The sequence below is a fragment of the Nocardioides mangrovicus genome, from assembly GCF_003674065.1.
In the GTDB taxonomy this organism is placed as follows: domain Bacteria; phylum Actinomycetota; class Actinomycetes; order Propionibacteriales; family Nocardioidaceae; genus Marmoricola; species Marmoricola mangrovicus.
Genome location: NZ_RDBE01000007.1, coordinates 1 through 172,841, shown reverse-complemented (window position 1 = coordinate 172,841; position 172,841 = coordinate 1). Strand labels below are relative to the sequence as shown.

Sequence of the window (172,841 nt, the reverse complement as noted above, 5' to 3'; positions counted from 1 at the left end):
GCCTTCTTCGCGGCAGTCTTCTTCGCCGGGGCCGTCTTCTTGGCCGGTGCCGTCTTCTTCGCGGCGGTCTTCTTGGCCGGGGCCGTCTTCTTGGCCGGGGCCGTCTTCTTAGCCGGTGCCGTCTTCTTGGCCGGGGCCGTCTTCTTGGCCGGTGCCGTCTTCTTGGCGGCGGTCTTCTTGGCCGGTACCGCCTTCTTCGCGGCGGCCTTCTTCGCCGGCGCCGCCTTCTTCGCCGTAGCGCCGTTACCCGAGCCGGCCGCCTTCTTGCCGACCACCCGACGCGCCACGGAGCCGGCTCGACTGGCCAGCGACCTCGTGGTGGACCTTGCCATCACTCGCACCCTCTCCCGCAGGAAACGCGGATGAGGATATGTCGCCGGGTCCGGGTGGACAACACGCCGCACCGCACCCCGAGGGGCGAAAGCTGCCCGCCTGACCTGCGCGGATGCGCCTGATCTGGCGTAGTTCAGTCGACTTTGCGGACCTGCACGGTCGCCTCGCCCGAGCCGGTCGGCTCGACCACCAGCTCCGTGGCCAGCGTCTCGCGACGCACCAGGTCGGCCAGGTCGGTCCGCTCGGTCAGTGCGGCGGCCAGCTCCGGGTCTGCCGCGACGCTGAGCACGATCCGGTCCGAGACGTCCAGGTCGGCGTCGCGACGAGCCTGCTGCACGGTGCGGACCAGGTCGCGGACCAGGCCCTCGGCCGCGAGCTCGTCGGTGACCACGGTGTCCAGCACGACGAAGCCACCTCCGGGCAGCACGCCCGTGGCGACGCCCTCCTGGCCGCCGGCGGCCACGGTCTCCAGCTCGTACTCGCCCTCGACCAGCGCCAGCCCGCCGGCCACGACCGAGCCGTCGGGTTCGTGCGACCAGTCGCCGGACTTGGCGCCCCGGATCGCGACCTGCACGTCCTTGCCGAGCCGGGGTCCGGCCGCGCGGGCGTTGACGCTGAGGCGCTGCGAGACGCCGTAGCCGGCAGCCTCGTCGCTGTCGAGGGCCACACGCCGGACCGCCTTGACGTTGACCTCGGCCTCGACGATGTCGTCGAAGCCGGCCAGCGCGTCGGGGTCGGCCACGACGACGGTCAGCGAGCCCAGCGGCAGCCGGGTGCGCAGCCCGCCCGCCTTGCGCAGCGCCGAGGCGGCCGAGCACACCTCGCGCACCTGGTCCATGGCCGCGACCAGGGCGTCGTCGGCCGGCAGCTCCTCGGGAGTCGGGTAGTCGGTCAGGTGCACCGACCGCTCGCCGGTCAGCCCGCGCCAGATCTCCTCGGTGACCAGCGGCAGCAGGGGCGCGGCCGCCCGGCACACCACGTCGAGCACCGTGGCCAGAGTGCCGAACGCGGCGGCGCCGGACCGGGCGTCGGCCTCGCCGTCGGTCGACCAGAACCGCTCGCGGGAGCGACGGATGTACCAGTTGGTGAGCACGTCGACGAAGGTGCGGGTGGTCTCGCAGGCGTCGGCGACGGCGTATTCGTCGAGCTGTTGGGTCATCTGGGACACGTACTGACGGGCCTTGGCCAGCAGGTAGCGGTCCAGCGGGTCGGCGGAGTCCGTGCCGGGCGTCGCGTCCACGCCCGCCGCGTTGGCGTACAGGGCGAAGAAGTACCAGCTGTTCCACAGCGGGATCAGCACCTGGCGCACGGCGTCGCGGATGCCCTGCTCGGTGACGATGAGGTTCCCGCCGCGCAGGATCGGGCTGGCCATCAAGAACCAGCGCATCGCGTCGGCGCCGTCGCGGTCGAAGACCTCGGAGACGTCGGGGTAGTTGCGCAGCGACTTCGACATCTTCTGACCGTCGGAGCCCAGCACGATGCCGTGGCTGAGGCAGTTCTCGAAGGCGGGACGGTCGAAGATCGCGCTGGCCAGGATGTGCATGGTGTAGAACCAGCCGCGGGTCTGGCCGATGTACTCGACGATGAAGTCGCCCGGGTAGTGGTGGGTGAACCACTGCTCGTTCTCGAAGGGGTAGTGCACCTGGGCGTAGGGCATCGAGCCGGAGTCGAACCACACGTCGAGCACGTCGCTGACCCGGCGCATGGTGCTGGCGCCCGTCGGGTCGTCGGGGTTGGGCCGGGTGAGCTCGTCGACCCAGGGCCGGTGCAGGTCGACCTCTCCGTCGCGGTTGCGCGGCAGCCGGCCGAAGTCGGCCTCGATCTGGGCGAAGGAGCCGTAGACGTCGGTGCGCGGGTACGCGGGGTCGTCGCTGACCCAGACCGGCACCGGGGTGGCCCAGAACCGGTTGCGGGTGATGGACCAGTCGCGGGCGTTCTCCAGCCACTTGCCGAACTGGCCGTCGCGGATGTGGTCGGGCACCCAGCGGATGTCCTGGTTGAGCTCGACCATCCGGTCCTTGAACGCCGTCACCTCCACGAACCACGACGAGACGCCCTTGTAGATCAAGGGTTCGCGGCAGCGCCAGCAGTGCGGGTAGGAGTGGTCGTAGGTCTCGCGGCGCACCAGGACGGTGCCGGGCGTGACCGAGCCGCCGGTGCTCTTGAGGTCGTCGATGACGTGGAGGTTGGCGTCGAAGACCAGCATCCCGGCGTACTCCTCCACCGGCGCGGTGAAGCGGCCGTCCTTGCCCACCGGCATCACCGGCTCGATGCCCTCGCGGTCGGTGACCACCTTGTCGTCCTCACCGAACGCGCCCGCGGTGTGCACCAGCCCGGTGCCGTCGGTGGTGGTGACGAACTCGGCCGGTACCAGCCGGAACGCACCGCTGCGACCGCGGTAGTAGGAGAACGGCGGGTCGTAGGTCAGCCCGAGCAGCTCGGCGCCCCGGCCGCGCCAGACGACCTCGGGGTCCTGGCCCAGCTCGCGGGCGTAGGCCGAGAGCCGCGGCTCGGCGAGGAGGTAGCGGGTGCCCTCGACCGCGACGACGACGTAGTCGATGTCCTCGCCCACCATCACCGCGAGGTTGGAGGGCAGCGTCCACGGCGTCGTGGTCCACACCAGCACCTTGACGCCCTCGAACGGCCCCTCACTGGTGATCTCGAAGCCGACGGTGACGGCCGGGTCCTGGCGCATCTGGTAGACGTCGTCGTCCATGCGCAGCTCGTGGTTCGACAACGGCGTCTCGTCGTTCCAGCAGTAGGGCAGCACCCGGAAGCCCTCGTAGACGAAGCCCTTCTCGTGCAGCTGGGAGAAGGCCCAGATCACCGACTCCATGTAGTCGGCGTTGAGCGTGCGGTAGTCGTGGTCGAAGTCGACCCAGCGCGCCTGACGCGTGACGTACTCGCGCCACTCGTCGGTGTACTTGAGCACCGAGGCGCGACAGGCGTCGTTGAACTTCTCGATACCCAGCTCGAGGATCTCGTCGGTGGTCTTGATGCCGTTCAGGCGCATCGCCTCGAGCTCGGCGGGCAGGCCGTGGGTGTCCCAGCCGAACCGCCGCTCGACGCGCCGCCCGCGCATGGTCTGGTAGCGGGGGACGAGGTCCTTGACGTAGCCGGTGAGCAGGTGGCCGTAATGCGGCAGACCGTTGGCGAAGGGCGGGCCGTCGTAGAAGACGAACTCGTTGGCCCCGTCCTCACCGGCCGAGCGCTGCTCGACGCTGGCGCGGAAGGTGTCGTCGGCCTCCCAGTAGGCCAGCACGGCCCGCTCGAGGTCGGGGAAGCGCGGGCTGGCGGGGACGGAGGTGGAGTCGCCGGTGGCGGCCTTGGGGTAGCTCATCGCACCAGTCAGCGTAACGAGAGCGGGCCACCTGATTTCCTCAGGTGGCCCGCTCTCGAGACGTCGATCTAGTACTCGTCGTCGCCGAGCAGGGAGCGCAGCCGCTTGGGCGCCTCTCCCCCGCTGTCGAGCGAGGACACACCGGCCGGCGCCGCGTTGGCGTCGTTGTTCTCCAGCGAGGAGAGCTGCTGGGTGAAGTAGGACTTCAGCCGGCTGCGGTACTCGCGCTCGAAGGCCCGCAGGTTCTCGATCTCGGTGTCGAGGCGGCCCTTCTCCTTCTCCAGGTCGCCGAAGAGCTGGTTGCGCCGCTCAGCGGTCTCGGAGTCGAGCATCTGGGAGCGGGTGCGGGCGTCGGACTCGAGCCGGTCGGCGCGCAGCTTGGACTCGCTCTCCAGGCGCTCGGCCTGGCTGCGGGCGTCCTCGACCAGGCGCTCGGCGTCGGCCTGAGCCTCGGCGAGCATCTGGTCGGCGTTGTTCGTGGCGATCTCGAGCAGCCGCGCGGCGGCGGTGGAGGCCTCGGCGGCCGTGGTCACCCGGATCTCCTGCGGCGCCGCGGGAGCAGCGGCCACCACCGGAGCGGGCTCCGGCTCGGGCTCCGGCTCGGGGGCCTGCACGACGGGCTCGGGCTCCGGCTCGGGCTCCGGTTCGGGCTCGGGCTCGGGCTCGGGGGCCGCGGCCACCGGCTCGGGCTCGGGGGCCTGCTCGACGACGGTCGGTGCCGCCGGGGCCGCGGTCGCGGCCGGGGCGCTCGAGGCGGTCTCCTGCGCGACGCGCAGCTTCTCGCGCAGGTCGTTGTTCTCCTTGATCAGCCGGTCCAGCTCGTTCTCGACCTCGTCGAGGAACTGGTCGACCTCCCCCATGTCGTAGCCCTCGCGCAGCCGCACCGGCGTGAACCTCTTGTTGCTCACGTCCTCAGGCGTCAACGGCATGACAACACCCAACCTCTGCTTAGTCGTGGCCTGATGAGGGCCGATTCATGATCAGAATAGCCATATTCGTCGTGCCGTAGGGCAACTTCCGTCACATCTATCACACCGGACTCAAATGGCCACGACCCAGCGGGTACCCGATCGGCCACGACGTCGTGCGGCCCGGCTCAGCCGAAGACGACGCCGATCAGTCGCAGCAGGATGTAGGCGATCAGCAGCACGATGAGCGGGCTGAGGTCCAGGGCCATCGCGCCCAGCCGGATCGGCGGCAGCACCTTGCGGACCGCCTTGATCGGCGGGTCGGTGACCGAGTAGATCGCCTCGAGCACCACCAGCGAGAAGCCGTGCGGCACCCAGTCGCGGGCGAAGACCTGCACCCAGTCCATGACGAACCGCGCGAAGAGCAGCAGGATGAAGAGCAGGACCACCGAGGAGAGGACGGTCCCGATGACGGCCATCGGCGTCAGCTCTGGTTGAAGAAGCCGCCCTCGGCGATCCGCTGCTTGTCCTCGGCGGCCACGGAGACGTTGGGGGGCGAGAGCAGGAACACCTTGTTCGTCACACGCTCGATGGTGCCACGGGTGGCAAAGACCAGACCCGCGGCGAAGTCCACCAGCCGCTTGGCGTCGCCGTCGGACATCTCCGAGAGGTTCATGATCACCGGCACGCCGTCGCGGAAGTTCTCACCGATCACCCGCGCCTCGTTGTAGGTCCGCGGGTGCAGCGTGGTGATGCGCGACATCGACGCCACGCGCGCCGACGGCGCCGGGCCGCTCTCGCTCACCGGGCTGACCGGTCGGCGCCGCTCGTCGAGACGCGAGACCGCACGGCTGTCCTCGGGGACGCCGGCCGACGCCGACGTGTGCTGGACGGACTGCTGCTGCGAGACGTGGGCCGACTCGTCGTCGTAGGAGCCCTCGTAGTAGGGGTCACCGTCCTCGAGCAGGCCGAGGTAGACCCCCATCTTGCGCATCGTGCCGGCCATGACGAGCTCTCCTCCGCTGGACTGCCTGCCTGTCCAGGACACTACCGAGCAGAGGGCCTCGGACCGAGGACCGCGCTCCCGACACGCAGGAGTGTCGCGCCCGCGGACACGGCCTGCTCCAGGTCGCCGCTCATCCCGGCTGAGATCCACGTCGCCTCCGGGTGGTCCTCGCGCAGTCGGGCCGCCAGCCGGGCCAACCGGTCGAAGGCGGGTGCGGGTGGCTCGCCCAGCGGCGCGACGGCCATCAGGCCACGCAGCTGCAGGCCCTCGGTGGCGGCGACGGCGTCGGCCAGGGCGGCGACCTCCTCGGGACGCGCACCGCCGCGAGCGGCGTCGGGCTCGGCGTCCAGCTGCACCTGCACGGTCACCTCCAGCGGCCGGCCTCGCTCGTGCGCGCCGCGCGAGAGCGGGGCGAGCAGCTTGCGCCGGTCGACCGACTGCACGACGTCGGCGTAGCCCGCGACCGCGGCCGCCTTGTTGCTCTGCAGGTTGCCCACGAAGTGCCAGACCAGCTCCAGGTCGGCGAGCTCGGCGGTCTTCTGCGAGGCCTCCTGATGACGGCTCTCGGCCACCTCGGCGACACCGAGCCCGGCCAGCGTGCGCACGTCGGCGGCGGGGAAGAACTTGGTGACCACGACCAGCCGGATGCCGGCCGCGTCTCGGCCGGCGGCGGCCGCGGCGGCGTCGACCCGGGACCGCACCGCCGCCAGGTTCGCGGCGAGCTCGTCGCGCCGCATCGCCTCGCTCATGCCACCAACCGGATCAGCCCGGCCAGCCGTCCCGACCGCGGGCCCTCGCCGCGGTAGGAGAACAGGTCCTCGCTCTCGCGGGTGCAGCGCGAGAGGTCGACCACCGCGACGTCGGCGCGGGCCAGCTGGGCGCGCACGCCGGCGCCGATGTCGAGGGCCGGCGTGCCCCAGCTCGTGGTGGCCCGGGTGGCCGGCTCGAGGGTCGCCACCTCCTCCTGGAGGTCGGCGGGCACCTCGTAGCAGGCCCCGCACACGTGCGGGCCGACCCAGCCGGTGATGTCGCGTGCGCCGAGCTCGCGCATCCGGGCGACGGCGGCCGGCACCACGCCCTTGGCCACGCCGGGCCGCCCGGAGTGCACGGCCGCCACGACCCCGGCGTCGGGATCGGCCAGCAGCACCGGTACGCAGTCGGCAGCGCGGGCCAGCAGCACGACGTCGTGGGAGGTGGTGACCAGCGCGTCGCCACGGGGGCGGCCGGGTCCGGCGTGCTCCTCGGCCACCACGACGTGCGCCCCGTGCACCTGGTCGAGGTCCAGCCACCGGGCTCCGGGGGCGAACGCCGCCAGGACCCGCCGGTGGTTCTCGGCCACCGCGGCCGGCTCGTCACGGTCGGGCCCGCCGCCGAAGCCCAGGTTCAACGAGTCGAACGGCGCGTGGCTGACGCCGCCGTGGCGGTCGGTGAAGGCCACCTCGACGCGGCCGAGTCGGTCACGGGCGGCGAACACGTCGCCAGTCTGACCTACTTGAGGAAGTCCGGGACGTCGAGGTCGTCGCCCTCGCCGGCGGCGCTGGGCTGCGACGGCGCCGGTCGCGTGGGCCGGGTGCCGACGCTGACGGTCTCGCGCGGCTCACGCGACTCCGGGGTCTCGGTCCGCTGCTCCGGCTCGGCCTCGCCGCGCTGCTTGGCCAGCTCGGCCGGGGCCGGCGGCTTGTTCGCACCGGCGTCGGCCTGGCCCTCGCCGGGTCGGCGCAACGCGGCCGCGGCGGCGCGGGTCTCGGCCTGGGTCTGCTGCGGCACCAGCCGACGCCCCGACTCGGGCTCGCGGCGCTTGGGCCGGCCCCCGTCGAAGCCGGCGGCGATGACGGTGACGCGCACCTCGTCGCCCAGGGCGTCGTCGATGGTGGCGCCGAAGATGATGTTGGCGTCGGGGTGCACGGCCTCGGAGACCATGGCCGCGGCCTCGTTGATCTCGAACAGGCCGAGGTCGGAGCCGCCGGCGATGGAGAGCAGGACGCCGTGGGCGCCGTCGACCGACTCCTCCAGCAGCGGGCTGGAGACCGCCATCTCGGCGGCCGAGACCGCGCGGTCCTCCCCGCGGGCGGAGCCGATGCCCATGAGCGCCGAGCCGGCGTTGGACATCACCGACTTCACGTCGGCGAAGTCGAGGTTGATCAGGCCCGGGGTGGTGATCAGGTCGGTGATGCCGCTGACGCCCTGCAGGAGCACCTGGTCGGCCTGCTTGAAGGCGTCGAGCATGGAGACGTTGCGATCGGAGATCGAGAGCAGCTTGTCGTTGGGGATGACGATGAGGGTGTCGACCTCCTCGCGGAGCTTCTCGATGCCCTCGTCGGCCGAGCCCGCGCGACGCCGGCCCTCGAAAGCGAACGGGCGGGTGACGACGCCGATGGTCAGCGCGCCCAGCGAGCGGGCGATCTTGGCCACGACGGGGGCTCCACCGGTGCCGGTGCCGCCGCCCTCGCCGGCGGTCACGAAGACCATGTCGGCGCCCTTGAGCACCTCCTCGATCTCCTCGGCGTGATCCTCGGCCGCCTTGCCCCCCACCTCGGGGTTGGCGCCGGCGCCGAGCCCGCGGGTCAGCTCGCGGCCGATGTCGAGCTTGACGTCGGCGTCGCTCATCAGCAGGGCCTGGGCGTCGGTGTTGATGGCGATGAACTCCACGCCCTTCAACCCGACCTCGATCATGCGGTTGACCGCGTTCACACCGCCGCCGCCGATACCGACGACCTTGATGACGGCGAGGTAGTTCTGGGGTGCTGCCACGGGGTGCCTCCCGGTCATGTGGGTCGAAATCTGGGAGCGACGCGCCGGTCGTCGATGAACCTTAACCTTCAAGTAGAGGGTTATAGTTATGTCAACCTGTGGTCGCAGGACCAACGTAGGTAGCCCCCTCGCACAGGCCGGGAGGACACGCGGGGACGACCCGACAATTCTTGGACGTCGTGCTGAGACGTCGGGTTCTTGCTGGTCTTGCGTCCTGAGGCGTCGCGTTGCCGCTGGTCTTGGGTGGTGAGGCGTCGCATTGCCGCTGGTTTCAGACCCCCGTGCCCCTGGTTCAGACCCCCGTGCCCCTGGTTCAGAACCCCGTGCCCGAGGTCTCAGACCAACCCCGCCCTACCGCTCATGGCGCGGACATCACGACTGCTGGTGGTCTCGCCCAGGTGTCGCATCTCGCCGGCCCTGGATGCGGGCTTCGCCCGACGGGCAGGACCAACGGGATCCGACGCCTCGGCTCCTACCCGGTGAGCTCGCTGCGCGAGCGCACCGGGTGCTCACTCAACGCGTTGTAGGCCGGCCGGGCACCGATACGTCGATCTGCTTGCTGTCCCTCGTGAGCAGCACTGCCAGCACGGCGGCCTTCTGGGCCGAGTCCGTCGCACTCCCCCACACCACGGTGCGGCCGCTGCGCATGGTGAGGGTGATCTGGTCGACGGTGGCGACCGAGACGTGGTCGACCTTGGCCAGGACGCCGGCAGGCAGGGACGACACCACGTCGGCGACCTCGCGCAGTGCGGCGGTGTCGGCGTCGCCGCTGTCGCGGATCTCGGGTAGTCCGGCGGGGCGGGAGTCGTAGGGCCGGAACAGCACGCCGTCGGAGGAGAGCCCCCGCAGGTGGCCGGCGACCTCCACCACGGCGACCGCGGTGCGCTCGGTGATCTTGATCCGCACCTCGTGCGGCCAGTCGCGGCTGACCTGGACCGACCTCACCGCCGGCATCGACCCGACCCGCTGCCGGATCGCCTCCAGGTCGACGCGGGCCAGGGGCCGGCCCAGCGGCACCTGGGCCTGGCCGGTGACGGCGACGCCCGAGAGGTAGGAGTTGCCGGTGACCACCGTGCGACGCGCGGTGAGCAGGTCGGAGAACCACACGGCGTAGGCCGAGCCCGCCAGCAGCACCAGCACCACGACGCCGGCGACCCAGCGCAACCAGCGATGCCGGCGCAGACCGTGGCGCAGGGGGCGTCGACGCGGTCGCCGACGGGCGAGCACCGGCACGGTCTCCTCGGTGTCGGTCTCGACATCGCCCTGGGTGTCGTCACGGACAGCGGTCACGACGTTCCTCCGTCCTGCAGCAGGTCGAGCACCTCGGGTCCGAGCAGGGTGACGTCGCCGGCCCCGAGGATCAGCACGACGTCGCCGGGACGCGCGCGTCGCACCAGCTCGCCCGGCACGTCGGCGAACCGGGGCACGAAGCGCACCGCCTCGTCCGGCAGCGGCACCGCCTCGGCGACCATCGCGCCACTGACGCCGGGCTCGGGGTCCTCGCGCGCGACGTAGATGTCCAGCACGACCACCGCGTCGGCCGCGCCGAGGGCCTCGCCCATCTGGACGCCGAAGTGCTTGGTGCGCGAGACCAGGTGCGGCTGGAAGGCGACGACCACCCGCCCCTCCCCCGCGATCGAGCGGGCGGCCTGCAGGTCGCCGGCGATCTCGCGCGGGTGGTGGGCGTAGCTGTCGTAGACACGGACGCCGCGCACCGTGCCCTTGTGCTCCATCCGCCGCCGGGTGCCGGTGAAGGAGGCCAGGCCACGGGCCAGGTCGTCGAAGGCGTACCCCAGGCCGAGCCCGCAGTCGAGCGCCGCCAGGGCGTCGAGGACGTAGTGGCGCCCGGGGATCTGCAGCTCGACGGTGCCGGCCGACCGGCCGGCCACCTCGACCTCGAAGCGGGAGGTGGTGCCGGCGAAGACGACGTCGACGGCGCGCACGGCCGCGGCAGGCGACTCACCGACCGTCCGCGCCACGACGCCCGCCTGCTGGGCGACCCCGACCAGGGCGGCCGCGCCCGGGTCGTCGACGCAGAGCGTGATGCCGCTGCCGCCGGGGTCGATCCGGCCGACGAAGGTGTCGAAGGCGGCCCGGTAGGCCGCTTCGGTGCCGTAGTTGTCGAGGTGGTCGGCCTCGACGTTGGTCACGATCGCAGCCGACGGGGAGTAGACCAGGAAGGCGCCGTCGCTCTCGTCGGCCTCGGCGACGAACAGGTCGCCGGAGCCGTCGTGGGCGTTGGACCCGGTCTCGTTGAGGTCGCCGCCGATGGCGAAGGAGGGGTCGGCGCCGCAGGCCTGCAGGGCCACGGTGAGCAGCGAGGTGGTGGTGGTCTTGCCGTGCGTACCGGCGACGGCGACCGAGCGGCGACCCTGCATCACCGACTCCAGCGCGGCCGAGCGGGGCAGGAGGCGCACGCCCAGCCGCCGGGCCTCGGCCACCTCGGGGTTGTCCTCGCGCACGGCGGTGGAGACCACGAGCGTGTCGACGCCGTGCACGTGGGAGGCGTCGTGGCCGACGAACACGCGAGCGCCGAGCGCCCGGAGGGCATCGAGGGTGACCGACTCCCGGGCGTCGCTGCCGGAGACCGTCAGCCCGCGAGCCAGCATGATCCTTGCGATGCCCGACAGCCCGGCGCCGCCGATGCCGACGAAGTGCACGTGGCCCAGCTCCTCGGCCGGCAGCAGGACGTCGGGCACCGGCGCCTTCACGCGGTCACCGCCGCGAGGATCATGTCGACCAGCCGCTCGTCGGCGTCGAGCGGGATCACGTCGGCGGCGGCCTTCGACATCGCCACCAGCCGGCGCGGGTCGGTGAGCAGCGCCGGCACGTGGTCGGCCACCCACTCCGGAGTGAGCGTCTCGTCGGCCACCAGCAGCCCGCCGCCGGCGTCGACCACCGGGGCGGCGTTGAGCGCCTGCTCGCCGTTGCCGATCGGCAGCGGGACGTAGATCGCCGGCAGTCCGACGCCGGAGACCTCGGTGACGGTGTTGGCCCCGGCCCGGCACAGCACCGCGTCGGCCGCGGCGTAGGCCAGGTCCATCCGGTCGACGTAGCGCTCGACGACGTAGGGCGGCGTGCTGCCGGGTGCGGGCACGTCGTTGTTGGGTCCGACCACGTGGAGCACCTGCACGCCGGCGGAGGCGAAGGCCGCCGCCGCGCCCAGGACCGCCTGGTTGAGCCGCCGGGCGCCCTGCGAGCCGCCGGTGACCAGCAGCGTCGGCGCCTCGGCGTCGAGGCCGAAGTGGGCGCGGGCCACCTCGCGCAGGTCGCCACGGTCGAGGGTGGAGATCATCCGCCGCACCGGGAGACCGATGTAGACGCCGTGGCGCAGCTCGGTGCCGGGGAAGCTGGTGGCGACGTGGTGGGTGAAGCGGGCGCCGAGCCGGTTGGCCAGCCCCGGCTTGGCGTTGCCCTCGTGCACGACGATCGGCAGCCGGCGCCGTCGCGCGGCCAGGTAGGCGGGCACCGACACGTAGCCGCCGAAGCCGACCACGACGTCGGGGCGCACGCGGTCGAGCACCTCCAGGGCCGCCTTGACGGTGGCCCGCAGCCGGGCCGGGGTCCGCAGCAGGTCGGCGTCGAGCTTGCGCGAGAGCGGCACGGGCGGCACGAGCTCCAGGGGGTAGCCGGCGGCCGGCACCACCCGGTTCTCCAGCCCGCGCGGGGTGCCGAGGGCGGTGACCTCGGTCGAGGGGTCGCGGCGGACGAGCGCGTCGGCGGTGGCCAGCAGCGGTGAGGTGTGCCCCGCCGTGCCCCCGCCGGCCAGGAGCACCCGCATCAGCGGGCCTTGGCCGTGGCGCCCGGCGCGCGGGACCGGCGGCGTCGGCGCAGCTGCAGTGCCTGCGCCGCGCCCGGCTCGTGGCGGGCGAAGGAGACCAGCAGCCCGATGCCCACCAGCTCGGGCACCAGCGACGAGCCGCCGTAGGAGACCAGCGGCAGCGGGATGCCGATCACCGGCAGCAGCGCCAGCACCATGCCGATGTTGATAATCATCTGCACGGTCAGCCAGACCGTGATGCCGGCGGCCATGTAGCGCACGAACGGGTCCTGGGCCTGCAGCGCGATCCTGATGCCGGCGTAGGCGATGGCCAGGAACAGCGAGAGCACCAGCAGCGTGCCGACCAGGCCGAGCTCCTCGCCCAGGACGGCGAAGATGAAGTCGGTGTGGGGGTAGGGCAGCGTGCCCCACTTCTGCTGCGAGGCCCCGATGCCCTTGCCGAAGATGCCGCCGCTGGCGATGCCGAGGATGCCGTGACCGGCCTGGTAGCCGGTGCCGGAGAAGTCCTCGAAGGGGTTGGCGAAGCTGGTCAGCCGGGCCATGCGGACGGGGCTGGTGGCGGCGAGCGTGAGGCAGACGACGCCGGCGGTGCTCGCGGCGGCGACGAAGAACTTCATCGGGGCGCCGGCCACCCACAGCAGCCCGAGCGTGATCGCGAACAGCACCAGGCCGGTGCCGAGGTCGCCGCCGAGCACGACCACGAGCCCGACGATGGTGGCCACCATCGGCACGACCGGCACCATCACGTGGCGCCAGTCGCCGAGCAGCCGGTCCTTGCGGGCGTAGATGTGGGAGATCCACAAGATCAAGGAGAACTTGGCGACCTCGGCCGGCTGGATCTGGAACGGCCCGCCGAGGCTGAGCCAGTTGCGGTTGCCGTTGACGGTGACGCCGAGCGGGCTCTGGGTCGCAGCGATCAGCGCGAGCGAGACGACGATGGCCAGCCACGCGAACCGGCGTACGACGTGGTGCGGCACCCGGATGACCAGCACCGCGACCGGCAGCCCGATGGCCACCCAGATCACCTGACGGATGAACCAGTGGTAGCTGTTGCCGTAGGCCTTGAAGGCCGAGACGCTGGAGGCGCTGAGCACCTCCATCAGCCCGATGGCCAGCAGCAGCCCGCTCGCCCCGACGAGCAGGTAGTACGGGGTGAGCGGCTTGTCGAGGGTCTCGCGGACCGAGGCGGTCCAGGAGCCGAGCCACCCACGGACGCCGGCGACCGCGCCCAGCGGAGCGTGCGGCTCGGCCTGGGTGGTCACGGTCGGCCCCCTCCTCTGCGGTGCACCGCCGCGGCGAAGGCGTCCCCGCGGGCGGCGTAGTCGTCGAACTGGTCCTTGGAGGCACAGCCCGGCGCCAGCAGCACGGTGTCTCCGGGTCGGGCGAGCGAGCCGGCAGCGGCCACCACGGCCTCCATCAGGGGAGTCTCGTCCGACTCGACCTCGATGACCGGCACATCCGGCGCGTGTCGCCGCAGGGCTTCGCGCACCACGGCGGCGTCCTGGCCCAGGAGCACCACGCCGCGCAGCCGTTCGCGGACCCGCGTGACGAGGTCGTCGAACCCCGCCCCCTTGGCCTGGCCGCCCGCGACCCACACCACCGGGTCGTAGGCCTGCAACGAGGCCAGCGCGGCCGGCGGGTTGGTGGCCTTGGAGTCGTCGACCCAGGCGACGTCGTCGTACGTGGCGACGGTGGCGATGCGGTGGCCGTCGGGGCGGAAGGTCCGCAGCGCCTCGCGCACCGCCTCGGCCGGGACGCCGTGGGAGCGGGCGAGCGCGGCCGCGGCCAGGGCGTCGGCGACGTAGTGGGGCGCCGGGGAGTACAGGTCGCCCAGCGTGCACAGCTCCAGCGCGCTGGTCTGCCGCTCGTCGATGAACGCCCGGTCGCACAAGACGTCGTCGACCACCCCGAGCATCCCGACCCCCGGGGTGCCGAGGGTGAAGCCGATGGCCCGGGCGCCCTCGGTGACCTCGGCGTCGCGCACCAGCTGCTCGGTGACCGGATCGGCGACGTTGTAGACGCAGGCCCGCTCCACCCCGGCGTAGATCCGGCCCTTGTCGGCGGCGTACTCCCGCATCGAGGGGTACCAGTCCAGGTGGTCCTCGGCCACGTTGAGCACGGCTGCGGACTCGACCGCGACGCTGTGCACGTAGTGCAGCTGGAAGCTGGACAGCTCGACGGCCACCACGTCGTAGGGCTGGTCATGGGTCCGGGGGTCCATCACCACCTCGGTGAGCGGCAGCCCCACGTTGCCCGCGGCGACGCTGCGCAGCCCGGCCGCCCGCAGCATCGCGGCCAGCATCTGCACGGTGGTGGTCTTGCCGTTGGTGCCGGTGACGGCCAGCCAGGGCGCCGGCCGCCCGGTCCTGGGGTCGACCTCGCGCAGCCGCCAGGCCAGCTCCACCTCGCCCCACACCGCCACGTCGCGCGCGGCGGCCTGCGCCAGCAGCGGCGACGTCGGCTTCCAGCCCGGCGAGGTGACGACGAGGTCGACGTCCTCGGGCAGCGTCGCGGTGGCGCCCTCCCCCAGCCGCACCGTCGCGCCCAGGCTCTCCAGGAGCTCGGCCTGCTCGCGGCGGCGGTCGGTGAGGCTCTCGTCGAGCGCCGTGACCTGCGCGCCGAGGAAGGTCAGGTTGTCGGCCGCGGCGTAGCCGGACACGCCGAAGCCGGCGACCACGACGCGCAGCCCGGACCAGTCGGAGGTGCGGGAGAGGGAGTCGGGGTTCACGTGCCCGCCACCCACTCGGCGTAGAAGACCCCCAGTCCGGTGGCGACGAACAGGCCGGCCAGGATCCAGAAGCGGATGGTGACCGTCACCTCGGCCCAGCCCAGCAGCTCGAAGTGGTGGTGCAGCGGCGCCATCCGGAAGAGCCGGCGGCCCTTGGTGGCCTTGAAGAAGCCGACCTGCAAGATCACCGAGAGCGTCTGCAGCACGAAGAGCCCGCCGAGCAGCGCGAGCAGGATCTCGGTGCGGGTGAGGATCGCGAAGCCGGCCAGCGCGCCGCCCAGGGCCAGCGAGCCGGTGTCGCCCATGAAGATCTGGGCGGGCGAGGCGTTCCACCACAAGAAGCCGAAGCAGGCGCCGGTGATGGCGGCGGCGACGACGGCCAGGTCGAGCGGGTCGCGCACCTCGTAGCAGGCCGGACCCGGCTTGATCTCGCAGGACTGGTTGTTCTGCCAGATGTTCACCAGCGTGTAGGCGCCGAAGACCATGGTCGAGGCGCCGGTGGCGAGGCCGTCGAGGCCGTCGGTGAGGTTGACGGCGTTGGAGGCGCCGGCGATGAGGACGACGATGAACACCACGCCGAGCCACATCGGCAGGTTCAGCCAGCCCAGGTCGCGGATGAACGAGACCGCGCTGCTGCCCGGCGTCATGCCGCGGGAGTCCTCCAGCTGCGGCCACAGCGCCAGGAAGCCGAAGACGACCGCGATGACGGTCTGGCCGATGAACTTGGCCTTGCTGCGCAGCCCGAGGTTGCGCTGCTTGTAGATCTTGATGAAGTCGTCGAGGAAGCCGACGGTGCCCAGGCCCACGTAGAGGAAGAGCAGCAGGATCGCCGACCAGGTGGGGCCGTTGCCGGTGAGCAGCTTGGCCAGGAAGTAGCCGATGGTGCTGGCCAGGACGATGACCAGGCCACCCATGGTGGGCGTGCCGCGCTTGGTCTGGTGGCTGACCGGGCCGTCCTCGCGGATGAGCTGGCCGAAGCCGTGGCGGGCGAGCACCGTAATGGCCACGCGGGTGCCGATGAGGGTGAAGATCAGCGAGAGTCCGCCGGCGAGCAGGACACCCCTCATGCCTCGCCCTCCATCAGCGCCTCGGCCACCCGTTCCAGTGCTGCGCCGCGCGACGCCTTCACCAGCACGACGTCGGGGGCCTGCACAGTCTCCCCCACGATGCGCGTCGCCTCGTGCACGTCACGCGTGCGGAGTGGCGTTCGCGACATCGCGGCCGCGCCGTCGGCGATCGCCGCGGCGCCCTCGCCGACGACGACGAGCCGGTCGATGCCGAGCTCGGCCACCAGCGCTCCGACCGCGCGGTGCTCGACCTCGGCGGAGTCCCCGAGCTCGAGCATCTCCCCCAGCACCGCCACGGTGCGGGCGCCGGTGCTGCGGCCGATGGCGGCCAGCGTCTGCAGCGCGGCGCGCATCGAGTCGGGGTTGGCGTTGTAGGCGTCGTTGACCACGCGCAGCCCGTCGGCCCGCTCGAGCAGCTGCATGCGCCACTTCGAGAGCGACTCGACCGCGCGCAGCGACGCCGCGACGTCGGCCAGCGACAGCCCGGCGGCGAGCGCGGCGGTGGCGGCGGCCGCCGCGTTCGTCGCGTGGTGCTCGCCCAGCAGCCGCAGTGCCACCTCCTCGTGCCGAGCGCCGTGGGTCAGCACGAAGCGGGCGCGGCCGAGCTCGTCGAGGTGCAGGTCGCCGAAGCGGACGTCGGCGTCCTCGGCCGTGCCGAAGGTGAGCACGTGGCCGGCGCTGCGCGAGGCCATGGCCCGCACCCGCGGGTCGTCGGCGTTGAGCACCGCCGTGCCGGTGGCGTCGAGTGCCTCCACCAGCTCGCCCTTGGCCTGGGCGATGGCGTCCTGGCTGCCGAACTCGCCGATGTGCGCGCGGCCGACGTTGAGCACGACCGAGATGTCCGGGCGAGCGATGGCGCACAGCCGGGCGAGGTGGCCGATGCCGCGCGCGCCCATCTCCAGCACCAGGAACCGGGTCTGGTCGGTGACCCGCAGCACGGTGAGCGGGAACCCGATCTCGTTGTTGAAGGACCCGTACGTCGCGACCGTCGGCCCGGCGTCGGCCAGCACGCGGGCCAGCAGGTCCTTGGTGCTGGTCTTGCCCTGCGAGCCGGTGAGCGCGACGACGGTGAGCCCGCCGGCGGCGCGGCGCCGGGCGAGCACCTCGCGAGCGAGGTCGCCGAGCGCACGCTGCACGTCGTCGACCACCACGGTCGGTCCCTCGACCGGACGTGAGCCGAGCACACCGGCGGCACCGCCCGCGAGCGCGGCGGCGGCGAAGTCGTGGCCGTCGACCCGCTCCCCCGCGAACGCGACGAACAACCCTCCGGTCACCGGCGACCGGCTGTCGAGGAAGGCCTCGCCACCCACCTCGACGTCGTCGCCCTCGAGCCGGCCGCCCACGATGGAGGCGATCTCGGCGAGCCGCAGCCCGATCATGGTGCGATCAGCTCGCGCAGCACCTCGCGGTCGTCGAAGGGATGCACCACCCCGTCGACCTCCTGCCCGGTCTCGTGGCCCTTGCCGGCCACCAGCACGACGTCGCCCGGCCGCGCCAGCGAGACCGCCAGCGCGATGGCCTGGCGTCGCCGGTCGACCTCGTGCACCTCGGCGGAGGTGTCCGGCGGGATGCCGTCGAGGACGGCGCGGCGGATCGCGGCGGGGTCCTCGGTGCGCGGGTTGTCGTCGGTGACGATGACGACGTCGGCCAGGCGCGCGGCGATCTCGCCCATCAGCGGACGCTTGCCGGGGTCGCGGTCGCCGCCGGCTCCGATGACCACCACGAGTCGGCCGCGGGTCACCGGGAGCAGCGCGCCGAGCGCGGCCTCGACCGCGTCGGGCTTGTGGGCGTAGTCGACCACCGCCAGCCAGTCCTGCCCGGCGTCGATCCGCTCCAGGCGCCCGGGGACGCCGCCGCCGGCCGCGATGCCCGCGGCCACGGCCTCGACGTCGAGCCCGGCCTCGCCCGCGGCAGCGACGGCGGCCAGGGCGTTGGCGACGTTGAACGTGCCCGGCAACGGCACGCCGGCCGCGAAGGAGCCGTCGGGGCCGACGACGGTGAAGGAGGCGCCGTCGGGGCGCAGCTCGACGTCGACCGCACGCCAGTCGGCGTCGGCGCCGGCGGTGGAGAAGGTGGTGATCGCGATGCCGGCCTCGTCCACCAGCCGCCGGCCGTGCTCGTCGTCGACGTTCACCAGCCCGCGCCGCGCCCGCTGCGGGGTGAACAGCGAGGCCTTGGCGGCGAAGTACTCCTCCAGGTCGCGGTGGAAGTCGAGGTGGTCGCGGCCCAGGTTGGTGAACACGGCGACGTCGAAGACCACACCGTCGACCCGGCCCATCACCAGCGCGTGGCTGGAGACCTCCATCGCGCAGGCCGTGACGCCCTGCTCGCGCATCACGGCGAAGAGGGCGTGCAGGTCGGGCGCCTCGGGCGTGGTGAGCGAGGTCTTGACGTCGCGGCCGGCGATACGGGTGCCGATGGTGCCGACGACGCCGGCGGGCACGTGCGCGCCGAGCAGCCCGGACTCCAGCAGCCGGGTGACGGTCGTCTTGCCCTGCGTGCCGGTGACGCCGACCAGCGTGAGGTCGCGCGCCGGTTCGCCGTAGACGCGGGCCGCGAGGTCGCCCAGCCGGGCCCGCGGGTCGGGCACCACCAGCGTCGGGACACCGAGGTCGCGCGCGCCGACGGGGTCGGTGAGCACGGCGACGGCGCCGTTCGCCACCGCCTGCGCGGCGTAGTCGGCACCGTGGGCGCGGCTGCCCGGCAGGGCGGCGTAGAGGTCGCCGGGCGCCACCCGCTGGGAGCTGAGCGTCAGCCCGGTGACGACGACGCCGTCGCCGTCCTGCGGCGCCGCGACGCCGAGCCAGCCGGCGACGGCGGCGAGCGGCGTCCGCACCGGCGCGGCCGGGCGGACCAGGAGATCGGGCATCGAGGTGACGCTACCTAAGGTCCGATCCCCAGTAGATGGGCAGGTTCGGTGCCTTGGTGCCGGTCGGCGTGACGCCGTAGCGCTGCAGCAGGAAGCTCTGGATCTTCGAGAACGCCGGGCCGCCGATGGAGCCGCCGCCACCACCGTTGGTGGGCTTGTTGATGACGACGTAGACGGTGAAGGCCGGCTTGTCGGCCGGCGCGAAGCCGGCGAAGGAGACCGTGAAGCCATTCCCGTAGCACTTGCACTTCGGGTCGACCTCCTGGGCCGTACCCGTCTTGCCGGCCACCCGGTAACCGGCCACCTGGGCGCCCGGGGCGGTGCCGGTCTCGGGGTTGGGCACCATCTCCATCATCCGCGTCATCTTGGTCGCGGCCTCGGTGGAGACCACGCGGCGCTTGGTGGTGTGGTCGGTGCCGACCTGCTGGCCGGAGTCGGTGGTGGCGCTGCCCTTGACCAGGCTCGGGCTGACGTAGACGCCGTGGTTGGCGATGGTGTTGATCGCCGCCGCCATCTGAAGCGTGTTGACCGAGATGCCCTGGCCGAAGGCGATGGTGGCCTGGTTGACCGCGCTCCAGCTGTGCCAGTCGGGCACCAGGCCCGCGGTCTCGCCGGCCAGCCCGACGCCCGTGCGGCTGCCCAGGCCGAACTCGCGCAGCTTGTCGTAGAGCTGCTCGTGGGTCAGCTGGGTGGCCGCCTCCGCGGTACCGATGTTGGAGGACTTAGCGATGACGCCGGTCATGGTCAGGTGCAGCACTGGGTGGGTGAACCAGTCGTGGATGGTCCGGTCGGCCACGTGCAGCTCGGGAGCCACGGTGATCTTGGTGCGCGGGGTGACCTTGTGGGCGTCGAGCAGCGAGCTGACGGTGAGCACCTTCTCCACCGAGCCCGGCTCGTAGACGTTCTGCAGCGACGGCGCCCCCAGCGTGCCCTTCTTCGCCGTGCTCGGGTCGTTGGCGTCGAAGGTCGGGCAGTCGGCCAGCGCGAGCACCTCGCCGGTGCCCGGACGCATCACCACCGCCGACCCCGACTCGGCGCCGGAGCCCTCGACGGCGTTGCACAGCACGCGCTGGACGTACCACTGGGTGTCGCGGTCGATGGTCAGCTCGAGGTCCTTGCCGTTGCGCGGCTCGACGGTGGTGTTCTGGCCCAGCGGGATGCGATTGCCGCCGCCCACCTCGTAGGTCTGTTTGCCGTCCTTGCCCGAGAGCAGCTTGTCGAAGGAGAGCTCAAGACCCGAGGGCTGGCCGTTGGCGTTGATGAAGCCGAGCAGGTTGGCCGCGACGTCCTTGCCCGGGTAGCTGCGCAGCGGGTCGGACATCAGCGTGACGCCCCCGAACGGGACCGCGCGCTTCTCCTTGTCCTTGATCAGCGGCTTGATCTTGGCCTGGATGGCGGTGACCGCCGCGGTGGCCTGGGTGGAGGGGATCCGGCGGGCCAGGTACTGGAAGCGGCTGTTCTTCTTGGTCAGCTTGGCCAGGGTGTCGAAGTAGTCGACGTCGAGCCGGTCGGCGAGCACCCGCGCGATGACCGCGGCGTAGGGCCGGGTCAGCGCCGGGTCGGCGATGAGCATCCGGCCCTGCACCGACTGCGCCAGGGGCGACCCGGTGCGGTCGAGGATCTCGCCGCGCTTGGCCGGCAGCACCGCGGTGACCGCGCCCTGCTCGCGCGCCTTCGCGGCGTACGCCTTGGGATCGAGGCCCTGGAGCTGGAACAGCCTCACGCCGAAGAGCGAGACCACCATGGCCACCACGAGCAGGAACATCCGCAGCCGGCCGGCGCTCCTGTCGCGAGCGGGACGAGCGCTCACTGGATGCTGTGCCCCTTCTTCTGACGGTGAGGCTTCTTCTCTACCGTGCTCGGGCTCGCGGACGGCGTAACCGCGGCCGGTGTGGCGGCCGGGACCTTGACGACCCGCGGCTTGGGAGCGAGCACCTCGGGCTTGACGGCCGGGGCCGGGTTGATCCGCATCGAGTCGTCCGGGGTGGCCGCGGTGGGCTGGCCGAGGATGGTGCCGTCGGTGAGCCGGATGAACGCCGGATCGGTCGGGACGACCATGCCCAGTGCCTTCGCGCGGGCGGCGAGCGCCTGCGGGTCGCGCTTGGCGGCCAGCTGCATGGACAGCGCCTGCTTCTTCGCGGTGAGCGCGTCGGCGCGGTTCTCCAGCGCGGTGGCGTGGAAGGAGGCCTGCTGCATCGAGGTGTTGAAGGCCAGCAGCCCGGCCACGCCGCCGCCGAGCAGCAGCACGACCAGCGCCACGAAGGGAGCCCGGCGGGCCTCCTCCACGCGGTCGGGCACGACGCTCAGCCGCGCGCGGCGCAGGGTCTCCTCGGCGAACCGAGGAACCCGGATCTCGCTCTTTAGGATGCTCACGCCGCGTCCTCCCTGACCCGTTCGATCGCGCGCAGCCGCACCGATGCGGCTCGCGGGTTGTCCTCGATCTCCTGCGCCGACGCCTGCTCCGAGCCCCGGGTGACCAGCCGCATGACCGGCTCGGACCCGGCCGGGACGACCGGCAGGTCGTCGGGCACCAGGCTGCGGGTGCGCTCGACGAAGGCCCGCTTGACCAGCCGGTCCTCCAGGGAGTGGTAGCTCATCACCACCACGCGACCGCCGACGGCGATGCAGTCCAGCGCGGCCGGCAGCGCGCGCCGCAGCGTGCCCAGCTCGTCGTTGACCTCGATGCGCAGCGCCTGGAACGTGCGCTTGGCCGGGTGCCCACCGGTACGCCGAGCCGGTGCGGGGATGGTCTCGCGCAGGAGCTCGACCAGCCGCGCGGAGCGGTCGAACGGCTCGCGCTCGCGCTCGCGGACGACGGCCCGCGCGATCTGGCGGGCGAAGCGCTCCTCGCCCCACTCGCGCAGCACCCGGGTCAGGCCCCGCTCGTCGTAGGTGTTGAGCACGTCGGCGGCGGTGGCGACGTCGGCGGAGTCGTCCATCCGCATGTCCAGCGGCGCGTCCTCGGCGTAGGCGAACCCGCGGTCGCGGTGGTCCAGCTGCATCGAGGAGACGCCGAGGTCGAAGAGCACGGCGTCGACCCGCGCCAGCCCGAGCCCGGCGAGCGCGTCGGGGAGGTCGTCGTAGCGGGCGTGGACCAGGTCAAGGCGGTCGGCGAACGGCGCCAGCCGCTGCCCGCTCAGCTCGAGGGCGTGCGGATCGCGATCGACGCCGACCACGCGGGCGCCGGGGAACCGGGTCAGCACGGCCTCGGTGTGCCCGCCGAGACCGAGCGTGGCGTCGACGAGCACGGCCCCGTCGTTCTCCAGCGCGGGGGCGAGCAGGTCCACCACGCGCCGCAGCAGGACCGGCTCGTGGGTGGGGGCCGCCACGTCAGCCGCCGATGCGGGGCAGGACGGCCAGGGCCAGGGCCAGCGCCAGCGACGCCGCCAGCGAGAAGCCCATGACGTAGAGCCCGTCGCGGACCTCGTGCCGGACCCGTCGGACGGGTGGCTGATGGACCTTCACGAAACCTCGACCCTCGTGGCTGCTGGTGGTGTGCTCTCGCATCGACGGGCACACGCAGGGCCAGGTTCTCCGCCCGCTCCGGCGCCGGGAGTCGCGGATCTGGCACCGGGGAAGGTGTGCCAGAGCCGGAAACGACCGTTCGCTCGGGCCAGGAGCGGGCGCGAGCCTCGTCCTGCGTGTGCCGCTGTGAAGTTGAGTTCGGTGGTGCCGGTCAGTCGTCGACGAACCCGAAGGCGCCGTCGAGGTTGGCGAAGCTGTCCTCCACGCCGGCCTGCTGCCGCTCCCAGGTCTGCGGCTCCCAGATCTCCACGTGGTCCATCACCCCGACCACGACGACCTCGCGCTCGGCGATGCCGGCGTAGCGGCGCAGGTCGGCGTTGAGCGGGATGCGGCCCTGCCGGTCCAGCGACTCCGAGGAGGAGTGGGAGAACAGGTAGCGCGTGTACTGCCGGGTCGTCTTGTCGGTCTGGCTCTTGCGGGACAGGTCCGCGATGGAGGCCTCGAAGCCGGACTCGGACCAGACCTGGAGGCAGTGCTCCTGACCCGGTGCGACCACGACGTCCTCCGTCAACGCGTCCCTGAACTTGGCCGGGAGGGTCAGTCGCCCCTTGTCGTCGAGCCTCGGGGTGAAGCGGCCGGTGAAGAACACCGCTCACCACCGATCTCCCCAGGAACGCCCTTGCCTCCCACTGCGCCCCACAGTACCCCACCTCTCCCCACAATCAACCATTTTCCCGCCCATGTCCCCCCACCACCCCACCCAGACCCCCGCGATCGGCCGGTGACGGCGTGTTGGCCGGTGACGTTTACTGGTGCGCACACGCAACGACTGGCCCCCTCGACGCCGTGGTGGGGCGGAATGGGGAACGCAGCCGATGACGAGCGCGCACCACGCGGCGGTAGGTCCCGATGCAGGCACAGGCCCGGACCCGGCGCGCATCAACGAGGTCGGCGAGGGCGCCAAGCGGATCCAGGACGCCGTCGAGCAGGTCATCGAGGGCAAGCCCGAGGTCGCCCGGCTGGCGCTGGTGGTGCTGCTGGCCGAGGGCCATCTGCTCATCGAGGACGTACCCGGCGTCGGCAAGACGATGCTGAGCAAGGCGCTGGCGCGGGCCATCGACTGCTCGGTGCGGCGGGTGCAGTTCACCCCCGACCTGCTGCCCTCGGACATCACCGGCGTCTCGGTCTACAACCAGGAGACCCGCGACTTCGAGTTCCGGCCCGGCGGGGTGTTCGCCAACATCGTGGTCGGCGACGAGATCAACCGCGCCTCCCCCAAGACCCAGTCGGCGATGTTGGAGTGCATGGAGGAGCGGCAGGTCACCGTCGACGGCACCACCTACGCCCTCGCCGCGCCCTTCCTGGTCATCGCCACGCAGAACCCGATCGAGATGGAGGGCACCTACGCGCTGCCCGAAGCCCAGCGCGACCGGTTCATGGCGCGGGTCTCCATGGGCTACCCGGTCAAGTCCGCCGAGATCGCCATGCTGGCCTCCCACACCGCCACCAACCCGCTGGCGGAGCTCCAGCCGGTCTCCGACGCCGAGGAGGTGCGCCGCCTCATCGAGTCGGTCATGACGGTCCACGTCTCCGAGGCGGTGCAGCGCCACGCCGTCGGCATCTCCGATGCCACCCGCACCTCCCGCGAGCTGCGGCTGGGCGCCTCGCCGCGCGCCACGCTGCACCTGGTGCGGGCGGCCAAGGCGTCGGCGGCCCTCGACGGACGCGACTTCGTCATCCCCGACGACCTGCTGCGGCTGGCCCCCGACGTGCTCACCCACCGGCTGGTGCCCACCGTGGAGGCGGCGGCCAGTGGCCGCAGTGCCCGCGAGATCCTCACCGACCTGCTCGCGCAGGTCCCGATCCACGGGGACTGAGCCGGTGGGCGCGGAGCGGCGATCACGGTGGGGGCTGGCGTTCTGGGCCTCCCTGACCGTCCGCGGCCGCTCGTTCCTGGCCGCCGGGATCACCGCGGTGGTGTGCGGCCTGGTGCTGCTCGAGCGCGACCTGGTGCGCATCGGCATCCTCTGCGTCGCGCTGCCGCTGGTCGCGGCGGTGTACGTGGCCACGCGCTCGCACCACCTGCGGCTGCACCGCGAGGTCTCCCCCGGCCACGTGCCGCCCGGCTCCCCCGCCACGGTGCGGGTGCGGCTGGAGAACAGCGGAGCGCCCACCGGGGTGCTGCTCCTGGAGGAACAGCTCGAGCCCGTGCTCGGCACCCCGCCGCGTTTCGTGGTGCCGCCGATGGGCCGCGACGGCCGCGAGCTGCTGGAGTACGTCGTGCACCCCACCGCACGCGGACGTCACCGGCTCGGACCGGTGCTGGTGCGCCAGCGCGAGCCGTTCGGCATGGTCGAGCGGCGCCAGGAGGTGCCGGGGTCGGCGTCGCTGCTGGTGCTCCCCCAGGTGCTGCCGCTGCCCGCGCTGCGGCTGAGCGGCAGCCGGTTCACCAACGGCGAGGAGAGCCCGCGCTCGTTCTCGGTGGGCACCGTCGCCGACGTCATCGTGCGCGAGTACCGCCGCGGCGACGACCTGCGCCGCGTCCACTGGCGCAGCACCGCCCGCACCGGTGAGCTGATGGTGCGCAACGAGGAGCAGCTGTGGCAGGCCCGGGCGGTGGTGCTGCTCGACAACCGGGCCGGCTCGCACCGCGGGGTGGGTCCCGGGTCGTCACTCGAGGCCGCCGTGGTGGCCGCCGCCTCCGCGGTGGTGCACCTGGCCGGGCTCGGCTACCAGGTGCGCCTGGTGACCTGCTCGGGACGCGTCGCCACCTACCACGAGCCCGGCCGGCCCCAAGATCCCTTCCCGGTGCTCGAACGGCTGGCCACGCTGCCCCTGGTGGCCACCACCGAGCTGCCCGACGTCGCGCTCGACGAGGAGACGACCGGCGGGGTCACCGTCGCCGTCGTGGCCGGAGGCTCGACCAGCGAGCGCGGCTGGTGGTCGCGCTTCCCGCGGCAGGCTGCGGCCGGGCTGGCGCTGGCCCTCGACGTCGACAGCTGGGGGCAACGACCCGACGAGGAGACGGCGCGAACCCCCGCCGAGCCGGCGACGCCGTGGCTGACCGCGCAGGGCTGGCGCGCCGCAGCGCTGGCGAAGGGCGATGCCCTGGTCGACGCCTGGCGGGAGCTGGACCGGTGAGCGAGCCCCGCGAGCTCGACCCCGCCGAGGCGCTGGCCCACCTGCTGGCCGCGGTGCGTGGGCTGCCGTTCGCGCTGCTCGGCGGACTCACCGCCTGGGTCTCGGTGGTGTCCTGGCACGGGATGGTCGAGGCGCCGCTGGGCTTCCTCGTGCCGCTCCTGGTCGCCACCGTCGTCCTGGTCACGGTCGGCTGGGCGGTGCGCCGGCGCTGGCAGCACGCCGGCCTGGCGCTGCTGGCCCAGCTGGTCGTGGTGCTGGTGGTGATGGTCCACCGCGCCACCGGCAGCTACCTGCCGACGCCCGGCGGCGTCGTCGACCTGTGGAACGAGCTGGTCGACGGGGCCCTGGCCGGGCAGCGCTACGTCTCGCCGGTCTCGACCCAGCACCCGGAGTTCGCGGCCGTGCTGCTGCTGGGCGGCCTCGGCATCGCGGTGGCCGTCGACCTGCTCGCCTGCGGAGTGCGGCACGCCGCCCTGGCCGGGCTGCCCCTGCTGCTCGCCGTCACCGTCTCGGCCAGCGTGCTGCTCTCGCCGGTGAGCTGGCTGGTGTTCGCGCTGGTGGCCATCGGCTGGCTGGCCCTCATCTCGCTGCAGGAGAGCAGTCGGCTGACGTCGTGGGAGTCCACCCGGTCCCAGCAGCCCGACGCGGCAGACCCCGGCGTCGAGCTGGGTGCGCTGGCCGGCATGGGAGGCCTCGCCGCCCGCATCGGCGCGTTCGGCGTCGTCGCCGCGGTGCTGCTGACCGCCGGCATCACCTCCCAGGGCCGCCAGCTGGGCGACTTCGGCGCCGGCAACGGCAACGGCACGCTCACCACGAGCAACCCGATGCTCGACATGCGCCGCAACCTGCGCGAGAGCGCCGACGTGCCGTTGGTGACGGTGCGCGCGAAGGAGCAGCCGGCCTACCTACGGCTGACCGTGCTCGACGACTTCACCGGCGACGCCTGGCAGCCCTTCGACCGCACCTTCGACAACACCAGCGTGGTGGCCACCAGCCTCCCGCCGCCGGCCGGCCTCTCACCGCTCAACCAGGGCACGGCCTCGACCTGGCGGCTGAGCGTGTCGCGGTCCTTCCCGACCCGCTGGCTACCGGTGCCCTACGTGACGTCGGTGCTGAACATCTCGGGCAGCTGGCGCTACTCCGCCGACACCCTCGACGTCATCTCCGGCACCGACGACACCGCCGCCGGGCTGAGCTACTCGCTGACCACCTACCAGCCGCTGGTCGACCCCTCGCAGGCCCGCGCCGCGGGGACTCCGCCGGCGACCATCCTGCGCAAGATGACCGACCTGCCGACCGACCTGCCGCTGATCTTCAAGCGGGTGGCCCAGCAGGTCACCGCGGGGGCGACGAACTCCTACGACCAGGCCGTGGCGCTCCAGAACTGGTTCCGCTCCGACGGCGGCTTCACCTACAGCACCAAGCCCTCCTCGGGCACCGGCACCGGCACGCTGGAGCGCTTCATCACCACCGACAAGGTCGGCTACTGCGAGCAGTTCTCCACCGCCATGGCGCTCATGGCCCGCACCCTGGGGATCCCCTCCCGGGTCTCGGTCGGCTTCTTGCGACCGACCAAGTCCGGCTCCTCGACCTGGACCTTCGGCACCCACGACCTCCACGCGTGGCCCGAGCTGTACTTCAACGGCGTCGGCTGGATCCGGTTCGAGCCCACCCCCGGCGGGCGCACCGGCAGCCCGCCGGACTACACCGCCGACCAGACGGCGCCGACGCAGGCGCCCACCCAGAGCGCCAGCGCCAACCCGACGACGCGCCCCAGCCAGGCCAAGCCGAGCATCGCGCCCAACAACTCCGACGCGAGCGGCCAGGCCGATTCCTCGTTCCCGTGGCGGCTGCTGGTCGTGGTGCTCGTGCTGCTGCTCCTGGTGGCACTGGCCCTGCTGCCGCGGCTGCTGCGCCGCGCGGGCGCCCGACGCCGGTGGGCCGCTGCGCGGTCGCCGGCCGCCGTGGCCGATGCGGCGTGGACCGAGGTCCGCGCCACCGCGATCGACCTCGAGCTGGGCTGGGTCGAGGGCGCCACCGTGCGCGGCAACGGCGAGCGGTTGCAGCGCGACGTGGTCGGCACCATCGACGCCCGCGACGCGCTGCGCGAGGTGGTCAGCTTCGTGGAGCTGACCCGCTACGCCGGACCCCGCGAGCTGCCCGCCGACCTGCGCGAGCGGCTGCAGGCCGACGTCGCGGCCTGGACCGAGGAGGCACGCCGCTCGGTGGATCCGCGCCGAGCCCGCCGGGCAAGGTGGTGGCCCCGCTCGATCTGGAAGCGGGGCTGATCAGAACCCGTTCTGGTCGCGGCGACGCTGCCAGCGCTGCTCGAGGCGCTGCAGGAACGTGCCCCGGCTGCCGCCGGAGCGAGGAGCGCGGGGGCGGCGCTGCTTGCGACCGCCCTGGATGAGGCTGAGACCGGGGTGGTCCCCCTCGGCCGGCGCCGGCCGCTGGCCGCCCTCGGCCACGGCCTGCCGGGTCTTCCAAGCGCTCAGCCCGATGGTGGCCGAGGCCAGCATCAGCACGAACCCGACGACACCGATCAGGATGCCCGGCGTGGGCGAGGAGTGGCTGCCACCGGTGATGGCACCGGTGAGCAGCAGCGCGACACCGCCGGCGAAGACGATCGCGGCGAGCACGATCCGGGCGCGGGTGGCGCGGGCGAAGCGGGTGCCGCGCAGCGTGGAGGCGAACTTGGGGTCGTCCTCGCTGAGCGCGCGCTCCATCTGGTCGAGCAGTCGCTGCTCCTCGTCAGAGAGCACCTCACACCTCCCGGCGGCCCATCATCGCTCCAGTGTAGGCAGCCATTTTCTGTGTCGGTACCCACACCTCGACATTTCCACCTTCCGTCCTGCCTACGGACGTCCGCCGGCCAGCAGCGAGGCCGGGCGCACGGCGCTGCGACCGAACCGGGAGGTGGCCCGGTCGACGGCCTGATCTGCCTCGCGCCACCCACGCTCGCGAGCCCCGAGAACCAGCTGGCGTTGCACGCCCTCGCACGGCACCAGCCCCTCGACGCGCACGCCGACCAGCCGCACGGTGCGTCGGGCGGGGTTCACGGCGTCGTACAGCGTGCCGACGACCGAGTAGATCTCCTCGGTGACGTCGGTGGGGTCGACCAGCGTGTGGGAGCGGGTCAGCGTCGTGAAGTCCGACCAGCGGACCTTGAGGGAGACCGTGCGTCCGGCCAGCCCGTTGGCCCGCGTCCGGGCGGCCACCTTGGCCGAGAGTCGTAAGAGCTCGCGCTGCACCGTCGCCGGGTCGCCGGTGTCGTGGCCGAACGTCTCCTCGGCGCCGATGCTGCGGTCGGGCACGTCGATGCCGCGTCGCTCGCGCACCCGGCGGCCGTCGGCTCCCCAGGCCAGGGCGCGCACGTGGGCGCCGGCGTGCGGGCCGAGGGCGCGGCGCAGCGTGGCCATCGGCGCGTGGGCGACGTCGCCGACGGTGACCAGGCCGACCGCGTTGAGCCGCTCGCGGGTCTTCTCCCCCACTCCCCACAGCTCCTCGACGGCAAGCGGGTGCAAGAAGCTGGTCATCCGGTCGCGCGGGACCACCACCACCCCGTCGGGCTTGGCGCGGCGGCTGGCCAGCTTGGCCACCGAGGCCGAGGTGGCGACACCCACCGAGCAGGTGATGCGCTGCTCGTCGGCCACCCGGGCCCGGATGTGCTCGGCCACCTGCAGCGGCGAGCCGAGACGGCGCAGCGACCCGGAGACGTCGAGGAACGCCTCGTCGACCGAGATCGCCTCCACGGTGGGGGTGATCTCGCGAAACAGCGCCATCACCGAGCGCGAGACCTGCTCGATGCTCTCGTGGTCGCACCGCAGGAACACCGCCTCGGGGCACAGTCGGCGCGCCCGAGCGGCGGGCATGCCCGAGCGCACCCCGGCGCGACGGGCCGGGTAGGTGGCCGAGAGCACCACACCGCGCATGCCACCGCCCTGGGTGGGTCCACCGCCGACGATGACCGGGCGGCCAGCGAGCTCGGGGCGGTCGCGCACGCTGACGGCTGCGAAGAAGGCGTCCATGTCGACGTGCAGCACGTGGCAGCCCGCCGAGCGGTCAGCCACGCCCGCGCCGATCAGCCGCTGGCGAGCACGTGGAGCGCAGCCGCCAGGGCGAGGTACTCCGATCGCACGGCCACCGCCCGCTCCAGCTCGAGCAGCGCCTCGGTGGCGCCGGGCTCGAGGTCGAGCAGACCGGCCGGGACCAGGTCGGTGAAGACCCGGACCCCGTGGACGGCGGCGACGCCGAAGCCGGCCTCGACCAGGAGCGCGATGATCTCGTCGGCGGTGAAGCGGCCCTCCTGGGCAGGATCGGGCGCCGTGGCCTCGAGGGCGAGCCGGGCCTGCTGGAAGTGGCCGGCCATCGCGCGGGCCAGGACCATGGCGTGCCGCTGGGCGACCACGAGCGAGAGCGTGCCGCCGGGCCGTAGGAGGTCCCGCAGCGCGGCGAGCGCCGGCTCGGGGCGCTCGACCAGCCCCAGCACGCCGTGGCACAGCACCAGGTCGGCCGGCCCGGGCAGGCCCGGGAGGTCGGGCAGGTCGGAGAGGTCGCCCTGGACGCCGGTGACCAACGAGGCGAGGTCGGCCTCGCGGGCCCGGCGGCCCAGCGCGGCCAGCGCGTCGGGGCTGGGGTCGACCACGACGACCTGGTGGCCGAGGGCGGCGAGCCGGACGGCGAACCCCCCGGTGCCACCGCCGATGTCGACGACCGTGGCGTGCTCGGGCAGCGGCAGCCCGCGCACGTCGTCCCACACCACACCTGCGCGCAGCGCCGCGCGTCGCTCGAGGGGACGGTCCACGGGCCCGAGCCTAGGCGGAGGCCGGACCGCTCAGGCAACGTGACTGCTCGCCACCGGCTCGGCGTGGCGCACCACGCCCAGCGACTGCTCAACGACGGCCAGGAACCGGTCGGCCTCGCGGACCAGGTCGTCGGCCTCGCGTGCGGTGACGGCACGACGCGAGCCGGCCTGGGCCGCCGCCCGCTTGTCGGCGCCGGCGGCGAAGAGGGTGGCCCACTCGGCGAGCTCGGGGGCTACCTGGGCCAGCAGCACCCAGGCGTTGCGCTGCGGACGGCGCCGCTCGACGGTGGGCTCGGCCCGCGCCGCCAGCAGGGCGGCGGTGGCCCGCAGTGCTGCCACGTGGGCGGTGGCGTAGCGCGTGGGGACGTCGTGACAGGCAGCGGCCTCGGCCAGCGACGCGGCGGCGAGGTCGAGGTAGGAGTGCGTGGCCGCGGGGAGGTAGGTCATGGTCGGTGTCCTCTCTGGTGCTCGACCCCTCGAACGTCTGTTCGACTACGTCCAGTAGACACCAGCCGGACGAGGTGGTCAAGGCTCTTGGGTAGGTTCGCGCCCATGGCGCAGGAGCAGGCAGGCGCGACCGAGCCGGCGGCGGTCGGCCGCTTCCGTGAGCGGCTCAGGGAGCTCGGCGGCACCGGGCGGATCGTGGTGCTGCCCGACACGGTGCACACGGCGGCGCTCGCAGCGGCGGCGCTGGGGTGCGAGGTCGGGGCCATAGCCAACAGCCTGCTGTTCGCCACCGACAGTTCTGAGCCCGTGCTGGTCCTCACCTCCGGCGCGCACCGGGTGGACACCGAGCGGACCGCCGCCGCGATCGGCGTCGGCGAGCTGCGCCGCGCCACGCCGGAGTTCGTCCGCGAGCACACCGGACAGGTCATCGGCGGGGTCTCGCCGCTGGGTCACCCGCACCCCGTGCGCACCTATCTGGACCCCTGGATGCGCCGGCACGAGGAGATCTGGGCGGCGGCCGGTCACCCGGCGGCGGTGTTCTCGACGACCGTCGAGGAGCTGCTGCGGCTGACCGGCGCGGTCGAGATCGACGTGGCCTAGCCGGTGGCCCGGGTCGCCGTCGTCGGCGGTGGGTACGCCGGCATGGCCTGCGCGGCCAGGCTGGCCAAGCTCGGTCACGAGGTCACCGTCCACGAGGCCGCCGACCGGCTCGGCGGCGCGCTCGGCACGCTCGAGCACGACGGGTACCGCTGGGACACCGGGCCTGCTCACACGCTGCTGCCCGCCGTGGTGCGCGACCTGTTCCGGAAGACGGGCCGGGCGCTGGAGCAGGAGCTGGCCCGCCTGGACGTGCCCGACCTGGAGCCGGCGCCGCCCCGACGTCACGTGCTCTCCGACGGCAGCGTCGTCGACCTGCCCGAGGGCCGCGCGGAGTCGCTGCACGCTCTGGACGCGGCGTACGGCACGGGTGCCGGAGCCGCCTGGCTGCGCTACACCGACGAGTTCAACGACGCCTGGGCCGACCTGCGACGCGACTGGTTCGAGCAGCCGTGGTCGCCCGACCACGCCTCCGCGCGGGCCCGGCAGCTGCTGACCAGCCGCTACCCGCTGGCCAAGCTGGTGCGCACGGCGCTGCCCGACGACCGGCTGCGCGAGCTCGCGCTGGGCTGGACGGTGCTGGAGGGCCAGGACGCGGCGCGGATGCCGGCCTGGACCGGCGTGCGCAGCTACCTGGAGCAGAAGTTCGGCACCTGGACCCTGCCCGGCGGGATGGGCCGGCTGGCCGAGGTGCTCGCCGGCCGGCTGGCCACCCGCGGCGTCGCGGTGCACCTGGGCACGACGGTCCTCGACCTGGTGGTGCGCGAGGACCGCGTCGCAGCCGTGCGGACGGCCGCGGGCGACGAGCCGTGCGAGGTGGCCGTGGTCGCCACCGACCCGCGTCGGCTGCCCGTGCTCGCGCCGCTGGTCTCACGCTCGACCCCGACCCTGCCGCCGGCGGTGTGCCACCTCGGTCTCACCGAGGACGCCGGCCTGCCGTTCGAGACCGTCCTGCACGGAGATCCGCACCTCGTGGTGCGCGCGAGCGGAGCGGCCGTGACGATCCTGGGCCGCGGCCGGGGCACCGAGGACCTGGTGGAGGCGCTGGCGGCTCGCGGGACCGACCTGCGCGGCCGCATCGAGGTGCGCGTGGACCGCTCGCCGCGCGACCTGGCGGCGCAGTGGAACGGATCGCCCTACGGCGTGGCCTGGCAGGACCCGCGCACGCTCGCCCGGCGGGGCCGCTACCGGCTCGGCACCACGACGCCGCTGACCGGCGTGCACGCCGCCGGGGCCCACGGCCCGCTGGGCGCCGGGCTGCACCACGTCGGGCTCTCCGCGGCGCTGGTCGCTCAGGCCGTCGGGGCAGCCGACTGACGAGCGCGGACTAGCCGGTCAGCGATCCGAGCGAGGCCCAGATCTCCCGGGTCGCCTTGGAGCGGTTGAGCGTGTAGAAGTGCAGGCCGGGGGCACCGGCGGCCAGCAGCGTCTCGCACAGCTCGGTGGCCATGGCGATGCCCTCGGCGCGGACGGCGGCGGGGTCGTCCTTGAGGGGCTCGAGGCGGGCCAGCACCTCGGCCGGCATCTCGCGGCCCGAGAGCTCGACCATGCGCTCCATCGAGCGCAGGTTCAGGATCGGCATGATGCCGGGGATGATCGGGAACTCGACGCCGGCGGCCCGGGCCCGCTCGACCAGCCCGAGGTAGTCCGAGGCCCGGAGCACCATCTCCGTGACGGCGAACGACGCCCCGGCGTCGCGCTTGGCGCGCAGCACCTCGGCGTCCTGCTCCAGCGAGGTCGCCCCCACATGACCCTCGGGGAAGGCTGCGACGCCGATGCAGACGTCGGCGTGGTCGCGGACGAAGGCGACCAGCTCGCTGGCGTAGTCGAGCCCTCCCGGGGTGCTGGTCCACGACGCGCGCGGCCCCTCCTGCGGGTCGCCGCGCAGCGCCAGCACGTTGCGGACGCCGGCCTGCTGCAGCCGGCCCAGCACGACGTCCAGCTCGTCGGTGGTGTGACCGACGCAGGTCAGATGGGCCATCGGCAGCATCGAGGTCTCGCGGGCGATGCGGCCGGTGATCTCGACGACCCGGTCGCGGTTGCCGCCGCCGGCGCCGTAGGTGACCGAGACAAACGTCGGGCGCAGCGGTTCGAGCTCGCTGATCGAGCGCCACAGCACCTCCTCGCCCTCGGCGTCCTTGGGCGGGGAGAACTCGAACGAGAACGATCGGCGACCCCGGAGGAGCAGGCCGTCGAGGCGGTCGCCGATCGAATTCATGCCTGAAATGCTAGGCATTACGCTGACCGTCGTGACCGATGGGCCCGGGGGATGGGACGTCTCCGCCTTCCGCGACGACGTCGAGAAGCAGCTGATGGGCTTCGTCGAGGACCACGCCGTCTGGCTCGACCGGCTCGGTCCCGACGCCGAACGAATGATGGCAGCGGCGCGGACCAGCCTCAGCGGCGGGAAGCGGTTCCGGGCGATGTTCTGCTACTGGGGCCACCGTGCCGTGGCCGTCCCGAGCGACGAGGCCGCGCTGCTGCGGGCCTGCGCCTCCCTGGAGCTGCTGCACGCGAGCGCGCTGGTGCACGACGACGTCATGGACGCCTCCGACGTCCGCCGCGGGCACCCCACCACCCACCACCACTTCGCGGCCCTGCACCGCCACCAGGCCTGGCGCGGCGACCCCGACCAGTACGGCGTGGCCGCCGCGCTGCTCCTGGGCGACCTGCTGCTGAGCTGGGCCGACGAGATGCTGCGCACCTGCGGGCTGCCCCACAAGCGGGTCCGTGCCGCCCAGCACTGGTTCGACCTGACCCGCAGCGAGGTCGTCACCGGGCAGTTCCTCGACGTCTCGGCGCAGGCCCGGGCGGCCGGCGACGTCGACACCGCGATGAACGTGCTGCGCTACAAGTCGGCCAAGTACTCCATCGAGCGGCCGCTCCACATCGGCGCGGCCCTGGCCGGCGCCGAGCCCGACACGATCCGCCAGCTCACCCGCTTCGGGCTGCCGCTGGGTGAGGCCTTCCAGCTGCGCGACGACCTGCTGGGGGTCTTCGGCGATCCCGAGGTGACCGGCAAGCCCGCCGGCGACGACCTGACCGAGGGCAAGCGGACCGTGCTGGTCGCCCTGGCGCTCGACGCCCTCTCCCCCGGCGACGCCGCCCATCTCGACCGCAGCCTGGGACAACCGCTCGGTGCCCAGGAGGTCGAGCGGCTGCGCGGACTGATCGACCGCAGCGGCGCGCGGGCGCAGGTAGAGGACGTGATCGGCGAGCTCACCCGGCGCGCCCTCGTGCGGCTGGACGAGGCCGAGATCGACGCCGGCGCCCGCGAGGAGCTACGGGCGCTGGCCGACGCCGCGACGCAGCGCGTCGTTTAGCGCTTGATCTGCTCGAACCGCTTGGCGTCGGCGGAGTAGTACAGCGTGCCGTCCTGCCCCTGGACGATCAGCGCGGAGCCGGAGACGCCGTAGCGGTGGTAGTACCCGGTCGGCTGGGTGGGCAGGAGGTGGGCGTCGTTGCGGTAGACGGTGCCGTCGGTGCTGCTGGGGAACGGGCCCCCAGCGTCGATGCGGCTCACCGCGCTGCGGGCGGCACCCGAGAGCGCCGACTCCGCGACGTAGCTCGAGCCCGTGTCGGAGGACGTCGCCGGGTCGGCGTGGGACTTGCCCGAGTGCAGGAAGGTCCAGCCGCCGACGAGCACCAGCACCACCAGCAGCACGACCACGACGCGCTCGAGGACGCTCGCGACCCGGCTCTCGGCCATCAGAACGCCATCGCCTGGGCGCGGCGCTTGACCTCGCTGCCGCGGTTCTCACGCAGTGCGTCGATGGGTCGGCCGGGCAGGGTGTCGTCGTCGGTGAACAGCCAGGTCAGCGCCTCGCGGTCGTCGTAGCCGCCGTCGTGGAGCACCGTCAGGACGCCGGGGACGCCCTTGACGACCTGGCCGTCGGCGATGAGGGCGGCCGGCACCTGCTGGCCCGCCCCGTCGCGCGGGACGGCACCGGCCAGCTGATGCTCGCGCACGTACTGGCTGATCTTGCTCACGGGCACGTTCAGGTGCTGCGCACAGGTCTTGTGGTCGAGCCACTCGCCCACCAGCGAACCGAGGTCCATGACGCCGATCGTAAAGGCCCGCAGCCCGACCTACCGGGCCCAGATCGCCCGACCCACTAGCCTGGGACGGTCCAGGACCGTGCCTGGGCGAATCCTGTGGAGGTTCTTCGCGTGGAGCGCACGACAGCCGACCGGGTCGCCGACCCGATCATCGGCCGCTCCCTCGACGACCGCTACCGGATCCTCCAGCGCATCGCGCGGGGCGGGATGGCGACGGTCTACGAGGCGGTCGACACCCGACTCGACCGGGCGGTCGCGGTCAAGGTCATGCACGAGGGACTGCGCCAGAGCGGGAGCCAGGAGGAGGAGTTCTCCCAGCGCTTCCGCCGCGAGGCACAGGCCGCGGCACGGCTCGCGCACCAGAACGTGGTGGCGGTCTTCGACCAGGGCGACGACGACGGCACGCTCTACCTGGTCATGGAGTACGTGCCGGGGATCACCCTGCGCGACCTGGTCCGGGCCGAGGCGCCGATCGCGCCGCTGAAGACGCTGATGGTGGTCGAGCCGGTGCTCGAGGCGCTGGCCGCGGCCCACCGGGCGGGCATGATCCATCGCGACGTCAAGCCGGAGAACGTCCTGCTGGCCGACGACGGTCGCGTCAAGGTCGCCGACTTCGGCCTGGCCCGAGCGATCAACGCCGAGACCCAGCACACCAGCACCGGCGTGCTCATCGGCACCGTCTCCTACCTCTCCCCCGAGCTCGTGGTGGCCGGGGAGGCCGACGCGCGCGCCGACGTCTACGCCGTCGGCGTCCTGCTCTACGAGATGCTCACCGGCGAGAAGCCGCACCAGGCCGAGACGCCGATCCAGGTGGCCTACAAGCACGTGCACGAGGACATCCCGCCGCCCTCGGCGCGCGTGCCCGGGCTCCCGGCCTACCTCGACGCGCTGGTCGCACGGGCGACGGCGCGCGACACCTCGTTGCGGCCGCGCGACGCCGGCGTCCTGCTGCACCAGGTGCACCGCGTGCACTCCGCCCTGGCGGCCGGTGTCGTGGACGACCCCGACCTGGTCGAGGACCTGCTGCCGGTCGCCCACCGGCGCGACCCCTTCGTCGACACCGACGACCAGATGCCGCGCGTCATCATCGACCCCTCCCAGGACACCGCCTCCTGGTCGCCGCTGGAGGACTCCGACGGGTTCGACGCCGTCGCGATCGACGACGCCTACGCCGGCTCGGGCTACCAGGACTTCGCGCCGTACTCCTCGGGCACCGAGCCGACCTCGGCCATCAACGGCGCGGCGGCGGTCGCCATGCCACCGGCACCGGAGCCGGCCCGGGTGCCGCCTCAGCGCCCGCCCGGACCGCAGCGACCACGACCTCGGCGCTCGCGACGCGGGCCGATCATGCTCATCGGGCTGCTGGTGGCCGCGCTCGCGGTCGGGGTGGGTGCCTGGTACTTCGGCATCGCCCGCTACACGAACACTCCGGGCGTCATCAACCTCGCGCAGGCCGACGCGAAGGACAAGATCACCCAGGCCGGGCTGAAGTTCAAGGTCGGCGGGCAGGCCTACTCCACGGGCGTACCTCAAGGTGCCGTCGTCAGCACCAACCCCGACCCGGGCTCACGCATCCTCAAGGGACACACCGTCGCGGTGACGATCTCGCGCGGACCCGAGACCCACGCCGTGCCCGACGTGCGCGGCCGGACGCTGGACAAGGCCCAGCAGATGCTGCAGGACGCCAAGCTCAGCTATGGCAACGCCACCGAGCAGTACAGCCAGAAGGTGGCCGAGGGGAAGGTCATCACGACCAACCCGGTGCCGGGCACCCAGCTGCGCGGCGGCTCACCGGTCGACGTCGTGGTCAGCAAGGGCAAGAAGCCGATCGACGTGCCGAACTACATCGGCCAGGACGTCGACACCGCGATCGCCGGTCTGAAGCAGGCCGGGTTCAAGGTCTCCCGCAAGGACGTCTACTCCGACTCCGTACCGGCCGGCATCGTCGGCAAGCAGACGCCCCAGGGTGGCACGCTGTTCCGGGGCGCCTCCGTAGGGATCGTGGTGTCCAAGGGACCGCAGATGGTGCTGGTGCCGAAGACCGTCGGGCTCGACATCGCGCGGGCCACCGCGCGGCTGAAGAAGCGCGGGTTCCAGGTCGCCACCACCAACGCACCGACCTACGTCGGCCTCAACATCGTCGTGGCCTCCACCCCCGACCAGGGCACGATGGCGCCCAAGGGCAGCACGATCACGCTCACGCTGACCTGACCGGTTGTCCACAGATCTGCTCGGCCGGGTGTGGCGGGGGCGTCAACCCGGGTAGGTCTCTCCCATGACCAGCTCGTTCGCCCCGCCGGCCGGTGACGCCGCCGCCCTCGCGAGCCGTGGCCGGCAGCTCGGGGAGAGTGCCGCCGCGCTGGCCGGCCAGACCGCGCAGGTGCAGCGAGGGGCGGGACTGGTGCAGGTCGCGCTGCTGCAGTCCAACAGCGCGTTGCGTATCGACGAGCTCCGCAAGGGCATCCGGGGCATCGACCACGAGGTCGAGCTGCTGCGCCGCACCGGCGAGGAGGTCGCCGACATCGTCCGCGACCGCGCCGCGGCGCTCCAGCACCTCACCGCCGACCTCGAGCGGCTGCGAGAGCAGGCACGCAGCGAGCCCGACCGTCGTCCCCTCCTGGAGATCCAGGCCGACTTCCTGCGCGACGACCACCGGTGCGGCGACCATCGCGCCGCCGCCAGGATCGAGCACCTCACCGAGCGGTTGCGCATCTCCACCACACCCACCCCTCGCTCCCGCAACGTCCTGGCCGGCGCCGACACCACCCTGACCGCGGCGTGGACCCAGCTCAGTGGTGCCTACGAGTCCATCGCCGAGCAGGCGCACCGCGCCGACCAGGCCTCGGTGGCCTACCAGCTCATGGGCTTCTTCGAGGGCCTCGGCGACGGCGTCACCGGCACCGTCCACGACCTGCGCGACCTCGTCGGCCACCCGGGCGACGCCGCCAGCGGCCTCCTGCACTTCGTCAACGCCCTCATCACCCACCCGATCCGCACCTCCGACGCCACCCGCCACGCCCTCACCGACCCCTACACCGACGACTGGAAGGACCACGAGTACGGCCGTGCCGTCGGTCGGGGCACCGAGGCCCTGGCCGAGCTGGTATTCGGGGCCAAGGGGGCGACGAAGGTCGGGAAGGTGGTACGGGAGGCAGTGACGTCACGACGCGCGGCAACCGTCGCGCACGTGTGGTCATCGCAAGACCCGCACGTTGGCGACCTCGCCAACTGGCTCGACAGCACGCGGCCGGGGACGGTGAAGCACGTCAACAACTGGATCCCGATGCACGACGGCACGCTGCGCGAGGTCGACATCGACCTCGGGTCGACGGTCATCCAGGTCAAGTCCGGCAACGCGCGCCGGCTACTAGCGCAAATGAGCCGAACCCGCGACAGCTCCGGGCGACATGTACTTGCGTATGCGCCGTCGCTGCCGGACGGGGCCTACGCTCACGCTCTGCGCAACGGCTTCGCCGTCGCACGCACCAAGCAGGATCTCCTGAACCTGATCAAGGAGTTCGCGTGAAGAGCGCAGAAGTGATGATCGAAGGAGACAACCTGTTCTCGCGAATGCGAACGGCACTGATCGAGCTCGGGGACGACGAGACACGCGCGTCCGAATCGGCAGTGAACTACTTCGACGACCAGAACCGTATGTACACGGTTTTTCGAGTCGGGTACTTCGATCCATGGGACCCGCAGGACGACGGAATCCTCGTCACCGCTGACGAGCAGGTGCGCATCCCCGACCTGCGCGCCGTCGACCATCTCGCGGTCGAATGCCGCTGGGAGGACCTCTTCGCGAACCTCACTCGACAGCTGGCAGAGCTCCTCGGCGAGACGATCTGGGTCATCGACGGCAACGACGTCCTGTGGGACGCCGCCCGGATCGACCCCGACCGGATCCTGCTGTGAGCGACCCGGCGCGGGTGCTGCTGAAGGCGCTGCGCAAGGCGAAGCTGCCCGCACACGCGGTGCTGTGGACCGGTGTCGCCGTCGAGGGAGCGCCGCCCCCGATGGACGGGCCTTGGGTGCTCACCGACGTGGTCGACGTCGGCATCGCGGTCGGCGCCTCGGCACGACGGGTGTTCCGCCCCTACGCCGTGGTCGACAGCGTCGAGGCGGCCGCACGGCTGGCGGTCAACCTGGTCCGCCATCCCGCTTCGGTCGAGCCGCTGCGCTACGACCCGCCCGACTACGAGCGCCGAGGACAGGTCACAGCAGCAGCGATCCGGAGGCGGGCAGAGGCTCGCAGCAATGCCACCGCCCCGTCGGAGCTGGAGGTGGGCGACCTGCTGGACAGTCTCGAGCCCGAGACGGCCCACCACCTCTACCCCGCCGCCACTCCGTTCGGTCAGCGTTCGCTGCCGGACACCTGGTCCGCCGTGCCTCACCGCGTCTACGAGGTGCGCCGGCCGTTCGCCGACGCCCATTCCGATTCCCGAGGCCCGAGCGAGAGCACGGTCGCGCCGTCGTTCGGGCAGCCGGGCGGTGGCGGTCAGGTCGTGCTCGACCGTCCGATCCGCTGGTACGTGGATCAGGGTTTCCTCACCGAGCTGGTGCGGAGCTAGCCCGTCGGCGCCCAGTCCACCTCGAGCGCCGGGCCGACGATGTGGATGACCTTGACCTGCTGGGTTCCCGGCAAGGGCGGTGGTCGTGACTCGTAGGCGTGTCCGGTCGGGGTGGTCGTGGTGACCCGGCTCGCACTGCCGGTGGTGCTCCAGCCGGGGAGCTCCTTGCGGTAGTTGCAGGCCTCGCACAGTCCTTGCTCGTTGCTGCTGGTCGAGGGTCCGCCGTCGGCGGCGGCCGTGATGTGGTCGGCGTGCTTGGCCGGGGCGTCGCACCACGGCGTCGCACAGATGTCATCACGCAGGACGCCCAGCTTGCGGACGCCGGCACTGAACGAGCGGCGTCGCGCATCCATCGTGACCAGCTCACCGGAGGCCGGATGCGCGTAGAGCCGGCGGGCCCAGGCGCGGTCCGCCTCGCGGACGAGCCGCCGGGCCAACACCGCCGGCACCGGGCCGTAGCCGGCCACCCACGCCGGCTCATCGCTGCCCTCGAACAGCGCGGCCTGGCCCATCACCACGTTCACCTCGACACCGATGTCGGCGGCCGAGTCGAGCCCGGTGACCCTGGCGAACAGCGTGTCGGCCATGACCTGGCCCTCGCTGCGCGGGTCGCCCACCGCCCGGGCGGAGGCGGCTGCGGCCTTCAACGCCGCGTACACGCCCACGCCCTGCGCCACCGGCAGGAAGGCGCCGACCCAGGTCATCGTGTCCGGCGCCGGGCGGATCGTGACGCGCCGGTCGGACTCCGCTCCGCGGACCCGCTTCAGCGGCGACTCGCGGTCGACCTCGTAGCCGACGAGCCGCGCTGCCTTGCCCAGCCGACCGACCCCGAAGACGGCGAGCTTGTCGGCCAGCCGGCGGTCGACCTCGGCGCGGTGCTCGAGGGTCAGCACCGCGGTCTCCTTGACCATCACGATGGCCTTGAACTCACTGATCTCACCGGCACTCAATGCGGCCATCGTGCACGGCATCTCGTGCACCAGCGCCGTGGCCAGTCCCAGGTACTTCCGGCCCGCGTGCGGCGATTCGTGCCGCGCCAGGCCGACCATCGCCGCCACCGACCGAGAGACCGCTGCGTGCTCCTCACGCGTCGATGCGCTCGCGCGCTGAGAGGCGTCCAGCTCCGCGATCACCCGCGCCTGCGCAGCGGCCGCGCCGCCCTTCAAAGATTCCAACGCCGTGAGCAGGTCCACCCGCTCCGCATCACTGAGACCCGCGACGTCGAGGGACGGCAGCGCGCGCAGCCAGCTGCGGACGTCGTCGGCGTTCGTCGTGCTCATGCCTCCACCTCAGCACCACCCACCGACAGTTCCGTCCACCACTCCCGCTCGCCCGCCACCGATGCCATCATCACGACGTGACCCACACCTCCACGGCCTGACCCTCACGGAGTCCTGGTGCCGCCACAGCGACTGGCACCCCCGCCGGCGCCGCGGTCGCAGCAGCGACCCGGCACCGACGGCGAGCATCGGAGCCTGAGGGACCCCTTACGGCAGCATCAGGCAGCTGTCCCCGAACTCGTGCCAGGCGTACCGCTGCGAGACTGCCGCGTCGTAGGCCAGCTGGCTCAGCTCGGCACCGGCCACGGCTTCGACCAGCAGCAGGTGCGAGGCCTGCGGGTCGTGCCATCCCGTCACCAGGCCGGTGACGACCCGGGGCGGCTCGGCCGGCGTCACCACGCGCGTCGTCCAGCCCGACGCCGCGACCAGCCGCCCGTCGGCGGCCACCGCCGACTCCAGCGCCCGCGTGACCGTGGTGCCGACCGCGACGACGCGGCCGCCGCCGGCGCGGACCGCGTTGACCAGCCGAGCCGTGGCGTCCGGCACCGAGAACCGCTCGGGCTGCGGGCCCTCACCCACCTCCTGGGAGGAGACGCCCGTGTGCAGCGTGATCGGCGCGACCGCGACTCCTCGCGCGACCAGCGAGGTGACCAACGCGGTCGTGAAGGGTCGCCCCGCCGAGGGCATCTCCGCGCTGCCCGCCCGGATCCCGAAGACGGTCTGGTAGGCCGACAGCGGATAGCGCCGGTCGAGGTAGCCGTAGGCGATCGGGCGACCGTGCGCGGCCAGGTACGCCGCGAGGTCGCCGTTCACGGACGCCCGCCACAGCCGGTCGCCCTGCCCGGTCGGCGAGGAGCCCTCCTCCGGGTAGGGCGCCTGCAGCACGACGGTGTGCGGGCCTATCGTGAACCGCTCCCCCGGTACGGCGTCGAGCACGGCGCGCGCGGCGTGCGGCGCGGTGCGGACCTCCACCACCCAGGTCTCGTCGTCGAGCGGGGTGGCCGCGTGCAGGACCACCGGACCGTGGCGGGCAGAGCGGGCGTCGATCTCGCCGTTGACCGTGGCCGAGTCGTTGACCACGACGACGTCTCCGGCCCGCAGCTGATCCGGCAGATCGGCGAACCGTGCGTGCGCGACGCCGGAGGGCCGCGCCACCAGCAGGCGCACGTCGTCGCGGCGTGCCGGCGGCGACGGCGCGAAGCTGGCTGCCGCGAAACGCGTGGTCGGGGTCTCGAGCGTGCGCATCAGACCAGCACCTCCACCGCGGTGTCCGTCACGGTGTCCTTCACGATGTCGGCTGCCTGGTAGCGCCCCGACTCCGGACGCTGCTCGAGCAGCGCCAGCAGGTGCGGCACCACGGTGGCCGGGAGCGGTCGGTCGGAGATGTCCTCGCCGGGGAAGGCGTCCTGGTGCATCTGGGTACGCATGTCGCCGGGGTCGACGGCGTAGGCCGTGATCTCGGGGTTCTCGGCGGCGAACGTGAGCACGACGTGGTCGAGCGCGGCCTTGGAGGCTCCGTAGAGCCCCCACGTCGGGTAGTACTCGACACCGGCGTCGGAGCTGATGCCCACCAGCACTCCTCGCGAGGCGGTCAGCCAATCCAGCAGCTCGCCGGTCAGCACCAGCGGACCACCGACGTTGGTCCGCCAGACCTGCGACAGCTCGGGGATCGAGACCTCATCCAGGCGCCGCATCGGGCCCAGCGTGCTCGCGTTGTGCACCAGCAGGTCGAGCCCGCCCAGGCGCTCGACCTCCTCCCTCAGCTCGGCGCGGTGGTCGGCGTCGGTGATGTCGCCGGGCACGACGACCACTCCCTCCCGCCACACGCTCTCGAGCCGCGGCGCATCTCGCGCGTCGGTGATGACCGTCCAGCCCCCCTCGGCCAGGGCGAGCACCAGCTCGCGCCCCAGCCCCGCGGAGCCTCCGGTGATGAGTGCGACAGACATCGCCTTCTCCTTGATCGGTGGGTTGATGTCTGTCAGTGTTCAAGTTAAAGCGAGGTTGAGGTCAAGCATGGATTCCCACGACGTCCTGTCGGTCAGCGAGGTCGCCCGCCGTAGCGGGTTCGCCGCCTCGGCGCTGCGCTACTACGAGAGCCAGGGGCTCATCGTGGCCTCCCGCAGCCCGGGCAACCAGCGTCGCTACGAGCGCGGGGTGCTGCGCCGGCTCGCCTTCATCCGCGCGGCCGGCAACGTCGGCCTCACGCTGGAGGAGATCCGCGACGAGCTCGCCCGGCTCCCGGCGGGCCGCACCCCCACGCGCGCCGACTGGCAGCGCATCACCCGCCACTGGCGCGGCCGCCTCGACGAGCAGATCGCCGCCCTGGAACGGCTGCGCGATGGTCTGGACTCCTGCATCGGCTGTGGCTGCCTGTCGCTGCAGCGGTGCGGGATCTCCAACCCCGGTGACGCGGAGGGACGTCGGGGTCGTGTCGGCGCCGGGTTCCTCCCGGCGGCGCTGCGCCGGGCCTCAGACCAGGCCGGCTAGCACCTTCGCCGCCTGCTCGGCGTCCGCGCGCGTGACGTCGAGGTGGGTCAGCAGCCGCACCCGCTGCGGACCAACGGCACCGACTCGGACACCCTCCTCCGCGGCGCGGGCGACGACGGCGGCCGCGTCGGGGACGTCGATGACGACGATGTTGGTCTCCACGGTCGCCGGGTCGACGCCGACCCGCTCGGCGATCAGCGCCGCGTGCTCGTGGTCCTCGGCCAGCCGCTCGACGTGGTGATCGAGAGCGTGCAACCCGGCCGCGGCGAGCACGCCGACCTGCCGCATGCCGCCGCCCATCCGCTTGCGCAGCACCCGCGCCGCCTCGATCTGCTCGTGCGTGCCGACGAACAGGGAGCCCACCGGCGCCCCGAGACCCTTCGACAGGCAGACGGCCAGCGCGTCGGTGACCGCGCCGTACTCCACCAGCGGCGTGCCCGTGGCCACGTGAGCGTTCCAGATCCGGGCGCCGTCCATGTGGACGCCTACACCCACCGACGTCGCCCAGGCCCGCAGCGCCTGCAGGTCGGCCAGCGGGAGCACCGACCCCCCGGCGAAGTTGTGGGTGTTCTCCACCGAGATCGCCGTAGTGCGGACGAAGAACGGACCCATGTCGGGGGCGTACAGCTCCTTGACGGCGGCGAGGTCGAGCTGTCCGCGCGGGTGCGACCAGGTGCGGCTGGTGATGCCCATGAGCGCCCCGTGGGCACCCAGCTCGGCGCGCAGGATGTGCGCGCGCGACTCGCACAGCACCTCCTGCCCCGGCCCCACCAGCGAGGCGACCGCGAGCAGGTTGGCCATCGACCCGGTGGGGGCGAACAGCGCCGCCTGCTTGCCGAAGAGCTCGGCCACCCGCTCCTGCAGCGCGTGGGCGGTCGGATCCTCGTCGTAGACGTCGTCGCCCACCTCAGCCTCGGCCATCGCACGGCGCATCGACGCCGTCGGCCGGGTGAGCGTGTCGGAGCGCAGATCGATCAAGGTCACGCCTGCCGCAGCATCTCGGCCACCAGGAACGCCAGCTCGAGGCTCTGCACCCGGTTCAGCCGCGGGTCGACCACCGACTCGTAGCGATGCACCAGGTCGGCCGCGGTGATGTCCTCACCGCCGCCGATGCACTCGGTGACGTCGTCGCCGGTCATCTCGACCAGGATGCCGCCCGGCCAGGTGCCGGCCGCCCGGTGCACGTCGAAGAAGCCCTGCACCTCCTCCAGCACGTCGTCGAACCGGCGGGTCTTGTAGCCGTTGTCGGACTCGAAGGTGTTGCCGTGCATCGGGTCGCACACCCAGGCCACCTCGACGCCGGCCGCGGCGACCTTCTCCACCAGGTGCGGCAGGCCGTCGCGGATCTTGCCCGCCCCGAAGCGGGTGATGAAGGTGAGCCGTCCCGGGACGTTCTCCGGGTTGAGCTTGGCGGCCAGGGCGAGCGCGTCGTCGGCGCTGGCCGACGGACCCAGCTTGCAGCCGATCGGGTTCTTGATCCGCGAGAAGTACTCGACGTGGGCGCCGTCGAGCTGACGGGTGCGCTCGCCGATCCACACGAAGTGCGCCGAGACGTTGTACGGCGTCTGCGTGCGCGAGTCGATGCGGGTCATGGCGTGCTCGTAGGGCAGCAGCAGCGCCTCGTGGCTGGAGTGGAAGTCCACCCGGTGGAACTCGTCGGGGTCGGCGCCGATGGCGGCCATGAACCGCATCGCCGCGTCGATCTCCTTGGCCAGCGACTCGTAGCGACCGCCGACCTCGCTGCCCTTGACGAAGTCGGTGTTCCAGGTGTGCACCTGCCGCAGGTCGGCGTAGCCGCCGGTGACGAAGGCGCGGACCAGGTTCAGCGTGGCCGCCGAGGAGTGGTAGACCTCCAGCAGCCGCTCGGGGTCGGGGCGCCGCGACTCGGGGGTGAAGTCGTAGCCGTTGATCGCGTCGCCGCGGTAGGCCGGCAGCGTGATGCCGTCGCGGGTCTCGGAGTCCGACGAGCGCGGCTTGGCGTACTGCCCGGCCAGCCGGCCCAGCTTCACCACCGGCACGCTGGCGGCGTAGGTGAGCACCACCGCCATCTGCAGCAGCACCCGCAGCTTGTTGCGGACGTTGTCGGCGGTGACGCCGGCGAAGGTCTCCGCGCAGTCGCCGCCCTGCAGGAGGAACGCCTCGCCGCGGGCGACGGCGCCGAGCTTGGCGGTCAGCTCGTCGCACTCGCCGGCGAACACCAGCGGCGGCAGGCCGCGCAGTCGCGTCACGACGTCGTCGACGGCCTGCGGGTCGTCGTACGTCGGCTGCTGGAGGGCACCGATGCCGTTCAGCTGCGCGAGGGTGGGAACCGGGGTGTCGAGCACCGCAGAAGTCTACGGGCGGGCGCGGACGGACCCCGCCTCAGTCCATGTGGGGGTCGGCCAGCGGCCAGCCACCGGCCACCAGCCGCGCGCCCACCCGGCTGACGTCGTCGGGGTGCGGCAGCTCGTTGGTGACCTTGGTGATCAGCTCGCCGATGTCGATGGTGCTGATCGGCTCGCCGTTGGCACGCTGCTCCAGGTGCTGGGCGACCTCGCGCACCTCCTCGTCGCTGAGCTGGGTCTTGCGCAGCAGCGCCAGGAGCGGGAAGTAGTCGGTGGGCGGGACGCCGTCGGGGTAGCCGGCGCGCAGCCAGTCCAGGACCTTGGAGACGGGGTTCGACACAGGCGTACGCCCTCTCAGGACTTGTGGGTGATGAGGTAGACGGCGTAGACGATCGCCGCGGCCACCAGCAGGAAGCACACCACGGCACCCACGAGGGCCGCGGGGTTCTTGGTGACCTGGAAGCTCTGCTCGTCCCCTTCGGCGGTGCCGACGGAGAGTGAGCGCAGGCCCAGGGCGAAGACGAGCGGCAGCCCGGCGCCGGCGACGATCGCGAAGCCGATCACCTTGCCGACCGTGGCGAGGTCGATGTAGTCCGACATGTCGTGTCCCCTCTCAGACGCCGGCGTGGACGGAGGCGGACGCCGGAGCGACACCGCCCTCCCACTCCTCGTTGACGTTGTCCGCGTTCACGAGCGTGGCCCGCGCGCGGTAGGCCATGAAGCCGGCCAGGGCGAGCATGCCGACGAAGACGACACCGACGCCGGCGGCACCGCCGATCAGGTGCGCGACGCCGTAGGTGACGGCGCCGACGACCGCGGCCGAGGGCAGCGTCAGCAGCCAGGCCACGACCATGCGGCCGGCCACTCCCCAGCGCACCGCGGCGCCCGGCTTGCCCACCCCGCTGCCGAGGATCGAGCCGGTGGCGACGTGGGTGGTGGACAGCGAGTACCCGAAGTGGCTGGAGGCCAAGATGACCGCCGCGGACGCGGCCTCGGCGGCCATGCCCTGGGGCGACTCGATCTCGACCAGGCCCTTGCCGAGCGTGCGGATGACACGCCAGCCGCCGATGTAGGTCCCGAGCCCGATGGCCAGGCCGCAGGCGAGGATCACCCAGACCGGAACGTCGTCGGAGCCCTTCACGCTGCCGTGGGCGATGAGGGCCAAGAAGATGACGCCCATCGTCTTCTGGGCGTCGTTGGTGCCGTGGGCCAGCGAGACCAAGGACGCCGAGGCCACCTGGCCCCAGCGGAAGCCGTCCTGGCGGTTGCGGGCGCTCACCCGCCGGGTGCTGCGGTAGACCAGCCAGGTGCCCAGCGCGGCCACCGAGCCGGCGATCACCGGCGAGAGCACGGCCGGGATGACGACCTTGCTGGCCACGCCCGTCCACAGCACGCCGTGCATGCCGACGGCGGCGATCACCGCCCCGATGAGGCCGCCGATCAGCGCGTGGGAGGAGCTCGACGGAAGACCGAGCAGCCAGGTCAGGAGGTTCCAGGTGATGCCGCCGACGAGGCCGCAGAAGATGAGCGGGAGCGTCACGACGCTCTGGTCGACCAGGTCCTTGGCGATGGCGGCGGCCACCGCGATCGAGAGGAAGGCACCGACCACGTTGAGCACCGCGGAGAGGGCCACGGCGATCTTGGGCTTCAAGGCGCCGGTGGCGATGGAGGTGGCCATCGCGTTGCCGGTGTCGTGGAACCCGTTGGTGAAGTCGAAGGCCAAGGCGGTGACTACCACCAGGACCAGGATGATCATCTCCGTCACGGCCGCTAGCCTCGCGCTTGCGCGGCCCGAGCGGCAGGGGTCGGAACCCTGGTTCACCCAGTGTTCACCTGGACCGCGGCCCGGCTCACTCCTCGAGGTGCTCGATGTCGCGGAAGCCGGTGGCTTGTGCCCGGATCGCCCGGTTCGTGAACCAGGTGACGGCCCACAGCACGACGCCGAGCAGCAGCATCCCGCCCGCGATCTGGTACTGGACCCAGTCGTCGCGGTCGCGGGCCCAGGGCCCCGCGAGGAACAGGCAGGCGACAGCGCCGACCAGCGGCACCGCGGTCGGCGCGCGGAACGCGAGGTCCGGCGTCGGGTCGCGCCGCAGCACCAGCACCGCGACGTTGACCACCGCGAACACCACCAGCAGCAGCAGACCCGTGGTGCCCGAGAGCGCCCCGATGACGGTGGTGCCCGACAGGTAGGTGACCACCACGATGAGGCCCAGCGCGAGCGCGGTGGAGAAGGCGATCCCGGCCCACGGCGTCCGACGTCCGGGCAGCACCTTGCCCAGCCCGCGCGGGAGCACGTCCTGGTGGGCCATGCCGTAGAGCAGCCGGCTGGCCATCAGCATGTTGATCAGCGCGGTGTTGGCCACCGCGAAGACGGTCAGGAACGGGAAGATCTTGTCCACCGGCAGCCCCGGGGCGCCGATCTGGACGACGTTGAGGAGCACCTTGCCGTCCTCGGCGACGACCTCCTCGATACGGCCCTCGGGGATCACCGCGATGACGCTGATCGCCACCAGCACGTAGATGATCACCGCGATCCCGAGCCCGGTGAGCATCATCCGCGGGAAGACCCGCTCGGGGTCCTTGGTCTCCTCGACCATGTTGACCGAGTCCTCGAAGCCGACCATCGAGAAGAAGGCCACCGCCGTGGCGACCGTGACGGCCAGGAAGATGCCGCGATCGGCGCCGGACTCGAAGGCGACGATGCGCCCGACGTCGGCGTTGCCCCGGCCCATGGCCACGAAGCCGATGACGATCACGATGGCCAGCGCCGACATCTCCACCAGGGTCAGCACGACGTTGAACTTCACGCTCTCACCCACCCCGCGCAGGTTGATGGCGGCCAGCAGCAGCATGAACAGCAGCGCCACCACGGTGACGGCGTTCTCCCCCATCGGCACGCCCATGCCGATGCCGTCGAGGCCGGCGAGCAGGTTGGTGGCGAGCAGGTTCGACGACGTCGAGGCACTGGTGACACCGGAGCAGATGACCGCGAACGCCACCAGGAAGGTCACGAAGTGCACGCCGAACGCCTGGTGGGTGTACAGCGCGGCACCGGCCGCCCGCGGGTACTTGGTGACCAGCTCGAGGTAGGAGTACGCGGTCAGCGTGGCCACCGCGAACGCCACCAGGAACGGCAGCCACACGATGCCGCCCACCTCGGTGGCCATCTGCCCGGTGACGGCGTACACGCCCGCCCCGAGGATGTCGCCGACGATGAACAGCAGCAGCAGGCCGGGGCCCATCACCCGCTTGAGGTCCGGTGTCGGTCCGTTGACGTCTTCCTGGGTGGTTGCCATGGGTCAGTCTCCCTGACCCGTCAACCCCCGCTCAGGCGTCGCATCCTCGTGCGTCCTGGCCGCCGAGACGTCGCATCCTGGCCTCTGCCGGACGTCCAGACCAACCGCCGACGTCCGCTCGCTGGCGCTCGCTTCGCCTACCCGAAGAAGACCGCGGCCTCGGCGTACTCCTCCGGGCTGACCAGCTTCAGCTCGCCGGTGCCCTCCTTGAGCGGCACGCGGACGATGTCGGCGCCGCGCAGCGCCATCATCGTGCCGAAGTCGCCGTCGGCCACCGCGGCGATCGCGTGCAGCCCGAAGCGGGTGGCCAGCCAGCGGTCGAAGGCGGTCGGCGTGCCGCCGCGCTGCACGTGGCCGAGCACCACCGCGCGGGACTCCTTGCCGGTGCGCTGCTCGATCTCGCCGGCGATCCGGTCGCCGATGCCACCCAGCCGGACGTGGCCGAAGGCGTCCTGCTCCCCCGAGACCAGCGTCATGTCGCCCCCCTCGACCGGCACCGCGCCCTCGGAGACCACGATGATCGGGGCGTACTGGCTCTTGAACCGCTCCTCGACGAAGTCGCAGACGCGGCCGATGTCGAACGGCTGCTCGGGGATCAGCACGACGTTGGCGCCCCCGGCCATGCCCGCGTGCAGCGCGATCCAGCCGGCGTGGCGGCCCATCACCTCCACGACGAGCACCCGGTGGTGCGACTCGGCGGTGGTGTGGAGCCGGTCGATGGCCTCCATCGCGATGTTGACCGCGGTGTCGAAGCCGAAGGTGAAGTCGGTGGCCGAAAGGTCGTTGTCGATCGTCTTCGGCACGCCCACGACGTCGACTCCGAGCTCGGCCAGCTTCGTCGCGACGCCCAGGGTGTCCTCGCCGCCGATGGCGACCAGCGCGTCGACGCCGGCCTCGGCCAGGTTGGCCTTGATCTGCTCGACGCCGCCCTCGACCTTGAACGGGTTGGTGCGCGAGGACCCGAGGATGGTGCCGCCGCGGGGCAGGATGCCGCGCACCTGGGCGATGCCCAGCTCGGTGGTGACGCCCTCCAGGGGGCCCTTCCAGCCGTCGCGGAAGCCGATGAACTCGAACCCGAACTCCTTCACGCCGCGGCGCACGACCGCCCGGATGACGGCGTTCAGGCCAGGGCAGTCGCCGCCCCCGGTGAGCACTCCGACGCGCATGGACCTCGCTCCTTCGTTGGATCGTTCAAAGGGACGTCGGTCACACTAGCGGGAATCACGAGGAGGCGGGGAGCACGATCCGGTTCACCACCGGCAGGTCGGCCAGGGTCAGCCAGCGACGCATCCGCGCCGCGCACAGTGCCCCCAGCAGCACGACCACCACCAGCGCCGACCAGACCGCCAGCCGGTCGATGCCCAGCAGCCAGAGGTAGAGCACCGGCGCCAGCGCGCCGGCGCCGTTCCAGGAGAGCTGGAAGGTGGCCAGGTAGCGCCCGCGCAGGTGCTCGGGCGGCGACTCGGCGGCCAGCGTCGAGAGCACGGGCCCGCCCACCATCTCTCCGGTCGTGTAGACGACGGCGGCCACCAGCACGACCAGGATCGAGAGCCACCGGGCGAGCTCGCCCGCGCCGTAGAGCAGCACGAACGAGATCGCCATGAACACCGCGGCCAGGCTGACGACGCGCCAGCGCAGGGCGCCGGTCATCCGGCGCACCACGATGCCCTGCAAGACGCCGATCAGCACGGTGTTGAGGACGTAGACGCCCGCCGAGACCCAGCCCGGCAGCCCCAGCACCTCGACGATGTAGACGGGCATCACCACGTTGAGCGCCATCGAGCCGAGCGCGTAGCCCGCATTGGCGCCGATGAGCCAGCGATAGCCGCGGTCGCCCAGCACCTCGGCGAACCCGTGGGGCGAGGCCGGCGCCTTCTCGGCGGCGACGCCCCGATCCGGCAGCGGCGGCACCAGCAGCACGAAGGAGAGCAGGTAGCTGGCCGCGTTGAGCAGCGCGACGGCGTGGAAGAGCTCGGGATGGTCCGCAGTGATCACCGCGCCCGCCACGAGGCCTCCGACCGCGAACCCGCTGTTGCGCAGCGCGCCGAGGAAGCCGAACCACCGTTCCCGCTCCCCCGGCTCGGAGACCGCCGCGACCAGGGCGGAATAGGAGCCCCAGAACATCGTGCGGCCCAGGCAGGGCACCGTCACCACCAGCGCGATGGACCACCAGCTGTGGGCCAGCGGGTACGCCGCGAAGCCCAGCGCCTGCACCAGGTTGCCGACCTGCAGCACGCGCTTGGCGTCGTAGCGGTCGATCAGCTGCCCGACGAGCAGCGCGAACGGGATGGTGACGACGTTGGCGATGGTCAGCGCCAACCCGATCCGGGCGAGGCTCTGCGGCGTCACCGCCACGAAGTACAGGACCGACATCGGCAGCCAGACCCCGCTGCCGAGCGCGTCGATGCCGAACGCGGCGACGAACCGCCGGTGGCGGCGGACGTCGGGGAAGCCCAGGCGGTCGAGCACCGGTCCAGTCTGGGAGGTGAACGCGGCCCAGACCATGAGGAAGCGTGCAACCGGGGCCGCAGGTCTGTGCAGAACCGGACGGGGGCCGACGGCTAGATTCTGCAGGCATGACGTTCTCGATCGTGGCGAGGGCCGACGACGGACCCACCGGTGAGCCGGAGTGGGGCGTCGCGGTCGCCTCGAAGTTCTTGGCCGTGGGATCGGCGGTGCCGGCCGCGGTGGCCGGCATCGGCGCGCTCGCCACCCAGGCCTCGGCCAACGTCACCTACAAGCCGCTGGGGCTGGCGATGCTCGACGAGGGTGCCACCGCCCAGGTCGCGCTCGACCGGCTGCTGGAGGACGACGAGGGCCGCGCCCACCGGCAGGCCGGCATCGTCGACTCCGACGGCAACGCCGCGACCTTCACCGGCGCCGACTGCCTGGACTGGGCGGGCGGGCTCTCCGGCTCCACCGAGGGTGGCGGCTTCGCCGTGCAGGGCAACATCCTGGCCGGCCCCGAGGTCGTGGAGCAGATGCGCGAGGCCTACGAGGCCAGCACCGGTCAGGCGCTGGTCCACCGGCTGCTGGCGGCGCTCGCCGCCGGCGACGCTGCCGGTGGCGACCGGCGCGGCCGGCAGTCGGCCGCACTGCTCGTCGTGCGCGAGGGCGCCGGCTACGACGGCCTCGACGACGTCGCGGTCGACCTGCGTGTCGACGACCACCCCGAGCCCATCCCCGAGCTGGCCCGGCTGGTGGACCTGCACGCGCTCTACCTGACGGCCTCGACCGAGGAGGAGAAGGTACCGGTCACCCCCGAGCTGGCCGACGAGCTCCTCGACCGCGCGCAGGCGCTGGGCTACGACGACTTCGACGCCTGGGTGGGTGCGTCGAACTACGAGATGCGGGTCGGTGACGGCTGGGTCGACCGGGTCGTCCTCGAGCTGCTGCGGGAGGCCCGATGACCGCGTCGTCGTCGGGCGTGCCCGAGGAGCTGGACCGGTTGCGCGGCAGCATCGACAACCTCGACGCCGCCCTCATCAACCTGCTGGCCGAGCGGTTCAAGCTCACGCGCACGGTCGGGCAGTACAAGGCCCAGCACGGCCTGCCCCCGGCCGACCCGGCCCGGGAGGCGCGTCAGATCGACCGGCTGCGACAGCTCTCCACGCAGGCCCACCTCGACCCCGCCATCGCCGAGAAGTACCTGACCTTCGTGGTCGCGGAGGTGGTACGCCACCACGAGGCGATCGCCGAGGAGCACCGGCAGGAGCAGCAGGTCACAGACGACTGAGGGCGGCCTCGCGCTCGGCCAGCTCGGTCTGCGCGTCCTCGAGGGCGCTCTCGGCGTCCTCGGCGTCCTGCTCGGCCACCTCGATCTCGTCCTCGAGCTCGTCGGCCTGCTCCTCGAGGTCGTCGATGCGCCGCTGCAGCTCGTCGACCTCACCGCGCAGCTGCAGCCGGCGGCCGTGGAGCTTCTCGACGGCACGCTGCTGCTTGACCCGGGCCCGCTCGGCGACGTCGACCTCGGCCTGCGCGGTCGCGACGGCGTCCTGGGCCGCCTCGCGCTTGACGGCCAGGTTGTCGGGCACCGCGCGCAGCGGCGTCGCAGGTGCCGCGGCGGGCGCGGCACGGGTGCCCATCGCCTCGGGGATGGCGACGGCCGCGGCGTGGTCGGCGTCGTCAACGCCGGTGGCGGCGAGGGTGGCGACCAGCAGCCCGGTGCGGACGGCGTCGGCCGCGGTGGCGTCGAGCAGCGCGGCGTTGAGCGTGGCCTCGACCTGGTCGGCGACGGCCGGGGTGAGCCGGCTGCCCTGCTCCAGCGCGAGCTGGCGGGCTCGGGTCGTCAGGGCGCTGGTGAGCTGACGACGCTGCTTGGTCAGCGCGCGCAGCTCGGCGCCGTCGAGGGCCTCGGCCGCCGCCCGCAGCTGCTCGGCCAGGGCCAGCACCTGGTCGAGCTGGTCGGCCTCCCGGCGCACCAGCTGGTTCACCGCCCACGCTCCCACCGACGGCTTGCGCAGCGCCTTCAGCGCCGTCGCCAGCTCCTTGTCGCCCTCGGCCTTCGCCTGCTTCTCCGCGGCGGTGCGGGCCGGCGTGAAGTCCGCGGGCAGGCCGGCGTAGAGCCCCTCGGCGACCTCCTGCAGCTCCACCGGCCCAGCCTCTCAGCCGTGTGACCGGCGCGCGAGCGGCCCCCGGGCGCGGGCACTAGCGTGAGCGGCGTGAGGAGCCCGCGCGTCGCCATCGTCGACGGCCACCTGTTCACCCCGGCGGGGATCGTCCACGACACGCTGCTGCTGGAGGCCGGCCGCATCGTCGCCGTCGGCGGGGCCGACGCCGAGCGCGAGGGAGCCACGGTGATCGACGCCGCGGGCGGCCTGGTGGTGCCCGGCTTCCAGGACTGTCACGTGCACCCGGTGCACGCCGGCCTGGAGATGCTGGCCTGCGACCTCGGCGGGCTGAGCAGCCGCGAGGAGTACCTGGCCCGGATCCGGGCGTACGCCGAGGAGCACCCCGCCGCGGCGTGGATCACCGGTGGCGGCTGGTCGATGGAGGCCTTCCCCGGCGGCATCGCGCAGGCGGGCGACCTCGACGACGTCGCGCCCGGCCGGCCGGTCTACCTCCCCAGCCGCGACGGTCACTCCGCCTGGGTCAGCACGGCCGCGCTGCGGGCCGCCGACATCACCCGGGACACCCCGGACCCCACCGACGGACGCATCGAGCGGACCCCGGACGGCGAGCCCGACGGCACCCTCCAGGAGGGCGCCATGCGACTGGTGGCCGACCTGGTCGAGAAGCCGAGCCAGGGCGACGTCGAGCAGGCCCTGCTCCTCGCGCAGGACCGGCTGCTGGCCTGGGGTGTCACCGGCTGGCAGGACGCCATGGTCGGCGCCAGCAACGACGTGCCCGACATCCTTCCCGCCTACCTCGAGCTCGCCCGCAGCGGACGGCTGCGCGCCCGCGTCGTCGGGGCGCTGTGGTGGGACCGCACCCGCGGCCTGGAGCAGATCGAGGAGCTGGTGGAGAAGCGGGCCCGCGCGGCCGAGGCGGGCTTCCGGGCCGAGGCCGTGAAGATCATGCAGGACGGCGTCGCGGAGAACTTCACCGCCGGGATGCTCGAGCCCTACCTCGACGGCTGCGGCTGCGTCACGGCCAACAGCGGCAAGAGCTTCGTCCCGCCCGAGCTGCTGGCCGAGGCCAGCGTGCGGCTCGACGCGCTGGGCTTCCAGCTGCACTTCCACGCCCTCGGCGACCGCGCGGTGCGCGAGTCGCTCGACGCGGTCGCCGCGGCCCGCGCGGCGAACGGCGAGCACGACCACCGCCACACGCTGGCGCACCTGCAGGTGGTGCACCCCGACGACGTGCCCCGGTTCGCCGAGCTCGGCGTGGTGGCGAACCTGCAGCCCTACTGGGCCTGCCACGAACCGCAGATGGACGAGCTCACCGTGCCGTTCCTGGGTGCGGAGCGCGCCCGGCACCAGTACCCCTTCGGCGCCTTGCACCGCTCCGGCGCGCGGCTGGCCTCGGGCAGCGACTGGCCGGTGAGCACGGCCGACCCGCTGGCCATCGTCCACGTGGCGGTCAACCGGGCGCTGGTCGAGGCCGACGGCGGCTACGCGGAGGCCTTCCTCGGCGAGCAGGCGCTCAGCCTGGCCGACGCCATCACCGCGCACACCGCCGGCACCGCCTACCTCAACCACGACGAGGAGCACTCCGGCGAGCTGGTCGCCGGCAAGGTCGCCGACGTCGTCGTGCTCGACCGCGACCCGTTCGAGCACCCGCTGGCCGAGGTCGGCCTCACCGAGGTGGCCCACACCCTCGTCGGCGGCGAGGTCGTCCACTCCCGGGACGCGCGGTGAACCTCTCGCACTGGTGGCGCTCGGTGGGCGCCGCTGCGCCACGCGCGCCGCTGCCCGGCGACCTCGAGGTGGACGTCTGCATCGTCGGCGGCGGGCTCACCGGGCTGTGGACGGCCTACTACCTGCGCGAGGCGGCGCCCGACCTGCGGGTGGCGGTGGTCGAGGAGCACCACGCCGGGTTCGGGGCGTCGGGGCGCAACGGCGGCTGGCTGACCAACGAGATCACCGGCGGTGTCGAGCAGTACCGCCGCACGCACGGCGACGCGGCGGTCGAGGCGTTCCAGGCGGCGATGAACGACACCGTCCGCACCGTGGTCGAGACGGCCGCGGCGGAGGGCATCGACGCCGACATCCACCTCGGCGGCGAGCTCACCGTCGCGCGCGGGACGCCGCAGCTGCACCGCCTGCACGACCTGCACCGCTCGATGTCCTCGCGGCCGGGCACCGACGTCGAGTGGCTCGACGCCGAGGCCACCCGCGCGCGGGTCGGCGTCCAGGGTGCCTCGGGGGCGATCTGGCACCCGCACTGCGCGCGGCTGCACCCGGCCAAGCTGGTCCGCGGGCTGGCCGAGGTGGTGGCGGCCCGCGGCGCGGAGGTCTACGAGCAGACCCGCGTGCTGGAGATCCGTCCCGGCCGCGCCCACACCGACCACGGTGTCGTGTCCGCGCGGCACGTGCTGCGCGCCACCGAGGGGTTCACCCCCCGGCTACGCGGGCTGCGGCGCACCTGGCTGCCGCTCAACTCCTCGATGATCGTCACCGTGCCCCTCCCGGCGTCGGCGTGGGAGGAGATCGGCTGGGCGGGCCGCGAGACGCTCGGCGACGGCGCCCACGCCTACATGTACGCCCAGCGCACGGCCGACGACCGCATCGCGCTCGGCGGACGGGGCGTGCCCTACCGCTACGCCTCCCGCTTCGACGCCGCGGGTCGGACGCCCGACCGCACGGTCGCCCAGCTGCGCCGCATCCTCGAGACGTTCTTCCCGGTGCTCACCGGGGTCGGCATCGAGCACAGCTGGTCCGGCGTGCTCGGTGTCCCCCGCGACTGGCACGCGACCGTGGGCCTGGACGAGCGCACCGGGCTGGGCTGGGCCGGCGGCTACGTCGGCACCGGCGTGACGGCGACCAACCTGGCCGGGCGCACCCTGCGCGACCTGGTGCTCGGCCGGCGCACCGAGCTCACCGCGCTGCCGTGGGTCAACCACCGGGTGCGCCGCTGGGAGCCCGAGCCGCTGCGCTACCTCGGCGTCATGGGGCTCTACCGCGCGTACTCCTACGCCGACCGTGCCGAGCAGGCCGGCCGCACCACCACCTCGCCGGTGGCCCGCATCGCCGACGTGGTCAGCGGCCGCGGCCACTGACCGCTGCCACCAGCTCCTCCAGCGCCGCCTCGCAGGTCTGCTGCCGGATCGCCTCGCGGTCGCCGGACAGGTGCAGGGCGATCGCCTCCGTGCCCTCCGGCCCGGCCAGCCCGACGAAAACGGTGCCCACCGGCTTGCCCTCCTGCTCGGTGGGACCGGCGACGCCGGTGGTGGCCACCGCGCGGTCCGCGCCGACCAGCCCGCGTACGCCCTCGGCCATGGCGCGGGCGCACTCGGCGCTGACCACGCCGTGCTCGCGGATCACCTCGACCGGCACGGCGAGCACCTGCTCCTTGACCGAGGTCGCGTAGCTGACCACTCCCCCGACGTACGTGGCCGAGGCACCCGCGACGTCGGTGAGCAGCGAGGCGAGCCGACCGCCGGTCAGCGACTCGGCCGTCGCCAGCGTCTGCCCGCGCTCGGCGAGCAGCCGGTGGACGTCGGCAGCGGTCACGACTTCTTCGTCTTGTGCTTCTTGGTGGTCTTCGCAGGCGCGTTCACATGCGGCGGCATGGTGATCGCCGGTCCGTTCCACACCCGACCGAAGTTCGTCAGGTAGTCGCGCAGCACCCGCTGCCCCGACATCCGGACGATGATGTCGTCGCTGCGGATGCCCAGCTGGGTGAAGTTCATCGACCCGCTCCAGACCACCTTCGCGGGCTGGCCGTTGAAGGTGCCGTTGAGGGCGACGTACTTGCTGTGGTTGTAGTCCACGACGTCGCCGAGCCCGTTGAGCGTCACGTCGCGCCGCATCGGGATCATGCCGCGACCGGCCGGGTTGCGCAGGATCTGCAGCGACTGCCAGTTCATGATCGAGTAGATGATCTTGATGCCGCAGCCCTGGTTCCACTTCTGACGCACCGCCTTGGCCAGCGCGATGCCGCGGGTGTCGAACCAGGCGTACATGGCGATCCGGATGACGGCGCGGCGCGGCGCACCACCGGGCGTGCTCGCCGGGAGCGTGCAGCCGACCCGCTTGATCTGCTTGATCATCGGGTCGGTGGCGGCGGTGGTGCCCATGCGCGGGAACACCCAGGCGTCGAGCTTGGTGGTGCGGAACGCCCGGAACGGCTGCGGCTTGCGCAGCCGCATCGCGTCGAAGACCGAGAGCAGCTGGGCGTAGGTGGCCTGGTCGACGACGGTGTCGAGGTGGTTCCACTGCCCCACGGCGGCGAAGTCGGTGAGGTTCGCCGAGCTGACCATGCTCACGTACTGGGCGGTCGCCACCTGGCTGAACAGGTAGATCTTCGTGTGCAGGTTGCCGAACCGGCCGCGGCAGGAGTGCTGGCAGATCCGCACGAAGCTGGGCCCACCGCGTCCGGTGGACCGCTTGAGGTGCTTGCGGATCTTCTTCAGGCCGGCGCGGTAGCGGTTGAGCGGCTCGGAGAACGCGGAGTTCTTGGAGTTGACCAGCATCTGCACGCTCACGCCGCGACGCACCGCGGCCAGCAGCGCGTCGGCGATGTGGTCGTCGATGAAGGTGAACGTGGTCAGGTTGATCGAGGAGCCCGCCGGGGAGTTCTTGATGGCATGGATGATCGTGTTGCGGATCCGGTAGTGATCGCGCCTGCGCGGCGAGAGCGGGTAGTTGAAGACCGTGCTGTCGCGCGGGGACCAGGTGCCCTGGCTGCTGACCGGGCCGGCGGTCGCGGGAGTGGCGTTGGCCGGGATGGCGAGCAGGGTGCCCACCACCGCCAGGGCCACGGCGGCGACGACCAGCACGACCGGCACGGCAGCGCGGGGAAGACGGCGAGTCACGCGCCGTGACGTTACGGGTGTTAACCAGTGTGACTGACGAGGCGCGCCGTACGCTTCTTCCGTGCCGCTGCCGATCGAGGACTACGCCATGCTCGGCGACGGTCAGACCGCCTGCCTGGTGGGCCGCGACGGGTCCGTCGACTGGCTGTGCCTGCCCCGCTTCGACTCCGAGGCCTGCCTGGCCGCGCTGCTCGGCGACGAGCGCCACGGCCGGTGGCTGCTCGGCCCCGACGTCGAGCACGAGACCGAGCGCCGCTACGTCGGCGATACCAGCGTCTTGGAGACCACCTACCGGTGCGACACGGGCACGGTGGTGGTCACCGACGTCATGCCCGTCAACGACGACCGGGCCGACGTCGTCCGGCGTATCCGCGGCGTCGCCGGCAGCATGGCGATGCGCCACGTGTGGAGCGTGCGGTTCGACTACGGCCGGGTGCGGCCGTGGGTCCACCGCGAGCGGCGCGGCGACCGCGAGCTGATCATCGCCGTCGCCGGCCCGAACAAGATCGTGCTCCGCGGCCCGCGGATGCCGGTGGCCGCCGAGGGCGACCACGGGACCGAGCACCGCGACCGGTTCACCGTCAACGAGGGCGACGAGCTGACGTTCTCGCTGACCTGGGTGCCCTCGCACCTGCCCGTGCCGCGACTGCTCACCTTCGACGACCGGATCGAGCAGACCATCGCCGAGGAGCAGGCCTGGGCCGACGCGTGCGAGTACACCGGGCCGTTCCGCCCCGCGGTGATCCGCAGCCTGGTGACGCTGCGGATGCTCACCCACGCCGAGACCGGCGGCATCGTCGCCGCCCCCACCACCAGCCTTCCCGAGCAGATCGGCGGGGAGCGCAACTGGGACTACCGCTACGTCTGGCTGCGCGATGCCTCCCTCACCCTCCACGCGCTGCTCTCCGCCGGCCGGCGCAGCGCCGCCGAGCTGTGGCGCGACTGGCTGCTGCGCGCCGTGGCCGGCGACCCCGAGGACCTGCAGATCATGTACACCGTCGACGGCGGTCGCGACCTGCCCGAGCGCACCCTGGACCACCTGCCGGGCTACCTCGGCAGCGCTCCGGTGCGCATCGGCAACGGCGCGGTTCGCCAGCGTCAGTCCGATGTGCTCGGCGAGGTGATGACCGCCTTGGACCTCGCCCGCCGGGCCGGCATCCAGGAGACCACCGACAGCTGGGCGCTGCAGCGCACGCTGGTCGAGGAGCTGGCCCAGCACTGGGACCGGCGCGACCACGGACTGTGGGAGATCCGCGGCAAGCAACGACACTTCACCCACAGCGGCGTCATGGTCTGGTGCGCCTTCGACCGCGCGGTGAAGGCCGTGGAGGAGTTCGGACTCGACGGACCAGTCGAGCGGTGGCGCACGCTGCGCGAAAAGGTGCACGACACGGTGATGCGCCGCGGCTTCGACCCCGAGCGCAACACCTTCGTCCAGCACGACGAGACCACCGAGGTCGACGCCTCCCTCCTGGTCCTGCCCTCCGTCGGCTTCATCGACGGCCGCGACCCCCGCATGCTCGGCACCATCGCCGCCGTCGAGCAGGACCTGATGCGCGACGGCTTCCTGCTGCGCTATCGCACCCAGTCCGGCGTCGACGGCCTCGCGGGCGACGAGAACCCCTTCTTGGCCTGCTCCTTCTGGCTGGTCGCCGCCTACGCGCGCGCCGGCCGTGTCGACGACGCCCAGCGACTGATGCGCCGCCTGGTCGGCCTGGCCAACGACGTCGGCCTGCTCAGCGAGGAGTACGACCCCGCCGCCGATCGCATGACCGGCAACTTCCCCCAGGCCTTCTCCCACCTCGCCCTCGTCGAGGCCGCGATGGCACTCCAGCACGCCCCCAGGACGGTGGGTGAGGAGTGAGACCATCGCGTGATGGGGCAGGTCTTCGAGGGCATCGACGAGCGGCTGCGGGGCTGGCTGCTCGCGCAGCCGATGTTCGTCGTGGCCACCGCGCCGGCCGAGGGCGGGCACGTCAACGCCTCGCCCAAGGGCATGGCCGGCACCTTCACCGTGCTCGGTGAGACGTCGGTGGCCTACCTCGACTACACCGGGTCCGGAGCCGAGACGATCGCGCACCTGCGCGAGAACGGCCGGATCACCTTGATGTTCAACGCGTTCGACGGGCCGCCCCGGATCGTGCGGCTGCAGGGCACCGGGCGCGTGGTGGTGCCCGAGGACGAGGAGTTCGCGCAGCTGCGCCCACGCTTCGCCAAGTCCCGCCAGATCGGGCAGCGCTCGATCATCGTCGTCGAGTGCGACCGTATCGCCGACTCCTGCGGCTGGTCCGTCCCGGTCATGCAGTACGTCGCCGACCGCGACGTGCTCGACCTGTCCCAGGAGCGCCGCGACGAGGAGTACTTCGCGACCTACTGGGCGGCCAAGAACGCCGAGAGCATCGACGGGCTGCCGGCGCTGCAGATCGAGCCTCTCAGGCCTTCGCGGCGCGGGCCTGCCGGGTCTGCTTGATCGCGTCGCGGGCGAAGTCGTAGCCGCTGGTCAGCGTGAGCACGAACGCGCCGGCCATGGCGACGGCGCAGAGTAGCCAGATCGCGGCGCCCACGTAGTCCCAGGCCGAGGAGAGCACCGAGAAGTCCGGGAAGAAGCCATCGGGTCGGAACGGGCCGACGAAGCCGCCGAGCGCGATGGCCTGCAGGAACGTCTTGTACTTCCCGCTCTGCTTGGCCGGGATCACGACGTGCTTGGCGATCGAGAGCCGGGCGAAGGTCACCGCCCACTCGCGCACCAGCACGATGATCGTGACCCACCACCACAGCGCACCGATGATCGAGAGCCCGATGAAGGCCATGCCGGTGAGCGCCTTGTCGGCGATGGGGTCGGCGATCTTGCCGAAGTCGGTGATCAGATCGTGCTTGCGGGCCAGGTCGCCGTCGATCTTGTCGGTGATCATCGCCAGTCCGAACAGCACCCAGGCCACCCAGCGCCAACCCGTGCTGTGACCGTCGTGCACCAGCAGCGCCCACCCGAAGAACGGCACCATGACGATGCGCAGCGTGGTGAGCGCGTTGGGGACGTTGACGTTCTCGTTCATCGCGCGGCCGTCATCTGGGGGCCGCGATCAGGTCGACGCCCTCGGCGGCCTTCACCACGGCCGGCACCAGGTCGCCCACGGCGTAGCCCGTGCCGGTCAGCGTGGTGGTGCCGTCGACCTCGGGGCCCTGGAACGCGGTGCGGCCCTCGGCCCGCTCGTCCGCGGCCACCTCCTCGACCAGCACCTCGACCTGCTCCCCCACGCGCTCCTCGGCGCGCTGGGCGGTGAGCTCCTCGACCAGCCGCGAGACGTGGGCGACCCGGTCGGCCACCTCGTCGGGGTCGAGCTTGTCGGCGAAGCCGGCCGCCTCGGTGCCGTCCTCGTCGGAGTAGCCGAACACCCCCACCACGTCGAGGCGGGCCGCGACCAGGAATTCGCAGAGCACCTCCAGGTCGGCCTCGCTCTCGCCGGGGAACCCGACGATGACGTTGGAGCGGGCGCCCGCCTGCGGTGCGTGCGCGCGCACCTGGTCGAGCAGGCCGAGGAAGCTCTCGGCGTCGCCGAACCGGCGCATCCGTCGCAGCACCGGCCCGGAGGCGTGCTGGAACGACAGGTCGAAGTACGGAGCCACGCCGTCGGTGGCGGCGATGGCCTCGAGCAGCCCCGGACGCATCTCGGCCGGCTGCAGGTAGGAGACCCGCACCCGCTCGACGCCGTCGACGGCGGCCAGCTCGGGCAGCAGCCGCTCCAGCAGCCGCAGGTCGCCGAGGTCCTTGCCGTAGGAGGTCGAGTTCTCGCTGACCAGGAACAGCTCGCGCACGCCCTCGCCGGCCAGCCAGCGCGCCTCGGCCAGCACGTCGGTCGGGCGGCGGGACACGAACGAGCCCCGGAAGCTGGGGATCGCGCAGAAGGTGCAGCGCCGGTCGCAGCCGCTGGCCAGCTTCAGCGACGCGGTGGGCCCGGACTCCAGTCGCGTACGCGGGGCGACCGGCGCAGGCTCGCGGTCGGCCGGGCTGATCGGCAGCAGCCGCCGCCGGTCGGCGGGCACGTGGGGCGCGGGAGCGTCGCCGGCCAGGATGCGGCGCAGCCGGTCGCCGATGTCGGCGTAGGAGTCGAAGCCCAGCACCGCGTCGGCCTCGGGCAGCGAGTCGGCCAGCTGCTCGCCGTAGCGCTCGGCCAGGCAGCCGACCGCCACCACGGAGCGGGTCGTACCCGCCTGCTTGAGGTCGGCGGCCTCCAGCAGCGTGTCGACGCTGTCCTTCTTGGCCGCCTCCACGAAGCCGCAGGTGTTCACCAGGACCGTCTCGGCGGACTCGGGGTCGCCGACCAGCCGGAAGCCGTCGGCGGCCAGTCGGCCGGCCAGCTCCTCGGAGTCGACCTCGTTGCGTGCGCACCCCAGCGTGACCAGGGCGACCGTGTGATCTGAAGACATACCGCGATCAGGATAGGGCGCGGCGCCTCAGGGCTTGTACGTGTGCGACCCCGCGGTCGTCGTCGAGCCCACCGCACCCTGCGGCTTCCCGGCCAGCCAGACGTCGACCACCGAGGGGTTCCCGGCCCGCACCGTGAGCGGCGCGACCCCCACGATCTGGCGGTGCGAACCCTGGGCGAGCTGGCCGCTCCACAGCACCCGGCCGGTGTGGTCGCGGACCACGATGTCGGAGGCCCCACGCACCGCGCGCACCGAGATCCGCACCGGGGCGCCGAAGGCCGAGGTGATCGGCTTCTGGTCCGAGGCCGCGGACTGGCTCAGCGACGGCGGCGCCGCTGCCTGCGGGGTGTCGTCGGCGAAGAGCCGCGCCACGCCCCAGACCAGCACGAGCACGAGCACGACCCCGAGCATCAGGCCCCAGCGCGGGCCGCCGAAGGTGGCGCGCAGCCCACCGCCGGTGCTGGTGGCCAGCTCGGCCTCGAACACCCGGCTGGCCTGGATCGGCGCGGAGGCGTAGCGCTCGTCGAAGGTGGCGACGAGCTCCTCGGCGTCCATCCCCAGCACGCGAGCCAGCGCGCGGAGGTGACCGCGGGCGTAGAAGTCGCCGCCGCAGGGACCGAAGTCGTCGACCTCGATCGCCTCGATGACGTGGGGGCGGATCCGGGTGCGCTCGCTCAGCGCGTCGACGTCGAGGCCCAGTCGTGTGCGGGCGGCGGCCACCTCGGGTCCGATGACCGGCGCCTGGGCCGCCTCGGGCTCGAAGTCGTCGATGACGACCCGGTCCACCGGCTCGCCGGGCACGGCGATCGGGCGGACGTCGTAGGAGGTGTCGTCCTCGGAGTCGGTATGGGTGTCGGTGTCCCAGTCCGCGCCGTGGTGCAGGATCCCGGCCTCGGGCAGGGTCGAGGTATCGGTCTCGATCGGGTCGAGCTTGGGCGCCGTGGCGGTGATGATGACCGGCTGGGTCTCCAGCTGCACGTCCACCCGGGAGGCGGCCTTGGCGCTGCGCAGCGGGATGGCCGGCGACCAGGTCGGTGCCGCCGGGCCCACCGGGGCGCTCGGGGCCGACATCGGAGCGGGGGTCGGGGCGGCAGTCGGGGCGGCAGTCGGGGCGGCAGTCGGGGCGGGCGGACGCTGCAGCGAGGGGCTCACGTCGACGTCGTGGGAGCGGCCGTGGGCGGCCCGCGAGATGAAGGTCGCGACGGGGGCGGAGACCGACTCGATCCGCTCCTTGGTCAGCCCCCACTCGTCGAAGCCGAGCTTGTCGAAGATCGAGAGACCCACGAAGGCGCGCTGGCCTCGCTCGTGGTCGCTGCTGAAGACCTGGCCCGACGCGCCTGCGCCGACCAGCTGCCCCCCACCCGGACCGCCGCCCGGACCCCCGCCCGGACCGCCGCCCGGACGGCCGTGACCGCCGCCGCGCGGCGAGAGGCCCGCCATCAGCCGACGGCTCGCCTCCACCCGCTCCAGGTGGTCCTCCTCCAGCGGGATGACCGGCTCGGCCACGTGCCCGGCCAGCTCGACCACGGCCGTCCGGCCGCCGGCCAGCTCGGCCAGCGCGTCGATCAGGTGCGGCGCGGAGACCTTCGTGGTCATGCCCAGCGGCACCACGAGCGGCGCGCCGTAGACCTTCTGCGACATCGCGACCTGGCGACGGGCGCGGTCGTCGAGACCCTCCAGGGCCCGCTCGAGGAAGCGCGGGGCCACGACCAGGCGACCGTCGTGCAGCAGCGAGGTGCGCTGCTCGACCACGACCTGCTCCAGCGAGGACCACGGCAGCCCGCGCCACTCACGGCCCAGCCGGATCCGGACGCCGAAGGAGTCGGCCACCAGCAGCGGCACGCGGGCGTCGAGGAACGCGACGACCTGCGTAGCGCCGATGCCGGCGAGCACGAGCGTGAAGAGCCAGGAGCCGAGACCGCCGTCGCCGATGCTGCGCACCAGCCAGGCCAGCGCGAGCACGCAGGCGACGACGCCGAGCACGCCCGAGAGCACGGCGTTGCGCCGCACCTCGAGGTCGTGACGGCTCTCCACCCCGTCGTCGCGGGTCTCCTCGTAGGACTCGCCGTCGGTGACGTCGTCCGCGACCAGGTGATCGTTGGTTGTCATTCCGCTTCTCCTTGCAGGGTGGCGATGACGGCGTCGAGGTCGTCGGGCTTGATGAGCACGTCGCGGGCCTTGGACCCCTCGCTGGGTCCGACCACGCCCCGGCTCTCGAGGATGTCCATGAGGCGACCGGCCTTGGCGAAGCCGACGCGGAGCTTGCGCTGCAGCATCGAGGTGGACCCGAACTGCGTGGAGACCACCAGCTCGATGGCCTGCACCACGAGCTCGAGGTCGTCGCCGATGTCGTCGTCGAGGTCGCGCTTGCTCTGCTGCGGGACGGTGACGTCCTCGCGGTAGGTCGGCTTGAGCTGGTCGGTGCAGTGCGTGACCACGGTCTGGATCTCGTTCTCGGTGACCCACGAGCCCTGCACGCGCACCGGCTTGCTCGCGCCCATCGGCAGGAACAGCCCGTCGCCTTGGCCGACCAGCTTCTCCGCGCCCGGCTGGTCGAGGATGACGCGGCTGTCGCCGAGGCTGGAGGTCGCGAAGGCCAGTCGCGAGGGCACGTTGGCCTTGATCAGGCCGGTCACGACGTCGACGCTGGGCCGCTGGGTGGCCAGCACCAGGTGGATGCCGGCCGCGCGGGCGAGCTGGGTGATGCGGACGACCGAGTCCTCGACGTCGCGGGGGGCGACCATCATCAGGTCGGCGAGCTCGTCGACGATGACCAGCAGGTACGGGTACGGCGCCAGCTTCCGCTCGCTGCCCGGCGGCGGGGTGACCTTGCCGGCCTTGACCGCCTTGTTGAAGTCGTCGATGTGGCGGAACCCGAACGCCGCCAGGTCGTCGTAGCGCATGTCCATCTCGCGCACGACCCACTGCAGCGCCTCGGCGGCCTTCTTCGGGTTCGTGATGATCGGGGTGATCAGGTGCGGGACGCCCTCGTAGGCGTTCAGCTCCACCCGCTTGGGGTCGACCATGATCATCCGCACCTCGTCGGGCGTGGAGCGCATCAGGATCGAGGTGATCATCGAGTTGATGAAGCTGGACTTGCCGGAGCCGGTGGCACCGGCCACCAGCAGGTGCGGCATCTTGGCCAGGTTGGCGCACACGAAGCCGCCCTCGACGTCCTTGCCGAGGCCGACCACCATCGGGTGGTGGTCGTTGCGCGCGGTGTTGGAGCGCAGCACGTCTCCCAGCGACACGATCTCCTTGTCGCTGTTGGGGATCTCGATGCCGATGGCGGACTTGCCGGGGATCGGGCTGAGGATCCGCACGTCGGCGCTGGCGACGGCGTAGGCGATGTTCTTGCTCAGCTGGGTGACGCGCTCGACCTTCACCGCCGGGCCGAGCTCGACCTCGTAGCGGGTGACCGTCGGGCCACGGGTGTAGCCGGTCACCTGGGCGTCGATGGCGAACTCCTCGAGCACCGTGGTCAGCCGCTCGACGACGTCGTCGGAGGCCTTGGTGCGCGGCTTGTGGGCGCTGCCGGGCTTCAGCGCGTCGCTGCCGGGCAGGGAGTAGGTGATGTCGCCCGACAGCATCAGCTGCTCGGCGCGGGCCGGCAGCGGGTCGTGTGGCGGCGGCTCGAGGTCGGCCGCGGGCTCGTGCACCACCACCTGCTCGGGCTTCTTGCGCGCCCGTTTGGCCACCTCGCGGTCCTCGAGCACGGGCGTGTCGTAGGCCGGGTCGTCCTCGACGTCGAAGGGCTCGTCGGCCTTCTTGCGGCGCTGGCGCTGCCGGGGCAGTGCGGCGGTGTCCTCCACGCCCTCCTCGCCGTCCTCGTCGTCGAAGGGGGCGCGGCCGGAGAGCCGGTCGCGGGCCTCGCGGAAGCGGGCCGGCACCTGGTGCACCGGCGTCGCGGTCACCACCAGCAGCCCGAACAGCGCCAGGAGGGTCAGCAGCGAGACCACGACGGCGTCGTTACCCAGCAGGTCGGTGAGCAGCTTGGCCACCACGAACCCGACCGCTCCCCCGGCCTCCTGCAGCGGCTTGGTGTTGCCGAGCTCCGGCTTCGGGGAGCCGTTGGCGATCTGCACGATGCCGAGCACGCCGAACCCCAGCGCGCCCCACCCGACCAGCTGCCGGCCGGCCGGGCCGTTGCGCTCGGGGTCGCGCAGGTTGCGGAAGGCGATGAAGGCCAGCAGCAGCGGCACGAACCAGGCCACCAGGCCCACCGTGCCGGCCACCATGGCGCGGACGGCGTTGCCGAAGCCGCCGGGGATCTGCCACCACACGCAGGCGGCGACCACCACGGCGATGCCGAGCAGGAACAGCCCGGCGCCGTCGCGACGCTGCTCGGGCTCGAGCTCGCCCGCACTGGACCCGACCCGTCGCACTCCGGTGCCCACCAGGCCCGCCACCCCGAGCCACACCCGTCCCAGTGCGGTGAGCACGGCGCCCAGCAGCCGCGTCACCGGGCTCGGTCCGCTGCGGACGGCGCGGGGCGCCGGGCGCTTCGCGGCCGCAGACCTCTTCGGTGCCGACTTCTTCGGCGCGGGCTTCTTCGGGGCAGGCTTGCGCCTGCTCTGGCCCGGCGACTGGGTGCGCGTGGCCGTTGCGCCCTTGGCGGGCGTACGACTGCGCGACCCCGCCGGGGACGTGCGGGTCGGCATGCCTGTGAATCTACGACAGCGTCACTCCAGTCACACGCGCCACACGCCGAACAGGAGTCACATGACCTGCGCCAGCCAGGGCGCCACCACGAGCGCGGTGGGCACGAGCAGCACCGCGGCGGCCAGCGCGAACACGAGACCGGCCTGCAGCCGGTGGGGGCGCTCGTCGAGCAGCACCGCGAGCCGCTCCCCGATCCCGTGGGTGGCACCGAGGGCGGCCTCGGGCGGGCTGGCGCCGGCGAGCTCGCTCAGCGCGCGCACCAGCGGACGCGTGCCGACGCGGTGCCGGGCGGCCCGGTCGGCCAGCACCTCGACGAGCAGCCGCACCTCGGCCAGCGCGCGCCGGCTGGTGACCACCGCCGGAAACGCCTCGTGCAGCACGGTGAACGCCTCGAGCACCAGGTCGTGGCGAGCCCGCAGGTGGGCGCGCTCGTGAGCCATCACGGCGTCGAGCTCGACGGCGCCGAGTCGCCCCAGCGTGGCCTCGGAGACCACCACCCGCGAGCCCGTGACCGCCGGCACGCAGTAGGCCATCGGCGCGCCGGCGTGGAGCACCCGCAGCTCCTCCGAGCGCGAGTCGACGTCGGCCAGCAGGTCGAGCAGGTCGCGGTGGCGCCGGCGCAGCCGCCGCAGCCGGGTGCCCACCAGGTGGCCGGAGAGCAGCAGCCGCGCCAGCACGGTCACGGTGGCCAGCAACGCCACGAGCGCCACCGCGTAGGAGCCGGCGCCGTGCGCGCCCATGCCGCGCTCGGTCCCCAGCGAGAGCCCGGCGCCCAGCGCGGCGAGCACCGCCGCCAGCGCGACCGCCTGCCAGAGCACCATCGCCGCCCGCGGCGTACGCCGCAGCACAGGCAGCAGCCCCAGGGCGTACGACGCCGGGCCGGCCAGCACGAGGGCCAGCACCGCGAGCACCGCCGGCGTCGCCACGGCTACCCCTCTCGGCGGTCCAGCTCGGCCAGCGCCTCGCGCAGCGCGGTCCGCTCCTCGTCGGTGGCGTCGCCGACGAAGGCGACCAGGGCCGAGCGGCGGTCGCTGTCGACCAGGTCGGCCATCGCGTCGCGCATCAGCTCGGCCGTCATCGCGCCGCGCGAATCGCTCGCGCGGTAGCGGTTGGTGCGCCCCTCCTTGGAGCGCTCGATGACGCCCTTGGCCGCGAGCCGGTCCAGCACCGTCATCACCGTGGTGTAGGCCGCGGTGCGGTGCTCCTCCACTGCGGCGTGCACCTCCCGGACGCTCAGCCAGTCCTCCTGCGGGCGGGGGTCGTCCTCGGACCCCCACATCACGTCGAGGACAGCGCGCTCGAGGTCGCCGAACGCGGCGCGGTTGCGGTGGGGCACGGCTCCAGCGTACCCGGCTTTACTACGCAGCGTAGGAGGTGTTTACTACGAGCCGTAGTAACTACTACGTCTCGTAGGAGATCGCTCAATGGACGTTACCGACATCCTGCGCTGGCAGTTCGGCATCACGACCGTCTACCACTTCTGGTTCGTGCCGCTCTCGATCGGCCTCTCGGCGCTGGTCGCCGGCTTCGAGACCGCCTGGCTGCGCACGCACCGGCCCGAGTACCTGCGGCTGACGAAGTTCGTCGGCAAGCTGTTCTTGATCAACTTCGCCATCGGTGTGGTGACCGGCATCGTGCAGGAGTTCCAGTTCGGCATGAGCTGGAGCGACTACTCCCGCTTCGTCGGCGACGTCTTCGGCGCCCCGCTGGCCATCGAGGGCCTGCTCGCCTTCTTCTTGGAGTCGACCTTCCTGGGGCTGTGGATCTTCGGCTGGGACCGGCTGCCGCGCCCGCTCCACGCCGCCACGATGTGGATCGTCCACGTGGGCACCTTGTTCTCGGCCTACTTCATCTTGGCCGCGAACTCCTGGATGCAGCACCCGGTGGGCTACGCCTACAACGCGAGGTCCGGGCGCGCCGAGCTCGTCGACTTCTGGGCGGTCATGTTCAACAAGGTGCAGCTGGTCACCTTCCCCCACGTCATCCTGGCCGCCTACATGAGCGCCGGCGCGTTCGTGCTCGGCGCCGCCGGCTACCTGATGCTGCGCCCCGGCGGCGACCGCGACCGCGTGCACCGCACCGCGCTGCGCGCCGGCGCCGTCGTGATGCTGGTCGCGGGCCTCGGCGTCGCGATCACCGGCGACGCGCAGGGCAAGGTCATGACCGAGGTCCAGCCCATGAAGATGGCCGCGGCCGAGGCGCTCTACGACACCGAGCAGCCCGCGTCCTTCTCCGTGTTCACCGTCGGCACTCCCGACGGCACCCACGAGAAGTTCGCGATCAAGCTGCCGCGCCTGCTCTCGTTCCTGGCCACCGGCAGCTTCGACGGCAAGGTCATGGGCGTCAACCAGCTGCGCGCCCAGTACGAGAAGACCTACGGCACCGACCCCGGCGCGAGGTACTACTCCCCCTCGGGCTACGTGCCCTACATCCCGGTCACCTACTGGTCCTTCCGGTTCATGATCGGCCTGGGGTCGCTCGCCGCGCTGGGCGCCGCGCTGCTGCTGTGGGTCACGCGGCGCGGGCGGGTGCCCGCCGGCCGGCTCGCTCGCCGATGGCCCGCCTTCGCGGTCGCGATGCCGGTGCTGGTCGTGGCGGCCAGCTCCTTCGGCTGGCTGTTCACCGAGATGGGCCGCCAGCCCTGGGTCGTCTTCGGGCTGATGACCACCAGCCAGGCGGTCTCCCCCAGCGTCAGCACCACCGAGGCGTGGATCTCGGTGATCTCGCTGACCGGCCTCTACGCCGTGCTCGCCGTCATCGAGATCGGCCTGCTGGTCCGCACCGTCAAGGCCGGCGTGCCCGCCTTCGAGGAGCCACCCGACCCCTCGCTGTCGGGTCCGTCCGACGACGACGCGCCGCTGGCGTTCGCCTACTAGGAGAGGTTGCGTCATGGAGCTCACCACCGTCTGGTTCGCCCTCATCGCCGTGCTCTGGGTCGGCTACTTCACCCTCGAGGGCTTCGACTTCGGCGTCGGCATGCTGCTGCCCGTCCTCGCCCGCGACGACACCGAGCGTCGCGTGCTCTACAACACCATCGGCCCGGTGTGGGACGGCAACGAGGTCTGGCTGCTGGTCGCCGGCGGCGCCACCTTCGCGGCGTTCCCGAACTGGTACGCCACGCTGTTCAGCGGGTTCTACCTGCCGCTGCTGCTGATCCTGCTCGCGCTCATCGTGCGCAACCTGGCCTTCGAGTACCGCCACAAGCGCGACAGCGACGCCTGGCGCCGAGGCTGGGACACCGCACTGATCGTCGGCTCCTTCGTTCCCGCGCTGCTGTGGGGCGTGGCCTTCGCCAACCTGGTGGCCGGGGTCCCGATCGACCGGCACCAGAACTACACCGGCTCGCTGTTCACGCTGCTCAACCCGTTCGGGTTGCTCGGCGGCGTGGTGACCCTGCTCCTGTTCGTCACCCACGGCGCGATGTTCACCGCGCTCAAGACCGACGGCGACATCCGGCACCGCGCCCGGGCGCTGGCCGTGCGCACCGGCGTCGTGGCCGCCGTCGCGGCCGTGGCGTTCCTGGCCTGGACGCAGCTGCGCACCGGCACCGCCGGCTCCGCGGTCGTGTTCGTGGTGGCCGCACTGGCGCTGCTGGCGGCGCTCGCCGCGGCGGCCGCCGGTCGCGAGGGCTGGGCGTTCACCGGCACCTTCGTGACCATCGGTCTCGCGGTGGTCGGGCTGTTCCTGGCGCTGTTCCCCGACGTCATGCCCAGCTCCATCTCGGTGGCCTACTCACTCACCACGAGCAACGCCTCGGCCACCCCCTACACGCTCACCGTGATGACCTGGGTGGCGGTGATCTTCACGCCGCTGGTGCTGCTCTACCAGGCCTGGAGCTACTGGGTGTTCCGCCGCCGCATCGCGGTGCACCACATCCCGGCCGCGGCATGAGACCGCTCGACCCCGCGGTCCTTCCCCACCTCCGGCCGGCGCGGTGGTCCCTGGCGCTCGCCGTCGGCGCGGGCATGGCGGGCGGACTGCTCGCGGTCGCGCAGGCCTTCGCGCTGGGCACGCTGCTGGTGAGGCTGGTGCAGGGGCAGGCCTGGCACGCCGCAGCCGCGTGGCTCCTGGCGGTGGTCGCGCTCCGCGCGCTGACGGCGTACGCCGGCGACACGGCGTCGGCCACAGCGGCGGGCCGGGTCGCCGCGGCCCTGCGGCGCCGGGTGCTGCACGCGGCCCTGCGGATGGTGCCCGAGCGGCTGGCCGAGCGCGGGACGGCCGCGCTCGGGCTGCTGGCCACGCGCGGCGTGAGCGCGGTCGAGCCGTACCTCACCCGCTACCTGCCCGCCCTGGTCACCGCCGCCCTGCTGCCGCCGGCGACCCTGCTCGCGGTGTGGTGGCTCGACCCGCTCAGCGGGCTGGTCGTGCTGCTGACCCTGCCGTTGGTGCCGGTCTTCGCCGCCCTGGTCGGGATGGCGACGCGCGACCGCGCCGAGCGGCAGTGGCGCCGCCTCGGCGCGCTCTCGGGCCACTTCCTCGACGTCGTGCGCGGACTGCCGACGCTGGTGGCCCACCGCCGCGCCCGGGCCCAGGCCCGCACCATCGCCTCGGTGACCGACGCCTACCGCCGCGCCACCCTCGACACGCTGCGGCTGGCCTTCGCCTCCTCGTTCGTGCTGGAGCTGGTGGCCACGCTCTCGGTGGCGTTGGTGGCCGTCGAGGTCGGCGTGCGGCTCGCCGCCGGACACCTCGACCTGCGCACCGCGATGATCGTGCTGCTGCTCGCGCCGGAGGCCTACTGGCCGCTGCGCCGCGTGGGGGCGGAGTTCCACGCCGCCGCGGAGGGCCTGGCCGGGTTCGCCGACGCCGACGCCGTGCTGGCCGAGCCGACGGCGCCCACCCTCAAGGACGGACCGCTGGCGGCCCGCGACCTCACCCTCGGCTACCAGGGTCGTCCCCTGCTCCACCTGGACCACGTCTTCGCGCCGGGCGTCACCGCGGTCGTCGGGCCCTCGGGCTGCGGCAAGTCCACGCTCCTGGCGGCACTGGCCGGTCGGCTGACCCCGCTCGACGGACTCGTGACCTCCCCCGGCCCGGTGGCGTACGTGCCGCAGCGGCCGTGGCTGAGCGAGGGCACCATCGCCGAGAACGTGCGCCTCGGCGCGCCCGGACTCACCGACCACGAGGTCTGGTGGGCGCTGGAGGAGGTCGACCTGGGGGCCACCGTGGCGGCCCTGCCCGAGGGCGTGGCGACCCGGCTCGGCGAGGACGGTGCCGGCCTCTCCGCGGGCCAGCGCGCCCGGCTGGCACTGGCCCGCGCCGCGGCCTCGGGCCGGTCGGTCGTGCTGCTCGACGAGCCCACCGCCCACCTCGACCCGGTCACCGAGGCGGTCACCGTGCGCGTGCTGCGCCGGCTGGGCGAGCGCGCCACCGTCGTGGTCGTGGCCCACCGCGAGGCCGTCGTCGAGGCGGCCGATCAGGTGCTGGAGCTGCCGCCCATCACGGCCACACCCGCCACTCGTTCACCATGGCACCCTGGTGAACGAGTGACGGGCGTGGCGGCGCCGGTGGTCGGCGAACCCACTACCCCATCCCGCTTCGGCGCCCGCACCGCCACCCTGCTCGGCGCCCTCTCGCTGGCCTCGGGCGTCGCGCTCACCGCCACCGCCGGCTGGCTGATCACCCGCGCCGCGGCGCACCCGCCGGTGCTCGTGCTGACCGTGGCCATCGTCGGCGTCCGGCTCTTCGGCCTGGCCCGGCCGGTGCTGCGCTACGCCGAGCGGCTGGTCTCCCACGACGTCGCGCTGCGCCTGCTCGCCCGGCGCCGGGTCGAGGTCTACGAGGCGCTGGTGCCGCTGGTGCCGGGGGCGCTGGGACGTCGCCGCGGCGACCTGCTGACCGCCGTGGTCGACGACGTCGAGGCCGTCGTCGACGAGCGGCTCCGGGTGCGTCAGCCGCTGCTGACCGCGGCCCTGGTGGGGCTCGGCGCCGCGGGAGTGGTCGCCGCCGTCCGCCCCGCGGCCGCGATCGCGGTGCTCCTGCCGGTGGGAGCTGCCGCGGTGGCCGCCGCCGCGTCGTTCCTGGCCGCCCGCCGCACCGAGCCAGGCTGGGTGGCCGCCCGCGCGGAGCTCTCCACCCGCGTCACCACGCTGCTCGACGCCGCGCCGCAGCTGGTGCTCTGGGGCGCGCACCGCGAGGCCCTGGCCGGCGTCGACGACGCCTCGGGCCGCCTCGCCCAGGCCGCGCGGAGCAGCGCCCGGGCGAGTGCCGCCGGGCGAGCGCTGGTCGTGGCGGCGTGCGGAGCCGGTCCTGTGCTGGTCGGTCTGCTGGTGCCCGACCGCGCGGTCGGCGGTCCGGTGCTCGCGCTGCTGGCCCTGGTACCGCTGGCCCTGGTCGACGCGCTGCTGCCCCTGCCCGATGCGGCGGCGCTGGCCGTCCGGACCCGCGCTGCCACCGCGCGGCTCGACGCGCTGCTGCGCACCCCGGCGGCCGTCGTCGACCCCACCGCGCCGGCGAGGGCGCACGGCGGCGACCTGCGCCTGGCCGGGGTCGACGTCGACCGCGACGGCCGGGCCGTCCTGCGCGGCGTCGGCCTCGAGCTGTCCCGGGGCCGACGGGTCGGCGTGGTCGGCCCGTCCGGCTCGGGCAAGTCGACCCTCGCCGCCCTCCCACCCCGCTTCCTGGACGCCACGGCCGGGCTGGTGGAGCTGGGCGGCACCGACGTCCGACGGCTCGCGCTCGACGACGTCCGCGCCCGGGTCGGCGTCGTCGACGACGACCCGTACGTCTTCGCCACCACGCTGGGCGAGAACGTCCGCCTGGCCCGCCCCGGCGCCGACGACCGCGAGGTGGCCGACGCCCTGGTCACCGCCGGCCTCGGCGACTGGGTGGCCGGGCTGCCGGGCGGCACGGTCACCATGCTCGGCGAGGGCCACCACCAGGTCTCCGGCGGCGAGCGGGCCCGCCTGGGCCTGGCCCGGGCGATGCTGGCCGAGGCCGACGTCCTAGTCCTCGACGAGCCCACCGCCCACCTCGACACCGCCACGGCCCGCGCCGTCATCTCCGACGTCCTGGCGGCCACCACCGACCGGGCCCTGCTCTGGATCAGCCACGACGGCGTCGGCCTGCCCGCGATGGACCAGGTGCTCGATCTCGCGACAATGACGTCATGGCCCGGATCCGCTGCGACTTCTTCGCCGACTCCCTCGAGCTCTCGACCTCGATGACCGTGCTGCTGCCGCAGCCAGCCGAGCAGCAGATCGGGACGTCGGCCACGGTGCGCACCGGAGCGCCGCCGGTGCTCTACCTCCTCCACGGGCTCAGCGACGACGACACCGCCTGGACCCGCTACACCGGCATCGAGCGCTACGCCGAGGAGCGGGGGCTCGCGGTGGTCATGCCGCAGGTGCACCGCAGCTTCTACACCGACCTCGCCGACGGCCACGGCCGGTACTGGACGTTCCTCACCGAGGAGCTACCTGCGCTGGTCGAGCGGTTCTTCCGCGTCTCCACCGCGCGCGAGGACACCTTCGTGGCGGGCCTGTCGATGGGCGGGTTCGGGTCGGTGAAGTGGGCGCTGCACCAGCCCCAGCGGTTCGCGGCTGCCGCCAGCATGTCGGGCGCCCTCGACCTCGAACAGCTGATCGCCCTGGGCGACCGGGTCGAGCTGTTCGAGACCGTGCTCGCCGGCCGGTCGCTCGCCCAGACTGGCAACGACCTCTACGCGCTGGCCGACCGGGTGCAGGACGCGCCCGCGCTCTACGTCGGCTGCGGCACCGACGACGTGCGGCTGCTACCGGGCAACGAGGCATTCGCCGCGCACCTGGCCGAGCGCGGGCTCGACGTCACCACCGACTTCTCCCCCGGCGAGCACGTCTGGTCCTACTGGGACGCCGCCGTGCAGCGCGTGCTGGCCTGGTTGCCGCTGGACCGCGCCGCGGCATGACGCATCTCACCGGATGACCTGAGGATCTTTTCACCTCTTCATGTCTTCGACCTGGGAGACTGGTGAGGTGAGCCAGTCCTCGGAGCCGACGCGCCCGCGGCAGCGTCACCTGATGGACCCCGAGGTGCTGCGCCGCAACTACGAGCGCGCCGAGGCCGCGCGCCAGCAGGCGCTGCGCGAGGGCCGCACCCTCGACACCACCGGTGAGACCGTCTACCTCACCGACCGCCCCGACGACGGCCGCAAGCACATGCCCATCGAGCAGGTGCGCCGCATCATCATCGTCGCGCTGACGGTGGTGACCTGCTTCCACCTCTGCGTCGGCCTGGCGCTGGCGGGCATCCTGTCCGGCGATCGCGGCGCCGCGATCGGCCTCAACGCCGCCGCCGTGCTCACCGGCGTCTTCGCCGTCGTCTCCTCGCTGCTGGTCTTCCGACGTCCGTGGCTGTCGTGGTGGCTGCTGCTCGGCCCGGTGCCGGGTCTGGTGGGGCTCTGGTTCAGCTTCCGCTGACCACGCCCTACGCCTCCAGCACCACCGGCACGATCATCGGCCGGCGGCGGTGGGTGTTCGACACCCAGCGACCCACCACGCGGCGGATGGTCTGCTGCAGCTGGTGGGGGTCGGTGACACCGTCGCTCACCGCCTGGGTGAGCGCGTCGATGATCGGCTGCCGGATCGCCCCGAACGTCTCGTCATCCTCGGCGAAGCCGCGCGCGTGGATCTCCGGGCCGCTGACCACCTTGCCGTTGACCGAGTCGACGACGGCGATGACGGAGATGAAGCCCTCCTCGCCCAGGATGCGCCGGTCCTTCAGCGAGGTCTCGGTGATGTCGCCCACCGAGGAGCCGTCGACGTAGACGTAGCCGCACTCGACGGCCCCGGCGATGCGCGCGCGCCCGTCGACCAGGTCGACCACCACGCCGTCCTCGGCCAGCACGATGTTGTCGGCCGGGACACCGGAGAGCTCGGCCAGCTTGGCGTTGGCCACCATGTGGCGCACCTCGCCGTGCACCGGCATCACGTTGCGGGGCTGCACGATGTTGTAGCAGTAGAGCAGCTCACCGGCGCTCGCGTGACCGCTGACGTGGACCAGGGCGTTGCCCTTGTGCACGACGTCGGCCCCCAGCCGCGTCAGTCCGTTGATGACGCGGAAGACCGCGTTCTCGTTGCCCGGGATCAGCGAGGAGGCCAGGACGACGGTGTCGCCGGGCTCGATGTGCACGAAGCTGTGGCTGCGCTGGGCGATCCGGGCCAGCGCCGAGAGCGGCTCGCCCTGCGACCCGGTGGAGATCATCACCACCCGGTCCGGCGGCATGTCGGCCAGCTCCTTGGCGTCGACCAGCAGGCCCGGCGGCACGTCGAGGTAGCCCAGGTCGCGGGCGATGCCCATGTTGCGGACCATCGAGCGTCCGACGTAGGCCACCTTGCGGCCGTTGGCCGCGGCCACGTCCATCACCTGCTGCACGCGGTGCACGTGGGAGGCGAAGCAGGCCACGATGATGCGCTGCTTGCTCTTGGCGAACACGCGGTCCAGCACCGGCTTGATGTCGCGCTCGGAGGTGGTGAAGCCGGGCACCTCGGCGTTGGTGGAGTCGGTCAGGAACAGGTCGACCCCGGCCTCCCCCAGCCGCGCGAACGCCCGCAGGTCGGTGATCCGGCGGTCCAGCGGCAGCTGGTCCATCTTGAAGTCGCCGGTGTGGAGCACCACGCCGGCCCCGGTGCGGATGACCACCGCCAAGGCGTCCGGGATGGAGTGGTTGACCGCCACGAACTCCAGCTCGAAGGGGCCGAACGTGATCTGCTCGCCCTCGCTGACCACCGCGCGCACGGTGTTCTTGAGCCGGTGCTCGCGCAGCTTGGCCTCCACCAGCGCCAGGGTCAGCTGGGACCCGACGACGGTGATGTCCTCACGCTCGCGCAGCAGGTAGGGCACCGCGCCGATGTGGTCCTCGTGGCCGTGCGTGAGCACCACCGCCTCGACGGCGTCGAGCCGGTCCCGGATCGACTCGAAGTCGGGCAGGATCAGGTCGACGCCGGGGTGGTGGTCCTCGGGGAACAGCACGCCGCAGTCGACGATCAGCAGCCGGCCGTCGTACTCGAAGACGGTCATGTTGCGGCCGACCTCGCCGAGACCGCCGAGCGGGGTGACGCGGAGCCCGCCGGAGGCGAGCGGGGACGGTGCGGAGAGCTCTGGGTGGGGGTGGCTCAAAGAAGCTGCGCTTTCTCTAGGGATTCACGGAGTGCGGCCACCTCGACCTCGTCGAGGGCGACGAGCGGGCCGCGGACGTTGCGGTTGTCCAGGACGCCGAGCAGCTGCAGGGCGGCCTTCGCGGTGGTGGCGCCGTAGTTGGCCACCCCCATCATCGCCGTCATCGCCGGCACCAGCGCGGTGAAGGCGGCCAGCGCCGCCTGCGGCTCGTCGGCGTCGAAGCGGGCGATGACCTCGCGCAGCTGCTCGCCGGCGGCGTGGCCGACCACCGAGACCAGGCCGCAGGCGCCGTGGGCGAGATAGCCCAGCAGCAGCCCGTCGTCGCCGGAGTAGACGTCGTAGCCCAGCTCGCGCAGGGCGATCGTCGCGGTCGGGTCACCCGTGGCGTGCTTGACGCTGGTGACGGTGTCCAGGAGCCTGGCCTGCTCGTAGACCGAGGCCGGGATGGCCTGGCCGGTGCGGCCGGGCACGTCGTAGAGCATCACCGGCAGGTCGGTGGCACGGGCCACCTCGGTGAAGTGGTGCAGGATCCCCGCGGGGCCCGGCTTGTTGTAGTACGGCGCGACCAGCAGCACGGCGTCGACGCCGACCTTCTCGGCCTGCAGCGCCAGCTCGACCGAGTGCGCGGTGGAGTTCGTGCCGATGCCGGCCACGACCGTGCCGCGCTCGCCCACCGCGTCCTTGACCGCGCGCAGGATCTCGCCGTCCTCGGGCACCGTGGTGGTCGGCGACTCCCCGGTGGTGCCGCTGACCACGACGCCGTCGTGACCGTGCCGCAGCAGATGGTCGGCGATCGCGGCGGTCCCGGCCAGGTCGACCGACCCGTCGGCGGCGAACGCGGTGGCCATCGCCGTCAACATGCGACCGTACGGCGCGGCGGGCAGGCTCATGGGCCTCAGGCTATCGGGTGAGCGCCGCGACGGCCTGCGCCACCAGCGCCTCGGGGCCGTCGGCGACGTCGAGGCGCACCCCGGCCTCGTCGGCCTGCAGCGGCTCCAACGTCGCGAGCTGGCTGTCCATCAGCGACGTCGGCATGAAATGCCGCTGCCGGCCGGCCTGACGCGCCCGCAGCAGGTCGGGGTCGCCGTCGAGGTGCACGAAGAACGCGGTGTCGGCCGTGCGCCGGATCCGGTCGCGGTAGGCCCGCTTGAGGGCCGAGCAGCTGGCCACCACCGGCCCGGGCGCGTCCCGCATCGCCTGGGCGACCAGGTCCAGCCAGGGCCAGCGGTCCTCGTCGGTGAGCGCGTGGCCGGCGCTCATCTTGGCCTTGTTGGCCGCGGGGTGCAGGTCGTCGCCCTCGACGAACTCGGCCTGCAGCGCCCGCGCCAGTTGCTTTCCCACCGTGGTCTTCCCCGAGCCGGAGACGCCCATCACCACGATCCTGGCTGGCTGAGCGCCGGCCGGTTCGGTCCCGGGCCGTTGGGTGCTGGTGGGTTCGCTCACCCGGGTCATCCTGCCTGCCTTGGTTGCAGAGGGTTCGGGCGCTGGCTCGAGAGAGGGTCACATACCCGGCTCCATGTGACCCTCTCTCGAGTCAGCGGACGTCCCTCCTGCCGGAAGCCGCTCCACCGGACCCGACCCAGCTACTCCTCGTCGACTGTCGGTGGGGCTCCCTACGGTCGCAGCCATGAACGCAGCAGAGCCACGCGCGCCGGCTCTCAGCGGACGCGAGGCGAGGATCCGGCTGCGGCGAGCAGGCTTCGGGGACCGGCAGGCCCGCGAGGTGCTGGCCAGCGGCCTCGCCGGGAGCCCTCGCCGCCAGGGCCGCGCGCTGCTCTACGAGACCCACCGCGTGGCGGCGCTGGCAAGCCGCCCGGTGCTCGGGGCCGCCACCCTCCGCCGGGAGTGCCCACGCGGCTGGTTCGTGGCCCGTCGCGGCGAGCCGGCCAGGCTCGCTACGCGCGCCGACCAGCTGAGCGCTCTCAGCGAGGGATGGGACGACGTCTCCTTCTGGACGATGTTCGCGATGGGCTACGACCTCGATCGCAGCCGAGGACCGTTCGCCTTCATCGCCACGGTGGGCGGCTGTGTCTACTTGGGTGCGGATCTGGTGGGACTGCAAGGGCGGCGGCTCGTCCTGGCCGATCCCGGCCCGTGGTTCGAGGTGTTCCGCGGCACGCGGCTGCCCACGGGGCCCGGCCGCCCGTGGCACATCCGACTGCACGAGGACGCCGCCCGAGCGGCCTAGATGCGGACCTACCGCACCCGCTCCAGCCACACCCGGTCGTACTCGGGCCGCGTGGCCTCGCGCCGGACCTCGCGCCACTCCTCGGCCGAGTACGCCGGGTAGCGGACGTCGCCGGGCGGCGCGAGGTGGACGAGGCTGAGCACCTGCGCGTCGGCCAACGGCATCGCGGCGGCGTAGACCTGGGCGCCGCCGGCCACCATCACGTCGCCGGCGGCCACGGCCAGCGCCTCCTCGACCGAGTGAGCCACCAGCACGCCCTCGGCGGCCCAGGCGGGGTCGCGGGTGAGCACGACCGTGGTGCGGCCCGGCAGCGGCCGGCCGATCGACTCGTACGTGGTGCGCCCCATCAGCAGGGTGTGGCCCATCGTCAACGCCTTGAACTCCGCCTGCTCTCCCGGGATGCGCCACGGGATGCGAGGACCGTCGCCGATGACACCGTTGTCGGCCACGGCGGCGACGAGTGTGACTCTCACCGCTCAGACCGCGATCGGGGCCTTGATCGCGGGGTGCGGGTCGTAGCCGTCGACGCGGACGTGCTCGAGGTCGAAGCCGTCGATCTCGGTCACCGACGGGTCGAGCCACAGGCTCGGCAGCGGCCGCGGCTCCCGGGTGAGCTGCAGCCGCGACTGCTCGAGGTGGTTGGTGTAGAGATGCGCGTCGCCGAGGGTGTGGACGAAGTCGCCGACCTCCAGCCCGGCCACCTGGGCGACCATGTGCGTCAGCAGCGCGTAGGAGGCGATGTTGAACGGCACGCCGAGGAAGACGTCGGCCGAGCGCTGGTACAGCTGGCACGACAGGCGCCCCGGGCCGTCGGGCTGCGGTGCCACGTAGAACTGGAACATCGTGTGGCACGGCGCCAGCGCCATCTCCGGGATGTCGGCGACGTTCCAGGCCGAGACGACGTGCCGGCGCGAGTCGGGGTCGCGGCGCAGCTGGTCGAGCACCAACCGGATCTGGTCGACGTGGCGGCCGTCGGGGGTCGGCCACGAGCGCCACTGGTAGCCGTAGACGGGTCCCAGGTCGCCGTTCTCGTCGGCCCACTCGTCCCAGATCGTGACCCCGCGGTCCTGCAGCCACTTGACGTTGGTGTCACCGCGCAGGAACCACAGCAGCTCGGCGAACACCGAGCGGGTGTGGACCTTCTTGGTGGTCACCAGCGGGAACCCCTGCCGCAGGTCGTACCGCGTCTGGTGGCCGAACACGCTCAGCGTCCCGGTGCCGGTGCGATCGCCCTTCTCCACGCCCTCGTCGAGGATCCGGCGGAGGAGGTCGAGGTAGGCCCGCATGGGAGCCACTCTAGGGTCGTCGTATGGTCCTCGGTCTCGGCGCCGCGCTGCTCGCGGCGCTGCTCTACGGTGTCGCGGCCGTGGCCCAGGCCGTGGCGGCCCGCCGGCTGCCGGCGCTGGAGGACGGCGTGGGCCGGGTGGCCGGGAGAGCGGTACGCGACCCGCTGCTGGTCGGGGCGGTCGTCGCCGACCTGGTCGGCGCCCTGCTCCACCTGGTCTCGATCGAGAACGCCCCGCTCTACGTCTCCCAGGCCGGGGTGGCGGCGGCCCTGCCCATCACGGCGCTGACCTCGGCGATCTGGGTCCGCGAGCGGCTCACCGCCCGCGACTGGGCGGCGGTGGCCGCCACGTTCGGCGGCATCGCGGTGCTCGCCGTCGACGCCGGATCGGTGGGCAGCACCTCGCGGGTGACCCCGCTGACGGTCGTGCTCTACGTCGGTCTGGCCGTGGTCCTGGTGACCGCGGCGGCCGCCTACCGCGGCCAGGGTCGCACCGCCGCCCTGGTGCTCAGCTTCTTGGGCGGACTGGGCTACAGCGGCACCGCGCTCGGCGCCCGGCTGCTGGGCGACGCGGGCGGAGCCGTGGCGTGGGGCGTGCTGGCCGTGCTCATCGCCGGCTGCGGTATCACCGGCTACTGGCTCTACTCCTTCGCGATGCAGCGGATCTCCGTCGCTGCTGCCAGCGCACCGCTCATCCTCACCGAGACGCTCGTGCCCACCGTGGTCGGCATCGCACTGCTGGGCGACGACGTGCCGGCCTGGTGGGCGGTCGTCCTCGGCCTGCTGCTCTCGCTGGCCGGCGCCCTCTACCTCGGCGGCTTCGAGGGCCGGCTACAGCACCCACCCGTGGAGGCCACGACGTGAGCGCCGACGTCTCCTGCCGTATCGCCTGGGCCGACGACGCGCCCGCCGTGGCCGCCGTGCAGGCGCGCGCCTGGCGCACCTCCTACGCCGGGCTGCTGCCCGCCGACCTGCTCGACGCCCTCGACCCCGAGGAGCTCGCCGAGGGCTGGCGCACGGCGCTGGTGCGCCCGGCCGACGCCCGGCAGCGAGTGCTCGTGGCCCTGGAGCGCAACACGGTCACCGGGTTCGCGCTGACGATGCCCGCCACCGATCCTGACGCCGACCCGGTGGCCGAGGGCGAGATCGGCGACCTGACCATCGACCCCGATCGCCGCGGCCAGGGCCACGCCTCGCGGCTGGTGCAGGCCTGCGTCGACACCCTGATCGCCGACGGCTTCGTGCGCGCGCTGAGCTGGGTGAGCACCGGCGACGACGACCTTCGTCGGTTCCTGGTCGACGCCGGCTGGGCCCCCGACGGCGCCCACCGCGAGCTGGACCTGCGCGGCGACGGCGAGGTGCGCGTCAAGCAGGTGCGCCTGCACACCACGATCGCGGGCTGAGGACGCAAGGACCGGCTCGCACCACCACGGGGACGTGGTGCGAGCCGGTCGAGTTCCTTCGCGGGGTCGGGCGGTGATGCCTGGCTGCTGCATCGGGTTGTGGCGCCCCGAGATGGCGCCGCATCCCTTGCCCGGTCGACCAGCTGACCGACCGGGCGGCACGGAGCCCGTGTGCCCAGCACGGGCTCCGCGCCTGATCATCTGCGCACAGGGGGCGCAGATGTCTGTGGGCGGTTAGCTGACGTTCACCGCGCTCCAGGCAGCGGCGACGCCGTTGTACTGCGTGCTGCCGGAGCCATAGAGGTCCTTCGCCGCACTCAGCGTCGCCGTGCGGGCCTGGGCGTAGGTCGTGCTGGAGGTGAAGTAGGTCGTCAGCGCGCGGTACCAGATGGCGGCGGCCGCGGTGCGGCCGATGCCGGAGACGGCGGAGCCGTTGCAGGTCGGGGAGTTGTAGCTGACGCCGTTGAGCGTCTTGGCCCCCGACCCCTCGCTGAGCAGGTAGAAGAAGTGGTTGCCGATACCCGAGGAGTAGTGGACGTCGGCGCTGCCGGCCGTCGCCGACCAGCAGTTCAGCGAGCTGCCGTCGGAGGCCGGGTTGTCCATGCGGCGGAAGCCGACATGCTTGGTCAGGTCGAACTGCTCGCCGATGAGGTAGTCGCCCGGGTCCTTGGCGTTGTTGGCGTAGAACTCCACCATCGTGCCGAAGATGTCGCTGGTGGCCTCGTTGAGGCCGCCCGACTCCCCGGAGTAGGTCAGCCCGGCCGTGTTCTCGGTGACACCGTGCGACATCTCGTGGCCGGCGACGTCGAGGGAGACCAGCGGGCCGTAGTCGGTGCCGTCACCGTCGCCGTAGGTCATCTTCGTGCCGTCCCAGAACGCGTTGACGTAGTCCTGGCCGTAGTGCACCCGGTTGTAGGAACCCTTGCCGGTGCCGAAGATGCCGTTACGACCGAACGTCGACTTGTAGTAGTCCCAGGTCTTGTCCGAGCCGTACTGCGCGTCGGCTCCGGCGGTGGCCCGGTTGCTGTTCGACCCGTTGCCGAAGGTGGTGGTGGAGCTGGTGAACAGGGTGCCGGTCTTGCACCCGCTGCCGAGCACCTGGCACAGGTAGGAGTCCTCGGCGTTCTTCATGTCGGTGGTGTAGGTGTTGCCCCGGCTGGCGCTCTTGAGCTGGTAGGTGGAGCCGGACTTGGTCAGGTCCAGCGGCACGGTGCCCGAGTAGAGCGTCACGCCGTTGCCGTCGACGGTCTCGATCTGCTGCTCGCTGCGCAGCTGCTTGCCGGTACGGGCGTCGACGTAGTGCGCGATGCGGCTGGGGGTGCCGTCGGCCTGCGTGCCACCGGTCTTGACGACCCAGGCCAGGCGCGGCGCGTGACCGGCCGCGTCGACGACCAGCCGCGGCTTGCCGGCGGCCTTGGCGAACTTCGCCTTGGCCTGGTGCGCGGTGACTCGCGGCTTGGTCGAGAGCGAGATGGCCCGGCGCAGCGTCTGGCTGGCGCCGAGCACTCGGCCCGATGCGCTGCGGTGGACGATCAGGTCGCCGCCGACCACCCGCAGCCCGTGGTACGTCCGGTTCAGGTGCACGTGGGTGGCACCGTCGGAGTCGCGGGTGGCGTCCTTGACGCGCAGTCCCTCCCCGGCGCCGATGCGCAGCGCCCGGGCGTGGCTGCGCGCGGCGGAGATCGCCGAGCGGGCGTCGGCGCCGGTGGCCGCGATCAGCCGCGAGGACACCCGCTGGTGGTCCTGCAGCGAGGAGGGCGCCGCGGAGGCGGAGCCGGTCAGCTCGAGGCCGACGCCGGCGGAGGCGAGGGCGACGACCGCGGCCGAGGCGGCGAGTCGTCGGGTGTGCGTGGTGGGCATGACGTCCTTTTCGAGGGTGGGCAAGGCCCCTGGGCCGGGCGCCACGGGGAGCACGAGGCGCTTGCGCCAACTCTCGTGCACCTCTCACGGCATGCGGAACGGTGCAACCGGTTCACGTCTGTGCCGTGCAGAATCCTGCAAAACACCCGTACACCGCACGGGCGGTGCCGCCGTCGGGCTAGTCGAGGAAGGCCTCGAGGCCCACGGTGAGCCCGGGCGCGGCCGTGATCCGGCGCAGCGCCAGCAGGACGCCGGGCGTGAAGGAGACCCGGTCCAAGGAGTCGTGCCGGATGGTCAGCGTCTCGCCGACGCCACCCAGCAGCACCTCTTGGTGCGCCACCAGCCCGCGCAGCCGGACCGCGTGGACGCGCACCCCGTCGACCTCCGCACCGCGGGCCCCCGGCAGCCCCGTGCTGGTCGCGTCGGGCGAGACGGCCAGGCCCGCCTCGGCCCGGGCGCGCGCCACCAGCTCGGCCGTGCGGCGCGCCGTCCCCGACGGCGCGTCGGCCTTGTCGGGGTGGTGCAGCTCGACGATCTCCACCGACTCGTAGTAGCGCGCGGCCTCGGCGGCGAAGCGCATCGTCAAGATCGCACCCACCGAGAAGTTCGGCGCCACCAGCACACCGACACCGGACCCGTCGAGCCAGTCCTCGAGCTGGGCCAGCCGCGCCTGGTCGAAGCCGGTCGTGCCGACGACGGCGTGGATGCCGTGGTCGATGCAGAAGCGGAGGTTCTCCATCACCGCGTCGGGGTGGGTGAAGTCGACGACCACCTGCGCCCCCGCCTCGACCAGCGCTTCGAGCTCGTCCCCGACGTCGACCTGCGCCACCAGCGTCAGGTCGTCGGCGGCCGACACCGCGGTGCACACCTCGCGGCCGACCTTGCCCCGCGCCCCCAGGACGCCCACCCGCACCGTGCTGCCAGTGCTGCCAGTGCTGCCAGTGCTTCCAGTGCTCACGTCACCCGACCCTAGTGTCCGATCACGGCGGACCACATCAGATCTCAACCTGATACTCTGATATTCAAGGCTTTGACCTAATACGGGCTCACATCAGGCCCTCACCTGCAGGAGGCCGCCATGCTCGTGGTCGTCACGGCCGACCAACGGCACAGCCGTCGCGGGCCCGACCGGGTGCCGGCGATCCTCGACGCGCTGCGCGCGGTGCCGACCTCTCCCCCGCACCGCGGCTTCGAGCGCACGGCGGGCGACGAGGTGCAGGGGGTCCTCGGTCACGGCGACGACGTGGTCGCCGTCCTGGAGCAGCTGCTGCGCCACGGCGGCTGGCGCGTCGGTGTCGGCGTCGGCGAGGTCGAGCACCCCCTGCCACGCAGCACCCGGGCCGGACGCGGCGCAGCGTTCCTGCACGCCCGCGACGCCGTGGAGGCGGCACGCTCCCAGCCGGGCCGGCTGGCCGTGCGTGCCGACGACGACGTCGCGGCGGGGCGGCTGGAGACAGTGGTGCTGCTCTGGGCCGACCTGCTCACCCGCCGCACCGCGGCCGGATGGGAGGTGGCCGACCTCCTGGCCGGCGGCCTCACCCAGCCCGAGGTGGCCAACCGGCTGGGGGTGACGCAGTCGGCGGTGAGCCAGCGAGCGGCCACCGCCGCGGTGTCGTTGTCGGTGCGGGGGGGAACACTGGCCGCCGAGATGATCGACGAGCTCGTGGGAGGTGAGCCGGCATGACCTACGCGGTCGTGGTCGTCACGATCTTCGTGCTGGCGCTCACCACGCCGTGCTGGTGGCCCACCGATCCCCGCCTGCACCGGCTGGGTGCCGCCGCCGGCGGACTGCTGCTGGCCGGTCTCTGGGTGAGCGGGCTCTACGTCGTCGGCGAGCAGACCGCCCCGGCGGTGCGCGACTCGGCCCTCACGCTGCTCGCCGTCGCCGCTGTCGTGGCGGGCGGGCCGGTCACCGCCGGGCTGCTCCTGGCCCTCGAACGTCCCGGCGACGTCGCCGCCGAGGTCCTGCGCGGCGGCGCCTGGATCGGGCTGCTCGAGCGGGCGGCCGTCTTCGTGTGCGTCCTGAGCGGCCACCCGGAGGCCGTCGCCCTCGTCGTCGCGGTCAAGGGCCTGGGCCGCTACCCCGAGCTGCGCAGCGCCGACGCCGCGCGCGGCGCCGCCGAGCGCTTCATCGCCGGCACCCTGGCCAGCCTGCTCTGGGCCGGCACCTGCGCCCTGGTCGCCCTGCGCCTGGGCAGCTGAGCCCACGCGCCGTCGGGCCGGGGCGGTCGCGGTGGGGTGGTCTCGACCACCCCGGCCGTCGCGCCACCGAGCCGAGTCGAGCTAGGCGGGTCCCACCAGGGCCAGGGTCTCGCGCCCGGAGAACAGCTCACCGGCCACGGTGCGGACGTCGTCGAGGGTGACGCCCTCGATCCGCTCGAGCACCTCGTCGACGCCGAGCAGCCGCTCGTGGAACAGTTCGGCCTCGCCGAGCCGCGACATCCGCGAGCCGGTGTCCTCCAGGCCCAGCACCAGGCCGCCTCGCAGCTGACCGCGGGCTCGGACCAGCTCGTCATCGGTGATGCCGGACTCGGCCACCTTCGCCAGCTCCGCGCGCGAGACGGCGAGGACGTCGGCCACCTTGCCGGGCAGGCAACCCGCCGCGACGCCGACCATGCCGGAGTCGGAGTAGGCCGAGGCGAAGGAGTAGACCGAGTAGGCAAGGCCGCGCTGCTCGCGCACCTCCTGGAACAGCCGCGACGACGTGCCGCCGCCCAGGGTGGCATTGAGCACGCCGAGGGCGTAGCGACGGCTGTCGGAGCGGGTGATCCCGCGCATCCCGAGCACCAGGTTGACCTGCTCGGAGGCCCGCGTCGCGCGCACCTCGCCCGGTCGCAGCGCCCGCGGCGAGCCGGCGACCCGCGGCGCCTCGGGACGAGCGTCGGCGGCGTCGAGGAAGCCGTGGCGCGAGAACGCCTTGCGCACCAGCCGGACCACCTCGGTGTGGTCGAGGTGACCGGCCACGGCCACGGTCGTGCGGGGTGCGGTGTAGTGACGCCGGTAGTAGCGCTGCACCTGGGCCCGGGTGAGCGCCCGGATGGTGTCGGGGCGACCGGCGATCGGCTTGCCCAGCGGCACGCCGGCCCAGGCGTGCTCGGCGAAGAGGTTGTGCACGACGTCCTCGGGGTCGTCGTCGTGCATCGCGATCTCGTCGAGGATGACCTCGCGCTCGGCGTCGACGTCGGCGGCGCTCACCAGCGAGGAGGTGAGCATGTCGCCGAGCACGTCGACCGCCATCGGCAGGTCGTCGTCGAGGACCCGCGCGTGGTAGCAGGTGTACTCCTTGGCGGTGTAGGCGTTGAACTCACCGCCCACCGCGTCGAGCGCGGCGCTGATCTCCATCGCCGTGCGCTCGGGGGTGCCCTTGAAGAGCAGGTGCTCGAGGAAATGCGAGGCACCCGAGAGCGTGGGCGCCTCGTCGCGCGAGCCGACGCCCACGAAGACGCCGACGGCCGCCGAGCGCACGCCCGGCAGGTCCTCGGTGACCACGCGCAGACCGCCGGGCAGCACGGTGCGCCGCACGCGGCTCACCACCTGCCCGGCGTCGTCGCGCGTGCTGAGCAGCGTCCGGGTGGAACCCGGACGCTGCTCGTGCGCGGGTGGGACGGAGCGGGTCACTCGCCCTCGGCGGCGGCCTCGACCGAGTCCTCGCTGAGCTCGGCGCTCGCGGAGTCCTCGTCGACGACCGGCACCAGCGAGAGCTTGCCGCGGTCTTGGATCTCGGCGATCTCCACGGAGATCTTCTGGCCGACCGAGACGACGTCCTCGACGTTGTCGACGCGCTTGCCGCCGGCCAGGGCGCGCAGCTTGCTGATGTGCAGCAGGCCGTCCTTGCCGGGCGTGAGCGAGACGAACGCACCGAAGTTGGTCGTCTTGACGACGGTGCCGAGGTAGCGGTCGCCGACCTCGGGCATCGTCGGGTTGGCGATCGCGTTCACCGCGGACCGGGCGGCCTCGGCGGCCTCACCGTTGGTGGCACCGATGTAGATGGTGCCGTCGTCCTCGATGGTCAGCGAGGCGCCGGTGTCGTCCTGGATCTGGTTGATCACCTTGCCCTTGGGGCCGATCACCTCGCCGATCTTGTCGACCGGGATGTGGATGGTGATGATCCGCGGGGCGTGGACCGACATCTCCTCCGGCGCCTCGATGGCCTCGGCCATGACGTCGAGGATGGTGAACCGGGCGTCGCGCGCCTGGGTCAGCGCGGCGGCCAGCACCTCGGCGGGGATGCCGTCGAGCTTGGTGTCCAGCTGCAGCGCGGTGACGAACTCCCGCGTGCCGGCGACCTTGAAGTCCATGTCGCCGAAGGCGTCCTCGGCGCCGAGGATGTCGGTGATCGCGACGTACTGCGTGGAGCCGTCGACCTCACCGGAGATCAGCCCCATCGCGATGCCCGCCACGGGCGCGCGCAGCGGCACACCGGCCTGCAGCAGCGACAGCGTCGAGGCGCAGACCGAGCCCATCGAGGTCGAGCCGTTGGAGCCCATGGCCTCGGAGAGCTGCCGGATCGCGTAGGGGAACTCCTCGCGCGTGGGCAGCACGGGCAGCACCGCACGACGAGCCAGCGCACCGTGGCCGACCTCGCGGCGCTTGGGCGAGCCCACGCGACCGGTCTCGCCGGTGGAGAACGGCGGGAAGACGTACTTGTGCATGTACCGGCGCTTCTTCTCCGGCGAGAGCGTGTCGAGCTGCTGCTCCATGGTGAGCATGTTCAACGTGGTGACGCCCAGGATCTGGGTCTCGCCGCGCTCGAACAGCGCCGAGCCGTGCACCCGCGGGATCACGGCCACCTCGGCCGAGAGGGTGCGGATGTCGGTCAGGCCACGACCGTCGATGCGGACCTTGTCGCGCAGCACGCGCTCGCGAACCAGCTTCTTCTGCACCGAGCGGAACGCGGCGCCGATCTCCTTCTCGCGACCCTCGAACTGGCCGCCGAGGCTCTCGAGCAGGGAGGCCTTGACCTCGTCGATGCGCTCTTCGCGCTCCTGCTTGCCGGCGATCTGCAGGGCCGGGGTCAGGTCGGCGGTGGCGGCGGCCTCGACGGCGTCGTAGACGTCGTCCTCGTAGTCGAGGAACACCGGGAAGTCCTGCACGGGCTTGGCGGCCTGCTTGGCCAGCTCGGCCTGCGCCTCGCACAGCTGGCGGATGAAGGGCTTCGCGGCGTCCAGGCCGCTGGCCACGATCTCCTCGGTCGGCGCCTGCGCACCGGACTGCACGAGGTTCCAGGTCTGCTCGGTGGCCTCGGCCTCGACCATCATGATGGCGACGTCGCCGGTCTCGGTGACGCGACCGGCCACGACCATGTCGAACACGGCGCCCTCGAGCTGCTCGTGGGTCGGGAACGCCACCCACTGGCCCTCGATGAGCGCGACGCGGGTGCCGCCGACCGGGCCGGAGAACGGCAGGCCGGAGAGCTGGGTGGAGGCCGACGCGGCGTTGATCGCCAGCACGTCGTAGGGCTGGTTGGGGTCGAGCGCGAGGACGGTGATGACCACCTGGACCTCGTTGCGCAGGCCCTTCTTGAACGTCGGACGCAGCGGCCGGTCGATCAGCCGGCAGGTGAGGATCGCGTCCTCGCCGGGGCGACCCTCGCTGCGGAAGAACGAGCCGGGGATCTGCCCGACCGCGTACATCCGCTCCTCGACGTCGATCGTCAGGGGGAAGAAGTCGAACTGGTCCTTGGGGTGCTTGCCGGCCGTGGTGGCCGACAGCAGCATCGTCTCGTCGTCGAGGTAGGCGGTGACCGAACCGGCCGCCTGGCGGGCCAGCAGCCCGGTCTCGAACTTGACGGTGCGCTGGCCGAACTTGCCGTTGTCCAACACGGTCTCGACGGCCGTGATCTCGGGAGCCTCGCTCACGAGGTACCTCTTTCTCTTCGTGGAGCACACGTCGCGCAGCGATCAGAGGCCGGTCTTCGATCGAGGCCCGCGGAAGTCGCCTTCCGAGAGCCACTACCGAGGACCGGGGCGCCGGGGCGCGCGCTCTCGGTGTGGGATGTGTTCAGTTATGAAGAAGGTCGGCACCCAGCGGGTGCCGACCTTCGTGATTCACCGACGCAGGCCGAGGCGCTGCACGATCGAGCGGTACCGCTCGATCTCGGTCTTCTGCAGGTAGTTGAGCAACCGCCGGCGCTGACCCACCAGGAGCAGCAGCCCGCGACGGCTGTGGTGGTCGTGCTTGTGCTGCTTGAGGTGCTCGGTGAGGTGGCTGATCCGGTGGCTGAGCAGCGCGATCTGGACCTCGGGCGAACCGGAGTCGTTCGGGTTGGTGCCGTACTCGGCGATGATCTTCTTCTTGGTCTCCGCGTCGGTTCCGATCGACATGCGGTACTCCCTTTCCTTGGTCTCGCTGCGCGGCGCGCCGGGGCCTGTCCACCCGGGCACTCTGGATCCGCGGCCGTTGCACGGCGAATGAGATGCGGTCGCGGCGGGCGATCGCCCACCGATGTGACCGTGGTCAAGACTAGCAGCGGGGCGTCACGGGCCCGAAATCCGCGCGGCCCCCTCCCCCGTTCACCATGCCACCATGGTGAAGGACCACCTCCCACGACGTAGGACCTGTGGCAAGCGGCAGTTCACCATGGGAGGTAGCGGCGGTGGCTAGGTTCGACGAGATGCACCAGGCGGCGATCGACTGGGCGGCGGACCACCTGAGCTCGCCGCTGCGCTCCGTCGAGCCGCTCGCCGGCGGCATGACCTCGACGATGCTGGCGCTGACGACGCTCGACGGAGAGGAGGCGGTGCTCCGCCTGATCACCCGCGAGCCCTGGCGCCGCCACGGCGCCGACCTGGCGCGCCGCGAGCGCGCGGCCATGGTGACGCTCGCCGCGGGGCCCGTGCCCGCCCCGCGCAGCCTCGCACTCGACGCCGACGGCTCGACCACCGGCGTGTCGGCGCACCTGATGACGCGGGTACCCGGCCGTCCCACCGACGAGGTGGACGAGGGGACCGTCGATCAGATGGCGGCCCTCCTGGGCACCATCCACCAGCACCGGCCACCCGAGCCGTTCCGGCCGTTCCAGTCCTGGGCCTGGGAGGCGAAGTGGGTCGTCCCGCCCTGGACCCGTCACCCGCAGGCGTGGCGCGCGGCCTTCTCGATCCTGGCCGGGCCGGCGCCGAGCTTCCGCCCGACGTTCCTGCACCGTGACTACGGCCACCGCAACCTGCTGTGGACCGGCGGCCTCGTCACGGGGGTGGTCGACTGGGTGGAGACCTCCACCGGACCGGTCTGGCTCGACGCCGCCCACGCGGCAACGAACCTGGTCGTCGGGCACGACGCGTCCTGGGCGCGGGCGTTCCTGACGGCGTACGCAGCGCTGACCGACGAGCCGCTCGCGGACTACTGGCTGGTCATGGACGCCGTCGGCTTCCTGCCCCCACCCGGACAGGAGCCGATGTTCGCCGACCCCGCCGCGCTCGCGCGTCTCGACGACTGGGTCGCCCGGATCGTCGGCTGAGACCGATCCACCGCGCGGGCTCAGCGCGCGGCCGGGCCGACACTCTGGCCGACACTCGGGCCGACGCTCTGGCCGGCGCTCGGGGTCGCCCCGGCGACGGCGGCGGCCACCGTCGCCGGCAGGGTCACCGGCGGCAGGCTGGCCAGGGGGAAGTCGACGGTCGTCGGCCCCGTGCAGCGGGCGGTGTTCGGGTTCTCAGCACGCGAAGGCACCGGGAACGCGCTGTAGACGTCCTTCTTCCCGTTGGTCCAGAACGTCTGGCAGTGGTTGCCGACCACGGACAGCCGCCGGCCGTCCTGGTCGACGAGCTGCACCCCGGTCAGCGGCCGCCCGGCGGCGTCGTAGGGATACACGTTCTGCACTCCGTTGCCGTTGAAGGCCAGATGCGGCACGACGTAGTCGTCGGCCTCCCCATAGGCGTCCTGGACGTCGGTTCCCGTCGGCAGGTTCACCGTCGCGGGAACCAGCATGACGATGGCGAACACGTTCAGCGCGAGGAGCAGGAGCCGTCGGGCGAGCCCGCGCAGCGGTCCCAGCGGCAGCACGCCGCGGCCCAGCTGGACGCTGATCACGACGGCGACCAGGGTGGCCGCCCAGCCCAGCGGGCCGAGCATGCTCGGCACCCAGCTGTAGGGGAAGTCGCCCAGCCACAGGTCCACGACCTCGGCGGCGACCCAGGCGCGCAGCACCCACCACACCGGACGCAGCGACTCCAGCAGCCCGGCCACGCCCCCCGGCGCGGCCGAGACGACGGCGTCCCACCGCGCGTGCGCGGCGTCGAGCCAACCATCGGTGCCACCGACCGTCGGGCGACGCCGACGACGCCGACCACCCAGGCCCGCCGCCGTCCGCAGCTCCTCGGCGTAGTCGGCCGGATCGCCCAGCACCCCGGTCCCCCGCTCGGCCACGAGCTCGGCCAGGTCGGCCTCGAGACCCTCGGTGAGCTCTTGGCGCTCCTCCTCGCCGAGGTCGCGCAGGTGGTGACGGACCCGCTCGACGAAGTCGCGGACCTCGGGCGAGAGCACCTCGGTGTCGGTCATCGGTCGGCTCCGTTCAGCAGGGTGGTGACGGACGTGGCGAAGCGGTCCCAGTCCTCGCGCTGCTGCTTGAGCTGCGAGCGGCCGACCGGGGTGATGCCGTAGTACTTGCGGTGCGGGCCCTCGTCGGAGGGGACGACGTAGGAGGTCAGCGCGCCCGCGGCGTAGAGCCGCCGCAGCGTGCCGTAGACCGAGGCGTCGCCGACGTCGTCCAGCCCGCGCGTGCGCAGCCGCCGCAGCACGTCGTAGCCGTAGCCGTCGTCGTCGGCGACCACCGCGAGCACCGCGACGTCCAACACTCCCTTGAGGAGCTGGGTGGTATCCATGTCCGCACAGTACTGCGGTGTGCGTAGTAGTGCTAGACGCGACACGCGACCTCTCACAGGTTGCTCACATGTGGGCCGAAGGACTCCCTCAGCGCCGGCCCGCAGGGTTTCGCCCCGTGACGAGGATGAGGCGGGGCGCTCATGCGCTCAGGCGGCACTGGCTGGTCTCGACGGTGGTGGCGCTGGTCGTCGTCGCCGGGGCGGGCGGGTGGCTCGTGCTGCGTCCCGACGACGCCGCCGCGCAGACGCGCACCATCACCCAGACGGTCTCGTCGAGCACGGTCAAGCAGACGATCAGCGCCGACGGCACCATCAATCCCACCAAGACCGACACGCTCACCTTCCCCTCGGGCGGCACGGTCACCTCGGTGCTGGTCGACGAGGGCGACAAGGTGACCAAGGGCCAGGTGCTCGCCCGGATGGACGCCTCCTCGCTCGAGGCCACCCGCGACGCCGCCCAGGCGACGCTCGACTCGGCCGAGGAGCAGTACTCCGACGACGTGGACGACGACGCCGACGACACCCAGCTGGCCTCGGACAAGGCGCAGATCGTCTCGGCCAAGTCCGACCTGTCCAGCGCCCAGGACGACGTGGACGACGCCACCTTGACCGCACCGTTCTCCGGGCGGGTCAGCTCGGTGGGCTACGACGTGGACGACTCCACCGGCTCGAGCAGCAGCGGCGCCACGACCACCGGCTCCACCACCGGCTCCTCGACGACCGGCTCCACGTCGACGACCACCTCGGGCATCACCGTCATCTCCACCGGCTCCTACGAGGTCGCCGCCACCGTCGACAGCACCGACCTGGCCGACCTGAAGAAGGGTCAGCAGGCCACCATCACGCCCACCGGAAGCACCAGCTCGGTCTACGGTGTCGTCTCCAGCATCGGCGTCGTCGCCTCCTCCGACAGCTCGTCGACCACCTCCAGCAGCGCGTCGTTCCCGGTCACCATCAAGGTGACGGGCTCGACCAAGGGCATCTACGCCGGTTCCAGCGCGACGGTCAGCATCACCGTCAAGCAGCTCACCAACGCGCTGACCGTGTCCACGCAGGCGCTGTCGACCAAGAACGGCAAGACCTACGTGACCCTGGTCAAGGGCGGCAAGAAGGTCCGGACCTACGTCACCGTCGGCGACACCTACGGCACCTCGACCGTGGTCACCCAGGGCCTGACCGCCGGCGACAAGGTGCTGGTCGCCAGCTTCCGGGCACCGACCTCCAGCGGCTCGGGCGGCAGCCGCGGCAACAACAGCAGCGGCGGCGGCGAGGGCTTCGGCGGAGGCGGCAGCCCGCCCTCGGGCGGTGGCTTCGGCGGTGGCTCCGGTGGCTCCGGTGGCTCCGGCGGCGGCTTCGGCGGTGGCCAGTGACCACCACCCTCGCGGCGCCCGACCGCTCCGCGCTCGGCCGGCCGACCATTGAGCTGCACGACGTCCGCAAGACCTATGTGATGGGCACCCAGGAGGTGCACGCACTGGCCGGGGTGGACGCCCGCATCGACGAGGGCGAGTACGTCGCGGTCATCGGCCCCTCCGGGTCGGGCAAGTCGACGCTGATGAACGTGCTGGGCTGCCTGGACATCCCCACCGGCGGGCAGTACTTGCTCGACGGCGAGGACGTCAGCCACATGAACGAGGCGCAGCTCGCCGACGTGCGCAACCGCAAGATCGGCTTCGTGTTCCAGCAGTTCCACCTGCTGGCCACGATGAGCGCCCAGCGCAACGTCGAGCTCCCCCTCGTCTACGCCGGCGTCCCCGCCCACGAGCGCCACGAGCGGTCGCTGCGGGCACTCGAGCGGGTGGGGCTCGTCGAGCGGGCCGACCACCGGCCCAACGAGCTCTCCGGCGGTCAGCAGCAGCGCGTCGCCGTGGCCCGTGCGCTGGTCACCGAGCCGGCGATGATCCTGGCCGACGAGCCCACCGGCAACCTGGACTCCTCCTCCACCGAGGACGTGCTGGGCCTGTTCCGCGAGCTGCACGCCGCCGGCCGCACGATCGTGCTCATCACCCACGAGCACGAGGTGGCCGAGGAGGCCGACCGCATCTTGGTGATGAAGGACGGGGAGCTCACCTGATGGGCTTCACCGAGACCCTGTGGACGGCGCTCGACGCCATCCGCAACCACCGCATGCGCTCGATCTTGACCATGCTGGGCATCGTCATCGGCATCTCCTCGGTCGTGGTGACCGTCGGCCTGGGCCAGGGCGCCCAGGACGACGTCCGCAAGGAGATCGCCTCGCTCGGATCCAACCTGCTGATCGTCTCCCCCGGCAGCTCGACCAGCTCCACCGGTACGCGGGGCGGCTTCGGCTCCTCCACGACACTGACGCTCAGCGACGCCGACTCCATCGCCGACTCCTCGGTGGTGCCCGACGTCAAGCGGGTGGCACCGGTGGCGAGCACCTCGGTGTCCCTGGTCAACGGGAGCACCAACTGGACCTCGCAGCTGGTCGGCACGACCTCGGCCTGGCAGCAGGTGCGCAACCGGACGCTCTCGGCGGGTCGGTTCTTCACCGCCGCCGAGGTGGCCAGCGGCGCCAACGTCACCGTGCTCGGCTCCGACACGGTCAGCGAGCTGTTCAGCGGGCAGAGCCCCGTGGGCCAGACCGTGACCGTCGACGGTCAGCAGCTCACCGTCATCGGCGTGCTGAAGTCCTCCGGCACCAGCTCGACCTCGTCGCTGACCGGGTCGTCGTCCTCCTCCTCGTCCACGGGCAGCAGCGACGACGACCAGGCGGTCGTGCCGATCACCACCGAGCAGCGGATCTCCGGCACCACCTCGACCGCACTGAGCACCGTGTACGTCGAGGCGAAGTCCTCGGCGACACTCTCGGCGGCCTACCAGGAGATCGACAGCCTGCTGCTGAACCTGCACTCGATCACCAGCAGCTCCGACGCGGACTTCCAGATCGCCACGCAGGACTCCCTGCTCTCGGCGGCGAACTCGACCAACAAGACGTTGACGGTGCTGCTGGCCGGCGTGGCCGCGATCTCGCTGCTGGTGGGCGGGATCGGCGTCATGAACATCATGCTGGTCTCGGTCACCGAGCGCATCAAGGAGATCGGGCTCCGCAAGGCGCTGGGTGCCACGCCGTCGGCCATCCGGCGCCAGTTCCTGCTCGAGGCCTCCATCCTCGGCCTGCTCGGCGGCATGATCGGCGCCGCGTTGGGCGTCGGCATCGCGATGGCCCTGCCCAGCCTGATCTCCCAGTCCGTGACGGTCTCCCCCGTCGCCCTCGGCGCCGCCGTCGGTGTCGCCCTGGGGCTCGGCGTCGGCTTCGGGGTCTACCCCGCGAGCCGCGCCGCCGCCCTCACCCCGATCCAAGCCCTGCGCAGCGAGTAGAAGGAGCACCACCCGATGTACCTGCAGCACTCCCTCAAGATCGGCGCCGCCCTGGCCGCCGTCGTCCTCAGCGTCTCCGCCTGCGGAGCGGGCAGCTCCTCCTCCTCGTCCGGGTCCTCCGGCAGCCAGTCCAGCGCCTCGTCCTCCCAGGGACAGAGCGGTTCAGGCGGCTCGGGCGGCTCGGGCGGCAACCAGCGGCCCGGCGCCAACGGCGAGGTGGTCGACGTCAGTGGCAGCACCGCCCAGGTGCAGTCGCAGGGACAGGGCGGCCAGGCCTCGGGCCAGACCGCCGTCACCTGGAACGCGAAGACCACCTTCAGCCAGCAGGTCACCGGCGCGCTGGCCGACGTCACGGTCGGCTCCTGCGTCGCGGTCACCAGCTCCACCGCCAGCAGCTCCGGCGCCACCGCGGTGCCCTCGACGCTGGCCGCCGGCACGATCCGCCTCACCACCGCCAGCAACGGCTCGTGCACGATGAGCGGTCGCGGTGGCCAGGGTGGTCAGGGCGGCCAGGGCGGCCAGGGCGGCTCCCGTCCGTCCGGCGCCCCCTCCGGCGCCCCGTCGGGGATGCCCTCGGGCGGCGCCTCCGGAAGCCCGCGCGGCGGCGGCCAGATGGGTCAGATGGTGTTCGGCAAGGTGACCGCCAAGAAGGGCACCACGCTGACCGTCGCGGCCACCGGGTTCGGCTCGTCGACGACGAGCAACGTCAGCGTCACCACCGGGTCGAGCACCACGATCACCAAGACCGCCACCGCCACCTCGGCGGCGGTCAAGGTCGGCAAGTGCGTCAGCGCTCAGGGCAGTGACGACAGCAGCGGCAACCTCACCGCCACCTCGATCACCATCTCCGACAAGACCGGCGGCCGCTGCACCGGCGGCTTCGGTGGCGCCATGATGCCGGGTGGCGGCAGCTCCGCGGGCGCGGCATGAGGGCACGCATCCCCGGGCGCCGGGTGATCGTGGCGGGCGTCGCCGTGGTCGTGCTCGTCGGCGGCGGCGCCACCGCGTACGCCCAGACCCGCGACGACTCCGACACCTCCTACCGGCTGGCCACCGCCACCCGCGGCGACGTCGAGGAGACGCTGACCAGCGCCGGCACCGTCGACACCAAGCACCGGGCCGACGTCACGTTCGGCACCGGCGGCACCCTGGCCACGGTCAAGGTGACGCTGGGCCAGCACGTCAAGCGCGGCCAGGTGATCGCCACGCTCGACGCGACGGATGCCCAGGCCGACGTCGCCTCCGCCGAGGCCACGCTGGCCAAGGCGAAGGCGCAGCTGGTCTCCGACGAGGAAGCCCAGGACGACACCGTCAGCTCCTCGACCTCGACCACCACCAAGCCGAAGACCACCACCAAGCCAAAGACGAACTCAGGTACCGGCAGTGGGACCGGCGCCAACACGCAGGCCGTCACCGCCGCGCTCGCCCAGCTCAGCAGCCAGCAGCAGGCGGTGACGTCGGCGCAGTCTGCCGTCACGCAGGCGCTGGCCGACGCGGCCGACGCGCTCACCGCTCAGACCCAGGCGTGCTCGAGCTCCAGCAACAGCGGCAGCGGGACGGGCACCGGCACCGGCACCGGCACCGGCACCGGCACCGGCACTGGCACGGGGTTCGGCTCGACCGGAGTCAGCCAGGCCTGCCAGGACGCGCTGAACACCGTGCAGACCAAGCAGCAGGCCGTGAAGAGCGCCGAGCAGTCGCTCTCCGAGGCCCTCGACGCCCTCAGCACCACGCTGACCAACGCGGTCACGGCACTGCAGCAGGCCACCTCGACCAGCAGCAGCTCCTCGAAGACGACCGCGTCGCTGACCGCCTACCGCACCACGACGGCCAGCACGACGGCCAGCACGACGGCCAGCACCGACGACAGCTCGTCGAGCAGCAGCACCTCGGGGGGCCAGACGCAGACGGTCACGGCCGCCACGCTGGCCAAGGACCAGGCGGCGATCGACACCGCGAAGGCCTCCCTGATCGAGGCCGAGCGTTCGCTGAGCGCCACCACGGTGACCGCGCCGATGGCCGGGAAGATCGCCTCGCTGGACCTGACCAAGGGCGACGCGGTGTCCTCCGGCGACACCGCCACCGTCATCACCAGCGGATCGTCGCTGCTGATCGACACGACGGTGAGCGAGTCGAAGATCCGCGACATCACGGTCGGCCAGAAGGTCATCGTCTCCACGCCCGGGTCGTCGACCTCGAGCACCGGCGAGGTGAGCGCGATCGGCGTCACGGCCGACTCCGACTCCGACTCCGTCGCCTACCCGGTGACCGTGCAGGTCGAGAAGCCCTCGAGCATGCTCGCCTCCGGTTCCTCGGTGGTGCTGCAGATCGTCACGAGCACCGCCAGCAACGTGATCACGGTGCCGTCCTCGGCTGTCAGCACCTCGGGCACCCGCTCGACGGTGCAGGTCTACGCCGCCGACGGCACGATCTCGACGAAGCAGGTCACGCTGGGGGCCGTCGGCTCCAAGCGGACCCAGGTCAAGAGCGGGATCACCAGCGGCGACCGGGTCGTGCTGGCCGACCTCTCGGCGTCCATCACGGGCGCCAGTACGTCGGTCAACACCCGCAGCGGGATGGGCGGCGGACCCGGTGGCGGGATGAGCGGCGGCGGCATGGGTGGCGGCTCGGGCGGACCGCCGAGTGGCGGGGGGCGCTAGGCGTCCGTGTCTGCGCTCGTGTCGGCGTGCGCGCCGCCCGTGGGAGGGGTCGCGCACCCGCGCGGGCTCCGGCTCCGGTCGTGGGGGAACGACCGGGGCCGGCCCGGCTTCAGCTGCGTCAGGCTAGGAGTCGTGACCATCCACGACGAGCACCCGTTCCTGCCCGAGCGCGGCGACCGCGACCCGTTGCGCCGCTTCCGGGGACGGATGCCGTCGCCGGTGACCGTGTGGACCGCCGGCACCGGGGTCGCCCGGGTCGGGTTGACCGTCTCCTCGGTGCTCGTCGCCGACGGCGACCCTGCCCGGGTGCTGGGCCTGGTCGATGAGGACTCGACCTTCGCCGACGACCTCCCCGAGACCTTCGTGGTCAACCTGCTCGCGCCGGCGCACGCGTACCTGGCCGACGCCTTCGCCGGCACCGCCCCCTCCCCCGGCGGCCCGTTCCGGCAGGGAACCTGGCGCGAGTCGGAGTGGGGACCGACCCTCGACGGCGCCGCCGGCTGGCTCGGCGCACGGCGCCACGAGGAGCCGCGGCAGGTCGGCTGGCCGCTGCTGGTCACCGCCGTCGTCGAGCAGGTCGAGCTGGGTGAGGGCGAGGCGCTGGGACACCTGCGCGGTCGCTACGTCTGAGCCGATCTCGAAGGCGCTAGAGCCCCAGCACCTTGCGCACCGCCTCGCGGGCGGAGGTGGGGTCGGGGGCGGCGAGCGCGGCCTCGGCGGCGTCCTCGCAGGCGTCCATGGTGACCTGACCCAGCCGCGCACCGACCGGGCGGACGGCGGCGGTGGCCATCGACAGCGAGGTGATCCCCATGCCCACCAGGGCGGGCGCGAGCAGCGGGTCGGCGGCGGCCTCGCCGCACACGCCGACGGGCTTGCCGGCCTGCTTGCCGGCCTCGGCGGTGATGGCGATCAAATGCAGGACGGCGGGCTGCCAGGCGTCGGTGAGGTGGGTCAGGTCGGTGGCCATCCGGTCGGCGGCCATCGTGTACTGGGTGAGGTCGTTGGTGCCGATGGAGAGGAAGTCGACGACCTCGAGCAGCTGGTGGGCCAAGATCGCGGCGCTGGGGATCTCCACCATGACGCCCGGCTTGAGGCCGCGCTCGCGGACCTGCTCGGCGAAGGCCTGCGCCTCGGCGACGGTGGCCACCATCGGCGCCATCACCCAGGTCTCGACGCCGGTGGCCGAGGCGGCCTGCTGGATGCCGTCGAGCTGACGGTCCAGCAGGCCGGGGTTGTCGAAGGACAGGCGCAGCCCGCGTACGCCGAGCGCGGGGTTCTCCTCGTGGTCCTTGGTGGCGTAGGCGATGGGCTTGTCGGAGCCGGCGTCGAGGGTGCGCACGACGACGTAGCGGCCCTCGTCACCCGACGCCGCGGCGAACGGCGTCAGCACCCCGGCGTAGACGTCGGCCTGCTGCTCCGCGGTCGGCTCGTCCTTGGTCGAGAGGAAGCTCAGCTCGGTACGGAACAGCCCCACGCCCTCGACCGGTGCCTCGGCGGCCTTGCGCGCGGACTCGGCGTCGGCCACGTTGGCGAGCAGCTTGACCGGCACGCCGTCGGCGGTGGCGGCCGGACCGGTCCAGCGGGCCAGCGCCTCCCGCTCCTCGGCGTCGCGGGCCACGCGCGCCTCGGCGTCGGACTCGTCGGGCTCGATCTCCATCGTGCCGGCGGTGCCGTCGACCAGCACGCGGGTGCCCGGCGCCACCGAGAGCGCGTCGCTCACGCCGACCAGGCACGGGATCCCCAGCTGCCGGGCGATGATCGCGGTGTGGCTGGTGGAGCCTCCCTTCTCGGTGACCAGGGCGACGACCAGCTCGGGATCGAGGCCGGCGGTGTCGGACGGTGCGAGGTCCTCGGCCACCAGCACCGACGCCACCTCGGGCGTCGGGACGCCCGGCTCGGGCTCGCCGACCAGGTGGGCGACCAGCCGCTTGTTGATGTCGCGCAGGTCGGTGACGCGCTCGGCCATCAGCCCGCCCTGCTGGGCGAACAGCCCGGCGAAGAACTCGACCGACTCGTTGACCGCCTTGAGCAGCGGCTCGCCGCCGTTGAGGTTCTTCCGGACGGTCGAGCGCAGCCCCTTGTCGCGGGCCAGGCCGGCGCTGGCGGTCAGCACCTCCGCCGCGGCTCCCGACGCCTTGCCGGCCCGGGCGCCGAACCCCTCGGCCACCGCGGTCACCGCCTCGTCGAAGGCGGCCAGCGCGTCCTCGGCGGAGTCGGGTCCTTCGTAGGCCGCGATCGCGTCCGGGTCGACCTCCGTACGCGCCCGCAGGACCGGACCGAGGGCCAGTCCGGGGACGACGGGGGTGCCGGAGAGCGAGGTGTGAGCCATGTCGCGTAGTCAACACGCCGACCCTTGACGGGTCAACATGTTCGAAGGTAAAACAACACAGTCGCAGAAACGGTTCAGCCCGGACCCCGACCGAGGACGACGAGGGAGGCCCGATGTACGCCGAGGAGCGCCAGCAGGCGATCGCCGCGTCGGTGGCTCGCCGCGGCCGGCTCTCGGTCACCGAGCTGGCGGCCGACTACGACGTCACCACCGAGACGGTACGCCGCGACCTCACCGTCCTCGAGCGCGCCGGGGTCGTCCGCCGCGTCCATGGCGGCGTGGTGCCGGCGGAGTCGCTGGCCATGATCGAGGCGGCGGTGGCCGAGCGCGACAGCTCCCACGCCATGGAGAAGGACCGGATCGCCGCGGCGGCGCTGGCCCTGCTGCCCGAGGACCACGGCACGGTGCTGCTCGACGCCGGCACCACCACCACTCGGCTGGCCGCGCTGCTGCCACGCGACCGGCAGCTGGTGGTGGTCACCAACGCCGTGCCGGTCGCCGCCCGCGTCGCCGGGCTGCCGCAGGTGGAGCTACGGCTGCTGCCCGGCCGCGTCCGGCGCACGACGCAGGCCGCGGTCGGCTCCGAGACCGTCGCCGCGCTCGGCTCGCTGCGCGCCGACGTCGGCTTCGTCGGCACCAACGGCCTCACCGCCGAGCACGGCCTCACCACGCCCGACGCCGAGGAGGCCGCCGCCAAGCGCGCGATGGTCCACGCCGCACGGCGGGTCGTCGTGCTCGCCGACTCCTCCAAGCTCGGCGTCGAGACGATGACCCGCTTCGCCCGCACCCAGGAGGTCGACGTGCTGATCACCGACCACGGCATCGGCCACGACGACCGGCAACGCATCCGCCGCGCCGGCGTCGAGGTGGTGCTGGCATGAGCGCGAGCGGCACGCAGCGTCCGTCGGGACTCATCGTCACCCTCACCCCGAACCCCAGCACCGACCGCACCATCCAGCTCGCGGGACCGCTCGAGCGCGGCGGCGTGATGCGGGCCGCGGCCGAGACCGCCCAGGCCGGTGGCAAGGGCATCAACATCTCCCGTGCCGCGGTGGCCGCGGGCGTCCGCACCCTCGCGGTGCTGCCCGCCGACCCCGACGACCCGTTCGTCCACGACCTGCTGCGCGACGGCATCGACACCCGCCCGCAGCCGCCCTCGGGCCCGATCCGCGGCAACGTCACGATCACCGAGCCCGACGGCACCACCACCAAGCTCAACAGCCCCGGGCCCACCGCCACGGCCGCCAGCCTCGACGCGCTGGGCGACGCCCTGCTCAGCCGCGCCGCCACCGCCAGCTGGATCGTGCTGGCCGGCTCGCTGCCGCCGGGCGCTCCGCCGCAGTGGTACGCCGAGCTCGTCGCCGCCCTGCACGACATGCCGGCACAGGTCGCCGTCGACACCAGCGACCGGCCGCTCGCCGAGCTGGTCGCCCGGCTGCCCGGCTCGGCGCCTGACCTGATGAAGCCGAACGGCGCGGAGCTGGCCTCGCTGACCGGCGCCGACCCCGAGCTGACCGAGTCCGACCCCCGCGCGGCCGCCGACGCCGCCCGACGGCTGCTGGACCGCGGCGTCGGCGCCGTCCTGGCCACCCTCGGCGCCAACGGCGCCGTGCTGGTGAGCGCCGAGGGCTGCTGGCACGCCACTCCCCCGCCGACCACGGTGGTCTCCACCGTGGGGGCCGGCGACTCCTCGCTGTTCGGCTACCTGCTGGCCGACCTGCGGCACGGCTCGCCGCCCGAGCGGCTGGCCCAGGCCGTCGCCTACGGCAGCGCCGCCGCGTCGCTGCCCGGCACCACGATCCCCCGACCGGACCAGACCCGGCCCGACCTGGTCACCGTCCACCGGCTCGACCCCACTGCTGCGCACAGAGAAGAGAAAGTGACCCTATGACCGACCTCATCACCACGGACCTGGTCCGGCTCGACGCCGACCTCGGCCCCGACAAGGCGGGGGTGATCGGGTCGCTGGCCGACCTGGTCGCCGCGGCCGGCCGGGCCGACGGCGACGGCGGCCGCGACCAGCTCGTGGCCGACGCGACCGCCCGTGAGGGCCAGGCCGCCACCGGACTGCCCGGCGGGATCGCCATCCCCCACTGCCGCACCGCGGGCGTGAGCGAGCCGACGCTGGCCTTCGCGCGGCTGAGCCCGACCGTGGACTTCGGCGCCAAGGACGGCCCCGCCGACCTCGCCTTCCTCATCGCCGCCCCGGCCGGCGGCGACGCCACGCACCTCAAGCTGCTCACCCAGCTGGCCCGCGCGCTGGTCAAGGCCGACTTCGTCAACGGGCTGCGCCAGGCCGAGACGGCCCAGGAGGTCGTGGACCTGGTCAGCGGCGTCGTCGCCACCGACACGGTGCCCTCGGCCCCGGCTGCCCCGGCTGCCCCGTCGACACCGGCCGCCACCACCGAGCCGGCCCCGGCCGGCTCGGCGGCGGGCGCCGCGAAGCCGACCCTGGTCGCGGTCACCGCCTGCCCGACCGGGATCGCCCACACCTACATGGCCGCCGAGGCCCTCGAGGCCGCGGCCGCCCGGGCCGGGGTCGAGATCCACATCGAGACCCAGGGCTCGGCCGGCTCCACCCCGCTCGACCCGGCGGTCATCGACGCCGCCGGCGCGGTCATCTTCGCCGTCGACGTCGGGGTCCGCGACCGCGCCCGCTTCGCCGGCAAGCCGCTCGTCTCCTCCGGGGTGAAGCGGCCGGTCGACGAGGGCGACCAGATGATCGCCGAGGCCCTGGCCTACGCCGCCGACCCGGCCGAAGCCCCGAAGGTCGAGGGCACCGCCGGCGGCGGTGGCGCCCGCGCCACGGCGTCGGGCAACGAGTCGTGGGGCGGCCGCGTGCGCCGCGTACTGATGACCGGCGTCTCCTACATGATCCCGTTCGTCGCGGCCGGCGGCCTGCTCATCGCCCTCGGCTTCCTCTTCGGCGGCGACGAGATCGTCAACAGCTACGGCAAGATCGCCGTCGACAACACGCTGTTCAACCTGCCCGACGTGAACAAGCTCGACCTGCCCCACGCGCTGTTCGGGTCCGGCCTCTTCGCCTACCTCGGCGCGCTGTTCTTCATCATCGGCAAGACGGCCTTCATCTTCTTCGTCCCCGCGTTGGCCGGTTACATCGCCTACGCCATCGCCGATCGGCCCGGCATCGCGCCCGGCTTCGTGATGGGCGGCCTGGCCATTAACGTGTTCAACGTCAACGACGGCGCCGGCGACCCCACCAGCCTGCCGGCCACCGGCTTCCTCGGCGCCATCCTCGGCGGCGTGCTCGCCGGGCTCATCGCGCACTGGATCGCCGGCTGGAAGGTGCCCGCCTGGGCCCGCGGCCTGATGCCGGTGCTGGTCATCCCGCTGCTGACCTCGATCATCGCGGGGCTGATCATGATCGTCGTGCTGGGCAAGCCGATCGGCAAGCTCATCGACGCCCTGGAGAACGGCCTGTCGAACATGAGCGGGGCGAACTCGGTCCTCCTCGGCGCGATCCTCGGCCTCATGATGGCCTTCGACATGGGCGGCCCGCTGAACAAGGTCGCCTACAGCTTCGCCGCGGCCGGCGTCGGCGTGGCCGCCTCGGCCGCCGCCTCCGACCCGCGGCTGAAGATCATGGCCGCGGTCATGCTGGCCGGCATGGTGCCGCCGATCGCGCTGGCCCTGGCCACCGTCGTGCGCCCGAAGCTGTTCACGGTCGCCGAACGCGAGAACGGCAAGGCGGGCTGGGCCCTGGGCGCCTCGTTCATCACCGAGGGCGCCATCCCGTTCGCCGCGGCCGACCCGCTGCGCGTGATCCCCTCGATCATGTTGGGCAGTGCCGTCACCGGTGCGCTCTCCGAGGCCTTCGGCGTCTCGGTGCGCGCTCCGCACGGCGGCATTTTCGTGCTGTTCGCGGTCCACAACATCCTGGGCTACGTCATCGCCCTGGCGATCGGCGTCGTCGTCGCGGCACTCGCCGTGGTGGCGCTGAAGAGCACCCGTTCGGCTGCGGCCGTCGACATCGCTACCGTCTGACCCACCCCTCCAACGAAGGAGCCACACCCCATGCCTAATCGGACCGTCACCGTCGGCTCGGCCGTCGGCCTGCACGCCCGTCCCGCCGCGCTGATCGCCGAGGCCGCCGGCGACCTCGACTCCGAGGTCTCCATCGGGCTGCCCGGTGAGGAGGGCGTCGACGCCAGCTCCTCGCTGCTGATCATGACCCTGGGCGCCGGCAACGGCGACACCGTCGAGGTCTCCGGCGACGACGAGGCCGCGGTCAACACGATCGCCGACCTGGTCGAGAAGGACCTCGACGCATAGGCGGGCCGCGCCAGCGGACCGCCTGATGGTGGTCGAGCGAGCCGCACGGCCGAGCATGCGAGGCCGTGACCGGCGTGCCGAGACTCGACCTACAGCAGCTGGCGGGTCCGCTCGACGTCGTCGGCCATCTGCGCCAGCAGGGGGTCGACGCCGTCGAAGCGGACCATCCCGCGGATGCGTGCGACGAAGGTGACCTCCACCTCGACGCCGTAGAGCTCGAGGTCGGTGCGGTCGAGCACGTAGGCCTCCACGCGGCGATCCCGCTCGCCGGCGAAGGTCGGGTTGGTGCCGACCGAGATCGCGGCCGGCAGCGGCGCGCTGCCGGCGCGGTCGACCCGGCGCAGGAAGCCGGCGTAGACGCCGTCGGCGGGCACCGCGCGGTCGCCGGCCGGCACGTTGGCGGTCGGGTAGCCCAGCTCGCGGCCCCGCTGGTCGCCCTGTACCACCACGCCGCGCACGGCGTACGGGCGGCCCAGCGCCTCGGCGGCGCCCTCGACGTCGCCGGCGGCCAGGCAGGTGCGGACGTAGGTGGAGGACCAGACCTGTGGACCGCCGTCGAGCTGGATCCCCTCGACGGTGACGTCGTGGGGCGCGCCGAGCTCGCGCAGCGTCGAGACGTCGCCGGCGGCCTTGGCGCCGAAGCGGAAGTTGGCGCCCACCACCACGCCCTTGGCGTGCAGGGCGGCCACCACCACCCGGTCCACGAACTCGGTCGGCGACCAGCGGGCCACCTCGAGCGAGAACGGCAGCGCCAGCACGTCGTCGACGCCGACCGCGCCCAGCAGCTCGGCGCGCATCTCGACGTCGCTGAGCGACTGCGGCGCATGCTCGGGCCGCAGCACGGCCATCGGGTGAGGGTCGAAGGTGACGGCCACGACGTGGTCGACGCCGAGCTCGTCGGCCAGCTGCCGCGCCCGCGTCACCACGCTCACGTGACCACGGTGCACACCGTCGAAGTTGCCGATGGTGACCACGGTGCGTCCCAGGTCGTCCGGGACCTCGTCCAGGGAGCGCCAGATCTGCACCAGGAGAGCCTATCGAGCGGCCCGGCTGGTCTCGCGCACGCGGGTCAGTACCTGTCGAGGATGAGCGAGGTCTTGAGCGAGTCCTGGTGCAGCAGCCAACCCTGGTCGTCGAGCTCGCTGATCGCTGCCGACCGCGCGCTCGCGGCCGAGGACTCCTTCTGCTCCTTGAAGGAGAGCTCCACCAGGTAGTCGGTACCGCTTCCGGAAGCGGCCCGCAGCGGCACCACCTCGAGGTCGACGTCGTGACCGTCCAGCGTGCCCTCGTACTGGTGGGTCGTCACCGGGCCGTGCACGCGCGACTCGGCGAGCACCTGCGATCCCCAGTTCTTGGTGCCCCAGTCGTCCAGCTTGCCGGGGATGTCGGCCACGGCGACGTCGACGGCGTCCTGGCCGCTGGGCAGGTCCTCGTCCTCGGTCTTGTCGTCGGCGGCCGAGAGCACCTCGGAGCCGTAGCCCCAGTCGACCTCGGCGTCGTAGTTGTCGTCCGCGGCGTCGAACCCGTCGTCGTTCGCCTGGTCGAGCGCGGCGTCGACGTCGCCGTCGCTGATCGTCCAGCGGTGCTTGTAGTCCAGCTGCAGGTCGCCGCTGCCGACCACCCGCTCGCGCACCGACCACCCCTCGGCGTCCAGGTCCAGCGGATCGGTGTCGAGGTACTGGTAGGAGCGGGTGTCCGACGCGCCCAGGTCGAGGTAGGACGTCAGCGCCGTCGTGGGCACGTGGCCGGAGGTGAGCACGTCGGCCGGGTCGAGCAACAGCTTGACCTCGTAGTCCGGCTTCAGGTTCGCATTCGCCTCGGCCGGCGCCGAGAGCGCGACGAGGAGGAGCAGGGCGGCAGGGATCCCGAGAGTCTTCACGTCCTCATCCCAGCGGGGCCGGGTGAACGCCACCCCTCACGAGAGGGCTCAGCCGGTGAAGACCGCCACCGCGCGGGCCTGCGGCCCCTGCTGCTCGTAGAGCGCGAGGAACTCCCCGCCCGGCGCGAAGAGCGCCACCGGTCCGCTCGCGCCGAGGTCGGTGGCCAGCTTGCGTCCCACCCGGACGTCGGCAGCCTGCTGCTCGTCGAGGTCGACGCCGGGAAAGCAGCGACGCGCCGCCTCGTCGATGCCCAGCACCGGAAGCCCCTGCTCAAGCGGGCGGCAGTCGGCCAGCGTGAACGGGCCGACGGCGGTGCGGCGCAGGGCGGTCAGGTGACCGCCCACGCCGAGCGAGGATCCGAGGTCGCGGGCGATGGCGCGGATGTAGGTGCCGCTGGAGCAGCGCACCGAGATCTCGACCTCGGGCAGATCGACGTCGGTGACGTCGATGGCGTGCACGGTGACGCGTCGCGGCTCGAGCACGACGTCCTCACCGGCCCGCACCCGTGCGTACGCCCGCTTCCCCTCGACCTTGATCGCCGAGACGCTCGAGGGCACCTGCTCGATCTCGCCGACGAACCCGGCCAGGGCCGCCCGTACGGCGTCCTCGCTCAGCCCGTCGGTCGGCGCGGTGGCCACCACCTCACCCTCGGCGTCGTCAGTGGTGGTCGCGGCACCGAGCCGGATCGTGGCGTCGTAGGCCTTCTGGGTGAGCATCAGGTGCCCCAGCAGCCGGGTGGCCCGGCCCGCGCCGAGCAGCAGCACGCCGGTGGCCATCGGGTCCAGCGTGCCGGCGTGGCCGACCTTGCGGGTGCCCAGCAGCCGCCGCACCCGGGCGACGACGTCGTGGGAGGTCATGGCGCCGGGCTTGTCGACCAGCACAAGCCCGTCGGGCATCACTCCTCCTCGTCCGCCTCGTCGGGCTCGCGCGGCTTGCGGTACGGGTCGGCCTCGCCGGCGTACGCCGCTCCGGTGGCGGTGGCGCTGACCTGGTCGTCGATCTCCCGGGCGCGCGCCAGCACCTCGTCGATGTGGCGCGCGGTCTCGGGCAGGGCGTCGTGGATGAACTCCAGCGTCGGCACGTGCCGCATGCCCAGCTGCTTGCCGACCTCGGAGCGGATCAGCCCCTTGGCCGACTCCAGCGCGGCCGCGGTGCCCGCCAGGTCCTCCTGCTCGCCGAGGACCGTGTAGAACACCGAGGCCTGCTGGGTGTCGCCGGAGACCCGGACGTCGGTGACCGTGACGAAGCCCAACCGCGGATCCTTGATCCGCCGCTCGAGCATCTCCGCCACGATCACCTTGATCCGGTCGGCGATCTTGCGGACACGAGGGCTGCTCATCAGCTGCGCGGGATCTCCTTGAGCTCGAAGGCCTCCACGACATCGCCTTCCTTGATGTCGTTGTAGCCCCGGAGCACCAGGCCGCACTCGAAGCCCTCGCGGACCTCGGAGGCGTCGTCCTTCTCCCGCCGCAGCGAGGACAGCTCGGTGTTCTCCACGACGACGGCACCGTCGCGGATGAGCCGCACCTGCGCGTTGCGCCGGATGACGCCGCTGGTGACCATGCAGCCGGCGATGTTGCCGATCTTGGAGCTGCGGAAGATCGCACGGATCTCCGCCTGCCCCAGCACCGACTCCTCGAACTCCGGCTTGAGCATGCCCTTCAGAGCCGCCTCGATCTCCTCGATGGCCTGGTAGATCACCGAGTAGTAGCGGATCTCGACGCCCTCGCGGTCGGCCATCTCGGTCGCCTTGCCCTGCGGGCGGACGTTGAAGCCGATGATGATCGCGTCGGAGGCCGCGGCCAGGTCGACGTTGGTCTCGGTGATGGCACCGACGCCGCGGTCGATGATGCGGATGCTGACCTCGTCGCCGACGTCGATCTTCGCCAGCGAGTCCTCCAGCGCCTCCACGGAGCCGGACACGTCGCCCTTGAGGATCAAGTTGAGCTCCTGGCTCGCACCCTTCTCCATCGAGGCCATGAAGTCCTCGAGCGTGCGACGCACGCGGCGCTTGGCCTGCATGGCCGCCCGCTCGCGCGACTCGCGCTTCTCCGCGATCTGGCGCGCCATCCGGTCGTCCTCGACGACGATCAGGTTCTGACCGGCGCCCGGGACGGCGGTGAGGCCGAGGACCATCGCCGGACGCGACGGGGTCGCCTCCTCGATGTTGTTGCCGTACTCGTCGAGCATCGCCCGCACCCGGCCGTGGGCCGGGCCGGCGACGATCGAGTCGCCCACGCGCAGCGTGCCGCGCTGGATGAGCACGGTGGCCGTCGGGCCGCGACCGCGGTCCAGGTGCGCCTCGACCACGAGGCCCTGGGCGTCCTGGTGCGGGTTGGCGCGAAGGTCGAGCGAGGCGTCGGCGGTGAGCACGATGGACTCGAGCAGCTTGTCGAGGTTGAGCCCCGACTTGGCCGAGACGTCGACGAACATCGCGTCGCCGCCGTACTCCTCGGGCACCAGGCCGTACTCGGTGAGCTGGCCGCGCACCTTCGTCGGGTCGGCGTCGGGCTTGTCGATCTTGTTGACCGCCACCACGATCGGCACCCCGGCGGCCTTGGCGTGGTTGAGCGCCTCGACCGTCTGCGGCATGACGCCGTCGTCGGCCGCGACCACCAGCACCGCGATGTCCGAGGACTGCGAGCCGCGGGCACGCATGGCGGTGAACGCCTCGTGACCGGGGGTGTCGATGAAGGTGATGCGACGGTCGTCGCCGTCGACCTCGGTGTGCACCTGGTAGGCGCCGATGTGCTGGGTGATGCCACCGGCCTCGGAGGCCACCTGGTCGGCGTCGCGTAGCGCGTCGAGGAGCTTGGTCTTGCCGTGGTCGACGTGACCCATGACGGTGACGACCGGCGGCCGCACCTCCAGGTCCTCCTCGTCGCCCTCGTCGGCGCCGAACTCGAGGTCGAAGCCCTCGAGCAGCTCGCGGTCCTCGTCCTCGGGGGAGACGACCTCGACGATGTAGTTCAGCTCCTCGCCCAGCAGCTCCAGCGTCTCGTCGTTGACCGACTCGGTGGCCGTGACCATCTCGCCGAGGCTGAACAGCATCTGCACCAGCGAGGCGGCGTCGACGCCGATCTTCTCGGCGAAGTCGGTCAGCGAGGCGCCACGGGCCAGCCGGACGGTCTCGCCGGAGCCCTTGCGGACCCGCACGCCGCCGATCGTCGGGGCCTCCATGGCCTCGAACTCCTGGCGACGCGCCCGCTTGGACTTGCGGCCACGCCGCGAGGGACCGCCGGGGCGGCCGAAGGCACCCTGCGTGGTGCCGCGGCCACCGGGACGACCACGACCCGGACCGCCCGGGCGACCGCCGCCGGGGCCACCGAGGCCACCACCGGGAGGGCCGCCGAAACCGCCACGACCGGGCGCACCGCCACGGTTGCCACCGGGGCCACCACCGGGGCCACCACCGGGGCCACCGCGGCCCGGGCCACCGGGTCCACCGGCTCGACCGCCCGGACCGCCACCGAAGGCGGCCGGGGACTTCGGCATCATCGCGGGGTTCGGGCGCGGCATGCCGTCGCGACCGCCCTGCGGGCGGGGCGGGCGCTGGTCGCTGCCGGCACCGCCGGCGCCACCGGCACCGCCGGGCGCACCCGGACCGCCGGGGGCCGGCGCGGAGGGACGACGTCCCATGCCCTGGGTGCTGGAGAACGGGTTGTTGCCCGGACGCGGAGCGCCGGGACGGTTCGCGCCACCGGGCTTGCCGACCGGCCGCGGACCCGGCGCCGAGGGGCGCGGGCCCGGCGAGGCCGCACGGGCCGCGGGCTGCTCGGGGACGTCGGGCGCCTGGGCGGCCTGGGCGGCGGAGGCGGCAGGGGCCGCCGGCTCGGGCTCGGCGATCGGCTCGGCCGCGGGCTGGGCGGCGGCCGTCTCCTCGCGCGGGCCGGGCCGCGGGCCCGGACGCGGGCCGGACGCGCTGGCGGCGGGCGCCGGGGCGGCAGCCTCCGACGGCGCCTCGGCGGCGGGTGCCGGCGCCTCGGCGGGGGTCTCGGCGGGGGTGTCGGCGGGCGCGGGGGCCGCAGCCTCGGCCGACGCGTCGGCGGCGGGCGCGGCCTTCTTGGCCGGGGCCTTCTTCGCGGCCTTCTTGGCCGCGGCGGCCTCCATCTTGGCCGACAGCTCGGCGCCGTAGGTGTCCTGGAAGCGCTTGACCACGGGGGGCTCGACGCTGGACGAGGCGGCCTTCACGTACTCACCCATGTCGGTGAGCATGGTGATGACCTCGGCGCTCTTGACGCCGTACTCCTTGGCGAGCTCGGAGACTCGCATCTTGCTGGGTGCCACTGATTCCTCCTGGTCCGAAGCCCAGGAGGGACGACGGACCGATTAGTCGGGTTGCACGCTCATCGCGACGTTCTCATCGCAGGCTCATGAGCTGGTGCTCCAGTTCTGTGTCGGTTCTGCTCGGTTGAGGTACATCCGCAGCGCCGCGAGGTCCATCGCGCCCTCCACTCGCAGGGCCCGGGGGAACGCCCGTCGGCGCTCGGCGAGCGTCAGACAGTCGGTCGTGGGGTGCAGGTGCGCCCCTCGGCCAGGTGCGGTGCCACGCGGATCGGGGACGACGGCCGGGCGGCCGTCGGGCCCCGCTCCTGCGACCACCCGCAGCAGCTGACGCCGGGAGTCACGTCGACGGCAACCCACACAGGTGCGGACGACAGCAGACGTGACCACCGCCGACCACTCTAACGCGTCGGCGGTCGTGGGCCGAACCGGCGCCGGCGACGGTTCCTCACGGTGCCGTGGTGAACCGTCGCTCCCCCACCGGAGCTCGGGTGGGGAAGGTCGGGTTCACGTGGGTGAGCTGTGAATCTCGAGCACGCCTGCGATCTCGGGCCAGGCCCGCTCCCCCAGCCGGACGTCGGCCCAGCGGCGGCCGCCGTGGTCGCTGACCGTGCTGGGCGGGGGCGGCACCTCGCCGGGCAGGACGGTGCGGTGCCCGGCGTCGGCGTCGGTCACCAGCCGTGCGTGCGGTGCCGCGGCCACCAGCTGCAGCGCGAAGTCCACCGAGGGCCACATCCGGTCGTCGCCGCCGGCCACGAGCACCAGGTCGGCCTCGAGGTCCTCGACCGGGATGCGCGCGGCCCGCGCGGCGTCGGCGTGGGTGCGCAGGCTCTGCTCGTAGACCCGGCGGAACGAGGGCAGCCCGCCGGGTGTCTCGTAGCCGGGCTCGACCTGCTCGTCGTAGGCCACGAACGGCAGCGGCTCGCCCTGCCAGGTCCACGACGAGCGCTGCGGGCGCACCTGGCCGTCGAGACCGGCCCCGACGTTGGCCCACACCACCGACGTCGGTGCGAACGCGACGACGGCGTCGATCCGCGGGTCGCGCAGCGCCAGCAGCAGCGCCGCCTCCGCACCCTTGGACACCCCCATCACCACGAGCCGGTCGCAGCTGCGGCTGAGCTGGTCGAGCTGTGGCGTGAAGGTCTCCAGCGGCACCTCGCAGATGCCGGGCGGCTGGCCTGGCCCCCCGAACCAGCGCATCGACCGCGCCTCGACCCCGTGGCGGCGCAGCAGCGCGCACCGCTCCTCCTCGACCCGGCCGCTGGAGCCGGAGAGGACCAGCGCGCCGGTGCTCACGCGACCGGTCCCGGCGCCGCCTCCGGCTCCTCGTCGGGACGGATGTCGATGCGCCAGCCGGTCAACCGGGCGGCGAGCCGGGCGTTCTGGCCCTCCTTGCCGATGGCGAGCGAGAGCTGGAAGTCCGGGACGATCACGCGCGCGGCCCGGGCCTCGGCGTCGACCACCTGTACCTCGGTGACACGCGCCGGGCTCAGCGCGTTGCCGACGAACGCGGCCGGCTCCTCGGCCCAGTCGATGATGTCGATCTTCTCGCCGTGGAGCTCGTTCATCACCGCCCGCACCCGCTGGCCCATCGGACCGATGCAGGCGCCCTTGGCGTTGACGCCGGGCACGGTCGAGTGCACCGCGATCTTGGTGCGGTGACCGGCCTCGCGGGCCACCGCCGCGATCTCGACGGTGCCGTCGGCGATCTCGGGCACCTCCAGCGCGAACAGCTTGCGCACCAGGTTGGGGTGGGTACGCGAGAGCATCACCTGGGGCCCGCGCAGCCCCTTGCGCACGGTGACCACCAGCGCCCGGATCCGCGTGCCGTGGGAGTAGTCCTCCCCCGGCACCCGCTCGCCGGCCGGCAGCAGCGCCTCGAGGGTGCCGAGGTCGACCAGCACGTCGTCGGGGTTGCGGCCCTGCTGGACCACGCCGGAGACGATGTCGCCCTCCTTGCCGGAGAACTCACCGAACTTGCGCTCGTCCTCGGCGTCGCGCAGCCGCTGCAGCATGATCTGCTTCGCGGTGGTGGCCGCGATGCGGCCGAAGCCGTCGGGGGTGTCCTCGTACTCCCCGATCCGGGTGCCCTCGTCGTCGGTCTCCGCCGCCAGCACCGTGACGTGTCCGCTCTTGCGGTCCAGCACCACGCGGGCCTGCTCGGCCGCGCCGGGGGTGCGCTGGTAGGCGGTGAGCAGGGCCTGCTCGATGGCCTCGACCAGCACGTCGAAGGAGATCTCCTTCTCGCGCTCCAGACTGCGCAGCAGCGTCATGTCGATGTCCACGTCGCCTCACTCCTTCTTGCGGTTGAACTCGACCTGGACCCGGGCCTTGGCCACCTCGGGCAGCGCCACCACCCGCTCCTGGCCGCCGACGTCGAGGGTCGCGCTCTGCTCGTCGCTGGCCAGGACCCGGCCGGTGAGCGACTCACCGTCGGCGAGGGTGAGCTTGACCAGCCTGTCGTGGTTGCGCCGCCAATGGCGCGGCAGCGTCAGCGGGTGGTCCACGCCGGGCGAGCCCACCTCGAGGGTGTACGGCGACTCGCCCATCGCGTCGGACTCGTCCAGCACGCGCGAGACCTCGCGGGTCGCCTCAGCCACCTCGTCCATGCTCACGCCGCCGTCCTTGTCGACCGCGACCCGCAGCACCCGCCGCTTCCCGGCGGTGGTGAGGCCCACGTCCTCCAGGTCGAGCCCGGCGGCGGCCAGCGGCGCGCCCAACAGCTCGACCAGACGGTCCCGGGGCTGGGTCGATTCCTGGCCGACCATGAGGATCCGACCTCCTGCTGTTGTGTTGTGGTTGCTGCGGTGCGTCCACCCTAGTAGGTGTTTCTCCCGATCTAGGATCGCCGGGTGCCTGCCCTGCCGCTGACCCGTCGTACGGCACTGGCGGGGGCGGTCCTGGTCGGCGCCACCGGGTGCTCGACGGCCCGGACGGCGACCTCGGCGACGACCCCGGCGACGACCCCGGCCGGGTCGTCGAGCCCGTCGGCCACGGCGTCGCTGGACACCGACGAGGCCATCGTCTCCGACCTCGTCACGCGGCTCCGCGCCGTCGACGACCTGCTGGTGCGCACCCGGCGCAGCTTCGCGGGTCTGCCGCTGGCGCCGCTGCTGGCGGTGCAGCGCAGCCACCTGACGACGCTGCGTGGCGCGGTCTCGGCCAACCGGCTGCAGCCCGCGAGCCCCACGCCGGCCACCGTGGGCGCCGACCGCGCCGCCGCGCTGGCGCAGGTGCGCCAGCAGACCACCGCCCTGCAGCAGGCCTGCCTCGACGCCGCCGGTCGCGCCGAGTCCGGCGCCTTCGCCCGGCTGCTGGCCAGCATGGGCTGCGCCTACGGCCAGCGGCTGGAGGTGCTGCCCCGTGGCTGACTCCCCGAGCGACACCACGCAGGCCCTGCAGGACACGCTGGCCGGCGAGCACGCCGCCTGCTACGTGTTCACCGTCCTGGTCGCGCAGACCTCCGAGGGCGCCCAACCGACGCTGTTCGGCCAGCTCGACGACGCCTTCACCTGGCACCGCACCCAGCGCGACGACCTCGTCGCCCGCATCACCGCCGCCGGCGCCACGCCCGTGGCCGCCTCCCCCTCGTACGTGCTGCCCAACGCCGCCGCCGACCAGCAGCAGATCGTCCGGGCCGCGCTGACCATCGAGCGCCGCATCGCCGACACCTACGGCACGCTGGTGGCCAGCACCTCCGGTGAGAACCGGCGGCTGGCCGTGGTCGCGATGCAGTCCTGCGCCGTGCGGCAGCTCACCTTCGGCGGCCGACCGGAGACCTGGCCCGGGACGAGCGGCCTGGGCGCCAAGGCGTCGGACTAGAGCTGCTCCACCAGGTCGGGGATCTGCGCCAGCGAGTGCGCGACCGCATCGGGCTCGCCCTCGGTGTGACCGACCTGGTTGGCCGGGATCGTGCTGTGCGGGATGTGGACGGCCCGCAACCCGGCGTGGTGCGCGCCCCAGACGTCGTCGAAGAGCCGGTCGCCGACGAACACGCAGCGGGCCGGGTCGGCGACGCCGATGGCGTCGAGCGCCGCGCGGAACGCCTCCGGCGCGGGCTTGGTCCACGGCACCTCGCTGGTGTAGACGGCGCCGTCGATGAGGTCGAGCACCCCGTCGCGGGCGAAGAACGCCTCGTGCCACTCGCGTGGCCAGACGGTGTTGGAGAGCACGCCGACCTTGAGACCGCGCTCGCGCAGGGTGCGGAACATCGGCGCCGCCTCGGGGTCGGTCAGCGTGTGCGGCTCCCAGAACTCGCGGTAGTGGACGAGCAGGTCGGGGTCGTGCTCGAGGCCGGCCTCGACGAACAGGTCGGCCACCGTCGCGCTGCGCTGCTGGTCGCGCGAGCGGCCCCACACCGTGTCGGCCGCCGCGCGCAGCAGGCCGGCGGCGTCGTCACCGCCGCCGACCACGGCCCGTGCGAGCGCCTGCGCCTCGGCCTCGAAGTCGATGTCGTGCCAGGGCGTGAGCGTGCCGCCCCAGTCGAAGACGACCGCCTCGATGCTCATCGGCCCTCCTCCATCACGACGACGTCGCCGTGCCCTCCGTATCCCATCACCGAGCGCCGACGCTGTCCTGCCGTCGAGCTGCCGTCGAAGGTGAGCAGCCGCCAGCGGCCGTCGCTCTCGAGCAGCTGGGGGTGCGGGATGTTGGTGCCGAACGGCGCGTCGAGCGTGCCCGCTGGGCGCATCGCGTCGTCCCACACCCGGTAGGTCCGCGCGGCCGCGTCGGCCGCCAGCAGCCAGAGGCGGTCGTGGCGGCGCACCAGCACCGGACCCTCGCACTGGGTGAGCTCCTCGGCCGCGCCGACCTCGCGCAGCCCCTCCCACGGCAGGTCCGCGGTGGTGCGCGCGAGCACCGGGTGGAAGCGGAAGGGCCGCTGCGAGCGGCTCTCGACGTAGGCCACCAGCCAGCCGTCGTCGGTGCGGGTGAAGCAGGGGTCCCAGGTCGCCAGCGACGTCGGCAGCGGCGTCAGGCTCGTCTCCAGCACGTGGACGCCGTGCAGCAGGTCGGCGTCGGTGACGGCGTGGCGCACCTGCACGCCGCTCTCGGGGAAGTCGCCCCACGAGGACACCATCACCAGCCATCGATCGCCGTCGCGCACCAGCTGCCCGGCGTGGTCGCCCACCACCCGGCCGTCGCGGCGGCCGTAGACCTGCGCCACCTGCTCCATCTCACCGGGCCGCTCCGGGTCGAGCGCGAACACGCCCCAGTGCGCCTGGGCGAAGAAGCCCAGCCCGGCGCAGGTCCAGGTCATGAACACCCGCCCGTCCTCGACGTACGCGGTGCCGTCGGCGTGCTGCACCAGGTGCGGGTCGCGACGCCCGGCCATCCCGAACGGACCAGTCACCGAGCCGGGTGGTGCCGTCCAGGACAGCTCGTCCGCCGGCAGCTGCGGGTCGCGCAGGGTGACCAGCGGCAGCCAGCCGTCCGCACGTCGCACCAGCGCCGTGGCCTGCCGCTCGCAGAGCGCGAACCCGAGCGTGGTCACCCCCGCGGGGTCGAACCGGCGCCGCCGTGGTCGGCGACCGCCCACGCGCAGCACCACCGTCCCGGACTCCAGATCCCAGTCGGCCACCGCCCGGCCCACCCCGGTACGCCCCGAGACCGGCGGCGCCTCGATGCCGGCGAAGGGCGCCGCCGCGGCGTCGGGCCAGCAGCCGGCAAACCCGGGGGCGACGACCTCGAAGGCGCGGAACCGGCCGGTCTCGGCGAAGGCGAGGTCGGCGAACGGCTCCACGGCGCAGAGCGTGGCACAGCGAGCCGACGGGACCCACACCGACTGTTCGGCCTGATCCGAAACCTCCGCCGCCGCCCGCCGGCACCGGCCATCGTGGTCTGCATACCCAGGCCGGTGCCGATCACCGGCCGATCTCGGAGGAACGATGAAGAGACACCTCATCACCGCGACGACCCTGCTCACCGCGCTGGTCGGACTGCTATCCGCGCCGGCCCTGACGTCGGCGGCGCAGGCCGCGGCGACCTGCCCGACGTACTACGGCTGCGTCTACTCCAACAGCCAGGGCAGCAGCATCACCTACAAGTGGAAGGCGTACGGCACCTACCCGATCTACGGCCAGAACGGCGACCACCTCGTGGTCAACAGCCAGACCGGTGGCGCCTACCTGACGGCCCTGGACAAGAACAAGAAGGAGCTGTGGACCCTTCAGGACGGGCGCAACGGCGCTCCCCCGCGCTCGGCCGTCAAGGACCTGGGGCCGGTCTACTACTTCCGCCTCAGCCCCGGCCCCAGCTGCTGGCCCCGCTGCGTCTGATCCTCACCGCAGCACGAGCGAGACCAGGTGCGCGGCCGCCTCGGCGACCGGCACCTGGCTCCGCTCGTCGGAGGCTCGGTCGCGCAACTCGACGACGCCCTCGGCCAGGCCGCGGCCGACGGTGACGATCGTGGGCACGCCGATCAGCTCGGCGTCCTTGAACTTCACCCCGGGGCTGACCTTGGGCCGGTCGTCGTAGAGCACCTCCACGCCGGCGGCGTGGAGCTCGCGGACCAGCTCCTCTGCCGCGGCGAACACCGCTTCGTCCTTGCCCGTGGCGACGACGTGGATGTCGGCCGGCGCGACGTTGCGCGGCCAGCACAGCCCGAGGTCGTCGAGGGTGTTCTCGGCGATGGCCGCCACCGCCCGGGTGGGGCCGATGCCGTAGGAGCCCATCGTGACGGTGACGAGCTTGCCGTTCTCGTCGAGCACCTGCAGGCCCAGCGCCTCGGCGTAGAGGCGGCCGAGGGCGAAGATGTGGCCCATCTCGATGCCGCGGGCGGAGACCAGGACGCCGCCCTCGTCGCCGTCGACCGGGCACGGGTCGCCGTCGCGCACGTCGGCCACCTCGACCACGCCGTCGCCGGTGAAGTCGCGACCGGCCACGAGGTCGAAGACGTGCCGACCGGGCTCGTCGGCGCCGGTCACCCAGGCCGTGCCCTCGGCCACCCGTGGGTCCAGCAGGTAGCGGATGCCGGCGGGCTCGTCGGCGCCCAGCGCGCCCGGACCGATGTAGCCCTTCGCCAGGCTCGGCTGGGCCGCGAACTCCTCCTCGCTGTAGGGCTCGAACACCGCGCCCTCGCCGAGGAACGCCTCCACGCGGGCGACGTCGACGTCGCGGTCGCCGGGCACGCCGAAGGCGATCGCCTCCGAGCGGCCGTCGGGGTAGCGCACGGAGAACACGATGTTCTTCAGGGTGTCCGAGGCCCGCCAGTCCCGGCCGTCGGTGCGCGGATGGGCGGCGTTCGCATGGTCGACCAGCGTCTCGATGGTCGGGGTGTCGGGGGTCTCCTCGACGTGCGCCGCGGGCAGCCCGTCGTACGCCACCGCTGCGGGCGGGCTCACGGTGACCGCCTCGACGTTGGCGGCGTAGTCGCAGGTGGTGCAGTGGACGTAGGTGTCCTCCCCCACCGCCGCCTTGGCCAGGAACTCCTCCGACGCCGAGCCGCCCATGGCGCCGCTGTGGGCCTTGACGATGACGTAGTCGAAGCCGAGCCGGTCGAAGATGCGCACGTAGGCGTCGCGGAAGGCCTGGTAGGAGACCTCGAGCCCGGCGTCGTCCACGTCGAAGGAGTAGGCGTCCTTCATCACGAACTCACGCCCGCGCAGCACGCCCGCACGGGGCCGCGGCTCGTCGCGGTACTTGGTCTGGATCTGGTACAGCAGGACGGGCAGGTCCTTGTAGGAGGAGTACATGTCCTTCACCGCGAGGGTGAACATCTCCTCGTGGGTGGGCCCGAGCAGCAGGTCGTTGCCCTTGCGGTCCTTGAGCCGGAAGATGCCGTCGCCGTAGGAGGTCCAGCGACCCGATGCGTCGTAGGGCTCCTTGGGCAGCAGCGCCGGGAACAGCAGCTCCTGGGCGCCCATCGCGTCCATCTCCTCGCGGATGATGTTCTCGATCCGTCGCACCACCCGCAGCCCCAGCGGCAGCCAGGAGTAGATGCCCGGCGCCGCGCGGCGTACGTAGCCGGCGCGGACCAGCAGCCGGTGGCTGGGCACCTCCGCGTCGGCCGGGTCCTCGCGCAGGGTCCGGACGAACAGCGTCGACATCCGCAGGATCGTCATGACAGGTGAGGTTAGTAGCCGGCGGGTACCCGTTTTCGACGCGGTGTCGTGCTCAGCTCCGCGCGGCTCGCAGCGCCATCCGGATGAGCGGCACCTGCAGCGGCAGCCGGCCGTACGCCGCGGCCTTGAAGCCGGTGCTGGAGCTGCGGCGCGCGTCGTCGGCCATCTTGAGGTTCGCGGGGAAGACGCCGACCAGCAGCGCCGCGCTCGCCCACCCGGCCGGGCGGCGGAACCGACGGGTCAGCAGACCGGCGGCGCAGGCCAGCTCCAGCACGCCGGAGCCGAGGATCACCTCGCGGTGGGCGGGCACGACGTCCGGCATCAACGGCTCGAACGTCTCCGGTCGCAGCAGGTGGATCACGCCGGAACCGCCCAGGATGGCGGCCAGGATGCGTGCCTCGCGCATCAGAACATCACCGTCGCGAAGGTTTCGGTCTGCCGGAACCCGGCCCGGTCGTAGGCGGTCCGCGCCGCGGTGTTGTGACCGTTGACGTACAACGAGACGACCGGCGCGATCTCGCGGCGGGCCAGCTCCACGACGGCCGCCATGCCCCGGGTGGCCAGTCCCTCGCCACGGCGGTCGGGGGCGACGTAGACGCCCTGCACCTGGCAGGCGTGCGGCGTCGAGCAGGCGATCTCGGCCTTGAACACGACCCGGCCCTCCTCGTAGCGTGCGAACGACCAGCCGCGGCTGACCAGCTGCGCCACGCGGGCGCGGTACAGGTCGCGGCCGCCGTCCCACTCCGGGGAGACGCCGACCTCCTCGGTGTACATCGCCACGCACGCCGGGTACAGCGTCTCGATGTCGCTGGCCTCCGAGCGCCGCACCAGCGGGTCGGCCTCGACGTCGGACGAACCGCTGATCTCCAGGTGCGGCTGCTGCCAGCGCAGCTCCCGGGCGGGCCCCCAGTGCGAACTGAGCCGGTCCCAGAGCACCTCGACCTGGTCGCGTGGGCCGACGATCGTCGAGCACGTCCGGCCCCGCTTGCGCGCCCGCCCGGCGAAGGCGTCCAGCGCCTCCTCGTCGGCCATCGCGGGCACCAGGTTCGCCGCGGCGTGGCACACCGAGGCCAGCCGACCGTCGCGGAACCAGCCCCAGATCTCACCGCCCAGCCACCGCGGCTCGAGCCGGGTCAGACGCGCGCGGTAGTCCACGAAGACGTTGCGCACCGGGTCGGCGGCCAGCAGGTCGAGGACCTCGGGGAGATCCTGCGCGCCCAGCACGCGCAACCCGGACTGGGTCCGGAGCACACCTGAACCCTAGGCGACTCCGACCACCGGGGCTCGCACCGTCACCTGGTGCGGCCGGACGCAGGGCTCAGTGGTGTCGGCGTTGGGTGAGGGTGTGGATGACGGTGCCGTCGGGTGTGGTCCAGGTGATGGTGTGGTCGTTGGTGCGTTGCCAGTGCCAGTGGTGGTGGGTTTTGAGGCGGTGGTGGCGTCGGCACAGCGGGCCGAGGTTGTCCAGCGAGGTTTGCCCGGGTGGACCACCGGCGTCGGTTGGCACGTAGGGGACGCGGTGGTCGAGGTCGGCGTGGCGGGAGTCGCGGGTGCAGCCGGGGAACAGGCAGCACGCGTCGCGTAGGACGGCGGCCTCACGCATCGACTCCGGTGGGTCGTGGGCGTCGACGGCTTGGGCGTAGAGGTCGGAGCTGGCGGGGTTAGAGCTGCTGAGGTCGATGACGGGGCGGATCGTGACCCGGCCGCCGCCGAGGTTGAGCCGATTGAGCCAGTCGCGGACGGTGCTGATCGCGAGGGTGCCGTGACGTTCGGACTCCACGAGCCGGGGGTCAGCGGCGTCGAGGTGCAGATACAAGGTCGCTGAGCCGCTTGTTCTGGGCCGGGTGTCGGCGTCGCGTCCGCCGGAGGCGGCAGCGAGGAGGTCGAGGGCGTGTTGGGGGTCGGCGAGGAGGCCGACGGCGGTGGCGCGGCGGATCTCGAGGGGGTTGGTGTCGCCGAGAACGCCGAGGCTGGTGGCCAGGTGGGCGACGGTGTTGTCGAACCGGACCGCATCAGGGGTGTCGAGGAGCATCACCACTTCGGTGACGTGCCCTCCCACCGGGCCTTGCCCGTAGTCGGGGTTGCGGTGGCGCGGCGTCAACGTGACGTGGCGGTGTTCGGCGTCGGCTTGGGCTTTGGCCTCGGCCCGGTCCGGGTCGGCGTGGTCGCGGAAGCAGGCCACGGTCTGTTCGATCGCGGTCGTCGTGAGGCGGTTCGGGTTGACCACGGCGAGGTGGGCCAGCCACCGGTCGACCAGGTTCGCGGTGTGGGCATCGAGGCCCATGGTGGCGGCTGCGGCGCGGCGGGCCCGCCACGCGGGCAGGCGTCGGGCGCCGGCGAGGCGGTCGTTGAGGTGGTGGGTGCCGGTGACGAGCTGCCACAGCCGGGTCAGCCGGTGCTTGAGTTCCAGGCCTTCGCCGATGAGGCGGGCGGCGGCGTCGGTGGTCAGCCCCAGGTGGGCGCCGAGCTCGGCGGGCGCGAACTCCGCCACCAGCGGTGCGCCGTCACCGGCCAAGGGCACGAGGCCTTCGCCGTGCAGGTCGGGCGCACCCCACCCGGCGGGCGGGGTCCCGGTGGGGCAGGGGTGGGCCTCGCCCCAGGCTGCGGCGGCGGCGAGGAGGTCCGCGGCGGCAGCGAGTTCGGTCTGGTGAGCAGCCCGGGCGCGGTCGAGGATGCCCGAGGTGGTCTCGGGAAGGGTCTCGACGGGGGCCGCGCTCATATTTGAATCGTACATCTGTTCGAACGCATGAGCAAGGGCCAACAGCGGTGTTTGTGCTGGTCAAGGCTTGTTTCGTGAATCTTTCGATCCGGGGTGGGGCTTGGTTTCGAGACGGTGCTAGCGCACCGCCTCAACCAGCGCCGCCCCAGTGGTTGAGCAGCTCCACGAGCCCTGCGAGCGGGCGCGTCGAAACCACCCCACCACCAGCGCCAGCCACCGCCCCGCGCGCCGCCCGCAACCCGGACGCCGACCGCAGCGGCCCGCCGACCCCACCCGGCGTAGCCAGCCAAGGACCGCGACCACCACCAACCGGCAGCCCGGGAGCCTCCCGCCGAGCTGCGCCGACCGACCCGACCAGAATGTTCCGGGCTTGGTTTCGAGACGGTCGCGGGGCGACCTCCGCAGCCAGCGTCCACCGGCCCCTGAGTCAGCTGACCGACACCGAGGGCGAGCCGCCCTCGACCTCCTCCATGCCTTCGGCGATGCGCATGGCCTCCTCGATGAGGGTCTCCACGATCTGGCTCTCGGGGACGGTCTTGATGACCTCGCCCTTGACGAAGATCTGGCCCTTGCCGTTGCCGGAGGCGACGCCGAGGTCGGCCTCGCGGGCTTCGCCGGGGCCGTTGACGACGCAGCCCATGACGGCCACGCGCAGGGGCACCTCCATGCCCTCCAGGCCGGCGGTGACCTGGTCGGCGAGCTTGTAGACGTCGACCTGCGCGCGACCGCAGGAGGGGCAGGAGACGATCTCGAGCCGGCGGGGGCGCAGGTTGAGCGACTCCAGGATCTGCAGCCCGACCTTGACCTCCTCCACCGGGGGCGCGGAGAGGGAGACGCGGATGGTGTCGCCGATGCCCTGGGAGAGCAGTGCGCCGAAGGCGACGCTGGACTTGATCGTGCCCTGGAAGGCGGGACCGGCCTCGGTGACGCCGAGGTGCAGGGGCCAGTCGCCGGCCTCGGCCAGCAGCTGGTAGGCGCGCACCATGACGACGGGGTCGTTGTGCTTCACCGAGATCTTGAAGTCGTGGAAGTCGTGCTCCTCGAACAACGAGGCCTCCCAGACCGCCGACTCCACCAGCGCCTCGGGCGTGGCCTTGCCGTACTTCTCCATCACCCGCTTGTCCAGCGAGCCCGCGTTGACCCCGATGCGGATCGACGTGCCGTGGTCCTTGGCCGCCTGGGCGATCTCCTTGACCTGGTCGTCGAACTTGCGGATGTTGCCCGGGTTCACGCGCACGGCCGCGCAACCGGCCTCGATCGCGGCGAAGACGTACTTGGGCTGGAAGTGGATGTCGGCGATCACCGGGATCTGGCTGTGCTGGGCGATCTCACCCAGTGCGTCGGCGTCGTCCTGCGACGGGCACGCCACGCGGACGATGTCGCACCCGGCCGCGGTCAGCTCGGCGATCTGCTGCAGCGTCGTGTTGACGTCGGCGGTCAGGGTGGTGCACATCGACTGCACCGAGACCGGGGCGTCGCCGCCGACCATCACCTTGCCGACCTTGATCTGGCGGCTCTTGCGACGCGGGGCCAGCACCGGCGGCGGAGCGCTGGGCATCCCGAGGGACACGGAAGTCATGGTGTCGAGGTTACTTCGCGACGGTTGGTGTGCCCTTCCGGGCGTCGGCGCCCACCTCACCGCGTTTCGGCACGCTCCGTTGCGGCTTCGTCCCTCAGCCGCAGTCGCTGCTCAACCACCATCGACAAGCCTTCGCAGGCTCAGGCTTGTCAGATCCGCACCGGGTCCACGATGTCGGCGTAGACCAGCAGGATCGTCATCAGCACGAAGACCCCCGCCACCCCGTAGGCCACCGGGAGCAGCTTCGCGACGTCGAAGAAGCCCGGGTCGGGACGCCGGAAGAGCTTGGCCCAGGCGCGGCGGGCCGCCTCGTAGAGCGCGCCGGCGATGTGGCCGCCGTCCAGGGGCAGCAGTGGCACGAAGTTGAACATGCCGAGGAACAGGTTCACCGAGGCCAGCAGGAGCACCAGGAACTGGATGCGGTCGGCCACCGCCATGCCGTGCTCGGAGGTGGTCTCGCCGGCCCACCGGCCGGCACCGACCAGGCTGACCGGGCTGTCGGCCTGGCGCGGCTGCAGGCCCAGCACCGTTTTGGCCACGCCGTAGACGCGCACCGGCAGGTGCAGCACGGCGACGACCGTGTCCTTGGTGTAGGTGCCCATCTGGTCGGCGGTGTAGATCGGACCCTTACGCACGTACTGCGCGGTGGGCGCGAGGCCGAGGAAGCCGACGTCCTTCGAACCCGGCAGCGCGGCGATGGTCGGGGTGAGCGTGAGCGAGCGCCCGTCGCGCACGACGCCGATCGAGACGGTCTTGCCGGCCGACTTCTTGATCAAGGGCACCAGCTGGTCCCAGCCGGAGAGCTTCGTGCCGTCGAAGGAGACCACCCGGTCGCCGGCCTTGAAGCCGGCCGCCTGCGCGGGGGTGCTGGTCTGCCCGGTGGCGCACAGCTGTGCCGAGCAGGCCGAGACGCCGCCGACGTCCTGGGTGAAGCCCTCGGGCACCCCGCGGATCGCGAACACGCTGCCGAAGAGGATGAAGGCGATGGCCACGTTGACCAGCGGACCGCCGGACATCACGATCAGCTTCTTCCACCACGCCTTGCGGTAGAACAACCGCTCCTCGTCGCCCGGCTCGACCAGCTCGTACTCGGCGCTGCGGGCGTCGGAGATGAGCTGGGTGAACATGCCGGTGTTGGTCTTGCGGAGCACGTGCTCGTCGTCGCCCTTGGCCGGGGGCAGCATCCCGACCATCTTCACGTAGCCGCCGAGCGGGATCCACTTGAAGCCGTACTCGGTCTCACCCCGGCGGCGCGACCAGATCGTCGGACCGAAGCCGACGAAGTACTGGGTGACCTTCACCCCGAACAGCTTCGCCGGGATCATGTGTCCCATCTCGTGCAGCCCGATCGAGGCGGCGATGCCGACGACGAAGACGACGACGCCAAGGATGTAGAGCAGCACGGTCATGAGTGTCCCCCCAGGATGGTCACCGTCCGCTCCCTCGCCCAGGCATCGGCCTGCAGGACGTCCTCCACGGTGACGCTGTCGTCGGAGGCTACGTCGTGCTCGCCGAGCACGCGCGCGACCGTGTCCACGATGTCGGCGAAGCCCAGATTGTCTGACCGAAAGGCTGATACGCAGACCTCGTTGGCGGCGTTGTAGACCGCCGGAGCCGTGCCGCCGAGGGTGCCTGCGCGGCGGGCCAGCGCCACCGCGGGGAACGCCTCGTCGTCGAGCGGGAAGAACTCCCAGGTCTGGGCGGTCAACCAGTCCACGGGCGGGGCGACGGGGTCGAGGCGCTCGGGCCAGGCCAGACCGAGGGCGATGGGGATCAGCATGGTCGGCGGCGAGGCCTGGGCCAGGGTGGAGCCGTCGGTGAACTCGACCATCGAGTGCACGACCGAGGTGGGGTGCACGACGACCTCGATGCGCTCCATCGCGATCCCGAAGAGCAGGTGCGCCTCGATCACCTCCAGGCCCTTGTTGACCAAGGTGGCGGAGTTGATGGTGACCACCGGGCCCATGTCCCAGGTCGGGTGGGCCAGCGCCTGCTCCGGCGTGACGTCGGCCAGCTCGGCGCGCGTACGTCCGCGGAACGGCCCGCCGCTGGCGGTCAGCACCAGCCGGCGGACCTCCTCGGCCCGGCCGCCGCGCAGGCACTGCGCCAGGGCGCTGTGCTCGGAGTCGACCGGCACAATCTGGTCCGGCGCGGCCCGCTCGAGGACGAGCGGCCCGCCGATGATCAGCGACTCCTTGTTGGCCAGCGCCAGCACGTTGTCGGCGTCCAGGGCGGCCAGGGTCGGCCGCAGCCCGACGGCGCCGGTGATGGCGTTGAGCACCGTGTGGCACTCCATCTCGGCGGCCTCGACGCTGGCCTCCTCCCCCAGCCCGGAGAAGGCGGGTGCGAACTCGGCCACCTGCTGCTCGAACAGCTCGGGGTGCGACCCGCCGGCGGTGAGCCCGACCACCCGGAACCGGTCGGGATGGGCCCGGACGACGTCGAGGGCCTGCGTGCCGACCGAGCCGGTCGAGCCGAGGACGACGACGTCGCGGCGCCCGGCGGACGCCGGTGTCACAGGTCGAGGCCGGTGAGCACCATGACCCGCTCGTAGGTGAAGTCGGTCATCGTGTAGCGGATGCCCTCGCGGCCGACGCCGGAGTCCTTCACCCCGCCGTAGGGCATCTGGTCGGCGCGGTAGGAGGGGGCGTCGCCGATGATGACGCCGCCGACCTCCAGCTCGCGCTGGGCGCGGAAGGCCAGCTGCAGGTCGTGGGTGAACACGCCTGCCTGCAGCCCGAACTTCGAGTCGTTGATCGCCGCCAGCCCGGCCTCGTCGCCCTCGACGCTCTCGAGCAGCAGCACCGGCCCGAACACCTCCTCGCACGAGGCCTTCGCCTCGTGCGGGACGCCCTCGAGCACCGTCGGGGCGTACGTCGTGAAGTCGCGGTGCCCGCCGGTGAGCACGCTGGCGCCGAGCCCCTGCGCGGCGGTGACCCACTGCTCCACGCGCTCGGCGGCGGCCTCCTCGATCATCGGGCCGACGAACGTCTTCTCATCGCGTGGGTCGCCGGTGACCAGGGCCGCGACCTTCTCGACCACCCGGGCCTTGAGGTCCTCGTAGAGCGAGGCGTCGGCGAAGACCCGCTGGACGCCGATGCAGGACTGCCCGGCCTGGTAGTTGGAGAAGTTCGCGATGCGGGTCGAGGCCCAGTCCAGGTCGGCCTCCGAGGCGTAGTCGCTCGCGACGTAGACCGCGGCGTTGCCGCCCAGCTCGAGCACGACGTGCTTGCCCGGCACCTGGTCGCGGATGGCGTAGCCGACCGGACCCGAGCCGGTGAACGAGACGACGGGCAGGCGCGGGTCGTCGACCAGCGAGCCGGCCTCCTCGTTCTTCACGTTGAGCACCTGCACGAAGCCGGGCGGCAGGTCGGTCTCGGCGATGAGCTCGCCGAGCCGCAGACCCGACAGCGGCGTCTTCGGGGCCGGCTTGAGCACCACCGGCGCCCCGACGGCGATGGCCGGTGCCACCTTGTGGGCCACGAGGTTGAGCGGGAAGTTGAACGGGCTGATGGCCAGCACGGGCCCGATCGGCACATGGCGCACGTAGGCGAGCCGGCCCTCGGCGGCGGCGTCGGTGTCGAGCCGCATCACCTCGCCGCCCTGCTGCCGCGTCTCCTCCGCGGCCCACCGGAACACCGAGACCGCACGCCCCACCTCCGCGCGCGACCACATCATCGGCTTGCCGTTCTCGGCCGTGATGAGCTCGGCCAGCTCGTCGGCGTTGGCCTTGATCGCCTCGCTGATCGCGGTCAGCGCGTCGGCGCGGGCGTGCACAGGGAGCCGCGCGCCCTCGCCGGCCAGACCGGCGGCGTGGGCCACGGCGCGCTCGACCTGATCGGGGGTGGCGTAGGTGGTGGTGCCCGCCGGGGAGTCGTCGTAGGGGTGGGTGACCTCGAGGGGCTGGTCGCCGTGGACCCGCTCGCCGGCGATGAGGTTGGGGACGCGGTGCTCGCTCACACCTGGAGGCTACTGCGGAGCACGGACAGCAGGCTCGCCACCGGTAGCGGGGTGACCAGGGCCGCGACCTCGCGGGCCAGGTCGCCGGCTGTGCGCACGCCGTCCCAGTCGGCCGACGGGGGCAGGTCGGCGACCGGGGCCGGGTCGGTGCGGCCGAGCCGCAGGGCCTCGTCCCACCCCAGCTCGCCCACGGAGTCCTCGTCGACCAGGACCCCTTCGCCCACCACACCCCCGAGCCGCGCCACGGCCAGCAGGGCGGTGACACCGCGACGACCGTCGGCGCTGACGATCGCCCGTGCCCCGGCGCCGACCCCCTGCGCCCGCAGGACCCCGGCCACTGCCGCGACGTCCTCGAGCAGCCGGGCGTGGCTGACCGGGTCCTCGACCAGCACCGGCTCATCGGCCCGGCCGGCGACCACCGGCCGGTCGAGCAGCACGTAGCAGGCGTTGACCCACTCGCTCATGCCCCCTCAGCCTCCCGCAGCTCGCGCTTCCAGTCCCGGAAGCCCTCCTCGGTGCGGCCGCGGCGCCAGTAGCCGGAGACCGAGACGTCCTCGCGAGGCAGCCCCTTCTCGGCGAGCAGGAAGGGCCGCAGCGCGTGCATCACGACCTGGGCCTCCCCGTGCACGAAGCACTGCACCCGGCCGGGCAGCCACTCCCCCTCTCGCACCGCGGTCAGCAGCGCAGGCTCGGTCTGCTCGGCGGCGGCCATGGCCGCCGCGGCGCCCGAGCCGCGGTGCACCCAGGTGACCTCGCGCGGCAGCTCGGCCTCGTGCCCGGGGCCCTCGATCTCGACGTAGGCCCGGGCGGTGGCCTCGGCGGGCAGCGCCTGCAGGGCCGCGCGGATGGCCGGCAGCGCGGACTCGTCGCCCACCAGCAGGTGCCAATCGGCGGCCGGATCCGGGGCGTAGGCCCCACCGGGCCCACGGACCTCCAGCACGTCGCCGGGCTGGGCGGCCGCGGCCCACGGACCGGCCACACCGGTGTCGCCGTGCACGACGAACTCGACCGCCACCGTGCCGGCCTCGACGTCGGGATCGAGCGCGGTGTAGGTACGGACGGCATCGGGGAACTGCAGCTTCACGTACCTGTCGGTGAAGGTGCTCTCGGCGAAGGAGGCGAGGTCGCCGCTGAACTCCACGCGGACGAGATCGGGGCTGACGCGGCTGGTGGCGGTGACGGTGAGCTGCACGGCCCCACCGTAGGGAACATCTCCACGCCGCCGTGACTTGCGCCTGACATGACCTCAGCAACGAACGCAGCGGCCTCCGGCACCTACCAGCTCGGCGGCGACCTGCCCGTGGTCCGTCTCGGCTTCGGCGCGATGCGCCTGACCGGCGATGGGATCTGGGGCGAGCCGGCCGACCGCGACGAGTGCCTGCGCGTGGTCCGGCGTGCCCTCGAGCTCGGCATCACCTTCATCGACACCGCCGACTCCTACGGCCCCTACGTCTCCGAGGAGATCATCAAGGAGGCCATCCACCCCTACCCCGACGACGTCGTCGTGGCCACCAAGGCGGGCCTCGTCCGCGGCGGGCCGAACAGCTGGACGCCGGTGGGCGCCCCCGCGTACCTGCGCCAGGAGGTGGAGATGAGCCTGCGCCGACTGGGCCTGGAGCGCATCGACCTGCTCCAGCTGCACCGCATCGACGACACCTACCCGCTGGCCGACCAGGTCGGCGAGCTCAAGGCGCTGCAGGACGAGGGCAAGATCCGCCACATCGGGCTCTCCGAGGTGAGCGTCGAGGAGCTCGAGGAGGCCCAGCAGAGCGCCACCATCGTCTCGGTGCAGAACCGCTACAACATCGGTGCGCGCGACTCCGAGGCGCTGCTGGACTACACCGAGCAGCACGACATCGCGTTCATCCCGTGGGCGCCGCTGGGCTCCGACGGCTCGCTGGGCGGGGTGCTGGCCGAGGCCGCGAAGCGTCACGACGCCACGCCGTCCCAGCTCGCGCTCGCCTGGCTGCTGCAGCGCTCGCCGGTGATGCTGCCGATCCCGGGCACCTCGAAGGTCGCCCACCTCGAAGCCAACACGGCCGCCGCCGACATCGAGCTGACCGACGACGAGATCGCCGCCATCGAGAAGGAGGCCGCTGCGTGAAGTACGCACGACTGGGCAACACCGGGCTGCAGGTCTCGCGGATCACGCTGGGCTGCATGAGCTGGGGCGACGCCTCCCTGGGCCGCGAGTGGGCCAAGGACGAGGCCTTCGCCGAGGAGACCATCGCCGCCGCGCTCGAGGCCGGCATCACCTTTTTCGACACCGCGAACGTGTACTCCGCCGGTACCAGCGAGGAGTACACCGGCCGCGCGCTGTGGAAGCACGCCGACCGCGACGACGTCGTGCTGGCGACCAAGGTCAACGGCCGCATGCGACCGGGTCCCAACGGTGCCGGGCTCTCGCGCAAGGCGATCCTGCAGGAGATCGACGCCAGCCTGGACCGCCTCGGCACCGACTTCGTCGACCTCTACCAGATCCACCGGTGGGACGACGAGACGCCGATCGAGGAGACGATGGAGGCGCTGCACGACGTCGTCACCTCCGGCCGCGCCCGCTACATCGGCGCCTCCTCGATGTGGGCCTGGCAGTTCGCCAAGGCCCAGCACGTGGCCGAGGTCAACGGCTGGACCAGGTTCGTCTCGATGCAGGACCACTACAACCTGATCTACCGCGAGGAGGAGCGGGAGATGCTCCCGCTGTGCCTCGACCAGGGCGTCGGGGTGATCCCGTGGAGCCCGCTCGCCCGCGGCAGGCTCACCCGCCCGTGGGACGCCGCCACCACGCGCAGCGAGACCGACGAGTTCGGCCGCAGCCTCTACCGCGACGAGGACCGCGGCGTGGTCGAGACGCTTCTCGAGGTCGCCGCCGAGCGCGAGGTCGCCCCGGCCCAGGTGGCGCTGGCGTGGCTGCTGGCCCAGCCGGCGGTCACCTCGCCCATCGTCGGCGTCACCAAGCCCGAGCACCTCACCGATGCCGTGGCCGCCGTCGACCTCGAGCTCACCGATGACGAGCTGTCACGACTGAGCGAGGGCTACGCTCCGCACGCGGTCTCGGGTCACCAGTAATCCGGTTGCGCGGGGCAGATCTCCGGGTCAGTCTCGTCGCGTACGTCTGCACGGTTCCAGGAGAGGAGGGGTAATCGCCATGACTGCCTTTGGCCTGCGCGCCCACCCCGACTTCTCTCCTGGAGCCTTCGTTGCCTGACCAGTTCTCCCTCACCCCTCTCGATCAGCACTGGGTCGTCATCGACGACGACGTCCGTCTCTCGAACTACTGGGACCTCGAGCCGCTGTGCCGCGGTCCCGAGCCCCGGCCCGACTGGGTCGTCACCGACCGCGCCGCCGTCGACGAGGAGCTCGGCGTCCTCAAGACCGGCAAGGAGGCCGACGTCTTCCTGCTCGAGCGGGCCGGCGCCGACGGCGCCACCGTGATGGCCGCCAAGCGCTACCGCGGCGAGGACCACCGCGACTTCCAGCGGTCGTCGGCCTACGCCGAGGGCCGCCGCGTGCGCAGCAGCCGCGACACCCGCGCGATGGCCAAGAAAACCGCTTACGGACGCGCGGTGGCCGCCGGCCAGTGGGCCAACGCCGAGTGGGAGTCGCTCAAGCGGCTGTGGCTCATCGGCGTCCCGGTGCCCTACCCGGTGCAGATCGACGGCACCGAGATCCTCATGGAGCTCGTGCTCGACCCGGACACCGGCGACCCGGCGCCCCGCCTGGCCCGTCAGCGTCCGACGCCGGCGCTCCTGGCGTCGTGGTTCGAGCAGCTGCGCGAGGCGATGCTGGTGATGGCCTCGCAGCAGATCGCGCACGGCGACCTCTCGCCGTACAACGTCCTCGCGGCCGGTGAGCGGCTCGTGGTGATCGACCTGCCGCAGGTGGTCGACCTGGTGGCCAACCCCGCCGCGTCGGAGTTCTTGATGCGCGACTGCCACAACGTCTGCACCTGGTTCGCCGCGCGCGGGCTCGAGGTGAGCGAGGACGACCTCTTCGGCGAGGTCCTGGCCGCGGCCTGGTGAGGTCGTGTGCTGGAGTGGCCGCTATGGCGACCGCTGCGGCACACGACCTGCCGTTCGACCCCGAGCGCACGACGCTGTACTCCCCCGCCGAGCTGTACGCCGGACTCGGGGGTGGCTACCCCGCCACCCCCGACGCCCGCGTCTACGCCTGGGACCAGGGCGACCGCGCCCGCGAGCGGACGCTGGCCGCAGCGCTTCACGACCACGGCATCGACGACGCGCTCGAGGCCTACGTCGCCGGTCGCCGCATCGCCGGGGTGATGGGCGCGCACGCCGTGCCCCGCGGCTCGACCGACTACGCCACGGCGGCCCGGCTCGGGCACGCGCTGGGGGCCGCCTTCACCGTCGCCACCGGCGGCGGGCCGGGGGCGATGGAGGCGGCGAACCTCGGCGCCTACGTGCCCGACCACCTCGACGACGCGCTGGCCGAGCTCGCCGCCTGCCCCGGCTACGACGACGTCACCGCGTGGGCACGCTCGGGGTTGGCCGTCGTGGAGCGCGTCGAGGGCCGCGAGAACCTCGGCGTGCCGACCTGGTTCTACGGCCACGAGCCCCCGAACGTCTTCGCGACCTCCATCGCGAAGTACTTCCACAACGCCGTGCGCGAGGACGTGCTGCTGCGCATCTGCAACGCCGGCATCGTCTTCCTCCCCGGCTCGGCCGGCACCGTGCAGGAGGTGTTCCAGGACGCCTGCGAGAACTACTACGCCGCGGCCGACGACGTCGCGCCGATGGTGCTGCTCGGCGTCGAGCACTGGACGCAGCGGCTGCCGGTCGCGCCCCTGCTGCAGGCCCTGGCGCGGGAGTCGCGGATGATCGTGCACGTGACCGACGACGTGGACGAGGCCGTCGCGCTCCTCGGGGCATGACCTGGGCGTGGCTGCTGTTGGCCGGCGTCGGGGCCGGCCTGGTCGGCTCCACCGCCGGGCTGGCGTCGCTGGTCAGCTATCCCGCGCTCCTGGCCACCGGGATCGGACCGCTGGCCGCCAACGTCACGAACGCCGTCGCCATGACCGCCACCACCGCGGGCTCGATGTGGGGCGGGCGCCGCGAGCTGCACGGGCAACGCCGGCGCCTGGTCGAGCTCGCGGCCGCGAGCGCCGTCGGCGGCGCGGTCGGAGCGCTGCTCCTGCTCTCCACCCCCGCGTCGGCCTTCGAGGCGGTGGTGCCCTGGCTGGTCGCGCTCGGCTCGGTGCTGCTGATGGCGCGCGACCCCATCCGGCGCTGGGCCCGCTGGGAGGGCTCGCAGCTGCGGCCGGCCACGTGGTGGTGGCTGCCGCTGCTGGCGGTGGTCGGTGTCTACGGCGGCTACTTCGGCGCCGGCGTCGGCGTGATCCTGCTGGCGGTGGTCTCGCTGAGCACCGTGGAGCCGCTCGCGGTGAGCAACGCGGTGAAGAACGTCGGCACGGGCGCGGCCAACGGCGTCGCCGCGATCGGCTACGCGGTCCTCGGACCGGTGCACTGGGGCGCCGCGCTGCCGATGGCGGTCGGCGCGCTGCTCGGTGGTGCGCTGGGCCCGGCCGCCGTCCGGGTGCTGCCTGAGCGCCCGCTGCGCATCCTCGTCGGGCTGGCCGGACTCGCGCTCGCGGTCCATCTGCTGAACGCCGGGTGAACTCATCGGCCGGAGCGTGACCGGGGCCCGTCGCGGTCGTTGGATGCTGTCGTGGACCTCTCTCGACGTCACCTGCTCGCCGGTGCCGGCGCGCTCTCGGCGGCCGCGGTCGCCGGTGGGCTGAGCCTGCCCGCGGCCGAGGCGGCAGCGGCGCAGACGACCCTGAACCGCACCTACCTGCGCGGCGTGCCCGGCGTCGGCGGCTACGCGCCGCTGCGTCAGGGGCCCGGCGAGCCGCACCTGGTGCGCACCGACCTCGGCACCGCCGCGTCGACGAGCCGCGCGAAGCGACGGCGCGGGCTGCTGACCTTCGTGCAGCTCAGCGACGTGCACGTCGTGGACCACCAGTCCCCGGCCCGGCTGGAGTGGCTGGACCGCTACGACGACGGCGACGACCCGACCGGCATCTTCAGCTCCGCCCACCGGCCGCAGGAGCTGCTGAGCGCCCAGGTCACCGAGGCGATGGTGCGGGCGGTCAACGCGGTGTCCGCCGGCCCCGTGACCGGACGGCCGGTGGCCTTCGCGCTGCAGACCGGCGACAACTCCGACAACAGCCAGTACAACGAGATCCGCTGGAACATCGACGTCCTCGACGGCGGCACCGTACGGCCCGACTCGGGCGACCTCACCCGCTACGAGGGCGTCATGGACTCCGACCCGGTGACCTACGACGTCCACTACTGGCACCCCGACGGCGCACCCGCCGGCCACAGCGCCGACCAGGCGCACACGGTGTACGGCTTCCCGACCGTGACGGGGCTGACCTCGGCAGCCCGCCGGCCGTTCACCGCCCACGGGCTGGACGTGCCGTGGTACGCGGCGTTCGGCAACCACGACCAGCTCACCCAGGGCAACTTCCCGCACACCGTCCCGGTCAGTGCGCTGGCCACGGGTCCGCTGAAGGTGATCTCGCCACCGGCCGGCATCAGCCCGGCCGACCTGGAGCGGGCGGCCGCGACCGGCGATGCCTCGGCGCTGCTGGGCGCCGTCGTTCCCGGGCCCTGGGCGAAGCTCGTCACTCCCGACCCGAAACGCCGCACGCTCTCGCGGGCGCAGTGGATCGAGGAGCACTTCCACACCACGGGACTCCCGGTCGGGCACGGCTTCACCCGCACCAACCGCGCCACCGGCCTGGGCTACTACACCTTCGACCACGAAGCGTTCCGGTTCGTGGTCCTGGACACCGTCAACCCGAACGGCGAGGCCGACGGCTCTCTGGACGCCACCCAGTTCGCCTGGTTGACCCAGGTGCTCGCCGCCTCGGCCGGGCGCATCGTCGTGGTCGCCAGCCACCACACGAGCGCCACGATGTCGAACCCGCTCGTCGGCACCGGGGGCGACCTGCAGCCGCGCGTGCTGGGACCCCAGGTGGTCGACCTGCTGCTCGCGCACCGCAGCGTCGTGGCCTGGGTCAACGGCCACACCCACGTCAACGCGGTCACCGCCCACACCGGCAGCGGCGGTGGCTTCTGGGAGGTCAACACCGCCTCGCACATCGACTTCCCGATGCAGTCGCGAGTGCTGGAGGTGGCCGACAACCGCGACGGCACCCTCTCGATCTTCGCCACCGTGCTCGACCACGCCGGCCCGCTCACCGCACCGTCGGCGTACGCGGGCTCGCTGGGCGACCCGGTGCGGCTGGCCGGGCTCTCCCGCGAGCTCGGCGCCAACGACTGGCAGGAGCGCACCACGAACCGGCGGGGTGCCGCCGCGGACCGCAACGTGGAACTCTTGGTCGCAGACCCCCGATGAGAAACCGTTGAGCCTGGCCGTCCCCTACCTCCTCGACGCCGCCGCCGACCTCGCGCCGCAGGCGTCCATCACGCTGCCCGGGCTCGACATCACCCTGGGCGCGCTCGACGCCGGTTCGGCTCGGGTGGCGGAGTCGTTCCTGGGCCACGGCTGGGCCCCCGGCGACCGCATCCTGCTGCCCGACCTCGGCTCGGCCACGGGCCTGGTCGTGGCCCTGGCCGCCTGCCGCGTCGGTGTCCGGCTCGCCGAGGCCGACGACGGCCCCACCGCCCTCGCGCCGGTGACCGCACGCGAGCTCGCCGAGCGCGACGTCGACTCCGCGACCGTCCTGGCCGAGCTCAGCGGCCGTACCGTCACCCACGGCGACGTCGTCAACGCCGCCCCCGTGCCCGCCGAGCTGCTACCCCTGGTCGTGGTGGTGCAGCAGGCCTTCGACTGCGGCGTGGGGCGCTAGCCGAGCATCAGCCCTCGGTCGCCGCCAGCTGGCCGCAGGCGCCGTCGATCTCGCGGCCGCGAGTGTCGCGGACGGTGGTCGGGATGCCACGGGCCTCGAGACGGCGGACGAACTCCCGCTCGTCGGCGGGGTCCGAGGCGGTCCACCTGGAGCCGGGGGTCGGGTTGAGCGGGATCAGGTTGACGTGCACCCAGCCGGCCCCGTGGGCGAGCAGCACGTCGGCGAGCAAGTCGGCGCGGTGGGCCTGGTCGTTGATGCCGCGCATCATGGCGTACTCGATCGAGACCCGCCGCTTCGTCGTGGCGAAGTAGTGGTGGGCCGCGTCGACGGTCTCGGCCACCGAGGAGCGGTTGTTGATCGGCACGAGCTCGTTGCGCAGCTCGTCGTCGGGGGCGTGCAGGCTCAGCGCGAGCGTGACCGGGATGCCCTCCTCGGCCAGCTGCCGGATCCGCGGCACCAGCCCGACGGTGGAGACGGTGACGCCGCGCGCCGACATGCCCAGGCCCTCCGGCGCGGGCGAGGTGAGCCGGCGGACGGCGCCGACGACCGCCTTGTAGTTGGCCAGCGGCTCGCCCATGCCCATGAAGACGACGTTGGAGACGCGCCCGACGCCGCCGGGGACCTCGTCGCGGGCCAACGCGCGCGCACCGGCGACGACCTGCTCGACGATCTCGGCGGTGGACATGTTGCGCTGCAGCCCGCCCTGGCCGGTCGCGCAGAACGGGCAGGCCATGCCGCAGCCGGCCTGGGAGGAGACGCACATGGTGGCCCGGTCGGGGTAGCGCATCAGCACCGACTCCACGAGCGAGCCGTCGAAGAGGCGCCAGAGCGTCTTGCGGGTGGTGCCGGCGTCGGCCTCCAGCGTGCGCAGCGGCGTCATCAGGCTCGGCAGCAGCGCGGCCGCCAGCTCGCTGCGGGCGCCCGCCGGGAGGTCGGTCATCTGCTCGGGGTCGTCGACCAGCCGCGCGAAGTAGTGGTGGCTGAGCTGCTTCGCTCGGAAGCCGGGTAGGCCGTGCTCGGCGAGCAGCGCCTGTCGCCCGGCGAGGTCGAGGTCGGCCAGGTGGCGCGGCGGCTTGCCGCGGCCGCGCGGCTCCTCCATCACCAGGGGCAGGGTCTTGGGTGCATCGGTCATCGCGTGACCGATTGTCCCACCTGGTGGCGCCTCGGCGTGAGTCAGAGCGACTGGGCGGCGGTGCCGGCCAGCACACCGCCGACGACGGCGACCGTCGCGGCGGCGCCGACCATCACCCCGACCAGCACGCCGCCGCCCAAGCGGCGGACGACGGGCACGACGAGGGTGACCAGCGCGAGCACCATGCCGCCGGCGAACGGGGCCAGGAACACGACGTTGCGCTGCGAGGCCGAGAGCTGGGGGTGCCCCACGATGAAGGCGACCCCGAGCACGGCGGCCAGGAAGGCCAGGCCGATGCCGACGACCAGCCCGATGAGCGCACCGCCGATCAGCGTGCGAGTCTGCAGCGCCGGCGTGTCGACGCCGTGGTAGCTGGCCATGACCGACTACCCTGCCCACCGCCCGGCGGGCTGTCTAGCCGCTCAGACCACCTCGAACAGGACATCTCCGGGCACGACGTGCCGCTCGTCGGGCGCCGGGACCGACCCCTTCGGCCGATCCATGACGACGACCGGCACCATCGTGGAGATGCCGTCGCCGGTGATGGTCGCGGGGTCCCAGCGCACCATCGGCTCGCCCGCGACGACGTTCGCGCCCTGCTGAGCGAGCATTTCGAAGCCCTGGCCGTCGAGCTTCACGGTGTCGATGCCGAGGTGCACGAGCACCCCGACGCCGCCCTCGCCGAGCACCACGAACGCGTGCGGGTGGATCTTCACGACCCGGCCGGCGATGGGCGAGACGACAGTGGTCGGTCCGGGGTCGGGGTCGATCGCGACGCCGGGACCCACCATCTCGCCGGCGAAGACCGGGTCGGGGGTCTGCGTGAGCGGCAGCAGCCGGCCCGGGCAGGGCGCGAGGACGTCCATCTACATCAGGTCCTCGATGTCTTCGGCCAGCGTGTCGGCCTCGGGACCGACCACGACCTGCACCACGTTGCCCGACAGCACGACGCCGTGAGCACCGGCGGCCTTGAGCGCGGCCTCGTCGACCTTGGCGCCGTCCTCCACCTCGGTGCGCAGCCGGGTGATGCACGGCTCGATCTCGACGATGTTGTCCGCGCCGCCCAGCCCGGCCAGGATCTGCTCCGCCTTGGTTGCCATGGTGTCCTCCTCGGTTCCGTTCACATTGCGGTCAGCTCGCGGGATCGGTCGTCGTCACCTTCGCCAACCCCCGCGGGTTGTCGGGGTCGAGCCCGAGCTCACGGGCCAGGGCCTCGACCACGAGCTGCGAGGCGACGATGGCGCCCATCGGCGCGACGGCCTCGGGCAGGTCCGGCCCGGCGACCGCCAGGGAGCACGCGCCGGCGAACCCGGCGTCGCCGCCGATGCCGATGGTGGTGGCGCCACGCGCGGCGAGGTCGCCGGCCAGCTCGGTCATCGGCGCGAGCATCGGGCCGTCGGGGGCGGCGACGAGCACGGCGGTCATGCCGGCGGTCACCACGGAGATCGGGCCGTGGCGCAGGTCGGCGTAGGAGTAGCCGCGCACCGGGCGTAGGCAGGTCTCCTCGAGCTTCAGCGCGGTCTCCAGCGCCGTGCCCATCATCAGGCCGCGACCGGAGACGACGGTGTACGCCGTCGTGGCCAGCTGGCGGGCGGCCTCCTCGACGCCCGAGCGCTGCTCCAGCAGCCGCTCGACCTCGCCGGCGACCAGGCCCAGCTCGCCGTCGAGCGCGGTCGGTGCGGGCGCGAGGGCGGTGGCGACCACGGCCATCGCGACCAGCTGGGCCAGGTAGGACTTGGTGGCCGGGACGGCGAGCTCGGGACCAGCGGCGGTCACCAGCGCCAGGTCGGCGGCGCGCACCAGGGGCGAGTCGGCCACGTTGGCCACCGCCACCGTGGCGCCGCCGCAGCTGCGCGCCCAGTCCTGGGTCGCCACGATCTCCTCGGTGGCCCCGGACTGGGAGACGCTGACGACCAGGGTGTCGGTGAGGTCGAGCTCGCTGCGGTAGTGCGTCGCGACGCTCGGCGCGGCCAGGCCGCCCACCACCCCGGCGTGGGTCTCGAGCAGGTAGCGGCCGTAGATCGCGGCGTTGTCGCTGGAGCCGCGAGCCACGAACAGCACCCGCCGCCGGCCCGCGAACAGACCGGCCACCTCGCTGCGCAACGGCAGCAGGGCCTCGAGCGTGCGACGCACGGCGTCGGGCTGCTCCTCCATCTCGCGCAGCATCTGGGTCGCCGACCGGGTGCTTGACACGTGCTCTCCCTCACACCATGCTCTGACTGGTCCGTACCAGACCGTACCAGTGAGAAACCTACCAGTGGGTGGAGGTGGCTGCCAGTGGTCGACCCGGTCTCGCGCACGATCATCACCGACGGCCCGCGCCCCAAGCACGCCCAGCTCTCCGACGTGCTCGCCGAGCTCGCGGCCCATGAGCTCGGACCCGACGTCGCCATCCCGTCCGAGCGCGAGCTGATGAGCGCCTACGACGTCTCGCGCGCCACCGTCCGCAAGGCCATCGAGAGCCTCGTGGCCGACGGCCTGCTGCACCGGATCCACGGCAAGGGCACCTTCGTCTCCCGGCCGCGGCTGGAGAGCAACCTGCACCTGGCCTCCTTCAGCCAGGACATGCGCCGCCGCGGGCTGACGCCGTCGACGCAGCTGGTCGGCGTCGAGGCCGACCGGCCGCCCACCGACGTCGCCAAGGCCCTCGACCTCGGCGGTGACGGCCTGGCCTGGCGGCTGGACCGCGTCCGGCTGGCCGACGACCAGCCCATCGCGCTGGAGAACGGCTGGTACCCGGTGCACCTGCTGCCGGGTCTGGACCGCCAGCAGCTCGGCGGCTCGCTCTATGAGGTGTTCCGCGAGGTCTACGGGCTGCCCATCGACGGCGCGGAGCAGACGCTGTGGGGCGAGTCGGCCGACTCCCCCACCGCCCGCCGGCTGGACTGCCCGGTCGGCACCCCCCTCCTGGTCTTCCGCCGCGTCTCCCGCGCGGCCGGAACGCCGCTGGAGTACGTCGTCTCCCGCTACCGGGGCGACCGCTACCAGCTGCACATGTCGCTCGGCAGCACTGAGCTCGGCAGCACCGACGCCGCCCGGCCCGACCAGCACCACTCGGAAGAAGGAACAGCATGACCGCAACCGCAGAAGCAACCACCCGGGGGCCCCGCTTCAACCTCGCACCGCTCCAGAAGTTCGGCCGCAGCCTGATGCTGCCGATCGCCGCCCTGCCCGTCGCCGGTCTGCTGCTGCGGCTGGGCCAGGACGACCTCCTCGGACCGAAGGGCCTGCACTGGGACCGGGTCGCCGCGGTCATCGGCGCCGCCGGCAACGCGGTGTTCAGCAACCTGCCGCTGATCTTCGCCCTCGGCGTCGCGATCGGCATGGCCAAGAAGTCCGACGGCTCCACCGCCCTGGCCGGCGTCGTGGGCTACCTGGTGTTCAAGTCCGTCGGCGACGCGATGTCGCTGCAGGTGCTCGACCAGCCCACGACGGGCGATCCCGTGCTCATCGACTACGGCGTCCTCGGCGGCATCGTCAGCGGCCTGGTGGCGGCCTTCCTGTGGCAGAAGTACCACCGCATCAAGCTGCCGCCCTACCTGGCGTTCTTCGGCGGGCGCCGGTTCGTGCCGATCATCACCGCGGTGGTGATGACGATCGTCAGCGTGCTGCTCAGCCTGGTGTACCCGGCGTTCAACTCCGGGCTGACCCACCTCTCGACCTGGGTGGCGAACAACGACGTCATCGGCGGCTTCGTCTATGGCACCCTCAACCGGCTGCTGATCCCGCTCGGCCTGCACCACATCATCAACACCACCGTGTGGTTCAACCTCGGCAGCTACACCCACGGCGGCACCCTCTACCACGGCGACCTAACCCGGTTCTTCCAGGGCGACCCGTCGGCGGGCATCTTCATGACCGGCTTCTTCCCGATCATGATGTTCGCCCTCCCGGCCGCCGCGATGGCGATCTGGCACGAGGCGAAGCCAGCGCAGAAGAAGCTGGTGGGCGGCCTCATGATCTCGGCCGCGCTGACCTCGTTCCTCACCGGCGTGACCGAGCCGCTGGAGTTCGCGTTCATGTTCGTGGCCTGGCCGCTCTACGTCGTGCACGCGGTGCTGACCGGCACCTCGATCGCGATCTGCAACGCGCTCGGCATCCACGACGGATTCTCCTTCTCCGCCGGCCTGTTCGACTACGTGCTCAACTTCGGCATCGCCACGAAGCCGCTGCTGCTCATCGTGATCGGGCTGGTCTACGCGGCCATCTACTACGTCGCGTTCCGGTTCATCATCCGTTGGTGGAACCTCAAGACGCCCGGCCGGGAGGACGAGGGCGAGGAGAGCGCGATCGTCAACGTCAACGACCAGTGATCGCCGCCGCATGATCCTGGCTGCAGGTCGCATCGTCACCCCGGCGCGGGTCTTCGCGCCGGGGTGGGTGCACGTGGAGGACGAGCGGCTGGTCGACGTCGGCGCGGGCGCCCCGCCGCGCCCGGCCGACGTCGAGCTGCCCGCCGCCACGGTGGTGCCCGGGTTCGTCGACGTCCACGTGCACGGTGGCGGCGGCGCCTCCTTCGACGAGGGCACCGCCGAAGCGGCGGAGCGCGTCGTCGCCGCGCACCTGGCGCACGGCACCACGACCATGGTGGCCAGCCTCGTCACGATGGCGCCCGCGGCCCACCTGCGCGCGGTCCGTGAGCTGGCCGCGCTCAGCGCCGGCGGCCGGCTGGCCGGCGTCCACCTCGAGGGGCCGTGGCTGAGCCCCGAGCACGCGGGCGCCCACGACCCGGCGCTGCTGGAGGTGCCCAAGCCCGACCACGTCGACGCGGTTCTCGAGGCCGGCGACGGGCACGTCCGCATGGTCACCCTCGCCCCCGAGCTCGACGGCGGGCTGGACGCCGTCCGCCGCCTCACCGCGGCCGGCGTGGTCGCCGCCGTCGGCCACACCGACGCCTCCTACGAGGTGGTCCGGGCCGCCCTGGACGCCGGCGCCGGCGTGGGCACCCACCTGTTCAACGCGATGCGCGGGCTCAAGCACCGCTCCCCGGGGCCCGTCGCCGCCCTGCTCGAGCACCCCGACACCTACGTCGAGCTCATCGCCGACGGCGTCCACCTGCACCCGGCGGTGATCCGGCTGGCCGCCAACGCCAAGCCCCACCGCTACGCACTGGTCACCGACGCCATGGCCGCCGCAGCCGCGGCCGACGGCGACTACGAGCTCGGCCCGATGCGGGTGGCCGTCCGCGACGGCGAGGCCCGGCTGGCCGACGGCACGATCGCCGGCTCCACGCTCACCCTGGCCCGCGCCGTGCAGTACGCCGTCACCGAGGCCGGGCTGACGCTCGAGGACGCCGTCCGCGCGGCCACCCTCACTCCCGCCACCATGCTGGGCCTCGAGCACGTGGGCGCCTTGCGACCCGGCTTCCGGGCCGACCTGGTCGTGCTCGACGACGCGTTGGCCGTCAAGCGCGTCATGCACCGCGGCCGCTGGGTGCGCACCAGCTGAGGCCTCAGCTCAGCGGCACGAGGTCCGGCGCTCCCAGCCGCGCGGCGTCGGCGGTGGCGTCGTCGGGCATCTGCTGGCTCTCCCGCTCGGCCTCGACCCGCTTGCGGTAGTGCTCGATCTCGACCTTGGTCTGGTCCTCGCTCCAGCCCAGCACCCCGCCCATCAGCCGCGCCGCCTCCTCGACGGAGTTCAGGCCGCGGTCGAAGGACTCGATGGAGAGCCGGGTGCGCCGAGTGAGGGCGTCGTCGATGTGGAGCGCGCCCTCGTGGGAGGCGGCGTAGACGATCTCGACCTTGAGGTAGTCCGAGCCGTCGGAGAGCGGCTCGCCCAGGTCGGGGTCGGCGGCGACCAGCGCCAGCAGTTCGTCGATGAGCGAGCCGTAGCGGTTGAGCAGGTGCTCGATACGCACCGGGTGCAGCCCCGACCGCTCGGCCAGCAGCCCGACCTGGTTGGTCAGCGCGGCGTAGCCCTCGGCCCCGAGCAGCGGCACGTGCTCGGTGACCGAGCGCGGGACCGAGCGGCGGTCGTGGGTCTCCATGCCGAACACCGCCTCGTCGATGGCGTCCTTGGCCATCACGCGGTACGTCGTGTACTTGCCGCCGGCGATCACCACCAGACCGGGGGCGGGGTGACCGACGGCGTGCTCGCGGGAGAGCTTCGAGGTGGCCTCGGACTCCCCCTCCAGCAGCGGCCGCAGCCCGGCGTAGACGCCCTCGACGTCGTCGCGCGTGAGCGGGGTCTCGAGCACCGAGTTGACGTGCTCGAGCAGGTAGTCGATGTCGGCCTCGCTGGCGGCGGGGTGCGCCTTGTCCAGCGTCCAGTCGGTGTCGGTGGTGCCGATCAGCCAGTGCCGGCCCCACGGGATGACGAACAGCACCGACTTCTCGGTGCGCAGGATCAGCCCGACGCGGCTGCGGATGCGGTCCTTGGGCACCACCAGGTGGATGCCCTTGCTGGCGCGGACGTGGAACTCACCGCGCTGCCCGCCCAGCGCCTGGGTCTCGTCGGTCCACACACCGGTGGCGTTGACCACCTGGCGCGCCCGCACGGTGAAGGTGCGGTCGTTCTCCAGGTCGTGCACCACCGCGCCGACCACGCGCTCACCCTCGCGCACCAGCTCGGTGACGCGGGCACGGATGGCCACGTGCGCTCCGTACGCTGCCGCGGTGCGCGCGACGAACATCGTGTGGCGGGCGTCGTCGACCTGGGCGTCGTAGTACTGCAAGGCCCCGACCAGCGCGTCCTTGCGCAGCGAGGGCACCAGCTTCAGCGCACCGCGCCGCGTCAGGTGCTTGTGCATCGGCACCCCGGTCTTGCCCGCCATGCGGCTGAGCACGTCGTAGAGGGCGACACCGCTGCCGGCGTAGAAGCGCTCCCAGAACCGGTGCTGCAGCGGGTAGAGGAACGGCACCGGCCGCACCAGGTGCGGCGCGAGCTCCTGCAGCAGCAGTCCCCGCTCCTTGAGCGCCTCGGCCACCAGGCCGAAGTCGAGCATCTCCAGGTAGCGCAGGCCACCGTGGACCAGCTTGCTGGAGCGGCTCGAGGTGCCCGAGGCGAGGTCACGGGCCTCGACCAGGCCGACCTTCAGGCCCCGGGTGGCGGCGTCGAGGGCGCTGCCCGCGCCCACGACACCGCCCCCGACCACGAGGACGTCGAGCTCCTCGGAGGCCATCGCTGCGAGCGCCTCGTCGCGGTACTGAGGCGAGAGAGCGACAGGTTGCATGGGAGAACTTCCTCCTCGTAGATGTGGCTGGTCGGAATCTCGGTCAGTCGACGTCGACCCAGTCGAGGGTCCGCTCGACCGCCTTCTTCCACTGGGCGTAACCCTCGTCGCGCTGCTCGTCATCCCACTGTGGCGACCATCGCTTCGCCTCGTTCCAGTTCTCGCGCAGCTCGTCGGTGTTGTTCCAGAAGCCGACCGCCAGGCCGGCCGCGTACGCCGCACCGAGCGCGGTGGTCTCGGCCACGACCGGACGGCTGACCTCGACACCGAGCACGTCGGCCTGGATCTGCATGCACAGCTCGTTGGCGGTGACACCCCCGTCGACCTTGAGCACCTCGAGCTTCACACCGGAGTCCTTCTCCATGGCCTCGGCGACGTCGCGGCTCTGGTAGCAGATCGACTCCAGCGTGGCCCGCGCGAGGTGGGCGTTGGTGTTGTAGCGCGACAGACCGACGATGGCGCCGCGGGCGTCGGAGCGCCAGTAGGGCGCGAACAGCCCGGAGAAGGCCGGCACGAAGTACACGCCGCCGTTGTCGTCGACCTGCTTGGCCAGCGACTCGCTCTGCGCCGCTCCGGAGATGATGCCGAGCTGGTCGCGCAGCCACTGCACGGCGGAGCCGGTCACCGCGATCGAGCCCTCGAGCGCGTAGACGACGTCCTCGTCGCCGAACTTGTAGCAGACCGTGCTGAGCAGACCCGCCTCCGAGCGCACCAGCTCGGTGCCGGTGTTGAGCAGCATGAAGTTGCCGGTGCCGTAGGTGTTCTTGGCCTCGCCGACGTCGAAGCAGACCTGTCCGACGGTGGCGGCCTGCTGGTCGCCGAGGATGCCGGTGAGCGGGATCTCGCCCTTGGCCGGGCCGTTGCGCAGCGTCGTGCCGTAGCCCTCCGGATCGCTGGAGGAGCGGATCTCGGGCAGCATCGCGCGCGGGATGTCGAACAGCGCCAGCAGCTCGTCGTCCCACTCGAGCGTCTCGAGGTCCATCAGCATGGTGCGGCTCGCGTTGGTGACGTCGGTGACGTGGACCCCGCCGTCGGTGCCGCCCGTCAGGTTCCAGATCAGCCAGCTGTCGGTGTTGCCGAAGACGACGTCGCCGGCCTCGGCCCGCTCACGCACGCCGTCGACGTTCTCGAGGATCCATTGGATCTTGCCGCCCGAGAAGTAGGTCGCCGGTGGCAGGCCGGCCTTGGTGCGGATGGTGTCACCGTGCCCGTCACGCTCCAGCTTGCTGGCGATCTTGTCGGTGCGCGTGTCCTGCCAGACGATCGCGTTGTAGACCGGCTTGCCGGTGTTCTTGTCCCAGACCACCGTCGTCTCGCGCTGGTTGGTGATGCCCAGCGCGGCGATGTCGTCGGCGGACACGTTCGCCTTGTTCATGCCGGACTGGATCACCGAGCTGGTGCGCTCCCAGATCTCCACCGGGTCGTGCTCGACCCAGCCGGCCTGCGGCAGGATCTGCTCGTGCTCGAGCTGGTGGCGGGCCACCTCGCTTCCGGAGTGGTCGAAGAGCATGAAGCGGGTGCTGGTGGTGCCTTGGTCGATCGCGGCCACGTAGTCGGCCATGGGTGTCTCCTTTGACGGATGGTGAGGCGGGGGTGGTCAGTCGTTGGCGATGGGCTCGGCGACGCGGGTGTCGTCGATCTCTGCCTCGGGGTCGGTCAGGTGGTTCTCGATGAGCACCTTGAACAGGCCGCCTCCGATCAGACCGCCGAGGAGCGGAGCGACGATGGGTAGCCAGAAGTAGACCGTGCCGCGCTGGTCCTGCCAGGCACTGCCGTAGCCGGTGATGAAGGAGGCCAGCCGGGGTCCGAAGTCGCGGGCCGGGTTGATGGCGTAGCCGGCGTTGGCGCCGAAGGCCATGCCGATGGCCACCACCAGGAGCCCGACGAAGAGGGGGCCCACGTTGGCCAGTGGGGGGTTGTTCCACGGCGTGGTCAGCGCGAAGACGACGAAGACGAGGATCGCGGTGCCCACGACCTGGTCGAGGAACGCGGTGGGGATGCCGACGATGTCGTCGCCGTTGCCCGGCAGGGTGGAGAAGATGCCCTGGCTCTTGACGGTGTGACCGGGGTCGTAGGCGCCGATCAGGTCGGCGTAGACCACGCGCACGATCAGCGCGGCGATGAAGGCGCCGGCCGTCTGGGCGGCCATGTACGGCGCCACCTTGCGCCACTCGAAGCCCTTGAAGGCCGCGAGCGCGAGTGTCACCGCGGGGTTGAGGTGGGCACCGGAGATGCGCGCCGAGACGAAGATGCCCATCGTCACCGCCAGGCCCCAGGCCCAGGAGATGGAGTCGTGGTCGCCGAGCGCGCCGTCCTTGTTGGTCACCACCTGGGCCACGACGCCGCAACCGAACAGGATCAGGATCATGGTGCCGGCGAACTCCGCACAGAGCTCACCCACCAGGGGGTTCTTCTTCACGCTTGCTCCTTCCAGACGCCGCATTGCGTCGTTGGGCAGCAGCCTTGTGACCCACGCCACCTCCGGCAACGTCGACCGGTCGACAATGTCGAACACCGCGTTCTAGTGTCCTTTTCGTGCCCATCCAGTCGGTCGAGCGAGCGGCCGCGATCATCGAGCTGGTCGATGCCGCTCCTCTGGGGCTGACCGAGATCGCCCGCGCGATGGACCTGCCGAAACCGACGGTGCACGGGCTGGTGCGCACCCTGGTCGACGTCGGTTTCGTGCAGCAGGACCCCGACACGGGGCGCTACTCGGTCGGCGACCGGCTGGGACGGGTCGGGCACGGGCTCGACCGCCACGAGCTGCGCTCGCTGGCCACCAACTGGTCGGACCGGCTGGCCGCCCGGCTACGCCTGGAGGTGCACCTGGCCGTGCCGGACGGCTTCGACGCCCTGGTGCTGCTCGACCACGTCTTCCGTCCTGACGACAGCCCGCAGACGCTACGCATCGGCGAGCACCAGCCGGTGCACGCCACCGCCCTGGGCAAGGTCTTGTTGGCCCTGGCCCCTGGCGTCGGGCCGGTGCGGGCGCTCTCCTTGGTGGCCTACACCTCGGCGTCGTTGGTCGAGGCCGCGGCCCTCACCGCCGAGCTGGGCGAGGTCCGACGTCGCGGCTGGGCGGTGGAGGCGGGCGAGCACCAGCCGGGCATCGGCGGTGTGGCTGCGCCCGTGCGCGACGTCGGCGGGGTGGTCGTCGCGGCGGTCGGTGTCGTCGGCCCGCAGCAGCAGCTGCTCGACACCTCACATGCTCCCCGGCCGGCGGTGGTGCAGCAGGTCGTCGCCGCGGGCCGTGCGATCAGCCAGCAGCTGGCGCACCGGTGGTGACGTCGCGGTGAAGGTGGTCGCCGCCATCGACCAGGGCACCACGTCGACCCGCTGCGTGCTCTTCGACCACGCCGGGCGGATGGTGTCGGTGGCCCAGCACGAGCACCGTCAGCACTACCCCCAGCCGGGCTGGGTCGAGCACGACGCCCTGGAGATCTGGCGCAACGTCGAGCGCGTCGTTCCCGAGGCGCTGCGCTCGGCCGGTCTCGCGGTGGCCGACGTCGCGGCGATCGGGATCGCCAACCAGCGAGAGACCGCCGTGGTCTGGGACCGTCGCACGGGCGAGCCGGCCCACCCGGCCATCACCTGGCAGGACACCCGCACCGCCCCCCTGGTCGCCGAGCTCAACGCCGGTCCCACCGCCGCGCTGTTCGAGGAGGTCTGCGGGCTCAGCCCGGCAGGCTACTTCGCGGCCCCCCGGCTGCGGTGGCTGCTGGACCGCGTGCCCGGGCTGCAGGAGCGGGCCGAGGCCGGGGACGTCTTGTTCGGGACGATGGAGTCCTGGCTGATCTGGAAGCTGACCGGTGGCCCGATCGGCGGCGTCCACGTCACCGACGTCACCAACGCCAGCCGCACCATGCTCATGGACATCGACCGGCTGGCCTGGGACGACCGGCTGCTCGCCGCCCTGGACATCCCCCGCGCGTTGCTGCCCGAGATCCGGCCCAACGTGGCGGTCTACGCCGAGTGCACCGCGGCCGCGCCCGGCGTGCCCATCGGCGGCGCGTTCGGCGACCAGCAGGCGGCCCTGTTCGGGCAGACGTGCTTCGCCGAGGGCGAGGCCAAGTTCACGTACGGCACCGGGTCGTTCCTGCTGCTCAACACCGGCACCCAGCGGCCCACCCCGTCGAACGGGCTGCTGCCCACCGTCGCCTACGCCATCGGCGAGGAGGCGCCGACGTACGCCGTCGAGGGCTCGATCGCCATGACCGGCTCGCTGGTGCAGTGGTTCCGCGACAGCCTGGAGATGATCCGATCGGCGCCCGAGATCGAGACCCTGGCGCGCAGCGTGGCCGACAACGGCGGCTGCTACATCGTGCCCGCCTTCTCCGGGCTCTACGCGCCGCGCTGGCAGCCCGACGCCCGCGGGATCATCGTCGGGCTCACCTCGTTCGTCACCAAGGGCCACCTTGCGCGGGCCGTGCTCGAGGCCACCGGCTGGCAGACCGCCGAGGTCGTCGACGCCATGACCGCGGTGGCCCCGGTGCCGATCCAGCGGCTGAAGGTCGACGGCGGCATGACCGCCAACCACCTGCTCATGCAGTTCGTCGCCGACGTCCTCGACGTCCCCGTCGAGCGACCCCTCGTGCTCGAGTCGGTCTCGCTGGGCGCCGCCTACGCCGCGGGCCTGGCCGTCGGCTACTGGCCCGACCTGGAGGTGCTCCGGAACAACTGGCACCGCGCCGCCCGCTGGGAGCCGGCCATGCCCGACGACCTGCGCCGCCGCGAGCGGGAGAACTGGGAACGAGCGGTGGAGCGGACGTACGACTGGGTCCGCTGAAGCGAGCCCTGCGAGCCAAGCGGACAGGAGCCGAGGCGTCGGAAACCTGCAGGCGCGCGCCGCGCGAAGCGCCACCCGGGACTGCGGGTTTGCGACGCCTCGGCGAGACCACCACTGACCGCAACGAACCCGCGGCGCGCGACCACAGCGGGTTGGTCTGAAACGTGGGGAACGAGACGCCTCGCCGGCCCACACGCGCGGGAACCCGACGCCTCAACGACCCGAAAGACCCAGCTTCTTACCCACGCAGCCTCGGGATGAAGTTGAGCCACCCCAGATCCAGGAACGCCGCCAGCAGCACGACCACCACCAGCGAGACCCCGACGTCGCGGGTCTGGCGTGGCGCGGCCACCAGCCCGGCGACGACCAGGGCCGGCGCCACGACCAGGCCGGGGCGGCCGGTGACCAGCCAGACCACGACGTCGATCAGGCTGACGACCAGCGCCACCACCAGCACCACCGGCAGCGTGAGCGGACCGGGCTGGGCGCTGGACTCCAGCCGCACGGTGACGACGTCGGGCATGGCCATCGCCTCGGGTGCGGACGCGTTCGGGGTGCTACCGGTCAGCTCCGCGACGAGCAGACTCAGGCAGGTGCCGTGGCCGACGATCACCAGGTCGTCCTGGGGATGGTCGCGCATCAGCCGACGGACCGCCGCGGTCGCACGGCGTCGCGTCACCGCCAGTGGCTCCCAGCCCTCGTACGCGGGGCTGTCGGGCTCCTCGAACGCGCGGCGGCGGACCGCGTCCATGTCCTCGATCCAGCCCGCGTGCAGACGCACCTGCTCGCGGAGGTCGTCGACAACGGTGACGGCTCCGTCGGTGAGCAGCCGCGCGGTCTCACGCGCCTTCGGTTCCGGTGAGCAGAACCAGGCCGCCCGCTTGGGCAGTCGCCCAGACCTGCGCAGCTCGAGGACCGCCTCGGCGCCGTCAGGATCCAGGTGCCACTGCGAGGCCGCCGTCTGGTGGTCGATCAGCGGCGGCCCGTGCCGCACCAGGTGGACGTACCGCTCAGCCATCAGCCGGGGTCACCGGAACACGAGGTAGTGCAGGATCAGCCACACCGGGGCGATGGTGGCCAGCAGCGAGTCCAGCCGGTCCATCAGCCCGCCGTGGCCGGGGATGACCTGCGACATGTCCTTGATGCCGAGGTCGCGCTTCATGACCGACTCGACCAGGTCGCCGAGCGTCGCCATGACGACGGCGACGATGCCGAGGAGCACCCCGACCCACGCCTCGCCGTCGAGGTAGATCGTCACCAGCAGCACGCCGGCCGCGATGCAGCCGATCGTGGAGCCGGCGAAGCCCTCCCAGGACTTCTTGGGCGAGATGACCGGCGCCATCTGGTGCCGGCCGAACAGCACGCCGGCGATGTAGCCGCCGATGTCGGAGGCGATGGTGACGACGATGAAGGTGACGATGCCCTTGACGCCGTCGGAGCCGTCGTGGCCGTCCTCGGCCAGCAGCAGGGCGACGAAGGAGCCGAGGAACGGCACGTAGAACAAGGTGAGGATCGAGGCCGAGGCGGTGGCCACGAAGCCCGCCACCCCGCGGCGCAGGATCAGCAGCATCGTGACCAGGCCGGTCACGGCGGTCGCGGTGACCAGCGGGTCGGTGCCGAACAGGAACGCGACGACGACCATGACGACGCCGCCGAGCATCAGCGGCTCGCGCGGCAGGTCGATCTGCTTGGCCAGCAGGCCGCGGTGCAGCTCCCAGATCGCCACGACCACCGCCGCCGCGACGATGATCATGAACCCCGGCTTCCAGAACACCAGGGAGACGATGATCAAGACGCCGAGGGTGACGCCCGAGGCGATCGCCGCGGGGAGGTTGCGGCCGGCCCGGCCGGGGTCCTTGGCGGGCGGCGGGGCGGCGACCGGCGGGCTGGTGTCAGCCATCAGACCTCGAGCAGCTCGGCTTCCTTGTTCTTGAGCATCTCGTCGATCTCGTCGGTGTGAGTCTTGGTGACGCCGTCGAGGCGCTTCTCGGCGCCGGTGACGTCGTCCTTGCCGACCTCGCCGTCCTTCTCGAGCTTCTCCAGCGACTGCTTGGCGGTCCGACGGATGTTGCGCACCGAGACCCGGCCGTCCTCGGCCTTTGCCCGGGCGATCTTGGTGTACTCCTTGCGTCGCTCCTCGGTCAGCTCGGGGAAGACGCAGCGGATCAGCTTGCCGTCGTTGGAGGGGTTCACGCCCAGGTCGGAGTCGCGGATCGCCCGCTCGATGGCCGGCATCGCAGTGACGTCGTAGGGCTGCACCAAGATCACGCGCGCCTCGGGAGCGGTGAACCCGGCCAGCTGCTGCAGCGGCGTGGGCGTGCCGTAGTACTCGGCGGTGATCTTGGCGAACATGCTGGGGTGCGCACGGCCGGCACGGATGGCGGCGAGCTCCTCGCGGGTCGCCTCGACCGACTTCTTCATCTTCTGGTCGGCCTCGTTGAGCGTGTCGTTGATCAACGTCTCTCCTTGCCTTCGCCTCGGTTTGCCTACGGTCGAGCGCTCTCCTCAGCTGGCGCTGACGAGCGTCCCGATCTTCTCACCCTGCACGACCTTGAGGATGGTTCCCTCCGGCTCCATCCCGAACACGATCATCGGCAGGTTGTTCTCCCCGCACAGCGCGAACGCCGTCTGGTCCATGATCCGCAGGCCCTTGGCGATCGCCTCGTCGTAGGTGACGTGGTCGAGCTTGACGGCGTCGGGGTCCTGGCGCGGGTCGGCGGTGTAGACGCCGTCGACGCCGTTCTTGGCCACCAGCACCACCTCGCACCTGCTCTCCAGCGCACGCTGGGCGGCGACGGTGTCGGTGGAGAAGTACGGCAGCCCCATGCCGGCGCCGAAGATCACCACGCGGCCCTTCTCCAGGTGCCGGATCGCGCGCCGCGGGATGTAGGGCTCGGCCACCTGGCCCATCGTGATCGCGGTCTGCACCCGCGTCTCGACGCCCTCCTTCTCCAAGAAGTCCTGCAGCGCGAGGCAGTTCATGACGATGCCGAGCATGCCCATGTAGTCCGCCCGCGCACGGTCCATGCCGCGCTGCTGCAGCTCGGCGCCGCGGAAGAAGTTGCCGCCGCCGGTGACCACCGCGACCTGCACGCCGGTGCGCTGCACGGCGGCGATCTCGCGCGCCACAGCCTGCACGACGTCGGGGTCGACGCCGACCCTCCCGCCGCCGAACACCTCACCGGACAGCTTGAGCAGCACCCGCCGGTAACCGGCTCCTGGCTGTGTCGTGGCCTCGACCATCACTCCCCCTCGCGGCATGCGAAAGGGGCCGGTGATGTCGTTGCGGTCATCACCGGCCCCTCTCGGTCGTTCATGTCGGGTGAAACCTACCCGGCTCAGGCACCCACCTCGAAGCGGGCGAACCGCTTCACGGTCACGCCGGCCTCGTCGAGCACCGCCTTGACGGACTTCTTGGAGTCCTGCACCGACGGCTGGTCGAGCAGCGCGACGTCCTTGAAGAAGCCGTTGAGCCGGCCCTCGATGATCTTGGGCAGCGCCTGCTCGGGCTTGCCCTCCTCACGGGCGGTGGCCTCGGCGATCTCGCGCTCCTTGGCCACGACGTCGGCCGGGACCTCGTCGCGGGAGAGGTAGGTCGGCCGCATGGCCGCCACCTGCATCGCCGCGGCGCGTGCCGCCTCGGCGGAGTCGCCGTCGTACTCGACGAGTACGCCGACGGCCGGCGGCAGGTCGGAGGCCCGCTTGTGCATGTAGGCCACCGCGGGGCCGTCGAAGTGGACGTAGCCGCCCAGCTCGATCTTCTCCCCGATGGACACCGCGAGCTCCTGCACGATCTGGTCGACCGTGTCGTCACCGGCGCCGTCGCTGACCTGCACGGCCTTGAGGGCCTCGAGGTCGGCGGGCTTGGCCTGCGAGGCGGCGTCGGCGATGCGCTGCGCCGCCGTGACGAAGTCATCGCCCTTGGCGACGAAGTCGGTCTCGCAGTTCAGCTGCACCAGCACGCCCGGGGCGTGCGCGACGAGCCCGGCGGACGCGGTGCGCTCGGCGCCGCGCTTGGCGGCCTTCGCCGCACCCTTGACGCGCAGGACCTCGACGGCCTTCTCGAAGTCGCCGTCGACCTCCTCCAGCGCCTTCTTGGCGTCCATCATCCCCGCGCCGGTCTGGTCGCGGAGCCGCTTGACGTCGGCTGCACTGATCGCCATCGATCAGTCCTCCTTCTTGGCTTCGGCGTTCACGAACCCGGCGGCCTCGGCAGCCTCGGCGGTCTTGAACCAGACCTCGGCCTTGGTGCGGTCGTACCAGGGGCTGCTGGGGGCGTGGAACTTCATGGACTGGGCGTTGCCCTTGACCTCGAACCCGTCGGGACCGTTGCCGTCCTCGTCGGCCTTGGCGGAGTCGGCGCCGTAGGGGCCCTCCTCCTCGACCGCGGCGTCGGTGGCCACCGGCTCCTCGACGGGAGCAGCAGGGGCCTCGGTGGCCTCGGCGGACGCACCGGTGGCCTCGGCCGCCGGGGTCTCGGCGGCAGCGTCGCCGGTCGCGGCGGCGCCGGCCTTCTCGGCCTCGCCCCCGAGCAGGTCGCGCTCCCAGTCGGCCAGCGGCTCGCCGGCACCCACGGACTCGGCCTCGCCCTCACCGGAGCGCGCACCCGAGCGGGCGATCAGGCCCTCGGCCACGGCGTCGGCGACGACGCGGGTGAGCAGGCTGACGGCGCGAATCGCGTCGTCGTTGCCCGGGATCGGGTAGTCGACCTCGTCGGGGTCGCAGTTGGTGTCGAGGATGCCGATGATCGGGATCCGGAGCTTGCGGGCCTCCTCGACGGCGAGGTGCTCCTTCTTGGTGTCGACCACCCACACCGCCGACGGCGTGCGCGCCATCTCGCGGATGCCGCCCAGGGTCTTGTCGAGCTTGTCGCGCTCCCGCTTCATCTGCAGGAGCTCCTTCTTCGTGCGACCCGAGCCGGCGACGTTGTCGAAGTCGACCTCGTCGAGCTCCTTGAGGCGGTTGATCCGCTGGTGCACGGTGGAGAAGTTGGTCAGCATGCCGCCCAGCCAGCGCTGGTTGACGAAGGGCATGCCCACGCGCGTCGCCTGCTCGGCGATCGCCTCCTGGGCCTGCTTCTTGGTGCCGACGAACATGATCGTGCCGCCGCGCGCGACGGTGTCCTTGACGAAGGCGAAGCCGGCGTCGATGTAGGACAGCGACTGCTGCAGGTCGATGATGTAGATGCCGTTGCGCTCGGTCATGATGAAGCGCTTCATCTTCGGGTTCCAGCGACGGGTCTGGTGCCCGAAGTGGACGCCGCTCTCGAGGAGCTGGCGCATGGTGACGACTGCCATGAGCTGGGTCGTTCCTTCTTCTCGTGGCGCGCCTGGTGGCACACCGGTTTCGGTTGTCGCAGGCGACGGCGGGTGCCGGCCTGCCCTGACGTCCGAACGCGGCCCCGCCCACACCGGTGCTGCTGGTCTGGGACCTCGGGGTCGTCGCCCGCGTGCAGTGGCGCGCGGAGACGGACGTGCGAAGTCAGCCCATCGCTGAGCTGCTGCGGTCAGTCTAGGCCCTGCGGCCCGGGGTCACCAATCGTCCACAGGCGCACTTACCCACAGGGTTGTCCACAGTTCCGCGTACCGCGCTGGCGGCCCCGCCGCCCGCGGGTGAGCCTGGCGCCATGTCGTTCGCCGCTCTACTGTTTCCTCTGGTGCTCCTGCTGCTGAGCACCAGCACCGCCGCCAGCACCGCCGCCAGCACCACCGCCAGCACCACCGCCAGCACCGCCGCCCCCGGCCCGGGTCCGGTGCCCGTGGGGCAGGGGGCCTGGCCGCTCGATCCGCGACCGGCGGTGGTGCGCGGCTTCGATCCCCCGGACTCCCCCTACGGCCGCGGTCACCGCGGCGTCGACCTGCAGGGGCGTCTCGGCCAGGCCGTCCGTACGTCGCTGGCCGGCACCGTCACGTTCGCCAGCGGGCTGGGCGGGCGCGGCGTGGTCGTCGTGGACCACGGCGCCGTGCGCACCACCTACGAGCCGGTCACCGCCCTGGTGCACGTCGGCGACACCGTGGCCCGCGGTCAGCCGATCGGCACCCTGCAGCTGCTGGCCTCGCACTGCGCTCCGCGGGCGTGCCTGCACTGGGGCCTGCTGCAGGGCTCGACCTACCTCGACCCGCTGCTGCTGGTCGGTGGCGAGCCCGTGCGGCTGCTGCCGCTCCAGGCGGGCGCGACGTCGGCGACCAGGGCGGCACCCGTGCGCGGGTCCTCCACCGCGACGGGAGCAGGACTCGCGGCTGCCGCGGGCGCCACGGTCGGCGCTGGCGCACGCGCCCCGTGACGCTCGGCGCCGAGGCCGGCGGCGACGACGAACGCCACGCCCACCGCGGGCCACAGCCCGGGCACCTGGTGCAGGACGACCAGCCCGACGAGGGTCGCGATGGCCGGCTCGAGACACATCAGCGTGCCGAAGGCCGAGGTGGTCAGCCGGCGCAGGGCCAGCAGCTCGAGCGTGAACGGCACGACGGGCAGGAGCACCGCGAGGCCCAGGCCGAGCAGCACCACCCGCGCGTCGAGGTGCGACCAGAGGCCCGGGTCGGCCACCGCGACCACCAGGGTGCTGATGACCCCGGCCACCGGCAGCGACACGGCCAGGCCGGTCAGGCCGCTCAGCTCGTCGCCGACCGCCTGGGTGAGCAGGATGTACGCGGCCCAGCACCCGGCCGCGGCGAGGGCGAAGCCGACCCCGACCAGGTCGGCCCCCGACCCCGCGGCCAGGTCGCGCCACGGCTCGGTCAGCAGGACGACGCCGACGGCCGCCGAGGCCGGCCACGCCAGCGCGCCGCGACCGCGACTGCGGGCGACCGCGACCCCGAGGGGGCCGAGGAACTCCAGCGCGCTCGCCGTGCCCAGCGGGATCCTCGCGACCGCCTCCATGAACAGCGTGGTCACGCCGGCGGTCGCGCACCCCAGCGCCGAGCCGACCAGCAGCCCCCGCCGGCTCACTCGGCTCCTGCGCGGCCGGACGACCAGCAGCAGGATCAGGCCGGCCCAGGCCAACCGGAGCCACGCCGCACCGAGCGGACCGACCGTGCCGAACAGGCCCACCGCCAGCGCAAGCCCGAGCTGCACGCACGACATCGAGGCCACCGCCATCGAGGTGCCGACGCGGCTCGACCTGGTGCTCACGGCGATGATTCTGCTCGGATCACACCGTCCGCGTCCACGTGAGAAAACTGGACTATTCATCCAGGTGCGGCGAACAATGAGCGAGTGGATCCGCGCCGCCTGGAGATGCTGCTCGAGCTGTCGCGGCTGGGGTCGATGCGCGAGGTCGCCGCGTCGATGCACACCACCACCTCGACGATCTCCCAGCAGCTCGGCGTGCTGGCCCGCGAAGCCGGCGTCGAGCTGCTCGAGCCCGACGGCCGTCGGGTCCGGCTCACCCCGGCGGGCCGGCGCCTGGCCGAGCACGCGGTGACGGTGCTCGCCGCCCTGGAGGCGGCCCGGGCCGACCTGGACCCCCGCGCCGCACCGGCCGGCGTCGTACGCGTGGCCGCGTTCGCCTCGGCCATCCGACGGCGGGTGCTGCCGGTGGTGACCCGGCTGGCCGACGAGCATCCCGACGTGCGGCTGGTGGTGCGCGAGCACGAGCCGAACGAGGCCGTGGCGCTCTTGGACGCCGACGAGGTGGACCTGGTGATCGGCTACGACTACAACCTGGCGCCCGCGGCGAGTGACCCGACCACCAGCACCGGCTCGCTCTACGCGACGCCCTGGGGGCTCGGGGTGCCGGCCGACCGCGCCGGTGTCGCCGCGCAGGCGACCGATGCCGCCGCGACCGTCTCGGCCTTCCGGGACAGCGAGTGGATCGTGAACTCGCGCAACACCGCCGACGACGAGGTGCTGCGGGTCGCGTGCTCGCTGGCCGGGTTCGCCCCGCGCATCACCCACCGCGCCGACAGCCTCGACCTCGTGGCCGACATGGTGCTCGCCGGACTCGGCGTGGGCCTGCTCCCGCTCGATCGCGACGGCGACCGGGTCGCCGTCCTCCCCGTGCGCGAACCGGACCTCGAGCTGCGCGCGCGGACCGTGGTGCGCCGCGGGCGCGAGCAGTGGCCACCGCTGGCCCTCGTGCTCGACCTGCTGCGCTCGCCGGACCAGGAGCGCGATCAGGCCCGGGGGTGAGCCAGCCGGTAGGCCGCCCGCAACCGCTCGTTGCTGACGTGGGTGTAGATCTGCGTCGTCGACAGCGAGGCGTGGCCGAGCAGCTCCTGGACCGTGCGCAGGTCCGCGCCACCCTCGAGCAGGTGCGTGGCCGCGGTGTGGCGCAGCCCGTGGGGACCCAGGTCGGGCGCCCCGGGCACGTCGGCCAGGCGCTGGTGCACCATCGTCCGCACCGCTCGCTGGTCGATCCTGCGGCCGCGGGCGCCCAGGAACAGCGCCGGACCCGAGCCGCTCACCGCCAGCCCGGGCCGTCCGCCGAGCAGCCAGTGCTCCAGCGCGCGGTCGGCCGGCAGACCGAACGGAACCGTCCGCTCCTTGCGTCCCTTGCCCAGCACCCGCACCACCCTGCGGTGCCGGTCGAGGTCGTCGACGTCGAGCCCGCACAGCTCCCCCACCCGGATGCCGGTGGCGTAGAGCAGCTCGAGCATCGCGGCGTCGCGGATGCCGACCTCGCTGCCGTCGTCGCAAGCGGTGGCCGCGTTCTCCAGCAGGCTGCGCGCCTCCTGCTGGTCCAGCGCCGGCGGCAGGGTGCGGTGAGCGCGCGGAGTGCCCAGGTGCGCACCGGGGTCGGTCTCGATCAGCCCGGTGCGCAGCGCCCAGGCGGTGAACACCCGCACCGCTGTCGCCCGTCGCGCGATCGTCGTGCGCGCCTTGCCCAGGGTCTGCTGCTTGGCCAGCCAGCTGCGCAGGGCTCGGGTGTCGATGCCGCGCAGGTCCGCGTGGCCCAGGGCGCTCGCGTGCTCCAGCATCGCCCGGACGTCGCCGACATAGGCCCGGACCGAGTGGGGGGTCAGGTCGCGTTCGGAGACCAGATGCCGTTCGTAGCTGGCCAGGGCCGCCGCCATCGGCTCGGGCAGGTCGACGCCCTCCGGCTGCTCGGTCACATCCGTCACTGTAGTAACAGGGACCGACCGATCGCGGGAGCCGCTACTGGTCGCCGACCAGCACCGGCGTCGCCTCGACGACGCGCAAGGCCGTGTCCGGCCCCGTGGTGGTGACCGTGCCCGGCACGTCGGCCGCCGGCCCCCCGTTCACCTGGAACGTGGCTGCCCACGTGACGCTGACGTGGTGGCGGACCGTGGTCGTCGCCTTCTGGTAGCGGTACACGACGTCCTTGCGCGGATACGGCGCTCCCGGACCGGTCGTGGTGGTCACGACGCCGTCACCGTGGTCCCAGGCGTAGGACACCGGCCGCACGTGGAGGGTCACCTGCTGCCCGAGCAGGGTCAGCGCGGTGTCGAAGGAGGCGGCCTGGACGTAGAAGATCGTGGCGAAGTTGACCAGGGTCTTGCCCGTCGGCTGGGTGAGCGAGGCCAGGTGCGGCACCGGCACGTGCTGGAAGGCCTCCCCCACGAGCGGCGCGGTCACCTGCGGTGGCGCGGATCGGCCTGGCAGGCGTCGGCCACCTCGGTCTCGACCGCCGCGCAGGCGCCCGTTCCCGCCCCGGCGTCGGGCTGGGCCGGAGCCTCGTGGACGACGGGGTGGGTGGAGGTGCCCCCGCTTCCCGAGCCCGAGGATTGGCACACATAGCCGACGTTGAAGCCATTGTGGCTCGAGGTCGATTGACCATGACAACTGCGCGCAACGGCGCTGCCCGGAAATAGTCCAATAGAAGCAATGGCGATGACGCCCACTAGAAGAGATCTCACAGCAAAAACAGTCCATTCAGGTGCCAGACATCCTCTGTGTTCGCCAACTCAAATCGAGCCCGGAAGGTGCCACGGGGAAAGCTGGTGGGGGTCGCCGACGCTGAGGCCAGGAACTGCTGGCCGTACTGGGTGACAGTCCCTTCGAGAATTACGGATCCAGGTCCAGATCTCTTCCCGGTCAGTTTGCTTACGGAGTAGCCGCGGCCCTCTGCGTGCCCGCCCGACGCATAGGTCTTGTCAATAAGAGCGATCGAGTTAGAGCACGATCGGCATTCGTCCGTTACTAGCCGCTTCATCGGAGCGGTATCGCCTGTGCGGGCCGAGTAGCTGTAGATCGCCATGTAGTACCGCACGAACGCCTCCGCCGACTCCGGGCTGGTGCCCTGCGCCTCGGCGGGCATCGTCGGTGCTCCGCTCGGGGAGGCCGAGGCGGAGGCGGCCGCCGAGGGCGTGAACGGTGCGGGCTTCGGACTGTCGCCGCCGCCGCAGCCGGCCAGGGCGGCGGTGGTGACGGCCGCTGCCGCCGCCGAGGCCAGGACCGTCGTGCGCACCATGACGTTCTACCTACCCGGAGGGGTGGCTGGTAACCCTGCGAGCGCCACCTGTGGACAACCCCGCCCGCCGAGGCGTTCCTCGTGGCTCACGCCGACCTGCACCGCGGCGCCTTGCGCCAGCGGCCCTGATCGAGACGTACGTGGCCCAGGTCGGCCAGCCGTCCCAGTGCGAGCTCGACCGACGAGGCGGCCAGGCCGGCGTGGCGGGTGATCTGGTCGAGGTCGGCGGCGACCGAGATCGGGACGGCGTCGAGCACCTGCTGGTCGAGCAGGCGCAGGCCGTCGGTGGGGCGGACCTCGCCGACCACGTCCGGCATCAGGTGCTCCCCCATCGGCGCCACCACCTCGAGCACCTCGGCCGCGCGGGTGACCAGCAGCGCGCCGCGGGTGCGGATCAACCGGTGCACCCCCTCGGACTGCGCACTGGTGATCGGACCGGGGACCCCCATGACCGGCCGGTGCAGGCTCTCGGTCCAGCTCGCCGTGTTCGCCGCGCCGCTGCGGGTGGCCGCCTCCACGACCACGGTGCCCAGGCTCAACCCGGCGATGATGCGGTTGCGGGCCAGGAACCGCCACTTGGTGGGGGTGCAGCCCGGGGCCAGGTCGCTGACGACGAGCCCGGTCCGGGCGATGTGGTCGATCAGCTCGCGATGGTCGAGCGGGTAGACGCGGTCGGGGCCGCAGGCCATCACCGCCACCGTGGGCCGATGGCTGGCCAGCGCTCCGCGGTGCGCGGCCAGGTCGATGCCGAACGCACCCCCCGAGACCACCGTGTAGCCGGCCTCGCTGACGCCGGCGGCGATCTCGACGGCGACGTCGCCGCCGTAGGTGGTGGCACTGCGTGCCCCGACGACGGCGACGGCCCGTGCCATGGTCTCGGCCAGGTGCAGCCGCCCACGCACCCACAGCCCGATCGGTGCGCCGCCCTGGTGGCCGACCGGCTCGGCCGCGGTCAGCGGGTCGAGCTGCTCGGGCCACTCGTCGTCGCCGGGGATCACGAACCGGGCGCCGACCTGCTCGGCGCGACGCAGGTCGCCGGCCGGATCGAGGTCGGCCAGCCGGGCGGCGACGTCGGCGGCGGCCTCCGGCGCCGACGACCCCCGCGGCGAGCGCAGCTCCTCGTAGAGGGCCTCGGCCCCGCCGGCGGCCACTCTGCGGGCGAGCTCCGGGTTGGCCGGCTCCGTCAGGCGGCACAGCGCCACCCGGGCCAACCGCTCCGCCCGCGACGGAGCGCTCCCCGCGCTCATGCCGAGGCCTCGCCGTCGACGAGCGCCAACGACGGCTCGGCGGCCTCTCCCAGCGGGACGGGCCGCTGCCGCGGCAACGAGCTCATCAGCAGCGGCTCGCCGGTCCGCAGCCGGAGGGCCACGTCGAGCTCCTCGGTGCCGGGCTGCTCGACGCCTCGCAGGTCGGCCACCGTCCAGGCGAGCCGGTGCACCCGAGCGGCGCCGCGCTGGGTGATCGTCCCCTGGGTGTAGACGAGCTCGTCGAGCCGCAGCCGCGCTGCCGGGCTGAGCGGCCAGCGCTCGGTCAGTGCCGGTCCCGGGACGTCGCGGTTGAGCCGCCAGTGGGTGTCGAGGTAGCGGGCGGACTGCCGGCTGCGGGCCAGCATGACGCGGCGCCTCACCTGTTCGGTCGGTTCGCTGCGGCCGTCGCTGCCCGTCCGCGTCGGCATGATCTTGCGATGGATGTCGATCCGGTCGGCCACCGGACCCTCGAGCTTGGCCCGGTACGCGTCGCGCTTGGGTCGAGGGCAGGTGCACCGGTTCGTGGAGTGGGTGACGCTGTAGTTGCCACAGGGGCACGGGTTCGCCGCCAGTACCACCATCGCGCGCGCCGGGAAGACGGCGAACTCTGCGCCGCGGGCGATGGTGATGTCGCCGCTCTCCAACGGCTCGCGCAGCGACTCGACGATGTCGGAGCTCAGCAGCGGGAACTCGTCCAGGAAGAGGATGCCGAGGTGGGCCTTGCTCACCTCACCCGGGCGCACCCGGCCGGTGCCGCCACCGACGATGCTAGCCCTGCTGGCGGAGTGGTGCGGTGCGATGAACGGTGGTCGGTCGATGATCGGCGCGCCCGGCGCGAGCGATCCGGCCAGCGAGTGCAGCGCGGTGACCTCCAGCGACTCGGCCAGCTCGAGGTCGGGCAGCAGGCCCGGCAGCCGCTCGGCCAGCGTCGTCTTGCCCGCACCCTTGGGACCGGTGAGCAGCAGGTGGTGTCCCCCGGCGGCGGCGACCTCGAGTGCGTAACGCGCGTCCGGCATGCCACGGACGTCGGCCAGGTCGAGGCCCTCGAGCCGCTCCTCGCCGCGCCAGCGCAGCAGCGCCTGCCCGGGCAGCGGATCGACCTCGGGCGCCTCGGGGATCTCGGCCGCGCCAGTGAGTACGGCGATGGCCTGGCGAAGCGAGCGCACGCCGTAGACCTCGGTGCCGGGCACCATCTGGGCTTCTGCCGCCTGCGGTTCGGGCACGATGACCCGCCGGATGCCGCGGCGGCTCGCAGCCATCACCATCGGCAGCGCTCCGGGCACCGCCCGCAGCCGGCCGTCGAGGGTGAGCTCGCCGATGAGCACGACGTCGGCCAGGTGCTCGGGCTTGATCGCGCGGTTGGCGGCGAGCACGCCGATGGCGATGGCGAGATCGAAGTGCGGTCCGCGCTTGGGCAGGTCGGCGGGGCTGAGCAGGATCGTCACGCGGCGGCTGCTCGGCCAGTCGAGGTCGTCGTTGAGCACCGCCGAGCGGCACCGGGCGATTGCCTCGTTGATGGCGACGTCGGGGCGGCCGACGACGTCGACGGAGACGGTGCCCGAGGCGACGTCGGTCTGGACGTCGATGACGTAGCCCGTGGCCCCGTCGAGGGTGACCGTGTGCGTGGTGGCGACGGCCATCAGCAGGCTCCCCTCACGTGCTCGATGGTGGTGCGGCCGGCCGGGCCGAGCAGCACGCCCACCAGGTCGATGCGGACGTCGCGCGGGCGCACGTGGTGCACCTCCAGCCAGCGATCGGCCAGGTGGCGTAGTCGCTGCGCCTTGACCGGCGTGACCGCCTCGAGCGGGTCGCCGAAGGCGGTGCTGGTGCGGGTCTTGACCTCGCAGAAGACGGCGGTGCCGCCCTCGCGCAGCACCAGGTCGAGCTCGCCCAGGTCGCACCGCCAGTTGCGGTCCAGCACCTCCATGCCCAGCCGCAGCAGGTGGGCCGTCGCGCAGTTCTCGCCGTAGGTGCCGAGCCGGCGGTTGTGAGTGGTCATGCGGACAGGCTCGTCGCGCGGCGCGGCCGGATCGAGAACGAGTGAGGCGGCTGTGGAGAACTGCGCCGTTCGGGCGCCTGTGGACGCGAAACTGCCTCAGCCGGGGGCCACGAAGCCGGTCTCGTAGGCCATGACGACCGCCTGCACGCGGTCGCGGACGTCGAGCTTCATCAGGATCCGGCCGACGTGCGTCTTGACTGTGGTCTCGGCCACCACCAACTCCGCGGCGATCTCGGCGTTGGAGAGCCCGCGCGCGACCAGCCGCAGCACGTCGAGCTCGCGGTCGGTCAGCCCGAGGACGTCGACGGCGTCCTCGCACGGCGCGACCGGCTCGGCCGGGGCGAAGCTGGCCACCAGGCGGCGCGTGATCGAGGGCTCGATCAGCTCCTCGCCGCCGGCCGCCGCGCGCACCGCGGCCAGCAGCCGCGAGGACGGCGCGTCCTTCAGGAGGAAGCCGCTCGCCCCGGCTCGCAGGGCGCGGTAGACGTACTCGTTGAGGTCGAAGGTGGTCAGCACGACCACTCGCGGCGGTTCGTCGGTGGCCAGGATCTGCTCGGTGGCCGCGAGCCCGTCCAGGTGCGGCATCCGGATGTCCATCAGCACCACGTCGGGCCGTAGCGCCGCCGCCCGGCGCACGACGTCGAGCCCGTCCTCGGCCTCGCCGACCACCTCGATGTCGGGCTCGAAGTCGAGGATCGCGCGGAAGCCGGTGCGCAGCAGCTGCTGGTCGTCGGCGATCAGCACGCGGATGGTCACGGCGTCATTCTCCGCCGTTCCGGCCCGCCCGGGGTCCTCCTCGAGAAGGATCCCGCCGCGCCGGAACGGCACTCCAGCACGATGTCGACGACCCCACCGCGTTCCTAGCGTCGAGGCACGTCGAGGGGCTGGCCCTCGTCGGGGATGAGGGAGACAGACATGGAGAAGGTGCTCGGAAGGATCCGTCCCAGCGATGCCGTGCTGGCCGTGATCACCAGCGGCCTGGGGATCTGGCTGATGGTCGAGAACATGGGCGGGGCGGACGACAAGACCAGGATCGACTCGACCTCCTGGCTGCTGGTCCCGGTGTTCTTGCTGGCGACCGTGCCGGTGCTGTTTCGGCGGATCAACCTGACGGCGGTGGTGCTCACCAGCATCGTCGCCATGGCGGTGCACGTGCTCGCCTTCGGCTGGCTGGTGCGCTGCGGGGCGGGGCTGCCGCTCTCGCTGGTGCTCGCCTACAGCGCGGGCCGACTGGTCCGCAACCGCGCGCAGTCGCTGGTCGCACTGGTCCTGACAGCCGTTCTCCAGGCCGTCGTCCTCGTGCGAGACTCCGCCGCAGGGCTCGGCGTCCTGCCGGTCACCGCTGTTCTCGGCGTGGCGGTGTGGTGCGTCGGCGTCTACGTCGCCCACCGGTTCGACGCGGTCGAGCCGGCGGCGGCGCAGGACACCGCGGTCGTCGGCACCCGCGCCTGACGCCGAGGAGAACGACATGGCCAGGAACGCCGACAGCATCCGCCGGTCCGACGTCGTCCTGACGCTGGTGCTCGCCGCCCTCGCCGTGGTGCTCGCGGTGGAGAACGTCCACGACACCGGCGGCGACATCCGGGTCGACAGCCACTCCTGGTGGATGCTGCCGGCGTCCCTCGCCGTGGTGGCACCGCTGCTCGTCTGGCGTCGCTCGCCGCTGCTAGCGACGACGGTGGCCGCGGCCGTCATGGCGCTGCACATCCTGGCGTTCGGCTGGATCGCCCGCTGCGGCTCGGGCCTCCCGCTGGCCTGGACGTTCTGCTACCTCGTCGGCACCCGCGACGGCGTGCGGCGTTCGTTGGCGGGGCTGGCCGGCGCCGAGGTGCTCGGCGCCCTGGTGCTGGCGCACGACTCCGCGGCGGGTCCGTCGCTGATCCCGGTAGTGCTGCTCCTCGGCGTCGGCATCTGGGGCATCGGGCGCATCGTGCACCAGCGCAGCGGGCTCGCACGGGAGCTGGAGGCGCGCAACGCTGAGCTGGCCGACCTGCGCGACGCCCGGGCCTCGATCGAGGTCAGCAGCGATCGTGCCCGGCTCTCCGCCGAGCTCGACGCACTGCTCGACACGCGGCTGCGACAGCTCTCGCAGGCCGCCCGCGAGCCGGTCGAGGGATCCGAGGCCGTCGCCGCACGGCTCGCCACCATCGAGACGGGCAGCCGGCAGGTGCTGGCCGAGATGCGGGAGATCGTCGGCCGGCTGCGCGGCGCGCCCGACGGCCAGGTCGTGGCGCTGGCGCCGGCGCCGTCGGTGGCCAGCCTCGACGCCCTCTTGGCGCGTCACGCGCGCGGCCACGGCCGCCTGGTCGTGGTGGGCGCCCCGCGCAGCCTTCCCGCCAGCGTCGAGCTGTCGACCTACCGCGTGGTCGAGCACCTGCTCGGCGTGCTGGCCGACGACCCCACCACGCCGGTCGAGGTGGGACTGCACTTCGGGGCCGACGCCCTGGAGCTGACGGTGAGCGGCCGGCTGGTCGCGGGTGCCGATGTGCGCGCCGCGGTGGCCCGGGCCCGGGAACGCGTCCGTCTGCAGCACGGCAACCTCACCGTCAAGCTCGGCCGCGGGCGGGCCCGCGTCGTCGCGCAGCTGCCGGTCGGAGCCTGAGCCCGTGCGGCGCCGGCCGGTGGTCCTCGCGACCCTGCTGCTCGGCGCCGCGGCCTACCTCGCCCTCGCGCTGCTCGACGCCGACGTGCCGACCGTCGCCATCCTGCCGGCCACGGCGCTCGTGGCACTCGCCGCGAGCAGCTACAGCGGCCGCGAGGCCTGGACCGCAGGTGCTGCCTGCCTGGCATGGCTGGCCTCGATGTACCTGATCCTCGACGAGCACGACATCGGGCTGGCGATGCTGACGATCCCCGGCTTCCTCGCCGGCACCGCCTTCCGGCTGCGCCGCGAGACCGCCGAGGAGCTGGAGCTGCGCGGGCGCGAGCTGGAGGAGGAGCGCGAGCTGTTCGCCCACCTCGCCGTGCGCAACGAGCGGGCTCGCATCGCCGCCGAGCTGCACGACATCATCGGTCACTCCCTCAGCGTCATGGTCGTCCAGGCCGCCGCCGGGCAGCGGCTGGTGCAGCTCGACCCCGACGCCGGCGGCGAGGTGCTCGGCATCATCGACGACGCCGCGCAGCAGGGTCGCGCCGACCTGCACCGGCTGGTCGACCTCCTCGGCGGTGCGCCCGTCGTCGCCCCCGACCTCGACCTGGTCGAGGAGCTCGTCGCCCGCGCCGCCCGCATGGGGATGCAGGTGAGCTGCCGGTTCGAGGGCGACCGCGACGGCGTGCCCGCGGCGGCGGCCGCCCTCGGCTTCCAAGTGGTGCGCGAGTCGCTCACCAACGCACTGCGCCATGCCCCCGGCGCGCCGGTGCGCGTGCTGCTGTGCGGAGCCGGCCGGAGGCTGCAGGTTGAGGTGCTCAACGACCCCCCACGCGGCGACGCCACCCGCATCCAGGGAACCGGCCAGGGTCTGCGGGGCCTGCGGGAACGGGTTGAGGAGCACGGCGGGACGTTGGTCGCCGGGCCTCGTGGCGGGGGTTGGTCGGTGCGGGCGGACCTGTGAGGGGCCGCCGAAATCCCACACTTGCCGGGACCTCGACCACCCATGTCCGACATGCCCCGCGCACAACTGCGCAAGTGCGGGACTTTGGCGGTGCGAGCGGCCCTACGGCTTCGGCGGCTCGAAGTCGCTCGTCGCCAGCTCCTCGACGTTGACGTCCTTGAAGGTCAGCACCTTCACCCCGCGGGCGAACCGGGCCGGGCGGTACATGTCCCAGACCCAGCAGTCGGTCATGGTCACCTCGAAGAAGACGTCGCCGGTCTCCGTGCGTGCCTTCACGTCGACCTGGTTGCACAGGTAGAAGCGGCGGTCGGTCTCGACCACGTACTTGAAGATGCCGACGACGTCGCGGTACTCCCGGTAGAGCGTCAGCTCCATCTCGGTCTCGTACTTCTCCAGGTCCTCGGCACTCACGAGGGCACCTCCTCCAGAGTCAGGGTCTCGGGCAGCTCCGGCAGCCCGGCCGCGCGACGGACGTTGACGAACCGGTAGCGGTGGATCGGGCAGGGGCCGTGCTCGTCGAGCGCTGCCTGGTGCAGGTCGGTGCAGTAGCCCTTGTGCACGTCGAAGTCGTAGGCGGGCCAGCGCTCGTGCTCGGCCAGCATCATGCGGTCGCGGGTGACCTTGGCGACCACCGACGCCGCGGCGATGCAGGCGGTCATCTTGTCGCCCTTCCACATCGCCAGGCCGGGCACCTCGAGACCGTCGACCGGGAAGCCGTCGGTGAGCACGTACGACGGGCGCACCGCGAGGCGGGCGAGGGCTCGGCGCAGCGCCTCGATGTTGGCCACGTGCATGCCGAGCCGGTCGCACTCGGCGGGCTCGACGACGACCACCGACCAGGCCAGGGCACGGCGCACCACCTGGTCGTAGCAGCGCTCGCGGGCCTTGGCGGTGAGCAGCTTCGAGTCGGCCAGTCCCGGCACCTGGCCGGCCTTGCCGTCGGGCAGGATCACCGCGCCGGCCACCAGCGGTCCGGCGCAGGCACCGCGGCCGGCCTCGTCGACGCCCGCCACGTGGGTCATCCCGACCCGTCGCAGCGCGCGCTCGTAGCCGTAGAGGCCGGCGTCGCGCCGCACGGTGACGCCCTTGGGCAGGGTCGTCATGGGTTGGGGACGGAGGCGAACGTCTGGGGCCGGTGGATGATCTCGAAGCGGCTGGCCGGCCACACCAGCGCGAAGACGCGGCCCACCACGAGGTCGTCGGCAATGAACCCGCCGCCGGGCTGGCCCATGTGGGCGCGCGAGTCGGCCGAGTCGCCGCGGTTGTCGCCCATCACCCAGAGGTGTCCCTTGGGCACCTTGACGTCGAACTTGTCCAGCGAGGGCACGGTGCCCTTGGGCAGGTAGTTCTTCTCGTTCAGCGCGTGACCGTTGACGGTGACCCGGCCCTGGGTGTCGCAGCACTTCACCTCGTCGCCGCCGACGCCGATGACGCGCTTGACCAGGTGGCCGCCGGCCGGGTAGAGGCCGATGACCTCCATGACCTTCTTCAGACCGGTGCTGGGGCCGATGTCGCTGGACTCCAGCCAGTGGGAGTCCGGCGGGTCCTTGAAGACGATGATGTCGCCGCGGCGCGGCGGGTGGGTCCAGTAGGAGACCTTCTGCACCAGGATCCGGTCGTTCTTGACGAACTGCGGCTCCATCGAGGGAGAGGGGATGTAGAAGGCCTGCACGAAGAAGGCCTTGATGAGCACCGCCAGCCCGAGGGCGATGACCAGCAGCAGGATCGTCTCCTGCCACAGCGGGAGCTGCTTGCGCTCCCGGCGTCCCCGACCGGAGGAGTCAGACCGTGATCGGCCCGTCGTCGTCGCCACGCCCGCGAGCCTACGTGCTGCCCCGCGCCGGGTGGGTCAGGCCTCGCGACGCTCGCGGATCTTGGCAGCCTTGCCGCGCAGGTTGCGCAGGTAGTACAGCTTCGCGCGCCGCACGTCACCGCGGGTGACGATCTCGATCTGCTCGAAGATCGGCGAGTTCAGCGGGAAGGTGCGCTCCACCCCCACGCCGAAGGAGACCTTGCGCACCGTGAATGTGCGGCCGATGCCGGACCCGTGGATGCGGATCACGACGCCCTGGAAGACCTGGACGCGGGAGCGGTTGCCCTCGACGACCTTCACGTGGACCTTGACGGTGTCGCCCGCACGGAAGGCGGGGACGTCGGTACGGATGGCGTCGGCGTTGAGCGCGTCGATGACGTTGGTCATGGGAGTCTCCGCAGGCGACTGCCACAGGTCAATCGTCGGTAGGGGTTGTGAAGATGTGGACCGGATCGAGGTGGCCGGCGGCGTAGACACCCCCTGTGGCAGGAGTCCGACGCAGGCACCCGCTGGACGGGGCCATTTCGGCCGATCAGGCCAGTGGAAAAGTCTGCCACACCCGCCTCACCGGGCGGTAATCGGCTTCTCCAGCGTGACCGGTCCGGACCTGCCGGTGCCCACCGAGCGGCGTCGGTAGCCCGCGCGGCGGTAGCGCCGCAGGTTGGCCTCGCTGGCCACGCCGGTGAAGAGGCGGTACGTGGTGGCCTGCGTCGGCGCGAGCGACTCCGCGTGCTCGAGCAGCAGCCGTCCCAGGCCCACACCGCGCAGGTCGGGGGCCACCATGAGCCGGCCGATCTCCCAGGTCTCGCCGTCCAGGCGGCCGCGCACCGAGCCGACCAGACGGCCGCCGGAGCGCACCACACGGACGCCACCGGTCGCGATCGCGGCCTGCACCTGCGCCAGTCCCTCGTGCAGCGGCGGGATGCCGAGGTCGTCGTTGACCAGCGCCTCGGGCACCCAGCAGGCCAGCTGGAGCACCAGCAGCTCGGCGGCATCGGCCGGCGCGGCCGGCTCGATCCGCCAGCCGCCGACGTCGGCGGTCAGCAGGTCAGGGCGCCGCGCGACCGTCCGCCGCCGCGACTCCTCGGCCCGCCAGGAGGCGATGCGGGCGTGGTCGCCGGAGAGCAGCACGTCGGGCACCGCGAGGTCGCGCCAGGCCACCGGCCGGGTAAAGACCGGGTACTCCAGCAGACCGTCCTCGCCGTGCGACTCCTCGGCCAGCGACGCCGCGTTGCCCAGCACACCGGGCAGCAGCCGTACGACCGCCTCGATCACGGCCAGCGCGGCGACCTCTCCCCCGTTGAGGACGTAGTCGCCCAGCGAGACCTCGCGCACCTCGAGCCGGCGGGCGGCGTCGGCGGCCACCCGGGCGTCGATGCCCTCGTAGCGGCCGCAGGCGAACACCAGCTGCTCCCGGGTGGCGAGCTCGGCGGCCAGCCGCTGGTGGAACGGCTCCCCCGCCGGAGTCGGGACCACCAGCGTCGCGCCGTCGGGCGCCACGGCGTCGAGCGCCTCACCCCACGGTTCGGGCTTCATCACCATGCCGGCCCCGCCGCCGTACGGGGCATCGTCGACGGTGCGGTGCACGTCGTGGGTCCAGGTGCGCAGGTCGTGCACCTCGACCTCGATGAGGCCCTTCTCCCGGGCGCGTCCGGGCAGCGAGAGCTCCAGTGGGCGCAGGTAGTCGGGGAAGACGGTGACGACGTCGATCCTCATGCCGAGAAGAGTCCCGGCCGGTCGTCGACGACGAGGCGGCCGCCGGCCACGTCGACCGTGGGCACCAGCGCCTCGACGAACGGCACCAGCACCTCGCCGTCGTCGGTGGCGACCACGAGCAGGTCCTGCGCGCCGTGGTGCAGCACCTGGTCGAGCCGGCCCAGCCGCTCGCCGTCGGTGCCGACGACGTCGAGGCCGACCAGCTGGTGGTCGTAGAACTCCTCGGGGTCCTCGGGCGTCTCCTCGCCCACCTCGGCGTAGAGCATCGCCCCGCGCAGCGGCTCGGCCGCGGTGCGGTCGGCGACCTCCTCGAAGCCCACCAGCAGCCGGTCCTGGTGGCGGCGCACCGCCGCCAGCGTCAGCGCCGGCGGCAGGCCGGGGTGACGTCCACGCACGACGAGCCGGACGCCGGGCAGAAACCGGCGTTCCGGCTCGTCGGTGCGTACCTCCACGGCGAGCTCGCCGCGGACGCCATGGGGTCGGCCGATCCGGCCGACGCACACCTCGAGAGGCAGCTCAGCGACCCTTGTCGACGTCGACGAAGTCGATCCGGGCACCGTCGCGCCCGGCCAGCGCCGAGACGACGGTGCGGAACGCGGTGGCCGTGCGGCCGCCGCGTCCGATCACCTTGCCGAGGTCGTCGGGGTGCACCCGGACCTCGAGCAGCGAGCCGTGGCGCAGCCGCTTGTCGCGGACCGAGACCTCGTCAGGGTTGTCGACGACTCCCCGCACCAGGTGCTCCAGCGCCTCGGCGAGCATGGGCACTAGGCCTCGGCCTTCTCGTCGGCAGCCGCCTCGGCGGCGGTGGTGTCGGACGACTCGTCACCGGACTCGGTGGCGGCCTCCTCGGTGGTGGCGGCGTCGGCCGGGTTGGGACCGGTCTCCTCGACCGCCTCCTCGACCTCGGCGGTCGCGGCCTTCTCGGCGGCGGTCTCCGCCGGCGCCTCGGCCTTCTTCGCCGCGGACTTCTTCGCCGTGGTGGCGCCGGCCTTGGGCTCGTCGGAGGCCTTGAGCGCCTCGCCGAACAGTTCGGCCTTGTCGCGCTTGGGCTCAGCCACCCGCAGCGTGCCTTCGGCACCGGGCAGGCCCTTGAACTTCTGCCAGTCGCCGGTGATCTTGAGGATGGCCTCGACGGCCTCGCTCGGCTGCGCGCCGACGCCCAGCCAGTACTGCGCCCGCTCGGACTCGACCTCGATGAACGAAGGCTCCTGCTTGGGGTGGTACTTGCCGATCTCCTCGATCACCCTGCCGTCGCGCTTCTTGCGGGAGTCGACGACGACCACCCGGAAGTACGGCTGACGGATCTTGCCCATGCGCTTCAGACGGATCTTGACGGCCACGTGTGTGGACCTCTCCTTGCGTGTCACGTAGATGATGAGCGACGCGTGGGCCGGTGGGGCCGGCCTCGACGTGCTCGATGGGCCTGACGCGGACCGGTTGAGAGGGACCGGCAGGTCAGGACGCCTGCGTATTCTGCCAGACGCCACGCGGCCGGCCGAAATTCGTCCGTTCGGTCAGACATTTTCGGACACCGCGGACACACCACCCCACTTGCCGGACATGTACCGACGAAACGTCGTTACCGTCTCGGACTGAGACCTACCGGGGGACGTAGGTCGCAGGGGGTTCTGCACAGATGGCCATGATCGCACTCGACGCCGCCACGTTCGCACCGCGGACGTCGCCGCCGCGGCTGCCCGAGCGGGTCGCCGCCCGGCCGCGGCTGACCCAGCGGCACCCGTGGCTCTACCCGGTCGCGGTGCGCTACCACCAGGCGCGCCGTCGCGCCGCCTGGCTGCGCTCCGGCACCGCCTGGGCGACGCGGCGCCCGGCCCCGGAGACCACCTACCGGGTCAAGCAGCACAAGTCGCTGCTGCTGCGACAGCTCGGCCAGGCCGACATGTGGCTGCAGCACAACAAGGTGACCAACCTGCGCCTGGCCGCCGAGCTGGTCGACGGCGTCGTCATCCGCCCCGGCGAGACCTTCTCGTTCAACAAGGTCGTGGGCAACTGCACCAAGCGCCGCGGCTTCGTCGACGGCATGAAGCTCTCCAACGGCGAGGCCCACGCCGGCGTCGGCGGCGGCATCTGCCAGCTGGCCAACCTGCTGGTCTGGATGTTCATGCACTCCGAGCTCACCATCGTCGAGCGTTCCGAGCACAGCTTCGACCCCTTCCCCGACAACGGACGGGTCCTGCCCTGGGGCGTGGGCTGCTCGATCGTGTGGAACTACGTCGACCTGGTCGTGCGCAACGACACCGACACGACCTTCGTCATCAGCACCGGCATCGGCCGGCGCTACCTCGAGGGCGAGCTGCGCACCGACACCGCCCCGCGGCGCTCCTACTCCGTCCACGCCCGCGACGAGGTGTTCTTGCGCCGGCGCGACGGCGAGGTCTTCCGCAGCAACGAGATCTGGCGCGACGTCATCGACCGCCGCACCGGCAACCGGGTCGGCGAGGAGCTGCTCAAGCGCAACTGCGCGCTGGTGAAGTACGTGCCCGTGGACGTGCCGGTCGTCGACGTGATCTAGCGATGTGACCCAGCGCTGTGACCCAGCGCTGGGCGCCGCCTCCTCAGGTCGAGCGCTCGACGGCCGAACAGACCTGGGTGACCGGCGAGGTGCCGGTCCGCCGAGCACCCAGGAGACACGCACGGGGCTGCTGCACGATTCTGTGACAGTTGGTTAGGCCGCC

170 protein-coding genes and 1 pseudogene are annotated in these 172,841 nt (G+C 72.5%); 59 read left to right on the top strand and 112 right to left on the bottom strand.

Going from position 1 to position 172,841, the window contains the following annotated elements; translation table 11 throughout:
• The 21 genes from D9V37_RS20465 to mraZ form a co-directional block, all read right to left on the bottom strand.
• Window positions 1-332: hypothetical protein (locus D9V37_RS20465; RefSeq protein WP_198412481.1), on the bottom strand; the 332-nt coding region annotated here is incomplete at its 3' end.
• A 134-nt stretch (window positions 333-466) separates the two neighbouring features.
• Complete coding sequence (ileS, locus tag D9V37_RS10290; protein WP_121806075.1) at window positions 467-3,673, bottom strand: isoleucine--tRNA ligase; 3,207 nt, start codon at window positions 3,671-3,673, stop codon at window positions 467-469.
• Window positions 3,674-3,741: 68 nt separating this feature from the next.
• Window positions 3,742-4,602 (bottom strand): DivIVA domain-containing protein, encoded by an 861-nt coding sequence (locus D9V37_RS10285; RefSeq protein WP_121806074.1) that lies wholly within the window; start codon window positions 4,600-4,602, stop codon window positions 3,742-3,744.
• Window positions 4,603-4,769: 167 nt separating this feature from the next.
• Window positions 4,770-5,060 carry a YggT family protein gene (locus tag D9V37_RS10280; protein ID WP_121806073.1) on the bottom strand — a complete coding sequence of 97 codons (291 nt, stop codon included), beginning with the start codon at window positions 5,058-5,060 and terminating at the stop codon, window positions 4,770-4,772.
• A gap of 5 nt (window positions 5,061-5,065) precedes the next feature.
• The gene (locus D9V37_RS10275; protein WP_121806072.1) at window positions 5,066-5,587 is read right to left on the bottom strand and encodes a cell division protein SepF; all 522 of its coding nucleotides are present in this window, start codon (window positions 5,585-5,587) and stop codon (window positions 5,066-5,068) included.
• Window positions 5,588-5,628: 41 nt separating this feature from the next.
• On the bottom strand, window positions 5,629-6,336 hold the full coding sequence (locus D9V37_RS10270) for a YggS family pyridoxal phosphate-dependent enzyme (RefSeq protein ID WP_121806071.1): 708 nt from the start codon (window positions 6,334-6,336) through the stop codon (window positions 5,629-5,631).
• Window positions 6,333-7,061 carry a peptidoglycan editing factor PgeF gene (gene pgeF, locus D9V37_RS10265; protein WP_121806070.1) on the bottom strand — a complete coding sequence of 243 codons (729 nt, stop codon included), beginning with the start codon at window positions 7,059-7,061 and terminating at the stop codon, window positions 6,333-6,335. Before pgeF ends, D9V37_RS10270 begins: the two co-directional genes overlap by 4 nt.
• A 14-nt stretch (window positions 7,062-7,075) precedes the next feature.
• Window positions 7,076-8,338, bottom strand: coding sequence for a cell division protein FtsZ (gene ftsZ / locus D9V37_RS10260; protein ID WP_121806069.1), 1,263 nt, complete (start codon window positions 8,336-8,338; stop codon window positions 7,076-7,078).
• 513 nt (window positions 8,339-8,851) lie between these two features.
• Entirely contained in the window at window positions 8,852-9,628 is a 777-nt protein-coding gene (locus tag D9V37_RS10255; protein ID WP_121806068.1) for a cell division protein FtsQ/DivIB, read from the bottom strand.
• Window positions 9,625-11,049: a UDP-N-acetylmuramate--L-alanine ligase gene (gene murC, locus D9V37_RS10250; protein WP_121806067.1), complete on the bottom strand. Its 1,425-nt coding sequence runs from the start codon at window positions 11,047-11,049 to the stop codon at window positions 9,625-9,627. The genes D9V37_RS10255 and murC overlap by 4 nt, the downstream gene beginning before the upstream one ends.
• Window positions 11,046-12,119 (bottom strand): undecaprenyldiphospho-muramoylpentapeptide beta-N-acetylglucosaminyltransferase, encoded by a 1,074-nt coding sequence (gene murG, locus D9V37_RS10245; RefSeq protein WP_121806066.1) that lies wholly within the window; start codon window positions 12,117-12,119, stop codon window positions 11,046-11,048. The genes murC and murG overlap by 4 nt, the downstream gene beginning before the upstream one ends.
• A complete protein-coding gene (gene ftsW / locus D9V37_RS10240) occupies window positions 12,119-13,381 on the bottom strand; it encodes a putative lipid II flippase FtsW (RefSeq protein ID WP_121806065.1) in 1,263 nt (420 codons plus the stop codon). The genes murG and ftsW overlap by 1 nt, the downstream gene beginning before the upstream one ends.
• The gene (murD, locus tag D9V37_RS10235; RefSeq protein ID WP_121806516.1) at window positions 13,378-14,847 is read right to left on the bottom strand and encodes a UDP-N-acetylmuramoyl-L-alanine--D-glutamate ligase; all 1,470 of its coding nucleotides are present in this window, start codon (window positions 14,845-14,847) and stop codon (window positions 13,378-13,380) included. The genes ftsW and murD overlap by 4 nt, the downstream gene beginning before the upstream one ends.
• Complete coding sequence (gene mraY, locus D9V37_RS10230) at window positions 14,844-15,914, bottom strand: phospho-N-acetylmuramoyl-pentapeptide-transferase (protein ID WP_121806064.1); 1,071 nt, start codon at window positions 15,912-15,914, stop codon at window positions 14,844-14,846. The genes murD and mraY overlap by 4 nt, the downstream gene beginning before the upstream one ends.
• The gene (locus tag D9V37_RS10225; RefSeq protein WP_121806063.1) at window positions 15,911-17,293 is read right to left on the bottom strand and encodes a UDP-N-acetylmuramoyl-tripeptide--D-alanyl-D-alanine ligase; all 1,383 of its coding nucleotides are present in this window, start codon (window positions 17,291-17,293) and stop codon (window positions 15,911-15,913) included. The genes mraY and D9V37_RS10225 overlap by 4 nt, the downstream gene beginning before the upstream one ends.
• Window positions 17,290-18,783: a UDP-N-acetylmuramoyl-L-alanyl-D-glutamate--2,6-diaminopimelate ligase gene (locus D9V37_RS10220; protein WP_121806062.1), complete on the bottom strand. Its 1,494-nt coding sequence runs from the start codon at window positions 18,781-18,783 to the stop codon at window positions 17,290-17,292. Before D9V37_RS10220 ends, D9V37_RS10225 begins: the two co-directional genes overlap by 4 nt.
• Window positions 18,784-18,793: 10 nt before the next feature.
• Window positions 18,794-20,593: a peptidoglycan D,D-transpeptidase FtsI family protein gene (locus D9V37_RS10215; RefSeq protein WP_232524850.1), complete on the bottom strand. Its 1,800-nt coding sequence runs from the start codon at window positions 20,591-20,593 to the stop codon at window positions 18,794-18,796.
• Entirely contained in the window at window positions 20,590-21,156 is a 567-nt protein-coding gene (locus D9V37_RS10210; RefSeq protein WP_121806060.1) for a cell division protein FtsL, read from the bottom strand. Before D9V37_RS10210 ends, D9V37_RS10215 begins: the two co-directional genes overlap by 4 nt.
• The gene (gene rsmH / locus D9V37_RS10205; RefSeq protein WP_121806059.1) at window positions 21,153-22,112 is read right to left on the bottom strand and encodes a 16S rRNA (cytosine(1402)-N(4))-methyltransferase RsmH; all 960 of its coding nucleotides are present in this window, start codon (window positions 22,110-22,112) and stop codon (window positions 21,153-21,155) included. Before rsmH ends, D9V37_RS10210 begins: the two co-directional genes overlap by 4 nt.
• A 1-nt stretch (window position 22,113) precedes the next feature.
• Window positions 22,114-22,248 (bottom strand): hypothetical protein, encoded by a 135-nt coding sequence (locus D9V37_RS20880; protein WP_269778375.1) that lies wholly within the window; start codon window positions 22,246-22,248, stop codon window positions 22,114-22,116.
• Between the two features lie 211 nt (window positions 22,249-22,459).
• Window positions 22,460-22,897: a division/cell wall cluster transcriptional repressor MraZ gene (gene mraZ, locus D9V37_RS10200; protein ID WP_121806058.1), complete on the bottom strand. Its 438-nt coding sequence runs from the start codon at window positions 22,895-22,897 to the stop codon at window positions 22,460-22,462.
• 226 nt (window positions 22,898-23,123) lie between these two features.
• Here mraZ and D9V37_RS10195 point away from each other — a divergent pair, with 226 nt between their 5' ends.
• The 3 genes from D9V37_RS10195 to D9V37_RS10185 are packed head-to-tail and all read left to right on the top strand — an operon-like array spanning window position 23,124 to window position 27,677.
• Window positions 23,124-24,125 carry an AAA family ATPase gene (locus D9V37_RS10195; RefSeq protein ID WP_121806057.1) on the top strand — a complete coding sequence of 334 codons (1,002 nt, stop codon included), beginning with the start codon at window positions 23,124-23,126 and terminating at the stop codon, window positions 24,123-24,125.
• Window positions 24,126-24,129: 4 nt separating this feature from the next.
• The gene (locus D9V37_RS10190) at window positions 24,130-25,389 is read left to right on the top strand and encodes a DUF58 domain-containing protein (RefSeq protein ID WP_121806056.1); all 1,260 of its coding nucleotides are present in this window, start codon (window positions 24,130-24,132) and stop codon (window positions 25,387-25,389) included.
• Window positions 25,386-27,677, top strand: coding sequence for a transglutaminase family protein (locus tag D9V37_RS10185; protein WP_121806055.1), 2,292 nt, complete (start codon window positions 25,386-25,388; stop codon window positions 27,675-27,677). The genes D9V37_RS10190 and D9V37_RS10185 overlap by 4 nt, the downstream gene beginning before the upstream one ends.
• Here the strand turns inward: D9V37_RS10185 and D9V37_RS10180 are convergent, their stop codons facing one another.
• From D9V37_RS10180 to D9V37_RS10165, 4 genes are all read right to left on the bottom strand, one after another.
• Window positions 27,678-28,151, bottom strand: a complete 474-nt coding sequence (locus D9V37_RS10180) for a DUF3040 domain-containing protein (protein WP_232524849.1) — start codon at window positions 28,149-28,151, stop codon at window positions 27,678-27,680. It abuts the gene before it with no gap.
• A 93-nt stretch (window positions 28,152-28,244) separates the two neighbouring features.
• Window positions 28,245-29,459, bottom strand: coding sequence for a DNA polymerase IV (gene dinB / locus D9V37_RS10175; protein ID WP_232524848.1), 1,215 nt, complete (start codon window positions 29,457-29,459; stop codon window positions 28,245-28,247).
• 11 nt (window positions 29,460-29,470) lie between these two features.
• Window positions 29,471-30,193 (bottom strand): class I SAM-dependent methyltransferase, encoded by a 723-nt coding sequence (locus tag D9V37_RS10170; RefSeq protein ID WP_121806054.1) that lies wholly within the window; start codon window positions 30,191-30,193, stop codon window positions 29,471-29,473.
• A 30-nt stretch (window positions 30,194-30,223) separates the two neighbouring features.
• Window positions 30,224-30,640, bottom strand: a complete 417-nt coding sequence (locus tag D9V37_RS10165; protein ID WP_121806053.1) for an SAV_6107 family HEPN domain-containing protein — start codon at window positions 30,638-30,640, stop codon at window positions 30,224-30,226.
• 105 nt (window positions 30,641-30,745) lie between these two features.
• Between D9V37_RS10165 and D9V37_RS10160 the strand changes: the two genes are divergently transcribed.
• On the top strand, window positions 30,746-31,240 hold the full coding sequence (locus D9V37_RS10160) for a YbaK/EbsC family protein (protein WP_121806052.1): 495 nt from the start codon (window positions 30,746-30,748) through the stop codon (window positions 31,238-31,240).
• 3 nt (window positions 31,241-31,243) lie between these two features.
• Complete coding sequence (locus tag D9V37_RS10155) at window positions 31,244-32,554, top strand: phytoene desaturase family protein (protein ID WP_121806051.1); 1,311 nt, start codon at window positions 31,244-31,246, stop codon at window positions 32,552-32,554.
• Between the two features lie 10 nt (window positions 32,555-32,564).
• Here the strand turns inward: D9V37_RS10155 and metF are convergent, their stop codons facing one another.
• Entirely contained in the window at window positions 32,565-33,455 is an 891-nt protein-coding gene (metF, locus tag D9V37_RS10150; RefSeq protein ID WP_121806050.1) for a methylenetetrahydrofolate reductase [NAD(P)H], read from the bottom strand.
• Between the two features lie 31 nt (window positions 33,456-33,486).
• On the opposite strand from metF, the gene D9V37_RS10145 reads away from it, so the two are divergent.
• Window positions 33,487-34,560: a polyprenyl synthetase family protein gene (locus D9V37_RS10145; protein ID WP_232524847.1), complete on the top strand. Its 1,074-nt coding sequence runs from the start codon at window positions 33,487-33,489 to the stop codon at window positions 34,558-34,560.
• On the opposite strand, the gene D9V37_RS10140 is transcribed toward D9V37_RS10145, so the two are convergent.
• Both D9V37_RS10140 and D9V37_RS10135 read right to left on the bottom strand, forming a co-directional pair.
• Window positions 34,557-34,946: a ribonuclease domain-containing protein gene (locus tag D9V37_RS10140; RefSeq protein WP_121806048.1), complete on the bottom strand. Its 390-nt coding sequence runs from the start codon at window positions 34,944-34,946 to the stop codon at window positions 34,557-34,559. The genes D9V37_RS10145 and D9V37_RS10140 overlap by 4 nt on opposite strands.
• Complete coding sequence (locus D9V37_RS10135) at window positions 34,946-35,296, bottom strand: Rv2175c family DNA-binding protein (protein ID WP_121806047.1); 351 nt, start codon at window positions 35,294-35,296, stop codon at window positions 34,946-34,948. The genes D9V37_RS10140 and D9V37_RS10135 overlap by 1 nt, the downstream gene beginning before the upstream one ends.
• A 111-nt stretch (window positions 35,297-35,407) precedes the next feature.
• On the opposite strand from D9V37_RS10135, the gene pknB reads away from it, so the two are divergent.
• From pknB to D9V37_RS10120, 4 genes are all read left to right on the top strand, one after another.
• On the top strand, window positions 35,408-37,507 hold the full coding sequence (gene pknB, locus D9V37_RS10130) for a Stk1 family PASTA domain-containing Ser/Thr kinase (RefSeq protein WP_232524846.1): 2,100 nt from the start codon (window positions 35,408-35,410) through the stop codon (window positions 37,505-37,507).
• Between the two features lie 64 nt (window positions 37,508-37,571).
• Window positions 37,572-38,822 (top strand): hypothetical protein, encoded by a 1,251-nt coding sequence (locus D9V37_RS10125; protein ID WP_121806045.1) that lies wholly within the window; start codon window positions 37,572-37,574, stop codon window positions 38,820-38,822.
• Window positions 38,819-39,211 (top strand): hypothetical protein, encoded by a 393-nt coding sequence (locus D9V37_RS20235; protein ID WP_158604435.1) that lies wholly within the window; start codon window positions 38,819-38,821, stop codon window positions 39,209-39,211. Before D9V37_RS10125 ends, D9V37_RS20235 begins: the two co-directional genes overlap by 4 nt.
• A complete protein-coding gene (locus tag D9V37_RS10120) occupies window positions 39,208-39,867 on the top strand; it encodes a glycohydrolase toxin TNT-related protein (RefSeq protein ID WP_158604434.1) in 660 nt (219 codons plus the stop codon). Before D9V37_RS20235 ends, D9V37_RS10120 begins: the two co-directional genes overlap by 4 nt.
• On the opposite strand, the gene D9V37_RS10115 is transcribed toward D9V37_RS10120, so the two are convergent.
• The 3 genes from D9V37_RS10115 to D9V37_RS10105 all read right to left on the bottom strand — a co-directional run bounded on the left by D9V37_RS10115 (window position 39,864) and on the right by D9V37_RS10105 (window position 43,093).
• Window positions 39,864-41,147 (bottom strand): HNH endonuclease, encoded by a 1,284-nt coding sequence (locus D9V37_RS10115; protein WP_121806043.1) that lies wholly within the window; start codon window positions 41,145-41,147, stop codon window positions 39,864-39,866. The genes D9V37_RS10120 and D9V37_RS10115 overlap by 4 nt on opposite strands.
• Window positions 41,148-41,354: 207 nt before the next feature.
• Window positions 41,355-42,392 (bottom strand): S-adenosylmethionine:tRNA ribosyltransferase-isomerase, encoded by a 1,038-nt coding sequence (locus D9V37_RS10110; protein ID WP_121806042.1) that lies wholly within the window; start codon window positions 42,390-42,392, stop codon window positions 41,355-41,357.
• On the bottom strand, window positions 42,392-43,093 hold the full coding sequence (locus D9V37_RS10105; RefSeq protein ID WP_121806041.1) for an SDR family NAD(P)-dependent oxidoreductase: 702 nt from the start codon (window positions 43,091-43,093) through the stop codon (window positions 42,392-42,394). Before D9V37_RS10105 ends, D9V37_RS10110 begins: the two co-directional genes overlap by 1 nt.
• Window positions 43,094-43,160: 67 nt before the next feature.
• On the opposite strand from D9V37_RS10105, the gene soxR reads away from it, so the two are divergent.
• Entirely contained in the window at window positions 43,161-43,634 is a 474-nt protein-coding gene (gene soxR, locus D9V37_RS10100) for a redox-sensitive transcriptional activator SoxR (protein ID WP_121806040.1), read from the top strand.
• On the opposite strand, the gene D9V37_RS10095 is transcribed toward soxR, so the two are convergent.
• The 8 genes from D9V37_RS10095 to D9V37_RS10060 all read right to left on the bottom strand — a co-directional run bounded on the left by D9V37_RS10095 (window position 43,617) and on the right by D9V37_RS10060 (window position 51,726).
• On the bottom strand, window positions 43,617-44,618 hold the full coding sequence (locus D9V37_RS10095; protein WP_332835746.1) for a threonine aldolase family protein: 1,002 nt from the start codon (window positions 44,616-44,618) through the stop codon (window positions 43,617-43,619). The two genes, soxR and D9V37_RS10095, sit on opposite strands and share 18 nt — an antisense overlap.
• Window positions 44,615-45,958, bottom strand: a complete 1,344-nt coding sequence (locus D9V37_RS10090) for a class II 3-deoxy-7-phosphoheptulonate synthase (RefSeq protein WP_121806039.1) — start codon at window positions 45,956-45,958, stop codon at window positions 44,615-44,617. Before D9V37_RS10090 ends, D9V37_RS10095 begins: the two co-directional genes overlap by 4 nt.
• Window positions 45,959-45,995: 37 nt before the next feature.
• A complete protein-coding gene (locus D9V37_RS10085) occupies window positions 45,996-46,298 on the bottom strand; it encodes a DUF3349 domain-containing protein (RefSeq protein ID WP_121806038.1) in 303 nt (100 codons plus the stop codon).
• Window positions 46,299-46,312: 14 nt separating this feature from the next.
• On the bottom strand, window positions 46,313-46,558 hold the full coding sequence (locus D9V37_RS10080) for a hypothetical protein (RefSeq protein WP_121806037.1): 246 nt from the start codon (window positions 46,556-46,558) through the stop codon (window positions 46,313-46,315).
• 13 nt (window positions 46,559-46,571) lie between these two features.
• Window positions 46,572-47,714 (bottom strand): inorganic phosphate transporter, encoded by a 1,143-nt coding sequence (locus D9V37_RS10075; protein ID WP_121806512.1) that lies wholly within the window; start codon window positions 47,712-47,714, stop codon window positions 46,572-46,574.
• 94 nt (window positions 47,715-47,808) lie between these two features.
• On the bottom strand, window positions 47,809-49,257 hold the full coding sequence (locus tag D9V37_RS10070) for an APC family permease (protein ID WP_121806036.1): 1,449 nt from the start codon (window positions 49,255-49,257) through the stop codon (window positions 47,809-47,811).
• A 137-nt stretch (window positions 49,258-49,394) separates the two neighbouring features.
• Window positions 49,395-50,423, bottom strand: a complete 1,029-nt coding sequence (locus tag D9V37_RS10065) for a 6-phosphofructokinase (RefSeq protein WP_121806035.1) — start codon at window positions 50,421-50,423, stop codon at window positions 49,395-49,397.
• A 55-nt stretch (window positions 50,424-50,478) separates the two neighbouring features.
• On the bottom strand, window positions 50,479-51,726 hold the full coding sequence (locus D9V37_RS10060) for an MFS transporter (RefSeq protein WP_158604433.1): 1,248 nt from the start codon (window positions 51,724-51,726) through the stop codon (window positions 50,479-50,481).
• 107 nt (window positions 51,727-51,833) lie between these two features.
• Between D9V37_RS10060 and D9V37_RS10055 the strand changes: the two genes are divergently transcribed.
• Together D9V37_RS10055 and D9V37_RS10050 are read left to right on the top strand one after the other, a co-directional pair.
• Window positions 51,834-52,667, top strand: coding sequence for a DUF1028 domain-containing protein (locus D9V37_RS10055; RefSeq protein WP_121806033.1), 834 nt, complete (start codon window positions 51,834-51,836; stop codon window positions 52,665-52,667).
• Window positions 52,664-52,993: a chorismate mutase gene (locus tag D9V37_RS10050; RefSeq protein WP_121806032.1), complete on the top strand. Its 330-nt coding sequence runs from the start codon at window positions 52,664-52,666 to the stop codon at window positions 52,991-52,993. The genes D9V37_RS10055 and D9V37_RS10050 overlap by 4 nt, the downstream gene beginning before the upstream one ends.
• On the opposite strand, the gene D9V37_RS10045 is transcribed toward D9V37_RS10050, so the two are convergent.
• The gene (locus D9V37_RS10045) at window positions 52,980-53,849 is read right to left on the bottom strand and encodes a coiled-coil domain-containing protein (protein ID WP_121806031.1); all 870 of its coding nucleotides are present in this window, start codon (window positions 53,847-53,849) and stop codon (window positions 52,980-52,982) included. The genes D9V37_RS10050 and D9V37_RS10045 overlap by 14 nt on opposite strands.
• A gap of 69 nt (window positions 53,850-53,918) precedes the next feature.
• Between D9V37_RS10045 and D9V37_RS10040 the strand changes: the two genes are divergently transcribed.
• A complete protein-coding gene (locus D9V37_RS10040; RefSeq protein ID WP_121806511.1) occupies window positions 53,919-55,556 on the top strand; it encodes an amidohydrolase in 1,638 nt (545 codons plus the stop codon).
• Window positions 55,553-56,917 (top strand): NAD(P)/FAD-dependent oxidoreductase, encoded by a 1,365-nt coding sequence (locus tag D9V37_RS10035; RefSeq protein ID WP_121806030.1) that lies wholly within the window; start codon window positions 55,553-55,555, stop codon window positions 56,915-56,917. The genes D9V37_RS10040 and D9V37_RS10035 overlap by 4 nt, the downstream gene beginning before the upstream one ends.
• Here the strand turns inward: D9V37_RS10035 and D9V37_RS20460 are convergent.
• Both D9V37_RS20460 and D9V37_RS10025 read right to left on the bottom strand, forming a co-directional pair.
• Entirely contained in the window at window positions 56,898-57,371 is a 474-nt protein-coding gene (locus tag D9V37_RS20460) for a CinA family protein (RefSeq protein WP_198412480.1), read from the bottom strand. The genes D9V37_RS10035 and D9V37_RS20460 overlap by 20 nt on opposite strands.
• A complete protein-coding gene (locus tag D9V37_RS10025; protein WP_158604432.1) occupies window positions 57,368-58,675 on the bottom strand; it encodes a phospholipase D-like domain-containing protein in 1,308 nt (435 codons plus the stop codon). Before D9V37_RS10025 ends, D9V37_RS20460 begins: the two co-directional genes overlap by 4 nt.
• Window positions 58,676-58,736: 61 nt before the next feature.
• On the opposite strand from D9V37_RS10025, the gene D9V37_RS10020 reads away from it, so the two are divergent.
• On the top strand, window positions 58,737-60,539 hold the full coding sequence (locus D9V37_RS10020; protein WP_121806028.1) for a glycoside hydrolase family 15 protein: 1,803 nt from the start codon (window positions 58,737-58,739) through the stop codon (window positions 60,537-60,539).
• Window positions 60,540-60,551: 12 nt separating this feature from the next.
• Window positions 60,552-61,145, top strand: a complete 594-nt coding sequence (locus D9V37_RS10015) for a pyridoxamine 5'-phosphate oxidase family protein (protein WP_121806027.1) — start codon at window positions 60,552-60,554, stop codon at window positions 61,143-61,145.
• Here the strand turns inward: D9V37_RS10015 and pgsA are convergent.
• The 6 genes from pgsA to D9V37_RS09985 are packed head-to-tail and all read right to left on the bottom strand — an operon-like array spanning window position 61,108 to window position 69,098.
• Window positions 61,108-61,728 (bottom strand): CDP-diacylglycerol--glycerol-3-phosphate 3-phosphatidyltransferase, encoded by a 621-nt coding sequence (gene pgsA / locus D9V37_RS10010; RefSeq protein ID WP_121806026.1) that lies wholly within the window; start codon window positions 61,726-61,728, stop codon window positions 61,108-61,110. The genes D9V37_RS10015 and pgsA overlap by 38 nt on opposite strands.
• Before the next feature lie 10 nt (window positions 61,729-61,738).
• On the bottom strand, window positions 61,739-63,100 hold the full coding sequence (gene rimO / locus D9V37_RS10005; RefSeq protein ID WP_121806025.1) for a 30S ribosomal protein S12 methylthiotransferase RimO: 1,362 nt from the start codon (window positions 63,098-63,100) through the stop codon (window positions 61,739-61,741).
• 27 nt (window positions 63,101-63,127) lie between these two features.
• Complete coding sequence (locus tag D9V37_RS10000; RefSeq protein WP_121806024.1) at window positions 63,128-65,209, bottom strand: helix-turn-helix domain-containing protein; 2,082 nt, start codon at window positions 65,207-65,209, stop codon at window positions 63,128-63,130.
• Complete coding sequence (locus D9V37_RS09995; protein WP_121806023.1) at window positions 65,206-67,761, bottom strand: FtsK/SpoIIIE family DNA translocase; 2,556 nt, start codon at window positions 67,759-67,761, stop codon at window positions 65,206-65,208. The genes D9V37_RS10000 and D9V37_RS09995 overlap by 4 nt, the downstream gene beginning before the upstream one ends.
• 57 nt (window positions 67,762-67,818) lie before the next feature.
• Complete coding sequence (locus D9V37_RS09990) at window positions 67,819-68,688, bottom strand: M56 family metallopeptidase (protein WP_121806022.1); 870 nt, start codon at window positions 68,686-68,688, stop codon at window positions 67,819-67,821.
• 2 nt (window positions 68,689-68,690) lie between these two features.
• A complete protein-coding gene (locus D9V37_RS09985; RefSeq protein WP_232524845.1) occupies window positions 68,691-69,098 on the bottom strand; it encodes a BlaI/MecI/CopY family transcriptional regulator in 408 nt (135 codons plus the stop codon).
• An 88-nt stretch (window positions 69,099-69,186) separates the two neighbouring features.
• On the opposite strand from D9V37_RS09985, the gene D9V37_RS09980 reads away from it, so the two are divergent.
• The 5 genes from D9V37_RS09980 (at window position 69,187) to D9V37_RS09960 (ending at window position 76,158) form a co-directional block, all read left to right on the top strand.
• A complete protein-coding gene (locus tag D9V37_RS09980; RefSeq protein ID WP_121806021.1) occupies window positions 69,187-70,638 on the top strand; it encodes a cytochrome ubiquinol oxidase subunit I in 1,452 nt (483 codons plus the stop codon).
• Between the two features lie 13 nt (window positions 70,639-70,651).
• Window positions 70,652-71,653, top strand: coding sequence for a cytochrome d ubiquinol oxidase subunit II (gene cydB, locus D9V37_RS09975; protein WP_121806020.1), 1,002 nt, complete (start codon window positions 70,652-70,654; stop codon window positions 71,651-71,653).
• Entirely contained in the window at window positions 71,650-74,928 is a 3,279-nt protein-coding gene (cydD, locus tag D9V37_RS09970; protein WP_121806019.1) for a thiol reductant ABC exporter subunit CydD, read from the top strand. Before cydB ends, cydD begins: the two co-directional genes overlap by 4 nt.
• The gene (locus D9V37_RS09965; protein WP_121806018.1) at window positions 74,871-75,647 is read left to right on the top strand and encodes an alpha/beta hydrolase; all 777 of its coding nucleotides are present in this window, start codon (window positions 74,871-74,873) and stop codon (window positions 75,645-75,647) included. The genes cydD and D9V37_RS09965 overlap by 58 nt, the downstream gene beginning before the upstream one ends.
• A 67-nt stretch (window positions 75,648-75,714) precedes the next feature.
• Window positions 75,715-76,158: a hypothetical protein gene (locus tag D9V37_RS09960; protein ID WP_121806017.1), complete on the top strand. Its 444-nt coding sequence runs from the start codon at window positions 75,715-75,717 to the stop codon at window positions 76,156-76,158.
• 7 nt (window positions 76,159-76,165) lie between these two features.
• On the opposite strand, the gene D9V37_RS09955 is transcribed toward D9V37_RS09960, so the two are convergent.
• From D9V37_RS09955 to D9V37_RS09945, 3 genes are read right to left on the bottom strand one after another with little or no spacing between them, the layout of a single operon-like run.
• Complete coding sequence (locus D9V37_RS09955) at window positions 76,166-77,857, bottom strand: ribonuclease J (RefSeq protein WP_121806016.1); 1,692 nt, start codon at window positions 77,855-77,857, stop codon at window positions 76,166-76,168.
• A complete protein-coding gene (dapA, locus tag D9V37_RS09950; RefSeq protein ID WP_121806015.1) occupies window positions 77,854-78,747 on the bottom strand; it encodes a 4-hydroxy-tetrahydrodipicolinate synthase in 894 nt (297 codons plus the stop codon). The genes D9V37_RS09955 and dapA overlap by 4 nt, the downstream gene beginning before the upstream one ends.
• A 10-nt stretch (window positions 78,748-78,757) precedes the next feature.
• The gene (locus D9V37_RS09945; RefSeq protein WP_232524844.1) at window positions 78,758-79,300 is read right to left on the bottom strand and encodes a gluconokinase; all 543 of its coding nucleotides are present in this window, start codon (window positions 79,298-79,300) and stop codon (window positions 78,758-78,760) included.
• Window positions 79,301-79,484: 184 nt separating this feature from the next.
• Here D9V37_RS09945 and D9V37_RS09940 point away from each other — a divergent pair, with 184 nt between their 5' ends.
• Window positions 79,485-80,045, top strand: a complete 561-nt coding sequence (locus D9V37_RS09940; protein ID WP_147455914.1) for a hypothetical protein — start codon at window positions 79,485-79,487, stop codon at window positions 80,043-80,045.
• Window positions 80,046-80,053: 8 nt separating this feature from the next.
• On the opposite strand, the gene D9V37_RS09935 is transcribed toward D9V37_RS09940, so the two are convergent.
• Together D9V37_RS09935 and D9V37_RS09930 are read right to left on the bottom strand one after the other, a co-directional pair.
• Window positions 80,054-80,518 carry a dihydrofolate reductase gene (locus tag D9V37_RS09935; RefSeq protein ID WP_121806012.1) on the bottom strand — a complete coding sequence of 155 codons (465 nt, stop codon included), beginning with the start codon at window positions 80,516-80,518 and terminating at the stop codon, window positions 80,054-80,056.
• A gap of 3 nt (window positions 80,519-80,521) precedes the next feature.
• A complete protein-coding gene (locus tag D9V37_RS09930) occupies window positions 80,522-81,331 on the bottom strand; it encodes a thymidylate synthase (RefSeq protein ID WP_121806011.1) in 810 nt (269 codons plus the stop codon).
• Window positions 81,332-81,354: 23 nt separating this feature from the next.
• On the opposite strand from D9V37_RS09930, the gene D9V37_RS20665 reads away from it, so the two are divergent.
• Together D9V37_RS20665 and D9V37_RS20660 are read left to right on the top strand one after the other, a co-directional pair.
• Window positions 81,355-82,194, top strand: coding sequence for a hypothetical protein (locus D9V37_RS20665; protein WP_121806010.1), 840 nt, complete (start codon window positions 81,355-81,357; stop codon window positions 82,192-82,194).
• Window positions 82,191-82,733, top strand: a complete 543-nt coding sequence (locus D9V37_RS20660; RefSeq protein WP_121806009.1) for a GNAT family N-acetyltransferase — start codon at window positions 82,191-82,193, stop codon at window positions 82,731-82,733. Before D9V37_RS20665 ends, D9V37_RS20660 begins: the two co-directional genes overlap by 4 nt.
• 234 nt (window positions 82,734-82,967) lie before the next feature.
• On the opposite strand, the gene D9V37_RS09915 is transcribed toward D9V37_RS20660, so the two are convergent.
• Together D9V37_RS09915 and dapB are read right to left on the bottom strand one after the other, a co-directional pair.
• Window positions 82,968-84,593: a M4 family metallopeptidase gene (locus D9V37_RS09915; RefSeq protein ID WP_121806008.1), complete on the bottom strand. Its 1,626-nt coding sequence runs from the start codon at window positions 84,591-84,593 to the stop codon at window positions 82,968-82,970.
• A gap of 178 nt (window positions 84,594-84,771) precedes the next feature.
• Window positions 84,772-85,506 (bottom strand): 4-hydroxy-tetrahydrodipicolinate reductase, encoded by a 735-nt coding sequence (dapB, locus tag D9V37_RS09910; RefSeq protein ID WP_121806007.1) that lies wholly within the window; start codon window positions 85,504-85,506, stop codon window positions 84,772-84,774.
• 165 nt (window positions 85,507-85,671) lie between these two features.
• On the opposite strand from dapB, the gene D9V37_RS09905 reads away from it, so the two are divergent.
• Window positions 85,672-86,277, top strand: a complete 606-nt coding sequence (locus D9V37_RS09905) for a transposase (protein ID WP_121806006.1) — start codon at window positions 85,672-85,674, stop codon at window positions 86,275-86,277.
• Window positions 86,274-86,795, top strand: a complete 522-nt coding sequence (locus D9V37_RS20450) for a hypothetical protein (protein ID WP_198412479.1) — start codon at window positions 86,274-86,276, stop codon at window positions 86,793-86,795. Before D9V37_RS09905 ends, D9V37_RS20450 begins: the two co-directional genes overlap by 4 nt.
• Before the next feature lie 81 nt (window positions 86,796-86,876).
• On the opposite strand, the gene D9V37_RS09895 is transcribed toward D9V37_RS20450, so the two are convergent.
• From D9V37_RS09895 to rpsO, 3 genes are all read right to left on the bottom strand, one after another.
• Window positions 86,877-88,211 carry a M16 family metallopeptidase gene (locus D9V37_RS09895; protein WP_121806005.1) on the bottom strand — a complete coding sequence of 445 codons (1,335 nt, stop codon included), beginning with the start codon at window positions 88,209-88,211 and terminating at the stop codon, window positions 86,877-86,879.
• Window positions 88,208-90,451 (bottom strand): polyribonucleotide nucleotidyltransferase, encoded by a 2,244-nt coding sequence (locus D9V37_RS09890; protein WP_121806004.1) that lies wholly within the window; start codon window positions 90,449-90,451, stop codon window positions 88,208-88,210. Before D9V37_RS09890 ends, D9V37_RS09895 begins: the two co-directional genes overlap by 4 nt.
• Window positions 90,452-90,640: 189 nt before the next feature.
• Window positions 90,641-90,916 carry a 30S ribosomal protein S15 gene (rpsO, locus tag D9V37_RS09885; RefSeq protein WP_121806003.1) on the bottom strand — a complete coding sequence of 92 codons (276 nt, stop codon included), beginning with the start codon at window positions 90,914-90,916 and terminating at the stop codon, window positions 90,641-90,643.
• Between the two features lie 272 nt (window positions 90,917-91,188).
• On the opposite strand from rpsO, the gene D9V37_RS09880 reads away from it, so the two are divergent.
• Window positions 91,189-92,049 carry a phosphotransferase family protein gene (locus tag D9V37_RS09880; protein ID WP_147455913.1) on the top strand — a complete coding sequence of 287 codons (861 nt, stop codon included), beginning with the start codon at window positions 91,189-91,191 and terminating at the stop codon, window positions 92,047-92,049.
• Between the two features lie 20 nt (window positions 92,050-92,069).
• On the opposite strand, the gene D9V37_RS09875 is transcribed toward D9V37_RS09880, so the two are convergent.
• Both D9V37_RS09875 and D9V37_RS09870 read right to left on the bottom strand, forming a co-directional pair.
• Entirely contained in the window at window positions 92,070-93,089 is a 1,020-nt protein-coding gene (locus tag D9V37_RS09875; RefSeq protein ID WP_121806001.1) for a hypothetical protein, read from the bottom strand.
• Window positions 93,086-93,412, bottom strand: coding sequence for a PadR family transcriptional regulator (locus tag D9V37_RS09870; RefSeq protein ID WP_121806000.1), 327 nt, complete (start codon window positions 93,410-93,412; stop codon window positions 93,086-93,088). Before D9V37_RS09870 ends, D9V37_RS09875 begins: the two co-directional genes overlap by 4 nt.
• Before the next feature lie 125 nt (window positions 93,413-93,537).
• Here D9V37_RS09870 and D9V37_RS20445 point away from each other — a divergent pair, with 125 nt between their 5' ends.
• The 6 genes from D9V37_RS20445 (at window position 93,538) to D9V37_RS09830 (ending at window position 100,044) form a co-directional block, all read left to right on the top strand.
• Window positions 93,538-94,782 carry an efflux RND transporter periplasmic adaptor subunit gene (locus D9V37_RS20445; protein WP_232524890.1) on the top strand — a complete coding sequence of 415 codons (1,245 nt, stop codon included), beginning with the start codon at window positions 93,538-93,540 and terminating at the stop codon, window positions 94,780-94,782.
• An 80-nt stretch (window positions 94,783-94,862) separates the two neighbouring features.
• Window positions 94,863-95,486, top strand: a complete 624-nt coding sequence (locus D9V37_RS09850; RefSeq protein WP_121806508.1) for an ABC transporter ATP-binding protein — start codon at window positions 94,863-94,865, stop codon at window positions 95,484-95,486.
• Entirely contained in the window at window positions 95,486-96,754 is a 1,269-nt protein-coding gene (locus tag D9V37_RS09845; protein ID WP_121805999.1) for an ABC transporter permease, read from the top strand. The genes D9V37_RS09850 and D9V37_RS09845 overlap by 1 nt, the downstream gene beginning before the upstream one ends.
• Window positions 96,755-96,769: 15 nt before the next feature.
• Complete coding sequence (locus tag D9V37_RS09840; protein ID WP_121805998.1) at window positions 96,770-97,684, top strand: hypothetical protein; 915 nt, start codon at window positions 96,770-96,772, stop codon at window positions 97,682-97,684.
• Window positions 97,681-99,414 carry an efflux RND transporter periplasmic adaptor subunit gene (locus D9V37_RS09835; protein ID WP_121805997.1) on the top strand — a complete coding sequence of 578 codons (1,734 nt, stop codon included), beginning with the start codon at window positions 97,681-97,683 and terminating at the stop codon, window positions 99,412-99,414. Before D9V37_RS09840 ends, D9V37_RS09835 begins: the two co-directional genes overlap by 4 nt.
• Window positions 99,415-99,546: 132 nt before the next feature.
• Entirely contained in the window at window positions 99,547-100,044 is a 498-nt protein-coding gene (locus D9V37_RS09830; RefSeq protein WP_121805996.1) for a flavin reductase family protein, read from the top strand.
• Between the two features lie 16 nt (window positions 100,045-100,060).
• On the opposite strand, the gene ptsP is transcribed toward D9V37_RS09830, so the two are convergent.
• Complete coding sequence (ptsP, locus tag D9V37_RS09825) at window positions 100,061-101,743, bottom strand: phosphoenolpyruvate--protein phosphotransferase (protein WP_121805995.1); 1,683 nt, start codon at window positions 101,741-101,743, stop codon at window positions 100,061-100,063.
• A gap of 113 nt (window positions 101,744-101,856) precedes the next feature.
• On the opposite strand from ptsP, the gene D9V37_RS09820 reads away from it, so the two are divergent.
• Genes D9V37_RS09820 through D9V37_RS09805 form a run of 4 tightly spaced genes read left to right on the top strand, consistent with a single transcriptional unit; the run spans window position 101,857 to window position 106,036 of the window.
• Entirely contained in the window at window positions 101,857-102,624 is a 768-nt protein-coding gene (locus D9V37_RS09820) for a DeoR/GlpR family DNA-binding transcription regulator (RefSeq protein ID WP_121805994.1), read from the top strand.
• On the top strand, window positions 102,621-103,634 hold the full coding sequence (locus D9V37_RS09815; RefSeq protein ID WP_121805993.1) for a 1-phosphofructokinase family hexose kinase: 1,014 nt from the start codon (window positions 102,621-102,623) through the stop codon (window positions 103,632-103,634). Before D9V37_RS09820 ends, D9V37_RS09815 begins: the two co-directional genes overlap by 4 nt.
• Window positions 103,631-105,748 (top strand): PTS fructose transporter subunit IIABC, encoded by a 2,118-nt coding sequence (locus D9V37_RS09810; RefSeq protein ID WP_121805992.1) that lies wholly within the window; start codon window positions 103,631-103,633, stop codon window positions 105,746-105,748. The genes D9V37_RS09815 and D9V37_RS09810 overlap by 4 nt, the downstream gene beginning before the upstream one ends.
• 30 nt (window positions 105,749-105,778) lie before the next feature.
• Complete coding sequence (locus D9V37_RS09805; protein WP_121805991.1) at window positions 105,779-106,036, top strand: HPr family phosphocarrier protein; 258 nt, start codon at window positions 105,779-105,781, stop codon at window positions 106,034-106,036.
• A gap of 89 nt (window positions 106,037-106,125) precedes the next feature.
• Here the strand turns inward: D9V37_RS09805 and D9V37_RS09800 are convergent, their stop codons facing one another.
• From D9V37_RS09800 to rimP, 9 genes are all read right to left on the bottom strand, one after another.
• Window positions 106,126-107,061 (bottom strand): bifunctional riboflavin kinase/FAD synthetase, encoded by a 936-nt coding sequence (locus D9V37_RS09800; protein WP_121805990.1) that lies wholly within the window; start codon window positions 107,059-107,061, stop codon window positions 106,126-106,128.
• Between the two features lie 44 nt (window positions 107,062-107,105).
• Complete coding sequence (locus tag D9V37_RS09795; RefSeq protein ID WP_147455912.1) at window positions 107,106-107,915, bottom strand: hypothetical protein; 810 nt, start codon at window positions 107,913-107,915, stop codon at window positions 107,106-107,108.
• 48 nt (window positions 107,916-107,963) lie between these two features.
• Entirely contained in the window at window positions 107,964-108,812 is an 849-nt protein-coding gene (truB, locus tag D9V37_RS09790; protein WP_121806507.1) for a tRNA pseudouridine(55) synthase TruB, read from the bottom strand.
• Window positions 108,812-109,255, bottom strand: coding sequence for a 30S ribosome-binding factor RbfA (rbfA, locus tag D9V37_RS09785; RefSeq protein ID WP_121805988.1), 444 nt, complete (start codon window positions 109,253-109,255; stop codon window positions 108,812-108,814). The genes truB and rbfA overlap by 1 nt, the downstream gene beginning before the upstream one ends.
• A complete protein-coding gene (gene infB, locus D9V37_RS09780; RefSeq protein ID WP_121806506.1) occupies window positions 109,255-112,188 on the bottom strand; it encodes a translation initiation factor IF-2 in 2,934 nt (977 codons plus the stop codon). Before infB ends, rbfA begins: the two co-directional genes overlap by 1 nt.
• Window positions 112,189-112,287: 99 nt before the next feature.
• Window positions 112,288-112,560 carry a YlxR family protein gene (locus tag D9V37_RS09775; RefSeq protein WP_269778380.1) on the bottom strand — a complete coding sequence of 91 codons (273 nt, stop codon included), beginning with the start codon at window positions 112,558-112,560 and terminating at the stop codon, window positions 112,288-112,290.
• 147 nt (window positions 112,561-112,707) lie between these two features.
• Window positions 112,708-113,496 carry an acyl-CoA thioester hydrolase/BAAT C-terminal domain-containing protein gene (locus D9V37_RS09770; RefSeq protein ID WP_198412477.1) on the bottom strand — a complete coding sequence of 263 codons (789 nt, stop codon included), beginning with the start codon at window positions 113,494-113,496 and terminating at the stop codon, window positions 112,708-112,710.
• Entirely contained in the window at window positions 113,493-114,485 is a 993-nt protein-coding gene (gene nusA, locus D9V37_RS09765; RefSeq protein ID WP_121805986.1) for a transcription termination factor NusA, read from the bottom strand. The genes D9V37_RS09770 and nusA overlap by 4 nt, the downstream gene beginning before the upstream one ends.
• Window positions 114,486-114,491: 6 nt before the next feature.
• Window positions 114,492-114,968 carry a ribosome maturation factor RimP gene (rimP, locus tag D9V37_RS09760; protein WP_121805985.1) on the bottom strand — a complete coding sequence of 159 codons (477 nt, stop codon included), beginning with the start codon at window positions 114,966-114,968 and terminating at the stop codon, window positions 114,492-114,494.
• Between the two features lie 84 nt (window positions 114,969-115,052).
• On the opposite strand from rimP, the gene D9V37_RS20230 reads away from it, so the two are divergent.
• Together D9V37_RS20230 and D9V37_RS09755 are read left to right on the top strand one after the other, a co-directional pair.
• Complete coding sequence (locus D9V37_RS20230) at window positions 115,053-115,571, top strand: hypothetical protein (RefSeq protein WP_158604431.1); 519 nt, start codon at window positions 115,053-115,055, stop codon at window positions 115,569-115,571.
• On the top strand, window positions 115,564-116,022 hold the full coding sequence (locus tag D9V37_RS09755) for a ferritin-like domain-containing protein (RefSeq protein ID WP_158604430.1): 459 nt from the start codon (window positions 115,564-115,566) through the stop codon (window positions 116,020-116,022). Before D9V37_RS20230 ends, D9V37_RS09755 begins: the two co-directional genes overlap by 8 nt.
• Here D9V37_RS09755 and D9V37_RS09750 read toward each other — a convergent pair.
• Both D9V37_RS09750 and D9V37_RS09745 read right to left on the bottom strand, forming a co-directional pair.
• A complete protein-coding gene (locus D9V37_RS09750; RefSeq protein ID WP_121805983.1) occupies window positions 116,019-116,708 on the bottom strand; it encodes an HAD family hydrolase in 690 nt (229 codons plus the stop codon). The genes D9V37_RS09755 and D9V37_RS09750 overlap by 4 nt on opposite strands.
• Window positions 116,705-117,940, bottom strand: coding sequence for a hypothetical protein (locus D9V37_RS09745; protein WP_121805982.1), 1,236 nt, complete (start codon window positions 117,938-117,940; stop codon window positions 116,705-116,707). The genes D9V37_RS09750 and D9V37_RS09745 overlap by 4 nt, the downstream gene beginning before the upstream one ends.
• Window positions 117,941-118,085: 145 nt before the next feature.
• On the opposite strand from D9V37_RS09745, the gene D9V37_RS09740 reads away from it, so the two are divergent.
• The gene (locus tag D9V37_RS09740; RefSeq protein ID WP_121805981.1) at window positions 118,086-118,475 is read left to right on the top strand and encodes a hypothetical protein; all 390 of its coding nucleotides are present in this window, start codon (window positions 118,086-118,088) and stop codon (window positions 118,473-118,475) included.
• Window positions 118,476-118,478: 3 nt separating this feature from the next.
• Here D9V37_RS09740 and D9V37_RS09735 read toward each other — a convergent pair whose 3' ends face one another.
• The 10 genes from D9V37_RS09735 to D9V37_RS09690 form a co-directional block, all read right to left on the bottom strand.
• Window positions 118,479-120,260, bottom strand: coding sequence for a proline--tRNA ligase (locus D9V37_RS09735; RefSeq protein ID WP_232524843.1), 1,782 nt, complete (start codon window positions 120,258-120,260; stop codon window positions 118,479-118,481).
• Between the two features lie 52 nt (window positions 120,261-120,312).
• Window positions 120,313-120,666: a DoxX family protein gene (locus D9V37_RS09730; protein WP_121805980.1), complete on the bottom strand. Its 354-nt coding sequence runs from the start codon at window positions 120,664-120,666 to the stop codon at window positions 120,313-120,315.
• Window positions 120,666-121,511, bottom strand: coding sequence for a GNAT family N-acetyltransferase (locus D9V37_RS09725; RefSeq protein WP_121805979.1), 846 nt, complete (start codon window positions 121,509-121,511; stop codon window positions 120,666-120,668). The genes D9V37_RS09730 and D9V37_RS09725 overlap by 1 nt, the downstream gene beginning before the upstream one ends.
• Window positions 121,512-121,578: 67 nt before the next feature.
• Window positions 121,579-122,979 (bottom strand): HNH endonuclease signature motif containing protein, encoded by a 1,401-nt coding sequence (locus D9V37_RS09720; RefSeq protein ID WP_121805978.1) that lies wholly within the window; start codon window positions 122,977-122,979, stop codon window positions 121,579-121,581.
• 427 nt (window positions 122,980-123,406) lie between these two features.
• Window positions 123,407-124,558 (bottom strand): flavodoxin-dependent (E)-4-hydroxy-3-methylbut-2-enyl-diphosphate synthase, encoded by a 1,152-nt coding sequence (ispG, locus tag D9V37_RS09715; RefSeq protein ID WP_121805977.1) that lies wholly within the window; start codon window positions 124,556-124,558, stop codon window positions 123,407-123,409.
• Window positions 124,559-124,707: 149 nt separating this feature from the next.
• Window positions 124,708-125,967, bottom strand: a complete 1,260-nt coding sequence (locus D9V37_RS09710) for a M50 family metallopeptidase (protein ID WP_121805976.1) — start codon at window positions 125,965-125,967, stop codon at window positions 124,708-124,710.
• A complete protein-coding gene (locus D9V37_RS09705) occupies window positions 125,964-127,076 on the bottom strand; it encodes a 1-deoxy-D-xylulose-5-phosphate reductoisomerase (RefSeq protein WP_121805975.1) in 1,113 nt (370 codons plus the stop codon). The genes D9V37_RS09710 and D9V37_RS09705 overlap by 4 nt, the downstream gene beginning before the upstream one ends.
• Window positions 127,073-128,518: an aldehyde dehydrogenase family protein gene (locus tag D9V37_RS09700; RefSeq protein WP_121805974.1), complete on the bottom strand. Its 1,446-nt coding sequence runs from the start codon at window positions 128,516-128,518 to the stop codon at window positions 127,073-127,075. Before D9V37_RS09700 ends, D9V37_RS09705 begins: the two co-directional genes overlap by 4 nt.
• Window positions 128,515-128,982 (bottom strand): hypothetical protein, encoded by a 468-nt coding sequence (locus tag D9V37_RS09695; protein WP_121805973.1) that lies wholly within the window; start codon window positions 128,980-128,982, stop codon window positions 128,515-128,517. Before D9V37_RS09695 ends, D9V37_RS09700 begins: the two co-directional genes overlap by 4 nt.
• Complete coding sequence (locus tag D9V37_RS09690; RefSeq protein ID WP_121805972.1) at window positions 128,979-129,710, bottom strand: siderophore-interacting protein; 732 nt, start codon at window positions 129,708-129,710, stop codon at window positions 128,979-128,981. The genes D9V37_RS09695 and D9V37_RS09690 overlap by 4 nt, the downstream gene beginning before the upstream one ends.
• A 48-nt stretch (window positions 129,711-129,758) precedes the next feature.
• On the opposite strand from D9V37_RS09690, the gene D9V37_RS09685 reads away from it, so the two are divergent.
• The 7 genes from D9V37_RS09685 (at window position 129,759) to D9V37_RS20225 (ending at window position 136,358) form a co-directional block, all read left to right on the top strand.
• On the top strand, window positions 129,759-130,622 hold the full coding sequence (locus D9V37_RS09685; protein ID WP_121805971.1) for an aldo/keto reductase: 864 nt from the start codon (window positions 129,759-129,761) through the stop codon (window positions 130,620-130,622).
• A complete protein-coding gene (locus tag D9V37_RS09680) occupies window positions 130,619-131,587 on the top strand; it encodes an aldo/keto reductase (RefSeq protein ID WP_121805970.1) in 969 nt (322 codons plus the stop codon). Before D9V37_RS09685 ends, D9V37_RS09680 begins: the two co-directional genes overlap by 4 nt.
• A gap of 131 nt (window positions 131,588-131,718) precedes the next feature.
• Window positions 131,719-132,540: a serine protein kinase RIO gene (locus tag D9V37_RS09675; RefSeq protein WP_121805969.1), complete on the top strand. Its 822-nt coding sequence runs from the start codon at window positions 131,719-131,721 to the stop codon at window positions 132,538-132,540.
• 23 nt (window positions 132,541-132,563) lie between these two features.
• A complete protein-coding gene (locus D9V37_RS09670) occupies window positions 132,564-133,409 on the top strand; it encodes an LOG family protein (RefSeq protein ID WP_121805968.1) in 846 nt (281 codons plus the stop codon).
• Window positions 133,406-134,152, top strand: a complete 747-nt coding sequence (locus D9V37_RS09665) for a sulfite exporter TauE/SafE family protein (RefSeq protein ID WP_121805967.1) — start codon at window positions 133,406-133,408, stop codon at window positions 134,150-134,152. The genes D9V37_RS09670 and D9V37_RS09665 overlap by 4 nt, the downstream gene beginning before the upstream one ends.
• Window positions 134,153-134,203: 51 nt before the next feature.
• Complete coding sequence (locus tag D9V37_RS09660) at window positions 134,204-135,904, top strand: TIGR03767 family metallophosphoesterase (protein ID WP_198412476.1); 1,701 nt, start codon at window positions 134,204-134,206, stop codon at window positions 135,902-135,904.
• 7 nt (window positions 135,905-135,911) lie between these two features.
• Window positions 135,912-136,358 (top strand): hypothetical protein, encoded by a 447-nt coding sequence (locus tag D9V37_RS20225; RefSeq protein WP_158604429.1) that lies wholly within the window; start codon window positions 135,912-135,914, stop codon window positions 136,356-136,358.
• Window positions 136,359-136,365: 7 nt separating this feature from the next.
• Here D9V37_RS20225 and rlmN read toward each other — a convergent pair whose 3' ends face one another.
• From rlmN to D9V37_RS09630, 5 genes are read right to left on the bottom strand one after another with little or no spacing between them, the layout of a single operon-like run.
• Window positions 136,366-137,490: a 23S rRNA (adenine(2503)-C(2))-methyltransferase RlmN gene (gene rlmN, locus D9V37_RS09650; protein ID WP_121805965.1), complete on the bottom strand. Its 1,125-nt coding sequence runs from the start codon at window positions 137,488-137,490 to the stop codon at window positions 136,366-136,368.
• 41 nt (window positions 137,491-137,531) lie between these two features.
• Complete coding sequence (locus D9V37_RS09645) at window positions 137,532-137,870, bottom strand: hypothetical protein (protein ID WP_121805964.1); 339 nt, start codon at window positions 137,868-137,870, stop codon at window positions 137,532-137,534.
• A 42-nt stretch (window positions 137,871-137,912) separates the two neighbouring features.
• Window positions 137,913-138,356: a PTS sugar transporter subunit IIA gene (locus D9V37_RS09640; protein ID WP_121805963.1), complete on the bottom strand. Its 444-nt coding sequence runs from the start codon at window positions 138,354-138,356 to the stop codon at window positions 137,913-137,915.
• Window positions 138,357-138,614: a PTS glucose/sucrose transporter subunit IIB gene (locus tag D9V37_RS09635; RefSeq protein WP_269778374.1), complete on the bottom strand. Its 258-nt coding sequence runs from the start codon at window positions 138,612-138,614 to the stop codon at window positions 138,357-138,359.
• 7 nt (window positions 138,615-138,621) lie between these two features.
• Window positions 138,622-139,683 (bottom strand): SIS domain-containing protein, encoded by a 1,062-nt coding sequence (locus D9V37_RS09630; RefSeq protein WP_232524842.1) that lies wholly within the window; start codon window positions 139,681-139,683, stop codon window positions 138,622-138,624.
• An 84-nt stretch (window positions 139,684-139,767) separates the two neighbouring features.
• Between D9V37_RS09630 and D9V37_RS09625 the strand changes: the two genes are divergently transcribed.
• The 3 genes from D9V37_RS09625 to nagA are packed head-to-tail and all read left to right on the top strand — an operon-like array spanning window position 139,768 to window position 142,938.
• The gene (locus D9V37_RS09625) at window positions 139,768-140,565 is read left to right on the top strand and encodes a GntR family transcriptional regulator (protein WP_121805961.1); all 798 of its coding nucleotides are present in this window, start codon (window positions 139,768-139,770) and stop codon (window positions 140,563-140,565) included.
• Window positions 140,562-141,803 carry a PTS transporter subunit EIIC gene (locus tag D9V37_RS09620; RefSeq protein ID WP_121805960.1) on the top strand — a complete coding sequence of 414 codons (1,242 nt, stop codon included), beginning with the start codon at window positions 140,562-140,564 and terminating at the stop codon, window positions 141,801-141,803. The genes D9V37_RS09625 and D9V37_RS09620 overlap by 4 nt, the downstream gene beginning before the upstream one ends.
• A 10-nt stretch (window positions 141,804-141,813) precedes the next feature.
• Window positions 141,814-142,938: an N-acetylglucosamine-6-phosphate deacetylase gene (nagA, locus tag D9V37_RS09615; protein WP_121805959.1), complete on the top strand. Its 1,125-nt coding sequence runs from the start codon at window positions 141,814-141,816 to the stop codon at window positions 142,936-142,938.
• Between the two features lie 4 nt (window positions 142,939-142,942).
• Here nagA and D9V37_RS09610 read toward each other — a convergent pair whose 3' ends face one another.
• The 3 genes from D9V37_RS09610 to D9V37_RS09600 are packed head-to-tail and all read right to left on the bottom strand — an operon-like array spanning window position 142,943 to window position 147,080.
• Window positions 142,943-144,661 carry a glycerol-3-phosphate dehydrogenase/oxidase gene (locus D9V37_RS09610; protein ID WP_121805958.1) on the bottom strand — a complete coding sequence of 573 codons (1,719 nt, stop codon included), beginning with the start codon at window positions 144,659-144,661 and terminating at the stop codon, window positions 142,943-142,945.
• 43 nt (window positions 144,662-144,704) lie between these two features.
• Entirely contained in the window at window positions 144,705-146,222 is a 1,518-nt protein-coding gene (gene glpK, locus D9V37_RS09605; RefSeq protein ID WP_121805957.1) for a glycerol kinase GlpK, read from the bottom strand.
• A 36-nt stretch (window positions 146,223-146,258) separates the two neighbouring features.
• Entirely contained in the window at window positions 146,259-147,080 is an 822-nt protein-coding gene (locus tag D9V37_RS09600) for an MIP/aquaporin family protein (RefSeq protein WP_232524841.1), read from the bottom strand.
• 116 nt (window positions 147,081-147,196) lie between these two features.
• On the opposite strand from D9V37_RS09600, the gene D9V37_RS09595 reads away from it, so the two are divergent.
• Window positions 147,197-147,946 (top strand): IclR family transcriptional regulator, encoded by a 750-nt coding sequence (locus D9V37_RS09595; protein WP_121805955.1) that lies wholly within the window; start codon window positions 147,197-147,199, stop codon window positions 147,944-147,946.
• On the top strand, window positions 147,912-149,447 hold the full coding sequence (glpK, locus tag D9V37_RS09590; RefSeq protein ID WP_232524840.1) for a glycerol kinase GlpK: 1,536 nt from the start codon (window positions 147,912-147,914) through the stop codon (window positions 149,445-149,447). Before D9V37_RS09595 ends, glpK (D9V37_RS09590) begins: the two co-directional genes overlap by 35 nt.
• A 238-nt stretch (window positions 149,448-149,685) precedes the next feature.
• Here glpK (D9V37_RS09590) and D9V37_RS09585 read toward each other — a convergent pair whose 3' ends face one another.
• The 6 genes from D9V37_RS09585 to rpsB all read right to left on the bottom strand — a co-directional run bounded on the left by D9V37_RS09585 (window position 149,686) and on the right by rpsB (window position 154,744).
• The gene (locus tag D9V37_RS09585) at window positions 149,686-150,465 is read right to left on the bottom strand and encodes a histidine phosphatase family protein (RefSeq protein ID WP_121805953.1); all 780 of its coding nucleotides are present in this window, start codon (window positions 150,463-150,465) and stop codon (window positions 149,686-149,688) included.
• 9 nt (window positions 150,466-150,474) lie between these two features.
• Window positions 150,475-151,347, bottom strand: coding sequence for a phosphatidate cytidylyltransferase (locus D9V37_RS09580; protein ID WP_121805952.1), 873 nt, complete (start codon window positions 151,345-151,347; stop codon window positions 150,475-150,477).
• A complete protein-coding gene (gene frr, locus D9V37_RS09575; RefSeq protein WP_232524888.1) occupies window positions 151,347-151,901 on the bottom strand; it encodes a ribosome recycling factor in 555 nt (184 codons plus the stop codon). The genes D9V37_RS09580 and frr overlap by 1 nt, the downstream gene beginning before the upstream one ends.
• Before the next feature lie 51 nt (window positions 151,902-151,952).
• A complete protein-coding gene (pyrH, locus tag D9V37_RS09570; RefSeq protein ID WP_198412475.1) occupies window positions 151,953-152,690 on the bottom strand; it encodes a UMP kinase in 738 nt (245 codons plus the stop codon).
• Between the two features lie 95 nt (window positions 152,691-152,785).
• Complete coding sequence (gene tsf / locus D9V37_RS09565; protein WP_121805949.1) at window positions 152,786-153,610, bottom strand: translation elongation factor Ts; 825 nt, start codon at window positions 153,608-153,610, stop codon at window positions 152,786-152,788.
• 3 nt (window positions 153,611-153,613) lie between these two features.
• Entirely contained in the window at window positions 153,614-154,744 is a 1,131-nt protein-coding gene (gene rpsB, locus D9V37_RS09560) for a 30S ribosomal protein S2, sunset domain variant (protein WP_121805948.1), read from the bottom strand.
• Between the two features lie 359 nt (window positions 154,745-155,103).
• Here rpsB and D9V37_RS09555 point away from each other — a divergent pair, with 359 nt between their 5' ends.
• A complete protein-coding gene (locus D9V37_RS09555; protein ID WP_232524839.1) occupies window positions 155,104-155,730 on the top strand; it encodes a M23 family metallopeptidase in 627 nt (208 codons plus the stop codon).
• A 29-nt stretch (window positions 155,731-155,759) separates the two neighbouring features.
• On the opposite strand, the pseudogene D9V37_RS20655 reads toward D9V37_RS09555, so the two are convergent.
• Window positions 155,760-156,326, bottom strand: a pseudogene (locus tag D9V37_RS20655) (EamA family transporter); the annotation flags it as partial.
• 336 nt (window positions 156,327-156,662) lie between these two features.
• On the opposite strand from D9V37_RS20655, the gene D9V37_RS09545 reads away from it, so the two are divergent.
• Complete coding sequence (locus D9V37_RS09545) at window positions 156,663-157,577, top strand: LysR family transcriptional regulator (protein ID WP_121805946.1); 915 nt, start codon at window positions 156,663-156,665, stop codon at window positions 157,575-157,577.
• On the opposite strand, the gene D9V37_RS09540 is transcribed toward D9V37_RS09545, so the two are convergent.
• The 7 genes from D9V37_RS09540 to D9V37_RS09510 form a co-directional block, all read right to left on the bottom strand.
• On the bottom strand, window positions 157,562-158,500 hold the full coding sequence (locus D9V37_RS09540; RefSeq protein ID WP_232524838.1) for a tyrosine recombinase XerC: 939 nt from the start codon (window positions 158,498-158,500) through the stop codon (window positions 157,562-157,564). The two genes, D9V37_RS09545 and D9V37_RS09540, sit on opposite strands and share 16 nt — an antisense overlap.
• 43 nt (window positions 158,501-158,543) lie before the next feature.
• On the bottom strand, window positions 158,544-158,984 hold the full coding sequence (locus tag D9V37_RS09535) for a hypothetical protein (protein WP_121805945.1): 441 nt from the start codon (window positions 158,982-158,984) through the stop codon (window positions 158,544-158,546).
• Between the two features lie 277 nt (window positions 158,985-159,261).
• Window positions 159,262-159,819 carry a DUF6318 family protein gene (locus D9V37_RS09530; RefSeq protein ID WP_121805944.1) on the bottom strand — a complete coding sequence of 186 codons (558 nt, stop codon included), beginning with the start codon at window positions 159,817-159,819 and terminating at the stop codon, window positions 159,262-159,264.
• An 86-nt stretch (window positions 159,820-159,905) separates the two neighbouring features.
• On the bottom strand, window positions 159,906-161,066 hold the full coding sequence (dprA, locus tag D9V37_RS09525) for a DNA-processing protein DprA (RefSeq protein ID WP_121805943.1): 1,161 nt from the start codon (window positions 161,064-161,066) through the stop codon (window positions 159,906-159,908).
• Window positions 161,063-162,706 (bottom strand): YifB family Mg chelatase-like AAA ATPase, encoded by a 1,644-nt coding sequence (locus tag D9V37_RS09520; RefSeq protein WP_121805942.1) that lies wholly within the window; start codon window positions 162,704-162,706, stop codon window positions 161,063-161,065. Before D9V37_RS09520 ends, dprA begins: the two co-directional genes overlap by 4 nt.
• Window positions 162,706-163,065 carry a YraN family protein gene (locus D9V37_RS09515; RefSeq protein ID WP_121805941.1) on the bottom strand — a complete coding sequence of 120 codons (360 nt, stop codon included), beginning with the start codon at window positions 163,063-163,065 and terminating at the stop codon, window positions 162,706-162,708. The genes D9V37_RS09520 and D9V37_RS09515 overlap by 1 nt, the downstream gene beginning before the upstream one ends.
• Window positions 163,066-163,161: 96 nt before the next feature.
• Window positions 163,162-163,821, bottom strand: coding sequence for a response regulator (locus D9V37_RS09510; RefSeq protein ID WP_121805940.1), 660 nt, complete (start codon window positions 163,819-163,821; stop codon window positions 163,162-163,164).
• Between the two features lie 159 nt (window positions 163,822-163,980).
• Here D9V37_RS09510 and D9V37_RS09505 point away from each other — a divergent pair, with 159 nt between their 5' ends.
• From D9V37_RS09505 to D9V37_RS09495, 3 genes are read left to right on the top strand one after another with little or no spacing between them, the layout of a single operon-like run.
• Window positions 163,981-164,517, top strand: coding sequence for a hypothetical protein (locus D9V37_RS09505; protein WP_121805939.1), 537 nt, complete (start codon window positions 163,981-163,983; stop codon window positions 164,515-164,517).
• 16 nt (window positions 164,518-164,533) lie between these two features.
• On the top strand, window positions 164,534-165,667 hold the full coding sequence (locus tag D9V37_RS09500) for a sensor histidine kinase (protein ID WP_121805938.1): 1,134 nt from the start codon (window positions 164,534-164,536) through the stop codon (window positions 165,665-165,667).
• A 4-nt stretch (window positions 165,668-165,671) separates the two neighbouring features.
• Window positions 165,672-166,616 (top strand): sensor histidine kinase, encoded by a 945-nt coding sequence (locus tag D9V37_RS09495; protein WP_121805937.1) that lies wholly within the window; start codon window positions 165,672-165,674, stop codon window positions 166,614-166,616.
• Window positions 166,617-166,718: 102 nt separating this feature from the next.
• On the opposite strand, the gene D9V37_RS09490 is transcribed toward D9V37_RS09495, so the two are convergent.
• From D9V37_RS09490 to rpsP, 8 genes are all read right to left on the bottom strand, one after another.
• Entirely contained in the window at window positions 166,719-167,027 is a 309-nt protein-coding gene (locus tag D9V37_RS09490; RefSeq protein WP_121805936.1) for a DUF2469 domain-containing protein, read from the bottom strand.
• Window positions 167,024-167,719 carry a ribonuclease HII gene (locus D9V37_RS09485; RefSeq protein WP_121805935.1) on the bottom strand — a complete coding sequence of 232 codons (696 nt, stop codon included), beginning with the start codon at window positions 167,717-167,719 and terminating at the stop codon, window positions 167,024-167,026. The genes D9V37_RS09490 and D9V37_RS09485 overlap by 4 nt, the downstream gene beginning before the upstream one ends.
• Entirely contained in the window at window positions 167,716-168,429 is a 714-nt protein-coding gene (gene lepB / locus D9V37_RS09480) for a signal peptidase I (protein WP_121805934.1), read from the bottom strand. Before lepB ends, D9V37_RS09485 begins: the two co-directional genes overlap by 4 nt.
• A gap of 36 nt (window positions 168,430-168,465) precedes the next feature.
• Window positions 168,466-168,816: a 50S ribosomal protein L19 gene (gene rplS, locus D9V37_RS09475; protein ID WP_121805933.1), complete on the bottom strand. Its 351-nt coding sequence runs from the start codon at window positions 168,814-168,816 to the stop codon at window positions 168,466-168,468.
• A 177-nt stretch (window positions 168,817-168,993) separates the two neighbouring features.
• Window positions 168,994-170,145, bottom strand: a complete 1,152-nt coding sequence (gene trmD, locus D9V37_RS09470) for a tRNA (guanosine(37)-N1)-methyltransferase TrmD (protein WP_121805932.1) — start codon at window positions 170,143-170,145, stop codon at window positions 168,994-168,996.
• Entirely contained in the window at window positions 170,142-170,648 is a 507-nt protein-coding gene (rimM, locus tag D9V37_RS09465) for a ribosome maturation factor RimM (RefSeq protein ID WP_198412473.1), read from the bottom strand. The genes trmD and rimM overlap by 4 nt, the downstream gene beginning before the upstream one ends.
• 13 nt (window positions 170,649-170,661) lie before the next feature.
• Window positions 170,662-170,904 carry an RNA-binding protein gene (locus tag D9V37_RS09460; protein WP_121806500.1) on the bottom strand — a complete coding sequence of 81 codons (243 nt, stop codon included), beginning with the start codon at window positions 170,902-170,904 and terminating at the stop codon, window positions 170,662-170,664.
• 5 nt (window positions 170,905-170,909) lie between these two features.
• Window positions 170,910-171,485: a 30S ribosomal protein S16 gene (gene rpsP / locus D9V37_RS09455; protein WP_121805931.1), complete on the bottom strand. Its 576-nt coding sequence runs from the start codon at window positions 171,483-171,485 to the stop codon at window positions 170,910-170,912.
• Between the two features lie 296 nt (window positions 171,486-171,781).
• On the opposite strand from rpsP, the gene D9V37_RS09450 reads away from it, so the two are divergent.
• A complete protein-coding gene (locus tag D9V37_RS09450; RefSeq protein ID WP_232524836.1) occupies window positions 171,782-172,678 on the top strand; it encodes a VanW family protein in 897 nt (298 codons plus the stop codon).
• The last annotated feature ends 163 nt before the right edge of the window (window positions 172,679-172,841 follow it).

Excerpts from the sequence above, each read along its gene's own strand:
- D9V37_RS10280 (WP_121806073.1), bottom strand. The coding sequence starts at position 5,060 with ATGGCCGTCATCGGGACCGTCCTCTCCTCGGTGGTCCTGCTCTTCATC.
- D9V37_RS10015 (WP_121806027.1), top strand. The coding sequence starts at position 60,552 with ATGGGGCAGGTCTTCGAGGGCATCGACGAGCGGCTGCGGGGCTGGCTG.
- D9V37_RS09965 (WP_121806018.1), top strand. The coding sequence starts at position 74,871 with ATGGCCCGGATCCGCTGCGACTTCTTCGCCGACTCCCTCGAGCTCTCG.
- D9V37_RS10080 (WP_121806037.1), bottom strand. The coding sequence starts at position 46,558 with ATGTCGGACTACATCGACCTCGCCACGGTCGGCAAGGTGATCGGCTTC.
- D9V37_RS09640 (WP_121805963.1), bottom strand. The coding sequence starts at position 138,356 with ATGGACGTCCTCGCGCCCTGCCCGGGCCGGCTGCTGCCGCTCACGCAG.
- D9V37_RS09735 (WP_232524843.1), bottom strand. The coding sequence starts at position 120,260 with ATGACGATCCTGCGGATGTCGACGCTGTTCGTCCGGACCCTGCGCGAG.
- D9V37_RS09835 (WP_121805997.1), top strand. The coding sequence starts at position 97,681 with ATGAGGGCACGCATCCCCGGGCGCCGGGTGATCGTGGCGGGCGTCGCC.
- pgsA (WP_121806026.1), bottom strand. The coding sequence starts at position 61,728 with ATGAACGAGAACGTCAACGTCCCCAACGCGCTCACCACGCTGCGCATC.
- metF (WP_121806050.1), bottom strand. The coding sequence starts at position 33,455 with ATGAATTCGATCGGCGACCGCCTCGACGGCCTGCTCCTCCGGGGTCGC.
- D9V37_RS09685 (WP_121805971.1), top strand. The coding sequence starts at position 129,759 with ATGACCTCAGCAACGAACGCAGCGGCCTCCGGCACCTACCAGCTCGGC.
- D9V37_RS10195 (WP_121806057.1), top strand. The coding sequence starts at position 23,124 with ATGACGAGCGCGCACCACGCGGCGGTAGGTCCCGATGCAGGCACAGGC.
- D9V37_RS09520 (WP_121805942.1), bottom strand. The coding sequence starts at position 162,706 with ATGGCCGTCGCCACCACGCACACGGTCACCCTCGACGGGGCCACGGGC.
- D9V37_RS09930 (WP_121806011.1), bottom strand. The coding sequence starts at position 81,331 with ATGCGGGCCTACCTCGACCTCCTCCGCCGGATCCTCGACGAGGGCGTG.
- ileS (WP_121806075.1), bottom strand. The coding sequence starts at position 3,673 with ATGAGCTACCCCAAGGCCGCCACCGGCGACTCCACCTCCGTCCCCGCC.
- D9V37_RS10160 (WP_121806052.1), top strand. The coding sequence starts at position 30,746 with ATGGCGCAGGAGCAGGCAGGCGCGACCGAGCCGGCGGCGGTCGGCCGC.
- D9V37_RS09710 (WP_121805976.1), bottom strand. The coding sequence starts at position 125,967 with ATGACCGTGCTGCTCTACATCCTTGGCGTCGTCGTCTTCGTCGTCGGC.
- D9V37_RS09810 (WP_121805992.1), top strand. The coding sequence starts at position 103,631 with ATGACCGACCTCATCACCACGGACCTGGTCCGGCTCGACGCCGACCTC.
- D9V37_RS09610 (WP_121805958.1), bottom strand. The coding sequence starts at position 144,661 with ATGCAACCTGTCGCTCTCTCGCCTCAGTACCGCGACGAGGCGCTCGCA.
- glpK (WP_121805957.1), bottom strand. The coding sequence starts at position 146,222 with ATGGCCGACTACGTGGCCGCGATCGACCAAGGCACCACCAGCACCCGC.
- rimO (WP_121806025.1), bottom strand. The coding sequence starts at position 63,100 with ATGTCTTCAGATCACACGGTCGCCCTGGTCACGCTGGGGTGCGCACGC.
- D9V37_RS09505 (WP_121805939.1), top strand. The coding sequence starts at position 163,981 with ATGGAGAAGGTGCTCGGAAGGATCCGTCCCAGCGATGCCGTGCTGGCC.
- D9V37_RS09645 (WP_121805964.1), bottom strand. The coding sequence starts at position 137,870 with ATGGCCAGCTACCACGGCGTCGACACGCCGGCGCTGCAGACTCGCACG.
- ptsP (WP_121805995.1), bottom strand. The coding sequence starts at position 101,743 with ATGGCTCACACCTCGCTCTCCGGCACCCCCGTCGTCCCCGGACTGGCC.
- tsf (WP_121805949.1), bottom strand. The coding sequence starts at position 153,610 with ATGGCGATCAGTGCAGCCGACGTCAAGCGGCTCCGCGACCAGACCGGC.
- truB (WP_121806507.1), bottom strand. The coding sequence starts at position 108,812 with ATGCCCGACGGGCTTGTGCTGGTCGACAAGCCCGGCGCCATGACCTCC.
- D9V37_RS10000 (WP_121806024.1), bottom strand. The coding sequence starts at position 65,209 with ATGACAACCAACGATCACCTGGTCGCGGACGACGTCACCGACGGCGAG.
- D9V37_RS09530 (WP_121805944.1), bottom strand. The coding sequence starts at position 159,819 with ATGGTGCGCACGACGGTCCTGGCCTCGGCGGCGGCAGCGGCCGTCACC.
- rpsO (WP_121806003.1), bottom strand. The coding sequence starts at position 90,916 with ATGTCGATCGGAACCGACGCGGAGACCAAGAAGAAGATCATCGCCGAG.
- D9V37_RS09620 (WP_121805960.1), top strand. The coding sequence starts at position 140,562 with ATGACCGCAACCGCAGAAGCAACCACCCGGGGGCCCCGCTTCAACCTC.
- D9V37_RS09980 (WP_121806021.1), top strand. The coding sequence starts at position 69,187 with ATGGACGTTACCGACATCCTGCGCTGGCAGTTCGGCATCACGACCGTC.
- D9V37_RS09515 (WP_121805941.1), bottom strand. The coding sequence starts at position 163,065 with ATGACCACTCACAACCGCCGGCTCGGCACCTACGGCGAGAACTGCGCG.
- D9V37_RS10220 (WP_121806062.1), bottom strand. The coding sequence starts at position 18,783 with ATGCCCGATCTCCTGGTCCGCCCGGCCGCGCCGGTGCGGACGCCGCTC.
- D9V37_RS10075 (WP_121806512.1), bottom strand. The coding sequence starts at position 47,714 with ATGATCATCCTGGTCCTGGTGGTAGTCACCGCCTTGGCCTTCGACTTC.
- cydB (WP_121806020.1), top strand. The coding sequence starts at position 70,652 with ATGGAGCTCACCACCGTCTGGTTCGCCCTCATCGCCGTGCTCTGGGTC.
- D9V37_RS10135 (WP_121806047.1), bottom strand. The coding sequence starts at position 35,296 with ATGGACCTCGGTTCGCTGGTGGGCGAGTGGCTCGACCACAAGACCTGT.
- D9V37_RS09740 (WP_121805981.1), top strand. The coding sequence starts at position 118,086 with ATGAAGAGACACCTCATCACCGCGACGACCCTGCTCACCGCGCTGGTC.
- D9V37_RS09665 (WP_121805967.1), top strand. The coding sequence starts at position 133,406 with ATGACCTGGGCGTGGCTGCTGTTGGCCGGCGTCGGGGCCGGCCTGGTC.
- D9V37_RS10115 (WP_121806043.1), bottom strand. The coding sequence starts at position 41,147 with ATGAGCACGACGAACGCCGACGACGTCCGCAGCTGGCTGCGCGCGCTG.
- D9V37_RS09840 (WP_121805998.1), top strand. The coding sequence starts at position 96,770 with ATGTACCTGCAGCACTCCCTCAAGATCGGCGCCGCCCTGGCCGCCGTC.
- D9V37_RS10110 (WP_121806042.1), bottom strand. The coding sequence starts at position 42,392 with ATGCGCACGCTCGAGACCCCGACCACGCGTTTCGCGGCAGCCAGCTTC.
- cydD (WP_121806019.1), top strand. The coding sequence starts at position 71,650 with ATGAGACCGCTCGACCCCGCGGTCCTTCCCCACCTCCGGCCGGCGCGG.
- D9V37_RS20450 (WP_198412479.1), top strand. The coding sequence starts at position 86,274 with ATGACCTACGCGGTCGTGGTCGTCACGATCTTCGTGCTGGCGCTCACC.
- rplS (WP_121805933.1), bottom strand. The coding sequence starts at position 168,816 with ATGACCAACGTCATCGACGCGCTCAACGCCGACGCCATCCGTACCGAC.
- D9V37_RS09995 (WP_121806023.1), bottom strand. The coding sequence starts at position 67,761 with ATGCCGACCCGCACGTCCCCGGCGGGGTCGCGCAGTCGTACGCCCGCC.
- D9V37_RS10275 (WP_121806072.1), bottom strand. The coding sequence starts at position 5,587 with ATGGCCGGCACGATGCGCAAGATGGGGGTCTACCTCGGCCTGCTCGAG.
- D9V37_RS10140 (WP_121806048.1), bottom strand. The coding sequence starts at position 34,946 with ATGGCCGAGAGCCGGGTCGCGAGCGTCCTCGAGCGCGTCGTGGTCGTG.
- D9V37_RS09730 (WP_121805980.1), bottom strand. The coding sequence starts at position 120,666 with ATGCGCGAGGCACGCATCCTGGCCGCCATCCTGGGCGGTTCCGGCGTG.
- D9V37_RS09850 (WP_121806508.1), top strand. The coding sequence starts at position 94,863 with ATGGGCACCCAGGAGGTGCACGCACTGGCCGGGGTGGACGCCCGCATC.
- D9V37_RS10285 (WP_121806074.1), bottom strand. The coding sequence starts at position 4,602 with ATGCCGTTGACGCCTGAGGACGTGAGCAACAAGAGGTTCACGCCGGTG.
- D9V37_RS09720 (WP_121805978.1), bottom strand. The coding sequence starts at position 122,979 with ATGAGCGCGGCCCCCGTCGAGACCCTTCCCGAGACCACCTCGGGCATC.
- D9V37_RS09815 (WP_121805993.1), top strand. The coding sequence starts at position 102,621 with ATGAGCGCGAGCGGCACGCAGCGTCCGTCGGGACTCATCGTCACCCTC.
- dprA (WP_121805943.1), bottom strand. The coding sequence starts at position 161,066 with ATGAGCGCGGGGAGCGCTCCGTCGCGGGCGGAGCGGTTGGCCCGGGTG.
- rlmN (WP_121805965.1), bottom strand. The coding sequence starts at position 137,490 with ATGACCGATGCACCCAAGACCCTGCCCCTGGTGATGGAGGAGCCGCGC.
- rimP (WP_121805985.1), bottom strand. The coding sequence starts at position 114,968 with ATGGTCGGCCAGGAATCGACCCAGCCCCGGGACCGTCTGGTCGAGCTG.
- trmD (WP_121805932.1), bottom strand. The coding sequence starts at position 170,145 with ATGAGGATCGACGTCGTCACCGTCTTCCCCGACTACCTGCGCCCACTG.
- soxR (WP_121806040.1), top strand. The coding sequence starts at position 43,161 with ATGGATTCCCACGACGTCCTGTCGGTCAGCGAGGTCGCCCGCCGTAGC.
- D9V37_RS09500 (WP_121805938.1), top strand. The coding sequence starts at position 164,534 with ATGGCCAGGAACGCCGACAGCATCCGCCGGTCCGACGTCGTCCTGACG.
- D9V37_RS09450 (WP_232524836.1), top strand. The coding sequence starts at position 171,782 with ATGGCCATGATCGCACTCGACGCCGCCACGTTCGCACCGCGGACGTCG.
- D9V37_RS09870 (WP_121806000.1), bottom strand. The coding sequence starts at position 93,412 with ATGGATACCACCCAGCTCCTCAAGGGAGTGTTGGACGTCGCGGTGCTC.
- mraY (WP_121806064.1), bottom strand. The coding sequence starts at position 15,914 with ATGAGGGGTGTCCTGCTCGCCGGCGGACTCTCGCTGATCTTCACCCTC.
- ispG (WP_121805977.1), bottom strand. The coding sequence starts at position 124,558 with ATGACTTCCGTGTCCCTCGGGATGCCCAGCGCTCCGCCGCCGGTGCTG.
- D9V37_RS09940 (WP_147455914.1), top strand. The coding sequence starts at position 79,485 with ATGAACGCAGCAGAGCCACGCGCGCCGGCTCTCAGCGGACGCGAGGCG.
- D9V37_RS09875 (WP_121806001.1), bottom strand. The coding sequence starts at position 93,089 with ATGACCGACACCGAGGTGCTCTCGCCCGAGGTCCGCGACTTCGTCGAG.
- D9V37_RS09695 (WP_121805973.1), bottom strand. The coding sequence starts at position 128,982 with ATGAGCGAGTGGGTCAACGCCTGCTACGTGCTGCTCGACCGGCCGGTG.
- D9V37_RS10055 (WP_121806033.1), top strand. The coding sequence starts at position 51,834 with ATGACGTTCTCGATCGTGGCGAGGGCCGACGACGGACCCACCGGTGAG.
- D9V37_RS10125 (WP_121806045.1), top strand. The coding sequence starts at position 37,572 with ATGACCAGCTCGTTCGCCCCGCCGGCCGGTGACGCCGCCGCCCTCGCG.
- D9V37_RS09670 (WP_121805968.1), top strand. The coding sequence starts at position 132,564 with ATGGCGACCGCTGCGGCACACGACCTGCCGTTCGACCCCGAGCGCACG.
- nagA (WP_121805959.1), top strand. The coding sequence starts at position 141,814 with ATGATCCTGGCTGCAGGTCGCATCGTCACCCCGGCGCGGGTCTTCGCG.
- rpsB (WP_121805948.1), bottom strand. The coding sequence starts at position 154,744 with ATGGCAGTCGTCACCATGCGCCAGCTCCTCGAGAGCGGCGTCCACTTC.
- D9V37_RS09905 (WP_121806006.1), top strand. The coding sequence starts at position 85,672 with ATGCTCGTGGTCGTCACGGCCGACCAACGGCACAGCCGTCGCGGGCCC.
- rbfA (WP_121805988.1), bottom strand. The coding sequence starts at position 109,255 with ATGAGCAGCCCTCGTGTCCGCAAGATCGCCGACCGGATCAAGGTGATC.
- D9V37_RS10065 (WP_121806035.1), bottom strand. The coding sequence starts at position 50,423 with ATGCGCGTCGGAGTGCTCACCGGGGGCGGCGACTGCCCTGGCCTGAAC.
- D9V37_RS09845 (WP_121805999.1), top strand. The coding sequence starts at position 95,486 with ATGGGCTTCACCGAGACCCTGTGGACGGCGCTCGACGCCATCCGCAAC.
- D9V37_RS09460 (WP_121806500.1), bottom strand. The coding sequence starts at position 170,904 with ATGCTCGCCGAGGCGCTGGAGCACCTGGTGCGGGGAGTCGTCGACAAC.
- D9V37_RS10105 (WP_121806041.1), bottom strand. The coding sequence starts at position 43,093 with ATGTCTGTCGCACTCATCACCGGAGGCTCCGCGGGGCTGGGGCGCGAG.
- dapA (WP_121806015.1), bottom strand. The coding sequence starts at position 78,747 with ATGAGCCTGCCCGCCGCGCCGTACGGTCGCATGTTGACGGCGATGGCC.
- murG (WP_121806066.1), bottom strand. The coding sequence starts at position 12,119 with ATGCGGGTGCTCCTGGCCGGCGGGGGCACGGCGGGGCACACCTCACCG.
- D9V37_RS09820 (WP_121805994.1), top strand. The coding sequence starts at position 101,857 with ATGTACGCCGAGGAGCGCCAGCAGGCGATCGCCGCGTCGGTGGCTCGC.
- D9V37_RS09485 (WP_121805935.1), bottom strand. The coding sequence starts at position 167,719 with ATGACGACCCTGCCCAAGGGCGTCACCGTGCGGCGCGACGCCGGCCTC.
- D9V37_RS20445 (WP_232524890.1), top strand. The coding sequence starts at position 93,538 with ATGAGGCGGGGCGCTCATGCGCTCAGGCGGCACTGGCTGGTCTCGACG.
- D9V37_RS10270 (WP_121806071.1), bottom strand. The coding sequence starts at position 6,336 with ATGAGCGAGGCGATGCGGCGCGACGAGCTCGCCGCGAACCTGGCGGCG.
- D9V37_RS10225 (WP_121806063.1), bottom strand. The coding sequence starts at position 17,293 with ATGATCGGGCTGCGGCTCGCCGAGATCGCCTCCATCGTGGGCGGCCGG.
- D9V37_RS10070 (WP_121806036.1), bottom strand. The coding sequence starts at position 49,257 with ATGGCAACCACCCAGGAAGACGTCAACGGACCGACACCGGACCTCAAG.
- pyrH (WP_198412475.1), bottom strand. The coding sequence starts at position 152,690 with ATGGTCGAGGCCACGACACAGCCAGGAGCCGGTTACCGGCGGGTGCTG.
- D9V37_RS09580 (WP_121805952.1), bottom strand. The coding sequence starts at position 151,347 with ATGGCTGACACCAGCCCGCCGGTCGCCGCCCCGCCGCCCGCCAAGGAC.
- D9V37_RS10165 (WP_121806053.1), bottom strand. The coding sequence starts at position 30,640 with ATGACCTACCTCCCCGCGGCCACGCACTCCTACCTCGACCTCGCCGCC.
- D9V37_RS09805 (WP_121805991.1), top strand. The coding sequence starts at position 105,779 with ATGCCTAATCGGACCGTCACCGTCGGCTCGGCCGTCGGCCTGCACGCC.
- infB (WP_121806506.1), bottom strand. The coding sequence starts at position 112,188 with ATGCGAGTCTCCGAGCTCGCCAAGGAGTACGGCGTCAAGAGCGCCGAG.
- D9V37_RS09750 (WP_121805983.1), bottom strand. The coding sequence starts at position 116,708 with ATGAGCATCGAGGCGGTCGTCTTCGACTGGGGCGGCACGCTCACGCCC.
- D9V37_RS10050 (WP_121806032.1), top strand. The coding sequence starts at position 52,664 with ATGACCGCGTCGTCGTCGGGCGTGCCCGAGGAGCTGGACCGGTTGCGC.
- D9V37_RS09915 (WP_121806008.1), bottom strand. The coding sequence starts at position 84,593 with ATGCCCACCACGCACACCCGACGACTCGCCGCCTCGGCCGCGGTCGTC.
- D9V37_RS09585 (WP_121805953.1), bottom strand. The coding sequence starts at position 150,465 with ATGGCTGAGCGGTACGTCCACCTGGTGCGGCACGGGCCGCCGCTGATC.
- D9V37_RS20665 (WP_121806010.1), top strand. The coding sequence starts at position 81,355 with ATGGTCCTCGGTCTCGGCGCCGCGCTGCTCGCGGCGCTGCTCTACGGT.